General features: G+C 36.6%; 199 protein-coding genes, 3 rRNA genes, 13 pseudogenes and 2 riboswitches (2 of these 217 cut by a window edge). Of the genes and pseudogenes, 181 read left to right on the plus strand and 34 right to left on the minus strand.

Annotated features, from left to right (window positions below; all coding sequences use genetic code 11):
• The 29 genes from guaA to MHB53_RS20710 all read left to right on the plus strand — a co-directional run.
• A protein-coding gene (guaA, locus tag MHB53_RS20570; RefSeq protein ID WP_340921925.1) for a glutamine-hydrolyzing GMP synthase crosses the window boundary here: on the plus strand, positions 1 to 94 show its 3' end. 1,460 nt of this gene lie to the left of the window's left edge; 94 of the gene's 1,554 nt are visible here — the last part of the coding sequence; its start codon lies off the left edge, out of view; its stop codon occupies positions 92 to 94.
• A gap of 933 nt (positions 95 to 1,027) precedes the next feature.
• Positions 1,028 to 2,579 (plus strand): 16S ribosomal RNA (locus MHB53_RS20575).
• A 228-nt stretch (positions 2,580 to 2,807) separates the two neighbouring features.
• Positions 2,808 to 5,740, plus strand: a 23S ribosomal RNA gene (locus MHB53_RS20580).
• A 139-nt stretch (positions 5,741 to 5,879) separates the two neighbouring features.
• Positions 5,880 to 5,995: ribosomal RNA gene (gene rrf, locus MHB53_RS20585) — 5S ribosomal RNA — on the plus strand.
• The 16S, 23S and 5S rRNA genes sit together here, the layout of an rRNA operon.
• Positions 5,996 to 6,312: 317 nt before the next feature.
• On the plus strand, positions 6,313 to 6,852 hold the full coding sequence (locus MHB53_RS20590) for a DUF2179 domain-containing protein (protein WP_340921927.1): 540 nt from the start codon (positions 6,313 to 6,315) through the stop codon (positions 6,850 to 6,852).
• 2 nt (positions 6,853 to 6,854) lie between these two features.
• Positions 6,855 to 7,043 carry an NETI motif-containing protein gene (locus MHB53_RS20595; RefSeq protein WP_340921929.1) on the plus strand — a complete coding sequence of 63 codons (189 nt, stop codon included), beginning with the start codon at positions 6,855 to 6,857 and terminating at the stop codon, positions 7,041 to 7,043.
• A 74-nt stretch (positions 7,044 to 7,117) separates the two neighbouring features.
• Positions 7,118 to 7,218, plus strand: a riboswitch (purine riboswitch).
• 117 nt (positions 7,219 to 7,335) lie between these two features.
• Positions 7,336 to 7,824, plus strand: a complete 489-nt coding sequence (purE, locus tag MHB53_RS20600; protein ID WP_340921931.1) for a 5-(carboxyamino)imidazole ribonucleotide mutase — start codon at positions 7,336 to 7,338, stop codon at positions 7,822 to 7,824.
• Positions 7,808 to 8,956: a 5-(carboxyamino)imidazole ribonucleotide synthase gene (gene purK / locus MHB53_RS20605; protein ID WP_445661463.1), complete on the plus strand. Its 1,149-nt coding sequence runs from the start codon at positions 7,808 to 7,810 to the stop codon at positions 8,954 to 8,956. The genes purE and purK overlap by 17 nt, the downstream gene beginning before the upstream one ends.
• A 192-nt stretch (positions 8,957 to 9,148) precedes the next feature.
• The gene (gene purS / locus MHB53_RS20610) at positions 9,149 to 9,403 is read left to right on the plus strand and encodes a phosphoribosylformylglycinamidine synthase subunit PurS (protein WP_340921935.1); all 255 of its coding nucleotides are present in this window, start codon (positions 9,149 to 9,151) and stop codon (positions 9,401 to 9,403) included.
• Positions 9,400 to 10,086: a phosphoribosylformylglycinamidine synthase subunit PurQ gene (gene purQ / locus MHB53_RS20615; RefSeq protein WP_340921937.1), complete on the plus strand. Its 687-nt coding sequence runs from the start codon at positions 9,400 to 9,402 to the stop codon at positions 10,084 to 10,086. Before purS ends, purQ begins: the two co-directional genes overlap by 4 nt.
• Positions 10,070 to 12,289, plus strand: a complete 2,220-nt coding sequence (gene purL, locus MHB53_RS20620; protein WP_340921939.1) for a phosphoribosylformylglycinamidine synthase subunit PurL — start codon at positions 10,070 to 10,072, stop codon at positions 12,287 to 12,289. Before purQ ends, purL begins: the two co-directional genes overlap by 17 nt.
• Positions 12,274 to 13,695: an amidophosphoribosyltransferase gene (purF, locus tag MHB53_RS20625; protein WP_340921940.1), complete on the plus strand. Its 1,422-nt coding sequence runs from the start codon at positions 12,274 to 12,276 to the stop codon at positions 13,693 to 13,695. Before purL ends, purF begins: the two co-directional genes overlap by 16 nt.
• Before the next feature lie 167 nt (positions 13,696 to 13,862).
• Positions 13,863 to 14,906 (plus strand): phosphoribosylformylglycinamidine cyclo-ligase, encoded by a 1,044-nt coding sequence (gene purM, locus MHB53_RS20630; protein WP_340921942.1) that lies wholly within the window; start codon positions 13,863 to 13,865, stop codon positions 14,904 to 14,906.
• A complete protein-coding gene (gene purN, locus MHB53_RS20635) occupies positions 14,903 to 15,478 on the plus strand; it encodes a phosphoribosylglycinamide formyltransferase (protein WP_340921944.1) in 576 nt (191 codons plus the stop codon). Before purM ends, purN begins: the two co-directional genes overlap by 4 nt.
• A gap of 23 nt (positions 15,479 to 15,501) precedes the next feature.
• Positions 15,502 to 17,034 (plus strand): bifunctional phosphoribosylaminoimidazolecarboxamide formyltransferase/IMP cyclohydrolase, encoded by a 1,533-nt coding sequence (gene purH / locus MHB53_RS20640; RefSeq protein ID WP_340921946.1) that lies wholly within the window; start codon positions 15,502 to 15,504, stop codon positions 17,032 to 17,034.
• Positions 17,035 to 17,134: 100 nt separating this feature from the next.
• On the plus strand, positions 17,135 to 18,394 hold the full coding sequence (gene purD, locus MHB53_RS20645; protein WP_340921949.1) for a phosphoribosylamine--glycine ligase: 1,260 nt from the start codon (positions 17,135 to 17,137) through the stop codon (positions 18,392 to 18,394).
• A gap of 500 nt (positions 18,395 to 18,894) precedes the next feature.
• Positions 18,895 to 20,637: an adenine deaminase C-terminal domain-containing protein gene (locus MHB53_RS20650; RefSeq protein ID WP_340921951.1), complete on the plus strand. Its 1,743-nt coding sequence runs from the start codon at positions 18,895 to 18,897 to the stop codon at positions 20,635 to 20,637.
• Positions 20,638 to 20,693: 56 nt separating this feature from the next.
• Positions 20,694 to 21,704 carry a DUF3048 domain-containing protein gene (locus MHB53_RS20655; protein ID WP_340921953.1) on the plus strand — a complete coding sequence of 337 codons (1,011 nt, stop codon included), beginning with the start codon at positions 20,694 to 20,696 and terminating at the stop codon, positions 21,702 to 21,704.
• Positions 21,705 to 21,748: 44 nt separating this feature from the next.
• Positions 21,749 to 22,039 carry a YerC/YecD family TrpR-related protein gene (locus MHB53_RS20660; RefSeq protein WP_340921955.1) on the plus strand — a complete coding sequence of 97 codons (291 nt, stop codon included), beginning with the start codon at positions 21,749 to 21,751 and terminating at the stop codon, positions 22,037 to 22,039.
• Positions 22,040 to 23,093: 1,054 nt separating this feature from the next.
• Positions 23,094 to 23,801 carry a heptaprenylglyceryl phosphate synthase gene (locus MHB53_RS20665; RefSeq protein ID WP_340921957.1) on the plus strand — a complete coding sequence of 236 codons (708 nt, stop codon included), beginning with the start codon at positions 23,094 to 23,096 and terminating at the stop codon, positions 23,799 to 23,801.
• A gap of 14 nt (positions 23,802 to 23,815) precedes the next feature.
• Positions 23,816 to 26,053 (plus strand): DNA helicase PcrA, encoded by a 2,238-nt coding sequence (gene pcrA, locus MHB53_RS20670; RefSeq protein ID WP_445661537.1) that lies wholly within the window; start codon positions 23,816 to 23,818, stop codon positions 26,051 to 26,053.
• Positions 26,054 to 26,080: 27 nt separating this feature from the next.
• Positions 26,081 to 28,087 (plus strand): NAD-dependent DNA ligase LigA, encoded by a 2,007-nt coding sequence (ligA, locus tag MHB53_RS20675; RefSeq protein WP_340921961.1) that lies wholly within the window; start codon positions 26,081 to 26,083, stop codon positions 28,085 to 28,087.
• Between the two features lie 13 nt (positions 28,088 to 28,100).
• Positions 28,101 to 29,261, plus strand: coding sequence for a CamS family sex pheromone protein (locus tag MHB53_RS20680; RefSeq protein ID WP_340921962.1), 1,161 nt, complete (start codon positions 28,101 to 28,103; stop codon positions 29,259 to 29,261).
• A gap of 461 nt (positions 29,262 to 29,722) precedes the next feature.
• Positions 29,723 to 30,013: an Asp-tRNA(Asn)/Glu-tRNA(Gln) amidotransferase subunit GatC gene (gatC, locus tag MHB53_RS20685; RefSeq protein ID WP_340921964.1), complete on the plus strand. Its 291-nt coding sequence runs from the start codon at positions 29,723 to 29,725 to the stop codon at positions 30,011 to 30,013.
• Positions 30,014 to 30,025: 12 nt separating this feature from the next.
• Positions 30,026 to 31,471 carry an Asp-tRNA(Asn)/Glu-tRNA(Gln) amidotransferase subunit GatA gene (gene gatA, locus MHB53_RS20690; RefSeq protein WP_340921966.1) on the plus strand — a complete coding sequence of 482 codons (1,446 nt, stop codon included), beginning with the start codon at positions 30,026 to 30,028 and terminating at the stop codon, positions 31,469 to 31,471.
• A gap of 13 nt (positions 31,472 to 31,484) precedes the next feature.
• Positions 31,485 to 32,915: an Asp-tRNA(Asn)/Glu-tRNA(Gln) amidotransferase subunit GatB gene (gene gatB, locus MHB53_RS20695; RefSeq protein ID WP_340921968.1), complete on the plus strand. Its 1,431-nt coding sequence runs from the start codon at positions 31,485 to 31,487 to the stop codon at positions 32,913 to 32,915.
• A 190-nt stretch (positions 32,916 to 33,105) separates the two neighbouring features.
• Positions 33,106 to 33,321: a hypothetical protein gene (locus MHB53_RS20700; protein ID WP_340921970.1), complete on the plus strand. Its 216-nt coding sequence runs from the start codon at positions 33,106 to 33,108 to the stop codon at positions 33,319 to 33,321.
• Between the two features lie 48 nt (positions 33,322 to 33,369).
• On the plus strand, positions 33,370 to 33,918 hold the full coding sequence (locus tag MHB53_RS20705; protein WP_340921972.1) for a thioredoxin family protein: 549 nt from the start codon (positions 33,370 to 33,372) through the stop codon (positions 33,916 to 33,918).
• Positions 33,919 to 33,960: 42 nt separating this feature from the next.
• A complete protein-coding gene (locus MHB53_RS20710) occupies positions 33,961 to 34,761 on the plus strand; it encodes an arylamine N-acetyltransferase (protein WP_340921974.1) in 801 nt (266 codons plus the stop codon).
• A gap of 229 nt (positions 34,762 to 34,990) precedes the next feature.
• Here MHB53_RS20710 and MHB53_RS20715 read toward each other — a convergent pair whose 3' ends face one another.
• Complete coding sequence (locus tag MHB53_RS20715) at positions 34,991 to 36,334, minus strand: ABC transporter permease (protein WP_340921976.1); 1,344 nt, start codon at positions 36,332 to 36,334, stop codon at positions 34,991 to 34,993.
• Positions 36,331 to 37,020, minus strand: coding sequence for an ABC transporter ATP-binding protein (locus MHB53_RS20720; protein WP_340921978.1), 690 nt, complete (start codon positions 37,018 to 37,020; stop codon positions 36,331 to 36,333). Before MHB53_RS20720 ends, MHB53_RS20715 begins: the two co-directional genes overlap by 4 nt.
• Before the next feature lie 537 nt (positions 37,021 to 37,557).
• Between MHB53_RS20720 and MHB53_RS20725 the strand changes: the two genes are divergently transcribed.
• The 15 genes from MHB53_RS20725 (at position 37,558) to MHB53_RS20795 (ending at position 56,883) form a co-directional block, all read left to right on the plus strand.
• A complete protein-coding gene (locus MHB53_RS20725) occupies positions 37,558 to 38,433 on the plus strand; it encodes an ROK family protein (protein ID WP_340921980.1) in 876 nt (291 codons plus the stop codon).
• Positions 38,434 to 38,491: 58 nt separating this feature from the next.
• Entirely contained in the window at positions 38,492 to 38,929 is a 438-nt protein-coding gene (locus tag MHB53_RS20730) for a hypothetical protein (RefSeq protein ID WP_340921983.1), read from the plus strand.
• Between the two features lie 991 nt (positions 38,930 to 39,920).
• Positions 39,921 to 40,790 (plus strand): D-alanyl-D-alanine carboxypeptidase family protein, encoded by an 870-nt coding sequence (locus MHB53_RS20735; protein WP_340921985.1) that lies wholly within the window; start codon positions 39,921 to 39,923, stop codon positions 40,788 to 40,790.
• A gap of 389 nt (positions 40,791 to 41,179) precedes the next feature.
• The gene (locus MHB53_RS20740) at positions 41,180 to 41,719 is read left to right on the plus strand and encodes an RNA polymerase sigma factor (protein WP_340921988.1); all 540 of its coding nucleotides are present in this window, start codon (positions 41,180 to 41,182) and stop codon (positions 41,717 to 41,719) included.
• Positions 41,716 to 42,183 (plus strand): anti-sigma factor family protein, encoded by a 468-nt coding sequence (locus MHB53_RS20745; protein WP_340921990.1) that lies wholly within the window; start codon positions 41,716 to 41,718, stop codon positions 42,181 to 42,183. The genes MHB53_RS20740 and MHB53_RS20745 overlap by 4 nt, the downstream gene beginning before the upstream one ends.
• Positions 42,180 to 43,271 carry a hypothetical protein gene (locus MHB53_RS20750; protein WP_340921991.1) on the plus strand — a complete coding sequence of 364 codons (1,092 nt, stop codon included), beginning with the start codon at positions 42,180 to 42,182 and terminating at the stop codon, positions 43,269 to 43,271. The genes MHB53_RS20745 and MHB53_RS20750 overlap by 4 nt, the downstream gene beginning before the upstream one ends.
• Positions 43,268 to 44,197, plus strand: a complete 930-nt coding sequence (locus tag MHB53_RS20755) for a hypothetical protein (protein WP_340921993.1) — start codon at positions 43,268 to 43,270, stop codon at positions 44,195 to 44,197. Before MHB53_RS20750 ends, MHB53_RS20755 begins: the two co-directional genes overlap by 4 nt.
• A gap of 228 nt (positions 44,198 to 44,425) precedes the next feature.
• A complete protein-coding gene (locus MHB53_RS20760) occupies positions 44,426 to 46,216 on the plus strand; it encodes a sensor histidine kinase (protein ID WP_340921995.1) in 1,791 nt (596 codons plus the stop codon).
• The gene (locus tag MHB53_RS20765; RefSeq protein ID WP_340921997.1) at positions 46,213 to 47,295 is read left to right on the plus strand and encodes a response regulator; all 1,083 of its coding nucleotides are present in this window, start codon (positions 46,213 to 46,215) and stop codon (positions 47,293 to 47,295) included. The genes MHB53_RS20760 and MHB53_RS20765 overlap by 4 nt, the downstream gene beginning before the upstream one ends.
• A gap of 1,727 nt (positions 47,296 to 49,022) precedes the next feature.
• Positions 49,023 to 50,303, plus strand: coding sequence for an ABC transporter substrate-binding protein (locus MHB53_RS20770; protein ID WP_340921999.1), 1,281 nt, complete (start codon positions 49,023 to 49,025; stop codon positions 50,301 to 50,303).
• Positions 50,304 to 50,403: 100 nt separating this feature from the next.
• Positions 50,404 to 51,351 (plus strand): carbohydrate ABC transporter permease, encoded by a 948-nt coding sequence (locus tag MHB53_RS20775; protein WP_340922001.1) that lies wholly within the window; start codon positions 50,404 to 50,406, stop codon positions 51,349 to 51,351.
• Entirely contained in the window at positions 51,348 to 52,172 is an 825-nt protein-coding gene (locus MHB53_RS20780; RefSeq protein ID WP_340922004.1) for a carbohydrate ABC transporter permease, read from the plus strand. Before MHB53_RS20775 ends, MHB53_RS20780 begins: the two co-directional genes overlap by 4 nt.
• A 174-nt stretch (positions 52,173 to 52,346) precedes the next feature.
• A complete protein-coding gene (locus MHB53_RS20785) occupies positions 52,347 to 53,984 on the plus strand; it encodes an ankyrin repeat domain-containing protein (protein WP_340922005.1) in 1,638 nt (545 codons plus the stop codon).
• Positions 53,985 to 54,572: 588 nt separating this feature from the next.
• Positions 54,573 to 55,487: a diacylglycerol kinase gene (locus MHB53_RS20790; RefSeq protein ID WP_340922008.1), complete on the plus strand. Its 915-nt coding sequence runs from the start codon at positions 54,573 to 54,575 to the stop codon at positions 55,485 to 55,487.
• Positions 55,488 to 55,722: 235 nt separating this feature from the next.
• Positions 55,723 to 56,883 (plus strand): IS256 family transposase, encoded by a 1,161-nt coding sequence (locus tag MHB53_RS20795; protein WP_340924574.1) that lies wholly within the window; start codon positions 55,723 to 55,725, stop codon positions 56,881 to 56,883.
• An 808-nt stretch (positions 56,884 to 57,691) separates the two neighbouring features.
• Here MHB53_RS20795 and MHB53_RS20800 read toward each other — a convergent pair.
• The 3 genes from MHB53_RS20800 to MHB53_RS20810 all read right to left on the minus strand — a co-directional run bounded on the left by MHB53_RS20800 (position 57,692) and on the right by MHB53_RS20810 (position 60,264).
• Positions 57,692 to 58,909, minus strand: coding sequence for a Bcr/CflA family efflux MFS transporter (locus tag MHB53_RS20800; protein ID WP_340922010.1), 1,218 nt, complete (start codon positions 58,907 to 58,909; stop codon positions 57,692 to 57,694).
• Positions 58,910 to 59,316: 407 nt separating this feature from the next.
• The gene (locus MHB53_RS20805) at positions 59,317 to 59,814 is read right to left on the minus strand and encodes an SRPBCC family protein (RefSeq protein ID WP_340922012.1); all 498 of its coding nucleotides are present in this window, start codon (positions 59,812 to 59,814) and stop codon (positions 59,317 to 59,319) included.
• A gap of 21 nt (positions 59,815 to 59,835) precedes the next feature.
• Positions 59,836 to 60,264, minus strand: a complete 429-nt coding sequence (locus tag MHB53_RS20810) for an ArsR/SmtB family transcription factor (protein WP_340922014.1) — start codon at positions 60,262 to 60,264, stop codon at positions 59,836 to 59,838.
• A gap of 61 nt (positions 60,265 to 60,325) precedes the next feature.
• Here MHB53_RS20810 and MHB53_RS20815 point away from each other — a divergent pair, with 61 nt between their 5' ends.
• From MHB53_RS20815 to MHB53_RS20855, 9 genes are all read left to right on the plus strand, one after another.
• The gene (locus MHB53_RS20815; RefSeq protein WP_340922016.1) at positions 60,326 to 61,333 is read left to right on the plus strand and encodes a LacI family DNA-binding transcriptional regulator; all 1,008 of its coding nucleotides are present in this window, start codon (positions 60,326 to 60,328) and stop codon (positions 61,331 to 61,333) included.
• Between the two features lie 96 nt (positions 61,334 to 61,429).
• Positions 61,430 to 62,665, plus strand: coding sequence for an ABC transporter substrate-binding protein (locus tag MHB53_RS20820; protein WP_340922018.1), 1,236 nt, complete (start codon positions 61,430 to 61,432; stop codon positions 62,663 to 62,665).
• 66 nt (positions 62,666 to 62,731) lie between these two features.
• The gene (locus tag MHB53_RS20825) at positions 62,732 to 63,595 is read left to right on the plus strand and encodes a carbohydrate ABC transporter permease (RefSeq protein WP_340922020.1); all 864 of its coding nucleotides are present in this window, start codon (positions 62,732 to 62,734) and stop codon (positions 63,593 to 63,595) included.
• The gene (locus MHB53_RS20830; RefSeq protein ID WP_340922022.1) at positions 63,595 to 64,416 is read left to right on the plus strand and encodes a carbohydrate ABC transporter permease; all 822 of its coding nucleotides are present in this window, start codon (positions 63,595 to 63,597) and stop codon (positions 64,414 to 64,416) included. Before MHB53_RS20825 ends, MHB53_RS20830 begins: the two co-directional genes overlap by 1 nt.
• A gap of 44 nt (positions 64,417 to 64,460) precedes the next feature.
• Complete coding sequence (locus MHB53_RS20835; RefSeq protein ID WP_340922023.1) at positions 64,461 to 65,180, plus strand: ThuA domain-containing protein; 720 nt, start codon at positions 64,461 to 64,463, stop codon at positions 65,178 to 65,180.
• A 76-nt stretch (positions 65,181 to 65,256) separates the two neighbouring features.
• Positions 65,257 to 66,282, plus strand: a complete 1,026-nt coding sequence (locus MHB53_RS20840) for a Gfo/Idh/MocA family protein (RefSeq protein ID WP_340922025.1) — start codon at positions 65,257 to 65,259, stop codon at positions 66,280 to 66,282.
• Positions 66,283 to 66,312: 30 nt separating this feature from the next.
• Positions 66,313 to 67,281 carry a sugar phosphate isomerase/epimerase family protein gene (locus MHB53_RS20845; protein WP_340922027.1) on the plus strand — a complete coding sequence of 323 codons (969 nt, stop codon included), beginning with the start codon at positions 66,313 to 66,315 and terminating at the stop codon, positions 67,279 to 67,281.
• 453 nt (positions 67,282 to 67,734) lie between these two features.
• Complete coding sequence (locus tag MHB53_RS20850) at positions 67,735 to 68,226, plus strand: PCYCGC motif-containing (lipo)protein (RefSeq protein WP_340922030.1); 492 nt, start codon at positions 67,735 to 67,737, stop codon at positions 68,224 to 68,226.
• 281 nt (positions 68,227 to 68,507) lie between these two features.
• A complete protein-coding gene (locus MHB53_RS20855) occupies positions 68,508 to 69,464 on the plus strand; it encodes a siderophore ABC transporter substrate-binding protein (RefSeq protein ID WP_340922032.1) in 957 nt (318 codons plus the stop codon).
• Positions 69,465 to 69,541: 77 nt separating this feature from the next.
• Here the strand turns inward: MHB53_RS20855 and MHB53_RS20860 are convergent, their stop codons facing one another.
• Positions 69,542 to 71,170 carry a DUF2339 domain-containing protein gene (locus tag MHB53_RS20860; RefSeq protein WP_340922034.1) on the minus strand — a complete coding sequence of 543 codons (1,629 nt, stop codon included), beginning with the start codon at positions 71,168 to 71,170 and terminating at the stop codon, positions 69,542 to 69,544.
• A gap of 567 nt (positions 71,171 to 71,737) precedes the next feature.
• On the opposite strand from MHB53_RS20860, the gene MHB53_RS20865 reads away from it, so the two are divergent.
• The 3 genes and pseudogenes from MHB53_RS20865 to MHB53_RS20875 form a co-directional block, all read left to right on the plus strand.
• A complete protein-coding gene (locus tag MHB53_RS20865; RefSeq protein WP_340922036.1) occupies positions 71,738 to 72,466 on the plus strand; it encodes an NAD-dependent deacylase in 729 nt (242 codons plus the stop codon).
• A gap of 447 nt (positions 72,467 to 72,913) precedes the next feature.
• Positions 72,914 to 73,048 (plus strand): hypothetical protein, encoded by a 135-nt coding sequence (locus MHB53_RS20870; RefSeq protein ID WP_340922039.1) that lies wholly within the window; start codon positions 72,914 to 72,916, stop codon positions 73,046 to 73,048.
• A gap of 4 nt (positions 73,049 to 73,052) precedes the next feature.
• Positions 73,053 to 73,371 (plus strand): annotated as a pseudogene (locus tag MHB53_RS20875) (transposase); the annotation flags it as partial.
• Positions 73,372 to 73,498: 127 nt separating this feature from the next.
• Here MHB53_RS20875 and MHB53_RS20880 read toward each other — a convergent pair.
• Genes MHB53_RS20880 through proV form a run of 3 tightly spaced genes read right to left on the minus strand, consistent with a single transcriptional unit; the run spans position 73,499 to position 76,494 of the window.
• The gene (locus tag MHB53_RS20880; RefSeq protein WP_340922041.1) at positions 73,499 to 74,401 is read right to left on the minus strand and encodes a glycine betaine ABC transporter substrate-binding protein; all 903 of its coding nucleotides are present in this window, start codon (positions 74,399 to 74,401) and stop codon (positions 73,499 to 73,501) included.
• Positions 74,398 to 75,249, minus strand: a complete 852-nt coding sequence (locus MHB53_RS20885; RefSeq protein ID WP_340922043.1) for an ABC transporter permease — start codon at positions 75,247 to 75,249, stop codon at positions 74,398 to 74,400. The genes MHB53_RS20880 and MHB53_RS20885 overlap by 4 nt, the downstream gene beginning before the upstream one ends.
• Positions 75,250 to 76,494, minus strand: coding sequence for a glycine betaine/L-proline ABC transporter ATP-binding protein ProV (gene proV / locus MHB53_RS20890; protein ID WP_340922045.1), 1,245 nt, complete (start codon positions 76,492 to 76,494; stop codon positions 75,250 to 75,252).
• Positions 76,495 to 76,716: 222 nt separating this feature from the next.
• On the opposite strand from proV, the gene MHB53_RS20895 reads away from it, so the two are divergent.
• Complete coding sequence (locus tag MHB53_RS20895) at positions 76,717 to 77,289, plus strand: GbsR/MarR family transcriptional regulator (RefSeq protein WP_340922047.1); 573 nt, start codon at positions 76,717 to 76,719, stop codon at positions 77,287 to 77,289.
• 40 nt (positions 77,290 to 77,329) lie between these two features.
• Here MHB53_RS20895 and MHB53_RS20900 read toward each other — a convergent pair whose 3' ends face one another.
• The 4 genes from MHB53_RS20900 to ptsG all read right to left on the minus strand — a co-directional run bounded on the left by MHB53_RS20900 (position 77,330) and on the right by ptsG (position 81,437).
• On the minus strand, positions 77,330 to 78,064 hold the full coding sequence (locus MHB53_RS20900; protein WP_340922049.1) for a YqcI/YcgG family protein: 735 nt from the start codon (positions 78,062 to 78,064) through the stop codon (positions 77,330 to 77,332).
• A gap of 332 nt (positions 78,065 to 78,396) precedes the next feature.
• On the minus strand, positions 78,397 to 79,209 hold the full coding sequence (locus MHB53_RS20905) for a MurR/RpiR family transcriptional regulator (protein WP_340922051.1): 813 nt from the start codon (positions 79,207 to 79,209) through the stop codon (positions 78,397 to 78,399).
• A 3-nt stretch (positions 79,210 to 79,212) separates the two neighbouring features.
• Entirely contained in the window at positions 79,213 to 79,896 is a 684-nt protein-coding gene (locus MHB53_RS20910; protein WP_340924890.1) for an N-acetylmannosamine-6-phosphate 2-epimerase, read from the minus strand.
• Positions 79,897 to 79,898: 2 nt separating this feature from the next.
• A complete protein-coding gene (ptsG, locus tag MHB53_RS20915; RefSeq protein ID WP_340922053.1) occupies positions 79,899 to 81,437 on the minus strand; it encodes a glucose-specific PTS transporter subunit IIBC in 1,539 nt (512 codons plus the stop codon).
• A gap of 214 nt (positions 81,438 to 81,651) precedes the next feature.
• On the opposite strand from ptsG, the gene rlmD (MHB53_RS20920) reads away from it, so the two are divergent.
• The 8 genes from rlmD (MHB53_RS20920) (at position 81,652) to MHB53_RS20955 (ending at position 90,185) form a co-directional block, all read left to right on the plus strand.
• Positions 81,652 to 83,031 (plus strand): 23S rRNA (uracil(1939)-C(5))-methyltransferase RlmD, encoded by a 1,380-nt coding sequence (gene rlmD, locus MHB53_RS20920; RefSeq protein WP_340922055.1) that lies wholly within the window; start codon positions 81,652 to 81,654, stop codon positions 83,029 to 83,031.
• Positions 83,032 to 83,830: 799 nt separating this feature from the next.
• The gene (locus tag MHB53_RS20925) at positions 83,831 to 85,078 is read left to right on the plus strand and encodes a DNA methyltransferase (protein WP_340922058.1); all 1,248 of its coding nucleotides are present in this window, start codon (positions 83,831 to 83,833) and stop codon (positions 85,076 to 85,078) included.
• A gap of 1 nt (position 85,079) precedes the next feature.
• On the plus strand, positions 85,080 to 87,365 hold the full coding sequence (locus tag MHB53_RS20930) for an ATP-binding protein (protein WP_340922060.1): 2,286 nt from the start codon (positions 85,080 to 85,082) through the stop codon (positions 87,363 to 87,365).
• Positions 87,366 to 87,586: 221 nt separating this feature from the next.
• The gene (locus MHB53_RS20935; protein ID WP_340922062.1) at positions 87,587 to 87,739 is read left to right on the plus strand and encodes a hypothetical protein; all 153 of its coding nucleotides are present in this window, start codon (positions 87,587 to 87,589) and stop codon (positions 87,737 to 87,739) included.
• Positions 87,740 to 87,786: 47 nt separating this feature from the next.
• Positions 87,787 to 87,882 carry a DNA cytosine methyltransferase gene (locus MHB53_RS20940; protein WP_340924892.1) on the plus strand — a complete coding sequence of 32 codons (96 nt, stop codon included), beginning with the start codon at positions 87,787 to 87,789 and terminating at the stop codon, positions 87,880 to 87,882.
• Between the two features lie 28 nt (positions 87,883 to 87,910).
• Positions 87,911 to 88,411 carry a hypothetical protein gene (locus MHB53_RS20945; RefSeq protein ID WP_340922064.1) on the plus strand — a complete coding sequence of 167 codons (501 nt, stop codon included), beginning with the start codon at positions 87,911 to 87,913 and terminating at the stop codon, positions 88,409 to 88,411.
• Positions 88,393 to 88,632, plus strand: coding sequence for a DNA cytosine methyltransferase (locus tag MHB53_RS20950; protein WP_340922066.1), 240 nt, complete (start codon positions 88,393 to 88,395; stop codon positions 88,630 to 88,632). Before MHB53_RS20945 ends, MHB53_RS20950 begins: the two co-directional genes overlap by 19 nt.
• 77 nt (positions 88,633 to 88,709) lie before the next feature.
• Positions 88,710 to 90,185: a DUF5050 domain-containing protein gene (locus tag MHB53_RS20955; RefSeq protein ID WP_340922068.1), complete on the plus strand. Its 1,476-nt coding sequence runs from the start codon at positions 88,710 to 88,712 to the stop codon at positions 90,183 to 90,185.
• A 365-nt stretch (positions 90,186 to 90,550) separates the two neighbouring features.
• Here the strand turns inward: MHB53_RS20955 and MHB53_RS20960 are convergent, their stop codons facing one another.
• Positions 90,551 to 91,183 carry a hypothetical protein gene (locus tag MHB53_RS20960; RefSeq protein ID WP_340922070.1) on the minus strand — a complete coding sequence of 211 codons (633 nt, stop codon included), beginning with the start codon at positions 91,181 to 91,183 and terminating at the stop codon, positions 90,551 to 90,553.
• 303 nt (positions 91,184 to 91,486) lie between these two features.
• Between MHB53_RS20960 and rlmD (MHB53_RS20965) the strand changes: the two genes are divergently transcribed.
• The 6 genes and pseudogenes from rlmD (MHB53_RS20965) to MHB53_RS20990 all read left to right on the plus strand — a co-directional run bounded on the left by rlmD (MHB53_RS20965) (position 91,487) and on the right by MHB53_RS20990 (position 97,288).
• On the plus strand, positions 91,487 to 92,818 hold the full coding sequence (gene rlmD, locus MHB53_RS20965; protein ID WP_340922072.1) for a 23S rRNA (uracil(1939)-C(5))-methyltransferase RlmD: 1,332 nt from the start codon (positions 91,487 to 91,489) through the stop codon (positions 92,816 to 92,818).
• Positions 92,819 to 93,118: 300 nt separating this feature from the next.
• Positions 93,119 to 93,835, plus strand: a complete 717-nt coding sequence (locus tag MHB53_RS20970; RefSeq protein WP_340922074.1) for a DNA cytosine methyltransferase — start codon at positions 93,119 to 93,121, stop codon at positions 93,833 to 93,835.
• Positions 93,768 to 94,213: pseudogene (locus MHB53_RS20975) on the plus strand (C40 family peptidase); the annotation flags it as partial. The gene MHB53_RS20970 and the pseudogene MHB53_RS20975, both read left to right, overlap by 68 nt.
• A gap of 24 nt (positions 94,214 to 94,237) precedes the next feature.
• Positions 94,238 to 94,561, plus strand: a pseudogene (locus MHB53_RS20980) (conjugal transfer protein); the annotation flags it as partial.
• An 800-nt stretch (positions 94,562 to 95,361) separates the two neighbouring features.
• Positions 95,362 to 96,054 (plus strand): FadR/GntR family transcriptional regulator, encoded by a 693-nt coding sequence (locus tag MHB53_RS20985; RefSeq protein ID WP_340922076.1) that lies wholly within the window; start codon positions 95,362 to 95,364, stop codon positions 96,052 to 96,054.
• A gap of 4 nt (positions 96,055 to 96,058) precedes the next feature.
• Positions 96,059 to 97,288: a CynX/NimT family MFS transporter gene (locus MHB53_RS20990; RefSeq protein ID WP_340922078.1), complete on the plus strand. Its 1,230-nt coding sequence runs from the start codon at positions 96,059 to 96,061 to the stop codon at positions 97,286 to 97,288.
• 149 nt (positions 97,289 to 97,437) lie between these two features.
• On the opposite strand, the pseudogene MHB53_RS20995 reads toward MHB53_RS20990, so the two are convergent.
• Positions 97,438 to 98,119, minus strand: a pseudogene (locus MHB53_RS20995) (IS3 family transposase); the annotation flags it as partial.
• Positions 98,120 to 98,135: 16 nt separating this feature from the next.
• Between MHB53_RS20995 and MHB53_RS21000 the strand changes: the two are divergent.
• From MHB53_RS21000 to MHB53_RS21085, 18 genes and pseudogenes are all read left to right on the plus strand, one after another.
• The gene (locus tag MHB53_RS21000) at positions 98,136 to 98,759 is read left to right on the plus strand and encodes a hypothetical protein (protein ID WP_340922080.1); all 624 of its coding nucleotides are present in this window, start codon (positions 98,136 to 98,138) and stop codon (positions 98,757 to 98,759) included.
• A 291-nt stretch (positions 98,760 to 99,050) separates the two neighbouring features.
• Positions 99,051 to 99,290 (plus strand): annotated as a pseudogene (locus tag MHB53_RS21005) (alpha/beta hydrolase); the annotation flags it as partial.
• A 671-nt stretch (positions 99,291 to 99,961) separates the two neighbouring features.
• Positions 99,962 to 100,918: a patatin-like phospholipase family protein gene (locus MHB53_RS21010; RefSeq protein ID WP_340922083.1), complete on the plus strand. Its 957-nt coding sequence runs from the start codon at positions 99,962 to 99,964 to the stop codon at positions 100,916 to 100,918.
• A 581-nt stretch (positions 100,919 to 101,499) separates the two neighbouring features.
• The gene (locus MHB53_RS21015; protein ID WP_340922085.1) at positions 101,500 to 102,021 is read left to right on the plus strand and encodes an LptM family lipoprotein; all 522 of its coding nucleotides are present in this window, start codon (positions 101,500 to 101,502) and stop codon (positions 102,019 to 102,021) included.
• A 354-nt stretch (positions 102,022 to 102,375) separates the two neighbouring features.
• Positions 102,376 to 103,065 carry a response regulator transcription factor gene (locus MHB53_RS21020; protein ID WP_340922087.1) on the plus strand — a complete coding sequence of 230 codons (690 nt, stop codon included), beginning with the start codon at positions 102,376 to 102,378 and terminating at the stop codon, positions 103,063 to 103,065.
• Complete coding sequence (locus tag MHB53_RS21025) at positions 103,062 to 104,327, plus strand: HAMP domain-containing sensor histidine kinase (RefSeq protein WP_340922089.1); 1,266 nt, start codon at positions 103,062 to 103,064, stop codon at positions 104,325 to 104,327. Before MHB53_RS21020 ends, MHB53_RS21025 begins: the two co-directional genes overlap by 4 nt.
• A 144-nt stretch (positions 104,328 to 104,471) precedes the next feature.
• Positions 104,472 to 105,233 (plus strand): ABC transporter ATP-binding protein, encoded by a 762-nt coding sequence (locus MHB53_RS21030; protein WP_340922091.1) that lies wholly within the window; start codon positions 104,472 to 104,474, stop codon positions 105,231 to 105,233.
• Positions 105,234 to 105,243: 10 nt separating this feature from the next.
• Positions 105,244 to 107,577: an ABC transporter permease gene (locus tag MHB53_RS21035; protein WP_340924895.1), complete on the plus strand. Its 2,334-nt coding sequence runs from the start codon at positions 105,244 to 105,246 to the stop codon at positions 107,575 to 107,577.
• 288 nt (positions 107,578 to 107,865) lie between these two features.
• Positions 107,866 to 107,982: pseudogene (locus MHB53_RS21040) on the plus strand (hypothetical protein); the annotation flags it as partial.
• A 10-nt stretch (positions 107,983 to 107,992) separates the two neighbouring features.
• Complete coding sequence (locus tag MHB53_RS21045; protein ID WP_340922093.1) at positions 107,993 to 108,700, plus strand: M48 family metallopeptidase; 708 nt, start codon at positions 107,993 to 107,995, stop codon at positions 108,698 to 108,700.
• A 532-nt stretch (positions 108,701 to 109,232) separates the two neighbouring features.
• Positions 109,233 to 110,105 (plus strand): DnaD domain-containing protein, encoded by an 873-nt coding sequence (locus MHB53_RS21050; RefSeq protein WP_340922094.1) that lies wholly within the window; start codon positions 109,233 to 109,235, stop codon positions 110,103 to 110,105.
• A 1-nt stretch (position 110,106) separates the two neighbouring features.
• Positions 110,107 to 111,348: a replicative DNA helicase gene (locus tag MHB53_RS21055; protein ID WP_340922096.1), complete on the plus strand. Its 1,242-nt coding sequence runs from the start codon at positions 110,107 to 110,109 to the stop codon at positions 111,346 to 111,348.
• Complete coding sequence (locus MHB53_RS21060; RefSeq protein WP_340922098.1) at positions 111,335 to 111,775, plus strand: hypothetical protein; 441 nt, start codon at positions 111,335 to 111,337, stop codon at positions 111,773 to 111,775. Before MHB53_RS21055 ends, MHB53_RS21060 begins: the two co-directional genes overlap by 14 nt.
• A gap of 362 nt (positions 111,776 to 112,137) precedes the next feature.
• On the plus strand, positions 112,138 to 112,512 hold the full coding sequence (locus tag MHB53_RS21065) for a GntR family transcriptional regulator (protein WP_340922100.1): 375 nt from the start codon (positions 112,138 to 112,140) through the stop codon (positions 112,510 to 112,512).
• An 11-nt stretch (positions 112,513 to 112,523) separates the two neighbouring features.
• Positions 112,524 to 113,214, plus strand: a pseudogene (locus MHB53_RS21070) (ABC transporter ATP-binding protein).
• Complete coding sequence (locus MHB53_RS21075; protein ID WP_340922102.1) at positions 113,211 to 114,041, plus strand: hypothetical protein; 831 nt, start codon at positions 113,211 to 113,213, stop codon at positions 114,039 to 114,041. Before MHB53_RS21070 ends, MHB53_RS21075 begins: the two are co-directional and overlap by 4 nt.
• A 15-nt stretch (positions 114,042 to 114,056) precedes the next feature.
• Entirely contained in the window at positions 114,057 to 115,274 is a 1,218-nt protein-coding gene (locus tag MHB53_RS21080; RefSeq protein ID WP_340922104.1) for a hypothetical protein, read from the plus strand.
• A gap of 89 nt (positions 115,275 to 115,363) precedes the next feature.
• Positions 115,364 to 115,876, plus strand: a complete 513-nt coding sequence (locus tag MHB53_RS21085) for an RNA polymerase sigma factor (protein WP_340922106.1) — start codon at positions 115,364 to 115,366, stop codon at positions 115,874 to 115,876.
• A gap of 471 nt (positions 115,877 to 116,347) precedes the next feature.
• Here MHB53_RS21085 and MHB53_RS21090 read toward each other — a convergent pair whose 3' ends face one another.
• Complete coding sequence (locus MHB53_RS21090) at positions 116,348 to 116,506, minus strand: hypothetical protein (RefSeq protein ID WP_340922108.1); 159 nt, start codon at positions 116,504 to 116,506, stop codon at positions 116,348 to 116,350.
• A gap of 897 nt (positions 116,507 to 117,403) precedes the next feature.
• Between MHB53_RS21090 and MHB53_RS21095 the strand changes: the two genes are divergently transcribed.
• The 4 genes from MHB53_RS21095 (at position 117,404) to MHB53_RS21110 (ending at position 119,778) form a co-directional block, all read left to right on the plus strand.
• On the plus strand, positions 117,404 to 117,727 hold the full coding sequence (locus MHB53_RS21095; protein WP_340922110.1) for an ArsR/SmtB family transcription factor: 324 nt from the start codon (positions 117,404 to 117,406) through the stop codon (positions 117,725 to 117,727).
• A complete protein-coding gene (locus MHB53_RS21100) occupies positions 117,728 to 118,144 on the plus strand; it encodes an SRPBCC family protein (RefSeq protein ID WP_340924898.1) in 417 nt (138 codons plus the stop codon). It begins immediately after the preceding gene.
• A gap of 94 nt (positions 118,145 to 118,238) precedes the next feature.
• The gene (locus tag MHB53_RS26470) at positions 118,239 to 118,451 is read left to right on the plus strand and encodes a hypothetical protein (protein WP_445661464.1); all 213 of its coding nucleotides are present in this window, start codon (positions 118,239 to 118,241) and stop codon (positions 118,449 to 118,451) included.
• A 358-nt stretch (positions 118,452 to 118,809) separates the two neighbouring features.
• A complete protein-coding gene (locus MHB53_RS21110) occupies positions 118,810 to 119,778 on the plus strand; it encodes a tRNA dihydrouridine synthase (RefSeq protein WP_340924901.1) in 969 nt (322 codons plus the stop codon).
• A gap of 32 nt (positions 119,779 to 119,810) precedes the next feature.
• Here MHB53_RS21110 and MHB53_RS26475 read toward each other — a convergent pair whose 3' ends face one another.
• Positions 119,811 to 119,900, minus strand: coding sequence for an IS3 family transposase (locus tag MHB53_RS26475; protein WP_445661538.1), 90 nt, complete (start codon positions 119,898 to 119,900; stop codon positions 119,811 to 119,813).
• A gap of 10 nt (positions 119,901 to 119,910) precedes the next feature.
• The gene (locus tag MHB53_RS21115; RefSeq protein WP_340922113.1) at positions 119,911 to 120,015 is read right to left on the minus strand and encodes a LysR family transcriptional regulator; all 105 of its coding nucleotides are present in this window, start codon (positions 120,013 to 120,015) and stop codon (positions 119,911 to 119,913) included.
• 105 nt (positions 120,016 to 120,120) lie between these two features.
• On the opposite strand from MHB53_RS21115, the pseudogene MHB53_RS21120 reads away from it, so the two are divergent.
• From MHB53_RS21120 to MHB53_RS21140, 5 genes and pseudogenes are all read left to right on the plus strand, one after another.
• Positions 120,121 to 120,537: pseudogene (locus MHB53_RS21120) on the plus strand (zinc-binding dehydrogenase); the annotation flags it as partial.
• A gap of 68 nt (positions 120,538 to 120,605) precedes the next feature.
• Positions 120,606 to 121,328, plus strand: a complete 723-nt coding sequence (locus MHB53_RS21125) for a RibD family protein (protein ID WP_340922115.1) — start codon at positions 120,606 to 120,608, stop codon at positions 121,326 to 121,328.
• A 386-nt stretch (positions 121,329 to 121,714) separates the two neighbouring features.
• On the plus strand, positions 121,715 to 122,806 hold the full coding sequence (locus MHB53_RS21130; RefSeq protein WP_340922117.1) for a PQQ-dependent sugar dehydrogenase: 1,092 nt from the start codon (positions 121,715 to 121,717) through the stop codon (positions 122,804 to 122,806).
• A 35-nt stretch (positions 122,807 to 122,841) separates the two neighbouring features.
• Positions 122,842 to 123,423, plus strand: coding sequence for a sugar O-acetyltransferase (locus MHB53_RS21135; RefSeq protein WP_340922119.1), 582 nt, complete (start codon positions 122,842 to 122,844; stop codon positions 123,421 to 123,423).
• Between the two features lie 366 nt (positions 123,424 to 123,789).
• Entirely contained in the window at positions 123,790 to 124,641 is an 852-nt protein-coding gene (locus tag MHB53_RS21140) for an aldo/keto reductase (protein WP_340922121.1), read from the plus strand.
• 891 nt (positions 124,642 to 125,532) lie between these two features.
• On the opposite strand, the gene MHB53_RS21145 is transcribed toward MHB53_RS21140, so the two are convergent.
• Together MHB53_RS21145 and MHB53_RS21150 are read right to left on the minus strand one after the other, a co-directional pair.
• Positions 125,533 to 125,982, minus strand: a complete 450-nt coding sequence (locus tag MHB53_RS21145) for an SRPBCC family protein (RefSeq protein ID WP_340922123.1) — start codon at positions 125,980 to 125,982, stop codon at positions 125,533 to 125,535.
• A 409-nt stretch (positions 125,983 to 126,391) separates the two neighbouring features.
• A complete protein-coding gene (locus tag MHB53_RS21150; RefSeq protein WP_340922125.1) occupies positions 126,392 to 126,652 on the minus strand; it encodes a hypothetical protein in 261 nt (86 codons plus the stop codon).
• 392 nt (positions 126,653 to 127,044) lie between these two features.
• Between MHB53_RS21150 and MHB53_RS21155 the strand changes: the two genes are divergently transcribed.
• The 14 genes and pseudogenes from MHB53_RS21155 (at position 127,045) to MHB53_RS21220 (ending at position 142,192) form a co-directional block, all read left to right on the plus strand.
• Entirely contained in the window at positions 127,045 to 127,689 is a 645-nt protein-coding gene (locus tag MHB53_RS21155; RefSeq protein WP_340922127.1) for a phosphoribulokinase, read from the plus strand.
• A 150-nt stretch (positions 127,690 to 127,839) separates the two neighbouring features.
• Positions 127,840 to 128,769, plus strand: a complete 930-nt coding sequence (locus MHB53_RS21160) for a GNAT family N-acetyltransferase (protein WP_340922129.1) — start codon at positions 127,840 to 127,842, stop codon at positions 128,767 to 128,769.
• A gap of 268 nt (positions 128,770 to 129,037) precedes the next feature.
• Positions 129,038 to 129,322, plus strand: coding sequence for a GNAT family N-acetyltransferase (locus MHB53_RS21165; RefSeq protein WP_340922130.1), 285 nt, complete (start codon positions 129,038 to 129,040; stop codon positions 129,320 to 129,322).
• Between the two features lie 89 nt (positions 129,323 to 129,411).
• Positions 129,412 to 129,762, plus strand: a complete 351-nt coding sequence (locus tag MHB53_RS21170; protein WP_340922132.1) for an NUDIX domain-containing protein — start codon at positions 129,412 to 129,414, stop codon at positions 129,760 to 129,762.
• A gap of 219 nt (positions 129,763 to 129,981) precedes the next feature.
• A complete protein-coding gene (locus MHB53_RS21175; RefSeq protein ID WP_340922134.1) occupies positions 129,982 to 130,599 on the plus strand; it encodes a class I SAM-dependent methyltransferase in 618 nt (205 codons plus the stop codon).
• A 214-nt stretch (positions 130,600 to 130,813) separates the two neighbouring features.
• Positions 130,814 to 131,587 carry a Cof-type HAD-IIB family hydrolase gene (locus MHB53_RS21180; protein ID WP_340922136.1) on the plus strand — a complete coding sequence of 258 codons (774 nt, stop codon included), beginning with the start codon at positions 130,814 to 130,816 and terminating at the stop codon, positions 131,585 to 131,587.
• Between the two features lie 271 nt (positions 131,588 to 131,858).
• Positions 131,859 to 133,235 carry a UDP-N-acetylmuramoyl-tripeptide--D-alanyl-D-alanine ligase gene (locus MHB53_RS21185; protein ID WP_340922138.1) on the plus strand — a complete coding sequence of 459 codons (1,377 nt, stop codon included), beginning with the start codon at positions 131,859 to 131,861 and terminating at the stop codon, positions 133,233 to 133,235.
• An 89-nt stretch (positions 133,236 to 133,324) separates the two neighbouring features.
• Positions 133,325 to 134,451, plus strand: a pseudogene (locus tag MHB53_RS21190) (IS3 family transposase).
• Between the two features lie 495 nt (positions 134,452 to 134,946).
• Complete coding sequence (locus tag MHB53_RS21195; protein WP_340922140.1) at positions 134,947 to 136,374, plus strand: serine hydrolase domain-containing protein; 1,428 nt, start codon at positions 134,947 to 134,949, stop codon at positions 136,372 to 136,374.
• Between the two features lie 261 nt (positions 136,375 to 136,635).
• Entirely contained in the window at positions 136,636 to 136,911 is a 276-nt protein-coding gene (locus MHB53_RS21200; RefSeq protein ID WP_340922142.1) for a hypothetical protein, read from the plus strand.
• 1,197 nt (positions 136,912 to 138,108) lie between these two features.
• Entirely contained in the window at positions 138,109 to 139,617 is a 1,509-nt protein-coding gene (locus MHB53_RS21205) for a P-loop domain-containing protein (protein WP_340922144.1), read from the plus strand.
• 32 nt (positions 139,618 to 139,649) lie between these two features.
• Positions 139,650 to 139,865, plus strand: coding sequence for a chorismate mutase (locus MHB53_RS21210; protein WP_340922146.1), 216 nt, complete (start codon positions 139,650 to 139,652; stop codon positions 139,863 to 139,865).
• Positions 139,866 to 140,702: 837 nt separating this feature from the next.
• Positions 140,703 to 141,368: pseudogene (locus MHB53_RS21215) on the plus strand (phosphopantothenoylcysteine decarboxylase domain-containing protein).
• Positions 141,369 to 141,430: 62 nt separating this feature from the next.
• A complete protein-coding gene (locus MHB53_RS21220) occupies positions 141,431 to 142,192 on the plus strand; it encodes a class I SAM-dependent methyltransferase (protein WP_340922151.1) in 762 nt (253 codons plus the stop codon).
• 174 nt (positions 142,193 to 142,366) lie between these two features.
• Here the strand turns inward: MHB53_RS21220 and MHB53_RS21225 are convergent, their stop codons facing one another.
• Positions 142,367 to 142,627 carry a hypothetical protein gene (locus MHB53_RS21225; protein ID WP_340922153.1) on the minus strand — a complete coding sequence of 87 codons (261 nt, stop codon included), beginning with the start codon at positions 142,625 to 142,627 and terminating at the stop codon, positions 142,367 to 142,369.
• 560 nt (positions 142,628 to 143,187) lie between these two features.
• Between MHB53_RS21225 and MHB53_RS21230 the strand changes: the two are divergent.
• The 5 genes and pseudogenes from MHB53_RS21230 to MHB53_RS21250 all read left to right on the plus strand — a co-directional run.
• A pseudogene (locus tag MHB53_RS21230) lies at positions 143,188 to 143,280 on the plus strand (helix-turn-helix domain-containing protein); the annotation flags it as partial.
• A 360-nt stretch (positions 143,281 to 143,640) separates the two neighbouring features.
• Positions 143,641 to 144,093, plus strand: a complete 453-nt coding sequence (locus MHB53_RS21235) for a VOC family protein (RefSeq protein ID WP_053474663.1) — start codon at positions 143,641 to 143,643, stop codon at positions 144,091 to 144,093.
• Positions 144,094 to 145,372: 1,279 nt separating this feature from the next.
• Positions 145,373 to 145,690, plus strand: a complete 318-nt coding sequence (locus tag MHB53_RS21240) for a PadR family transcriptional regulator (protein ID WP_340922162.1) — start codon at positions 145,373 to 145,375, stop codon at positions 145,688 to 145,690.
• Positions 145,677 to 146,246: a DUF2812 domain-containing protein gene (locus tag MHB53_RS21245; protein WP_340922164.1), complete on the plus strand. Its 570-nt coding sequence runs from the start codon at positions 145,677 to 145,679 to the stop codon at positions 146,244 to 146,246. The genes MHB53_RS21240 and MHB53_RS21245 overlap by 14 nt, the downstream gene beginning before the upstream one ends.
• Positions 146,247 to 146,265: 19 nt before the next feature.
• Positions 146,266 to 147,534, plus strand: coding sequence for an erythromycin esterase family protein (locus MHB53_RS21250; protein WP_340922166.1), 1,269 nt, complete (start codon positions 146,266 to 146,268; stop codon positions 147,532 to 147,534).
• A gap of 572 nt (positions 147,535 to 148,106) precedes the next feature.
• On the opposite strand, the gene MHB53_RS21255 is transcribed toward MHB53_RS21250, so the two are convergent.
• Positions 148,107 to 148,709 carry a Uma2 family endonuclease gene (locus tag MHB53_RS21255; RefSeq protein WP_340922168.1) on the minus strand — a complete coding sequence of 201 codons (603 nt, stop codon included), beginning with the start codon at positions 148,707 to 148,709 and terminating at the stop codon, positions 148,107 to 148,109.
• Positions 148,710 to 149,317: 608 nt separating this feature from the next.
• Here MHB53_RS21255 and MHB53_RS21260 point away from each other — a divergent pair.
• The 10 genes from MHB53_RS21260 to MHB53_RS21305 all read left to right on the plus strand — a co-directional run bounded on the left by MHB53_RS21260 (position 149,318) and on the right by MHB53_RS21305 (position 156,503).
• Entirely contained in the window at positions 149,318 to 149,905 is a 588-nt protein-coding gene (locus MHB53_RS21260; protein WP_340922170.1) for a GNAT family N-acetyltransferase, read from the plus strand.
• Between the two features lie 466 nt (positions 149,906 to 150,371).
• Positions 150,372 to 150,896 carry an HAD-IIIA family hydrolase gene (locus tag MHB53_RS21265; protein ID WP_340922172.1) on the plus strand — a complete coding sequence of 175 codons (525 nt, stop codon included), beginning with the start codon at positions 150,372 to 150,374 and terminating at the stop codon, positions 150,894 to 150,896.
• Positions 150,897 to 151,059: 163 nt separating this feature from the next.
• A complete protein-coding gene (locus tag MHB53_RS21270; protein WP_340922174.1) occupies positions 151,060 to 151,431 on the plus strand; it encodes a 2'-5' RNA ligase family protein in 372 nt (123 codons plus the stop codon).
• A 101-nt stretch (positions 151,432 to 151,532) separates the two neighbouring features.
• Positions 151,533 to 152,495, plus strand: a complete 963-nt coding sequence (locus MHB53_RS21275; protein ID WP_340922177.1) for a WD40/YVTN/BNR-like repeat-containing protein — start codon at positions 151,533 to 151,535, stop codon at positions 152,493 to 152,495.
• A complete protein-coding gene (locus tag MHB53_RS21280; RefSeq protein ID WP_340922179.1) occupies positions 152,482 to 153,345 on the plus strand; it encodes a hypothetical protein in 864 nt (287 codons plus the stop codon). The genes MHB53_RS21275 and MHB53_RS21280 overlap by 14 nt, the downstream gene beginning before the upstream one ends.
• Positions 153,346 to 153,485: 140 nt before the next feature.
• The gene (locus tag MHB53_RS21285) at positions 153,486 to 153,914 is read left to right on the plus strand and encodes a DUF4275 family protein (protein ID WP_340924904.1); all 429 of its coding nucleotides are present in this window, start codon (positions 153,486 to 153,488) and stop codon (positions 153,912 to 153,914) included.
• Positions 153,915 to 154,066: 152 nt separating this feature from the next.
• Positions 154,067 to 154,201: a hypothetical protein gene (locus MHB53_RS21290; protein WP_340922180.1), complete on the plus strand. Its 135-nt coding sequence runs from the start codon at positions 154,067 to 154,069 to the stop codon at positions 154,199 to 154,201.
• Between the two features lie 14 nt (positions 154,202 to 154,215).
• A complete protein-coding gene (locus tag MHB53_RS21295; RefSeq protein WP_340922182.1) occupies positions 154,216 to 155,130 on the plus strand; it encodes a hypothetical protein in 915 nt (304 codons plus the stop codon).
• Positions 155,123 to 155,290 carry a hypothetical protein gene (locus MHB53_RS21300; RefSeq protein WP_340922184.1) on the plus strand — a complete coding sequence of 56 codons (168 nt, stop codon included), beginning with the start codon at positions 155,123 to 155,125 and terminating at the stop codon, positions 155,288 to 155,290. Before MHB53_RS21295 ends, MHB53_RS21300 begins: the two co-directional genes overlap by 8 nt.
• 445 nt (positions 155,291 to 155,735) lie before the next feature.
• Positions 155,736 to 156,503, plus strand: coding sequence for a MerR family transcriptional regulator (locus MHB53_RS21305; protein ID WP_340922186.1), 768 nt, complete (start codon positions 155,736 to 155,738; stop codon positions 156,501 to 156,503).
• A gap of 519 nt (positions 156,504 to 157,022) precedes the next feature.
• Here MHB53_RS21305 and MHB53_RS21310 read toward each other — a convergent pair.
• Complete coding sequence (locus tag MHB53_RS21310; protein ID WP_340922188.1) at positions 157,023 to 157,505, minus strand: DUF2798 domain-containing protein; 483 nt, start codon at positions 157,503 to 157,505, stop codon at positions 157,023 to 157,025.
• 559 nt (positions 157,506 to 158,064) lie between these two features.
• Here MHB53_RS21310 and MHB53_RS21315 point away from each other — a divergent pair.
• The 25 genes and pseudogenes from MHB53_RS21315 (at position 158,065) to qoxD (ending at position 184,754) form a co-directional block, all read left to right on the plus strand.
• On the plus strand, positions 158,065 to 158,697 hold the full coding sequence (locus tag MHB53_RS21315; protein WP_340922190.1) for a LysE family translocator: 633 nt from the start codon (positions 158,065 to 158,067) through the stop codon (positions 158,695 to 158,697).
• Between the two features lie 310 nt (positions 158,698 to 159,007).
• Positions 159,008 to 159,973 carry a phosphotransferase gene (locus MHB53_RS21320; RefSeq protein WP_340922192.1) on the plus strand — a complete coding sequence of 322 codons (966 nt, stop codon included), beginning with the start codon at positions 159,008 to 159,010 and terminating at the stop codon, positions 159,971 to 159,973.
• A 365-nt stretch (positions 159,974 to 160,338) separates the two neighbouring features.
• Positions 160,339 to 161,817, plus strand: coding sequence for a UDP-N-acetylmuramoyl-L-alanyl-D-glutamate--2,6-diaminopimelate ligase (locus tag MHB53_RS21325; RefSeq protein WP_340922195.1), 1,479 nt, complete (start codon positions 160,339 to 160,341; stop codon positions 161,815 to 161,817).
• A gap of 299 nt (positions 161,818 to 162,116) precedes the next feature.
• On the plus strand, positions 162,117 to 162,794 hold the full coding sequence (locus MHB53_RS21330; protein ID WP_340922197.1) for a DUF3885 domain-containing protein: 678 nt from the start codon (positions 162,117 to 162,119) through the stop codon (positions 162,792 to 162,794).
• Between the two features lie 36 nt (positions 162,795 to 162,830).
• Entirely contained in the window at positions 162,831 to 163,316 is a 486-nt protein-coding gene (locus MHB53_RS21335; protein ID WP_340922198.1) for a hypothetical protein, read from the plus strand.
• 17 nt (positions 163,317 to 163,333) lie between these two features.
• Entirely contained in the window at positions 163,334 to 163,435 is a 102-nt protein-coding gene (locus tag MHB53_RS26480) for a hypothetical protein (RefSeq protein ID WP_445661465.1), read from the plus strand.
• 1,538 nt (positions 163,436 to 164,973) lie between these two features.
• Positions 164,974 to 165,501 (plus strand): YehS family protein, encoded by a 528-nt coding sequence (locus tag MHB53_RS21340; protein ID WP_340922200.1) that lies wholly within the window; start codon positions 164,974 to 164,976, stop codon positions 165,499 to 165,501.
• 558 nt (positions 165,502 to 166,059) lie between these two features.
• Positions 166,060 to 166,467, plus strand: coding sequence for an SMI1/KNR4 family protein (locus MHB53_RS21345; protein WP_340922202.1), 408 nt, complete (start codon positions 166,060 to 166,062; stop codon positions 166,465 to 166,467).
• A 79-nt stretch (positions 166,468 to 166,546) separates the two neighbouring features.
• Positions 166,547 to 166,993 carry a hypothetical protein gene (locus tag MHB53_RS21350; protein ID WP_340922204.1) on the plus strand — a complete coding sequence of 149 codons (447 nt, stop codon included), beginning with the start codon at positions 166,547 to 166,549 and terminating at the stop codon, positions 166,991 to 166,993.
• Positions 166,994 to 167,045: 52 nt separating this feature from the next.
• On the plus strand, positions 167,046 to 167,402 hold the full coding sequence (locus MHB53_RS21355; RefSeq protein ID WP_340922206.1) for a hypothetical protein: 357 nt from the start codon (positions 167,046 to 167,048) through the stop codon (positions 167,400 to 167,402).
• 178 nt (positions 167,403 to 167,580) lie between these two features.
• Positions 167,581 to 167,775, plus strand: a complete 195-nt coding sequence (locus MHB53_RS26485) for a DUF6980 family protein (RefSeq protein ID WP_445661466.1) — start codon at positions 167,581 to 167,583, stop codon at positions 167,773 to 167,775.
• A 231-nt stretch (positions 167,776 to 168,006) separates the two neighbouring features.
• On the plus strand, positions 168,007 to 168,828 hold the full coding sequence (locus tag MHB53_RS21360) for a pentapeptide repeat-containing protein (RefSeq protein WP_340922208.1): 822 nt from the start codon (positions 168,007 to 168,009) through the stop codon (positions 168,826 to 168,828).
• Positions 168,829 to 169,028: 200 nt separating this feature from the next.
• Positions 169,029 to 170,389: pseudogene (locus MHB53_RS21365) on the plus strand (IS3 family transposase).
• Between the two features lie 288 nt (positions 170,390 to 170,677).
• Positions 170,678 to 170,974 (plus strand): MerR family transcriptional regulator, encoded by a 297-nt coding sequence (locus MHB53_RS21370; RefSeq protein ID WP_340922210.1) that lies wholly within the window; start codon positions 170,678 to 170,680, stop codon positions 170,972 to 170,974.
• Between the two features lie 105 nt (positions 170,975 to 171,079).
• Entirely contained in the window at positions 171,080 to 171,928 is an 849-nt protein-coding gene (locus MHB53_RS21375) for an SDR family NAD(P)-dependent oxidoreductase (RefSeq protein WP_340922212.1), read from the plus strand.
• A gap of 644 nt (positions 171,929 to 172,572) precedes the next feature.
• Entirely contained in the window at positions 172,573 to 174,954 is a 2,382-nt protein-coding gene (locus MHB53_RS21380) for a polyprenyl synthetase family protein (protein ID WP_340922214.1), read from the plus strand.
• A gap of 36 nt (positions 174,955 to 174,990) precedes the next feature.
• The gene (fosM, locus tag MHB53_RS21385; protein WP_340922215.1) at positions 174,991 to 175,413 is read left to right on the plus strand and encodes a FosM family fosfomycin resistance protein; all 423 of its coding nucleotides are present in this window, start codon (positions 174,991 to 174,993) and stop codon (positions 175,411 to 175,413) included.
• Positions 175,414 to 175,776: 363 nt separating this feature from the next.
• Positions 175,777 to 177,129, plus strand: coding sequence for an MATE family efflux transporter (locus MHB53_RS21390; protein WP_340922217.1), 1,353 nt, complete (start codon positions 175,777 to 175,779; stop codon positions 177,127 to 177,129).
• 217 nt (positions 177,130 to 177,346) lie between these two features.
• Positions 177,347 to 178,720, plus strand: a complete 1,374-nt coding sequence (locus tag MHB53_RS21395) for an MDR family MFS transporter (RefSeq protein WP_340922219.1) — start codon at positions 177,347 to 177,349, stop codon at positions 178,718 to 178,720.
• A 283-nt stretch (positions 178,721 to 179,003) separates the two neighbouring features.
• Positions 179,004 to 179,828 (plus strand): hypothetical protein, encoded by an 825-nt coding sequence (locus MHB53_RS21400; RefSeq protein WP_340922221.1) that lies wholly within the window; start codon positions 179,004 to 179,006, stop codon positions 179,826 to 179,828.
• 87 nt (positions 179,829 to 179,915) lie between these two features.
• Positions 179,916 to 180,485 carry a histidine phosphatase family protein gene (locus MHB53_RS21405; RefSeq protein ID WP_340922223.1) on the plus strand — a complete coding sequence of 190 codons (570 nt, stop codon included), beginning with the start codon at positions 179,916 to 179,918 and terminating at the stop codon, positions 180,483 to 180,485.
• Positions 180,486 to 180,905: 420 nt separating this feature from the next.
• Positions 180,906 to 181,838, plus strand: a complete 933-nt coding sequence (gene qoxA / locus MHB53_RS21410) for a cytochrome aa3 quinol oxidase subunit II (protein ID WP_340922224.1) — start codon at positions 180,906 to 180,908, stop codon at positions 181,836 to 181,838.
• Between the two features lie 89 nt (positions 181,839 to 181,927).
• Positions 181,928 to 183,877: a cytochrome aa3 quinol oxidase subunit I gene (gene qoxB, locus MHB53_RS21415; RefSeq protein WP_340922226.1), complete on the plus strand. Its 1,950-nt coding sequence runs from the start codon at positions 181,928 to 181,930 to the stop codon at positions 183,875 to 183,877.
• Positions 183,874 to 184,470 (plus strand): cytochrome aa3 quinol oxidase subunit III, encoded by a 597-nt coding sequence (qoxC, locus tag MHB53_RS21420; protein WP_340922228.1) that lies wholly within the window; start codon positions 183,874 to 183,876, stop codon positions 184,468 to 184,470. The genes qoxB and qoxC overlap by 4 nt, the downstream gene beginning before the upstream one ends.
• A gap of 2 nt (positions 184,471 to 184,472) precedes the next feature.
• Entirely contained in the window at positions 184,473 to 184,754 is a 282-nt protein-coding gene (gene qoxD / locus MHB53_RS21425; RefSeq protein ID WP_340922230.1) for a cytochrome aa3 quinol oxidase subunit IV, read from the plus strand.
• Between the two features lie 200 nt (positions 184,755 to 184,954).
• On the opposite strand, the gene MHB53_RS21430 is transcribed toward qoxD, so the two are convergent.
• Positions 184,955 to 185,173, minus strand: coding sequence for a hypothetical protein (locus MHB53_RS21430; RefSeq protein WP_340922233.1), 219 nt, complete (start codon positions 185,171 to 185,173; stop codon positions 184,955 to 184,957).
• Between the two features lie 231 nt (positions 185,174 to 185,404).
• Between MHB53_RS21430 and MHB53_RS21435 the strand changes: the two genes are divergently transcribed.
• The 12 genes from MHB53_RS21435 to tatC all read left to right on the plus strand — a co-directional run bounded on the left by MHB53_RS21435 (position 185,405) and on the right by tatC (position 195,730).
• Positions 185,405 to 185,827 (plus strand): VOC family protein, encoded by a 423-nt coding sequence (locus MHB53_RS21435; protein ID WP_340924907.1) that lies wholly within the window; start codon positions 185,405 to 185,407, stop codon positions 185,825 to 185,827.
• Between the two features lie 599 nt (positions 185,828 to 186,426).
• Positions 186,427 to 186,558, plus strand: coding sequence for a DUF6254 family protein (locus tag MHB53_RS21440; protein WP_340922236.1), 132 nt, complete (start codon positions 186,427 to 186,429; stop codon positions 186,556 to 186,558).
• Between the two features lie 491 nt (positions 186,559 to 187,049).
• Positions 187,050 to 187,847: a sensor histidine kinase gene (locus tag MHB53_RS21445; RefSeq protein WP_340922238.1), complete on the plus strand. Its 798-nt coding sequence runs from the start codon at positions 187,050 to 187,052 to the stop codon at positions 187,845 to 187,847.
• A gap of 38 nt (positions 187,848 to 187,885) precedes the next feature.
• Positions 187,886 to 189,148 carry a hypothetical protein gene (locus tag MHB53_RS21450; RefSeq protein WP_340922239.1) on the plus strand — a complete coding sequence of 421 codons (1,263 nt, stop codon included), beginning with the start codon at positions 187,886 to 187,888 and terminating at the stop codon, positions 189,146 to 189,148.
• Between the two features lie 13 nt (positions 189,149 to 189,161).
• Complete coding sequence (locus MHB53_RS21455; protein WP_340922241.1) at positions 189,162 to 189,752, plus strand: accessory gene regulator ArgB-like protein; 591 nt, start codon at positions 189,162 to 189,164, stop codon at positions 189,750 to 189,752.
• Positions 189,727 to 189,858 carry an AgrD family cyclic lactone autoinducer peptide gene (locus MHB53_RS21460; RefSeq protein ID WP_340922243.1) on the plus strand — a complete coding sequence of 44 codons (132 nt, stop codon included), beginning with the start codon at positions 189,727 to 189,729 and terminating at the stop codon, positions 189,856 to 189,858. Before MHB53_RS21455 ends, MHB53_RS21460 begins: the two co-directional genes overlap by 26 nt.
• Positions 189,859 to 190,240: 382 nt before the next feature.
• Complete coding sequence (locus MHB53_RS21465) at positions 190,241 to 190,780, plus strand: DUF1697 domain-containing protein (protein WP_340922246.1); 540 nt, start codon at positions 190,241 to 190,243, stop codon at positions 190,778 to 190,780.
• Positions 190,781 to 190,896: 116 nt separating this feature from the next.
• The gene (locus MHB53_RS21470) at positions 190,897 to 191,400 is read left to right on the plus strand and encodes a DinB family protein (RefSeq protein ID WP_340922248.1); all 504 of its coding nucleotides are present in this window, start codon (positions 190,897 to 190,899) and stop codon (positions 191,398 to 191,400) included.
• A gap of 833 nt (positions 191,401 to 192,233) precedes the next feature.
• Entirely contained in the window at positions 192,234 to 192,998 is a 765-nt protein-coding gene (locus MHB53_RS21475) for a gluconate 2-dehydrogenase subunit 3 family protein (RefSeq protein ID WP_340922250.1), read from the plus strand.
• Between the two features lie 35 nt (positions 192,999 to 193,033).
• Positions 193,034 to 194,746, plus strand: coding sequence for a GMC family oxidoreductase (locus MHB53_RS21480; protein ID WP_340922252.1), 1,713 nt, complete (start codon positions 193,034 to 193,036; stop codon positions 194,744 to 194,746).
• Between the two features lie 15 nt (positions 194,747 to 194,761).
• Positions 194,762 to 194,989, plus strand: coding sequence for a twin-arginine translocase TatA/TatE family subunit (gene tatA, locus MHB53_RS21485; protein ID WP_340922254.1), 228 nt, complete (start codon positions 194,762 to 194,764; stop codon positions 194,987 to 194,989).
• Between the two features lie 9 nt (positions 194,990 to 194,998).
• A complete protein-coding gene (tatC, locus tag MHB53_RS21490; RefSeq protein WP_340922256.1) occupies positions 194,999 to 195,730 on the plus strand; it encodes a twin-arginine translocase subunit TatC in 732 nt (243 codons plus the stop codon).
• Between the two features lie 309 nt (positions 195,731 to 196,039).
• Here tatC and MHB53_RS21495 read toward each other — a convergent pair.
• A pseudogene (locus MHB53_RS21495) lies at positions 196,040 to 196,123 on the minus strand (amino acid ABC transporter ATP-binding protein); the annotation flags it as partial.
• A gap of 409 nt (positions 196,124 to 196,532) precedes the next feature.
• Here MHB53_RS21495 and MHB53_RS21500 point away from each other — a divergent pair.
• Positions 196,533 to 196,991 carry a hypothetical protein gene (locus MHB53_RS21500; protein ID WP_340922258.1) on the plus strand — a complete coding sequence of 153 codons (459 nt, stop codon included), beginning with the start codon at positions 196,533 to 196,535 and terminating at the stop codon, positions 196,989 to 196,991.
• Between the two features lie 74 nt (positions 196,992 to 197,065).
• Here MHB53_RS21500 and MHB53_RS21505 read toward each other — a convergent pair whose 3' ends face one another.
• The gene (locus MHB53_RS21505; protein WP_340922260.1) at positions 197,066 to 198,151 is read right to left on the minus strand and encodes a GntR family transcriptional regulator; all 1,086 of its coding nucleotides are present in this window, start codon (positions 198,149 to 198,151) and stop codon (positions 197,066 to 197,068) included.
• 296 nt (positions 198,152 to 198,447) lie between these two features.
• Here MHB53_RS21505 and MHB53_RS21510 point away from each other — a divergent pair, with 296 nt between their 5' ends.
• Both MHB53_RS21510 and MHB53_RS21515 read left to right on the plus strand, forming a co-directional pair.
• Positions 198,448 to 200,982, plus strand: coding sequence for a glycoside hydrolase family 38 C-terminal domain-containing protein (locus MHB53_RS21510; protein ID WP_340922261.1), 2,535 nt, complete (start codon positions 198,448 to 198,450; stop codon positions 200,980 to 200,982).
• A 137-nt stretch (positions 200,983 to 201,119) separates the two neighbouring features.
• Positions 201,120 to 202,460, plus strand: coding sequence for an ABC transporter substrate-binding protein (locus MHB53_RS21515; RefSeq protein WP_340922263.1), 1,341 nt, complete (start codon positions 201,120 to 201,122; stop codon positions 202,458 to 202,460).
• A 394-nt stretch (positions 202,461 to 202,854) separates the two neighbouring features.
• Here MHB53_RS21515 and MHB53_RS21520 read toward each other — a convergent pair whose 3' ends face one another.
• From MHB53_RS21520 to MHB53_RS21545, 6 genes are all read right to left on the minus strand, one after another.
• Positions 202,855 to 203,607: an amino acid ABC transporter ATP-binding protein gene (locus MHB53_RS21520; RefSeq protein ID WP_340922265.1), complete on the minus strand. Its 753-nt coding sequence runs from the start codon at positions 203,605 to 203,607 to the stop codon at positions 202,855 to 202,857.
• A 15-nt stretch (positions 203,608 to 203,622) separates the two neighbouring features.
• The gene (locus tag MHB53_RS21525; RefSeq protein WP_340922267.1) at positions 203,623 to 204,330 is read right to left on the minus strand and encodes an amino acid ABC transporter permease; all 708 of its coding nucleotides are present in this window, start codon (positions 204,328 to 204,330) and stop codon (positions 203,623 to 203,625) included.
• Between the two features lie 16 nt (positions 204,331 to 204,346).
• On the minus strand, positions 204,347 to 205,051 hold the full coding sequence (locus tag MHB53_RS21530) for an amino acid ABC transporter permease (RefSeq protein WP_340922269.1): 705 nt from the start codon (positions 205,049 to 205,051) through the stop codon (positions 204,347 to 204,349).
• A gap of 476 nt (positions 205,052 to 205,527) precedes the next feature.
• Positions 205,528 to 206,391 (minus strand): transporter substrate-binding domain-containing protein, encoded by an 864-nt coding sequence (locus MHB53_RS21535; protein ID WP_340922271.1) that lies wholly within the window; start codon positions 206,389 to 206,391, stop codon positions 205,528 to 205,530.
• A gap of 47 nt (positions 206,392 to 206,438) precedes the next feature.
• On the minus strand, positions 206,439 to 207,605 hold the full coding sequence (locus MHB53_RS21540; protein ID WP_445661467.1) for an acyl-CoA dehydrogenase family protein: 1,167 nt from the start codon (positions 207,603 to 207,605) through the stop codon (positions 206,439 to 206,441).
• A gap of 498 nt (positions 207,606 to 208,103) precedes the next feature.
• A riboswitch (SAM riboswitch) is annotated at positions 208,104 to 208,208 on the minus strand.
• Between the two features lie 697 nt (positions 208,209 to 208,905).
• Entirely contained in the window at positions 208,906 to 210,066 is a 1,161-nt protein-coding gene (locus MHB53_RS21545; RefSeq protein ID WP_340924668.1) for an IS256 family transposase, read from the minus strand.
• Between the two features lie 713 nt (positions 210,067 to 210,779).
• Here MHB53_RS21545 and MHB53_RS21550 point away from each other — a divergent pair.
• The 10 genes from MHB53_RS21550 to MHB53_RS21595 all read left to right on the plus strand — a co-directional run bounded on the left by MHB53_RS21550 (position 210,780) and on the right by MHB53_RS21595 (position 221,085).
• Positions 210,780 to 211,271 (plus strand): GNAT family N-acetyltransferase, encoded by a 492-nt coding sequence (locus MHB53_RS21550; RefSeq protein ID WP_340922274.1) that lies wholly within the window; start codon positions 210,780 to 210,782, stop codon positions 211,269 to 211,271.
• An 848-nt stretch (positions 211,272 to 212,119) separates the two neighbouring features.
• Positions 212,120 to 213,202, plus strand: a complete 1,083-nt coding sequence (locus MHB53_RS21555) for a methyl-accepting chemotaxis protein (RefSeq protein ID WP_445661539.1) — start codon at positions 212,120 to 212,122, stop codon at positions 213,200 to 213,202.
• Between the two features lie 440 nt (positions 213,203 to 213,642).
• Positions 213,643 to 213,852 carry a gamma-type small acid-soluble spore protein gene (locus MHB53_RS21560; RefSeq protein ID WP_340922277.1) on the plus strand — a complete coding sequence of 70 codons (210 nt, stop codon included), beginning with the start codon at positions 213,643 to 213,645 and terminating at the stop codon, positions 213,850 to 213,852.
• 97 nt (positions 213,853 to 213,949) lie between these two features.
• Positions 213,950 to 214,132, plus strand: a complete 183-nt coding sequence (locus MHB53_RS21565) for a hypothetical protein (protein WP_340922279.1) — start codon at positions 213,950 to 213,952, stop codon at positions 214,130 to 214,132.
• 263 nt (positions 214,133 to 214,395) lie between these two features.
• On the plus strand, positions 214,396 to 215,481 hold the full coding sequence (locus tag MHB53_RS21570; RefSeq protein WP_340922280.1) for a putative 2-aminoethylphosphonate ABC transporter substrate-binding protein: 1,086 nt from the start codon (positions 214,396 to 214,398) through the stop codon (positions 215,479 to 215,481).
• A gap of 36 nt (positions 215,482 to 215,517) precedes the next feature.
• Complete coding sequence (locus MHB53_RS21575) at positions 215,518 to 216,540, plus strand: putative 2-aminoethylphosphonate ABC transporter ATP-binding protein (RefSeq protein WP_340922282.1); 1,023 nt, start codon at positions 215,518 to 215,520, stop codon at positions 216,538 to 216,540.
• On the plus strand, positions 216,540 to 218,291 hold the full coding sequence (locus MHB53_RS21580; RefSeq protein ID WP_340922284.1) for a putative 2-aminoethylphosphonate ABC transporter permease subunit: 1,752 nt from the start codon (positions 216,540 to 216,542) through the stop codon (positions 218,289 to 218,291). Before MHB53_RS21575 ends, MHB53_RS21580 begins: the two co-directional genes overlap by 1 nt.
• 15 nt (positions 218,292 to 218,306) lie before the next feature.
• Positions 218,307 to 219,125 carry a phosphonoacetaldehyde hydrolase gene (gene phnX / locus MHB53_RS21585; protein ID WP_340922286.1) on the plus strand — a complete coding sequence of 273 codons (819 nt, stop codon included), beginning with the start codon at positions 218,307 to 218,309 and terminating at the stop codon, positions 219,123 to 219,125.
• Entirely contained in the window at positions 219,122 to 220,237 is a 1,116-nt protein-coding gene (phnW, locus tag MHB53_RS21590; RefSeq protein WP_340922289.1) for a 2-aminoethylphosphonate--pyruvate transaminase, read from the plus strand. The genes phnX and phnW overlap by 4 nt, the downstream gene beginning before the upstream one ends.
• Before the next feature lie 74 nt (positions 220,238 to 220,311).
• Complete coding sequence (locus MHB53_RS21595) at positions 220,312 to 221,085, plus strand: DeoR/GlpR family DNA-binding transcription regulator (RefSeq protein ID WP_340922290.1); 774 nt, start codon at positions 220,312 to 220,314, stop codon at positions 221,083 to 221,085.
• A gap of 918 nt (positions 221,086 to 222,003) precedes the next feature.
• Here MHB53_RS21595 and MHB53_RS21600 read toward each other — a convergent pair.
• On the minus strand, positions 222,004 to 222,405 hold the full coding sequence (locus tag MHB53_RS21600; RefSeq protein WP_340922291.1) for a hypothetical protein: 402 nt from the start codon (positions 222,403 to 222,405) through the stop codon (positions 222,004 to 222,006).
• A 469-nt stretch (positions 222,406 to 222,874) separates the two neighbouring features.
• On the opposite strand from MHB53_RS21600, the gene MHB53_RS21605 reads away from it, so the two are divergent.
• From MHB53_RS21605 to MHB53_RS21615, 3 genes are all read left to right on the plus strand, one after another.
• Positions 222,875 to 224,098, plus strand: coding sequence for an amidohydrolase (locus MHB53_RS21605; protein WP_340922294.1), 1,224 nt, complete (start codon positions 222,875 to 222,877; stop codon positions 224,096 to 224,098).
• A 490-nt stretch (positions 224,099 to 224,588) separates the two neighbouring features.
• Entirely contained in the window at positions 224,589 to 225,791 is a 1,203-nt protein-coding gene (locus MHB53_RS21610) for an MFS transporter (RefSeq protein ID WP_340922296.1), read from the plus strand.
• A gap of 1,205 nt (positions 225,792 to 226,996) precedes the next feature.
• Positions 226,997 to 228,691, plus strand: a complete 1,695-nt coding sequence (locus MHB53_RS21615) for a methyl-accepting chemotaxis protein (protein ID WP_340922298.1) — start codon at positions 226,997 to 226,999, stop codon at positions 228,689 to 228,691.
• Between the two features lie 232 nt (positions 228,692 to 228,923).
• Here MHB53_RS21615 and MHB53_RS21620 read toward each other — a convergent pair whose 3' ends face one another.
• A complete protein-coding gene (locus MHB53_RS21620) occupies positions 228,924 to 230,396 on the minus strand; it encodes a catalase (protein WP_340922300.1) in 1,473 nt (490 codons plus the stop codon).
• Positions 230,397 to 230,627: 231 nt separating this feature from the next.
• Between MHB53_RS21620 and MHB53_RS21625 the strand changes: the two genes are divergently transcribed.
• On the plus strand, positions 230,628 to 230,686 hold the beginning of the coding sequence (locus tag MHB53_RS21625; RefSeq protein ID WP_340922302.1) for a methyltransferase. The gene runs 550 nt beyond the window's last position; the window shows 59 of its 609 coding nt (coding positions 1-59); the start codon lies at positions 230,628 to 230,630; its stop codon lies beyond the right edge, outside the window.

Here is a 230,686-nt window from a genome sequence, read left to right on the forward strand (position 1 = left end):
AGTATCTACACGTCTTGTTAATGAAGTCGAACATATTAACAGGGTTGTCTACGATGTTACAAGTAAGCCGCCAGCAACAATTGAATGGGAATAATTAATTACGGACTAGAAAGTGTTGAAAAGTAAACCTGCGTATACACAGGTTTTACTTTTCAGCAACATGTCTTTGCAACGCTCCGAGCGATAGCCGCTTGGAGCGTTTTATATTAGAGATGCAAAATATAGTAGTAGAGATAAATAGTGAAGAATGACTTCAAATTTGCTACTTTAGATCCTTATTTAAATTCAATTTGCAAATGTTATGGTTTTTACCTCGCTGTAACTTGCCGTTGCCACCACAAGCACTTAATGAGGGAACTCATGCGGAAAAGCTTTGATAATAGGTTCATCAGCTAGAGTCTTCGGAACGATGCTTGGAACATCTATGACAACTTCCCATACTAAATCATCTGTAGGTGCACGTACTGTTTTTTGCAAGTGTAGCTATGTATCATGCAAATAAATATGATCCGAATGTTAAAATCAGTTAGTTAATCAAGGACAGTGGAAAAGAGATACAACCTATTATAGATAGATCTGTTAGCAAAAAAGCTAATGGATCTATTTTATTTTTTAGGTAGTCATAATAGTAGATAGTGAATTTTAAATATTAATAGCGATGAGGAAGGTATGAAGTGGTTAAAGTTAGAAAGCGCTTTAATTGTTTTCCTGTAAGCCCTTGACCTCTATATTATTAAATGGTAGAATTACTTTACCGTTAATTCTTACGACTCTACTAAAAGTTTTTTTGAAAAAGAGTTGACGTTTTAATGAGAGGATGATATATTAGTAGATGTCGCAACAAACGAAATTCATAACGAAGATAAAGAAAAAAGAATTTCAAAAAACACTTGACTAACTTAGTGTAAATGAGTTATGATAGTAAAGTTGCTGTAAAAAACAACTACAGAATTTGATCTTTGAAAACTGAACGAAACAAAACGTCAAAAAGTAATACATGTAAGACCAGCAAATGAGCTACAAACACTTTAACGAGAGTTTGATCCTGGCTCAGGACGAACGCTGGCGGCGTGCCTAATACATGCAAGTCGAGCGAATGGAAGGGAGCTTGCTCCCGGAAGTTAGCGGCGGACGGGTGAGTAACACGTGGGCAACCTGCCTGTAAGACTGGGATAACTTCGGGAAACCGGAGCTAATACCGGATAATTTCTTTCTTCTCATGGAGGAAGGTTAAAAGATGGCTTCGGCTATCACTTACAGATGGGCCCGCGGCGCATTAGCTAGTTGGTGAGATAACGGCTCACCAAGGCAACGATGCGTAGCCGACCTGAGAGGGTGATCGGCCACACTGGGACTGAGACACGGCCCAGACTCCTACGGGAGGCAGCAGTAGGGAATCTTCCGCAATGGACGAAAGTCTGACGGAGCAACGCCGCGTGAGTGATGAAGGTTTTCGGATCGTAAAACTCTGTTGTCAGGGAAGAACAAGTATCGGAGTAACTGCCGGTACCTTGACGGTACCTGACCAGAAAGCCACGGCTAACTACGTGCCAGCAGCCGCGGTAATACGTAGGTGGCAAGCGTTGTCCGGAATTATTGGGCGTAAAGCGCGCGCAGGCGGTCCTTTAAGTCTGATGTGAAAGCCCACGGCTCAACCGTGGAAGGTCATTGGAAACTGGGGGACTTGAGTGCAGAAGAGAAGAGCGGAATTCCACGTGTAGCGGTGAAATGCGTAGAGATGTGGAGGAACACCAGTGGCGAAGGCGGCTCTTTGGTCTGTAACTGACGCTGAGGCGCGAAAGCGTGGGGAGCAAACAGGATTAGATACCCTGGTAGTCCACGCCGTAAACGATGAGTGCTAAGTGTTAGAGGGTTTCCGCCCTTTAGTGCTGCAGTTAACGCATTAAGCACTCCGCCTGGGGAGTACGGCCGCAAGGCTGAAACTCAAAGGAATTGACGGGGGCCCGCACAAGCGGTGGAGCATGTGGTTTAATTCGAAGCAACGCGAAGAACCTTACCAGGTCTTGACATCCTCTGACCACCCTAGAGATAGGGATTTCCCCTTCGGGGGACAGAGTGACAGGTGGTGCATGGTTGTCGTCAGCTCGTGTCGTGAGATGTTGGGTTAAGTCCCGCAACGAGCGCAACCCTTAATCTTAGTTGCCAGCATTCAGTTGGGCACTCTAAGGTGACTGCCGGTGACAAACCGGAGGAAGGTGGGGATGACGTCAAATCATCATGCCCCTTATGACCTGGGCTACACACGTGCTACAATGGATGGTACAAAGGGTTGCAAGACCGCGAGGTTTAGCTAATCCCATAAAACCATTCTCAGTTCGGATTGCAGGCTGCAACTCGCCTGCATGAAGCCGGAATCGCTAGTAATCGTGGATCAGCATGCCACGGTGAATACGTTCCCGGGCCTTGTACACACCGCCCGTCACACCACGAGAGTTTGTAACACCCGAAGTCGGTGGGGTAACCCTTACGGGAGCCAGCCGCCGAAGGTGGGACAGATGATTGGGGTGAAGTCGTAACAAGGTAGCCGTATCGGAAGGTGCGGCTGGATCACCTCCTTTCTAAGGAAACTGTTGGCCGCGGTGCCAACATAAACAGACGTTTTTGTTTCGTTCAGTTTTGAGAGGTTAAACTCTCTTATTATTCGTTCTTTGAAAACCAGATAAAATGAGAAGCAATAAACCGAGAAACATCACCTTATGGATTTATCCGTAAGTATGTATGACCTTTTTTTATGATCAGGCAATGAGAAGCTGACGCAGCAATGCATCGCTTATCATGGACCAAATGATTAAGTTAGAAAGGGCGCATGGTGGATGCCTTGGCACTAGGAGCCGATGAAGGACGGGACTAACACCGATATGCTTCGGGGAGCTGTAAGCAAGCGTTATATCCGAAGATTTCCGAATGGGGAAACCCACTGCTCGTAATGGAGTAGTATCTATTTCTGAATACATAGGAAATAGAAGGCAGACCCGGGGAACTGAAACATCTAAGTACCCGGAGGAAGAGAAAGAAACATCGATTCCCTGAGTAGCGGCGAGCGAAACGGGAAAAGCCCAAACCAAGAGGCTTGCCTCTTGGGGTTGTAGGACACTCTATACGGAGTTACAAAGGAACGGGGTAGACGAAGAGGCCTGGAAAGGCCCGCCAGAGAAGGTAACAGCCCTGTAATCGAAACTTCGTTCCCTCCAGAGTGGATCCTGAGTACGGCGGGACACGAGAAATCCCGTCGGAATCTGGGAGGACCATCTCCCAAGGCTAAATACTCCCTAGTGACCGATAGTGAACCAGTACCGTGAGGGAAAGGTGAAAAGCACCCCGGAAGGGGAGTGAAATAGATCCTGAAACCATGTGCCTACAAGTAGTCAGAGCGCGTTAATGCGTGATGGCGTGCCTTTTGTAGAATGAACCGGCGAGTTACGATTTCATGCAAGGTTAAGTTGAAGAGACGGAGCCGCAGCGAAAGCGAGTCTGAATAGGGCGAATAAGTATGAGGTCGTAGACCCGAAACCAGGTGATCTACCCATGTCCAGGGTGAAGGTAAGGTAACACTTACTGGAGGCCCGAACCCACGTACGTTGAAAAGTGCGGGGATGAGGTGTGGGTAGCGGTGAAATTCCAATCGAACCTGGAGATAGCTGGTTCTCTCCGAAATAGCTTTAGGGCTAGCCTCATGGTTAGAGTCTTGGAGGTAGAGCACTGTTTGGACTAGGGGCCCTCAACGGGTTACCGAATTCAGACAAACTCCGAATGCCAAAGACTTATCCATGGGAGTCAGACTGCGAGTGATAAGATCCGTAGTCGAGAGGGAAACAACCCAGACCGCCAGCTAAGGTCCCAAAGTATACGTTAAGTGGAAAAGGATGTGGAGTTGCTTAGACAACCAGGATGTTGGCTCAGAAGCAGCCATCATTTAAAGAGTGCGTAATAGCTCACTGGTCGAGTGACTCTGCGCCGAAAATGTACCGGGGCTAAACGTATCACCGAAGCTGCGGATTGACACCTCTGGTGTCAATGGTAGGAGAGCGTTCTAAGGGCTGTGAAGCTAGACCGGAAGGACTAGTGGAGCGCTTAGAAGTGAGAATGCCGGTATGAGTAGCGAAAGAAGGGTGAGAATCCCTTCCACCGAATGCCCAAGGTTTCCTGAGGAAGGCTCGTCCGCTCAGGGTTAGTCGGGGCCTAAGCCGAGGCCGAAAGGCGTAGGCGATGGATAACAGGTTGATATTCCTGTACCACCTTATTTCCGTTTGAGTAATGGGGGGACGCAGGAGGATAAGGTAAGCGCGCTGCTGGATATGCGCGTCCAAGCAGGTAGGCTGGAGTGGAGGTAAATCCTTCACTCTAAGGCTGAGCTGTGATGGCGAGGGAAATTTAGTACCGAAGTTCCTGATTCCACACTGCCAAGAAAAGCCTCTAGCGAGGAAATAGGTGCCCGTACCGCAAACCGACACAGGTAGGCGAGGAGAGAATCCTAAGGTGATCGAGAGAACTCTCGTTAAGGAACTCGGCAAAATCACCCCGTAACTTCGGGAGAAGGGGTGCTCATTTGGGTGAATAGCCCAGATGAGCCGCAGTGAATAGGCCCAGGCGACTGTTTAGCAAAAACACAGGTCTCTGCGAAGCCGCAAGGCGAAGTATAGGGGCTGACGCCTGCCCGGTGCTGGAAGGTTAAGAGGAGCGCTTAGACTTCGGTCGAAGGTGCGAATTGAAGCCCCAGTAAACGGCGGCCGTAACTATAACGGTCCTAAGGTAGCGAAATTCCTTGTCGGGTAAGTTCCGACCCGCACGAAAGGCGCAACGATCTGGGCACTGTCTCAACGAGAGACTCGGTGAAATTATAGTACCTGTGAAGATGCAGGTTACCCGCGACAGGACGGAAAGACCCCGTGGAGCTTTACTGCAGCCTGATATTGAATGTTGGTGCAGCTTGTACAGGATAGGTAGGAGCCGTAGAAACCGGAGCGCTAGCTTCGGTGGAGGCACTGGTGGGATACTACCCTTGCTGTACTGACATTCTAACCCGCAGCCGTGATCCGGCTGGGAGACAGTGTCTGGCAGGCAGTTTGACTGGGGCGGTCGCCTCCTAAAGAGTAACGGAGGCGCCCAAAGGTTCCCTCAGAATGGTTGGAAATCATTCGCAGAGTGTAAAGGCACAAGGGAGCTTGACTGCGAGACCTACAAGTCGAGCAGGGACGAAAGTCGGGCTTAGTGATCCGGTGGTTCCGCATGGAAGGGCCATCGCTCAACGGATAAAAGCTACCCCGGGGATAACAGGCTTATCTCCCCCAAGAGTTCACATCGACGGGGAGGTTTGGCACCTCGATGTCGGCTCATCGCATCCTGGGGCTGTAGTCGGTCCCAAGGGTTGGGCTGTTCGCCCATTAAAGCGGTACGCGAGCTGGGTTCAGAACGTCGTGAGACAGTTCGGTCCCTATCCGTCGTGGGCGCAGGAAATTTGAGAGGAGCTGTCCTTAGTACGAGAGGACCGGGATGGACGCACCGCTGGTGTACCAGTTGTTCCGCCAGGAGCATCGCTGGGTAGCTATGTGCGGCAGGGATAAGTGCTGAAAGCATCTAAGCATGAAGCCCCCCTCAAGATGAGATTTCCCATAGCGCAAGCTAGTAAGATCCCTGAAAGATGATCAGGTTGATAGGTCCGGCGTGGAAGTGTGGTGACACATGGAGCTGACGGATACTAATCGATCGAGGACTTAATCAAATATGAATTAAATCGATGTTTCACGCGTTTACCTACTCATTTATCTGGTTTTGAGAGAATGAAAATTTCTTTTCAATGATCTTCTGTTAAGATCGCCACGTCCTGTGGCAACACAGAAGTCAGCACATCCGTGTGCAAGTCTGGTGGCGATAGCGAAGAGGTCACACCCGTTCCCATCTCGAACACGGTAGTTAAGCTCTTCAGCGCCGATGGTAGTTGGGGGTTTCCCCCTGCAAGAGCAGGACGTTGCCAGGCATCCAAGCACGACACATTTCATATGTGTCGTGCTTTTTTTTGCCTATTTTTACACTTAATGCAAATACTATGTAAGGTGGTGCAATTAAGTAAGGAAATGACTTACATTATCTTACGAAGTTTATGTAAATCATTTATCATACAAAGGAAGATACTCTACTAATATAACATTTATTATCGAATTTATTTTTTTTGAAAATGGAAGGGAAAATTAATAATTAGTGCTATTCCCTTATTAAAAGGGTATGTAGATATAAATGCACTTTATTTGTTGCTAAAATGTTATGATAGAGAAAATTTAAACGGAGGGCTAGTTTATGCTTGATAACAGTTTGGTAATGGTGGCGATTATTTTAACCATTAATATAGTGTACGTGTCCTTTTTTACTATAAGGATGATTCTTACATTAAAGGGATATAGATATATTGCTGCCTTTTTGAGTATGATTGAGATTGTGATTTATGTTGTAGGTCTTGGTCTTGTTCTTGATAATTTAAATAAAATTGAAAATTTAATTGCCTATGCGGTTGGTTATGGAGTAGGAGTGATCGTTGGAACGAAAATAGAAGAAAAGTTGGCCCTTGGTTATATAACTGTAAATGTTATTACGAAAGAATATGATAAAGATCTTCCGAGGCAGCTTCGCGAAGAAGGATATGGTGTTACAAGTTGGGCTGCACAAGGTTTGGAAGGGGATCGGATGGCTCTTCAAGTTTTAACGGCGAGAAGGTTTGAATTGAAACTGTATCAAAAGATCAAAGAACTGGATCCAAAAGCATTTATTATAGCTTATGAACCAAAAGCAATTTACGGTGGATTTTGGGTAAAATCAATTAAGGGAAGGAACGTTAAATAGCTATGAAAAAAAAGTTTGAAGTATTAGAGAATGAAACAATTAATGAGTGTTTAGATCGAATGAATACCGAAGGATATACACCAATCAGGAGAATTGAGAAGCCTATATTCAAAGAAGAAGGAAAAAAAGGTGAAAGCAAATATGTACCAATTGCTCAAAAAATAATTTTTGAAGGAATGAAAAACACCTAAACACGAACATTAAAATGATAATAATATATAATGTTCGATTTTTCATTGACATCTACTTCTGATATTTGGTAAGATGGAATTGTTGAACAAGGCCTCGTATATCATGGGAATATGGCCCATACGTATCTACCCAATTACCGTAAATAATTGGACTATGAGGAAAGTGGAATTTGGGAAGCATTTGATGTGCTTTTTTCAAGTGTGATTTCTACTCCCGGATAGCCTGCTTTCTTTTATAGAAGAGCAGTCTATCCGTTTTTTTATTTTTACATATAAGGGCGGAGGGATTATTATGAAGACCGAAGTCGGAATTATTATGGGCAGTACATCTGACTGGGAAACGATGAAACACGCCTGTGATGTACTTGATGAATTACAGGTGCCTTTTGAAAAAAAAGTTGTATCAGCACACAGAACTCCGGATTTGATGTTTGAATACGCGGAAAATGCTAAAGAGCGAGGATTGAAGATAATCATCGCTGGTGCTGGTGGAGCTGCTCATCTTCCAGGAATGGTGGCAGCAAAAACTATTTTACCAGTCATTGGTGTTCCAGTTGAATCTAAATCTTTAAAAGGGATGGATTCATTGCTTTCCATTGTGCAAATGCCTGGCGGCGTACCAGTTGCAACAGTGGCGATTGGAAAAGCAGGCGCGGTGAACGCAGGATTACTTGCTGCACAGATTCTAGGTACTATGAATGAGGAAATAGCGTTGCGTCTTGAAAATAGAAGAAATGAAATGAAAGAAAAAGTCTTAGAAAGCAGTGATCAGCTTGTCTAAAAAAGTTATCGAACCTGGTCAAATAATCGGTATTATTGGCGGAGGACAGCTTGGACGTATGATGACACTTTCTGCAAAAGAAGCTGGGTTTCATGTAGTAGTGCTAGAGCCAGCTCCGGACTCGCCAGCGGGACAAATAGCAGATGAACAAATTGTGGCGGCATATGATGATCGCATTGCGTTAGCTGAATTAGCAAAAAAAAGTGATGTTATCACATATGAGTTTGAAAATATCGACTTTGGAGCGCTTGATTGGCTGACTAAAAAGGCATATATTCCCCAAGGTTCCGAGCTGATTAAAATTACACAGGATCGAATTTTGGAAAAGCAGTCATTGACTGATGCGGGGGTGGAAGTGGCTCCATATGCTGTTATACGCAGTGTAGTCGACCTAGAAGAGAAAATAAAGAGTATTGGACTCCCTTCTGTACTAAAAACCTCACGCGGTGGCTATGACGGAAAAGGCCAATTTGTATTAAAAGAATTAGCTGACATGGAAGAAGCTATCAAGCTTTTATCACATGGTCCATGCGTTCTTGAGGCCTGGATTCCATTTAATAAAGAAATATCGGTTGTCATGACGAGAAGCGTAAATGGTGAACTAAGTTGTTTTCCAATCGGAGAAAATATTCATGTGAACAATATTTTGCACGAAACAATTGTACCAGCAAGAATATCAGTGGATGTAGAAAAGAATGTTTATCTACTGGCGACGAAAATAGCCAATCATTTAAATCTTGTTGGAACATTAGCGGTGGAATTATTTTTAACGGAAGCTGGAAAGTTGTATGTGAATGAACTTGCACCACGACCACATAATTCAGGGCATTATACAATTGAAGCTTGTAGCATTTCACAGTTTGGACAGCATATTCGAGCGGTTTGTGGCTGGCCATTGCAGGATCCAACATTGTTAAAACCTGCTATCATGATCAATGTTTTAGGACAGCATGTTGATGGTGTAAGGAAAGAAGTTTTAAAGCGTCCCAATTGGTCGATTCATTTTTATGGAAAGAAAGAAGCGAAGCATAACAGAAAAATGGGACATGTGACGATTTTGACAGAAAGTGTCGACGCTACTTTACAGGAATTAGATGAAAGCGGAGTGTGGATGAAGGAAATAAACTCCTGAATCTAATAATTTTGTACCACAGCCATTAGCGGAAAGAATTGTGTATTACCACGCTTCGGTATTGCTACGAAGAACCAGACAGTTACCTGGAGATCATGAAATGATATATGGTTCGTATGCATGGAATGACTATTTTTTAACGGCCTGAACTAATTAGAGATAAAACCCCAAAATCGAGAGGAGAAATGAAATATGTATAAAGTGAAGGTTTTTGTAACATTAAAAGAGAGTGTCATTGATCCGCAAGGTTCCGCAGCAACGAAAGCATTGAAAAACACAGATTTTCCTGAGGTGCAAGATGTGCGTGTTGGTAAATATATAGAGCTTATTGTCGAACAGTCTGATAAAGGTATCGAAGAGTCAGTTCATGATATATGCCGCAATTTGCTTGTGAACACGGTAGTCGAAGATTATCGTTTCGAAATTGAGGAGGTTGGTGCAGAGTGAAATTCGCTGTCATCGTATTCCCAGGTACAAGCTGTGAGGTAGACACATATGATGCAATTAAAAATGAACTTGGTGAGAACGCGGAATTAGTAGGACATAATAGCGAGCAATTGGAATCATATGATGCGATTATCATTCCTGGTGGAACATCATATGGTGATGCTGTTCGCCCCGGCGCCATTGCCCGGATGCAGCCAATTATTCATGCAGTAAAGAAAGCCGCAGAAGCAGGTAAGCCAATATTAGGAATTGGTAATGGTTTTCAAGTTTTGCTTGAAGCAGGTATTCTTCCTGGTGCTATGCTTGAAAACAAAAGTCTGAAATTTATTTGTAAATCAGTTCAGCTTAAAGTGGAAAACAACGACACTTTGTTTACATCCACTTATGAAAATGGTGAGCTGGTTAATATCCCCATCGCTCATGGAAACGGAAATTATTATTGTGATGAGGCGATGCTAGCTAAATTACAAGAAAATAGACAAATCATTTTCACTTATACAGCAGAAAATCCTAACGGTAGCACGGAAAACATCGCAGGAATTAGCAATAAGGAAGGAAATGTACTTGGTATGATGCCGCATCCTGAGCGAGCAGTCGATCAGCTATTCGGTAGCGAAGACGGTTTAAGAATTTTTCAATCGATCGTAAGAAACTGGAGGGAATCACATGCGACAAATGCTTGAGCCAAACCCAGAGCAAGTAAAAAAAGAAAAAATGTATCGTGACATGGGTATGACGGACGAAGAATTTGCCCTTGCAGAGAAAATGCTTGGTAGAACACCTAACTATACCGAAACGGGTTTATTTTCTGTAATGTGGTCTGAGCATTGCAGTTATAAAAATTCTAAGCCAGTACTGAAGAAGTTCCCGACAGAAGGAAAACAAGTCCTCCAAGGACCTGGAGAAGGTGCGGGAATTGTTGATATTGGCGATAACCAAGCAGTTGTGTTTAAAATTGAAAGCCATAACTCACCATCAGCGGTAGAACCATATGAAGGTGCAGCAACTGGTGTCGGCGGAATTGTTAGGGACGTATTCTCCATGGGGGCAAGACCAATTGCCTCGTTGAATTCCCTTCGCTTTGGAGAACTTGATTCCCCAAGGGTCCGTTATTTGCTTGAAGAAGCTGTAGCTGGGATTTCTGATTACGGAAATGGTCTTGGTATTCCGACTGTTGGCGGAGAGATTCAGTTTGATTCCGCTTATGAACATAATCCACTTGTCAATGCGATGGTTGTTGGTTTAATTAATCATGAAGATATGCAAAAAGGGCAGGCTAAAGGTGTAGGCAATACAGTGATGTATGCTGGTGCTGCGACTGGTCGGGACGGGATTCATGGAGCAACCTTTTCTTCCGTTGAACTAGCCGAAGAGGAAGATGAAGAAAGAGCAGCTGTACAAGCTGGTGATTCCTTTACAGAAAAATTATTGATGGATGCGTGTTTGGAACTTGTAAAATCTGATGCATTGATCGGTATTCAAGATATGGGAGCGGCTGGCTTAGCAAGCTCATCCTCGGAAATGGCAAGTAAAGCAGGATTTGGGGTTGAAATGAATCTTGATTTAGTACCACAGCGTGAAGTGAATATGACAGCTTATGAAATGATGCTATCAGAATCGCAAGAGCGGATGTTGCTCGTTATTAAAAAAGGACGCGAACAAGAAATTATTGATTTATTCGCAAAATATGATCTTGAGGCGGTATCTGTTGGTCATGTAACAGATGATAAAATGCTCCGTTTACTTCATAAAGGTGAGATTGTTGCAGAAGTACCGGCTGATGCACTTGCTGAGGACGCCCCAGTTTATCATAAACCTTCGTCAGAACCAGCATATTATCGTGAATTCCAAGCGATGGAACAGGAAGTTCCAGAAGTTGCTGATTATAATGAAACATTGCTGAAGCTGTTAAAACAACCAACTATCGCTAGCAAAGAGTGGGTATACAACCAATTTGATCATCATGTTGGCTCAAATACAGTTGTTAGTCCAGGTTCAGATGCAGCGGTTGTAAGGATTCGTGGTACGAAAAAAGCTATTGCGATAACAACAGATTGTAACTCGAGATATATTTATTTAGATCCAGAAGTAGGCGGGAAGATTGCAGTTGCCGAAGCAGCAAGAAACGTTGTTTGTTCCGGTGCAAAACCTCTTGCAATTACAGATGGACTTAACTTTGGTAGCCCAGAAAAGCCGGAAATCTTTTGGCAAATTGAAAAGTCCGCAGCTGGTATTAGTGAAGCTTGTCTTGCGCTCGAAAGTCCAGTTATTGGTGGAAACGTATCACTTTTCAATGAGAAAGGCGGCAAGGCAATTTATCCGACACCAATTATCGGGATGGTTGGCTTGATTGAAGATCTTGCTTATGTAACGACACAAACATTTAAGTCGGCGGGAGATTTAGTTTATCTCATTGGCGAAGCGAATGATGAATTCGGTGGAAGTGAATTACAAAAAATGATCCACGGGAAAATTTTTGGAAAAGCACCTGCTATTGATTTAGATGTCGAGGTTAGCAGACAAAATCAAGTCCAACAAGCAATTCGTAATGGACTTATTGCTTCAGCTCATGACGTTTCTGAAGGTGGAACAGCTGTGGCACTTGCAGAATCATTGTTTGGATCAAGCGGCCTTGGTGCTGAAGTTACACTTAAAGGTAATGAAACATCATCTTTATTTGCGGAAACACAATCACGCTTTGTATTATCTGTGAAAAAGGAAAATCAAGCAGCGTTTGAACAATTAGTTGTTGATGCAACTTTGATTGGAGAAGTAAATAATACCAAACAGTTGATCATTAACGGTGCTGAAAAACAATTAATCCAATCTAACATACAAGTATTGGAAGAAGCTTGGAAAGGGGCTATTCCATGTTTGCTGAAATAAGAGGGCTAAACGAGGAATGCGGGGTATTTGGTATATGGGGTAATCCCGATGCAGCCCAAATTACGTATTACGGTCTTCATAGTTTGCAGCATCGAGGTCAAGAAGGCGCTGGGATCGTCGTCACAGATGGTGAACGTTTAAAAGGTGTCAGAGGAGAAGGGCTTGTTAACGATGTTTTTAATGAAAAAAAGATTAAGAGCTTAGTAGGAACAAGTGCGATTGGTCATGTGAGGTACGGCGGAATCGATAAAAGTGGAATTGAAAATGTACAGCCATTCTTATTACATTCGCAAAGCGGTGGTCTTACACTTGCACATAATGGTAATTTAATTAATGCCGGTGATTTAAGACATCAGCTTGAAATGCAAGGCAGTATTTTTCAAACAAGTTCTGATACAGAAGTACTCGCTCATTTAATTAAACGCAGCGGATATCTAGCCTTAAAAGATAAAGTGAAAAATGCATTATCGATGGTAAAAGGCGCATATGCAATTGTAATCATGTCTGAAAAAGAATTGATCATCGCTCAAGATCCAAACGGAATGCGGCCCCTCTCGATTGGAAAAGTAGGTGACGCCTATTGTGTAGCATCTGAAACCTGTGCATTCGATCTTATTGGAGCTGAATTTGTTCGCGATGTAGAGCCGGGTGAATTGATTGTTATCAATGATGAAGGTATGCATGCTGAGCGATTTTCACTTTCCGCTTCAAGTGCTATGTGCACGATGGAATATGTGTATTTCTCTCGTCCTGACAGTGATATTGAAGGCGTAAATGTTCATACTGCGAGAAAAAATCTCGGAAAAATGCTTGCGAGGGAAGCTAATATTGAAGCAGATGTTGTTACAGGAGTACCGGACTCTAGTATTTCGGCGGCGATTGGATTCGCAGAAACAGCAGGGATCCCATATGAACTTGGTTTGATTAAGAATCGTTATGTAGGCCGGACATTTATTAAGCCATCTCAGGAACTGCGTGAACGTGGAGTGAAGATGAAGCTTTCACCAGTAAGAAAAGTCGTAGAAGGCAAACGAGTTGTAATGGTCGATGATTCAATTGTACGTGGTACAACATGTAAACGAATTGTGAGAATGTTGAAAGAGGCTGGAGCGACAGAAGTACATGTGTGTATTAGTTCGCCGCCAATGAAAAACCCTTGTTTTTATGGAATTGATATTTCTTCACATGAAGAATTAATTGCGTCATCCAATACCATAGATGAGATTCGGGAAATTATCGGTGCAGATTCTCTGACATTTTTGAGTGTAGAGGGGACGTTGGAAGCAATCGCAAGAAAAGGTTACGGAAAAGATTGCGGACAATGTATGGCATGTTTCACAGGGGAATATCCGACAGAGATTTATCCGGATACGATGATGCCATACGAAAAGGAATTGATGAAATAAATTCGTAAGTGACGGTATTACTACGGAAGTCTAGAAAGTGATGTCCAAACAGACTAAATGTAGGAAAATGCAAATAAAGAGGCATATCGGCTAGGGTCCGCACATTTTGTGGCGACACCGATATGCCCCACATCATGTGGTCAAAAAATCACTAGGGGGCAATTAGGATGGCGAATGCCTACCAGAAAGCTGGCGTCAATATTGAAGCTGGATATGAAGCGGTTGAAAAAATAAAGAAACATACGAAAAGAACATTGCGCCCGGGAGTTATGGGGCAACTTGGAAGTTTCGGTGGCGTCTTTGATTTGTCTGAGCTGAAATTAAAAGAACCAGTACTTGTTTCAGGGACTGATGGAGTTGGTACAAAGCTAAAGCTTGCTTTCATGATGGATAAGCATGACACGATTGGCATCGATTGTGTAGCGATGTGTGTGAATGATATTGTTGTCCAAGGAGCAGAGCCACTTTATTTTCTTGACTATGTTGCGCTTGGAAAAGCAGTTCCCGATAAAATTGAGCAGATCGTAAGTGGCATCGCTGATGGTTGTGAAAAAGCTGGATGTGCACTAATTGGTGGCGAGACTGCAGAAATGCCGGGTTTGTATGCGGAGGATGAGTATGATTTAGCAGGATTCTCCGTTGGTGCTTGCGAGAAATCTGAATTGATCACTGGGGAAGCTATTCAAGAAGGTGATGTACTAATTGGACTAGCTTCAAGCGGAATCCACAGCAATGGCTATTCACTTGTTAGAAAAGTATTTCTTGAGGATCAAGGATTTAAACTAGATGCTAAATTACCTGAGCTATCAGATAGCCTAGGTAATGAATTATTGAAACCAACAAGAATATATGCAAAACAAATTATAGCTGCACTAAAAGAATTTAACATTCACAGCATGTCCCATATAACTGGTGGGGGTTTTATTGAAAATATACCAAGGATGCTACCTGATGGATTTGGTGCTGTAGTTAATAAAGGATCATGGCCTGTTTTACCGATATTCCAAGCCCTTGAAAAATATGGAGATATTAATAGCGAAGAAATGTACAATATTTTTAATATGGGTATTGGTTTCGTTGTTGCTGTTGACGCTAAAATTGCGGATGAAGTAACTAGATTCTTTATTGAACAGGGCGAAAAGGCTTATAAAATTGGTTCTGTCGTTAAAGGAGAGGGCGTTCAGTTCGTGAATGCGGAGGTCGATAAGTGAAAAAGATAGCTGTATTCGCTTCAGGTACTGGAAGTAACTTTCAAGCTATTATTGACGCCGTTACAGCAAATAAGCTACATGTAGATGTAGCTTTGCTTGTGTGTGATAGACCAAATGCTGAGGTAGTCGTTAAAGCTGAGCTGGCGGAAGTACCAGTATTTGCATTTGAACCGAAACAATTTACATCAAAAGCAGCATTTGAGCAGGAGATTATTCACCAGCTTGAGCAGAACGATGTCGAATTTATCGTACTTGCCGGATATATGAGATTAGTTGGGCCGACGCTGCTTACTGCATTTGCAAATAAAATTATTAATATCCACCCATCCCTACTACCTGCTTTTGCTGGCAAGGATGCAATTGGCCAAGCTGTGCAAGCAGGTGTAAAAATAACCGGTGTGACAATTCATTTTGTTGATGAAGGGATGGATACCGGTCCAATAATTGCACAGAAAGCGGTAGAGCTGGCAGATGAAGACGAACTTTCCGATGTAACCCGCAAGATTCATGAGATAGAACATATCTTTTATCCAGAAACATTAGAAAAATTACTCGGGAAAAAAGTTCAATGAAAAAATCCGGAGGGGTGACCAATATGAAAAGAGCACTTATCAGTGTATCGGATAAAACAGGTGTTGTTGAATTTACGAAAGAACTAATAGAACTTGGCTTTGAAATTTTGTCGACTGGTGGTACGAAGAAGGCGCTAGAAGCAGCGGGATTGGATGTTAAAGGTGTAGATGATGTTACTGGTTTTCCAGAAATTTTGGAAGGGCGCGTAAAGACACTTCATCCTGTTATCCATGGTGGCCTTTTAGCGAAACAAAATGATCCAAGCCATATGGAACAATTGGCTGAACAAGGCATCCAACCAATCCATTTAGTATGCGTAAATTTATATCCGTTTCAGCAGACCATTGCAAAACCAAATGTAACAGCAGAAGATGCAATTGAGAATATTGATATCGGTGGTCCAACGATGTTACGGGCATCAGCAAAAAATCATGAATATATTACAGTACTAGTCGATTCTGTAGATTATGATCAAGTACTTGCTGAATTACGTGATCAAGGTGATGTGTCAAAAGAAACAAAGCGAAGACTTGCAGCAAAAGTATTTCGTCATACTGCAGCATATGATGCCCATATCGCTGAATATATGACAGAGCTTGCTGGTGAAGCTGAGCCCGAACGTGTCACATTTACATATGAATTAAAACAAACATTGCGCTACGGAGAGAATCCACACCAAAAAGCAGCTTTTTATAGCTTACCACTTGGTTCTGAATTTTCGATTGCTAACGCTCGTCAATATCATGGTAAGGAGCTTTCTTACAATAATATACATGATGCAGATGCAGCTTTACAGATTGTAAAGGATTTTGCTGAGCCTGCTGCGGTAGCGGTCAAGCATATGAATCCATGTGGAGTGGGAGTTGGAACTAATTCCTCGGACGCCTTTAAAAAGGCTTATGATGCGGACCCGACATCGATTTTTGGAGGTATTATTGCGTTTAATCGCCTAGTCGATGTGGAAGCGGCAAAACAATTGAGTGAAATTTTCTTGGAAATCATCATTGCCCCAGCGTTTACAGATGAAGCGTTAGAAATTTTAACAGCTAAGAAAAATATTCGTTTACTGACGATTCCATTTGACCAGACGAAGAAAAACGAGAAAATGTTAACTTCAGTTGAGGGTGGCTTGCTCATTCAGGATCAAGATGCGCTAACTTATGAAGATGCGAATATTTCCATTCCAACAAAGCGTGAGCCAACAGAGGAAGAGTTAGCTGCGTTAAAATTAGCTTGGAAAGTTGTAAAACATGTAAAATCGAATGCAATTGTAGTTGCAAGTAATGATCGAACAATTGGTGTTGGTGCCGGACAAATGAACCGTGTTGGCGCGGCGAAAATTGCATTGGAACAAGCTGGTGAACAAGCGAAAGGTGCAGTTCTAGCTTCAGATGCATTCTTCCCTATGAGTGACACAGTAGAAGCAGCAGCGCAGGCAGGCATTACTGCCATCATCCAACCTGGTGGCTCAATCCGCGATGAAGAATCGATCAAAGTAGCAGACGAATATGGCATCGCAATGATTCTAACAGGGGTACGTCATTTTAAACACTAGTAATAGAAAAAAGGGGTCTGACCCCCATCACTTTAAAGTGCTAATACATTAATGAGGTGGGGGTCAGACCCCGCCTTAATAAATTTGGACGGTGATGTTAATGAAGGTTTTAATTGTTGGCGGTGGCGGTAGGGAGCATGCACTTTGTAAAAAGGTGCGAGCAAGCGAGGGTGTTACAGAAGTCTTTTGTGCACCAGGAAATGCAGGAATCGGTGCAGATGCAACGCTAGTTCCTATTCAGGAAACAGACTTTGTTAATTTGATTGAATTCGCAAAAAAAGAAGTGATTGATTTAACGATTGTTGGCCCAGAAGTTCCTCTTACGGCTGGTATTGTCGATGCATTCGAAGCTGCTGGTCTTAAAATATTTGGTCCCCGTAAAAACGCAGCTATTATAGAAGGTAGTAAATCTTTTGCCAAGGATTTGATGAAAAAATACTCGATTCCAACTGCCGCATACGAAACATTCCACTCTTATGAAGATGCGAAAGCATATGTAGAACAGCAAGGAGCGCCGATCGTAATCAAGGCAGATGGTCTCGCTGCGGGTAAAGGCGTTGTCGTAGCAATGACATTAGAAGAAGCAATTGCTGCATTGAAAGATATGCTACTAGATGCCAGATTTGGTGAGTCATCTGCGAGTGTTGTCGTTGAGGAATTTTTAGATGGGGAAGAGTTTTCCCTAATGGCATTCGTGAACGGAGAAAATGTGTATCCGATGGTCATTGCACAAGATCATAAGCGAGCGTACGATGGTGATCAAGGTCCAAATACTGGTGGAATGGGTGCTTATTCTCCTGTGCCGCACATTTCAGACGAAGAAGTGGAATTTGGAGTAAGGGAAATTCTTCTCCCAACTGCGAAGGCGATGATTACCGAAGGACGTACATTTACAGGTATATTATATGCAGGTTTGATTCAAACGAATGAAGGTCCGAAAGTAATCGAGTTTAATGCGCGCTTTGGAGATCCGGAAACTCAAGTAGTATTAGCACGATTGGAAACGGACTTGGTGAAATTATTAGTTGACATTCTGGATGAAAAACAACCTGTCATAGAATGGTCAAATGACGCGGTTGTTGGTGTAGTAACAGCCGCAAAGGGATATCCCGGAGAATATAAAAAAGGCGTACCATTACCAGATTTATCTGTACTAGCCCCTGAAATTTCTGTTTTTCATGCGGGAACAAGTCAAGGTGAAGAAGATAGAGCGCTAGTCTCAAATGGCGGGAGATTATTGTTGACAACAGCTAAAGGAAAAACAATTAAAGAAGCTGTCGAAAAAGTATATAGTGAAATGGAAAAAACAGATCACGAAGAATTTTTCTATCGTAAAGATATTGCATACAAAGCGCTTTAATGAAAGATAGACATTGTCATAGATATTAAATATTTATTAAACTTACATTCAGCAGAAGTCCCCCACTTCTATAAGTGGCGGGATGAATGCGATTTACCTCATTCAGTGGGAGTGCAAACTCCGGATGAATGAAGTGAAAGCCTCCGGCGGATGTCACAGATTTTCAGAGGAAGTTTATCGAGCAAGCTCGATAAAATCTGGACGCAATTCTCGCCAAGGCGTAATTGATTATAAAATGAATGCCTCTATACTATTTTAAATAAAGCCAGATAAAACGTGTCAATGGCGTTTGCCTGGCTTTTTTTCATACAATAGAAAAAGTACTTTGTCTCATTATGATACCCAAGATACAATACCTATTGACATCTGCGCATAAAACCAGCTCACTTGATAACGTTTTCACAAAATGTTAATAATTCAGTGTAAAACATTAATGTGTTAAACAGATTAATATGTTAGTATAGTTTTATAAAGGAAGATTGGTTTTTAGGAGGGGTATTATGTTAGAACAAAAATATAGATGGAAAAACAAACAAATACGTGAACAAGTAGCGGTCGTTGACGGTAAGAAAGCACCGACAATTCTTTTAATAAATGCTCGTTTTTTACATTCGATACTTCGTAGCTGGATTACAGCTAATATATGGATACACAATGATCGAATTGTTTATATTGGTGAAGAACTTCCAGAGGTAACGGTACATTGTGAAATTATTGATTGTGCAGGACTTACACTTGTTCCGGGTTACATGGAACCACATGTGCACCCATCACAATTATATAACCCACAAACATTTGCACGATATGCAGCTCAAACTGGCACAACAACTATAATAAACGACAACTTAGCAGTTCTTTTACAATTAAACAAAAAGAAAGCGTTTTCTTTAATAAGTGAATTAAATGAAGGTTCTGTCAGCATGTATTGGTGGAGTCGTTACGATTCGCAAACCGAATTAAATTGTGAGGAAGTAATATTTTCAAACGGGGATATTCTATCGTGGCTTGAACATGATTTAGTTGTCCAGGGGGGGGAGTTGACTGGATGGCCAAAGTTGCTCGATGGTGATGATTTAATGCTCCATTGGATTCAAGAAACGAAAAGACTAGGAAAAAAGGTGGAAGGACATTTTCCAGGCGCATCTGATAAAACACTTGCAAAAATGAAATTATTCGGAGTAGATGCCGATCATGAATCAATGACAGGGAATGATGTATATAAGCGTCTTATGAATGGTTATCATGTTTCCTTACGACATTCTTCGATCAGGCCAGATTTGCCAATTTTATTAAAAGAAATGAATGAGCTCGGACTTAATCAATATGATTCTATGCTTTTTACAACGGATGGTTCATCACCGGCTTTTTATAAACAAGGTATTATGGATATGATGATTCGCATTGCATTGGAAAATGATGTACCAATCATTGATGCTTATCATATGGCTTCATACAATGTAGCTCGCCACTATAATCTTTTACACCATCATGGCATGATCGCTACCGGGCGAGTTGCAAATATTAACTTTTTGAAAAGTGAACATGATCCTACGCCTTTATCTGTACTGGCTAAAGGAAAATGGGTAAAGAAAGCTGGTCAGCAAATACAGCAGGATGATGATATCGATTGGTCAAAATTCGGCTTGAAACCATTGCAGCTAGATTGGGAATTAGAAGAAAGTGATATGCAGTTTTCTATGCCATTTGGTGTGGAAATGGTAAATGATGTAATTACAAAGCCTTATTCAATTACTATAGATCTAGCGGTAGAAGATCTTTCACATGATCATAATGAAAGTTACTTCATGCTTTTGGATCGTCATGGTAAATGGCGGATTAATACAATGGTAAAAGGATTCGCAAAAAGTGCAAGTGGTTTTGCATCTTCATTCTCAAATACTGGCGATATTATTTTAATTGGTAAAAGTAAACAGGATATGTTACTAGCCTTTAAGCGTTTGAAAGAAATTGGCGGCGGGATTGTTTTGGCTGAGAAAGGAAAAATAATCCATGAAATCCCTCTCTCCCTCTCAGGCGTGATGTCTGAAAAAGAGTTGCCAGACCTGATTAAGGAAGAGGAGATACTGAAGGAACTGCTTACTGAAAGGGGATATCCCTTCTCTGACCCAATATATTCGCTATTATTTTTTTCGGCAACGCATTTGCCATATATACGTGTTACGCAACAAGGAATGTATGACGTAAAAAATAAAACAATTCTCTTTCCGACTTTAATGCGTTAAAATAGTAGAATGATATTATTTTTAGAAACGCAAAACGATGGTTTGGAGGATGTAATATGTTATATAGTAGGAGACCATTATTAATAGCGGCAATGGTTGCGCTAGTTTTAACAGCTTGTAGCAAGGAAGAAAACAAATCGGCGGACCCGGAAAAGAATCCTCAGCAAATAGAAGAAAAGCATCAGTTTCCACTCACAGGTATTGAAACGGACGTAACACCGGAAGGAAGGGCAGTAGCAGTAATGATTAATAATCACCCTGCTGCCCGCCCTCAAAATGGACTTAGTGAAGCGGATATTGTATATGAAGTGCTAGCTGAAGGGGAAATAACAAGGCTTTTGGCTATATTTCAAAGCGAGCAACCTAAAAATATTGGTCCAGTACGTAGTGCTCGAGACTATTTTATTGATCTGGCAAAAGGATATGATAGTTTATATATAGCGCATGGCTATAGTCCTGATGCAAAAAAGATATTATCTTCAGGTGATATTGATCATTTAAATGGCATCGAATATGATGGTTCATTATTTAAAAGGGCTTCTTTCCGTAAAGCACCACATAACTCCTATATAAGTTTTGACAGTATTAAAGAAGGTGCTGCAAATTTAGGATATGATATGAAGCAACCTCCGAAAGGATTAACGTTTCTAGGCAAAGAAGATAGCGCTAAAGAAGGAAACCCGACGCAGTATATGAAAATTTCTTATAGCCGCAGTACACAATTTACTGCAGAGTATATGTATAATGAAGAAATGAAAAAATATGAGCGCTATTCTGACGGTATTCAAACGGCTGAATTTGATTCGGAAGATCCTGTATTACTAAGCAATGTCTTTGTGATTGAGGCGAAACATTCTGTAATCGATGATGCTGGACGAAGAACAATTGATCTTACTTCAGGTGGTCGCGCTTTTCTATTACAAAAAGGTGTTTCTTATGAAGTAGATTGGAAAAACGAGGATGGTCAATTGATTCCGTACGTAGATAATAAGCCAGTGGGGCTTGTTCCAGGCAAAACTTGGATCAATATTGTGCCTGAAATGAAGATCGTATCATTCGAACAGTAAGATTATATTCATTCGTCATTTTTGATGAAAAGGAGAGTGATAATATGCAAATTGAAAAGTTGCGAGGAAAAGAACTAGATCAGCTGTTTACATCAATACTATCTTTAAAAGATGTAGAAGAATGCTATCGCTTTTTTGATGATTTATGTACAATTAATGAAATTCAATCCCTATCACAACGACTAGAGGTAGCGAGACTGTTACGTGATGGAAGTACGTATCATAAAATAGAAGAGGAAACCGGTGCAAGTACTGCAACAATTTCTCGAGTAAAGCGATGCCTGAACTATGGAAATGATACATATGAAATGGTATTAGAAAGAATTCAAGACTAAAAAACAAAAGTAAAACGAAACCACAGATCTTACTAGGGCACTGAAAAAATCCTTTTAATGTAAGGATCTATTATAGAATACTGTTGATTTCCGCTCCAGGCGGACGCGTTCCGGGGGGCGTGCGGTGAGCCGCCTCGTCGCTTCGCTCCTATCAACTTGGTTTTAGTAGTTTTGTTCCATTCAAGCAATCGCAGCAAGGTGCTTTATACATTCTGGGTTATCTGCATGCCAAATAAACCTAACGAATAATCACCTTTTTCGCAAGGTTATCTGTGCTATAGTTGAGTTATCTTCTTCTGAATTAGCTTTAGCTGATTCGTAATCATAGAGGATATGTTGAATAAGATGAAACGCGACTTTCAGGAACTTATTCAAACAGGCAATCACCGCAACCTTATGGGGCTTACTCTAAGGTTGCTTTTTTAATTGATTATAATAATCTACAATCCGATTCTTAGTATTTGCCCGCCATGAGATCATTGACATAACCATGAAATATAGGATTTTCCTAAACTTCCTATTTTCCTTTTTTTGATTCGGACCTGATACTGGATCTTGCCGGATTGATGCCGTTGAATATCATTCCTGCGTATGCATTGATGAGTACTAAAAAGGCAAAACAACATCATTGTTTACGCACTTGTTTAACATTGTTAAATGAAAAGCTTTGTTTAACTTCTAGCCAAATTCCCACTGCGTTGATTGAAGTGAAAGGTACGAGACTCCTGCGCGAATAACGGGTAACGGGAGACCCCGCAGGGTGCGTAGCACCACACCGAGGAGGCTCCCGATCCGCCCGCGGAAAGCGAGTACCTAGAACGGAAATCAACACTCATATTCGAATAGTCATAAAAGGACCTGGTGTGTTTTTCGCCCGTTTTTCTTAATCCTGCTATTAATTTCTTTGAAAAGCCGAATGTTTTTCAGTGGCCTCGATCTTACTAGGCGGTTTTTTTGCATTAGTAAGGAAATCTTCACTTTCTATACAGGAATTGCGTGGCAAAATGCTATAATGTAGTATGGAATAGGAAATAGATTGGAGGATTTATCATATATGTACGACGTGAGTCAATGGCGCCATGTCTTTAAATTAGACCCAAATAAAATGATCTCGGATGAAGATCTTGATCTTATATGTGAATCAGGCACAGATGCAGTGATTGTCGGTGGGACCGACGGAGTAACGCTAGAAAAAGTATTAAATTTAATGGCTAGGATTCGTCGATATACTGTCCCATGTGTATTGGAAGTGAGTGATCATGAGGTTATTACACCTGGTTTTGACCTATATTTCATTCCAACCGTTTTGAACAGCAATAGTACGGAGTGGATTACAGGACACCATCATCGGGCTATCAGAGAGTATGGAGACCTGATGGATTGGGACGAAGTGTTCATTGAAGGATATTGTATTTTGAATAAAGATTGCAAGGCCGCAAAACGTACGGATGCAAACACGGAACTCAATGATAATGATGTGACGGCGTATGCTATGATGGCAGAAAAGATGTTTCATATGCCTATTTTTTACTTAGAATATAGTGGAACATATGGGGATCCAAAGCTTGTACAGAAAGTAAAAGATCAACTTACGGATACAAAACTTTTTTACGGCGGTGGTATTATAAATGCAGCGCAAGCGCAAGAAATGGCCCAATATGCTGATGTAGTAGTAGTCGGAAATATTGTTTATGAAAACATGAAAGAAGCATTGAAAACAGTTAAAGTGCTTAAAAACGACGACATTCGAAAAGGTAAATGATATAATTGGAACAAATGTTCTGTATAGGTGGTGTAGACGTGGAAATTTTAACAGGGCGTCTTCTTGAAGGGTTAAACCCTGAACAAGGGGAGGCTGTAAAAGCGACGGATGGTCCTTTATTAATCATGGCTGGTGCAGGTAGTGGAAAGACACGTGTGCTAACACATCGAGTAGCATATTTGATGGTTGAAAAAGGTGTTAATCCATATAATATCTTGGCGATCACATTTACAAATAAAGCCGCCCGTGAGATGAAAGAGCGGATCGGACAAATTATGGGAGGAGCAGCTGATAGTGTATGGATTTCTACCTTTCACTCTATGTGTGTACGGATATTGCGTCGAGATATTGACAGACTAGGATATAGTAGGAATTTTACAATTTTAGACACAACGGATCAGCTATCTGTCATTAAAAACATTTTAAAATCAAAAAATATTGACCCCAAAAAGTTCGAACCTAGAGCTATTCTTGGAGCGATTAGCAGTGCAAAGAACGAGCTTGTAGCTACTAAAGAATACGCTCAGCAGGCATCTGGATATTATGCTCAAGTCATTAGTGATGTATATACGGAATATCAGCGTCGACTTCGTAGAAATAATGCCCTCGACTTTGACGATTTAATCATGATAACGATTCAACTTTTTGATCAAGTACCAGAAGTACTAGAGTTTTATCAACGTAAATTTCAATATATCCATGTGGATGAGTACCAGGATACGAACAGGGCTCAGTACATGCTTGTAAAGTTTTTAGCAGCACGCTTGAAAAATTTATGTGTCGTAGGGGACTCAGATCAATCGATTTATAGATGGCGTGGCGCAGATATTGCAAATATTTTATCGTTTGAAAAAGATTATCCCAATGCACAAGTTATTGTCCTTGAGCAAAATTATCGCTCAACGAAACGAATATTAGAAGCGGCAAATGAAGTTATAAAAAACAACCCAAACCGCAAGCCGAAAAATTTATGGACGGACAATATACCAGGACAAAAAATAACATATTACCGAGCAGATGGAGAACAATCAGAGTCACAATTTGTTGCAGGGAAAATTAAAGAATTATGTCAGGACCAAAATCGGAAGCTTTCGGATATCGCTGTTTTGTATCGTACGAATGCTCAATCACGTGTCGTTGAGGAAGTATTATTAAAATCTAATATTGAATACAACATTATTGGCGGTACAAAGTTCTACGACAGAAAAGAGATTAAAGATTTACTTGCATATTTGCGCTTGATTGCCAATCCAGATGATGATATCAGTCTTCAACGAGCGATCAATGTTCCAAAACGTGGGATAGGTGCAACTTCCATAGATAAGATTGCTCAGTATGCGCAAGATCATGACATCTCATTATTCGTAGCATTGAATGAAATAGATTTTATTGGCTTAACCGGGAGAACGGCTAACGCAGCGGCTAAATTTCATGCATTGATTCGAAATTATACACAAATGCAAGAATTTCTATCTGTAACCGAACTTGTAGAAGAAGTTATTGAAAAATCTGGTTATAAAGAAATGCTAATTGCAGAAAAGTCATTAGAAGCAGAAAGTAGACTAGAAAATATAAATGAATTTCTTTCAGTTACGAAAAGTTTCGAAGATAGCAATGAGGATAAAAGCTTGATTGCGTTTCTTACGGACTTGGCTCTTGTAGCAGATATAGACAAGCTTGATGAAGACGGCACACCTGGAGAAGCAATCACATTAATGACGCTTCATGCGGCAAAAGGATTGGAATTTCCAGTTGTATTTTTAATTGGTTTGGAAGAAGGTGTATTTCCACATAGCCGTTCCTTAATGGAAGAGGAAGAAATGGAAGAAGAACGACGACTTGCCTATGTAGGAATTACTAGAGCGGAAGAAGAGTTATTCATTACAAATGCTCAAATGAGAACACTTTATGGGCGGACAAATATGAACCCAGTATCGCGGTTCATTGCTGAAATACCGGAAGAACTTCTGGAAAATGTCCAAAAGGAACAGAGAAAAACTATTTCTTCTGGAGGATTTTCTACTCCTACACAGCGACGTACAAAGCCAGTTGCCCGAACGATTCCTACTACGAAAAGTACTAGTGGTGAATCTTGGAATGTGGGAGATAAAGCCGCACATAAAAAGTGGGGGACTGGAACGGTTGTCAGTGTAAAAGGTGCTGCAGATAGTATGGAATTAGATATTGCTTTTCCAAGTCCGACTGGAATTAAACGACTTTTAGCTGAATTTGCTCCTATTACAAAAGTATAAGTTTACTACTGGGAAAGGGTTGTTTGTATGACCAGTGAGAATGCTGAGTTCCAACTAAAAGAATTGCATCAATTATTAAATAAATATAACTACGAGTATCACGTATTGGATAACCCGTCTATTCCAGATGCTGAGTATGACAAATTGCTGAAGCAACTAGTGGAATTGGAGAAACAATATCCAAATTTAATTACTCCAGATTCACCAACCCAACGTGTTGGTGGCGCGGCATTATCTACTTTTGAAAAAGTAACACATGAAACACCGATGCTTAGTCTCGGAAATGCTTTTTCAGAAATAGATCTTCGTGATTTTGATCGACGTGTTAGACAAGCCATCGGTGACGACTTTACTTATATTTGTGAGTTAAAGATTGATGGATTGGCTGTGTCCCTAAGATATGAAGATGGATTATTTGTTAATGGATCGACAAGGGGAGACGGTGAAATTGGCGAGGATATTACAGCCAATTTGAAAACAATTCGTTCGATACCAATACGTTTAAGTGATTCATATACATTTGAAGTTCGCGGTGAAGCGTTTATGCCGAAAAGGTCCTTTTTAAAACTAAACCAAATACGTGAAGAGAATGAAGAAATGTTGTTTGCTAATCCTAGGAATGCCGCTGCAGGATCACTTCGTCAGTTGGATCCTAGAATTGCAGCTTCAAGAAATCTTGATATATTTCTGTATGGTATGGGTAATTATGGAACGACTGGTGTACGCACTCACAGTGCTGGGCTCGACTTATTGGCAGACCTTGGCTTAAAGGTAAATAAAGAACGTCAGAAATGTTCGACCATCGAAGAAGTCATTGAATATATCGAGAAGTGGACAATAGAACGACCGCAGCTTGATTATGAAATTGATGGGATAGTTATAAAAGTAGATTCACTTGATCAACAATCTGAGCTCGGCGCTACTGCAAGAACACCGCGTTGGGCAATTGCTTATAAGTTTCCGGCAGAAGAAGTAGTAACGAAATTGACGTCGATTGAGTTAAGTGTAGGAAGAACAGGTGTCATTACACCAACAGCGAACTTGGAACCTGTGACGGTGGCAGGGACTACGGTACAGCGAGCATCACTTCATAACGAGGACATTATCAAGGAAAAAGATGTCATGCTCGGTGATTGGGTCGTGATTAGAAAAGCTGGAGATATCATCCCTGAAATTGTAAACGTACTGACAGAAAGAAGAACGGGGGAAGAAGTTGCTTTTTCCATGCCGACAGAGTGCCCGGAATGCGAAAGTGAACTCGTCCGATTTGAAGGGGAAGTAGCTCTACGCTGTATTAATCCCAAGTGCCCTGCGCAAATTCGTGAGAGTCTTATTCACTTTGTTTCCCGCAATGCGATGAATATTGACGGAATGGGAGAAAAGGTGATCGGACAAATGTTTGCTCATCAGCTAATCAAAGATGCTGCAGATATATTCTATTTGACGAGGGATCAACTTTTAGGGTTAGAAAGAATGGGCGAAAAATCCATAAATAATTTACTTGCATCTATTGAAATATCGAAAAGTAATTCAATGGAAAAATTATTATTTGGATTAGGCATTCGCCATGTAGGTGCAAAGGCAGCGAAGACATTAGCGGAGTATTTTGAATCGATGGATCGATTGGCCGAAGCATCTGAAGAAGATCTATTGAATGTTCCCGAGATAGGGGAGAAGATGGCCGACGCAATTATTACTTACTTTGACAAGGAAGAAGTTAAACAATTGATATCTGAGTTAAAGTCTGCTGGCGTCAATATGAATTATCTAGGAATAAAACGTCATTTAATGGAAGCAACTGATTCTGTTTTTAGCGGAAAGACAATTGTATTGACAGGGAAATTAGAACAACTAACCCGTAATGAGGCCAAAGAGAATATCGAAGCACTTGGGGGCAAGGTGTCTGGAAGTGTGAGTAAGAAAACAGATCTATTGATTGCAGGCGAGGATGCAGGATCAAAGTTGACGAAAGCGCAGGAACTTGGAATCGAAGTGTGGGATGAGGAGAAGCTTCTGGAAGAACTCAAAGAATAAGGTGGTAAAAGGCATGAAAAAATGGTTCCCGCTACTACTTGCGGCAATACTTATCGCTGGTTGTGTACCTAATTTTGAAAAAAATAATGAAGTAGTCCAAGAGAAGGAAGAATTAAAAGAAACAGCGATTATTCCTAATTATCAAATATCCAAATCCTATTATCGCTCTATCATCCCTTTTGAGCCGAGCAAAACTAGAGGAATGGTCGTTTCTAATCTATACTCAAAATATGATATGAATGAATTTGAAACGGGCTTAATGAGAGTTGCGAAGGAAAATTTTTCAACCGATGATTATGTGTTCCAAGAAGGGCAATATTTAGATAAAAAAACAGTTAGTTCATTGCTCAACAGAAAGTTTACGAAGGAACAATTGAAAGAGCAAAATGTAAAAGAGGAAGATAATATTGGGTTAAATCCTCTTAATAATGAAGCGGGCTCTATTGAAGAACAAAATGAGAAAAATCCAATTTATCTTGCACATATTCTTGAGCATAATTATTTAGTTAAAAATGAAAAAAGTGTGAGTCTTGGTGGGGTTGTAATTGGTCTTGCATTAAATTCCGTACATTATTACCAAAAGGAAAAGTATGGAGCAACCTATCAACAAGATATACCACATGCTAAATTAGCAGAAGAAGGAAAGAAAATGGCAGAACAGGTGTTAAAAAGACTACGAGGAATGAAAGAACTTAGCAATGTTCCTATTACGATTGCTCTTTTCGAACAAAAAAGTAAAAGTACCGTCATTCCCGGGAACTTTTTTGCTTATGCTCATGCGAATAAAGGAAGTGCATCACTTAATGACTGGAAGCAGGTAGATGAAAAATACTTCTTATTCCCTTCACAGGGAGCGGAAGAAGCACATCGAGATGATGTGGCCCTGTTTTTGCGATTTAAAGATGATATTGAAGAATATTTTCCGAATTATAATGGTGTCATCGGTCGAGCATTTTATAAAGGTGACCAATTAATGGATTTATCTATAGAAATTCCCATCCAACTTTATGGAGAAGCAGAAATCATTGGATTTACCCAATGGGCTACCTCGCTAGTCGTGGATCATTTCCCAGATTATATTGAAGTAGAGGTGAATGTCACATCAGTAAATGGTGGCGAAGCCTTAATTGTAAAAAAGGCCGGAGAAAAAGAACCCTTCGTCCATATATATTAATAGAAAAGCGTAGGGCGCTTGGTAGGGGCGACAAGCGCAAGAAAGGAACATCCGGCTAAAGTTCGCCACGTCCTGTGGCAACGCCGATGTAACTCGCGTCCTGCGAGCCCGAGGCCGTTCCTCAGCCACCACAAGGAATTGATTGGCTTGCGACCTCGAGCCCCTAGCGCCCGGAGCTAGACAAAGAAAAGCGTAGTGGCGCATGGTAGGGGCGACAAGCGCAAGAAAGGAACATCGCGGGCTAAAGTTTCGCCACGTCCGTCCTGTAGAAACGCCGATATGACTCGCGTCCTGAGAGTCCGAGGGCCACCATAGGGAATGGGCTTGCGACCTCGAGCCCCTAGCGCCTGGAGCTAGACAAAGAAAAGCATAAGGCGCTTGTCCCTCTTGCGCAAGTTCGCCTTTTTCTGATATTATCAATAGTATTGCAAGTGGTCGATTAAATGTGGAGGTGTAGAATAATGTCAAGAATTTCAAAGGATCAAGTATTACATGTTGCGCATTTAGCGCGGCTTGAAATAAATGATGAAGAAGCGGAAAAATTTACGGTTGATCTCGATCAAATGATCTCAATGGCTGAAAATCTCGATGGCTTAGAAACAGGCAATATCAAGCCAACTTCTCATGTTTTCCAACAGGAAAATGTGATGCGTGAAGATGTGGCAGAAAAAGGATTACCGCGTGAAGAAGTATTGAAAAATGTGCCGAGCCATCAGGACGGTCAAATTAAAGTTCCAACAATATTGGAATAAGGAGGGAACCACATGTCTTTATTGGATCAGAAGATTGTCGATTTACATGAACTTTTACATAAAAAAGAAATTACTGCTTCAGACCTAGTTGATGAGTCATTTAAACGGATCAATGAGGTAGATGGCAAAGTGAAAGCATTCCTTACACTAGATGAGGAAAATGCCCGTAACAAAGCGAAAGAACTTGATGTAGCGGTTGGAGAAAATCCACTATTCGGTATTCCTGCTGGAATCAAAGATAATATCGTTACAAAAGACTTACGGACGACTTGTGCGAGTAAAATGCTCGAGAACTTTAACCCGATTTATGATGCAACGGTCATGGAGAAATTAAATGATGCCAATGCAATAACAATCGGAAAGTTAAATATGGATGAATTTGCAATGGGTTCAACATCTGAAACCTCAGCGTTTCAAATTACACGTAATCCGTGGAATCTTGATACAGTACCTGGTGGTTCTTCAGGTGGATCAGCAGCAGCAGTTGCTTCAGGCCAACTTCCATTTGCTCTAGGAACAGATACTGGCGGTTCCATTCGCCAACCAGCAGCATTTTGTGGCGTTGTCGGTCTAAAACCTACATACGGGCGTGTTTCCCGTTACGGTGTTGTCGCATTTGCTTCATCACTTGATCAAGTAGGTCCGATTACTAGAACGGTGGAAGATAATGCGTTAGTATTACAAAATATTGCGGGTCTCGATCCACGTGATTCTACAACTGTTAATAAAGAAGTTCCTGATTTCCTTTCTAGTTTAACAGGTGATATTAAAGGTTTAAAAATAGCAGTTCCAAAAGAATATCTTGGTGAAGGTGTAAGCGAAGCTTCGCGCCAGTCTGTTCTTGATGCATTAAAAGTACTAGAAGGATTGGGAGCAACATGGGATGAAGTGTCACTTCCACATTCAAAATACGGTGTTTCTACATATTACTTAGTTACTTCTTCAGAAGCATCAGCAAACCTTGCACGCTTTGACGGTCTTCGCTATGGATACAGTACACCAGATCCGAAAAATTTGATGGACCTTTATAAAAAGTCACGTTCAGAAGGCTTCGGCGATGAAGTGAAGCGTCGGATTATGCTTGGAACATATGCGCTTAGCGCCGGTTTCTATGATGCATATTATAAAAAGGCACAGCAAGCACGAACATTAATAAAACAAGATTTCGATGAAATTTTTGAAAAATATGATGTTGTAATCGGGCCAACTACTCCAAGACCAGCTTATAAAGTTGGTGAAGTTATCGATGATTTATTGACAATGTATGCTGGAGACTTACTAACAATCCCAGTAAACTTGGCAGGACTCCCTGGAATTTCCGTACCTTGCGGATTTACAGAAGGCCTTCCATTAGGACTGCAAATCATTGGTAAGCATTTTGATGAACGTACGCTTTATCGAGTGGCACATGCATATGAACAAGCAACAGATTTCCATACGAAAAAACCACAATTGTAAGGGGTGAATTGACATGAATTTTGAAACGGTAGTAGGACTAGAAGTCCACGTAGAATTAAAAACGGAATCGAAAATATTTTCACCGGCACCAAATCATTTTGGTGCTGAACCAAATACGAATACAACCGTCATTGATCTTGCATATCCTGGAGTATTGCCAGTCTTAAACAAGGCAGCAGTAGAATTCGGGATGAAAGCAGCAATGGCTTTGAATTGTGAAATTGCGGCAGAAACTAAATTTGACCGCAAAAACTATTTTTATCCTGATAATCCGAAAGCATATCAAATCTCTCAATTCGATAAACCAATTGGTGAACACGGATGGATTGAAATTGAAGTAGACGGTGTGAAAAAGAAAATTGGGATCACTCGCGTGCATCTTGAAGAAGACGCAGGTAAATTGACTCATACGAGCGAAGGGTATTCCCTTGTCGATTTAAACCGTGCAGGAACACCGTTGATTGAAATCGTATCTGAGCCTGATATTCGCACGCCAGAAGAGGCATATGCCTATTTGGAAAAATTAAAAGCTATCATTCAATATACTGGTGTTTCCGATTGTAAAATGGAAGAAGGCTCGCTTAGATGTGATGCTAACATTTCATTGCGTCCAATTGGGCAAGAGAAGTTCGGAACGAAAGCTGAATTGAAAAACTTGAACTCTTTTAACTATGTGCGTAGAGGGCTAGAGTTTGAACAAAAACGTCAGGAAAAAGTGCTACTTTCTGGTGGGATTATTCAACAGGAAACACTTCGCTTTGATGAGGCAACTGGTGAAACAGTATTAATGAGAATCAAGGAAGGTGCCGATGATTATCGTTATTTCCCTGAACCGGATCTCGTGCAGTTGAATATCGATGATGAGTGGAAAGAGCGTATTCGTGCCGAAATACCAGAATTACCGGACGCACGTCAAAAGCGTTATGTAAAAGAATTAGGATTACCAGCATACGATGCGATGGTGTTGACATTAACAAAGGAAATGTCTGATTTCTTTGAAGAAGTTCTGGCTGCTGGAGCAGGTGCTAAGCAAACTTCCAACTGGCTTATGGGAGAAGTATCAGCTTATTTGAATGCAGAACAAAAAGAACTTCATGAGGTAGCTCTAACACCTGCAGGACTTGCTGGTATGATTAAATTGATTGAAGATGGAACAATATCTTCTAAAATTGCGAAAAAGGTATTCCGTGAACTTATCGAAAACGGTGGCGATGCGGAAAAAATCGTTAAGGAAAAAGGCCTCGTGCAAATTTCTGATGAAGGCGCACTTCTGCCGATTGTTAACGAGATTTTGGATGCAAATCCACAATCCATCGAAGATTTTAAAAATGGTAAAGGTCGAGCTCTTGGATTCCTAGTTGGCCAAATAATGAAAGCAACCAAAGGTCAAGCAAACCCACCAATGGTTAATAAATTATTAGCTCAGGAAATAAATAAGCGCTAAAATAGGGATAGATGTAGGCAGTTTAGCTGCTTACATCTATTTTTTATTGAAAAAATATAGAAAGCATAAGTTTTTTATACATGGCTAATCGGGCGCTTGCGCTTTTCTTATGAACAATGGAGTTTAGATACAATAACAGATGGGTAAATACATTCTGGGCTTCTAATAGATAGGAAAAGGATGATAAGCAGTGGAACGACACATATTTCAATTAAAAACAACATGTGCTTATTGTTTGAGCAAGGCAGGAAAAGAAGTTGACAGTGTTTTGCCTGTACATGATTGGAAAACAGATAAATTGCTCGGTTACTTTTGTAAAAAACATTATATGCTAGTAAAAGCAAAAAATATTAATAGTTATCAATATGGATTAATAGAGGAAGAAAGCAACAGCTTATACGCTTGAGTGTGGTGTAGTGTATAATATAGAGAAATATAGAAAAGGGGTAAGTATATGAGCCTGAATACTTGGTTTAATAAAGCAATGTCTGCTGAAGAATATATAAATGCAATGGAAAAACATAAAGATAATCTTCAATCGATTTTATATCAGTTCGAGGTGCCAACAGGGGATGAAGCGTTCTTTGAAAAGCTTAAAGAGGAACAGCTTCGTGTTATTGTGTTAACGGAAGACTGGTGCGCTGATGCCATGTTAAACATTCCGATATTGCTAAAATTAGCGGAGAAAAGTGGGATGGAAGTTAGAATGCTACTTCGCGATCAAAACCTGGAACTGATGGATCAATATTTGACGAATGGTACTGCTAGAGCAATTCCTATATTTATCTTTATCGATCAATCCGGTAATGAAAAAACAGTTTGGGGACCTAGAGCAGAGACTGTACAACATTTTGTTGATCAACAGCGTGCAAAAATGCCCCCTAAAGATGATGAAAGCTTTCCAGAGAAACAAAAAGAAATGATAGAATCTATGATTAAGAAATATACGGAAGATAAAGCGGTAAGAGAAGAAGTGTATCAAAGCATTAAAAGGCAGCTTTAATTATACTACGATAGAATATTAATTATAACAAGGAGGTGTTGGGTGTTGGAACAAGTTGTAGAAACATATTTAAAACATTTGCGGCTGAAGATGGAACAACCGACTCTGAATTATTTACAGCGCCTCATCCAGCATCAATTATCATTGGTTCCTTATGAATCATTTAGTAAATTTCATTATTTTAGTCTAGCACCTGACTATATTCCACCATTGCCACTCTTTGTACAAAATTTGATAGACAAAGGTTGGGGTGGGACATGTTTTACATTAAATTTGAACTTTGCTCGCTTGCTGTCTGAATTGGGATTTGAGTGTTCACTTGTAAGAGTGGAGCCAGGTCATATTGCGATAATGGTCCAGATTACCGGGAAAAAGTATTATGTAGATGTAGGCTATGGGTCTCCTATTATGAAACCAGTAGAATTGGAGGCAAAACCGCGACATATTATGCATGGATTCGGTGAAGAAATCACTTTCACAAAACTAAGTGCAGATAAATATGAAATCGATCGCAAATCAAATGGTAAGTCTTTTGTGAAAAAACAAATCGATTGGAAACCACTTGTAGAATCGGATATTAAAGAAGATATTCGTTCTTCCTATTTAGATAGTGACGATAATATTACGATGAGAAGGATTACCGCAGTACGCTTTAATGGTCACCAATGTTTTTATTTGCGTAATGAATCCATGAAAGTAATGACTTTTCGCAATATCAGTGAAATTAAAATGAGTAATTTTGACAAATGGGCGAAACTAATACAAGAGGTATATCAAATCGAAATAGATTCATTATCTGAATCACTCCAGTTTCTAAGTGAAAGAGACATCAAGTTATTTTAACTTCATTCAGCAGAAGTCCCCCGCTTCTATAAGTGGCGCGATGAATGCTGGATTACCCAATTGAGTGGGAATTCAAACTTCGGCTGAATGAAGTGAAAGCCTTCGGCGGATGTCACAAATTTTCAAAGGTAGTTTATCGAGCGAGCTCAATAAAATCTGACGAATTCCGTCGAGGTGGAATAGATGAAAATGCACCCGTCTACTTAGAACTTAGACAGGTGCATTTTTCTTACACTTCTCTGCGCATCGCTTTTAACACATCAATACGTGTTGCGCGTTCTGCTGGTCTCCATCCGGAGAAGATCGTGACGATTAGACAAATAGTCACGCTGATCGCAGTTAGTGACAAAGGAATATAGGAAAGCATAATTCCTTCAGGCATTGGTTCATCAAATACATTCTCTAACACAAGAGGCAATGCGAAGTTAACGATATAGCTAATTGCATAGGCTACAATGGTTCCAATTAATGCTCCAAGAAAGCCGATATAGCTACTTTCCAGCAGGAAAATATTTTTAATTGTTTTAGGGTTTGCACCAATCGCTTTCATGATCCCGATGTCAGGTGCACGTTCTGTGACTGCCATCGTCATCGTATTATAGATCCCGATGGAAGCAATGAGTAGTGCAATCGTTCCAATGAAAATCAAACCAATTTTCATAATTGAAAAAATCATATTAATTTGTTTCATTTCACTGACGATCGAGTAAGTTAAATATTGATCATCTTTTAATTGCTCGACAATATCTGTTACAGCTTGAACATTATTAGCATATACTTTTGTATCATAGACTCTTTCAGCTCCGCTATCGGAAGGACTTTCATCTTCTAATGGCTCAGGATATCCACCGATATTACCCGTAAATTTTTCAATGTTTTTCATGACTGCTTGGGAGATAAATACAGTGCTATCTTGTAGCCATTCTCTTGTAGGGGCTGCAGTGACACCGACTACTTTCACAGGAATAACCTTGGTAGTTTCTTTTTCATTCTCTTGTTTTACGACTTTCATATTTAGCGTTTTTCCGAGTAATTCACCTTGATAAGCAAATTCATCCTTCAAAATCCCATCTTCATTGTACGGATCTATGCCTTCTGGGGTTTCTTTTGCTAAAAGTTCTTGAAAATGGTATCCTACTAGAATTTCATCGTCTTTTTCAGGAAGTCGTCCTTTATCTAGTTTTAAACCAGCCTTAATTTCAGAAGGGAAATGAGCGACAAGTGTTTGGACCGAGTTACTATAGTTATCCGTAATAAACATTGGTGTTTGTAGCACGTCTTGTCTGCGCGTAACTGCTTTTACATTTTCAAGTGATTCGAAGTATTTAATGTCTGTATCAGTAATACTGTTATATCCATCATTATCATCAGTTTTTCCATGAACGGAAATTTCCGTTACAAGTTGATCTTCCATTGTTTCTTGGATAATTGTTTTATGAAGACCAAACCCAACCGAAGCTAAAACGATTAAAAATGTACAGCCAATTGCCGTAGCTAAAACGGTCATAAATAGGCGCATTTTATTCTTTTTCATATTTTGTCTAACGAATCTGAATTGATCTTTAAACGTCATAGCAATACACCCTCCAGCACTTTTCCATCTGCAATTTCAATTGTATGATTACCGATATTAGCTACCTTTTCATCGTGAGTAATGATGAGGAAGGTAATGCCAAGATCTCGATTCAATTCCTGAATAAATGTAAGTAAATCGGTCTCTGTTTCACTGTCAAGGCTCCCTGTAGGCTCATCAGCTAAAATAAGTGGCGGATTAACAACGAGTGCACGTGCAATGCTGACCCGTTGTTGTTGTCCACCAGAAAGTTCGCTTGGGTAATGTTCCTTGTATTCTAACAATCCAACTTTGCTTAATGTTTCATCGACTAAACTTTTACGTGTTTGTTCATCGATGCCCTTAAAAACCAACGGTAATTCCACATTTTGAAAAGCGTTCATGCTCGGAATGAGTTGGAAGTTTTGAAAAATAAATCCGAGTTGTTGTAAGCGAAAATCGGCAAACTTTGACTCGTTAAAGTCACTTACCTTCGTTCCGTCGATCCATACTTCACCTTGGTTCGGCTTAATAAACCCACTAATAATATTGAGCAATGTTGATTTTCCAGAACCACTACGTCCAACGATCGTGACTATTTCACCTTTTTCTACCTTGAACGAAATATCCTCTAGAACCGGTATGATATTTTTCTGTCCCTTTTTACCAATCTCAAAAGCATGACTTACTTGTTTTACTTCTATCAATTTTTCCCCCACCTTTATTATTCTCTATGCTATTAGACGAAGCGCGAACAGGAAACACTACAGTAAATAAAAATATATTTAATAGAATGATGCTTTTGAATTACTCAAAACGGTAAACAATGAAACAATTTATAACAAAAAAATATATAAGAAAAGGTAAAACGAGAAAAAATGTACGTAATAAAATATGTATGATATATTCAGAGTGAAAGCGATGCCAATATGAGGGAATATAGATAAAGAACCAATGATATTGGATAAATATAAGTGCGTATTCAAAAAGGTGCCAAATTAGAAACAAGAAGTTCGAGGCGAGAAGGTTTTGAGGATCGGACTTGCACAGGATGTGCTGACTTCTACGTTGCCCACAGGACGTGGGCGCTTTTAGTAGAAGTACCTAATTACCCACGAAGAAATTCGCCGTTTATCATTTGGTGACTTTTTGAACATCCTCTATAAGGTGTTTTTCTGGAATTATATTCAAATGAATGAAGGCAATAATCTGATATTACGTAGGGATTGAAAAGGGAGAATAAAATGAAAATATTAGCAGTAGATATTGGTGGAACCTCTATAAAGCTTTGTATAGCTGATGAAAATGGAAATATTGATGTATTTAAGGAATATGATTCTGAAAGTAAAAAGGGTGGAAAGTATTTAGTTGAGAAATTAATTCGAATCATCGAGGAATTTGAAGACTTTGAAGCAATTGGCATCAGTACAGCGGGGCAAGTAGATAGTGAAGAAGGATCCATTATATATGCGAATGAAAACATCCCAAATTATACTGGAACAAAGTTAAAGGATATTTTGGAAGAGACATTTGCTGTACCGGTTAAGGTGGAAAATGATGTGAATGCTGCAGCTTTAGGTGAAAAACATTTTGGTGCAGCTAAAGCATATAAGGACTTTCTTTGTTTAACATATGGAACAGGTATAGGTGGAGCTATTATCATCGATTCGCAAGTGTATAAGGGGCATAAAGGTATTGCTGCAGAATTCGGCCATATCATCACACATCCATCTGGAAAAGACTGTGGCTGCGGAGGTTGCGGTTGCTATGAGGTGTATGCCTCTACGACAGCTCTAGTAAAAAAAGCATTAGAGCTGAACGAAACATATAGCAATGGGAGAAAGATATTTGCAAGTTTGGAGAAAGGAGACGCGAACTTAGAGGCTGTTCTCGATGATTGGGTCCGTGAAGTAGCGTTGGGCCTTGCTTCGCTAGTACATATTTTTAATCCGGAAGCAATCATTGTTGGCGGTGGAGTCATGGAGCAAGAGAAACTTGTGGGTCTTGTATCAGATAAATTAAATAAGTACATGATGAAAAGTTTTTCTGATGTGAAAGTATTAAAGGCATCCCTTGGTAACAAAGCAGGAGTATTAGGAGCAGTTTCTCTTCATTTATAACGGGAAAGTTTGATGACATGTTTGGAAGAATAGTAGCTTTAGATAGAGAGGGTATATAATGAAGAGCAAAATTATCAGCACTCTCATCTGTCTGCTATTTCTTCCATGTATAGCTTCTGCAAGCTGGGCTTATATATTTGTTGTATGGGATGGCTATGTATATGTCATCAGTGATGAAAGTGTGGAAGAAGTAGGGAAAAGGATTGGCAAGGTTACAAACCATTCGGATAAGGAAGGCACATATTCTGGTACTTTCTCTAATGTATATAAAAAGGGAACAATATATTATGAGATAAAAGGCGTTAGTACGGATATCGCTATCGCTGTGGAGGAAGCAGATGGGATGTATAAAAAAGCAATTAGAGGGGAGAAATATGCAGGAAATAGTAGGCAGATGCCAAGGGTAGTCATTGCAAGTTTGGTAATTCTCCCTTTCGGAGCAATTGTACTTATTCGGATGAAAAATAAACTAAATAGAAAAAACAGCAAGGACTAAATCCGCAGCTGTTTATTTTTATTTTGCCCGATGATTTATTTGCAGGAAATTGTGACGGAAGTTTCTAATGAATACGAGCAATATGATATCTACTATAATAGATGCAAAAGCACTGATTCCGTAACGTTTAAAACGAAGGAGAAGACAGATATAAGCAATCATTTTTGACGGTTGCACTCCAAGAGTAGCTACAGCTCAGAAACCTAAAAGGAAATTAGTAAGAAAAGTTGCTATAGCAACAGTTATTGAGGTGCTGTCAGTTTCGCTTTAGACTTTGCTGATGTTGGTGTAGTTATAGATAAATTCATAAACTCCAAAGATTGGTATCGAAAAAGAGGATGATTTGATATAACAAAATGAAATATTTAAGATATTTATTATATTTAATTATTGCGAGTGTAGCGTTCTATTATGTATCTCTATTAATAACTTATAAAAAAAGTTTGTTTGGAATAATAATAGGTTTTATAATAATGTTTCCAATTGTCTTTTCCATGATGTACTTTGAATTTATAAAATTAAAAAAGAAGTAAAATTGCTTAAAAAGCTCTTTGGGCAAATGCAAATGGGGTAATTCTAGCAACTATTAGCACTTGACCCTTATTTTTATTTATTGAATTCAAATATGCCACAGTGGGCTTATTCTATGCTTCATCAACGCCTTTCCAATCAACTCCCGATAGATTGCTCTTATAAATTCCTAAATTTGGTCATCTGAAAAACTTAGCTTTTCAGTACCAAGTGACATAATCACATAGATCGTTAACCATTCCATTGTTTTACTTTTATTAGTTAGTTCAGCAAAACCATGTAGGGATATGTGTTTGTCCGCTACGATTAACTAGAAACCCTTCTTTATTAAGTGTTGTTTCCCAGGAGCACAAAATCAACAGCTTAATAAAAAATATTTTTTTATTATAATAAGTGTAGTGATATGCGAGCTTTCTTCGTCTTATAAGAAGATGCTGTTTAGGGATGGGAGAGCTTAGCTATGAAAAAGAGAGTGTTAATTGTTTTTATCCTTTTGATTGGTATATTCGGAGTGTTAAATAAAGAGAAAATTAAATTGGCATTTGATTTTTCTCCAGTAAAAATAAATGGAGATGCAGCGGTGCTGATGGATGAAAAAACGGGAAAAGTCATTTACTCTAAAAACCAACATAGTAAATTATATCCAGCAAGCACCACGAAACTTTTGACTGCTTTAGTAGTCTTAGAACATACTTCTATAGATGAAAAAGTGACGATTGGCCGGGAAGTCTTCTTAAACACCGAAGAAGAGGCAAGCGCAGGCTTATTTGAAGGACAAGTTCAATCTGTGGAGGAATTATTAGCGGCGATGCTTTTACAATCAGGAAATGATGCAGCAAGATCGCTGGCCATTTTCACTGCACAAAAAAATAATGGAAAACAATTATCTCTAGAAGAAGCGCTGAAGTATTTTGCGCGCTTGATGAATGATAAAGCGCGTGATATCGGTGCGTCGGAGTCACATTTTATCAACCCGCATGGACTACATGACTCTAATCACTATTCGACAGCATGGGATTTAGCAATGATTGCCAAAGAGGCGAAGCAGAACAATGTTATCGAAAGCATCGTGAATCAACAAAGCTATTCTACACAAACACATACATATGCGAATCGAAATAAGCTTTTGAATTCAGATAGTGAATATTTTTATGAAGCTGCTACCGGATTGAAAACGGGATTTACCGATCAAGCTGGCTATTGTTTAGTTTCATCTGCAGAACAGAACGGTCAGGAGTTAATAGCTGTTGTGCTGCATTCTGGTAAGGAAACAATGTGGAGCGATTCTATCTCACTGTTAGATTACGGTTTTGGAAATGGTAATTTTTAAAAAGTTACCCGTAAAAGTGCGCGTTCAAAAAGGTACCAAATTAGAAACAAGAAGAAGTTCGAGGCGAGAAGGTTTTGAGGATCGGACTTGCACAGGATGTGCTGACTTCTTTGTTGCTCACAGGACGTGAGCGAACGTAACAGAAGATCCATCCTATGGATACGTGAGAACCGGACTTGCATACGATGTGCTGACTTCTAAGTTGCCCACAGGACGTAGGCGCTTTTAGTAGAAGTACGTACCTATGCCAACGAAGAAATTCGCTGTTTATCATTTGGTGACTTTTTGAACATCATCTATAAAATAAAAATGTTATATTAGAGTGTAGTGTTTAAATAGTCATCTAACGTCTATATAGATGTCAGGCTTGGAAAGGGGGGAGAGAAGCATTGGATGAAGCGCTCATCGAAAAAATTAAAAATGGCAATGACCACGCGTTTCGAGTACTTGTGGAAAAATATCGTAACGTCGTATTCTATTCCGTTTACGGAGTGCTCCGCAATGAAAAAGACGCGGAAGACGCAGCACAGGAAGTGTTCATGAAAATCTATTCTTCTCTCCCCCAATATGAGAAGCAAGGATTTAAAACATGGGTTACAAGAATTGCGGTCAACCATGCAATTGATATAAAACGCAAAAAGGTAAGGAGAAAAGAAGACCAGCAAGTAGAGTATGAGGAATTTCATGCAGAACCAGCAGCAAGCGTAGAAATGCAAGTGTTGAAAAAAGAACAGCAACAGGAATTAAGGGAGCGGATAGATGAGCTTCCAGAAAATTACCGTAGAGTGGTCAGCGGCTTTTACATACAAGAAAAGTCGTTTCAAGAACTTGCGGAAGAAGAAAATGTTTTACCGAAATCAATAGAAGTGAAATTATATAGAGCTAGGCAATGGATGAAGAAGCACTGGAAGGAGGATGAATTTTTATGAACCATATGACATACGAGCAATGGATTCAATACGTCCAAGACGAACTAGATGAACCAACCCGTACACAATATGAAAACCATCTGTACAGCTGTGATCACTGCTTAGAATTATATTTGACAGCAGTTGAGGCATCTGAAAGCCAAATGCCAGTGCTGACATCTACGACGAGCTTTACTGACTCAGTCATGCTTCAGCTCAATGAAACGATGAAGGAGATTCCAAAACCGATCATAAATAAGAAAATGAAAAATAGCCGGAGGCAAACGATGATTCATTATATGCTGGCCGCTGCAATGACATTGGTATTAATGTCTACGGGAATATTTTCACAACTTATGAATGTTGCTAGTGAATTTGAAAAACCTGATTCAAAACCAAATTCTTTCGTTAGTAACTTTTTAAATAACTCCGTTTCTATAACTGACCAACTAGAAGAAAATCTTAAGGAGGGCGATAAAAAATGAATAAAAACCCTATTATAGCTTTTCTGCTCGCGTTTTTTCCGGGCGGAGGGCTAATGTATCTTGGTAAAATATTACGTGGGCTTTTCTATACAGCAGTTGTGTTCGGTATACCAATTTTTGGGATAACCATTTTTAATATACTTTTTTACAGTGAAGTATTTTTATTTTTCGCCATTGGTGGCGCGCTGCTTCTGTATATCGTTAACTTTATCGATACAGCTGTAACTGCATCAAAGCTGTATAACCAAACGAAGAGTACGAATGACGAAGCTGTCATTGAAAAAAATCCGGAATCGGAACGCTTTTTCACGATCGTTCTCTCATTCATACCTGGACTGGGCCATTTCCAACTTGGTTTAGTCTACCGCGGGATGACATTGCTAGCTGTGTTTAGTGGTCTTGGCATCATGATCCTATTTGTCGCAATGATGACAAGCCGTAGTGAAATTCTTGTATTTCTTGCATCGCTACCGATCGTCTGGATATATGGATTTTTCGATGTGATGAAACAGCTAGATAAAAAGCAACAAGGTGAGCAGCTAGTAGATCGTTCTATTTTTGAAGACTTTGAAAGCAGAGATGTTGATGGGCGCAAAAGTAAAGCCATTGCAACATTGCTCTCGATCGTACCTGGTGCAGGTCATCTCTATCTCGGATTGCAAAAGCGAGGCATTCAGTTAATGGCTGCATTTCTGTTTTCGATCTATATTCTCGATGTATTGCGACTTGGAATCTTCTTATTTCTCGTACCAATCATCTGGTTTTACAGCTTTTTCGATGGACTGCAAAAAGCATCAAAGGCGGACGGTGGTACGGTTGAAGATGAGCCGATTGTATCGTATTTAATTAATCACCAAAGATGGCTAGGTATTGGGCTGATTGCGCTTGGGGTGTATTACCTGGGAACGAATATCATTTTACCAGTTGCAAGTCCATTTATTGAAAGAATACTTAATGTTGATATCCAATACTGGTTTTATCATTATTTCCAAACAACCATCTTATGCCTTCTTTTAATTGGTGGTGGAATTAAATTAATGACAGGTAGAAAATCAAAAAAGATAGATGAAGAAGGTGAAGTTGAATGAGGACATGGCGGGTAGGTTCATTTTCCATGGGAGCAGCACTTGTGCTCCTTGGTATATTTCTGCTATTAGCTCAGTTTTTTAAATGGGATCCAGCGATAGCAATGATTTCTTGGTGGCCATTACTTTTTATTATTCTCGGAGTGGAAGTTCTACTATATTTGGGATTTGCAAAAAGCGAAAAGCAACTTATAAAATATGATTTTATCAGTATTATTTTTATAAGCATTATCGGAACGTTTGGTCTTGCCATGGCGATGCTAAATGCTACAGGATTGTTAGAAGTATCCAAGCAATTTGTGAATGCAGAAGAACGTACATTGGATTTGCCGAAGTTTGAAGAAATTTTAACAGACGATATCCAAAGGGTGCATATTGAAACTGGTCCATACGTTTTAAATATTGAAGGTTCAAAGGGAAAAGAAGCGGTAATGTTTGGAACATATAGAGGTGATATAAAAAAAGACAGTACTTCGATAAAAAATATTGCTGATTATGCCTTGATTGAAAAACAAGGTGATACATTATATATTAAAATGAAAAGAGTACCCACGAGTAGATTTATGAATTATGGCGGCGAAATAGAGGCTACCATACTTATCCCTTCCAATGTGGAGCTCGAAGTAGTTGGTGAGCATAATGACTTAAATCTTAAACCGCGTGAACTGAAAGGTGATTGGTCAATTGCCGATATAGGTCATGTGAACATGGATATTCCTGAAAATGCAAATCTGAAGGTCCAAGCAATTGAATTGCAAGAAGCAGGTGAGGCAGAATGGCAAGATGTGAAGAAGAAAAAGTCAAATGCTGTGAACGATAAGGACAATGTAGAATATGAAGAAAGCGGTCCAATAACGGGAACACTCACATACGGCTCCGGAACAAACACAATTAAAGTGAAAAATAGCTACACCGTGCAAATAAATTAAAATCTCACTTTAGGTGGTAATAGTTGTCAACTCACTACAATAGGCATGCATAAATGCAATCATTAGATCATGAATCCGGTAGTATAACTACTCTTTCAGAGGTAGTGTAAAATAGAAGGATAGTCATTCATTTGACTATCCTTTTTTTATGTTGAAAATTTCCGGTAAAAGCACGATTGGTGCAATTAACAATCTATGAGGAATATTACCGAGGAAAGGGAGATGTATATGATTACGTATAGAAATAGATTCAAGCACCTCTTGGTATTGTTGAAGCATTATATAAACACTCATATTATGGAAAGTATACAGCGGAAATTAGTCATTACTTTACTCATTGTAATGATGGTTCCACTTATTATCTTTTTAATCCTATCGATTAATATTGCTAGAGGTACGGTAGGGTCCTCAGAGGTCAAATCAAACATATCATTAGTAGATCTTTCAAGCGATTATATCGAATATCAGCTACAAGAATATGACCAACTGTTATTTTCCTCATTAGTAGATGAGTTTTTGATTCCTAGTTTAATGAAAGCTGATGATATTAACAATACCAATCCGTTTAATACGCAAAATTATATTAAGGATAAACTCTTTAATATGTATAATAGCAGGGATAGCATTCGAGCAATATCATTGACCTCTTACGAGACGGATAATAATTATCGTATTATCGATAATGAATTCTTTATTGAACCGTATTCACATTTATCACAATATAATAACAGTAAAGATGTCGTGTTTGGTATTGACGATAAATCGGACAGCTTTTTCTTTGAAAGAAATATTTTTAGATTTGAAGATCGGAAACTAATTGGAAAACTAAAAATGAATATTAATTTTTCCCTGTTCGATCCAATTATAAAAAATCTTCAAAGCAATGAAGGAGAGCATGTTTTATTACTCAGTACTTTTGGTGATATCCTTTATAATCCCGATCAAGCTTATCTAGACGAGTCGGTAAGAAAATTAGCTGTAGAAAATATTAAAAAAGATTCATTAGAAAAAACTTTTGTTACCCAGGAACAGGATATTTATTTCTTTCAAAAGAGGCTTAATGAAAATATTATTATATTAAAAATAGTACCGCAGGAAATTATGAATATTGGTGCATCGTATATTCAAAAGTCAGGAATCATTATTCTAATAATTTCAATTTTTTTAACTGTAATATTATCTTTGTATGTGTCGAATAAAGTAACCAAGCCTGTAATAGAGTTATCAAAAGCAATGGAAATAGTAGGTGAAAACAATTTTGATGTTCAAATAAAAACAAATGGATCGGATGAAATTAGTATTTTAAGAAGGAAATATAAAGAAATGATCGGCAGAATTCGCAACTTAATTGAAAAGGACTACAAGCGTGAAATAGAAAAGAAGGATGCACAATTTTTAGCGTTACAGGCGCAGATTAATCCTCACTTTTTATATAATACCCTTCAAGTTATTGGGGGGATGGCAATTAAAAAGGATGTAAAAGAAATTAATGATGTTACACAAACGCTTAGCCATATGTTTCGCTATATCACAAAAAAACAACATGGACTCGTTTATTTATATGAGGAAGTAAACCATTTGAAAAATTATTTGCACATTCAACAATTACGCTTTCAAGATAGAATGTCTATTTATCTATTTGTAGATGATGAAGTGAATGACGGATTGATTCCATTGTTGACGATTCAACCACTAATTGAAAATTGCTTTATTCATGGTTTTGATTCCAAAGTGGATGACTGCATGATAAATATAGACATTCAAAAAGTATTCGATGAAATCGAAATTACGATTGAAGATAATGGTATTGGTATGTCAGAGGAAGATTTAACACGCATTCAAAGAAACCTTAGTTCTGGACAATTTGTTCAAGGTGAAAGAATTGGAATGAATAATGTGAACAATAGAATTAAGCTTTATTTTGGAGAAGAATTTGGAATTGACTTATATAGTGAGAAGAATAAATATACAAAAGTCATTATGAGACTTCCTTATCAAAGGAAAGGAGTAGGCGTATGACAAAATTATTAATTGTTGATGACGAAAATTGGGTTCGGGATACAATAAAAACTTTGGTTACACAAGCATCATCGCCTATTAAGCATATGGATGTTATGGAAGCTAAAAATGGAATAGAAGCGTTGGAATTAATGAAAATTGTACAGCCTGAAGTTGTTATTACGGATATGAAGATGCCAGGTATAGATGGAAAAGAATTACTTGAAATAATGGAAAAAAACTATCCCCATCTACCGGTAATCGTTTTAAGTGGATATCATGATTTTGTTTATACAAAGCAAGCAATCAAGTCGAAGGTGATCGAATACTTACTAAAACCTGTTGATGAAAGGGAATTATTTCAGGCGATAGAAAAGTCCATGGAAATGAAAAAAGGATTAGAACATCAACATATAAATTACGAGATGATATCGATTAATAGGCCGGAAATATCAGAGGTTATTCAGACGCATCTCAAGAATGTTTTCTTTGATTTTAAAGAATTAAATGCATCCTTATTTTTGGCACATATGCAACAATTTTCAAATGAAACAAACAAATCCTTAAAGACGGATGAATCGTTCATTATACATTTGCAACAAAAGTTTTTAATGACGATTGAAGAGGTTATGCGTGATCATCAGCTTCGCCTAGAAGATTTGAAAATAGACTTATTAAAGTTCTATATAAATCGATCTGCTAGATTTGAGCAAGTCATTGAAAAGCAAATGGAAATTGGACATGCTATTATCACTACTATCGAGAGAAATAGAAGCTTGAAGAAGAAGCTTAATTTGGAAGAAATTAAAGATTATGTAGATCAGAACTATGACATTCCGGACATATCTTTAGATGTAGTAGCAAAAACCTTCTTTATTAGTAAAGAGTATTTAACTACTGTATTTAAAAAGAAGTATGGTTACAATATTACCGAATATATCATTTCTTTAAGAATGGAAAAAGCAAAACAACTTGTAATGAATACAACGATGCAGTATAAAACGATAGCTGAAAAAGTGGGATATGAGGACCCCCCTTACTTCTACCGGGTATTTAAGAAGTACTTTCGTATATCACCGGGAGAAATGAGGAAAACCTGAATATATTGTACCCTCCTTGTAAGCTAAACTCTCTGATTTTCGAGATGTAAATCTGCCAAATTTCCAAAAACCTACTGGGAATTAGGCTTTATTGAATATTCTGTATCCTCTTTTTTAGGTATTTTCAAAAAAAGACATGCGAAAGAAGCGTCACATATTTATTTTTTAAAAAGGCTGTTTTTGCAAACATTGTTGCTTTACCAAGTAGTGTGTGGTTGATTTCCGCTACAGTTGCTCGCTTTCCGCGGGGCGGGCGGTGAGCCTCCTCGGCGTAAACGCCTGTGGGGTCTCACCTGTCCCGCTGATCCCGCAGGAGTCTCGCACTTTCGCTCTAATCAACCTTCAACATATTTTGTTTTAAAAGCAACAAACCTTTAGAATAGAGCCTTTAAAAAAGATTAAGCCATTAAAGAGAAAATATGAACGTTAAGAAACGATAGTTCATCTTTTTGATGAGCATACACAGCGTCAATATCGGGATCCCTTCGGGAGAGATTTGTATATCAATTTTCGGGCTGAAGTTTTTCTTGGTTCGGACATTTAAATCGATGAAAGGCTCGATCTGGTAGTGATACAGCAATTCATAAATGGGTTCAGCATCGTGTGCAGCATCAAAAAAATTTTGCCGATTTTGCCCAAGGTAGTACGTTGCGAAAATTCAATAGCGCTGGCAACTAGGCTGACAGAATCATGCTAGGAAGCAGGTTGAAGAAGTCTTGGATACAACGGTAAATCGTATCAACTGTGCTGGCGGATATCATGTAAAAGATGGTATCCGTTGAAGTACTTTTCCCGTGAGCTGTCCCACCCTGATTCGATATCAGGCTAAGAATACTTGCGCGAGTGGTTACATTTCGTTAGTCCATGGGCATTGCAATCACAAGTTCGCTTGCTTCTGGGTTATCTAGTCGTTTCATAGGTGTGCCGTCTCTGGCAACACCTATTGGGTCCAAATCTCCGAGGAAGCCTAATTTGGCCGAAGTTTTCAAAAAATTCACTTGGAACAATTCAAACAATTGGTCCCCTGGCAGCTCCTTTTAATTGGAGTCATACCGGAAAAAACGATCGATTAACTTTCTTACAATTCCCGGACTTGAGAGGAATAATTTTTCTTCCTTTTTAGGTTTCTTCTTTTTATTTTTTTGCGCTTTGGTTTGATATAGGGCTTTAAATTAGCGTCTTCCCTTCCCTAGAGACGGTGAAAGAAGTCGTAGAAAAAGTCCCACCGGAACATCTCTAGGTTCAAAGCCACCCGGTGTAATTCATCCACCCATTCTGTGATACTAAGGGCTGGTTTAGCTAAGAGAAGCAGAAGGTATGAACAGTTTCCCTACCATGACCAAAAGAATGTCTCAGTTGACTGGAGTGGAAGGCGGCGACTCCTGGGGGATCAGCGTGACAGGTGAGACCCCGCAAGGCGCGAAGCGACTGAGGCGGCTCACCGCACGCCCCCCGGAACGCGTCCGCCTGGAACGGAAATCAACGGTGGTAGGAAGACACGTTGTATGTAGAGTATTTATCACATTCCATACAGAATGGGTAATTCTACTTATAAAAACAAGAAAGTCTTGAACAATCCGGCTTGGTGAATGCCAAGAGTCAATTAAGCTCATAGGAGGGAGTTTTATTTTGTGGATATTAATAAAGTACAAGTGTAAGCGATAACATTTTCAATTTTCCAAAGTGACGAAAAGCAATATAATAGATATATATAAGGGGGAGTTAATATGAAAAGAATATTTATTACTATGCTTACTCTAATTTTATTTGGAGGTTTGCTAGCAGCCTGTGGTTCAAAAGGAGGTTCAGCAACAAATTCAAGTGGTGAAAAACTGGAGAAAGTTGATTTAAAAGTGTTTATCTCACAGCCCCGCTTTAAGAAACAGTATGAAACTTATCTGGATCAATTTGTTGAAAAACAAAAAGAAGAAAAGGGTAGAGATATAAATATTAAGCTTGAGATGCCAAATGTCAATCAGGCGGATCAATTATTAAAAACTCGGTTGGCTTCTGGAGATAGCCCAGACATATTCAGCCTTCATGCAGGGAACGATCTCCCAGTATATGACAAAGCTGGATATTTGGAAGATTTATCAGGCGAGCCATTTATAGAAAAATTATACGATACAATCACTCCAGGAGTAACAATTGATGATCGTGTGCTTGCTGTGCCTTTAGAAACAGTACAATGGGGTTTCTTGTACAATAAAGATTTATTTGCTGAATATGATCTCGAAGCCCCATCAACGATTAGTGAAATGGAAGAAGTAATTAAGACACTGGAAGAAAATGATGTAACACCGTTTATACGCGCATATAAAGATGCTTATATACCGCAATTATTCTTGCCGATAACCGTCGGAGCAGCGGATATAACAACAAATAAGGGGTTTATTGACAGCATGAATGAAGGTAACGGGAGTTTTGCTGATTTGAAAGATATGTTCCCTATTATAGATCTTGTTGATAGCCACGGAACTGATAGAGCGTTTGAAATTGGACAAGACCAAGGTGCATCTGACTTTGCCAATGGCAAAGCGGCTATGTGGGTACAAGGTGCATGGATGGCTGAATCTATTATGGCTGCGAATGAAAACTTTAACTTTGGAGTTGCAGCACTCCCTATTAATGATGATCCCAATTCAACATTAATAAATTTAGGTAGTTCCACATCTCTTGCTGTTTCAAAAGAAAGTAAAGTAAAAGATGTAGCGAAAGATTTTATTAATTATGTAATGGATGAAAAGGATTCAAGCGCATTTTATGAAAGCTTGGCATTTAACCCTATCTCTGATTTGCATACTTTTGAGCCATATCCTTGGTTAGAGGATTCGAGCGCTTATGTTGCAGATGGAAAAGTATATCAAGATCCTACCATTCCATCTGCAGTAAAATCTGAATCGGAAAAACTATTCCAAAGCTACTTCGCAGGCGATGCCACACAAGAAGCCGTAATCAAAGGACTCGATCGCGCATGGGAGCAATACTTAAAAATAAATAAAAAATAACCAGAATTGATTAGAAGCACGAGTTAGAGTGAGTAAAGGAAGATAGCGACGATGCTATCTTTCTATACTCTGGAATGAAGACTGGAAAGGAATGAATCCTATGTCTGTGAAAGAGCCAGTAATAGAAACACGCAACAGGACCTCTATTGATTTAGCAATTCCTAAAAAAAGTAGTTTTAAAAAGAAGTACCTAAGTTTACTATTATTCGTATCACCCGCATTTCTATTTTATCTTTTGTTTTTATTTATCCCCACTATCGGTGCAGGTGTGTATAGTTTTACGGATTGGAATGGCTTGAATCCGAATTATGCATTCGTCGGATTCAGCAATTATATAGAAGCATTTAAAGAAGATATAGCTTTTAGACATTCATTTTTATTTACTTTAAGGTATACAGTGTTTGTGTTTATTATCCAAAACGTAGTTGCACTTACGCTAGCTTTACTAATTGAATCAAAAACTAGATCAAAAGGCTTTTTTAGAACTATTTTCTTTATGCCTAATATGCTCAGTTTAATAATAAGTGCATTAATGTTTTCATTTATTTTTACAAATGTACTACCAGAGCTTTCTCAAAAGGCTTTACTTACAGTACTTGATCAACCTTGGATTGGTGATGCTAGAGTTTCATTCTATTCGATTTTGATTGTTTCACTATGGCAAGGGATTGGATACATGATGGTTATTTATATGGCTGCCTTACAGGGAGTGCCAAAGCATTTAAAAGAAGCTGCGATGATTGATGGAGCAAATGTCTTCCAAAGACTAAGACATGTAATTCTCCCAATGATTATGCACGCTATCACAATTTGTTCCTTTTTAACATTAAATGGAGCGTTTAAAGTATTCGATGTTGTTTACGCTTTAACGCAAGGTGGTCCAGGAACTTCTACACAAGTAATTGCTTTAAATATTTATGAAGAAGCGTTCTCGAATAACTTTCGCTTTGGATATGCCAATTCAAAAGCGATGATTTTGTTTATGGTCGTTCTTATCATAACTCTTATCCAAGTTAGAGTAACGAAAGGTAAGGAGGTAGAAGCATGAAACAGAACCGTGTAGCATCCATATCAGTAAATGTTATTTTAACGGTTTGTGCTGCCATTTCATTCTTTCCAATCTATATGGCGATCATTAACTCCTTTAAAACACAAAGCGAAATTTTTAGTTCGGTTTTAACGCTACCGACTTCATTAAATTTTGATAATTATATTGGTGTGTTTAGTGAGTTAAATCTGTTAGGAAGTGGTTTTAACACATTGATTGTAACGGTAATTGGACTTGGGGGCATTGTAATTTGTGGTTCTTTAGCTGGATATAAACTTGCTAGAACACGTGGTAAATTAAGTAATATAATCTTCATGCTTTTTATTGCTTCCATGTTAGTTCCATTTCATTCCATCATGATTACACTTAGTCAAATGGCAAAAGGTATTGGCATACAAGGCTCCTTACCTGGCCTAGGTTTAATATATATCGGACTTGGCGTAAATATGGCAGTCTTCCTTTATCATGGGTTTGTAAAATCAATTCCTCTGGAGCTTGAAGAAGCAGCAAAAATAGATGGTTGTAGTGACTTGCAAATTTTCACCAGAATCATCTTTCCTTTGCTAAAACCAATTACAGCAACTATTTTGATTTTAAATGTTTTATGGCTTTGGAATGATTTCTTATTGCCTTTGATTATGCTAACAGATGTTAATAATTATACATTGATGCTTTCAATCAATATGTTAATTGGGCAATATAACAGCGATTGGCCAAAAATATTGGCTGGCTTAGTATTAACAGCACTTCCTGTTATTGTTTTCTATGCCTTTTTCCAAAAACATATATTGTCCGGGATTTCGGAAGGTGCTATTAAATAAATAATAATTTGGGCTATGTTCAAAGAACGTAGCCCGCTTGTTTGTTGTGAAAAAACTGAATATTCTATTCCCTGTAGGAAGATGAGACTATGAAAGAATCGTTATATGGTGTTGTATAATACAATGTATATATGCCAAACGTTTAGAAGTAGATATATTAAAGGAGGAACGAAGATGGAACCGAAAGGAATCTTCAATGGCTTTGATCTATCAACTATTGAAAAAAATAGGAGAAATATGATTGTCCATGCTCTCCTTGGAGACAATATAGCTTTAAAAGAACTTCTTCATAATGATCCGGGACTCGCTAACGCCAATTGGGGATATTTTACACCTATCCACTTCGCTGTAAGGTCGGGGCATATCGACTCTATCAAACTATTATTGGAGCATGAAGCAGATATAACCAAGAATCCTATCGGATGGTCCGATGACCTTATTACAAAGGCTAAGGATCGGGGATACAAAGAAATAGTAGACATTTTAGAACAACATCTTGCCAAAAGTTTTCAAGTCACACCCGGTGGTAGCAAACTTGCAAATTTAATAAAAAAAGGTCAGAAAGAGATAATACTGCACGAATTGGATGAATGTCCCGAATCTGTTCATGCCGGTGACGAACATGGTAATAGTCCTTTGCACTGGGCAGTCCTCACCCGACAAATATGGCTGATAGACGACTTGCTCCAGCGCGGGGCGAACATTCAAGCGAAAAGAGCGGATGGGGCAACACCTGTACATCTCTCAATACATGGTGACTATTGGTTTCGGTCTAATCGGGATTTAAGCAAACAAGCGCTACGTAACGAATGGTTCTTGGCAGGGTACTTGATAGCTCGGGGCGCTGAATACGATATTTGGATCGCTGCAGCTGTTGGCGACTCTGATCATGTCGAATCCTTGTTGCAAAGCGATCCGACATTATCTAACATGAAAAATTCGGTGTGTAGACGCCCCTTAGGCTACGCGGCCAGAAATGGACATACTGAAACGGTCAAGCTTCTGCTTAATTGGGATGCTGATCCGAACGCTGAAGAAAGAGATGCATCGCGTGGAAGTGCACTTTGGAATGCAGCTGCTGGCAATTATGAGGAGTGCGCCAAATTGCTGCTGGAGCATGGAGCGGATCCAAATTCAATAGTGGAGGCAGGAAGCAACCCGTTATTTATAGCTATGAGTAATGGTCACACCTCGTTGGTGAATTTGCTTTATACATACGGCGCATCAATGAATCTCGATTCTGCCTGTTGTTTAGGTAGAATCGATTTGGTGGGAGAAATCATCAAAGCTAACCCTGCGTTGGTTAACGCTGGTGGTGACTATGGGCCACTATGTATGGCTGCAGGTTATGGACATATGGATATCGTCAAAATGCTTATTCGAAGCGGTGCTGATTTAAATGCGCCTTGGTACACGAATAATTACATTGGATATGCCTTGGATCAAGGACCTGAAATGGTAAAGTTTCTTCTGGAATCTGGCGCAGACTCAAATAACGCAAACTGGTTAGGTGTTACCTACCTCCATAAGGCAGCATGGCTTGGCACTATAGAGTTTGCTCAATTACTTATTGACTTTGGTGCGGACGTTAATGTCCTTGATGAGGAGTACAATTCAACACCTCTCGGGTGGGCTGCGAAATATGGGCATATCGAGATGGTCCAGTTTTTACTAAACATTGGCGCGAATCCTCACCTTCCATTAGATGAGTCATGGGCACAACCACTTTCTTGGGCTAAGCGGAAAGGATATTTAGACATTGTCGATATGCTAGAAGATATAGATTTTTCAGCTTTGAATGATTTGACATAAAGTTCCTATACAGACCTTGTCCGTGGCATCACACGATTGCTACTGGAAAAGTAATATATGGAAAAAACTGCGACTAGTTCCCCCACCCATGGTTCAGGGTTGATTCTATCTTTGGATATTTGAAGTTTAGTGGTCCTGTTACTCGTAGGACAAATACAAGAATATTAATCGAAAAAAACACATGAGTTTTCATGCTGAAGCTATGTTTTTTCTAATATGCTTATTGATTTTTTAATCTGTAGGTATCGCTTTTGCATTTAGATTGTTTTTATCGCAGATTAACGGGCAGTAAAACCCCCACTTCAAGGATTCAAGTTTAAGCAATGAAGAGTAAGTGGGGGATCAACAGCCCGTAAAGGCCCGATTGGTTCAGGCCAACAGGATGTTGGTCACTCAGGCGTTGCCGCAGGACGCGGCGACCTTAGCCTGAGTTCCTTAACAATCAGTGGGGGATGATAGAAAACCCCCACTGATTGAAGTTTCACTTTATTCGTTTTTTGTCGAATTGGATTTTGCAGTTTTAAAGATGTATAATAAGACGAATGGACAAACGTAAGATATTACTGTTTAAATGGACAGGTGATAAGCATGAAAAGAGCACGCATTATTTATAATCCGACTTCGGGTCGGGAGTTGTTCAAACGGAATCTTGCAGATGTGTTACAGAAGCTAGAATCGGCTGGCTATGAAACTTCATGCCACGCGACGACAGCTGAAGGTGATGCGATAAAAGCTGCTAAGATCGCGATAGAAAGAAAATATGATATCGTTATCGCAGCGGGCGGCGATGGTACGATTAATGAAGTCGTCAATGGACTAGCTGAACAGGAGAATCGACCCAAACTCGGAATTATTCCAACCGGAACAACGAATGATTTTGCCAGAGCATTACATATTCCACGTGGTATTGATGAAGCGGTAGATGTCATTATTAAGGGCGACACGATTCCTGTCGATATTGGCCGAATGAATGATAGCTACTTTATTAATATTGCCGGTGGTGGCAGACTAACTGAACTTACGTATGAAGTACCTAGCAGATTAAAAACAGTGCTTGGTCAATTAGCATACTATTTAAAAGGGATTGAAATGTTGCCTTCTATCCATCCAGCGGAAGTGAGCATTGAATACGATGGAAAATTGTATGAAGGCGAAATTATGTTGTTTTTGATTGGCCTGACAAACTCAATTGGCGGTTTTGAAAAATTAGCGCCTGACTCCTCTATAAACGACGGATTATTTACTTTAATGATTTTGAAAAAAACCAATATCGCTGAATTCATCCGTATCGCTTCCTTGGCTCTTCGCGGCGAACATATAAATGATCCAAATTTGATTTACGTAAAAGCAAATCATATCAAAGTGAAATCTAAAGAAAAAATGCAGCTGAACATCGATGGAGAATATGGTGGTCTTTTACCAGCGGAGTTTTCTAATCTTTACAGACATATTAATGTATTTGTACCAATCGATAAAATTAGACAAGAAGATAAAGTGGAATAAAAATGGATAAAAAATCAGCTGAAGTGACTCAGCTATTTAGGTTTTAAAGAGACCCTCTTTTCGAAAAGTTCATTTCGAGAGAGGTTTTTTGTTTGAAATTTCAAATGTAATATGAATTGAATTTATAAAACACGAATTAGGATAGAGTCCGTATAATTGTGTAAAAAGAAAAGGTCTCATCAAGACCTCATGTTACAATGTTTTCAACCACGATCACATTGAGGAGGAATTGATGATGACCCAACTTAATTTTAACCTAGATATTGAAATTTTAAAAGACTCAGTGCTAAATTCAAACCTGGAAGCGGTAGTAAAATCCACGATTGTACTTGTCCTAAATGAATATATGGAGAAGGAACGCGATGATTATCTCCAAGCAGCTGCCTACGAGCGCTCGATCGAACGCATTGATTACCGAAATGGCTACTACGAGCGAGAGCTTCTCCTTAGTATTGGAAGGGTTCAACTGCGAGTCCCGAGAACCCGTGAGGGACACTTTTCTCCCTCCGTGTTTGAAAGGTTTTCCCGTGTCGATCAGGCTTTTGTATTGTCGATGTTAGAGATGGTGGTCAATGGGATTTCCACTCGAAAAGTCACAAATGTCGTTCAACAACTGTGTGGAGAAAACGTCTCTAAATCGTTCGTATCTTCGCTTACTGGAAAGCTAGATCCAATCGTAAATGAGTGGGCAAACCGCCCCCTAAATACCATGTACTATCCGTACGTTTATGCAGATGCCATGTATATCAAGGTCCGGGAACATAATAAAGTGATTTCCAAGGCAGTTTATATCGCTACAGCGATAAATGAAAACAAGAGACGTGAAGTGATTGGACTAAAAATCGATCATGTTGAGAGTTTTGAGGCATGGCAAGGGTTCTTCCAACACCTGAAAGGACGTGCTCTTCAGTCTCCAAAACTTATTATTTCAGACGCTCATGAAGGACTGAAAAAAGCAATTCAGCGGGAATTCATAGGCACTTCTTGGCAACGTTGCACTGTCCATTTTAAACGGAATATCATTGAACGATTGCCAAAAAAAGAATCAAAACAAATAATCGCTGACATGAGGCGCATCTTTAATAGTATTTCAGTAGAAGAAGCTCGCCAATATAAAGAGCAATTTGTCGATAAATATGAAGAAGAAGCAAAGGTCCAGAAAGCAATTGAAATTTTAGAGGATGGCTTCGAAGATGCCATTCAATTTCTCAACCAGCCTTCTCGTTATCATCGTTATCTAGCGAGCACAAATTCACTTGAAAGGCTTAATCAGGAGGTTCGCAGGAGAGAAAGAGTCATACGTATCTTCCCGAATAATCAATCTGCATTTCGACTTATCGGTGCAATACTAATGGATTATGAAAACAGAGAACGAAGCGGAAAAAAGAGTTTATAAAATGACAATTTCATCAAGTGAAAAGGGGGTACCCCCTTTTCACTTGATGAAATAAAATAGCCAACTCTAACTAAATATCATAAAGAAAACATTGTAAACTAAATTACACAATTGTCTGGACTTGACTCGAATTAGCCGCTAAGTGGCCAGTAAATCCCATGAGTGGCTTATAAAAAGTCCGAGTGGCCAGTAAATGCATTGAGTGGCTTATAAAAGAGTTCGAGTGGCCAGTAAATCCGTGAGTGGCTTATAAAAGAGTTCGAGTGGCCAGTAAATCCGTGAGTGGCTTATAAAAGAGTTCGAGTGGCTAGTAAATGCCATGAGTGGCTTATAAAAAGTCCGAGTGGCCAGTAAATGCATTGAGTGGCTTATAAAAGAGTTCGAGTGGCCAGTAAATGCCGTGAGTGGCTTATAAAAGAGTTCGAGTCGCCAGTAAATTCCCTGGACAGCTAATAAAAGAGTTCGACGGCCAGTAAATGCATATAATCGAAGCTAATCTTCCAGTTATACGCAAAAACATAAGCAAAATCACTGATAAAAATGTAATTACCGCGCATCCATTCATTTGAATTAGCAAGGCAAGAGATTATTCAGCAGGATAGCTTAAATTACAAGTGAAAGTGATTCACATTAGCTATTAATGTGAATCACACTAGTAAAAACTCCTCAGATGTAGGATAGTCGCTAGTTCCATAAAAGAAGTTCGGTTAGTGTACCTTAATAGTCGACAGCCTGAGTAGCTAAGATGGTTCAGCTGTTTTTTAAGCGGATTAACGGCAAATAAACTACCTTTGAAGGAAATTCACTTTTACCCTCGCGCCTGCTCAGTTTGGATCGTTTTCTTTGTTAATTTAAAGAAGGCGATCGCACCAATAAAAGAGGTAATAAATAACGTTGCTCCCATTGGGACTGCTGTTGCCTCATTAATACCAACGAGAGGAGAGACCATGGATCCGAGTAATAGCGGGAGTGTACCTAATACGGCACTTGCACTTCCAGCTCGGTGTCCTTGGTTTTCCATCGCCAAAGTAAATGAGCTTGTTAAGATCATTCCCATAGAGGTCATGTAAATAAAAATTGGTATCACAAGAGTTGCTAATGGCCCCTGAATAATCGTCATTAGAAGAAGTATTGAAGTGGCACTTACAGCTATAATTACCGCAACCCTAAGTAAGCTTCTTTCATGAATAATACCCCCGAAGCGCCCGATGATAAAACTTCCAGTAACAATGGCCAGTCCATTAATACCAAATAGAATACTAAAAACTTGAGGAGACACATTATAGATACCCTGATACACGAACGGAGTTCCTGATACATAAGCAAAACTCCCGCCGTGAATAAATCCGACAGTCAATGCGTAACCAATAAAAGCACGATCCTTCAACAAACTTCCTATTGTACGTACAGAATGCCCGATTGAGCTTGGCACTCGATTATCTGGCGGCAATGTTTCCTTTAATCGCATAGCAACAATCAAAACAATTAACAGTCCGAGTAAACTTAAAAAGTAGAAAATTGAATTCCAGCTTGCAAATGGTAAAAGTAAGATTGCTCCACCAGCCATTGGTGCAATCATTGGAGCAAACGCGTTTATTACCATTAAAAGTGCGAAAAACTTCGTAAGCTCTCTTCCGCTAAACACATCACTTACGACAGCACGAGAAAGGACAATTCCTGCTGAAGCAGTGAAACCTTGTAAAAATCGTGCTACAACCAATACAGTAATATTCGGTGCAAGAGCACAGAGAAGGGATGATAATGCAAATAAGAAAATGGATATCAATAAGGGCTTTCTTCTACCCTGGGCATCACTGATCGGTCCAATAATTACTTGACCAATCGCAAGTCCGATCAAACACGTTGTTAAACTAAGCTGTACAAGCGTGGCACGAGCATCTAAATCATCGGCAATATCAGGAAAGCTTGGTAAATACATATCAATATTAAGTGGCCCTAATATTGCAAGCATGCCGAGAAGAAAAGCTAATCCCAAACGCTCTTTTCCTGTTGGATTTTGAAGCATAAATATATCAAACACCTTTCCTACCTAAGTCTACTACTTTTAGCATAAATATCATAAGTCTACAACAGAAAAGGCAGTCTATTCAATGGATAATATTAGATAGACGATTCTCCATGGTAGAGTAGACCTGCTATCTTCTCTTTCATTTCATTTCAGTTCAAACTTTAACAATATCTAATTGTAATACTTTTTTATTATGCCACTCTAATTACTGGCTTAAAAAAATAAAATGTAAAACCTCAAACACCCCGTCCTAAACTTTTAGGACGAGGTTAACATAATATTGTCTGATTTTTGATATAAATTCCTTCGCAGCATATAAAAATACAATAATAAGGTTATTTAAATCCTAAGATTTCCCCATGTTCGAGTTCATTGAAACATCCTATTATTTGCTCAAATGCTTTTTAACCTGTATAGCTAACTTTTCCGGTTTCAACTAATTCCTTAAGTCCCATAAACATTAAATTCCAACCATGTTCAGATCCGTCGTGATACTCCACAAGCGCTTTATCGATATCAGATGTTGTCCAATTTTCTTCATGTGGGACGATGATATTTTGTGAAAATGTCATTTCACAGCCTTGCTGAAGGTCTTTGAGCTCAACTGTAATCGTATCTTCTGATTCGCTAAACTGTGGCATTTTAAAAGTAAACACTAATTTTTTTGAAGGGTCTATTTCAAGGTACTCTCCTACTGCTCGATAATCTTTCCCATCGCGATGATCAATAATTTCCCAAGTGCCTCCCACTTGAGGATTATTTTGTGCCACTTTATTTGTTCCTTCTAATGTAAAGAACCATTTTCTCATCATCTCAGGGTTTAGCCATGCATCAAAAACTCTTTCAGGTGCTACATCAAAATTTCTTATCATTTTTAAAGTGGTTGTTGAATAGTTGTTCATCTTTATGCTCCTCTATGTGATTTAATGTTCTTTCTTTTTTGCTTTCAATAACTCATCCTCAAGAAGATCAAAGCGATTACTCCAAAATTTCTCATAAAAATGCAGCCAGTCTGTAGCTTGTGTTAATGATTGAGTGTTTAAACGACATATGTGAATCCTTCCATTTACAATTTTATCGACTAAATTTGCCCGCTCCAAAACCTTTATATGTTTTGAGATAGCAGCCAAAGACATGTCAAAAGGTTTCGCTAGTTCAGAAACTGTCCTTTCTTTCAAAGCCAACATATGAACGATATCTCTTCTTGTTGAATTAGACAAAGCATGAAATACTTCATTTAAATTGTCTTCATTTTGGTTAACCATATAGTTAAATATAGCTGGTGGCACACTTATATTCAACCATTTAGTTAAATAACCTTCTGAAAAAGTTTGTAATAAAATCCTTGTCATTCATTCTGCCTTATGATATATTTTTTACGTAAACGTTTTCGTATGAGGAAGAAGGTGGGCAATGTCCAACACAATTACAGATGTTGCAAAAAAGGCAAATGTTTCTATTGCTACAGTATCTAGAATTTTAAATAATCAAAAGGGATATTCAGAAAAGACAAAGAAAAAGGTATTACAAGTTATAGAAGAGTTGGGGTATGAGCCAAATGCGATAGCCCGAGGGTTAATTAATAAGAAAACGGAAACGATAGGGGTATTGTTCCCAAGTCTTTCGAGTTTATTAACTTCTGAATTTTTAAATGGAATCGAAAGCATTGCTCACGCTAAAGAATCAAGTATTATCGTCTGTCATACCGCTGACAATGGTGAAAGAACAATGAAGTATCTTCAATTGTTAAATGAAAAGCGCATCGATGGTCTTATCTTTACGAGTGCACTACTTAAAGAAGAGTATTATGAGTATATGAAGAAAATGAAGGTTCCAGCTGTCCTACTCTCAACTAAATCAATAGATTATCCATTACCGTATGTAAAGGTGGATGACCACGATGCTTCGTATGCAGCTACTCAATATTTGATTCAAAAGGGTCATAAGGATATTGGGATGTTAAGTGGAAATAAATCAGATCCAATTTCAGGAAGACCTAGAATAGAAGGCTATAAGCAAGCGCTTCAAGAAAACAATCTCACATTTGAGGAAAATGCAATTGTTGAATGTAAGGGGTTTAGCTATGAAGATGGAAAAGATAACTTGGAACGTCTAGTAGCCCAGGCTCCACATATTACAGCAATGTTTGCCGCTAGTGATGAAATTGCCATCGGAGCCATGTCAGCAGCTTATCGGCTTGGAATAAAGGTGCCTGATGATTTGTCTATTATTGGCTATGATAATCTAAAGATTTCGGAAATGACTGTTCCTCCATTAACAACAGTTGCACAGCCACTGTTTGAAATGGGTGCCAAAGCCGCAGATCAATTATTTAAAATGGTTGATTCCATTGGAGATGTTTATAATATTACGATGCCACATCAAATAATAGAAAGAAATAGTGTAAAGAAGTTTGATTAGTTAAATACTATATTTTTTTACTATTTAACGTAAACGTTTACGTTAATGAGTTATAAATTAACAACAATACATATTAATCTTTGGAGGGATTCACATATGCGTAAAAAATTAACGACTGTTCTAATGTCAATAGCACTAGGTGCTTCTATTTTAGCTGGATGTAGTGGAGAAAACGGAAGCAAAGATGGAAAAGTTACTTTAGAACTTTTTTCGAATAAATCAGAGAGCATTGACACTTATAAAAAGATGATTAAAGATTTTGAAAGTCAAAATCCGGATATTAAAATCAAGCTAGATGCACCACCAGAAGCAGAAACGGTTTTAAAAACTCGATTAACAAAAAATGATATGCCTGACATTATGTCCATTGGAGGCAATTCTACTTATGGAGAACTTGCACGTGCCGGTGTTCTGAATGACTTCTCCGATACAGAAGTGGTTAAAACGGTTCAAAAATCTTATGTTGATATGGTTGGTCGTCTCGTAGGTACAGAAAAAGAAGGCGTATTCGGACTTCCGTATGTTACGAATGCCAACGCTGTCATTTATAACAAAACGAAGTTTGAAGAACTGGGCCTGACTGTTCCAACAACTTGGGATGAATTTATTGCTATTTTGGAAAAAACAAAAGATGCAGGGGAAACACCTATTTATTTCACGCTGAAAGATGCATGGACAGCAATGATTTCATGGAACTCTTTAGCTGCTAATATTGCTGGAGAAGATTTCGCCGAAGAAAAAACGAATGGGAAAGCAAGCTTCGTTGAAAATTATAATGAAGTAGCGGATAAAATCTTAACACTGACTGAGTATGGGCACAAAGATAATATGGGAATTGGGTACGGAGATGGAAATAATGCTTTTGCGAATGGAAAAAGTGTGTTTTACATACAAGGAAATTGGGCCATTCCGGAAATTGTAAAGGCGAATCCCGATATGGAATTAGGAGCTTTTGCCATGCCGGTCAACAACGATACGGACAAAAATAATCTAGTTTCCGGTGTTGACGTGATTCTTACGATGAATAAAGACACGAAGCATAAAGATGAGGCAATGAAATTTATTGAATTCATGATGGATGAAGAAAGAGCGCAACAATATATTGATGAACAAAAAGCCTTCTCTGCTATCGAAGGAGTATTCCAAGAGGATCCAGTATTTGAAGGGATAAAAACAAACTTTGAATCTGGAAAAATCACTAGCTTCCCAGACCACTATTATCCAGCAGGAATGGGTGCAGAAAATATTGTCCAAGAGTTTTTAATTAAAAAGAATAAAGATGCATTCTTAAAGAAAATGGATAATGAGTGGGAAAAAGTACAGAATCGTTAATACTATATCAAAATTTTGGGCATCTTGATTTACAGATGCCCATCCCTTCTTAAAGGAGTTGAAATAATGACAAAGAAAAATAATGTTTACTTATTTATAGTTATTCCAGCATTTTTGCTATTTTTTACCTTCCATACATATCCCGCATTACAAGGGATCTTTTATAGCTTTACAGACTGGAAAGGATATGGGGATTGGAATTTCGTAGGTATTAAAAACTATTTGAATGTTTTTAAGGATGATCGAGCATTTGCTGCCTATGGATTTACCTTTAAGTTTGCCATTATATCAACCATTTTAGTGAATATATTTAGTTTGTTAGTCGCAATAGGTTTGAACTCAAAAATTAAGTTTCAAAAAACGTTAAGAGCGGTTTACTTTTTACCTTTTATATTAAGTATTTTAATAGTAGGGTTTATTTTCAATTTCATTTTCACCCATTTTCTACCTACAATAGGTGAGTCTTTTGGAATAGAATTCCTAGCAAAAAATATATTAGGAGATCCTAATTTGGCTTGGCTTGGAATTGTTGTTGTAGCTGTTTGGCAATCGATTGCATTCAATACAATTCTATACCTCGCTGGTCTTGTAACAATTACTGAAGATATATATGAAGCAGCAAGTATAGATGGTGCAGGAATGTGGACAAAGTTTTGGAAAATTACATTCCCTTTAATCGCTCCATTTTTCACAATCAATATGATTTTGGCAATGAAAAATTTCTTAATGGTATTTGACCAAATCATTGCTTTAACGGGCGGTGGGCCTGGACAGTCTACAGAATCCATCTCGTTATTGATTTATCGTGGAGGATTTGAAGGCGGCGAGTTTGCATACCAATCGGCGAATGCAGTTATTTATTTCATCGTAATTGTTGTCATCTCTATTATTCAACTTAAAATTTTAGAAAAGAGAGAGGTGCAAAGCTGATGATAAATAAAAGAACGAATTGGCCTGCTACTATTCTCTTAATTGCAGGTTCGTTACTGATTTTATTTCCGCTATATTTAACGATTACCATTGCATTTAAAACACCACAGGAATTAGCGAATAACTTATTAGCTCTTCCGAAGAGTTGGTCCTTTGAAAACTTTAGTAAAGCCATTGAAATGACGAATTTTTTCAATGCGTTTGGAAATAGCGTTTTTGTTACTGTATTTGTAGTCATTTTTACTGTGTTAACGAACTCATTGGTTGCTTACGCAATTGCTCGAAATATGCATAAAAAGTTTTATAAAATGCTATTTTACTACTTTGTAAGTGCCATGTTTATCCCATTTCCAATTATCATGCTTCCAATTGTTAAACAAACATCTGCATGGGGCATGGACAATTTGGTAGGACTAATTATTTTGTATATCGTGTATAACCTAGCTTTTAATATATTTATTTATGTAGGCTATATTCGATCTATACCTGTAGAGTTAGAAGAGGCTGCCATTATAGATGGAGCTAGTACATGGCAAGTATTCTGGAAGGTCATCTTCCCATTATTAGCGCCAATGAATGCAACAGTGGCAATTCTTACATGTTTGGGTGCCTGGAATGACTTTATGCTTCCGCTCGTCATTGTAAGTGATCGTGAAATGGCAACTTTACCACTTGTACAATATATTTTTCAGTCCCAGTTTAGTACAGATTATAATTTAGCTTTTGCATCATACTTATTGGCGCTCGCTCCTATGGTCATTGTTTATATCTTTGCACAGAAGTGGGTAATCAGTGGTGTGATGAAAGGCGGAATCAAATAAATAAATTGGTAACGAAATAGAATTTAATGTAGGGAGAGAACAATATGAAAATTACAATTTGGAACGAAAATAGACATGAAAAGTTAAATCCTGTAGTAGCAGATATTTATCCAGAAGGAATCCATGGAACGATTGCAAAATTACTTGCTGAGCATGGATACGAAACAAAGACAGCCACATTAGACGAGCCAGAACACGGACTGACAGAAGAAGTGCTTAAAAATACGGATGTTCTATTTTGGTGGGGGCATTTAGCTCATGGTGAAGTAGACGATGAGGTTGTTAATCGTGTGCATGAGCGAGTACTTCAAGGGATGGGATTAGTAGTCCTTCATTCAGGTCATTTTTCTAAAATTTTCAAGAAATTAATGGGGACATCTTGTGATTTAAAATGGCGTGAAGCAGATGAAAAAGAGCGTCTATGGGTTGTAGATCCAACGCATCCAATTGCGGAAGGAATCGGAGAATACATCGAGTTAGAAAAAGAAGAAATGTATGGAGAACATTTTGATATTCCAGCACCGGACGAATTAGTTTTCTTGAGCTGGTTTGAAGGTGGAGAAGTATTCAGATCAGGCTGCACATATAAACGAGGAAATGGGAAAATATTCTACTTTAGACCAGGCCATGAAACATACCCAACATACCATCAAAAAGATATTCAAAAAGTATTAGTAAACGCGGCTAAATGGGTGAAGCCTGCGGATAGATCGTATCCTGTCTATGGAAATGCGCAGCCATTGGAAGAAATTAAGAAAAAGTGAACTCACTTCAACAAGCTGAAACATCAGGGAATCAAGTACTCAAACCCTAAACAATAATAAAATGGGGGAATAGATGATGAAGAAAATGAAAGTGGGCGTAATTGGCTGTGGAAGCATTGCGAAATATCGACATTTACCTGAATATGCAATGGAAGAAAATGTAGAAATCATTGCGGTTTGCGATATTGTTGAAAACAGAGCGGAAGAAATGGCAAGTACCTATGATGCAATTGCTTACACTGATTACAAGGAATTACTAAAAAATGACGATATAGATGCAGTAAGTGTATGTTTACCTAATTATTTACATGCACCGATCACAATAGCAGCATTGCAAGCAGGTAAGCATGTGCTTTGCGAAAAGCCAATGGCAATATCTAAAGAAGAAGCGGAACAAATGATTGAAGCAAGACAAGCTTCAGGGAAGAAATTAATGATTGCCCATAATCAAAGATTCGTCCCATCCCATCAAAAAGCAAGAGAGATTATTGAGAGTGGTGAACTAGGAAAAATCCATAGCTTCCGTACGGCATTTGGTCACGGTGGACCAGAAGGATGGAGTGTGGATGGAAAAGAAAGCTGGTTCTTTAAGAAAGAAGAAGCCTTTATTGGTGCGATGGGTGATTTAGGTGTGCATAAAACTGATTTACTAAGATTTCTTTTAGGTGAGGAGTTCACCGAAGTTGCAGCATTTGTGGAAGGTTCAGCAAAGGAAGACTCTGACGTTGATGATAATGCAGTATGTGTATTAAAAACAGAATCTGGAATCATTGGTACATTGGCTGCCAGCTGGGCATATACAGCGAAGGAAGATAACTCAACGATCATTTATGCTGAAAAAGGTATTTTACGTTTAGAGGATGATCCCAATTATTCTTTAATTGTTCAATATAAAAATGGCTCTACAGTAAATTACGAGCTAGGAAAAATTCAATCCAACGATGATGGTGGACAATCCACTTCACATACGATTGAAAAGTTTGTTGAAAGTATCGAACTTGATCTGAATCCACCAGTTTCAGGTGAAGAAGGAATGAAATCTTTACAAGTAGTACTAGCTGCACTTGAATCGAATAAAACAAAGAAAATCGTTCAATTGTAAAATTTTAGAGAGTAAAGGATGGGAAAATAAATGAAATTAGGTGTATTTGCAGTACTGTTTTCTGATAAGTCGTTTGAGGAAATGCTTGATTATGTACAAAAGTCAGGACTGGATGCTGTTGAAATTGGAACAGGAAATTATCCAGGAAACGCCCATTGTCCACTTGATTTATTGCTTGAAGATGAAGCAGCACGTCAAGCATATTTAAATGCGGTTACGTCAAGAGGGCTATCTATTAGTGCATTCAGCTGTCATGGAAATCCAATATCTCCTGATAAAGAATTTGCAAAAGAAAGCCATGAAACTTTTGTGAAAACAGTAAAACTAGCAAGCTTATTAGAAGTGCCTGTTGTAAATTGCTTTTCTGGTACTCCCGGAGATCATGAAGGAGCAAAATATCCAAATTGGCCTGTAGCGCCTTGGCCACATGATTTTGAGGAAGTATTAAAATGGCAATGGGAAGAGAAGCTAATTCCTTATTGGAAAGAATGGGGACAGTTTGCTAAAGATCATCACGTGAAAATTGGTTTAGAATTACATGGAGGATTTTTAGTACATACACCTTACACATTATTGAAGTTAAGAGAAGCAACATGTGATGCAATTGGAGCAAATCTTGACCCAAGTCATTTATGGTGGCAAGGTATCGATCCGGTAGGAGCAATTAAAATCCTAGGCAAAGAAGATGCCATTCACCATTTCCATGCCAAAGATACGTATATTGACCAAGAAAATGTTAATATGTATGGATTAACTGATATGCAACCATATGGTAACATACGGACAAGAGCATGGAATTTCCGATCTGTTGGCTGTGGTCATAGCGTCCAGGAATGGAGCGACATGATGAGTGCACTACGTACATTCGGATACGATTATGTGGTCAGTATTGAACATGAAGATCCGATCATGTCCGTTGAAGAAGGATTCCAACGTGCGGTTAGTAATTTACAAGCCGTTTTAATTAAAGAATCACCTGCACAAATGTGGTGGGCTTAATGATATAAAAAAGAGCCAGCAGCATGAATATTCATGTAGCTGGCTCTTTTACTGCTAATGGTCTTAAGCGAATACATGCCCTCAAAGATTATACAAAGTCATTTTATCGCAGATTAACGGGCAGTAAAACCCCACTTCAAGGATTCAAGTTTAAGCAATGAAGAGTAAGTGGGGGATCAACTGCCCGTAAAGGCGATTGGTTCAGGCAAACAGGATGTTGGTCACTTAGGCGTTGCCGCAGGACGCGGCGACCTTGGCCTGAGTTCCTTAACAATCAGTGGGGGATGATAGAAAGCCCCCACTGATTGAGGTTTCACTTTATTAATATCCACCGATCTAGATAAGAAGGGCTTACCTAATAACTTGTTAAAGGTCTGTGAACAAGCTTGATATATAATAGCATCAATAATAAAATAAAAGTATCACAGAATGGAGAAAGGTTGTCTTTTGTAAATGAAAAAAAGACTCATTATTAGTCTCGTGTTACTATTAGGGATATTTTTGCAAGCGTGTTCGAGTGCAGAAAAAAGTGATCCTCCTGTAACGGAAGAGACACATACAGAAGTAGCTCATGGTGATATTCGGGAAGAAACAAGTAGTGCTACTAGTAAACCAAGTTTCTTACAAGACAAGCCGGAAGATATGCAATTAATTTATTTGGCAGTTGCTCAGCATCAAGAATTACTAGAAAATATGCCTTGCTATTGTGGATGTGGCGATTCAGTAGGACATAAAGATAATTATGATTGCTTTATTCATGAAAACAAGGAAGATGGATCCATCGTTTGGGATGACCATGGCACAAAATGTACTGTTTGCCTAGAAATAGCTGCTAAGGCGGTAGTTGATTATAATGATGGGAAGACGATGAAAGAAATTCGTAATGAAATTGATCAAGCATATGAAGAAGGCTATGCAAACCCTACAGATACAAAAGAAATCTAATGATAAAGAGCGAACAACGTCCAGTTCGTTTTTGTCGAAAACCATTCATTGACATGAATACGTGAAAATTCAATTCTCAACCAATTCATACAACAACTATTTTTATGAAAAATAGTTGTTGTAAAAATAAGGAGTATGGTATATTATGAATTGAGAACGAATATCATTGTCAATAAAGAAGTTCGAACGGGGGTATAATGAATTAAAGAGAAAGGCTATTTTTTTTAATAGCTATTGATAATGATTATCATTAATATACATAAAAATAAGAGGTGACTGAAGTGAAAAAATTATTAACAGTATTTAGTCTGATCATTGCAATGATGATTATAACTGCTTGTGGAACAAATGATGCTAACAGCGGAGATAAGAAGGAAAAGGAAGAACCGAAAGTAGAAGCGAAAGAACTAACAATTACACATGAATTGGACGAAACGAAAGTACCAGTAAATCCTAAAAAAGTAGTCGTCTTTGACTTTGGATCTCTTGATACATTGGATAAATTAGGTGTTGAAGTAGCAGCATTACCGAAAACCAATATCCCAAAATATCTAGAAAAATATGAAGATGAAAAGTATGAAAATGTTGGTAGCTTGAAAGAACCAGATTTTGAAAAGATCCATGCATTGGATCCGGATTTAATTATCATTTCGGGAAGACAATCTGATATGTATGAAGAGTTCAAAGAAATTGCCCCTACTATATATTTAGGTGTCGATACATCTAGATACATGGAATCATTTGCTGAAAATGCAAAAACGATTGGTAAGATTTTCAGTAAAGAGGCAGAAGTAGAGGAGCAATTATCGGTTATCAATGAAGATATAGAAAAATTAAATAAAGAAGCATCTACACTAGAAGGTAAATCGTTAATTGTGTTAGCAAATGAAGGAAAAGTTAGTGCATATGGTCCTAGTTCTCGCTTTGGTATTATCCACGATGTTTTCGGTTTCGAACCGGCTGACTCATCAATCGAAGTATCGACACATGGTCAAAGTGTATCATTCGAATATATTTTAGAGAAAAACCCTGGCTATTTATTCGTCATTGACCGTGGAGCCGCTGTTGATGGAGAATCGGCTGCCAAAGACATCATTGAAAATGACTTGGTTAAAGGCACTGACGCGTATAAAGATGGAAAAATCATCTATTTAGACCCTGATTTCTGGTACCTATCTGGCGGAGGTTTGGAATCCGTTTCACAAATGGTAAAAGAAGTAGAAGCTGCAATAAAATAAGTTTTGAAAAGAGGATTAACCGTATAAAGCGGCTAATCCTCTTTTGTATTTTCAGCTATGCAATTAAAGCAATAAACTTACTTTTTATAATAAGCTCTTGATACAAGTAATCCCACAGCGCCAAGTAAGATAAACAACAATGCTTTGACTGCCACCGAAATAAATAGTAGATCGAATAAAATAATTTTGCCAAGTGTAAGAAAGAGAATGCCTGTGCCTACATATTTACCTTGAATAATCGATAAGCTTTTCCCGAGCACCATGAAGACAATCGCAATGATAATCCAAAGTATACTCATGACAATTCGCTCCGTATTCTCTCCAGCACTATCAGTAATGAGTATGGATAGCGCCGCAGTAAACACTAGTAATAGAATGGAAAAATAGGGAACACCTACATTCATTATCGTTGGATGTTCCTCTTTTAAATGATTAGCCAAATAATTAATAGCATAGCCTGTAGCGGAAATAAGCACAATCCAATGTAACATTTCCCAAGAAATCCATCCAGGAATAGATATAGTAACAGTGAATATTGCGCCTAGACTATAAGTGAAAATCCCTAATAAAGTATGGAATATCCCTTTATATTTATGTGCGACAAACATATAAATAAGACTTGATATGAGTAATACTTCAATTGTCATGTCACTAAACATTGTATTAGCAAAAAATAATCCTGCCATCAAAGTATTGGCAATAAAGATCGGTGCTCTAACAATGTCCTTCTGATAAGCGTAATAGGTTATTCCATAAAGTAACGCAATCATCGAGAATACGATGGAAGACTCGGAATCTGTTAATACGAGTTTAATCCAAAGGGACGATAATAAAACACTTGAGAATAAAGTATAAGCTTGATTTTTTAATTTATCATTGGTGTTAATAAAACCAGTAAGCAAGGCTAATTGCTGAATGATAACTGGTGAAACGGCTAACCATTTATAATGATCTGGGACATTTGCGATAAGGAAAAATAATAATAATGTGATATTTAATAAGATGGCAGAAAGATAATACAAAACAATATAGCGATTTTTTAGTGCTAGCCAGATGAATAATACGTAAAGTAATGTTTCATAAATGATGAATATAGGTATATTAGGTGTCGTACTTACAATTAAAAAAGGGACAAGCACACCACCAACAGCTGATACGAGCCCAATACTTTGTGATTTAAATGTATAAGTGAAAAATAGACCTAATGCAATCCAGATAACATTTAGTATAAAGGAAACTTCAGGACCAGTCATTTCATAGAGTTGATGCATCGTGAATGTTGTTAACATCAAAATGGGGATCGCACCACCAACTAATACCTGCCCTAAAACTGTTCGGTTTTTATTCAACTGCATGATGCCGAACACAATAAAGGCGGCTGCAGTAATAAAACCAAGCAAGACCTTTACACTCTCCGTCAAATATCCGTAGTCTGAAGCTGCTTTAAAGCCCCAAAGAATACCAATAATAAATACGAATATAAACAGGCGTGGTAATATCTTTTGAAAGATGAGGACGTCCCACTCGATTGGCTTACTTTCTATTTGATGTAAAGCTGGTGTGGTTTGTTTAACTACAGGTATAGTGGCTGCTGACCTAACAGCTAATGTTTTGTCGGAATTACTTATATCTAATTTCTTTTCAAGATAACTAACTCGATTTTCTAAATAATGAATTCGTTCTTCAAGAGTTGGTTTATTCTCCATGTCATTCCCACCCTTCACTGCAATAATAGACATATTTTTCTATAGATGCCTGTTCAAAAAAGAGAATAAAAAAGGCCAAAGCCGACTAAGACCACTACGTCCTGTGATAACTCAGCACTAGGACTCCTATCAGTCCGTCGAAGTTCTAGGAAGCTCCCCCTTCAAACACCGCAGCACTTGCATACGATGCTGTTGCTCATTGGACGTACTTGCACAGGAAGTGCTGACTCTGTGTTGCTCATTTGGACGTACTTGCACAGGATGTGCTGGCCTCTGTGTTGCTCACAGGACGTGAGCGTTCTTAACAGAGGTCCCTTTTCTTAACAGAGGTCCCTTTTCTTAGCAGAGGATCCTTTTCCTATATTTGAGAAACGGAGAAGCGAGCAGACAACGATTTGACAGCCATTTTTACCGGACCATTTAAACATCCCCTATAAAGTATATTAGTTAAATGTCTCTAATATCCTTTATATTTCCATAAGGAATTTAAACCAATATGATGCTACTATGGTAACATGGTGTCTATATTGGGTTCTGCCGAATTACCTTACGAAGGAGTGTTGGGCATTGTTGTTACAATGGTTAAAGCAATCAAAGTATACGGTTATTTTATCTGGAGCAGGTATGTCTACGGAAAGTGGTCTCCCTGATTTCAGATCAGCAAATACAGGAATGTGGAATAAGGAAGATCCAAGTAAAATTGCCAGCACGGAGGCATTAAATAAGAACGTCGAGTTGTTTTTTGACTTTTATCGACATCGAGTGCTTGGCCTGAATGAATGTAAGCCACATAAAGGTCATGATATTTTGGCGAAATGGGAGAAAAACAGGGTGATTCAAAGCATTATTACTCAGAATATTGATGGATTTCATCATGAAGCGGGAAGTGAAAGGGTATCTGAACTCCATGGCACGATGAAGAAGGTACATTGTCAAACCTGTGGGAAGGTATACGGGAATGACACGTATGCAGAAGGGAAATTTCAATGTGAATGTGGTGGGACACTTCGTCCATCCGTTGTTTTATTCGGTGAAATGCTTCCTGAGAATGCGCTCTTAAAAGCTACAGAGGAAAGTGAAAAAGCGGAGTTGTTTATCGTTTTAGGTTCTTCCTTAACTGTAACACCAGCAAATCAATTTCCATTGATTGCAAAACAAAAAGGAGCCAAGCTTGTGATCATAAATATGGAGCCAACAGAATTTGATATATATGCGGATCTTGTTATCAATGATCGGAAAATTGGGGATGTCTTAAAGGAAATGGATGATGAATTAGAAGTTCGAAAAGATATTTAATATGATGAAAGTCAAATTCCTCAGCTAATCTCAAACCAGCGGAGGGTTTTAATATATAATATTCAGTTGGTTGGCGGGATTAGTCCGATGATTTTATTGCTAATCTTGTGGGTTATCGAAAAAGTTCGAAGCTCACATAAATACGGAATTAACTTTCTTCACAATGTATTACTAGAAATAAAAAACCTCCACTATAAAAAGGAGGCCACGGAAAAAGTCCTTTTAAATAGGATTACGCCAAAAACTGTTGATTTCCGTTCCGAGCGGACGCTTTCCGGGGGGCGTGCGGTGAGCTTCCTCGTCGCATGCGCTCCAATCAACGTAATATCTTCCATACAGAGATAGAATTAAACGTAAAAAAATAAGCGATTCATTACAAATTGAAATCGAGGAATGGGTCGCTATTTTATTATATAATCGTGTTATCAAATGTAGGTGGTGTCCCCGATGATTGCTAATCAAGAAACGCTAAAACTTAGCCCATTGATGGCAATTTACGATATCGTTGTGGCTATATGGCAATCCACAAAGGACACGATGGAAAACGGGATCAACGAGAGAAAGGAAAGAATCCTAGAATAAAATGTTTTTTGATATTGAAAAATGTAAGGTTTATCTGTTTCAAGAAGGTTGTTATAAGGAAGGTGCAAAAAGTAAAACCTATTCTATGACGATTAAATCGACGGGACATAAGGGATCAAGAAGCGTTTCAAAATAGTGAAGTGTTTATAGAAAAGGCAAAATCTCGCTATAAAATTGAAGCAAAGAATAGTGAGTTGAAACATAGGCACGGGTATAATGTAACCACTTCAGCGGGTCTATTTGGTATGCGGATACAAGGAGCGATGGTTATATTTACGGTCAATCTCAAAAGAATTAGGACGCTAATGAGAGAATTAGAGTAAAGAATGTGAAGAGAAAAGACGCTATTCTGTTCAATTTCGAACAAAATAGCGTCTTTTTCAATTCAGGTTTACTTACAGGAAAACGCAAGTTTTTTCAGTGGCCTATAAAAAGCGGAGGGCAACCAAATTATTCTTTCAAATCTTCAATCGAATCAATATCCATATACTTAGGAACTACAAGGCCAATTTTTACGCCTTCCATATTAACACCGATTTCTTCGAATTTACCTTCGAATTTGTCTGCATATGTTTTATGTGTAATAGGCATCCATGCAGCAAGTGTAGCATCTGCACTTCCATCAGCAACTGCTGTCCACATAGGTCCAGCTTCCACTTGTGTAAGTGTTACTTTAAAGCCCATATCTTCAAGAACGATTTTCATTACATTATGACTGGCAATTTCACTATCCCATGCAACATATGCAAGTTTAATTTTATCGCCATCTACTTTTTCAACGTCATTTGTCCATTCAGCTACTTTATCAGCATTATCATCGATCCATGCTTGAGCAGCAACTTCTGGTTTTTCGCCTTCTTGAATAGCAACCATTACTTTACCCATGTCTTCTTCTGTCCATTTAAACTGTTTTAAAATTTGATATGCTTCTGGTAAATCTTTTTCCAATCCTGTGCGACCAATTGTACGGATTTCTTCTTCACCACCGTAAACACCTTTTGGATCCTCTAAGTATTTTAAATCATACTTAGAAAATTTCCAGTGTGGCGTCCAACCAGTGATGATAATCGGCTTTTCTTTGTCATAGGCTTTTTTCAAAGAAGCAGTCATAGCGGCACTTGAACCAGAAACAAGATCCCAATCTGATAATTCATATTCCTCGATTGCTTTTTCCGTTTGTTGCATAATTCCAGCACCTGGATCAATTCCAGTAATTTTATAGTTGACAGATTTACCAACGGATTCTGTTTTATCCGTATCGTTTTCTGTTTTTGCGTCGTTGCCACAAGCGGCAAGACCAACTGCAAGTAAGACAGCTACACTTAATCCTGTAATTTTTTTTGCGAAATTCATGATAAAGTTCCCCTTTGTTTTTGTTTTCCAGCATGTTGTGTAATTCTGTCTAAAATGATTGCTACAATCACTATCGACAATCCAGCTTCTACACCGACACCGGTTTTTAATTGTGTTACAGCACGATATACTTCTTCACCAAGTCCTGGTGCACCGACCATAGATGCAATCACAACCATTGATAAAGCGAGCATGATACTTTGGTTAATACCAGCCATGATGGTCGGCATTGCCAGTGGTATTTGTACCTTAATTAACTTTTGTCCAGTTGTTGATCCAAAAGCTTCTGTTGCTTCAATTAAATCTTCAGGCACTTGACGAATGCCTAATATCGTTAAACGGATTGTTGGTGGCATAGAAAAAATAACCGATGCAACAACTCCTGGAACAACACCAATATTGAAAAAGAATATCGCCGGCAATAAGTAAACGAATGCTGGCATTGTTTGCATTAAATCAAGAATGGGTGCAACAATTTTTCGCACAGTTTCTTTCTGGGACGACCAAATGCCAATTGGTATGCCGATTACAATGGAGATGACCACAGAGGTTATTACGAGGGCCAACATTTGTAGCATCGGATCCCAATAACCTAGATAATCAATAAGCAATAAGCCGATTAATGAAAAAGTGGCTATTTTTCGCGTAGAAATTACCCATGCGAGTAATGCAAATAAAATAGCGAGAATAATAGAAGGAATAAACCCTAGTCCAGTTACAATCCCATTAACTAAACCTTCCAATACAGTTGTTATGCCATCAAAAACAGTTCCAAATGTAACAACAAGCCAATCAACAGCATCGTCTATCCAAGTAGCAAGTGGTATTCGCGGAAGTAAGTTTTGCAATTAATTCACCTCCTGCAAGTTAGTTTTCGACTCATCTTGCCCATTGATAAAATCATTGTCGCCAGATAATGCACCAATCAATGCACCACGGATAATAATCCCTTGGAGTCTTTTTTCTTCATTTACTACAGCAACTGGTATTGGGGCAGTTGAAACAAGATTGAAAAGGTCTGTCAGCAAGGTTTCAGAAGGTACAGTAGAGATATCTTGTATGAGGACATCTTGAAGAGAATGACCTAATTCTACAGCGTTGTTTGCATCCTGGGCTGTCACAGCTCCTATTAGCCTGTTTTGCTTGTCAACTACATAAATGGAAGAAATTCCATGATGCTTCATTAATCTAAGTGCTACTCTTGGGCCTCTATCAAGTTGTACTGTTTCGGCTTGCTTCATAATATGTCCAGCTGTTAACACTTTTGATAAATCTACATCTTCAACAAATTTCTCTACATAATCATTTGAAGGATTCATTAAAATTTCTTCAGGTGTTCCGATTTGAACAATTTGCCCATCTCTCATTAGCGCAATTCGGTCACCGATTCGTAAGGCTTCATCTAAATCATGGGTAATAAAAATGATTGTTTTACCCATTTCATCATGTAATTGCAATAATTCATTTTGCATATCCTTACGAATAAGTGGATCTAAAGCACTGAATGCTTCGTCCATTAACAAAATGTCTGGATCATTAGCAAGTGCCCGAGCAAGACCAACACGTTGTTGCATTCCACCACTTAATTGATCTGGATATTGATTTTCATATCCTGCCAATCCAACTAGTTTCAAAGCTTCTTTTGCTTTCACTTGGCGTTCGTCTTTGTTGATCCCTTGGATTTCTAATCCGTATTCGGTATTTTCTAAGATATTTCTATGAGGGAATAGGGCAAACTTTTGAAAAACCATCCCAATTTTTTTTCTTCTTACTTCGCGGAGTTGCTCTTTATTCATTTGCACAATATCCGCACCATCCAATAAAATATGACCAGCTGTTGGATCAATGAGTCGATTTAATAATCTCACCAATGTAGACTTTCCACTTCCGGATAGACCCATGATGACAAAAATTTCACCTTCGTACACATCAAAGCTTGCATTTTTTACACCAACTGTTGCACCAGCCGCTTTTAATATTTCATTTTTGGACTTACCTTCTTTTAAAAGCTGATTCGCTTTCTTTATGTTTTTACCAAATATCTTTGTTGCATTTTTGACCTCTATTTTTTTATGGCCTGATCTCTCATCCATGTTTTCACTCCCTAATCTTATGAACCTATATAAGTGTATTAGAAAAAGTGCATGTAACACAAATGTCATATAACGGCATATTCTATCTGTATAGTACGTACAGTATAAACTGTACAAACTTAACTAGGGGTATCCTCAATAATCCTGCCAAATGCTCCACTTTACTCATGTGAATGATTCTTTACAATATGGTGAGCGTTATTATATTCTAGAAGAAACATCGTGTTTAAGCATTTTGAAGGATGTGAAAAAGAAGTGGAAGGTAAAGAGCGACTTGAAAAAGCTCGTGAGCGTGTTATTGAAACAATTGGACAAAATATACATTTATATGGTGCTACGTCTTCAGCTGGAAGGCTATACGGAATGATGTTTTTTCATCAAGACCCATTAACACTTGATGATATGAAGGAAGAACTCGGTATGAGTAAAACGAGTATGAGTACATCTGTAAGAACTTTATCTGATTTAAAGATGGTAGAACGGGTGTGGAAAAAAGGGGTAAGAAAAGATTTATATCAAATAGAAGAAGATTGGTATCAAAGCTTTATAGATTTATTTTCGACAAAATGGAAAAGTGCCAACTCGATGCATTTATCTGCTATAAAAAAGTCATTAGCGGAGTTAGAACAATTAACTACCGATAATAATATTAGTCCAGAGATTCAAGCAATGGCTACAGAAGATATAGCAAAGTTGAAATATATGTCTGAATACTATGAATGGCTTAACCGGTTAGTTGCCGTATTTGAGGATCATGAAATTTTTAAGCTAGTTCCCAAAAAAGCGGATCTATAATACAAAAAAAGCTTGATTCCATTAATGGAATCAAGCTTTTTTACATAGATTTATGCTGGAAAGGACACTTGCCTTCAATTGGCTTTATATCATCTCCGATAAAGTATTGCTTCCATTCTCTATGATCTGGATCACCATAATGGCTAATATTCGGATGTTTTGGCAAGCGATCCCACTTTTCTACTCGTGATCGAACCATTTCGCGCGACATGATTCCACCCTTTGATGTTCCTTCAAGACCATCAAATATACGTCGAGGTTGGAATCCTAGAATTAGACTATTACCCAAATCTCTCGTTTTTCGCTGCTTGTATGCTGGAGTATTACCAAAAACGAAAAAAGGCTCCTCAGCAAAAGAAAAATTCCATAAATGATGATCAGGGTCTTCCGGATAATCTTCAGGCCAAGGTTTTTTATCTACATCATGTAAATACTGTAGGACTTTCCAAAAATATGATCGATAATATTCAAGCGATTTTTCTTCCATTTCTGGTTCAACAAACAAGAAAAACCCATGGCGAATCAAAGTCTCAGATTCATCAAACAGGTCAATAAAGTCTTCTACGGTTTGTGGAAGGCTTGACCAATCATCGTGAGAAATATAGGAGTAACGCAGTTCTCCTCTTTTCTCAGCACTCATTCCAAATGTGCAAGGAAATGTCTTATCAGTGACTATGCTATTAAATGTCCGATACTCCCTAATAACCCAGTCGGGTACTAAATTAGCATTTGTCATATCCTTTTTAGTAAATAACCAGCTGTTTTCCCTTGTCATTACAAATTCACCTCAAAAGATTTATTACCCTCATATTAGGTTTCTAAAACGGAAATCAGCCTAAAACACTAACTGAGACCGTCCTCTGTTTATTGCAAGGTAGAGAAAATAATGACAATATTGTGGCCTTTGAAACAAAGTTGATAACTGAATGTTAGGGGAGACAGGTGCTCGTAATCCGTGCTTATTAAAAACTATGCGAGATATTTGAAATAATGATGAAAATATTTTTGTTCTATCACTATCTATCCTCATTAACTGAATTCGAAGAAAATTTACGATGACAAGAGGTCTATCGATAGAAATACCAATAAAAAATAGCCGCAAAATGATTAGCGGCTATTTTCTATATAAGCTTCAGAAGAAATGGCTGTAACTGTTTTTTGATATGTTTCTTGACTTTTTTTGTCCTTTAATAAAAATATGCTAATAAGGTCAATTAAATAAAGAACACTTAAATCTAAACCTGTGGAAACATACCCAGTCCGTAAAGGATGAATCGTCCATAAGACAGTCTCGGATAGCTTTGTAAGCAGCGTATCACCATAGGCGGTGAACGAGACGACTTTTGCGCCGTTATTTTTGGCTTCCTTTACAGAATGTAATAAATCTCTTGTCTGCCCCGAACGAGAAAATGCTAGCAGTAAATCGCCCTTTTGGAATAATGTACTCCTAATGATCATTAAGTGTGGATCTGTCACAGCCTCAGATGCAAAGCCCATTCTACTTAATCGATAATTTAATTCCTGGGCAGCGAGTCCTGAACTGCCCAGACCATAAATATACAATTTCTTTGCTCTTTGGATATGGTGCATGACTTCATTTAAAGCTTCTTTTCCACTAAGTCCTTGAATATCATCGAGTATATCCTCATACTGGCGCTTTAATTTTGAGTCAACGTCTTCATCAACTTCTTGATAGGCTTCTCTAGCTAGTTTGATTTTCAATTCGACAAAATTCCTACATGAGACCTTTTTGCAAAATCTTGTGATCGTAGCTACTGAAATATCAGTTTTGGCAGCAATATCTTTAATATTACTCTCGGCAGCTTCGAGCGGTGAAGAAAGTAAATAATCCGCTAAACCTCTTTCTTTTTCTGAGAAGGAGGAATATCTGGATTGTATTTCCTTCAATAGTGTAACCATCCATTACACTCCTTTGATCTCCTCTACAAACCGGCTAGTAATTTGCTGAGGTCTTGAAATAGCTCCTCCTACGACAACGGAATAAGCGCCAAGGGAAATTACTATCTTTGCCATTTCAGGTGTAATAATATTACCTTCAGCTATAACTGGAATGTGAATGTTATTTAAAATGATCTTAATGAATTCGAAATCATTCTCATATAGTTTACATCCGCTTGTTTCGTTTGTATACCCGTAAAGAGTGGTAGAAACACAGTCAAATCCTAAACGTTCTGCTTCAAGTGCATCTTCCAACGTTGAAATATCCGCCATTAACTGGATATGTGGATGATTCGTTTTAACATAATCAACAATATCTTTTAACTGTTCGCCATTTGGACGTTTGCGCAAAGTGGCATCCATGGCAATCATTTCGCATCCTGATTCAATTAATTCTTCTACTTCTTTTTTTGTTGCTGTAATGAAAACATCACTATCAGGATAATCACGTTTCACAATTCCGACTACAGGTAAAGAAACTTCTTTTTTTATTGCTTGGACATCTTGCTTTGAATTTGCACGAATACCAACCGCACCGCCAAGCTTAGCAGCAAGTGCCATTTTTGCCATTATAAATGAACTGTGAAGAGGCTCATTCTCTAGCGCTTGACAAGAAGCAACAAGTCCATGATTAATTTTATCTAACATCATTATTCACCCACTATTTCTGTGATTTCGTTTTTAATAATTGTTACATGTGGTCCATAAATGACTTGGACACCTTTACCTTTCATTACGACACCTTTTGCTCCTGTTTCTTTCAATAATGCTTCATCTACTTTATCAGCATCATTGACACTAACACGCAAACGAGTAGCACAGCAATCAACATTTGTTAAGTTGTCAGCGCCACCTAATGCAGTAATAATTGTTTGTGCTCTTTCGCTTGAATTTTCCGCTGTTGTTGCTTTTGTTAATTCTTCATCTTCCCGGCCAGGTGTTTTGAAATTGAATTTTTTAATTAAGAATGTAAATAGGAAGTAGTAGACAAAGAACCATGGAATACCAATAATTGGAACCATTATCCAGTTTGTTTTCGCATTTCCTTGTAAAATTCCAAATAGGACAAAGTCGATAAATCCTCCCGAAAACGTTTGACCAATTGTAATTTGGAAGATATGAGCCATCATAAAGGCTAGTCCATCTAAGAATGCATGTACAACATAAAGTACGGGAGCGATAAACAAGAATGAGAATTCAATTGGTTCTGTAATTCCTGTTAAAAATGATGTTAATGCAGCTGATCCCATCAAACCTGCAACTATCTTTTTGTTTTTCGGTTTTGCTGTACGATAAATGGCATATGTCGCGCCAATAAGACCAAACATCATTGTAATAAAACGTCCAGACATAAAACGTGAAGTGCCACTATAAAACTTTTCAATCGTAGGATCAGCAAGTTGTGCAAAGAAAATCCGCTGTGTTCCTTCAATTAGCTGTCCATCAACAATGAGTGAACCACCTAAGCTAGTAGTCCAAAAAGGCATATAAAATATATGATGAAGACCGAATGGACCTAGTAAACGTAACACGAATCCATAAATAAAGGTCCCAATATACCCAGTAGTTTCTACTAATCCGCCCATTTTAAAAATCCCGGCTTGAATAAATGGCCAAACTAGGAACATAAGCACTCCTAGAAAAATAGCTGCGAATGAAGAAATAATCGGAACAAAACGTGATCCACTAAAGAAACCTAAAAAGGCAGGAAGTTCTTTTTTATTATACCGATTATGGAGTAATGCAACTAAAATCCCAACCATTACACCGCCGAAGACGCCTGTTTCTAAAGTGTGAATACCCAGTACTAAACCTTGCCCAGCAGATGCAGGATCTTCTGTATTAAGAATTCCCATGATAGATAATAATGCAGAGATCGTCGAATTCATAACTAGGAAACCAAGCATACCTGCAAGCCCAGCAGTTCCCTTATCACTTTTTGCTAAACCAACTGATACACCTATTGCAAATAGTAATGCAAGGTTAGCGAAAATGACATTCCCAGCACTGGACATAATGGTAAAGATGGATTGAAGCCATGCCACGTCCAAGAATGGATATGCCTTAACTGTATTAGGGTTAGATAAAGCGCCGCCAATTCCCAAAAGTAAACCTGCTGCTGGCAAAACAGCAATGGGTAACATAAATGATTTACCAAACTGTTGCGCTTTCTCGAAGAAACTATTCATCATGTGTACCTCCTTGATGTAAATTATTTTCATTTATTATTATAGAAAAGTAATTCAATAAATGCAATAGGGAATGTAAAGCACTTACAATTATTATTAGGAGTATGTTAAATAGTATGCCTTTAACATACTCCAAGTTTCTTCTCAATTTCGATAACTTTCATCTATATGTTACAATTAGAACAGTAAAATCAGTATGTAAAGGACGGAAATAATGAGTAAAATTCAAGCACCGATTAATAAAAATGATTATATAGATGTAATTTTTGAAGACTTAACACATGACGGTAATGGCGTAGCAAAAGTGGATGGCTATCCTTTGTTTGTTGCCAATGGGTTACCAGGAGAAAAGGCAAAAGTGAAAGTTACGAAGTTGAATAAAGGATACGGGTTTGGCCGTTTGATGGAGATATATGAAGAAAGTGAATATCGTGTGGAACCGCCTTGTCCTATATATTCACAATGCGGTGGCTGTCAGCTTCAGCATTTGAGCTATGAGGGACAATTACTCGCTAAAGAAAAGCAGGTACGGGATGTAATGCAACGGATTGGAAAATTGGATAATGTAAAAATTCATCCGACGCTAGGTATGGAAGATCCATGGCGTTACCGAAATAAAGCACAAGTTCCCATTGGAGAACGAGAAGGCGGTTTAATTGGCGGCTTTTATCAACAACGTTCACATGACATTATCGATATGGAGGAGTGTCTGATCCAATTCGAACAAAATGATGTCGTATTACAAAAAGTAAAAGAAATTTGCGGGAAATATGGTGTCAGAGCATACAATGAACAGGCCAATAAAGGAACGCTTCGCCATGTGATGGTTCGGTACGGAAAAGTAACAGGTGAAATCATGGTTGTTTTGATTACACGTACACCAGATTTGCAGAATCAGAAAAAGATCATTGAAGAAATTACGGCAGCGATTCCTGGTATTAAATCAATCGTGCAAAACGTAAATAAAAAACGTACGAATGTTATTTTTGGCGAGCAAACGAAAGTACTTTGGGGAGAAGAGGTTATCTATGACTATATCGGTGACATTAAATTTGCCATATCAGCTCGATCCTTTTTTCAAGTAAATCCCGAGCAAACGAAGGTTCTCTATGACAAAGCCCTGGAATATGCCGGCTTAAGCGGAAATGAAAATGTCATTGATGCATACTGTGGAATTGGAACCATTTCACTTTTCCTAGCAAAAAAAGCTAAGAACGTATATGGAGTCGAAATCGTTCCCGAAGCAATAGAAGATGCAAGAAAAAATGCAGAACTAAACGGCATCACAAACGCCGAATTTGCAGTCGGCGAAGCGGAAGTTGTCATTCCCAATTGGTATAAACAAGGCAACAAAGCAGACGTACTCGTCGTTGATCCTCCACGCAAAGGCTGCGACCAAGCATTGCTAGATACAATTATCAACATGAAACCAGAAAAAGTTGTTTATGTATCATGCAACCCAGCGACCCTAGCACGTGATTTAAGAATATTGGAGGATGGAGGGTATCAAACGGTGGAAGTGCAACCGGTGGATATGTTTCCGATGACGACTCACGTGGAGTGTGTATCGTTGCTACAAAGAAAAACTATATAGAAATCCTTAGTTTTAAACACTTTCACAAGCATTTCGTGTTTGTAGGAGAAGGTGAAAAAACTAGAAATAAGGTACTGAAAAACCACATTACCGTTTCAGTGGTAATTGATCTGGGGTGTGGGAACACAAGGGAATATTAAAGTTTAACTTAAATATATATTTATTTCAATAAAAGGCATGTTTATAGTTCATGAGATGCCGTTGTAGTCCGACTATACATTTATATCTAGTACAGCACTTGTTAGTTATGTTCGTAAAGTAGAGAGAATATAACCCTTATTTTCAACTTATTACGAGGTGAAAATAAGGGTTAATTATATTGGAGAAATGATTAGTAGATAATAATAAATATAAAATAATAGAAACAAGCAATGTTAAATCCATATATAAGAGTCGGAAAGTTCAAGTAAGAGTGATTTTATCTTTTTATAGAAGGAGAATTCCTATTGCACCTATGAATGGTGGTAATATTTAAGTGTGCATAAACGAAAATGGATTTATAGATATCAGTGTTACCTTGCCTAAAGTAGGGAGGAGAAAGTACGGAAACCAATCTAAGATTAATACTTGATTTGTATTTTGGAACGGGACACTTTTCCGAATCATTATTAGTAGTCTAAAAATTTCATAGTATAAAGTTATCACATGCAGGAAATAGGATTAAAATATGTGTTTAAATCGAAGAATTTATATAAGGAAAAATAACACTATCTATCACAAAATATATGTAGTTAGTTGATATTATCACTTATAAATGAGAATATAGTACTATGGAAATAACTTGAATCGGGGGTGCGAAATGGAATTATTACAAAGAAAATTAAATTATAGAGAAGGCAGTTTAGATTTTAAAGAATTTAAACAAAATGGCATTCACGGTATAGCTAAATATCCAGCTATGATGGTTGCACCTATGCAAGAGAAAGTATTAAATGATATCTTAAAAGTAGAAAAAACAATAAAGAATATATTTGATCCATTTCACGGCTCAGGAACAACCTTAGTAGTGGGTAAAGAGTTGGGGTTAGAAACAATAGGAGTTGATATAAATCCATTAGCTAATCTATTTACTGATGTGAAGCTCACTGGCGTAGATCATTTAGTTATTAAAACTAAAAATTCTATTCTAGAACAACGTTTAAATGAAAATTACACGTTACATGATTTCAGTAATATTAATAAGTGGTTTAGAGAAGACATTATTGAAGACCTAAGTAAAATTAAAACAGCTATATCTAAAGAAGAAGATTATATAACAAGAAGATATTATTGGCTCTGTTTTTCTAATATTATCTATAAATATAAAAATTCTCGAAAATCAACTTTTAAGCTACATGTGAAGAAAGAAGAAGACATAAAAGTAATTATTAACAATGTAGTGGAAGACTTTATCTTAGAAATTAATGAGAGATTTGAGGATCTTCCAAACTATAAATCTAATATTACTCACAGGTTAATTACAAAAGATGTGAGAGAGGCTTGCTCCGAAATAAAAAAAAAAAGCATAGATATAATTTGTACATCTCCACCTTATGGGGATAATGCTACTACGGTAACATATGGTCAGTTTTCAATACTGGCTTTGTTGTGGATAGATGAAAAAGATTTAGATATTCCACATCCAGACGTATTAACAACATTTTCAAAAATTGATTATTTGAGTTTAGGTGGAAAAAGGAATGCTTCATTAGAATGGGATGTTTTATCATTAAATCAGGTTTTGAATCGTGTGTCTGAGAGTAAACAAAAGAAAATCAATTCTTTTTTTCAAGATTACTTCGAAGCTCTTATTGCAATTGTTGATACATTAAAAAAGAAAGGAATTCTAATGTTGACCTTAGGAAATCGAACGGTTGATGGTGAAATAATTTCATTAGATAAAATTACTGAGGAGTTCTTGGAACAGTATGACTTTAGTTTAATAACAGATGTGAAACGAAACATTCATAATAAGCGTATGCCTTCGAGAGTTTCTAAGTTGAAGGGACGAGGATCTGTAAAGTCTATGTCTCAAGAGACAATTTTAGTTTTTAGAAAGGAGCAATAGTATGGTAAATTTGAATTCTGAATTTGCGGAAGTAGAAGATATTATAAAGTTGGCGGCAAGTGTAAAAAGTCCTTTAGTTTCAATAGCAGAATTAGTAAAAAATGGTGCTGATGCAGGAGCAAAAGAAGTAATAGTGGATATAAGCAAGGAAAAAAAGATAATATGTGTTAATGATGATGGTAAAGGATTTAGTGATAATGATATTCAATATTTACACAGAATTTACTACTCAAATAAAAAAAAGGATGGGAATTTAACTAATAATCACAATGAGTTTTTTGCGGGAAGTAAGGGATTAGGCTTATTTTCAGCATTCTTTTTAGGGGACGAAATTGAAATAATTACTGAGAACCCAAATTTTAGTTATTCTGTAAAGTGGTGTAGAGATGCAATGCCTACAATTGAAGAGATTCCTACTACTGGAGAAACAGGGACGCAAATAATTATTCGCCAATTAAATGAAAAGAGATTGAATCATTTATTAAAGGAAAAAGAGTTGAAAAAATTTCGATTCGTTTCTTTTGGACTATATAATTCCAAGGCGACTTTACCTGAAATTAAATTATTGATAGATGGACAAAAAATCGAAAACCTTATTGAAATTAAGAATGTGGTTAATCATAAAATCAAAGTTAATTTTAGTTATAATAAGAAGACTCGGAAATTAGATTTTCAATATATTGCATTTAAAGAAGAAGTAGATCCCACAAGAGAAAAGAAAAGAAAAAAGATTAATGGAGAAAATTTAGTATTAGATCTTACTAAATCAAATGAAGCTATTTATGATTATATTCAAGAACATTATAGATTTGATTATTCTAATAGAGATGCGAAAAAATTAAATTACCAGATAGATGAAGATATTGATGAAATTATTGATTCATGGCCTTCCTTTGAAAGTGAATACTGGATAGAAGAAGGACCTAAGGCTGAAAAAGTAAAAGAGTTCGGTTATGGTGTTAAGTTATACGTGAATAACTATGCGCTGTATGACTATTTAAATCCAGAATTCGATTGGTTAGGATTAAGTAATATAAGTGATAATTATGTTTCAAATGCTTTTAAGTTAAGGAACGTTCTAGGCTATGTGAATTTTGTTGACTTTGATGAAAATACAGAGGAAATAGAGATTTCTGATGAGCGCGGTGGATTTTTAGAGTCAACCGCACTTGAGAATGTAATGCTTGGAATAAGAAATTTTATTACTCACTTAGCCATTAATATTAACGTTGTAATGCGTTCAAGTGATTTTGCAATACAAGAGAATCTATCTGGTGATCCAAGGGAAGGTCCGGAAGAAGGTATATCTGGTGATCCAAGGGAAGGTCCGGAAGAAGGTATATCTGGTGATTCAAGGGAAGGTCCGGAAGAAGGTATATCTGGTGATCCAAGGGAAGGTCCGGAAGAAGGTGTATCTGGTGATTCAAAGGAAGATCCGGAAGAAGGTATATCTGGTGATTCAAAGGAAGGTCCAGAAGAAGATATATCAGGTGATTCAGAGGAAGGTACATCTGGTGATTCCGGGGAAAGTTCAGAAGAAAGAATCTTAAAACAGAAGCAAAAAACTTTAAAACATGGACAAACATGGAATATTTATGACCCTAAAGTAGTTCATGATGGTGTTAGTCCCGAGAATACATTGTACACAGTAAGTGAATTTTGTAAAATAAATAACGGAATTTTTGAAGCTAATGAACCTGGTAAATTTGTTATTACTTACATTAGAGCTTCAGATCGTTCGAAAAAAGAAAATCTGAGTATTATAGTCACAAAAAGAAAAAAAGTTCAGAAGAAAAAAGGAGAAATATTCAATGATACGGATCTTGTAGTAGGTGAACTTTATTTGGATGAATTACATAATGTCGTAACAGAGGTAAAAGATATTGGTTACGATTCTTACCTTTTATTATCATCAATGTCTTTAAGGGTAGTGCTAGAAGATTTAGTAAAGAAAGAATGCCAGTACTCGGGTATAAATTTGAATAAGAGCTTAGCTACAAATTTTGAAAATGTAGTGGATAGCTTTTTACAAAGAATCGAACTTTCAAGTAATCCAGCAAAAAGCACGGAGATTAAAGATCTCCATAAAGAATTTAGAGGTAGAGATTCATTGAGAAATTTATTAACACATTTGAAAAACAATGCAAAAGTGGATGCAAATTCATTGAATTATGTGACACATAATCCAGCACCGATTTTAAATTCTGAAGATATTTATAACTTTGCCAATAATGTATTAGTTCCTCTTGGGCATTTAATCTCATCAGCAAAAGAAAAAGGAATTTAAGACCTTACAATAGATGAGGACATGTGCTAAAAGTTTTCTTTCTCAAAATAAAATGTTTTAATTACAAGACATTTAATTACAAGACATTTAATTAAAAGGTTTAAAGTACTGTTTCAACTTTCATAGACCAGGATATGGAAATATAAGAGAATAATATTTTTGACGTTCAATTAAAATGAGCGTCTTTTTTTATGCCTGAAAATGGAGAATAGAGGTGAAATATGACGGAACTAACTTTAGGAAGTATATTCGATGGAATTGGTGTATTTCCATTGGCGGCGTCTCGTTACGAGATTGCGCCAATTTTGGCAAGTGAAGTTGAAAAGGCTCCATTTCTATTACTAAACGACACTTTCCCGAAATACGTCATTTAGGAGATATTACAAAAGTTAATGGCGGAGAAATACCACCTGTTCATATCATTACATTTGGTTCGCCTTGTCAGAACTTATCCAATATTGGAAAAAGAGAAGGTCTTACAGGAAGTCAATCCAGTTTATTTTATCATGCAATCTGAATTATTGAGGAAATTAGGGGTGCAACGAATGAAACATATCCAGTTATCGCTGTTTGGGAAAACGTCATGGGAGCTTTTTCATCAAATAACCGGCTGGATTTTAAGGCCGTGCTCGTTCACAAATACGGAAATTCCAATGCCTGATTCTGGAGTCTGGGCAAATGCTGGAATGGTCCGAGGGAATAATGTTGATGTCTGTTGGACGTCCAATATTGGGGAAAGCCCACACTTGCTCAAAGAAGAAGAAGTATCTTTCTCGTGGCAGATTTTAGAGAGAAACGTGCCACAGAAAAATTATTTAAAGCCCGCGATTTGCAATCGGTTTTTACGTCTTGCGGAAAGGGCAGGCTGTCCCCCACCATTACCAGTGGAATATCTACTCAAAAAGCAGGGGGGAAAATACCCATCGTCCGACCCTTTCAAGAAAGACGCATGCGAAGTACGGCTAAAGAAAGAAACGAAAAAGGATTCCACGGAAGTTTTGGAAGAACAAAAGATCCTTTTCCAACTTTGCTCGCAGGATCAGTAAATTATTTTTCATTTTGGTACGAAGGAGAAGAAAAAGATGGATTTATTCGTCAACTTACCCCATTGGAATGTGAACGTTTGATGGGGTTACCAGAAAATTGGACAGGTTTAGGGCATAAAGGAGAAGTAATTAGCGATTATGCAAGATATAAAGCACTTGGAAATGCGATTGCCGTACCATGTGCAGAATATATCATGGCTGGTATTGCAGAAGTTTTATAGATAAACAAACTAACGTGTGACAAATTCTATCTGTTATGCTTTTTTAATTGTCTAAATCAAGGGGGAGTGTGATTTCTTTGGAAGAAAATGAAGCAAAAGTGATGGAATGGATTGACGATCATTTTGTTATGAATGAAATTGAGATTGAAGACTTCCCGTTTTTTCCTTTTTGGAAAAATGGAAGCTATCCGCTACAAAGTTTGTCATACTTTGGAACATCCGCAAAGAATATGACGCTATTTTCTACTTTTTTGTGGGTGACTGCAATTAAAATATTTGGCAATCTATGTTTTGCGATGCTCATCATGTTTGTTTCTGTTTGCACGAAGAAATATGCGCTGACTCTCTTCACTTGTACAGCCATAATCTTGTTACCCTATTATGGATTCAGCCTAGCATCCTCCAAATACATTTTGCCGGGACCACTCGGGTTTATGGTTTCCACTGGTTTCTTCAAGGGGAGCGAATACGAGTACAACATTTTTACAGATCAAATGGACTTAGTATTCCAAGGAGTCTCTACTATGGCATTACTTATCTTGTTTGCTGTCACCTTGTGCATGAGTATCGTTGCATTTATTGTGATGATGATCTGGCATACAAATGTATGGAGCACAAGGAAGCAAAATCGTTTGCTGAGGACATTTAGTCTTATGCTTTTCCTAGTGATTTCCGTATCTAGCCTTGCCGGCTGCACCTCTAATGAAAATACAGGAGATTATGATATTTACTATAATTCCACCAGACAGTCCTTTGAAAATGAGCACTATCGGTTTTATGTTGATGAAACAGACCTGAGCGATATTAAGCTCGTATTTGAGGATAAAGAAACTGGCGAAATTAGAAACTTTGTCAGAAACCCAATGCAATCATTAACAGCAGTTGAGACAAATATTTATGGCAATGGTTCGCTTGTCTACTATATGAAACTTGACCATGAGAAGTCAAAGTTTAATACATCCCCAGACAAATTTTCTGTTATAGAAGTAGATACGACGACATTTGATGAGAGGATTATTTTTGAAGGGAACGCAAATACAGCAAGAGACAGTTTTTTAGGGCTGAATAAAGCGCTTGATGCTGATACACTTTCTTTCTTTGGAATAGAGTTTTTCTTTTTGGATGAACATCGCATCTACTTTGTTTATGATGACGAGATAATGCAAGTAAATAAATTGACAGGTAAAATGAGTATTATCATTAGTCTTCCACCATTTAAAATCGTCGCCTTTGACGGCCAGAGTATTTATTATGTAAATGAAAAATACCAAGTTGCGAAGTATGATACGACGACAGAGTCGGAAACGGTTCTTCCCGATATCATCACAACGTATTTTGTTTTGACTGATACAGAACTGCTCTTTTTGAATCGTCAAGATCAATATAAAATATATGCCATGAATTTGGATGATTTCACAACCCGAAAAATCACGGACAAATCCGTACTGAGCTTTACTAGTGACGATCAAACTATTTTTTATGAGGGTAGGGATGACCTTAAGAAGTATCGGATAGATCGGGATGGAGAAAATGATACGCTAATCTCAGAGTAGCCTGTCGTATTACAGGTTTCAAAGGGGGGATAAACATGAATAAAAAAGAGAAGATTAAATATTGCAAGCATACGATTCACGTTGAGTGTGTATCGTTGCTACAAAGAGAAACTATATAGAAATCCTTAGTTTTAAACACTTTCACAAGCATTTCGTGTTTGTAGGAGAAGGTGAAAAAATTAGAAAAGTTCCTGAAAGATTACATGACTGTTTCTGTGGTAATTGATATGGGGTGTGAGAACACAGGGGAATAAGATTAGAAATTAGAACGACGATTGCGAATTGAGAATAATTGCGATCGTCGTTTTTATTTTTCTAAAGTTATTTATTGATATAGATTATCTGTTTAGCAAGCACTATTTTACCTAGAGTTGTATAGGACTATTTGTTTTATCAATATCTTCAATACAAATTGGTAAATCTGAAGTATGATTCATGGAAAATTCGTTCATAATCTTAAAGCAATACTGAAATCGAAATTCTTGCTCGTAGGTACGTCCTGCTAAATCATTATATCTTATCTTAAAGAATACATTATATGCTTTACTATGTTTATTACACCGAACTGAGAAATTAATAGTATCGTCAATAAAGGCATACTGTTTATCAAGATAATCATATAAAAAATGAATGTTTTGTTGAAGACCATCTGTTTTAAAGTAACAATTTGTTGACTCACTTTTTGTCATTTGTACAAGTTGAACATTTGTCGCACTTTCCTTACCCAAGTTTATCAAAGAAATTGGTAGTATAAGGCATGCTTCATTATTAATATTTTTAACATATATTTCCTTATTAAAAGATAGATGAAAATAAGGAATCAAAGATATTCTACTTTTGTTTTTAGAATAAAAGTTCTGCTCATCTTGCTCTTTTTGCCTTATATTTTCCTTATAAAACTCCCATTCTTTAGTTGTCCTATGATTCTTATAACTTAAATAGATTCCACCACTTGATACAATGAGTGCAAACAATGCAATTAAATTTGAAATATCCATAGGCGCTCTCCTAACAATTTATATTAATCTCTGTTTAATAGAATATCAAAGTTTGATATTCATTAATATGATCCCATCAGTTCGGTTTGAATAAAAAGATTCCGTCTTCCCAACTCCATCATTTTATGTTCTTTAATTCCATAAATTATTTCATTTTAATCACAGTTTCATTAGAATGTAGATGGTAAAAAATCACATCATTTTATTAAACTTTTTTATTGGAAAATAGGAACAATAAAAGTGCATTAACAGATGGTGGCAAAAGAATTAACATGATATTATGTAGGGGAAAGCAGGTGCAATATGAATAAAGGAAAGTTAAAAGTTAAATGTACAGGTCTGCATGAAAGTGGAAAGGGAATTGTAAATATAAAGGGGAAAGAATACCTTGTATCCAATCTACTTGAAGGAGAAACTGCAATCGTTGAGATAATAAAGACGAAACATAAAACTTCTGTTAATGTGGTCAAAATTGAAAAAGAATCAAAGCATCGGGTAAAACCAGAATGCTCATATTATAGCAAATGTGGTGGATGTCAGCTTCAACATATGTCCCACGAAGCACAGGACAATTTTAAACAAAGATTAGTTGAGGATCTTTTAAAATCATATTGCAAAGTAAATGATATTTTACCTATGAAAGAACCTTACTACTATAGAAATAAGGTGCACTCAACATTTGCCTATGATAAAAAGAGACAAATTATATCCGGGATCTACCAGGAAGAGAGTCATCATGTAATTGATATAGACGAATGTATGATACATGACCGTAAGGCAGATGAAATTATAGACACCATCAAAAAATTTATGAAGTCTTTTAAAATGCAACCATTTGATGAAGACACAGGTAGAGGGTTTCTAAGGCATATACTGATAAAAAGAGGATTTGCAACGAATCAAGTAATGGTTGTCTTAGTGACATCAACAAAAGTCTTCCCAGGTAAAAATAATTTTATCAAAGCATTGGTAAAAGCTCATCCAGAAATATCTAATATTATAATGAATATTAATAAGCGGAGAACGTCAGTAGTACTGGGAAATGAGGAAATTGTTTTATATGGGAAGGGATATATTGAAGATATATTATGTGGTGTAAAATTCCAAATTTCAGCCAAGTCTTTTTATCAAGTCAATCCAATTCAAACTGAAATTTTATATAACAAGGGAATTGAGATGGCAAAACTAAAAGGCAATGAAACAGTCATAGATGCATATTGTGGAATAGGTACGATATCATTAATAGTCAGCGACAAAGTGAAGAAGGTTATAGGTGTTGAACTAAATAAAGATGCAGTAAAAGATGCAATAAAAAATGCTAAAAACAATAATATTAAAAATGCCTATTTCTACAACGATGATGCCGGGGACTTTATGGTGAAACTAGCAAATGAAAATAAAAAAATGGACCTAGTAATCATGGACCCACCAAGGTCAGGAAGTGACGAAAAGTTTTTATCTTCTCTGGTCAAACTATCGCCACAGAAAGTGATTTATGTCTCCTGCAACCCAGTCACTTTGAAAAGAGATTTAAAATATTTAACTGAAAATGGATATAAAGTAAAAGAAATTCAACCAGTAGACATGTTTCCGCAAACGGCGCACGTCGAGGCTATAGCGTTGCTACAACGTTGACTATATAGAAATCCTTAGATACAAGCAATTTCACAAGCATTTCGTGTTTGTGGGAGAAGGTGAAAAAACTAGAAATAAAGTACTGAAAAACCACATTACCGTTTCGGTGGTAATTGATCTGGGGTGTGGGAACACAATAGAATTAAAATATTGTAAGGCGTTCAAATAAAATGAACGTCTTTTTTTTACGCCTAAAATGAAGGGTAGAAGGTGGAATATGACAAAACTAACTTTAGGAAGTTTATTTGATGGTATTAGTGTATTTCCATTAGCTGTTTCTCGTTATGGGATTCAACCAATATGGCAAGTGAAATTGAAAAAGCTCCCATATCTATTACGAAACGACATTTTCCTAACATACATCATTTAGGAGATATTACAAAAGTAAATGGTGGAGAAATACCACCTGTTCATATCATTACATTTGGTTCACCTTGTCAGAACTTATCCAATATCGGTATACGAGAAGGCCTTACTGGAAGTCAATCTAGTTTATTTTATCATGCAATAAGAATTATTGAAGAAATGAGGTGTGCAACGAATGGAACATATCCAGTTATCGCTGTTTGGGAAAACGTCATGGGAGCTTTTTCATCAAATAACAGGCTGGATTTTAAGGCCTTGCTTGAATCGTTCGCAAATACCGAAATTCCAATGCCTGATTCTGAAGTCTGGGCAAACGCCGGAATGGTCCGAGGGAATGATGTTGATGTCGCTTGGCGATTGTTGGATGCCCAATATTGGGGAAGTCCCACACTTGCTCAAAGAAGAAGACGTATCTTCCTCGTGGCAGATTTTGGAGGAACACGTGCCACAGAAATATTATTTAAAGCCCGTGATTTGCAATCGTTTTTTACGTCTTGCGGAGAGGGCAGGTTGCCCCTCGCCATTACCGTAGAATATCTACTCAAAAAGCAGGGGGGAGAATACCCATCGTCCGTCCCTTTCAAGAAAGACGTATGCGAATACAGCCAAAGTCGATTTAGTGAGTCAATATTTCACTTCGCCCCAATTTAATGGTGAAAAGGTTCAGATTGTTATGATGAAGCCTTAAAGTATGAGGGATTCCCCTATGTCTTTGGAGGGGATAATCCAAGAACTTCTTTTGATTGCAGTGGATTAACACAATGGAGTTATCGAAAAGCAGGTATTAGCCTGCCCCGATCAGCACAGCAACAGTATGACGTGACTGAGCAGATATCTTTATCTGAAGCAAAACCTGGCGATTTAGTGTTTTTTCATTCCACATATAACTCAGGAACCTATGTCACACATGTTGGTATCTATGTTGGAAACAAACACATGTATAATGCCGGCGATCCAACCGGTTATGCAGATTTAACAACTGCTTACTGGCAAAAGCACTTAATTGGAGCAGGACGTATTAAATGGAACATATCGAATAAATCGGATTATGAGCCACAACAACCTGAAAGTAATGGTACAGTTGGTTCAGACATTGTGCAAGAAGTAACAGAATTTTTGGAGACATTTTTTTCGTTTTATCCGACTGCTAAGGATAAAGAACTTTCTTATTATATGAAAGATAATATCTTACCACCGATTGGTAAGGATTATTTATTTACAGAGCTAGTTCATCCAGTTTTTCAGATAGTAGATAATCAAATAAAAGTATGGGTCACTGTTAAATATATTGATGAAGCAACAAAAGCCCCACAGTTTTCGCAATATATACTCACGTTAGAAAAAGATACAAATTGGATGATTGTAGCAAATAAATGATGTATCTATATTAAAGTTAGAAAAAAACCACTTATTCAACACCAATAGGTATTTCAGTCCTAAGGTCATGTTAAAACACTACTCATATATGGTTTATGGAGAAAAAACCGCACAAACTCATTGATTGATTTAATTGCAATTCCAAAACAATCCTTACAACATTTTCAGTTATCGGTGGAGCGTATTTTACAGGAAAGGCAATTTATGAATCTGCTGCAAATATGGAAGACGTATTGTTGGCTCTATGGCTAATTTTCTACTATTCTTATTGGTTTTTAGAGAGCTTAGCCTTTATTAATTATATTGGTGTTGTAGTAAGAAGTTAGTATGGATATCAATATTCAGAACAATTTCGTGTAAAATTCCAATATGAAAAAGATGAGTGGTGTGGACCAAAACATAAAGAGCAATTGACAAAGAGACTAGGACAAAACTAGCTTCATTGATAAAAATAGGAATTCAGTATAAGGAATTCAGTATATACTGAATTCCACTTTCTAATTAGCTGAGTTTTGTCTTAGCCTTATTGATGATTATAAATAATTTATGCTTCTTTCATAATGAATCATAACAAGAGAAAGTAATAGTGGTATCGTGATTACTCAAAGCAAACATGGAATTGAAAATAATTATTTATTACCTATCTTTTTAATGGAATATATTGTTTTTATAAAAGGCAATGTATTTTGTATTATCTTAATTTTATAGTGATGAGGTAAATCACGTTGACAATTCTATTTATAAAAGATAATATATCCTATATACCAATCATCCTACAAATTAAGAGGGGGGATTTAATCATGATTAAGAAAGCAAACCGAATAAATCTAGTAGAACAGGTTGCTACCCAAATTGAACAATTAATTAAATCTGAGCATTGGAAAGTAGGAGACAGACTGCCGCCCGAAATGGAACTTATGGAACAGTTTGGTGTAAGCCGTAATACACTTCGAGAAGCCATCCGTGCTTTAGTTCATGCTGGTTTACTAGAAACTAAACAAGGAAGCGGAACAGTTGTACATTCTACGAACTCTCTGGAAGCGGCTTTGAAGCGCTATGTAAAAAAATCTGAGTTGCTTGAGATTCTAGATGTTCGCTTAGCTTTAGAAAAACAAGCTGCCCAATTGGCTGCTGAAAATAGAACAGAAGCAGATTTAGTAAGACTTGAAAAGTATATTCGAGACTCTCGACGGGCAGTCAAAAATAACGATTATGAATCGTTTATTAAGTTGGATATATGTTTTCACCAAACTGTTGTGTCATCTTCTAATAACCAACTTTTAATCGATTTATACGAGCCACTATTAGAAATGATATATCGTTTTGTTCAAGATTTAATGAAAATGAATGCCTCGTTTAAATACGAGGAAGAACTGCACATTGAATTATTTACAGCGATACGTAATCAGGATAAAGTTGCTGCTGCCGCATACGTAGAAAATTATATGGAAATATTAAGACAAGAGGTCGTTGAAATGATAGAGGAGGAATAACAACATGAATGATGGAACACTTTCATCAACTATAAATAATAATAAAAAATACAGTCTATTATTGCTGGTTGGCATAGTTTTAGTAGGGTCTAACTTAAGAGTACCGTTGACTTCTGCTGGTGCTTTAATTCCCTTAATACGTGATGATTTAGGTATTAGTAATGCTTTGATAGGGACGATTACAACATTGCCATTACTTGCATTTGCTTTACTCTCACCATTTGCTCCTAAAATAGCCAATCGGATTGGTATGGAATTGACGATTGCTTTATCTTTGATATTACTTATTATTGGGATTGCGATTCGCTCACTTTCAGGCAGTCTTTTTTTATTTGCTGGTACGATTTTAATTGGTTTGGCAATTGCTTTCGGTAATGTCCTGATTCCTGGAATTGTAAAAATGAACTTTCCCTTAAAAATTGGTTTGATGACTGGTATATATGCGATATTCATGAATTTATTTGGTGCTCTCGGATCTGGGATTAGTGTTCCTATTTCATCTATTGGTAATTTTGGATGGCAAGGTGCATTAGGTATATGGGGAATACTAACCTTTGTTTCTTTAATAATATGGCTCCCACAACTCCGTAAGAATAATAAAAATGAAAAGACAAATGTGAAAATAGAGAAGAAAAATAGTTTATGGCGTTCTCCGCTCGCATGGAAGATTACAATATTTATGGGAGGACAATCCTTAATGTTTTATACATTAATCACATGGTTGCCAGATATTTTAAATTCGAATGGTTATAATTCAAATACTGCTGGATGGATGGTATCTCTAATGCAGTTTGCACTCATTCCAGCTACTTTTATTGTACCGGTTATTGCAGAAAAAATGAAAAACCAAGTCGTTTTAAGTATCGTAACAGCTTCTCTATTCTTTATTGGATTTGCAGGATTATTACAAGGAAGCCCTGCATTGGTTCCATTTTGGGCAATCCTTTTGGGTATTGCTGGCGGAAGTGCGTTCAGTCTTTCTATGATGTTTTTTACACTGAGATCAAAAGATGGAAAGGAGGCAGCAGAGTTATCTGGGATGGCTCAATCTTTCGGTTATTTATTAGCAGCAGTCGGTCCAGTTCTAGTGGGGGCTCTACATGACATGACTGATAGTTGGATGGCTCCGCTTCTTTTACTTATTCTTATATCTATTGTTCTGTTTATTGTTGGGATTGGTTCAGGCAAAGAAGGTTATGTTACAGAGTCACATGCTGCTAAAGTAACAAGTTAATCCATAACTTGTTAAGTAACTATAAATATTACAAGTAGTGAAATAATAGATTTTTATTTGCGTACTTGGAATATAAAACAAACATATTGGATTTGAGTCAATAACCCGGACACAAAAAAATTAAGTCTTAAGCTGGTTTTTCTAATTTTATCCTCAATGGCCTGAGGTGTTTGATAGCCAATGCTACTATGAATTCTGTTTCGGTTATACCATCCTTCTATAAACTGAAACATGGCCAGCTTTGCAGCTAGATAGTCTGTGTATTGCGTGTGATAAACTTCTTCTTTCTTTAGTATGGCATGAAATGATTCTATACAGGCATTGTCATAAGGACAGCCTTTCTGGCTGAAGACTGCTTGATTCCATGTTTTTGGACATGCTGAGTAAACTCACTGCTGGTATATTATGAGCCAAGATCGGTATGAAGAATTAAGCCCTTTCGGGGCTTTTGAGAAAACCAGGCGTTTTGAAGTGCTTCGATCACCAATTCCGATGTCATAGAACGAGAAAAAGAATAGCCAACGATTTTTTTTGAGTGCAGATCCAATACAGAGGCCAAATAGCACAGCCATCTCTTACTGTAGGAATATACGTAATATCAGCCATCCACTTCTCATTGATGGAGCAGGTAGAGAAATCGCGTTTTAAAAGATTTTCCAACTGTACAACCTTTTCCTTTGAGGGGCAGGGACGGTATTTTTTCTTAGTAATTGAACGGATACCAGCCTTTTTCATTAAGCGCTGGACACGCTTTAGGCTTAGACAAAACCCGTTGTTTAATAAAGTTTTATGAATTTTTGGAGCTCCATATCGCGCCTTACTTTCCAAGTGAGAAGGCATAGAGCTAATGCAGACCGAACCTGTTCCGGGAACGTATGCCATGGGTTGGCAGTCAGATAATGTAGGTGGTTTTCCTGTTATCGGTCATCCAGGCGGCTCGATAGGATTCCAGTCCCAAACCTGGATAGTTCCAGAACAAAAGCTGGGAGTGATCGTGTTCGCCAACGTACTTGACGCTATCGATACCGATTTACCTAAAACAGATGTTATTACCACCACTCACATCGCTTCGGGGATTATAAACATATTGAATGATCAGCCGATTGGAGAAGTGGGATTAAGCATTCCTCAGAAATACTTGCTTGTAAACGTATTAATGCTAATATTTAGCGCATGGTTGTTATACACGATTGCTCGAACTGCAAAGCGTTGTCTATGGAAGTTGGCTTCTGACAATCTTTGCTATTCTAAGGTTTCTTTCAGGGTTATATCGAAAATCGTTTTGTGTTTTGCAAGTCTTATGATAATCCTAGTATTGAGTATGACTCAAGTTGTGCCAATATGGCATATTGCAACCATTTATCAGCCGGATGTCATTCTTTGGGTGAAAATCATGGCTGTACTACTCTCTCTAAAAGGATGGATAGAGATCATTGGATTGGTACGGTCGATTAGAAAAAATGTTCCATAAATACTTAAAAACTGCGCGCTCTGCCATACCAGTGAAGCATGAATGTGGATTTAAAAAGTCGCGATATTTGTATAAAAGATACGATGTTTAAAGGGTCTGTTTTGATCATTTTTTTCAAAAGCATCTTCCGCAATCAGGCGGTCTGGCTGTATTTTTTGGTTTGGAGCCATTTATCCAAACAAGTTCAAAAGCTATGGAATTACTCCAAATGAAATATTTATTGTTTTTCGAAAACAACTGAGTTGATTTTAGGGATCATGCTTTTATGGGGGAGATTTATCCCTTCAAGACCAACTTACTATACCAAGGCTTACATTTGTAGGTGAAAGAGACACCATTGTTTATGGTGAAAGCTTTGGAGGTGTAACTGTTGATATTGCTGGATTGGTAAAAGAAAATGAAGAAGAGTTAAAGCAATTAGGATGGGATATTGAAGTGTTACAGGGTAAATGTATGGATCATACAAAAGCAATGCAACCCACTAACGTTTTACCGCTTATTAAGTTGTGGTTGTCCAAACACCTATTATAAAACTGATATACAAGCCGGGTTCGAATTCGAATTCGGGTTCTTTATATTGTATTGCTAGTATGGCATGTTAGAAGGTGAAAGAGGGCTATATATAATTCCTTTTAAATCATCAACGGAACGACAAACAGATGTTGGGTCGGCGGACCATAATGTACTCAATCATTATTAAATCGGTTTTTTTAATCAAAAATCAATCAAAATTCGAGGCTGGACCCAATAGTGGACCAGTTCTTTTTCTTTGCCCAATAATCATTCAATCCCTTGTTCAATAAGGTGTAACTAACCAATAATTCTCTCCGTCCACAGAATAAACCTTTCCGATTTCTCCTTCGAGTGCGAAAAAAGGTTTCGTAAAAAAGCGTGAAAAAGACAGGTCTATCCCTTATGGGCTAAGCCTTTCTTCTTTTTGTAGTCTCGGAAAGCCGTACTGCCACTCAAACGTAGCCTCCTCTATCCTAGTCGTAGTTCTTTTATAATACTTGATGGAGTTTTTTCTTGGATGTTTAGCTACTTAATCTGCTCCTGAAGGATTTTGGGTAAAAGAGGTATTCATATTCATGCAAGACACGAAATAAACATATACTGAATGATAATGTGCAGAAGAAACAACATGCCACATGACCTAGTAAATTTAACTGCATTGTGATCAGATTAGAAAGGGGAAATCAACTTTGACTAAATATCGGATCATGTCCTTTGATGGAGGCGGTACCTTAGGTGCTTTAAGTTTACAACTTTTGAACAGACTGGCTAGGCGAAACCCAAAATTAATTAGTCGAACCAATGTTTTTTCGGGAAATTCAATCGGTTCATTTACTGCCCTTGCGTTAGCAAGCGGAAGATCGCCGAAGGAGACACTCCAGTTTTTTAAGGATAAAATCCTACCGGCATTCAGTATCTCTCGACCAGGTGGACCTGTTTTTAACCAGCAATTACCATATTCTGGTTTCATTGAAGCAGTACGAACATTTTTTCCACCAGATCTTCTCCTCAAAGACTTAAAAAGACGAATTGTTGTCCCTGCATTTCATTTATTCTCACCGGAGCTAAATCGTTGGACTCCTGTGTTATTTCACAACTTTCGTGGCTCTCCCTATTTAAATGAGAAAGCGAGTGATGTAATACTACGGAGCAGTGGTGCTCCCGCGACGCAAAGAGCCTATCAAAACTACGTGGATGGGTATACAGTAACAACTAACCCCAGTACAGCAAGTATCGCGTTTGCAGTGGGGAAAGCCAAACAGCCGTTGGATCAAATTGCGGTATTATCCATTGGAACAGGTGAAGAGCCGACTCAATTAAGAAGAGATACGGAGGGGTGGGGGATGGTGAGTGCAGATAACAAACGCCCCGAAAATATGAAGAACCTTCCCCCAAACTGGGGAGTTCTTTTGGACCGATCGCCCAATGAACCTTTACTGCCATTTCTTCAGATTGTCGCTAGTGGATCCGGTTACTATGAATCCATGGTCAGTTCTCAGCTTCTAGGAAATCGTTTTTTTCGATTAAACCCACGGATCCCTAATTTCTCCAAAACGGACCCTACTGTGGTTCCCGCTGTCATTTCAATCGCTAACAAAACAAATTTACAAAATGCTATTCAATTTATAGAGAAAAACTGGAATTAATATAACTATCCCCATAAATCTGATTATTTTTTTAAAAGCATTTGGATTTTTTATAAAAACAGCTAAACTGACTGTTTTTATTTATTCACTCAGTGCTTCTTCATACAGATAGGTAAGGGTTTGAAGTTATCGCTCCCTTTTCCCCCTGTTCACACCGTACGTGAGACTTTCACCTCATACGGCGTTCCAACTAATCCAATTCATTCAATTCTATGTATTTGATGAAGAGAAGTATATTTCCAAATCAGATTGTATGATCATTACAGGTGTTACAATTGGTGGCGTGCTAGGGCTTTATTTCACTAATCCTATGCTTTCCGTATTACTATCAAATGCAGGTGTTAAATGTTTGGATAGGTTTTAGCAAAGATCGCCTATTGATTGTCGCGCAAAATGTCTCGCTCTTGTCGCACGCGATTTTAGTGACTTTTGTAAATATTCACTCCGCAATCTAGTAATTCAGTGATAATTACCGTAGTATAGTAAGGGGCTATTTTTTCACAAGGTTATTCAATGCGAAATATTTAGTATTGGCAGTGGTTGAAGTTACATAATGAATCAAGGGAGAGAGTCAATTAACAATGAAAAAGATATTAATATTTGTATTAGCTATTTCTATGGTTGCTATCCTTGCAGCATGTGGTGGGGAAGACAACTTAACAGTTTTTAAAAGTGAAGACAACAATTATCAGGTAAGTGCCTCTACTAGTTGGAAAGATGCAAACGGCACGCTAAATCCAGAGGCTGACCTTCAAATTTATAATCCTAGAAAAGAGAAATATTTCATGGCACTACTCGAATCAAAAGAGGATTTCACGGATTTTTCACTACAAGCGTATTATGATATTGTTACCGAACCATTCATTTCTTCATTAGATACTCCTAATCAAGGAGATGTAAAGGAAGTTACGATTAATGGTAATAAGGCGCTACAATACACGCTTGAAGGTGTTGTAGACAATTTAAATATTGTTTATTTAGTCACCGTTATCGAAACACCTACACATTATGGTCAATTGATGGCTTGGACGCTTAAAAGCAAATGGGATGAATATAAAGACGAATATACGAATTTGACCGACAGTTTTAAAGAAGTAAATTAATCATTGACCTTTTGACCTGTATAATTATGAAATACCTCATTAGCTTGTTGCCTATTTAAAAATCATAGCCTTTATTTGGGCGCTATCGGGGTGGGGTTCGGAAGAGTTTATTTTGGTTGTACATGATTGTCCAATTAAAATAAACATTTCAGATTACTGTGGTTCTGGATCAATAATCTCTCGGGTTTCTTCTAATAGGAACCCGAGATTATTAGCGTTCAGATCAATGCCTTTTCTCCATTACATTTGTTGAAAATACATAATTTCCAAAATTTGCACGTGCTTATCAATTCTAATGTATACTATAAATATCCAGTTAACAAACTAGGATAATCTTTTTCTAGGAGTTTTACGATGAAATTAGATTGTTTGATTGTTGATGATGAGGTTGCTTTAGCTGAAACAACTTGTGAATATTTTAATATGTTTGAAGTCAAAACGGCATTTGTGACAAATGCGGAGGAGTGCGAACGTTTTTTGGAGGAACATGAACCATCATTGATTCTTCTTGATATAAATCTTGGGGATTCTTCTGGGTTTGATTTATGTAAAAAATTGCGTAAAACAATGCAGATTCCGATTCTATTTATCAGTGCACGTTCCAGCGATGACGACGTTCTAATTGCGCTTAACATAGGTGGCGATGATTACATACAAAAGCCATATACACTAAGTATTCTACTAGCAAAAGTAAAAGCAGTACTCAAAAGATATGGCAGTGGTTCTAGTAACCTACAAGAAGTTTTAAAATTCGGACAGGTCCAGATTGATGCAAAGCTTCATCGTGTACGAGTAAATGGTGTTGTCATTCACTTAAAAACGATGGAATATAAACTTCTGACTTATATGGCGAAAAATAAAAATCGAATCATCACAAAAGATGAATTGTTTCAAAATGTATGGGGCGATTCTTTTGTTGGGGATGGGACCCTAAATGTACATATTCGGCATTTACGTGAGAAAATTGAAAGTAATCCAAGGGAACCGCAATTTATAAAAACAGTATGGGGAACAGGATATGTGCTAGAGGATGTTAACGAATGAAAATAAAATGGTTAATTGTGTTGATTCTGGTTGTTTTTAGCGTTGGAATTGTCCTTTCCATAATGGTTATTAAGAGTAAGAACATTTCGGAAATAGATCTTGTGGCCATAAATGATGTGGTTAAAACTGTAGAAAGAAATTGGGGACAAGTTAGTGAAGAAACTTTTCATAACGGCGATCTAAAGCAATCATTTTCTATTATAGATCACTTGGGAGTCGTGATTTATCAAACACCAGGCAATCATTTTACTAATTTGAATGATGCTATAAAAAATAGAGATACACTTATAGATCTGAAGCAAAATAAAGAGATTGTAGGGAAAATAATTATCCGCAATAACGATCAAGACATCATGCATCAAATGAAAAGTGAACTGGTTACATCCATAAGTTTGATATTTGGTCTATTAATGATTGTTAGCATTCTATATATCCTCTATATTTACAGAACGTTATTGAAACCATTTAAGCAGCTTCAAAATTTCGCAGCGAATGTGGCTAGAGGTAATTTTGATATTCCTTTAAATATGGGCAAGAACAATTACTTTGGTGCATTCACAGAAAGTTTTGATTTATTGCGTGAAGAACTAGAGTGTGCACGTCAAAGAGAGTATGAATCCAACCGTAGTAAGAAGGAGCTAGTAGCCACATTAAGTCATGATATTAAGACACCTGTCGCTTCAATCAAAGCGGTTAGTGAATTAATGCTTATACAGGCAAAATCTGAAAAGACAATCAAGCAAGTAAATACGATTAATTCGAAAGCGGAGCAAATTGACTTACTCGTTACGGATATGTTTCACGCTACTTTAGAAGAACTTCAACAGTTAAAATTAACGATAACCGAAGTATCGAGCGAAGTACTTGTTGATATGATTGAGAATGTCAATTATGATAACAAAATCGTCTATGCTTCCATTCCACCTTGTATTATTATGACGGATCCCCTACGTATGCAGCAGGTAATAGATAATATTATAAGTAATTCATATAAATATGCAGGAACTAATGTTACTATCAAGTCCGGGATCAATCAGGGATATCTTGAACTCCACATTATTGACTACGGATTAGGAATTAGTGAAGAAGAATTACCTCTATTATTCAATAAATATTATCGAGGAGGAAATGTCGAAGGCAAGAATGGTTCAGGCCTTGGTCTATATATTTCGAAATACTTCATGGAAAATATGGAAGGGCAAATCAACTGTTACAACCGAAAAGATGGTTTTACAGTAGTTCTAAAAATCAAACTTTCTTAAATATTTAAGAAGTAATTAAGAATTACACAAAGATTTAATAAGAATTGATTTTGTATGATAAGACTGTAATCTTCATTACGGTCTTTTTTTTATAGGTCGAATATAGGAGAGGTTAGTTCAATAAAAGGAGAGTGCTAATCAATTATGACAAAAATAATTATTAGAACGGAAAAGCTGTGTAAAACCTTTTCAAGCGGTGGAATCCAACAACATGTTTTAAAAAATCTAGATATCAGTTTAGTAGAAGGGGATTTTACCATCATAATGGGTAGTTCGGGATCTGGGAAATCCACGCTACTTTACGCAATTAGTGGTATGGATAAACCGACATTAGGTGAAATAGATTTTGCTGGGAAAAAATTAGCTAAATTAAACAACGATCAACTGGCAATTTTTAGAAGGAATAATTGTGGCTTTGTATTCCAACAAATTTATTTACTAGACAATATGAGCGCACTAGATAATGTGCTTGCAAGTGGTCTATTAGTAAATAAAAATAAGCGCAAACTCGGCAAAAAGGCGAAAGAACTATTAATTCAAGTAGGGATCAATGAAAACGCATGGTCTAAATTTCCAACCCAGCTTTCTGGTGGTGAGGCCCAGCGAGTTGGGATTATTAGAGCCATCATTAATAGTCCGAAAGTATTGTTTGCAGATGAACCAACTGGTGCATTAAACTCAGCTACTGGTAATAGTGTTTTAGATGTATTCACAAATGTAAACAGTAATGGACAAAGTATTGTTTTGGTCACTCATGATATTAAAACAGCATTGCGAGGAAACCGAGTTCTATATTTGCGAGATGGTGTAATTTGCGGTGACTTACAGCTAGGAACTTACAATGAAAATGAGAATATCGAACGCCATGAAAAGCTAAGGGATTTCCTTGCAGAAATGGGGTGGTAAGGTGAAGATTATGAACCTAGCTATGGCGAATATTAGAAAAAGTAAATCTGCTACTGTTTCTTTATTTATATTCATTGTGGTAGCCGCACTACTTCTTAATATTGGCCTAATGGTCATTACTCAACTAAGTACATTTTTTGATCAGAAAGCTGAACAATTAAACGATCCTCATGTAACGATTGTAATGGATCAAGCAAGTTATCATCCGACTTATGAAGATTTTTTGGCAAACTATTCTGGGGTAAAAGAGACAGAAACAGAAGAGGTTATCAATATAAGCATTAATTTTAATTTTGGTAATGGCGAATTAACGAACAGTGTTGTTATTTTTAATGCGGATGCTAATCGTAATATTGGGCCGTTAAAATTGATTGAAAAGCTAAATACATCGAGTACCAATGATATTTTTGTGCCTTATAGTTTTAAAACAAATGGGGGGTATGAATTAGGTGATGACTTTACGATTCACTATCAAAAAAAGGACTATGAATATCGAATTGCTGGATTCTTAGAAACAACAATGATGGGTACTAATAACATCGGAGTTATGAAATTTATGTTACCAGAGACTTCCTATCAAACATTAGCAGCTGAACTAGACAATCAATCAAAAGGGTTGATCATATCCGCAGTGATGGAAGACAAAACACAATCTTCGAAGTTAGAAAATGATTTTATTCAGAATGTAAAGGAATCTCAAGGTGAGGAAACGACTTTAAACATTTGGGGTTTGAATTTTGAACTGGTGAAAAACGTGAACACATTGACAATTAACATCATAGCTACAATATTAGTAGCTTTTGCAGCAATTATTGTGCTTGTTTCTCTAATTGTCATTAAGTTCCGTGTTTCAAATAATATTGAAGATGGAATGGCGAATATAGGAGTGCTGAAATCAATTGGCTATACAAGTAGGCAAATTCTTTCATCCATTATTCTGCAGTATATCTTGATTGCTTTATGTGGAAGCATAGTAGGAATTGCATTGTCATATGCTCTAATGCCTTTGATTGGAGGTATCATTTCAACCTTATCCGGCTTAATATGGCTTCAAAGCTTTGATATGATCGTTAACTTAATCAGTATTTTCTTTGTGACGATTTGTGTGGTACTCGTAACATTATTATCGGCCCTCCGTGTACGAAAAATCCTACCTGTTGTGGCACTTCGTGGAGGGATTCAAACACATAGTTTTAGAAAAAATCGTATTCCTTTGGAGAAAGCGAAAGGTGATCTTCATTTTTTACTTGCTATTAAATCAATGCTGGCAAATGCGAAACAAAATATAATGATTGTTTTAATTATTATGGCGTTAACTTTTGCCACAGTCTTTTCGGTAGTGCTATATTACAATATTGCTTCCGATAAAACCGCATTTGTTAACTTATTCGGATCAGAACCGGCAAATGTGTATATAGCTGTTAAGTCAGATGCAGATATAAGAGACCTTCTGAGTAATATTGAACAAATGGACCATGTGAGGAAAGTGAATATATTTGACTTAATTAATACAAATATTGATAGTCAAATCGTATATACGAACGTTACTGATCATTATAACCAGTTAGAGAATAATATCGTTTATGAAGGGCGTCAGCCAAAGTATGAAAATGAAATATCCATCTCATGGGTAGTATCAAGTCAAATTAATAAAGGAATTGGTGATACGGTTGAAGTAGAATATGGGACTGAAACAATAAGTTATTTAGTAACTGGCCTCAGTCAATCTATTGGTAATTTAGGACAGATAGCCTCATTAACAATGGAAGGCATGCAGCAATTACAATCAGATTATAAAGGAGCTACCCTTTATGTATATCTTGACGGAATATCGAACAAAGACTTTATCAAGAATGTTCAGGAACAGCACGGGAATTATATAGTTGAAACATTAGATATTGATGAAAACATAGAAAGTCAAACTAGTATGTATACAGCTGCAGTATTTGCTGTTATGGTAATGGTTTTGACCATTACTATTCTGGTTGTTGTAATGATTCTATATTTAGTCATTAAAACGATGATTATTAAGCGTAAGAAAGAGTTTGGTGTAATGAAAGCAATAGGATATTCAACGATTCAACTAATGAATCAAATATCCATCAGTTTTCTACCTGTGATTATTACAGGTGTTACAATTGGTGGTGTGCTAGGGCTTTATTTTACTAATCCAATGCTTTCCGTATTACTATCAAGTGCAGGTGTTAAACGTTTGGATTTTATCATTCATTTCCCAACTATTCTAATGATTTGTGGAGGTATCCTTATATTATCCTACATTGTCTCAATGCTCGTATCTCGAAGAATTAAAAAAATTTCTGCTTATGGATTAATTACTGAATAAAATGAATCGATGAACTTGGAACTTAATAGAATGGAACCCTTGAAAATATCGTATGGACGGCATTTTCAAGGGTTTTATTGTTAGCGGGAGTCAGGAAATAGTCGGGATTTTAGGGATACTCAAAATTAGGATAAAGCTATAAATATACGAACTCTTCGGGAGTTGCTGTTTACTTTTTTGAAATTCGACTTAAAACGAAGTAGAATTAGATGAATCAAATGGTCGGTGCATTTATTACGACAGAGGACAGGCACTGATTTTTTGTAGAGGGTCTATTGTGATAATAACGATATATTCCTTCGACTAAGATATGCACTGGAAATAAAAAACAAGGAAATGTCAGAGATAAATACCCAGGAGATTCTTAAAAGGTTTGGGCGTCAAATAATGCATAAAGATTTTTAAAGGTGATGACATGATACATACCTACTTAGGTGAGACAATTCATTTTGAGATTTATTACAAAAAACGTACATCTATAGGTGTTACAATAGATGGATATGGAACTGTTGCAGTTCAGGTACCAAAAGGGACACCTCATAATATTGTGATTCAGTTATTAGAAGAAAAATGGGATCTTATCCAGCGTACATTAAAAGAAATAAAGGATAGGCTGCTAGGACCACAGAAAAAGGTCTATGAGTACGGTGAGAGTTTTCTTCTTTTAGGAAAAAATTATCCGATACAGATTTTCCAAGATATCAATATAACGAAAGAACATGTAGTGTTTGAAGAAGGTAAGCTTCACATTTATGTAAAGCAGTCTGATCCTGCAAAAATAAAACAAACTTTGAAACGATTTTATTACCAGAGGTGCAAGGCTTTAGTGGAGAAGAGCGTGTCCTCCTATCAAAGTAATTTCAAAATAAAACCACGTTCTATTCGTATCTCCGACAGCAAAACGACATGGGGAACCTGTGATTCAAACCTACATTTAACCTTCAATTGGAGACTAGCAATGGCACCACGAGAGGTAATTGATTATGTAGTCGTTCACGAAATGTGCCATATGGTTCATCTGAACCATGACCGCTCCTTTTGGCGACTTGTTGGAAAAATAATGCCAGACTATAAAGAAAAGGAAAATTGGTTAGCATTATCAAGTTGGAAAATGACTATATAGCAGAACCATCCCTGTGTCTTGTCAGGGGCAAAATTGTTCCTGAAGTCGACCATCGTTGCCATGAAACCGAAAAAGGTCGTCTATGTGTAATTAAATCTAGGAACCCTAGCGAGAGATTTCACATACTGGGAGACTATTCAAAACAGATCGAAGAACTATCCAAGATTAATCTAGCGTCTTTTCTCATGTTTTTTTCTTTCTGTTAATACGATGTTTTACGAAAGAGGTCATGCTGACAGAAGCATGGCCTCTTTGTGCTAGGTTCCGGCACTCTGAATATTGTCATCGCTCCTCTAGGCACCTTCTTTTTCACTTTGTCTAGCTCCAGGCGCCACCGACTCGAGGTCGAATGTCAAATAAGCTAAGCCAAAGAAAGGCAAAGAGCGTCTTTTTGGCTCAGCACATTTGCTTGTCGCTGATAGGCGGGCGCCTTGCGCTTTTCTTAAAAACAGGGTGTCCTTTTTTTGACCTTATCAATATATAGAAGATGAGTCGATTTTTTGGAAAAAGTCTTGGGAAAAGGAGAGGGACGATGGCAAAGTATCGCGTGGTTTACACTCAATTTTGGGAAGATCCGAAGATGGTTGAGGAAATGACACCAGAGGATAAGTATGTTTTTCTTTATTTATTAACAAATAAAAATACGAGGCAAATTGGAATCTACACGATTACGAAGAAGCAAATGGCTTTTGATACAGGGTATTCGCTGGAAACGATACAAAGTATTTTTGAGCGCTTGATCAATAAGCATAAACTTGTGACATATAATCCTGAAACGAGGGAGATCGCAATTAAAAATTGGGGAAAGTTCAATTTTATCCGCGGGGGAAAACCGGTGGAAGATTGCGTACGGAGTGAGTTAGAAAATGTAAAAGACCTAAGTCTTATTCGCTATGTAGGAGAACAAATTCGAAACGGCAAAATGAGAAAAATGTATGAGTCGTATGCGGGTTCTTCTTTTAGCGTGTCGGACGGTTTAGGCGATACGTTCACGATACGTGGACAAAAAGAAAAAGAAAAAGAAAAAGAAAAAGAAAAAGAAAAAGAAAAAGAAAAACAACTACTGAATAATCGGTGTGGTCATGATAAGGTCATTGATTTTTATCAACAAAATTTTGGAGTGCTCTCTCCATTTATCACAGAGGAAATTGGAGATACAGTAGACGAATTCGGGGAATCTCTTGTGATGGAGGCGATGAAAATATCTTTATCATTCGGCAAACGAAATTGGAGATATACATATGGGATTTTAAAAAGATGGCGCGGGGAACAAGTGAAATCATTGGAGGATGTATGGGCGTTGGAGAAGGAGTTTGAGCATCGGAAAAAGGTTCAGGTCGTGACGGAAACGAGCACCAATGTACCGAGCATTTATCAACATAATCCATCAGAAGGGGAGGCTTGACATGGCCGTCGAAAAGGCGTTACTTGGCTGTATGTTAAGAGAGAATTTTTACATCTCTGATAGCGTGGTGCGGCCTGAGCATTTTGAAGACCTGCGTCACCAAGCACTCTATCGAAAAATGCGACTTTTGCATGAAAAAGGTAGGAGTGTTGACATCGTTACGCTCACAACAATGGTGGATATGGAGCCATTCGGAGGAATCTCTTATCTTTATGATTTACAATCATATGCCAATCCGAAGAAATTTGATGATTATGAGCAACTTCTTCTGGACCAATGGAAAGAACGGGAAAAGCGAAATATTTTAACGCGAGCAAGAGAGGAAAATTGGGGAATCCAGCAAGTGATTCAAGCTTTACAGCACATTGATGCAGCGAGAATGGATGATCATTTGTCGATTACAACGGCATTAGCTGAAATTTACGAAGCACCATGGCAAGAAGGGAAGGAAACGAAAGGGATTCCTACGGGGATTCAAGGCTTAGATCAAATGACGAACGGGTTTCAAGCAGGGGAGTTGACGGTCCTTGCTGCAAGGCCATCGATGGGAAAAACAGACGTAATGCTCCATTTTGCGAAAGAGGCGGGCTGGGACCGTTATCTTCCGATTGTTTTTTCTCTGGAGATGCCCCATCGAAGTTTGGTTCAAAGATTAATTGCATCTACAGGCGGTATCAATCGCATCAAATTACGCAACCCGTTTCGAAATCTTAGTTTAGAGCAGAAGGAGGAATGGCCAAAGATGATCGGGCGTGTATCCGAGACATGTATGCAAATTTTTGACGGTGCTGGGCAAACGATTGCTGAGATGCGGGCGAAAGTGAGAAAGTTGACTCATCAATTTCCTGATCAAAAACCGGTCATTATGATTGACTATTTAACGTTAATCCGAGCGGAAAAAGATTATGGTGGAAATATGCATTTACAAGTGACTGAAATTTCTAAGAGTCTGAAAATGCTCGCCAAGGAAATGAACTGCCCCGTACTTTTACTTGCACAATTAAATCGAGCGGTGGAGCAAAGGCAAAATAAACGTCCCCTCATGTCGGACATCCGTGAATCAGGGAGTGTCGAGCAAGATGCCGATGTCATTATTTTTCTTTATCGTGATACATACTATGATAAAACCTCTGACCAGAAACAGCTTGAGTTGATTATTTCCAAAAATCGCAATGGACCAGTTGGAACTGTTTTCGTCGACTATAATCAATATACAGGGAGAGTTACAGATGCCATCGATTAAAACTCTTTTTGAAGATGCGATTCGCTATGAGGAAACATTCCTTGCTCATACCATCTTTTGCTTATCTCAAGAGGGAAAAATTTCCTGGGATGATAATGATTCCGTTTTATCTAAAGTACAACCAGATCCAGCTAGACTAACAGAAATGATTGAAAAAAATTTCCTCGGTATTTGCGAGATTAATATGTACACAGTGAGAGTGACGAATCGAAAATGGGCTTTTATTTTCGCCAAAAGTTCTGAGGAAGCGAAAAACCATTTGTGGAAGACAATACGACGAAAACCGTTGAGTTGCCGTGAACTTTCTCCAGATCAAGAGGTATGGATCGGCAATCGCTTCCTCCATTTCCGTGAATGGAAAAAGGAACAAAGCGGATTTCCTTGTTTGGTTGGGTATTATTTATCATTATGGTCTTATGCTGTATAGAGTACATTTGCGTCTTCCAGATGGGAGGCAATCCCTATAGGGGGTTCATCCTCTCTATCATGAAAAATCGAATTATATTCGCTACCATTGAAATGGCAGCGGACATAATAGACATCTATTCTTCTCATATTCATCTATTTGTTTTTGTTATTGACATTGGATGTGTATTAATCATATAATACAAACATAAGGTGTATTATATGATTAATACAGTTTTTGGTTTCGCAAGTTTATTTTATCCCTATTTTTTTAGGTGATGTGTATTAACTACCTAATACAGACAATTGTTTTATGAAAGAAATTTTTTTACTTATACTGTATTAACCCCTTAATACAATAAGTGTTTTTTAGGAGGTGGAACGATGGATGTGAAGTTTAATAATAGGGATCCTGTATATATACAAGTGATTCGGCATTTTAAAGAACAAATTGCCACGGGTGTTTTTGCACCTGGTCAAGAGATTCCATCTAGAAGGGAATTAGCCAGTCAGCTAAAGATTAATCCCAATACTGCGCAGCGGGCGTATAAAGAAATGGAGGAACAAGGGTTGATTTTTACGGAAAGAAATGTATCTAGTCACATTACTAAGGATGAGCAAGTATTAAAAATGGTACGAGAGGAATTGATTTTAGAGGCAGTTGATGCTTTCGTTCATTCCGTAAGGACAATCAATGTATCCTTAAACGAGGCGTTGAATTTAGTGAAGAAAGAGTATGAAAAGGAAAGTAATGTATAGGGGGGATTTATATGATTGAAGTAAAAGGGGTAACAAAAAAGTTTGGTAAGAAGAAAGTTTTAAATGGAGTTTCATTTACCGCAGAAAAGGGCAGAATTACTTGTTTAATTGGCATTAATGGTGTTGGGAAAACAACGATAATGAAAGCGATTATGGCATTAACCCCCATTAATAGTGGAGAAATCCTTATTGACGGTAAAAAGATCCATAAAGGGAGTTATGAAAAAATTACGTTTATACCGGATGCAATAACGATGTTGCCGCAAATGAAAATACGCGATGCTTTTACTTTTATGGCAGACTTTTACGACTGTTGGAATCAAAAACGTGCCAATGAACTGCTTCAGTTTTTTAGACTAAAAGAATCGGAAAAGATTTCTGAATTATCGAAAGGTAATACCGCAAAAGTGAACCTTTTTACTTGGGCTCGCAATGGATGTTGATTATGTCTTAATGGATGAGCCTTTTTCTGGTATCGATATATTTAGTCGTGAGCAAATTGCAGATGTTTTTACGAGTCATTTAATTGAAGACCGTGGTGTCATCATCACGACACATGAAATTAATGACATCGAACATCTGATTGATAAAGTAGTTTTACTAGATAATGGCGTAGTTTTAAAGGAATTCGACGCAGAAGAAGTTAGGGAGAACGAAGGGAAATCTGTAATTGATGTCATGAGAGAGGTGTATAAAGCATGAAACGTTATTTGAAGTTAGTCAATTTCGAGTTTAATCGTTTCTTTAAACTATATCTCGTTTTAATTGGAATGACGATCCTTATACAAATGATTGGCGTTATTTTTGAATCACAACAATATTTAAATCGAGCAAATAAACTAATATACGAGGAATTAATTCCAAAGGGCGATTTTATAGAACAATATGGGACAATGTCTTTTTTTAATATTTCGCAAACAGCTTGGTTTATGGGCCCGATTGTAGTTTGTGGTGTTATATTACTTATTTATATCTTTTTTATTTGGTATCGTGATTGGCTTGGGAAAAATACATTTAGTTATCGTTTGTTCATGTTACCAACAGCACGCCTTCATATTTATTTAGCAAAGGCTACAATGATTTTCCTATGTATTTTAGGTATGGTTGCTATCCAACTATTACTAATACCAGTTGAAAGTCAAGTATTACAGTGGATGGTTCCAAGTGAGTTCCGAACCGATCTCTCTGTAAAGGAAATTACTAGCATCCAATATTTGGCGATGCTGTTTCCGGAAAACTTTATTGAATTTATGCTTTATTATAGTGCTGGCATCGCGGCTGTATCTATTATTTTCACGGCGATCATGTTTGAACGTGCTTTTCGTTTGAAAGGGGTGTTCTATGGCATTCTCTATATTGCTGTTTCTCTATTTATCCTTTTGGTTCCAATGTTAGTCGATGATTTAATACTAAATTATTATTTTTATCCACTCGAGTTATTTTTTATAGAATTAGGGACAGCTTTCATTGTACTCGCTGGTGCGATTTGGACGGGCAATTTCCTTATAAAAAATAAAGTAAGGGTTTGATGGGAGGTCAAAAGAATGAAACGATATTGGAAAATCATTACCCTTTGTATCATTACGGTTATTGGGATTGGCATTTTTTATATACAATCTAGTTTGGCTGGAAATGACGATATACAAATTGAATTTGAAAGGGTAAGTGGTAATGAAGATGAAGTGGAAAATTTATCTTTATACGCTAGTTATGAATTTGATTATATGTATCAAACTTTACAAATCTCAAGTAAAGGAACTTTCAATCTAGAAAATCAATCCCCGCTTCAACAATTGATAAGGGAGAAAACTGTACCCGTTTTTAAAGAATTAATAGAAAAACACAGAAGTTTTATGCGCAGTAAAGAATTACTGCCTAGTTACTTTTATGAAGATGAAAGTCTATTAGTATATGCCAATATTAGTAGGGATGTTTTTTATGAATCACGTAGAAATTCCTCTTTTGATATTGAGGTTTTAAATAAAAAATCAGGAGAAACTACTTCAATCCAGTTAGATAAACCAAAAGACAAAAACAACAGTTGGACAGATGTAGTGGAGGTCCAAGTTATTGATGGTAAATTAAAGGTCTTTACACGAGAACAAGTTGCAGATGAAGTTGGGTTATATGTATACACATTTGACATAGAGGGACAAAAGTTAATCGATAATGAATTGATTGTATCTAAGCCAACTGTAGAGAATGGCTGGTCAGATGTAAGGATTATTAATCACTTTTATTCGATTCAACCAGAAAAATATCTTTTGATTAAATTAGATGCTTATGAAGATAGAGATATGCAAGGTGAGGGAGAAGTCGCAGAACATTCCGATGCTGGTCCAGATGTAGTGACAAATGAGGTCTCCATCTACAATTTGGAAGATAACCAATTAGAAATATTCATTACACCAGATGATTTGTCAGGTGATATAGATTCGTCTGCAATCTATGATTCTACGATTTTTATTCCATCTCAGTCAGCGAGTGGTTTAGAAGTGAACCAGTATGATATTGAAAAGAGGAAGTGGGGAAAAAAACTAACATTTGATTTATTACCTGCAAAGAGTGGTGAGGATACACCTTTTGTTCAATTAATGAATGGTAAAGTATATATCATTCGTTCAATAAAGAATGGGCACTCACTTTTTATAGGTGATTTAAAAACAGGTGAATCCTTATATGAAGGAAAACTAAAAGTGAAAAATCCAGGGCCAGAACAAAAGGATTATCGCTTATATATTAACGAAATAGAGGATGTTTAATAAAGAGCGCAAAGATTAAAATCAAAAGGACTCTTACAAGCATATATTAATAGCTAGTATTGGTATATGAATATAATAAGGTGGAGAAAATGAGGGAAAATGAAATTGAACGAATTATAACCAATTATGAAATGGAGTTGCGTTATTTAGCATTTAGATATGTACGAGATTGGATAGTAGTAGATGATATTATGCAAGAAGTATATTTGAAGGTTTTTTTGAAATTGAATTCTTTCAAGGAAAAATCAAATATAAAGACTTGGCTATATAAAATTACTTGTAATCAATGTATTGACTATTTGCGCAGTAAAGTTTTTAGATCTACTATTTTAATGGATAACCTAGAAGAATGTCTATTTTCCAACAGGAAATCAGTTGAAAGTGAATTGCTTGATAAATTGGAAAGAGAAAGACTTTACCAACATATTAATTCTCTGCCGAACGATTACAAACAAACATTATCCCTATATTACTTTAGTAACTATTCTTATAAAGAAATTAGCTATATGTTGTGTAAAGATATTTCTTTTGTTAAAAATAAACTTCTTAGGGGAAAACGTTTGTTAAAGAAAGTATATCAGAAAGATGAGTTATTAGCGTAAAGATGAACGGAATATGATAGGTGATGATTAGGCACCCATTTTGGGTGTCTTTCTTATTAGGGAAAAGGATACAAACAACTTAAAGGGGAAAATGAAGAACAAATAAATTGAGAAATGAAATGTCTTCAAAATATGTCTATCTATTCATTAGTTGAGTTTCAACAGCTAATTGATTTAACGATGGATAAATTAGACTTTTGACGTCACCAATTAGTATATTATATGGTGAATTAGATGAACCGTTGTATAAAGAGAGTGCAATCTTTTAAAGCGTTGCGACGAATCAAAAAACAATAAAGGGGTATCCGAACTCTAAACATTTAATGACATTAGGCAAGGACATTAACGACGTGAACAAAGATATTCTTACATTCTTAAATTAAATTTGCAGCTTCTTCATCAAATTGAAATGAGAGATGTACAGTGTGTAATTTTGAAATATAAAAATAAAAAACCACTAGGAGTGGTTTTTTAATCTCGCATTGCTCCTGCCTCTCGGGAAGTCATTGCACCTTGTCCTTCACTTATATCCTTCTGAATTTCTTGTTTTACCTTTTCAGCATCAGTTCCGGCAAATCCTGGTTTCATACTAGAACTTAAGTTTTTTTGAGCTTGTTTATCTTGTTGCATACAAGTCCTCCTTAATTTTTCATAATAGACTCTCGGCATTCACCGAGTCAGATGGTACAAGGTTTTCTTGTGCCATTTTTTTATGTCTCCTCCTACTTTTAATAGGGGAATAGTTCACTTTTTATTAGTAGAATTGCCTATTCTGTATTGAACGAGATAAACAATCTACATACAACGCGTCCGCCTACCACCGTACGGACACCATATCATCGTAGAACGATGGTTTCCAGCCTCTAAATGATAATCGACCTTCTCCGCTTCTTTGGCATGTTTTTATTTGAAAAAAGTTTGAAAACGAATACCAAATATTCAATAAAGCTTAATTCCCAGTAGGTTTTTGGAAATTGGGCAGATTTACTCCTCAAAATTCCGAGAGTCTATTCATGTTCAACAATCTTATTGTTTACAAAAAAACGTTCGGTATACCCTGAGTACAGTACTAATGCTGTAAACGAGCACTTTATACCAGGCGCCCTTTTTCACTTTAATCCAGAAAGCCTGAAATAATGTGCTATTTTTTTTATCTTATTTCGGAATGTGCAAAATCTTGTTCAAATTTCTCCAGCTAAAAATAGAGATAAGAAAACCCCTAAAACGGGGCATCAACGGGCATATGTATTTTTATTCGAATCTTGTACACTGTATTCGCAATTGAAAATTGAGCCATGTAAAGTACGGATATTTTCACAAACTTTAGTTGAAGCGCTTTAATAGTGCTAGGCTTGACCGATGTAAATGGCTAGTGTTAAAACTGAGGGGAAGCGAAGGCGACTATATAATTAATGATAGGTGAAATAAGGCTTATGCCATTATATTAACAATAATATTGACGGGACACCAATGGGTGTCTTATAATAAGGCTACCAATTGGTGTCGTATTTACAAGGAGGGGGGATTTTGAAAGAGAAGAAACAAGAGCGTGATGTTTATGTAGCCATCGCTGACCCCACAAGGCGTAAATTGCTACGTTTGTTGGCAGAGTCGGAAGAGTTACCTCTTTTCAAATTAACCGCTCAATTTCAAATGGGACGTACCGCTGTTTCTAAACATTTGGCTATTCTTAAAGAAGCTGGATTAGTTGTTGACCGAAAAGTTGGTAAAGAAACAAGGTATCGAATAAATCCAATCCCATTAAGGGAAGTTAAAGATTGGGTATCCTTTTACGAGAAATTTTGGAACGATAAAGTAGTACTTTTAAAAAAAATATTATCGGAGGAATAGATTATGGCAGACGTAACATTAGATTTTCAGTTTTCAAGTTCAATCAATAAGGTATGGAACGCATTAACAGATTCGGACACCCTTGCAAAATGGATATGGAAAAATGACTTTAAACCAGTTGTCGGACAAAAGTTTCAATTCCGATCTGAGCCAAATGAATGGTGGGATGGAATTGTTAATGGTGAAGTCCTTGAAGTAGAGGAGCCTAATAAATTATCTTATATTTGGGCAAGTGCTGGAGAAACTACTACTATTACATGGACTTTGAAAGAAGATTCTGATGGAGCTACCCATCTGCATTTTGAACAAACAGGTTTTAGTGAAGCAACAAAAGCAACCAAGGGAGCCATTGAAGGAGCTAAATACAGTTGGACGGTGATGGGTGGTCAACTCGAAAAAGTGCTAGGGGAAATGTAAGAACAAACCTGAACATTTGTAATAACAACGGCTTGATTTACTGAGCCGTTGTTTTCTTCGTACATAAAGCTAATTTTAAAAAGGAGACTGGGAAATGAGTTTTTTTCAAGATACATTATCTATATTTAAAAAAAGGGATTTATTATTTTTAGAGAGCTACAAGGAATCAGAAGATGTTTATACCTTTCTATTTGAAAAAGAGAAAGATCTAACCTACTCAGTTTTTATACCAATAAATAATCCAATACCACCCTATATTAATCCATCTATTCCCTTTTGCCTTTTCTCTAATTTCTCTTCTTTATAATTTCGGAGAACTTTATTCCAATTCCGAAAAAACGGTGAAAAAACGTGTGAAAAACAAGCTGGAAACGAGAATTTTCGAATCAAAGTTTGTCCAAAATGGGAGTTCGGTCGGAAAACTTTATTTTAACCTGGCTGGAAATCGGGTTTGAGTGGAAGGGGAAGTCAAAGTAAATTTTTAATAAACAGGAAGTGTCTAACAAAAATAATCAATTCCTAATTAAAGTAAACTTTTCCGATCAGTTTGATAAAAAGTGCTTAAGCATGGTATAAGTATAAAAGAAGCAGGGATATCTTTGCTTTTTATTTTAGGGACAAGGGTTTGACCTGGTGTCCCATAATGAGAGGGTTCGAATTTGAATATGAAAGATAATTTTTGGCGTGATTTACCACGACCGTTTTTTGTACTGGCACCAATGGAAGATGTGACGGATGTTGTTTTTCGTCATGTAGTGAGTGAAGCAGGTAGACCTGATGTATTTTTTACAGAGTTTACAAACACGGAGAGTTATTGTCACCCAGAGGGGATCAATAGTGTGCGTGGGCGTTTGACTTTTACAGAAGATGAACAACCAATGGTAGCTCATATATGGGGGGATAAGCCCGAATACTTTCGACAAATGAGTATTGGTATGGCAAAACTCGGGTTTAGGGGAGTGGATATCAATATGGGCTGTCCTGTACCTAATGTGGCATCAAAAGGGAAGGGATGCGGTCTTATCCGTCGTCCAGAAGTTGCGGCAGATCTCATACAAGCTGCAAAAGCAGGGGGTTTGCCTGTAAGTGTGAAGACAAGGCTTGGTTACACGGATGTAGACGAATGGCATGACTGGATAACACATATATTGAAACAAGATATAGCTAATCTTTCTATTCATCTGCGTACAAAAAGGGAAATGAGCAAAGTAGATGCTCATTGGGAATTGATTCCGGCAATTAAGGAACTTCGTGATCATTTGGCACCAGATACACTTTTGACAATCAATGGGGACATTCCTGACCGCCAAACTGGCTTGGAGCTTGCTCATCAATACGGTGTTGATGGAATTATGATTGGGCGTGGCATTTTTCAAAATCCATTTGCCTTTGAAAAGGAGCCGAAAGAACATAGCAGTAAGGAATTTTTAGATCTCTTAAGGTTGCAGTTGGATCTCTTTGATAAATATTCAAAATTAGAGCCACGTCCATTCAGACCTCTTCGCCGCTTTTTTAAGATATATGTCCGCGGATTTCGAGGAGCGGGTGAATTAAGAAATGAATTGATGAGCACAGAGTCAACAGATGAAGTGCGTGCATTGCTCGATAACTTTAAAAGTGAAGTGGTACGTTAAACTGATGTGATCTCCAAAAGTTAAAGTGTATTTTAAGCAGTTGATTGGCTGGTGTGAATACGGTATTGAACCGGACTCATTCCCGCCAATTTTTGTTTTATACGTTTGTTATTTATAGTTATCTATATTAGGTTATGAATTGCAAAATTGATAGTACCCAAATGGATGCCATGCAGCCCCTGTAATGCTTCCATCTCTTGCAACCGTAAGAAAATATCGCAAAACTCTAAATTCCATTTAACACACCCCTATATAATGTTTAGTATATATGTTTTTAAAATGCCTATCGGGCATATCTTTAAATAAGATATAGGTATTTGCTATATTAATGAAAAGCACGCTAAAATAAATAACAAAGGATTACAATTCGGTGCAGAACACTACTATGCGACAAATGATTCAGAAACATTTAATAAACTTGCTGGCAACTTTGACTTAATTATAAACACAGTAAGTGCAAAAATTGACATCAATGCTTATTTCTCACTGCTAACACTGAATGGTACTCTAGTAAACGTTGGTGCACCTGCAGAACCATTGTCGGTAAAAGTATTCTCACTTAGCAGTCAGCGACGTTCATTCGCAGCTTCGATGATTGGTGGTATCCATGAGACCCAGGAAATGTTGGATTTCTGCGCTAAACATAACATTATCCCTAATATTGAAGTTATTTCAGCCGATCAGATCGACGAAGCCTACGAAAGAGTTTTAGCTTCAGATATAAAATATCGATTTGTGATCGACATAAGCACAATGTGAATTGCGTAAGCGATATAATCTAAATGTTTTGCGATTGCTGCACTTAAAAAAAATAAGGAGGATCAGGGATGAACAAACCTTATGTTATTATACACACACATACGTCCATCGATGGCAATCTGGATATTATGAATTTGCGAGAATTTGAAGAAGCGAGTCGACAATATCAAGAACTTTCACTGGACCCTGAAAAACAACAGTTTGAAATACAAGGCTATCTGAACGGTAAAACGACAACAGAAGACAATATTACGCATTACAAGGAACCGGAGTTAGATGAAAGCGCAGACTCCGTTCCTGAAGGGGATTATGTCGCAGACCCCGATGCTCCCATGTATTATTTATCCATAGATGCACGAGGAGAATTAGCCTTTGAAGAGAATACCTTTGGCTATGGCGGTGTCCCTTCTCACATTGTAGAAGTCTTAACGGAGCAAGCGTCAACCGCCTATAAAGATTTCCTTAGAAAGAAAAAGATATCATATATTATTGCTGGCAAAGATCAAATTGATTATGAAGTGATGTTGGACAAGTTCTACAACCTCTTCCATATCAAGCGAATGATGGTTGGAGGAGGCGGAACGATCAACTGGTCTTTCATTCAAAATGGACTGGCTGATGAAGTCAGCGTTATCTTGGCCCCTATCGCAAATGGTGATCCGGACGGCCACCGATTCTTCGTCGCAAAAGAACCATATTCCAGCATGAAAGAAACAGCTTTTCAACTTGAATCCGTTGAAAAATTGGAACACAGTACATTATGGATTCGCTATTCTGTAAAAAAGAAGTAAAACACAATGGAGAAAATATTTTTCCACAAGATACTTTAGGAGAAACTTTTCAATCTTACTATTTGATTGGTGAAGTGATTCTACATAAAGTCGGGCAGTTTCCGATGTGAAGTATCGATTCGTGATTGACATAAGTACAATTTTGATTTATGTCAGTTTTTATGATAATTTTATGGTGTCTTAAAAGCCCAGCTTTGGGGCACCTTTTATATTTTAATTATTTGAAAAATATAGTTTATTAATACTGTTACCTAGAGTTAACTCAAATTGTAAGTTGAAATAAATAGTGGAAAAGTAAATGTAATAAATCTATGAAAACGATAATTAACAAAAAGTATAATATGATATTTGTGACCTACCATATTTAGTAGGAAAGGTGATTAGCTTTGAAAAAGATCTTTAGTGTATATTTGGTGCTTATTCTCTTATTAGTTGGATGTTCTTCAAATAAACAACAAGATGCAGTACATAACAATAACGAGCAAAACACTCCACCAAGTCAGCAGGAAAATGATGAATTAGAAGTGATTGCGGAAAATCTTGATGTTCCTTGGTCAATTGAAAAAATGAATAATACTTTCTATCTGACAGAAAGATCTGGATCCATCGTAAAGATAGAAAATGGAGAAATGGATAGGCAAAGTGTAGAACTCGAGAAAGAAATTGCAACAGCTTCAGAAGCTGGGCTATTGGGATTTGTGCTTGCTCCCAACTTCGAGGAATTGAATTTAGCTTATGCCTACTATACGTATGAAGACAGTTCAGGACAATTTAATCGCATTATAACACTTCATTTGGAAGATAATGTTTGGAGGGAAGAGAGTTTGCTTCTCGATAAAATTCCAAGTGGTTCCTACCATCATGGAGGAAGACTTAAAATTGGACCGGATGGGAAACTTTATGCAACAGCTGGGGATGCTTCTGAAGGTGAAATAGCACAAGATCTCGATTCATTAGGTGGTAAAATTCTAAGAATGAATCTTGACGGATCTATACCAAGTGATAACCCGTTTTCAGACTCATACGTCTATAGTTATGGTCATCGAAATCCTCAAGGAATTACCTGGTCACCTGATAGAACGTTATATGCTAGTGAGCACGGAAACGATGCAAATGATGAAATAAATAGAATAGAAGCCGGTCAAAATTACGGCTGGCCAATTATCGAAGGCTATGAGGAACAAGATGGGATGGTACCACCGATATTCACTTCAGGAGATGAATCAACTTGGGCACCGTCTGGAATCGATTATAATAATGGTAAATTGTACGTTGCAGCATTAAGAGGGACTGCTGTTTTAGAATTTGACCTTGAAACAAATGAATACCGTGAAGTTATAACGGGTCTTGGCAGAATTCGAGATGTACTAATTGAAGGTAATTACCTTTATTTTATTAGCAATAATTCAGATGGCCGAGGAAACCCTCAAAAAAATGACGATAAGTTATACAGAATTTCACTTTCCCAATCCAATTAAATTAATAAACAATAAAAGAAAGGTGATTTTTAAAAATGGACATGAATGATTTTATAGATTTTTGTAAGAAAGGTAATCCGATTTCAGGTGAGGATAAAGAATTACATGGGTTATTAACCCAATGTAGTTATGAAGCCCAAAAGATAACAATGGCATTGAATACATCCTATCATTCCAGAGAAGAAATAGTAGATATTTTTAGTGAATTAACAGGCAATAAAGTTGATGTTTCTTTTATGTGTTTTCCGCCATTTTATACAGACTTTGGAAAAAATATTACGATAGGAAAGAATGTGTTTTTCAACACAGGCTGTTCCTTCCAAGATAGAGGTGGAATTAGTATAGGAGATGGATCAATGATGGGTATGAATGTTACGATTGCTACACTTAATCACGGGTTATCTTTAGAAACAAGAAACACAACATATCCCTCTCCAGTTATAATTGGGGAAAATGTATGGATTGGGTCAAACGCAACAATACTGCCTGGGGTGAGAATTGGGGACAACTCTGTTGTTGCAGCAGGAGCAGTTGTCACGAAGAATGTCCCAGAAAATACTGTTGTTGCAGGAGTGCCAGCTAAAGTTGTGAAAAAAATTGATAATAATTTAAAGTGATTTTGGTTTCGTTGGATAAAAAATAAACAATTAAGGAGGTCGAACTATCCTATAAGATACATTTTAGCAAGGCGTGGATTTGGGTTGGGGAGGAAGAAAAAACAGATATATCAGTATGATGCTCAATTAGGTCAGCAAGTTCTTCTTGCTGTGTTATTTTTCAAAACATAATATAAACTCTCTTGCTAGTAAAATCTACTACATATTCACACGGTTCATACATGGTATTGAGAGGATTAGGCAATGATTTAAGACGAATTTGATAACTATCTCATTTTTATTTGTTGCATAATAAGTATATGCCGTTCTTCCACTCTTTACTATCAGAAAGGAGTGAAGATAAATATGCAAACAGGGGGATTTCATATGCAGAAAGTAATTTTGAACAATGGTGTTGAAATGCCTGTACTAGGCTTCGGTGTTTTTCAGATTCAAGATGAAAATGAATGTGAACAAGTCGTTTATGAAGCTATTATGGCAGGCTATCGTCTTATTGATACAGCTGCCTCTTATCTAAATGAAGAAGCGGTCGGCAGAGCAATCAAGCGGAGTGGTGTAGCAAGAGAGGAATTGTTTATCACTACAAAACTCTGGGTTCAGGATGCTGGTTATGAGAGCACAAAGAAAGCATTTGTAAGATCACTGGAAAGACTGCAATTGGATTATTTGGATTTGTATTTAATTCATCAGCCATTCGGTGATGTCTATGGTTCTTGGCGTGCAATGGAGGAATTGTATCGTGAGGGTAAGATCAGGGCAATTGGAGTAAGTAACTTTCAGAACGATCGTCTGATTGATTTGATTATTCATAATGAAGTTGTTCCTGCGGTAAACCAGGTCGAAACACATCCTTTCAATCAACAAATTGAAAGTGCAAAATTCATGAAAGGGAACAATGTGCAAATAGAGTCCTGGGGACCATTTGCTGAAGGAAAAAATAGTATGTTCCAGAACGAAATTTTAGTATCAATAGCCGAAAAGTATAATAAATCCGTTGCCCAGGTAATTCTACGATGGTTGACACAAAAAGGAGTCGTTGCGATTCCGAAGTCTGTTCGTAAGGAAAGAATCATTGAAAACTTCAATATCTTTGACTTTGAATTAAGCCAAGAAGATACGGAGAAAATTGCTACATTAGACACGAAAGAAAGTCTGTTCTTTTCTCATAGAGATCCTGAAATGGTAAAATGGATCGGTACCCGTAAACTTGAGATTTAACTTTTTGATTCCCAATAAAGTATGTAAGAACTACTTCATCAAGAAAAAGCCAATTTCCTTACAGGAACATCGGCTTTTACTCTGAATAGAAACAACAATATGATATCGTTTTACAAATCTCAAATTGTGAATAATTGTACTTAAATTCGCTTAGATAGATTCGATTCCTCGTAAATGCTCGCTTATTCGCAGGATTTGAAACCACTTCTAAGAAGATAACGGATAAATGGAATGAGTATTGATAATTGAGGCTTATATGACGGCATACTTATCTCCCGTTAAAAAGTCCTTCCTCGCTGATATTAAGTTCTCCCATGAGCAACGAAAAAAGGGTGGAAGAACTAGGGAATTCAATACGAATCCGGGGGGCAAACATCATCCAATCGGTTTTAAAATCATTTTTTTAATACTAATTCAGGCTGGATCCAATATGGGTTCGGCTTTTTTGTTCCATGTTCGGGTGTTGTTCAATCCCTTGTTGGGAATGGATTCATACAGTGTCCAATTGCTATTCAGTTGTTATTACACTCTTTAAATCCTCAGGATTTTCCTTGTCTTTTTTCGCCTTTTTCTTCTGATTCTTTTCTCTATTCAGGTACCAATTTAGTTACAATAGCCGAATATTCTATACGATCCAGAGGCCTAATCTCTGGGGAAAATCGGGCGTTTTTGGGAAGAACTATAAAACAGAAAAATAGGCGGGGAAGTGGCTTGGGGTTAGTCATAGTATGGGTTGGAGGTGGCCTGAAGAAGAATGTTTAACGGAAAAAAGGAGCTTTTAAAGGGGGAGCGTCAGGAAAATGCGGATTTACAACGTTAAGCAAATTACAGAATAAAAAATCGATTCCCTTACAACGTTAGGAATCGATTTTTTTAATTGAGCTTATTCAGCTAACACACCCGTTTTTCAGCGCACTGTTTCAATGCCTTCATTTGTTTCTCTAAACCTTTTTTCATAAATACACGAAAAAGGATACTTAATATCTTTCCTGAAACAGTCTTAGCTGTTACTTCTTCTGTAATATAAAGAATACTGGAATTAGGACTAATTTCTTGAAGGTTATATGAAACATTGATTAAGAAAGAAGGATGATTCATTTGAATACTTATTCTATTATTTTTATTGTATTCAGTAACTTGCCCTTCATACTCTTGAATACGGTTTCCTTCTCTTAACCTTTGTTTAAACTTAACACCAACCGGATTACTAATATCAAACTTCGTTAAATACTCAGTTCCTTCTAATCCTGTCATCCATTCTTTTTGTTTATCATTATCATCTAAGTAAGAGAATACTACCTCAATAGGGGCTTGTATCTCTGTTTGATTTGTTATTAACAATGTTTTGTACCTCCAGTTGTCAGTAGTGGTCATTATAATTTTTTAACTTTTATTGGAACAAATATTTCTGTCTGGTTACCTTTCCTATAAACATTATTCTTTTTTGCCCATTGAATTAATTTGTTAAATAATCTGGGACTAAACTGCACCGTTAGTTTAAGTGTATCACTTCACAATTCCAATAGAGTAGACTCTTAAAGTCTCATATGACTTGTCTCAAAACTCTTACCGTTGTAAATCCGCATTTTCCTGACTGCACCCCAGTAAGATAACATAAAAAAAGATTTTCAATTGAAGATCCTTTTTCATTTCCGAAAACTGGCGTTATGTTAACTAATACAAGCTAATAATTGGAATTTTTATAATGTGGTTAAAGTCAAAAAATATCATTATTATTCCAAAGTAAAGACTATTTTTGGACTTCAAATAACACTTTTCTCAGTTTGTTTAATAAAACTAAAACAAAATAGAAGACAAAAAAGTTAAGTAATAAACCTAATAATTCAAAACTGAACTGTCCACCTCCATAATATCCTAACCACTGGGCTGGAAAACCAAAATGGCGATAAGGTTCTTCAATTCGAATCCAAATTCCAGGAATGAAAGAAAAGATAATCGTTGCAATGAGACTAAGAAAGTATAATGATCTTTTGCTAGTTAATAATTTCATATTATCCCCTTTCGTAAGCTAGTGTTTCAGCAGTTTGACTAACCCAAAGATGCTTACATCATTTTTATAAGATTGATTAAATTCCTTCAATACTTCTTGTGATTTTGGATTTTTGAGAAAATACTGGAATCTTTTCAGGAAATCTATCGTCATTAGTTATAGGGCCACAATCCCAATAGTTTCTTAAATCCGGTTTTGACTCTTTATTATATCAAATAAGAGGAAACTTTCTTGGGTGTTTTCAAACCTGATATTTAACGATCTACAGGAATGCTACCGGGGCAGGATTGTAGAATAGGCGAAGTGCAGTATATTATAGATAGTATTATTTTGTTAATGACCATACAAAGTAATTAATGAACATCGATTAATAGACCAAATGGGGGGTAATTATGGACAAGGTTTTACTTGAGATAGCCAATTTAATAAGCAGTAAGGATAAAAAAATAACCGTTGGGATTTCGGGTCATGGTGCTTCTGGAAAGACAACGTTCGCAAATAATCTTTTAAAACTTTTGGGAAATAATGATGTGAATTATATTAATACTGACCCATATATTATTGGCTCTAATATTAGGAAGTACACTGATTTAGATTATGAATATAACAATAAAATACATCATTATAAAATGACAGCTTGCCATCCTGCTGCTCATAATTTATCAGCTTTAGAGAGAGATATAAACATGACGAGAGATGGTTTAGATTTTTATACAATAGATACGCATTATAAAAAGAGCATTTTAATTTCATCACGAAACAAAGTGAATATTGTAGAAGGAATGAGTGTTGCCTTTATAAATCCAACTTTGTTTGATTTAACAGTTTACTTATATACTGATGGAGAAACCGAGTTAATGAGAAGGTCTATTCGTGATGTTTCTGAAAGAGGAACAGATATTAATTATTTAAGAAAATCTCATGAAGAGCGTAGAATTCAATATGATTTATTTATGCATCCTTATCACCGAAATTTTGATATTATTTTGAAAAATTCCAATGAAGAGTATTTTCTAGAAAAAGGTAATCTTAATTAAAATATGAAATATGGTACTTAAAGTACGTGTGCTTTACTTCAATAAGGAGTAAAGCATTTTTCTTATTCAAGTAACCGGCAGTTTAGTTGAGAAGGAACTCTTCATATCTGGTAATATAAGGTTTTCAACAATGCAAAGGAGCATACTTAAATGTCGATAATAACAATTGTAAAAGCAGCGATTTCCGATGCTGAAAAATTAACAGAAATAATAAAAAGGACCTTTGATAAAGAAGCGAAAAAGTGGCTTCAAAATCAAGATAATATAATAGATTATAATATTCAGCCTCCAGGATATTCTTCGATTGAAATGACTAAATATATGATTGAAGAATTAAAATGTTTTAAAGTAATACAGAATGAAGAAATTGTTGGTGGAATTATAGTAACGATAACTGGTAAGTCTTTTGGAAGAATAGACCGAATTTTCGTTGATCCTATACACCAGGGTAAAGGAATTGGTTCATGTGTAATACATTTGATAGAGGAAGAGTTCCCAAATGTAAGGACTTGGGACCTTGAGACATCCAGCAGACAAATTAACAATCATTATTTCTATGAAAAGATGGGTTATAGAACTACCTATGAAACTGAGGATGATTATTGTTATATAAAAAGAATAGAGACTTCATCAGGAAAAGAAAACGTAGTAGAAAATAAAAATATTTCAAATGTGCAATATGAGAATTGTGATATGGCAAAGTCGGAGTTCTATCAAGTAAATTTGGAAGGAAGTTCATTCAGTAACAATAATTTGAAGAGTAGTCATATCAACAATTGTAATTTTAGCCACTCGAAGTTCCACAATATAAATCTTAGAAATTCGCTTTATGCCGATTTAAATCTTTCTTATAGCAAGGTGATGCTGGTCACTTTAGGAGGGGTTCGTTTCATAGATACGAATCTTGGAGATGACAAGAAACCAATATCATTTGAAAGATGTGACCTTGAAGGGAGTAAAATTAGTAACAGTAATCTTAGAAATGCAGAGATACAAAATTGTGACTTGACTGGTATGAAAATAGATAATATTCCAATAGAAGATCTTCTTGAAGTGTATTATCAAGTGAATAAGAAATAAGAAGTCATTATTTTCTTATTGTACTAACAGGCTGTACTTGAAGAAGGGTTTTTCTTTAAATATACCAAATATATTATTTAAATTTAATTTTATAGGGAGATATCAAATAGAAATTAGAAAAGCTACTTCAAATGATATAAATGAATTAGCATCATTAATGGAACAACTTGCTTATCAAACCTCTATAGAGCAAATGAAGATTAGGTTTAATAATATTGAAGCTACTCCCAACCACTATACTTTAGTTGCTTGCTAAGAAGGAAAAGTTGTGGGGATGATTGGTTTTCATACTGGAGTCCTTTATAACAAAGATGGTATTTATGCTCGTGTAATTGCTTTTGTAGTGGATTCTAACTATCGAAATAAGGGAATTGGAAGGCTTTTATTAACTGAAGCTGAAAAATGTGCAAAAAAACTAGGAGCTGAGGGAATTGGGTTAAATAGTGGAAATCGTTCGGAGCGGGACAATGCACACCAATTTTATAAGCATATGGGGTATATAGCAAAAAGCACAGGATTTGCAAAGAGCCTTTTTAACGCACCTATTTATTGAAGTTATTGTACCAACATGCATTTAGCCGAGGAACGATTTCAGAAAAAAATGAATTATTTGTTATGTGATTATACATAACTTAAGGAGGAATGATTACCATTACTCAAAGGTATAGATCTTCTTCACTTTGTATCATTTGGAAAGCTGATTCAATATTGTTGGAACAATTTCCCGAAGAGGACGGAGTTATTACCTTCCGCCCAGTTGGAGGAACCATTGAATATGGTGAGGACAGCAAATCTGCTGTGATTCGTGTAGTAAAGAAGGAAATAAATCAAGATATTATTGACTCGAAACAATTAGGTATCATCGAAAACATATTCCCTAGTTATGGGGAAGTGGGCCACGAGTTTGATTTTATTTATGAAGCCAAGTTCCTCTATAACAATGTCTATGAACAAGATGTTATTCAGGGTGTTGAAGGAGAAAAAAATACCTAGCAGTTTGGCAGAGATTATCCGATTTTAAGGACAATCCTAAAATTAGGCTTGTCCCAGACGGATTATATGAGATGGATGTTAACAAACGAAGGAACATCAGAATGCATAGACAATATAAAACATATAAATACCAAAGATATATTACAGTTTTAGACGGTAAGAAATGCGGTCTTTCTTCAAAGGGACAGGCTAGTTCAATAAAGTTTCGGAGGGGACAAAATGAAGGATTCATTTGAACAAAATATTATAGAAGCCTACAACAATAAAGCAATTGAAAGAAATTCATCTAATTTGCAAGACTGGAAGGCTAAAGAACGAGAATTTTTTGGGGATAATATAAAAAAAGAAAAATTCAGTAGTTTATTGGAAATTGGAGCAGGAACAGGGAAGGACAGTCTGTATTTTAAAGAACAAGGTTTAAATACTTTTAGTACCGATATTTCACCTGAAATGGTCAAGTTGTGTAAGGAAAAGGGGGTAAATGCTAAAGTGATGAACTTTAGCAATCTTGATTTCCCCGATAATCACTTTGATTCTATTTGGGCACTTAATTGTCTACTTCATGTTTCTAAAGAAGACATAAAAAGTGTTCTAAATGAAATCAAAAGGGTTTTAAAACCATCTGGTTTATTTTATATGGGTGTTTATGGCGGAGAAAATTACGAGGGGATTTGGGAGGAAGATTCTTATATACCAAAGAGATTTTTTTCCTTTTATGAAGATGAATCCATAAAACAATTACTGTCGGAATTTTTTTCAATTAGGTATTTTAATGTAGTATCAAAAGATATAGTTGGTGGAAACTTCCACTTTCAATCCATAATTTTGAGAAAATAACTTTATCATTACTACTACAATTAGATATCTTGTGAAAATATGCACTTAAAGTAACGGGTGCGATATTTCAATAAACAAAAAAACGCTTTTTCTTATTCAACTATCGTGCATTTAGTTTAAGGAGGAATTTGAAGCTTTTACGTAGAATTGATAATAGCAAAAAAATACAAAGGAATTTTTCACGTACATATTGATGATTTTAAAGGGGATTTTTATGGATTACAAAATTGTATTTTTCGATATAGATGGAACCATTACACATCATAAGGATGGTAGTATTTCAAGTAAAACTAAAGGAGCTATAAAGTCATTAAAAAGCAAGGGAATAAAGGTTGTAGCTGCAACAGGAAGACCGTTATCTATGTGCAAAGAAATTGAGGAAATGGGAATAGATACTTTTATCACAGCTAACGGAGCCTATGTAAAACATAAGCAGTTGGTAATTCATAAAATAGCTATGAATAAAAACATAGTCCAAGAAGTGGTTGAATATGCACAAGCAGAGAATCACGCACTTTCATACTATACCGAAGATTTTAGTATGAATGGTGTAAAACAAAATGAAGTATTACTAGCATTGAAGGAAACTTTGTCATTGAATGACTATCCTGCCATAAATCCACAGATTTATAATCAAGAAGTATATTTAATGTGCCTGTTTACGACTGATGAGGTTGTGGAGAAATACACTCATAAATTTCCGCATCTAACATTTAAAAGATGGCATCCTTACGTGTTAAATGTATTACAAGAAGAAGTTTCTAAATCTTTAGCTATAATAAAGGTTCTACAGTATTTTGACATTGGAAAATCGGAAGCTATTGCGTTTGGCGATGGTGAGAACGACATAGATATGCTTGAATTAGTCGGACTTGGAATAGCAATGGGGAATGGAAATGAAAAATTAAAAAAGGTTGCAGACTTCGTTACAAAAAAATCTGGTGAAGATGGCATTGAGTTTGCATTAAAAAAGTACGGAATTCTTTAAACAAGAAAGTATATAGTAGAAGGAAGAAAAGAACATAAGAGGTAAGAGGAAAGTGGCATGGGTGAATCCAATGGTAACCTGGAAATTGTGTTGATTTAAACATTTCCAATATACGGTAAAATGATTATAGGTGATAGAGATTGTGAAATTGTGTGCTTAAACTATAGGGTGCGTTTAGTTGAAGAAGATTCTGATGATTTTTTACAGGAAAATTGCAATAAACCAAAGAATTAAATAATAAATAATTATTTTCCATTATGGAGGAATTTATTTGATAATTAGAAATCTTAAAGATATGCAAGAGATGATGTCTGGGGACGGTTTAGCAAATGAGTACGAGAAACTTCTTGTACAAGGTGTATCGATTGATTCTAGAACAATAAAAAAGGGGAATTTATTTATTCCAATTGTGAGGATTAAGGATGGGCATAAGTATGTTAAAGAAGCAATGGCAAAGGGGGCTATTGCTTCTTTATGGGATAAAAGTCATTCCGATCCCCCGAAAAATACTCCGTTAATTTTTGTTGAGAATACTTTAACAGCTTTACAGACCTTAGCAAACTCTTATCGTAAACAACTTCCTACAAAAGTTATAGGAGTTACAGGAAGCAATGGCAAAACAACTGTTAAGGATATGGTAAATTCCATTGTAAGTACAAAGTTTAAAGTGCATAAAACAAAAGGAAATCTCAACAGTCAAATTGGATTACCACTAACAATTCTAGAGGTATCAGAAAGTGATGAAGTAATGGTCCTTGAAATGGGGATGAGTGAAAGAGGTCAAATAGAACGATTATCCAATATTGCTCAGCCAGACATAGTTATTATAACAATGATTGGATTATCACATATAGGTAATTTAGGTTCCAGAAAAGAAATTGCAAATGCAAAATTAGAGATTTTAACAGGGTTAAAGGACAATGGATTAGTTGTATATAATGGTGACGAGCCTTTATTGCAAAAACTTAAAAAATTAAAGAATAAGAGACTTTTTCGTTATCATACGTTCGGAAAAGCAAAAGAGAATGATTTACACCCTAGCTCAGTTTCTGTTGATTCTGAGGAAGTTCGTTTTTGTACCAATAGCGAAAACTCTCCAACCTACACAATTTCTTTGATGGGAAAACATAATGTTTATAATGCCTTAGCCTCTATTGCGGTTGGGAAAGAATTTGGAATGAAGGAAGAGGATATAGTTCAAGGTTTGAAAGATTTAAACATCACTGATATGAGAATGCAAAAATTAACTTCAGCTAAAGGTTTTACAATAATAAATGATGCCTGGAATGCTAGTCCGAGTTCTGTTCAAGCTGCAATCGACACCCTCCAGAAACTATCAGGTTACAATAAGAAATTCTTGGTTTTGGCAGATATGCTTGAATTAGGGGATAAAGAAGAAGAATATCATAAAAATATAGGACGTTTAATTGATCCAAGTAAAATTGATTTTCTTTTCACATATGGTCCCCTTTCAAAGTTTATATCAAATGAAGCAAGAAAAAACTTAGGTAAGGAAAGAGTAAATATATTTACAGATAAAAACGACATTGCAAAAAAAATAATCACCATAGCAAATCCTTGTGATATTGTTTTAATCAAAGGTTCCCGTGGGATGGCATTAGAGGATGTTGTAAAAAGATTATTATAACTTTTTCCTTAACTGGATAGGCTACACTTAGTTGGACAATAAAAATAAGGGCGAGTAGAATAATACACAACTAGTGAGGAGAATCTACCATGCCTAAAAAAAGACGTACCTTTTCAACCGAGTTTAACAAACAAGTGGTGGCTTTATATGAAAGTGGAAAAAGCCGCCAAGCAATTGTAGATGAATATGAATTAACTGCTTCTGCATTAGACAGAGGGATTGCTCAATTCCAACAGTCTGGATCTTTTCAAGAGAAAGATAATCGAAGCCCTGAAGAACAGGAATTGATTGATTTAAGAAAAAGAAATAAGCAGTTAGAAATGGAAGTCGATATTTTAAAGCAAGCCGCGCTGATCATGGGACGAAAATAGAAGTGATAGATAGAAATCGTCACAAATATTCGGTATCAGCAATGTGTAAAGTCCTACAAATAGCTCGTAGTACATTCTACTATGACACAGAAATAGCAGCTAAAAAAGAACAAGAAACGGCCGGAGAAGAGCAAGATTTAAAAGGGAAGATCCTAGATGTTTTTAACAAAAATCGCCAAGTATATGGCACTCGAAAAATAAAAAAGGTTATACTGTCTCCAGACGTCGCATAGGACGATTAATGGAGGAGCTTGGAATTCGATCCAAATACGAACAAGCATCGTATAAACCGATGACTTCTCGACCAAATGAAGAGCCCGTTCGAAATGTGCTAAACCGGGAATTTCAGGTGGATAAAGAGATGTCTGTTTTAGTTAGTGACTTAACGTATGTGAAAGTCGGCAAGGCTTGGAATTACGTCTGTTTTTTAATAGATTTATATAATCATGAAATCGTTGGTTATAGCGCTGGAGAGCACAAAGACGCAGCTTTAGTTCAGCGTGCCTTCACGTCTGTCAAGCAGCCACTAGGAAAAATCAAACTGTTTCATACAGATCGAGGATCTGAATTTAAGAACGTTGGAATAGATGAGTTATTAAGTAAATATCAGATTAAAAGATCACTAAGTCATAAAGGAAATCCCTATGATAATGCGGTGGCAGAAGCTACATTTAAGATTTTAAAAACAGAATTAATGAACGGAAGGCACTTTCACTCCCTTGAACAACTGGTTCTTGAACTTTTCGATTATGTTCATTGGTACAACAATATCCGGATGCCATAGTTCAATCGACTATTTAAGTCCAGTAGAATACAGAAACTTGTCCCTTAAAAAAACTGTTTGATTTAGTGTTGACATACCATTGTATATGAATTAGTAGAAATAGTTAACAAAATCAGAGAAAACATGTCTTATAAAAAAGAGGGGATCAACATTGAAACGATTTACTTCTTGTATTCTTTTATTTTTGCTTGTTTTAGTAGGTTGCTCAAATACAACAGAAACAGTAAAAGAAGACAATTGGGAAGAGAGTGCGACATGTATAATGATAATAAAGTTATTGAACTTTGATTATTAAAAGCTAAGAGCCTTACTACATTCTAGCAAGGCTCTTTAAAGTTGTTTCAAATTACATCCATCTGTTTATATAATACTTAAAAAATGAATAATAAAGTTGTTTACTTCTTATTGAACTAACGCATCTGTTCGTTTAAGTGTAACTCTTCACAATTACTTGATATTATATAGGTGAATAGAAAGATAAATTAAAATTTAGTATAGTAGTTGTAAAAGTAGGTATTTATATTATTCTCTTATAATTTTTCAAAAAGGAGAATTTATGAAAAAGATTATTGTTTTTGTATTAACGATATTTATATTATTCTCAGGATTCGCAACACAAAGTTATGCGTTGTCAGATTCGAAATCTGCGGCAATACAAGCGTTGCTAGATGATGCCTGTCGTATATCAGGTGTGCCGGGAATGTCAATCTCAATACTTGCTGATGATGAAGTGTTCTACTTTTCTTCAGGGTATGCAGACCGTGAAAAGGGGTTGTCTGCAAGTGAAAATACACTCTATGAGTTAGCCTCGGTCAGTAAAGCTTTTACCGGTATGGGTATTATGCTGTTGGAAGAGCAAGGGCTGCTCTCAATGACTGACCCTGTCCAAAAATATTTACCTTGGTTTACGTTAAAGTATCAAGGGAAACCTGTTGATATGCAAAGCCTTACACTAAATAATTTTCTTCACCATACCAGTGGTCTAACAAATATTAGGCATACTCAAAATATTCCACAAGGCAATACACCGGATATGTTGCAAAAGACTGTGGAAATGCTCGTAGATGCTGAATTGGCGTTCCCTCCCGGTGAACAGTATAACTATGGAACCGTTAATTATGACGTATTGGGTTTGGTTATTGAGATTGTGTCGCGACAAAGCTATGAAGACTTTATGAGGAAACAGGTATTTCAGCCGTTAGGTCTTCACCAGACGTATGTTTATAAAGAAGATGCTCAAGCCACTGGACAGTTGGCACAGGGCTACCGTTCTTCCTTTTTTATGACAACTCCATTTAAAGCTCCGGATTATGCTGGGAATAAACCCGCAGGCTACATCATTTCTAATACAAAAGATATGGCGCGTTGGATGGGCATACAGATGGGTATCGTGCAGGACATACCCAAAATATTTCACACGGTTATCGAAAAATCACATAGGGGTGATATGTCTGTTTCGGCTGTCAACGATATGTATTATGCGGCAGGCTGGTCGGTAAACGCCGACCAAACGATTATAGAACACACTGGAGGCAATCCAAATTTCAGAACCGAAGTAGCCATACTGCTAAGTGAACGAACAGCCGTCAGCTTGCTGAGCAACGGCGCAAATACCAATATAAACCTGGTACTAAAAGTTAAAGATATATTAGACGGCAATCTAACTCAGTCATATGAAATAAGCGGCACACAGCTTTTGGATATCATTTTGTCGTCTATCACTATTATTCTTTGCCTATTGGCCGTTCTGCTATTTCTCTTAGGATTACGCAGAAGGAAAACGAATGAGCGGCAGCCAATGACAAAAAAGAGAATAATCGTAACAGTTATTTTCCTGATCGCTACGATTGCCCTAGGTATACTGTGCTGTGCTTTCGATTGGTCAACGATACTTATTTGGCAAACATATAGTGTTCTTACAGCTTTGATTTCGTCAGCATTATTAACAGCAAGCATTACATGGTTTGTATACACTCACCGATAAAATACCTCGCTCCCAAGATAAACATAATGTTAAGTAATTAAATTTCAATTTATCGGTATGCTTAATTTGAAAAACATAAGACACTTCGGTGTCTTTTTTAATATCATCGACAATTTTCCCAGTCAAACCTAATTACTATTGCTTCAACTAACCTGCTCCGTACGTGGAATAAGGATTTTTAAACAATTATATTATTTTTTAAATGACTTTATTGTAAATTAAACAACTTTATTATTTCTGCACACGACATTGATTAGAGAAATGGTTGTTACTGACCAAGGGGATAAAGAAGATATTGTTTTTCGTATAGGTAATAATGGAAAACTTATAGTTCAGGAAGTCCCTTATATTGCGGGTCAATCCAATAAATATTTTTGGATGTTTTGGGGAGAAAAAGAAACTTTGACCAAGTCAGTAAAAATTGTAGGAGTGAGTAAAGAAACAGGAGAATCCTTAACTATTTTTGAAATCCCTCAAGGTCAATCATCATTAGCTCCTCTTTATGGAGCTGACCATACAATGCCATCTTCGATATAAAATTACCAAGTGTAGGTTTATGGCGATTAGAAGTTTACTTTGGTGAAAAACTTTTTGGAAGTGTTGTTGTAAATGTAGAAAAAAAGTAAAGAATTTTATTCAACAAATGGGAACTTTAGTTAAAGAAGCAGCATAAAAGGATCTTCCAATTGGAGATCCTTTTTCAATGCCGATAACATGAAATTATGTTAACTAGGTTTGTATAAAATATTCATTTGATCCTTAGAGGTTTTCTTTAATTAGGGGTATCGTCAGGAAAATGCGGATTTACAACGCTAAGCCCATTTTCCTGACGATACCCCTCTTTGAAATAGCTTTAACTTGAATTCGGTAAGTAACCGCTTAGAAAGTTGAAGAAACTGCGTTAAATCAAGGTTTGTCGGTCACAAAAAATTATTAATTTTTTTGCAAAAAAACCAGGACACGATGCACCTTTTGTCAAATGGTAAAATTTGTGTTAGGATTGATTTGCTGTAAAAATAAATCGTAACGAGGTGAGGACAATGAAAACAAAAAAATATACGTCTTATCCTCATCATATTGCTTTTTAGTTATTTTTTTACTAATACACTAGGCTCTGAGGGTAGGATTTACTCTCAGGGCTTTTATATTTAGGCAAAAGGAACGTTTAAGCTTTCTTGCCGATCTATGACAGCCACTTACAGAGTGGCTGTCATTTTTTTAGGACAAAAAGTTGGTCAAGTCAACAATATTAGTTTTATTTTGAAATTGGTAAGAATTTAATCTTTTTCTTACAAATTGATCTGAACTCTATTAGGGGGTTATGTATTCAACTTAAATTACTTAGGATGGAATTCATTTTTCACGGAAAATTTCAAACAGTGCCAGTTTAAGTTTGAGCAGGCTTATACCTGGAGATTTGGGGTCGATCCGTTTTGTCGTTACCTTGTTCCAAAGGATAAGGGGCCCCCTTCTTGAGATATCGTTTCAACTTCGGAATCGTTTTCCGTTATTCACCGATTTCCAAATATGAAAGGATGATACTTTATTAAAAGACTCGCTCAATATTTTCGCTCATTACAATCCGGACAGTCATCTTACAGTAAGATTTATGAAGACCCAATCTATTGGAATAATGATGTTGCCTATTACATTGAAAAGACAAATAAACTCACACCGGATAAACCATGTATCACCATAAAAATACCTTTTGACCGTCTCGGCTTAGATGAAAATATGGATCAAGTTGTTCTCTCAGATGTTGCATTAAGACAATGGGTTGATCATACTGAGACATTAAATGAATTGATTTATAACCGGTCACGTACTGATAAAGAAAATGGTGCTTTTTATTGTTTTCGTCCAACCAATGTGTTGTTGCAACGTAATGCATCCTATGTCGAAGTCATCTCGGAAAAATGGTATTTATGCTTAATGATTACAGTTCAACTTCCATTCAAGGATAATAATAAAGCTATGCGCATGCTCTGCAAAATGCTTCCAAAAGAAGTGGAGGAGTTTACTGCCAAGTTTGATCTCATGAAATTAAATGCTGCCTATGAATTGGTAAAAAAACAAAATATGATTCGCAAATGGCTAAAATCCAATGGTTATTGTGCGTTTATTGGGAATGGCAGCATTTTGCCAAGAAATAAAGACAACAGTGGGCCACTAGAAGGTGCCTTGCCTTTTACATCCCCGGAAGATGTTGAAGTTGAAATTTGTGGTTTGCGGGGAATGGGAATAAAACATGGTGTGACGGTCATCACCGGCGGTGGTTATTCGGGCAAAAGCACATTGCTGGATGCACTAAATTCGGGGATTTACAATCACATCATAGGCGACGGACTAGAATTTGTGATTACAGATCAAAGTGCAATGGAAATATCTGCAGAGGAAGGCCGTACCATAAAAAATATCAATATTACGCCTTTTATAAAATGGATACCCAATAGTTCGGCTGAACAGTTTTCGACTGACTACGCCTCAGGTTCCACATCTCAAGCTGCAAATATTATGGAGGCAATCAACTTCGGGTGTAAGCTTCTTCTTATTGATGAAGACAGAAGTGCGACCAACTTTATGATTCAAGACATCAAAATGCGGTCATTAATCAAGCATGAACCCATTACACCTTTTACGGAACGCGTCAGGGAGCTTTATGAGACTGTTGGCGTATCTTCCGTTCTTGTTATTGGAGGTAGCAGTGAATTTTTATCCGTAGCCGATCAAATCATCCTAATGGACAATTTTGTGCCAAAAAACGTAACCCAGGAAGCAAAAAATTTATGTGAACCACGCGAACGTATCCCCCTTACAAAATGGGAGATAGAAAGAAAAATAACCACCGATCGCTTTTCGAGCTATCCACAGGGCAGTGGTACAGAAAAGCTGATGGTTTCAACCATGGGATACATGATGATAGGTGATGAACAAATTGATATCAGAGGGCTTTACAATATCACATCACACGCCCAGCTTGCAGCTATAGCCTTTTTAATTCGAAAAATAGCTATAAGTAATCAGGGTCGCCCCATCTTTCTTCATGAAAAGATCAAAAAAGCTCTCGAAGATATGGAGAGAGAAGGAGTGGATATTGTATTTTCTTCCTTTTTTCCTGGTTTCGAAAGATGGCTTGAATTACCTAGAATTAATGAAGTATTATCTGTCATAAACCGAATGAAACATTTGAATTCTATTCAGATTGAGCCCTCTGAACACCTCTATTTACGACATAAATATTGATTATCTTGATAATCAAATAGTTAAGTTAATTAGTGAAAGGTAGATACGTTGAACAAGCTGCAAAATTCAAAAAGGATACTGAAGATGTTAAAGTACCAAAAAGAGTTGAAGCTGTAATTAAAAAAGTTAGAACAATTGCTGATGAAAATAATGTAAATCCTGATATTATTGAAAAAGTATATAGAACAATGATTTCTTGCTTTATAAATCACGAATTAATCCATCATTCAAAAATAGATAATATATAAGGGTAAATTACAAGATGCAATACAATAATTTGTCGGAAAATTATTATATCCTATATATTCAGCAATCGGGCTCTTTAATGGAGCAATGAAAAAAGCCTAATTTCTTCACATTAAATTAAAAAATTAGGCTTTTTAATATTGAAATTTCCTTAACGTTGTAAATCCGCAATTTCCCGACGCTACCCCAATTAATGGGGCAGGTTAGTGAAATACTGAAATTCAAAAAAGGTTTTACCAAAGTTAATCCAGAATTAGGAAAGAAAGATATAAAATTGAGAGAAATGAATTATGAATTAGAATATATTATATAATACTAAAATTTAGGAGTGATTTCATGAAAATTCTTTATTACATAGTAGTACATGTTATAAATTTTTTCTTCCTAGTTGTAGTAGGATTTGTTTCACTTGCTTTTTTTTCCAATCCATCAGCAGGTTCATTGTCACCTTTAAGCCCTGCAATCCTAGCTCCTGTAATTTTCTTACTATTACTTTTGGTTGCTAACTATATTTATCAACTAAGGAAAAAGAATTGGCAGGCACTACTTAACGGAAATGTCATTTACATAGTAGTTTTATACGTCGTAATAACCGTGGTAATGCCATTTCTAAATGCACTTGTCTTATATTAGATAATGCCACAGCCACAGACTCTTTTATCATACCCCTGAAATTCCGCAGCAAACAAGCATCCTCGATTTGAAGATCCCTTTTTAATGCCGATAAGAAACTTTATGTAAACTAGTCTTGTATAGAGTATACTTTGGAATCTTGTTCAACGTCTGGTTTATAGTGGTAAAATGTTATTAGATATTTTGTTGTACAAGGTGGGAATACAATGTTAAATAAAAATGTGCTAATCACTAGTGGAGGCTGTCTAGAAAAATGGGATAATGTTAGAGGACATACTAACATGGCAAAAGGTACAATAGGAAAAATGATTGCTGAAGAGGCGTTATCAAAAGGAGCAAATGTTACATACCTACATGGATATTTTGCAGTTAAGCCGAAGATTAAAGATACACAAAACTTAAAGTTAGAAAGTTTTGAAGGAATTATTGATCTCCAAGAAAAAATGAAGAATATTATTTTAAATAAAAAAATAGATGTGGTTATTATGGCTGCTGCCGGATCTGATTGGATAGTAGATAAAATGATAGGAGAAGATGGAGAAGTTATATCTCAGCAAGGGAAAATATCGAGCGATAACCCACCAATCATTCATTTTAAAAAAGCCCCGAAAATTTTAAAATAAATTAAAGAATGGAATCAAAATGTAATATTAGTGGGCTTTAAACTCGAAAGTAATGCAGATAAAATAATGCTTTTAGACAGAGCAAAACTAAGAATGAATACCTCTAATGCTGATTTTATGATAACTAATTCATCAGATTCTTTATATTCGACTATGGCAACGCATTATATAATCAATAAAAATAATGAAATTTATGAATGTCCTAGTAAAGAAGAAACAGCAAAAACAATTGTACAATTTATTGAATAATTGTTTTTACAAAAAAAATCATAATTTCTTACAGACTCAACAAAATAGGAGGTATAAATTATATGAAAGTCACTGATTATTCAAAGATTGCCAACAAATATGAGAAAAACCAGTATAGATTAGACGAAGTTCAATTTGATAACAATTTAAAGGAATATATTAATAATAATCCTAAATCAATGTATCAGGTTTTAGACTTGGCTTGTGGAACAGGTATTTATCTTGATAACCAAATAAAATATTTTGATAACTTCGATATTGATTGGAATGGGCTTGATGCCTCGAAAGACATGCTAATAAAGGCAAAGGAAAAGTTGAAAAATGTCTCTCTAGTTCACGGTCTAGCTGAAGATATGCTCTATGAAGATGAGAAATTTGATTATATTTCAAATAACTATGCTTTTCATCACTTTATAAATAAAGAACCAGCTCTTGATGAAGTTTATCGTGTTTTGAAGAAAAATGGCGTGTATAAACTACATAATATCGCTATACATGATATGAAGAAATGGTGGATTTATAATTACTTTCCATCCGCTTATTATGAAGATCTAAAAAGATTTTGGGAAAAGGAAGTTATTTTTCATGAACTTTCAATAAGAGGGTTTAAAGTGAATATGCAGATTGGATATCGTTCAGAGAAAGTTAAAGTATCAGATTATCTAGGATACGCAGAGAATCGAGACATATCCATATTAACTTTGATTGATGATCAGGATTATCAAGAAGGGTTAGAGAAAATGAGATATGATGTTAAAAATAACCCTGACAAAACTATAGTGAATGATTTTGCAGAAATGTTTTGTATTTCCATGAAAATATAAAGGTTCATCAACTATAAGGCGCTTTAATTAAACAAGCAGCTAAAAGGATCTTCCAACCGAAGATCCTTTTTCATTTCCGAAAACTGGCGTTATGTTAACTAATACAAGCTAATAGTTGGAATTTTTATAATGTGGTTAAAGTCAAAAACTATCATTATTATTCCAAAGTAAAGACTATTTTTGGACTTCAAATAACACTTTTCTCAGTTTGTTTAATAAAACTAAAACAAAATAGAAGACAAAAAAGTTAAGTAATAAACCTAATAATTCAAAACTGAACTGTCCACCTCCATAATATCCTAACCACTGGGCTGGAAAACCAAAATGGCGATAAGGTTCTTCAATTCGGATCCCAATTCCAGGAATGAAAGAAAGGATAATCGTTGCAATGAGACTAAGAAAGTATAATGATCTTTTGCTAGTTAATAATTTCATATTATCCCCTTTCGTAAGCTAGTGTTTCAGCAGTTTGACTAACCCAAAGATGCTTACATCATTTTTATAAGATTGATTAAATTCCTTCAATACTTCTTGTGATTTTGGATATTCGAGAAAATACTGGAATCTTTTCAGGAAATCTATCGTCATTAGTTATAGGGCCACAATCCCAATAGTTTCTTAAATACGGTTTTGACTCTTTATTATATCAAATAAGAGGAAACTTTCTCGGAAAAATATGGGGGGATTACTACATTATAGAATGGAAGTAGAGTTATAAAAGTCAAAAAATTATCTTCATTGTTAACTAATCTAGCAACAAGTTATTATTATTTGCACAGCCCCCCATTAACCTCAAGTAGTAAAAAAACAAAGGAGTGAGTCTTTTGAAGATAAAAATAGTTAAATCATTCTTTACATTGGCCACAATTTGTTTCTTGTTACTTGGTTCGATGACATCAGAAGGAGTTGCATCCGCAGCAGACTCTAAGATTACAAGTGAAAAATATAATATTAGTATAAATATCAACCTCCCTACAACTTGGGAAGTAGAAGATAAAGAAGGAAATATGACCGTAAATCAAATTTGTGAAATTACAAATGTATCTAGAGCTTCATTATATAGAAAGCTATCGGAAGAGAACCAATAGTACTTCCATATTCCATTAAAGGGCCATTTAATCGAGTACAGGGCAGGAATATTTTGTGGGGAAGTCGAAGTTGTTTTATCGAATAGCAACTACGGTATCGAATTTTTGAAACTATTTGAACATGATGGCATTCACAAAATAAGGTTCGTGAATATTCCATAGTAAAGGGTTTACGAAGTGTTGTTCGTTAACAAGATGTTATATGACATACCCGTAAACCCAATTTCACATTTTCCTATACTGTGACTTTTCTGTTATCATGAACTGTGACAAGGTGTTTTTTTGGAATTTGCAACTTTTTAATAGAATAATTATGAAGATAATCAAATAATAAATTTTTACATATAAGGAGATAAAACTATGGAAAAAAACAAATTACTAAGAATGGACAATGTCGGCATCGTTGTAGAATCCCTTGATGACGCAATCTCTTTCTTCGAGGAGATTGGCTTGAACCTCGAAGGGCGAGCCACTGTCGAAGGTGAATGGGCTGGTCGCGTAACCGGATTGGGTTCTCAGTGCGTAGAGATTGCTATGATGGTTACCCCAGATGGCCACAGCCGACTTGAACTTTCGCGATTTCTCACCCCACCTACTATATCAGATCACCGGACTGCTCCTGTAAACGCCCTCGGTTATCTACGCGTCATGTTCACCGTTGAAGACATTGACGAAATGGTATCCAGACTCACTAAATATGGTGCTCAGCTCGTTGGCGAAGTGGTTCAGTACGAGGACTCGTATCGGCTCTGCTACATTCGTGGAACCGAAGGACTTCTAATCGGTTTGGCGGAACAACTCGGTAACAAATAAGTAAGTGACGTTTTTTAAAAATCCTTTACTGAAATATACATTACTGAAGTAAAAATTGAAACAGAAAAGAAGTGTGAAAGTAACTCGAAGAAGTCGGGTACGTCATATAACGCAGCATTCACGCTGCGGGACTCTCCGAGCCCCTTGGTCGCCAGGAGAAGAAGCAGGAAAGCAGAGATTCAGGCGACAACCCTGCGAGCCTTAGAACTTCGTTCTAAAGCTCGCAGGGTTCGTGAATGCGAAAACGTTATATGCCAATCCGACTCGATTTGAAGAAAATTCTTATTCAATACAAGGGCGCTTTTCTGGGTGCGACACGTTCTTGGCTCAAATGAGATGTGGTTAACACAATCTCGATAAAGGTCGGGCAATTTATGATTTAAATTGAAGGATATTATCGAGAAGTCGAATGAAGAGGTAACGCTCTGAAAGGCTTCCACTGCGTCGAGTAGCACGCTGTTTAGTAAGGAAAAGCGTGTTATAAGCTCGGCTAATAGGCGTGAGAATTTACCGTAACAGTCCGGCTGACGCAACCCTACCGATGGGGTGGAGTAAATCATGGTGCTTGGGTTGAACAGGTATGGTGAGAATGCAATGTAAAATACAATAATACTGTATTGCTGACAAATCTTCGAATGTACGGGTCTAGAATGGCGTTATATAGAAATGTATTTACTACTAGATGTAGGGTTAGATGTGGATGAGTAAGAATCCGGAATATAAAAGTCCATCTTGTGTTACAGGCACATGCAATGTTAACAGGCTCATAGGAAGCACCTAAGTTTGTTCCAAAATAGATATAATTCGACGTTGTAAGCTGATAACGTGGAGGGATAGCCACTAGACTAATAGAAGATTCATTCATCATGCAAGGCAGTTCTTCAACGATTAATAAGGTTCTTGTAAGACTAATAGATGTTCACCCTCCACTGGACGGTACCAACTTATTGAAACGAAAGAATTGAGGCACACAAAGTACCGATGATTAATTGAAATTGGATTAGTTGGAGCGCCGTATGCGGTGAAAGTCGCACGTACGGTGCGAAGTGGGGGAAAAGCTGGAGATAACGTCAAAAGCTTAGCTATCACTATAATAAAACTACGCAAAAAAGTCGATTTTCCTATGTTGAGGAAATCGACTTTTTTTAGATTGAGGTTTGCATTATTATAAAATTTTTCACAGTATATTCTTCCGATTAATTTTTGTTGACTATTCAGTTGAACTGTAATATATTGTTATTAAGTCGAACTATATAGTTGAACTGAATGGAGCGAGGATATGAAACATCAATTATTACCATTGTCTGAAACGATGCATTATATTTTATTAGCTCTGCGTGAGCCACTTCATGGCTATGCTGTGATGCAAAAAATCGAGAAAATGAGCAATGGAACTGTTATTTTAGCAGCTGGTACATTATACGGCGCGATTGAAAACTTGAATAAGCATGGTTGGATTGAACCTGTTGCAGAGTCAGGTCGGAGAAAAGTTTATATGATAACTGCGGATGGAAGCGCCATTTTGGAAATGGAACAAAACAGGTTATTGCATATTTTATCCCTGTACAAAGGAAGTGAATCGAATGAAGAAATTTAAGATGTTTTTTGACATTGAAAAAGAGGAGCAATGGCTGAACGAGCAATTACAAAAAGGCTATCGTTGTACAAATATTAGTGGATTAGGAATATACACTTTCGAAAAAACCGACGAGAGATATGTGATGCGACTGGATTGTCAAGATTATTTATCAAAGAAAAAGTTCAAAGATTACAAAGGTATATATGAAGACTTCGGTTGGATTTATATAAATGGCTCCTGGCTTGGCGGAATTCGATATTGGCAAAAAGAAAATGATGATCAAAATGAAATCTTCTCGGATCGCCAGTCAAAGAGTAATTATTATAAAAGATTAATGGGTTATTCATTTATGTTGGGTATGCTGTGTTTGGCTTATTCTTATATGCTCTACAAGGATTCGGGATTATATTTAACTGAAGGTCTTTGGAGTATGAAAGGTGAATTATTTTGGAAAGCATTTTTATTTGAGACTCCATTTGTTCTTTTGAGGTCGCTTCCCGCACTTATAGTTATTATTTTTGGTAGCAGTTTCTATAAAGCTTATAGAAAGTATTCAATGTTAAAAGAAAAATAATAAACGAGGGGATTTAAAGATGCACTTTTCTAAAAAGAAACCTTTCTTATTGGCTGTTATTTGTCTCATAATTGTTTTATCAGGGTGCAGTAATAATAATAAAGTGTTTGATGAAGCTGAAAAATATATTTCCTCTGTTAAAAAAATTAATATTCCGGATGATGTAAGAATAATTGGCTTGGGAGAGGCAACACATGGGAATTTAGAACTTCAGAAGTTGAAAAAAGATGTATTTGCAGCATTAATTAAAAATGAACATGTCCGTGTGTTTGTAATAGAAGGGGATTTTGGAGGCGGACAGGAAATTAATCAGTTCATTATAGATGGAAAAGGTACTGCAGAAGAAGCTGTGAACGCACTTGATTACAGCATTTATAAAACGGAGCAAATGATCGATCTTGTTCAATGGATGCATGATTATAACGTTACTGCCAGTAACGATGAGAAAATATATTTTTACGGAAATGATATGCAGCGATATGATTACAGTAAAAAAGGTCTGCTTGACTATTATGAAGTTGCTAACAAGGATGCGAAACAAAAATATGCAGTTCAACTGGAACATGCTTCAAATAATACAATGAGATCGTTATCAACGAAGCAACTGAATAAAATTTATGAAGTGCTCGATAATATCATTTTTGATCTGCAATCGAACGAAGTAGCATATACGGAACATTCATCATCGGATACGTTTGCCTTTGCTTTAGAATACGCACAACTTATGAAACAACGAACAGAGCTATTTTTAAATGAGGGGGACTACCAACAACTTCGCGATCAGTATTTAGCTGACAATTTGCACTGGATTGTTGAATTTGAGGCTGCTCGTGGTCATGATAAGGTATTCTTCTCCGGACATAATGGGCATATCGAAAAAACGTCTGCTTCATTAGCTGGTTATAAATCGATGGGAAGTTATTTAGATGAGTTATATGGGTCCAAGTATTTTGCAATTGGTACCGACTTAATGAATAGTAAATTTCAAGCCTTAAACCGCAGAACTGATAAAAGAAAGAGTTATAAGATAAAGAATCATAATGGTTTAGTTGGTGCATTTAGGGAAGTAGAGCCAAATATCTTCTACGTTGATTTTGAAAAAGCCAGTGAGTCAAAGGAATTGTTGGACATTTTAAGAAGTGAACAAAAAATGGTAAACGTAGGTGACGACTTTCGTTCTTGGCAAAAGCTTTTAAAAATTTTTTACACAATTGAAATGATACCCAATAAGGCCTATGACGGCATAATTATTTTAAAAGAAGCAACACCAACAGATGTAATTGATTAAAACAAAATATTTTATTGCCTTTTTTCAAAACAGGTTCTTATTTTAAGTAAAATATGCATTAGCTAAAACTGTATATTTTTGAAGGTGAAAATAAAGTTATTCCATTATCGGCCGCGATTGTTGAAAAAACAAATGATAATTTGTTGCGGTAAACACTTTGGTATTGTAGTAGTAAATGAGGTCATATATTGTACAAAAAGGATAGATGTATGCAGGTACACTCCCCTGTTCATCTACCCTTCCATTTACCCTACATGATGTGTGACATTATAATAAATTGTTTAGTTATAGGGTTTTATTATTATTTACTTGACTTTTAATTAATAAAAATGATTATCTAAAGGGGTTTTTAAGTCTCCCAAAAGTACATCTGAAATTTGGAAATGGATTAAGAAGGTCGGGCCTCAGGTATGGGTGTTGAGTATGATCGTTTAAATTCATCCAAACCGGATCTTTTATGACGGGGCGGGAAAAATAAGAGTTTTTTAACGGTACAGTTGTGTCTAAATAAAAATCTACATTTCAATTCAGATCAATCTCACATGAAAAAAGCCGTAGAAGTGAGGGAAGGCTCAACTATGGTTCTCTTTTAACTGTGGAATTTGATCCATTACTTCTTTCATCGTGAAAGAAATACAGGAGATATTGGGAGAGGTAATTTGTTCATCCCCTTGGAAGATATTAATGATTTCATAACGATCATTAGTTAAAATATATTGCTCTAAAAACCCAGAGTTTGGATCTACAATCCAATATTCAGGAATATTGAATTCAGCATATGTTTTTAACTTTTCAATTTTATCACGCTTTAAAGAAGAAGGGGAGAGGATTTCAACGACTAGATCTGGTGCCCCCTCTATTCCCCGATTGGATAAAATATTTATGCAGCTTTTGTTAACAAGTGCTAGGTCGGGTTGGCGCACTTCTGTAGAAGAGAAAATAACATCAATTGGAGAGAAAAAGATAAAGTAGTTTGATTTACAATTTAAAGAGATCTGCTCATTTATTTCAAAAATGAGCAGTTGATGGATGGTCGATGGGGAAGGGCTCATCAATTCTAATTGTCCTTGTACTAATTCGTAACGTCTCTGATCGTCTATTTCAGCGTAATCATCATAAGTAAGATTGTTTTCTTTTATCATATTTCGTTTTTCGTCTTTGTTTTTATGATTCATTTGTACATCCTCCTTACAAGCAATGAAATAAAGCAAATTTTGGGTTTGCTACTCAATCGTTTTCTAAGGGTTGCGGTACCTGATTGTATTTTAATTAATTTTTCAAGCTAGATTCATTCCAATACTGTCAATAAACGAAAAAAAAAATCCCCCTTTGAGCTTAACGTACCATAGAGCGGAAAGGACTAATGCCTGAAGGGATTCCATTGGAAAATATTTCTTATTTAACAATACTCTTTCCTATTATAATTATAGCACAAAGGAATTTTTCGAACATAGAACTTATTTTGATGATGATATCTATTTTCATTTTTTTCTGGATTGGAAAAAGTGGTCAAACGATTGGATTGTGTTGTTTCCCCATAGGATGGTAACTTACTACGGATAAGGTTCTATTTAATAATTCTCTCACGCAACTCCTCCCAAGCCCTACAATTTTGTGAACCATTGCCAAATTTACATACGATTAGAAATATTTACAGATCTGTTCAGCCAGTTTTATGAGTGAAAATTAACCTTTTGTAGATACTATCATGTAAATAAACACATTTATATGGCATATTCATGATTATGTAAGAATGAGTCATTCAATGATAAGGAGTAGTTTAATGAGTTGGTATAATAAATTAAATGAATACTTTCCAGCCGAGGAAATGAAATCAAAAAAGCATATGGATAAACTATTAAGTGAAAAAGGGGATATTTATCATAAAGATGAAGGTTTATACCATGTGATGATGTATGCAGAGTTCGATAAATTTGTTTTTATTGATTATATATGGGTATCGTCGAAGGCAAGAGGCGAAGGAATTGGACATAAATTAATGGAAAAAATGAAAGTGAAAAACAAGCCCATATTGTTAGAAGTGGAACCGATTGATTACGATGATTCTGATACGGAAAAAAGATTACGCTTTTATAATCGAGAAGGTTTTATTCATGCCCAGTCAATTGGTTATAATCCCCGTTCATTAGCTACGGATAAGCCATTGACATTAGAAATTTTATATTGGTCACCGAATGAAAGCGATACAGAAGCAAATATTTATAAACAAGTGCAAACAATCTATGAAACGATACATTCATATAAGGCAGAAGAAATATATGGTAAGCCCGAGCAAAAGGTAGATGAGGTGGTAACATTTGATGAACAGCGAAGGGATGATTTCACAGGAGAAATGGAGGCTCGTGATTAATATTTTCATAAGATTATCTCACTGATACTTTAGCTTTCCCTCGGCTTAAGATGTGGGTACTTACTGCTAAATAGTCGCAGTAGGATTCTAGGGCAGGAACAGCGAGAGAAAGAATATGTATCGGGGATATACAGGAGTGATAATCAAAAGAAATTCGAGATCGGGTCCAGGTGTGGATTCGGTCTCATTCCCATTCGGAATCACTTAATGCTTCGTCCCTAATGGTTCGGATGTTTTAGTATTGCTTCTTTATGTGAGGAAACATACGAGATAGAAGAGGTACGATGGCACGTGAAGCAAGGGTTTGAGGGGGATTCACAAAACAATGAAGTAGTGAATTGGTGTACATTTAATCCATCTTCACCAAAAGTTTGGTTAGAGTAAGGTATTAAGAGATTGAAATTAAATGTCGGAATGTTATGGTTATTATGGATAGATTAATAAGTTTAGGAGTGAGGGAGAATAAATGGCAGAAATACAAGCAGTGTTTATCGATCGTGATGGAACAATTGGGGGTACAGGTCACTTTATTCATCCCAAAGACTTTAACCTATATTCCTTTAGTAAAGAGGCCTTTAAGATGTTAAAAGAAAATAATATTCGGATGTTTGCCTGTACCAATCAACATAGAATAAGTAGAGGCCAAGCCACGGTTGAGGACTTTTATAGTGAGTTTATGTCCTATGGATTTGATGACGCCTTCATTTGTCCGCATAATCATGAGGAAAAGTGTAAATGTCATAAGCCGAAACCAGGAATGTTAATTGAAGCATCTAAAAAGTATCATTTGGATTTAAAGAAAACTGCCTTTATTGGTGATGTTGGTGGAACGGATATGTTGGCAGCACATTCAGTTGGAGCTAAGAAAATTTTAGTATTGACTGGATGGGGAGAGGACTCACTTAAAAAATATCGCTATACATGGGATGAAGTAGAACCGGATTATATTGCCAAGAATTTATTAGATGCTGTTAAGTGGCTTATAAAATGAAAAGTTGTACCCATTTTAGGAGAAAGGGTGAGTAATAAGTTGCAATATTATATAGGAATTGTCCCTCCAGAGAGCATTATTGAACAGATAAACCAATTAAGACGAGATTGGGACTACAAAGCTACTGAACCACATATTACTATAAAGGCTTCTGGACATCTTAATGATAATAAAGGTTATCAGTTATAAAGCATTTGATATTTTAGTGGACGGAGTTGATCGTATCGGAGATTCGGTACTTTTTTATAAGGTTTCATCAGAGAGGATCCTGGATTTGCATAAGAGATTAGTTGAGGCAGTTTCTCCCACTGATGCAGAAATAAAAAGCGGTTTTGAATTAGATCATTATATTCCCCATTTAACGATTATGAAGCATAAAAAAGGCTACAAGGATCTTCCACTTAATCAAATAGCATTAGAATCTAGTAAAATATTAAACGATCAATATTTGTTCAAGGCCCATTCAGTAAGATTTTATGGTCGTCATAATGAAGGTAAAAATTATGAAAGAATCATTGATATGCCCCTTAGTTAGAAGCACTCTTCAAGTAATGAAGATGAACGATAAATAGTTAACCAAGTGCTTACTCTTTTCCATCTAAAGCAGAATTTTGAAAAAGAATTACCAAAAAAGGAGTGCGCCTGTTGAAAAGTTTTATACTAAGTGTATCTAGTGTGATAATAATCGCTTTAATTATTGCTACAGTAATTTATGAACGAAATTCCAATGAAGTCACACATCCACAACTGGGACAGTTAAATAATGTGAGGGATAACCAAGAATCACAAAACGAACCAGAACAACCTCAGTCCGAGCAGTTACAACCGATTAATATAAATGATACGATTACTTACACTTTACAAAATAACGAACTAAACATAACGTACAATAAGGGAAAAGATTGGATTAGGGTTCCAGTTGAACAGGATCAATTATTTGCGGGGGAATATAACGGGAATAAACAAGAACTGATTGAAAATAGCTATATTTTAACGGAAGATCGAGTTGCATTTTTATATTTGGATGGATTTAACTCGGATGAAAAAAGGATCTTATTAACCTATTCACTTGATCAAGGGAAAACGTGGGAGGAGTCAGTGGTTACAGAACCATTTCCATCCATGCGTTTTAGAAAAGTAGATTTTCTAAATGATCATTTTGGATATGCCATTATTTCTGGTGATCGAACCATGTCACAGGAGTCTTCACATGTCTTTTTAACACTGGATGGTGGAGAGAGTTGGAACGAGACAAATAATTCAGGGGTAACGAGATTACTTTCGAATGGTGGATTTTTAGATGAATCAACTGGGTTTTTGTCCTTTGGAACCATTAATCCTGAGGAGCCGGATCTATATGTTACCCAAGATGCTGGGAGTACTTGGAGTGAAGCAACTATTAATATTCCAGAAAAATATGATAAAATCTTTGTTTCTGCTGAAACTCCAGAAAAAGAGGAAGACCATTTGGCAGTTTTAGTTAATCAAGGCCCTAACGGTGATTATGAAGGTGGAAAGGTGAAAGGTAAATTTATTTCAAAAGACAGCGGTAAAACATGGGGGTTTTTAAAGGAGGTACAGCCAAATGAAACAGAGTAGGGATAAACTAACTAAAATAATTGGCTGGATTCTATTCTTTTTAGCAATCGGATCTTTTTGTTTACAAATGGGATATTTATTCGTTCATGCAAGATTTCAAGTAGAGTACATTGACAATCGGTTATTTTACATAATAAATATTTTCTGTGTTATTTGTTTATCACTAGCAGTTTTGTTTCTGCTTAGACTGACTAAACATTTCAAATTGATTGGTGCAGGTATTGTGGGTGTATTCATTATTGTTCATATTGTAATACTTGTTGCCAGTAACCAGGAAATCAAAAACATAACAAATATATCGCCTGATTTGAAGCATGTCTTATCTATAAAAGAAAATATAGCGACTGGAGATACTGTTTACTATAGATCATATTATGGTATTCTGGCTCGACCAAAAGAAAAATTACCAGATAAAACAATTGGCGAATTTAAAGTAAAATGGTTAGCTAATGATGTCACAGCTGTTACATATAAAGCAGTAGATAATACCATTCAGCAATATATCGGTACTTACGGCGATCGTGGTAGCGGCGGCTCCTATTATTATGTGGGAGCGGAAATTCGCGGAATATGGCAAAGTAATAACATTGAGGTGTTAAGTGACAAAGAGGGAATTACTGTGACTGAAAATGCTATAAGCGAGTTATTTGAATGGGACAATATTTATCAGTTTGGTACCCTTGCTGTTGTTTTAAAGAAAAATAACGAAGCCGTTTGGACAATATCGTTAAACGAAAATTTTGAGGTTGATTCTGCTGCTTCTGAGGCAACTGTAGGAAATATTAGTTTGTATAAGGCTACGATGGAAAAAAATCAGCCAATAACACTTCACTATAAAGATTCTAATTAGATTATATCAATTAATGCTTAAGAGAAATCAAGTAATGGGGTTTAGTTTTAAAGAGTTCCATATATAGTAGAAAGAGAAAAATTTATGGAATTTTAAATTAGATAACTTCTTAAAAAGTAGGTGTTTTTTTGGAAAATAGTATGGACATGGTGTCATTTCTTAGAAGTAAGAAAGTAAAGGTAATTGAAATACCCAAATGGGGAAAGTATTTGCGTAAGAAATGGGAGGACAATTTCGCCAACAATCTTAGTGATAAAGAAAAGAAATCTATTTACCTTTATGACGATGACGGAGCATGTGGTTACTTATGGCATATATTTAGCTATGAAAGAAGAGATTGTCTACAAGAGGAACAAGCGGATATTGCATTAAACAGAAAACCAAAGAAATCCTGTTATGTTTTTTATCAACATTCCGATGAAGCGTTCATTCTTGAAAATGCTACAGCACTTACAGCTGACGACCTAATAAGTGAAGAAGATATATACGTTGTAGATAAAGAATTTAATTGGACTTATGTAAGAACGCATGAAACGGGATGGTATGGGCCTTATTTTTGCCGGCAATAGAGTGCATTCTGAATAGATTTACATATTAAGCTTTATAGATTGCAGTATCACTAGCAAACTTTAATAAGAAACATCCTTTTAAATATCCCCTAACTTAGGAATTAGACCCATGGTTATATACAATCGATAATGTGTATAAAGAGTAGGCCGAAATGACTTTTCGTATTTCTTCCCCCTTTGATTTTGCAATGATTGGAAAAGAAATATCGGGTTATACAAATCAAGAAGAAAGGACTGTTAAGGATGTGGGATATAACTTTTATATTTCCCACTCATTTACAAAATAGACTTTGACTTCAAGATGAAGGAAAAAAGTTGTGTAACGATCTTAGAATATTTAATCGTTGTTGTAATAAAACTGTTTGAGAGAGTGATTCCTATAGAACTATTAGAATTGTATTACAAAAGATATACAGGAACCTTACAGGCTTCGGATTATGTAGAGTGGGCAAAGCATAATTTGTATATGGATGTAGTTGAAATGAAAAAATTAGCCAGTATGGGTATGAAAGGGAAATTAAATATATTTGAAATTGAAAAGATGTTTGTTGATGCGATGAGAGCAGCACAAAGAGAAGCCCCTTCTAAAGAACAATGCGTGAACTATCATATAAAATTTCTTCACTCAAAACTGTTAACTCCGGTTGAAAATACTATGATGATTGTGAAAGAGATTTATGATTGTACAATCGCATATGACTTATTTGAGGAACAAATGAATTGGCAAGAAGTTAGTGATGCCGTTGATGATTTTCAGTACGGAGATAATCATTATAGTTATACAATGGACGAGATTAATGAAATGATTGTTACGCATGCACGTAGGCTATGGCATATGAAAATAAGCAAAATTACCTTTAAGGAATTTATTGGACAAAAAGTTATAACTATCGAATCAGAGCCTAACTTTATTATTGAATTTGAAAAAGGGGCTATTATTATTGAATGTCCTTGGCGAATTCGAGATGCTGATGAAATATTATTGGGTATAACAGATATCCAATCAAACCAAAGGGAATGGAAATCAGTCAAAGAGTTATTGATAGGTAAAACAATTGAAGATGTCCAGTTATTAGAACAGTGTCCACTACTTATCGTACAATTTGGTAATATGTTTTTAGACGTATTTCATGCCAGTTCCTTTTTCGATGGTTGGATTTTAACAGACCAAAAAGATTTCTATATGTTTTCAATGCATGGGGGAAGCATTGCATGAAAATGGATTTAAAATGTTGGAGATTTTTTACCAATTCCAAGTACCTGATAAAGTAAAGATAACGAAAGAAGAAACATATGGAAAAATCAAAGATTGGTTTAACGTTTTTCCAAAAGAAGTCCCCCTCTTCAAGCATGTAACGGTCGGAGCCCAATGGTAAGGGGGAGATGAATCTTGGTTAGGATTCTAGCCTAGAAAGCTTGCGTAATAAAAACGTACGTTCTGTAAGGGTTATAAAATCCTCTGATTAACTTTAGTATAGGTGGTCGTTTAAGAATCTACTACACATCATCTTTGGCTGGATAACGATCGACTTTCTTTGACTCTAAAGAGAGAACCAGTTTCTGTGTTGGAAAATCAAACTAAAAACACATATCTAGATTAGATAATTCTTTTTTGATGTGTGTGCGGAATTTGGCGTTGCTAATATAGGGCTATAGACAACTTTTATCAGGCGATGAAAGTTGTTTTTTGGTTATGCACTTACACAGTTTGGAGTAGAAAACATCTATCAGAAAATTACTGGGGCTAAAAAAATAAGCCTTGCACCTCTAGTTACGTAAGGTTTTATAATAAACTTATACTTTTTTTGAGGAGGAATGTTGATGAAAGGGAATAACATGTATTCCATTGGAGAATTTTCTGAAAAGGCAGGAGTATCTATTCGCACTTTGCATTACTATGATGAAATCGGTCTTTTACGGCCAGAAAAGCACCCGACGTCAGGTTACCGCATTTATAATCATCAAGATATCGTAACCTTACAGAAAATCATAAGTCTAAAGTTTCTCGGGTATAGCCTAGATAAAATCACTAACCTATTACATGAATCGAGTTTTACTGTTGATTTGAATGAAACTTTAAATCTCCATTTGCAAGCATTGGAAAAGGATAAAGAACGAATCGAACAATCAATGACTGCTATTAGTAGAATTATTAAGTTACTGGAGGAAGAAGGAGAAGTGGATAGCAATATATTGTTCAGCCTTACCCATAATATGCATACGGAAAATATGCAAAAGGAATGGATGGAACGGCACATGCTAATGGATGTGGTGGAAGGATTATCAAAGAAATCGGAAGAAGAAAAAAGCATTTTAGATCAAACCTTTGTTCAATTGACTAAAGAAGTAAAACAATTATATGGTAAACCTGTAGAGGATCCAAAAATACAAGAAATGATTAAAAAATATCTAGAAGCGTCTTTTGCGTTTCTGGGTGAGGATTTGGTAGAAAAGCTAGCTGATGCTGATGTGGAAGAAATGGATATTCAAGAACTTGAAGATATGGCACCTTCTCCCTTCACAGAAGATGAACAGAAATGGCTTAATCAAGCGATGGAATATTATATGAAACAAACAGAATTGGAATAAAAGGACATTGCAAGTTTGGCTAGAAGGAGAAACATTAAAAAGACAAGCAACTGAGGATTGCATAAACAGGATCACCAAATGTCGATGATATATTTAGGTTTTTTTATGTGATGTTGTGTCAGTGCGTTCTAAGCCTTGCTGAATGTACTTATTTAACAAGGGGATCTTCCATGGATAACAACAAGCGGTGGTGCTAATATTGCGTATGTAAACGCAGTTTAGCAGTACATGGACTGTGGACGTAGGTACCGACCTTGATGGAAGTAGACAGTTCATTGAGGCAGTTCCCTCTGAAGATAAAACCCTCCATTTGGTTGAGGGAGGGCTTTCATATCTTTTTGGAGGACAAGGGCCTAGACGAGCCCCTACAAGTCGCTTACATGGTTGGAGCGGGAGTTTCCCAGCAAACAATTTAGAATAATTTCTTGTAGATAATAAATAAGTTCATTTATTTCCTAAATTTTTAGGTTGATGCGTTAGAACAGAACAAGCAAGCTACGAAAAAGTAGCTTGCTATTTTTAAACGTTCAATCCTGGCTTTTGTGTTGATGGTTTAACGTATCTAGTTAATAGCCTCCGTGAGATTGGTCCAACAATTAGTAACTGAGATGGAAACGCCACGATAAAGTTCAGACCAACTGTTTTAAGGTAAGCTGTGAAAATAGAGCCTTCAATTCCTACCATTAACTCCGTTAAAACAAGTCCATATACTGACATAATAAGAACCATCATAGGGACCATACAAAAAGCAATCGCCACAATAAAGTTGATTTCTTTTGATTTATCATAGGGCAGTGATAAGGCAAGTTTCCGCGCTTTCGGCTCAACGAATGACTCAACGATAAAAGCGACGATAAATGTGATGACAAATTGAATCACTGCACTTCCTACTGTAAATGCTGAAAATCCGTGTAAAGCTGTGTTATAAACTGTCATAATAAGAACCATTCCAAAACACATGAATAGTCCGAAAATAATGCCTTCTTTTTTATTACTTGGCAAATCAAAACATCCTTTCGTATAGCGAATAAATGTAATTATATATGCCTGAAATTTTTTGCATAAGTGAAATATTTGTGAACCTTTTTAGACGAAGTTAAATTATACGTTGTTTTGATACGAAAATAGAATGTTTTAATTTGAGGGAAATGTTTCCCTTTTTAATTTTATCGAATCAATAAGAACTTCTTAGGTAGTGAATACCAGAAGAGAAAGATTATTAAAACGGACCCTATGCCTCAATAGGATTTTACTTTATTGAGATTGCTAGGATCTCTACCTAAATTCAAGTCATTAAACACTTGTGAAAATTATTATCGTTTTTTAAACGTGAAAAAATCCAATTCTTTATTCACAAAGAAATGGGATAAATATACTTATCTATTGCATCAATCCCTATCACTTTGATATGTCTTGTTCCCGCTGTGGCTTTGTATAAATGCATAAAAGTATTGAATTTCAACGTTTATTATTGCATAATTACATCAAGTATATGTATTTTTATGCTAAATTATATATATACAGACATATGAAACTATTAATTTTGAAAGAAGTGAATTTGTTGAGTTTATTTTTCGCCTATCTGCTAGTAGGTCTTGCGATCGCATTACCTGTAGGGGCAGTAACAGTTGAAATGACGAAGCAAGGTTTGAAAAAGGGCTTTATGCATGGTTGGGCTGTAGGATTAGGTGGGATGACGGTTGATTTCCTATTAATTATTGCATTATATATGGGACTGGCTTCTGTACTTGCACTACCTTATATTCAAATACCAATGTGGCTCATTGGTGCGGGTTTCTTAATATTTCTAGGTTATGATTCTATAAAAAATTCGGATCAAGATATTACTCTAGACGGTGAAAAGCCAAACAAATCATTTTTAAGCTCCTATCGTAATGGTTTACTGGTAGCTATTTCGCCAGGAAATCTCGTGTTTTGGATTTCTGTTTTTGGCGCTGTCCTTTCTGATTCGTATGATATGACACAACCAACAAAATTTTTAATCGTCGGGGCTGGTATTTTAGCCGGAATTCTCGTCCATGATCTAGGTCTACTTACAATTGTTGCGGTGACAAGGAAAGTAATGAGTCAAACAATGATCAAATGGACATCTATAATCGCTGGTGTTATTTTAATCGGTTTCGCCGGATACTTCTTATATGAGTTTGTCATGGCGATCAAAGGAATAACGTAATTTCCATACTTAATGGACACTTATGGGGAGGAAGCACACCTTGATTTAAGGTGTGCTTTTTCCTGTTATATTTATTTGATTTCTTAGTTTTTTTCTTGATGAAATTCATTTTTCTTTGTTATTAGTAATTTAAATATTTGTATAAACAGGTACTAAAGTATTCCAGTTCTCTTCCTTCTAGCGTTTGGTTACAAATAAATGTGATTTTCCTAATGCCTGTCTTCATTGCTAGCAATGAACAAAAAAGGTATTCACTAATAAAGTGGCGAAAAGATATAGGAATTGGGAATGTTTTTAAGGGGGAGAGCAAGTGAATAGTGAAATACCAAGTGTTCAAAAAGTTAAAGATGAACTGAATAAATATTACTGCTTAAATATACAAAAAGTAGCATACTTAGGAAAAAGTGATAATGTTACATATTGTATCCATACGAAGGATGAAAATAAGTTTTTACTTAAACTTCACATGGGAAGTAATTCAAAAAACATGATTGTATCTGAGCTTCTATGGCTTGAATCATTAGAAACAAACACAATCCTAAAGGTTCAAAGACCGATAAGAAATAAAAACAATGAATTAACGACTAATATTATTAATGAAAATACAGGTAATAGTTCTTACTGGACATTACAAGATTGGCTAGAAGGAGAAACATTAAAAAGACAACCAACTGACATGGAGTTAGAAAAGTTGGCTCATTTAATGGTTACTCTGCATGAACATACAGTTCGTTGGAATGTGCCAGGAACATTTGAAAGACCTTACTACAACGATGAAAATTTACTATATTCCTTGAATCAATTAAAACAATTATTGTATATAAATGTTATGTCTACAGATGATTATGAAATTATGAAGAAAACTACTGATAAAATATTAACAATAATAAAATCACAGCATTTAGGCTGTGATACTTGGGGCGTCATTCATTCTGACCTTCATGAGAGTAACTATATCTTTTGCCAAGGACAAGCATTCGCTATTGACTTTTCCTCCTGTGGTTTCGGGTTTTATTTATTTGATATTGCTGAGACTTGTTTACACCTTATTCCAGAGAATCGAAAGAAACTTATAACTTTCTATCAAAAAGAAAGAAATCTACAAAAAAATTATCCTGAAGTATTAGAGGCATTTTTCTTATGGGCTATAATACGCAATTTTGCATTTCTATCTATTAATAATGATGAACACAAGGAGCTAGCAAATGCGATTCCATTCATAGTTGAAAAGTTTTGTATCAAATACCTAAAAGGAGAAAGTTTCATGTTTAGCTAACTGACCCTTTGGAGCCGATATATAATATAGAAGGGCTTGAAACTCTTTTTTACGTTTCCCAAGCTGATTTAATTGCGATTTGCTGTTTTGTGCATCGAAAATGGAAAAGAGAACGGAGTACTATTGAATAATGGATTTTAGAGGTAGCCAAGTGAAAAGACAAGCTGAATAATCAGCTAACTTTTGAGTTATTTGCGTTTTCGTATTTTATTGGATATTTTGTTAAAGTAACTATGAGATTGTAAGTTAGAAGAGTAGCCATACTATTTAACTAGGTAATACGGACTGGTTGGGTGAACAAGAATATGGATTAAAACGTTAATATAGATAAAGAATGCAAATAAACTATGCAGAGGTGAACTATTTTGAAGCTAAAAGAGATTGCAGAACTTTTTACGGTTAAGAGTACGGTAGGTAATTTTGACGTCGAAATTACAGGTTTACAAATGGATTCAAGAAAAATAGAAAAGGGAAATTTATTCATTTGTGTACCTGGAATTAAAGGATTTCTTAAGGACAGACATCTTTTCGCAGATGATGCGGTTAAAAATGGTGCAGCAGCGCTTATTGTCGAACGAGATGTAAATATTGATGTTCCAAAGATATTTGTTAAAGATGCAAGACATGCAATGTCAGTTATCTCATCACACTTTTTTAATTATCCATCACATGGGATGAAACTTATAGGGATTACAGGAACGAACGGTAAAACCACGACTTCTTACATAATTGATAAAATTTTTTCAGACTATGGATTTAAAACAGGATTGATGGGAAATAACGGGATAAAAATTAACAGTAGAATATACCCCACCGATATTAATACTCAGGAGTCTCCAATATTGCAAAGAAATCTCCGAAAAATGAGGGATTGCAACACAGATTATTGTGTTATGGAAGTTACATCTCAAGGATTAGACATGAAACGAGTATTAGGCTGTAACTTTAGAACTGCTGTATTTACAAACCTTACTCAAGACCATTTAGATTATCATGGTAGTTTCGATGAATATAGAAATACAAAAAGTCTTTTGTTCTCGAGGCTTGGTAATACATTCTACCCTAATGAAAGGAAATATGCTGTCCTAAATGCAGATGACCCAGCTTTTGATTTTTTTCGCAAAGTAACTTCAGCAGAGATAATTACATATGGGATAAACAATGAATCTGATGTTTCTGCAAAAAACATCAGCATGACATCAAAAGGAATAAGTTTTTTGCTTACTTCATTTAAAGGTGAAATAGAAATAGACCTTCAATTGGTTGGACAATTTAATATTTATAATGCATTAGCAGGTATAACATCATCTTTAATTGAAGGAATACCACTTGAAAGTATTAAAAATAGTTTATCTCAACTAATAAGTATCGCTGGTAGGATGGAAATAGTTGATGAAGGTCAAGATTTTCTTGTTTTAGTAGATTATGCTCATACACCAGATGCTTTAGAAAATGTACTAAAGTCAATTAAAGATTTTTCAAATGGTAAGATAATTACTATATTTGGTTGTGGTGGAGATAGAGATACAGCCAAACGGCCAATAATGGGTGATATTGCAAGCAGGTATAGTGATATTGTTTTTGTTACTTCTGATAATCCACGTTCTGAAGATCCAATTAAGATTATGAATGACATCGAAAAGGGAATAAGGAAGTCTACTTCTTTCCAATATGAATTATTAGTTAATCGAGAAGAAGCTATTTATAAAGCTATTAAAGTGGCTTCTAAAAATGATGTTGTTATTATAGCTGGTAAAGGACATGAAACATATCAAATACTTAAAGATAAAACAATTCCATTTGACGATAAAGACATAGCTAAAAAGGCTATTTCAAGAAAGTAGAAATCTCTTCTTCTATCATAAAAATTCACATCCAAAATATCGACACAGCTCATTCGTTTTTATTAAGCGAAAGGCGCCAGATTCTAAGAACTATTGAAGTTGACTGGGTTCAGTTTAGGCCGCTTCTGGTTTCATAATTGAAACAGTGTAACTAGATTTTTTCATGCATCAGGTTTGGATCCCACATCCAGTTTCGCAATTAGAATTTGAGGTCAGAATCTCTTGGGTATTAAACGAAAAGCCAGATGACTAATACTAATTTAACTAAAGGGATCGCAATGGATTGGAGACAATAAATAATGAAATTAAGAGAATATATCAATGCTACTTTCCCTGGCCTTGTTTTGAAGCCAAATCTTTATCATCAATGGAATATTGGTATTCATTTCGAACTAGCTAATGGACTTTATCCATTTAAGTGTGGTTCAGATGAACTTAATGATGAGTATTTCAATCTAGTATATGATCAAGCGCTATCTCTTTTTAATGATATTATTTCTGAGGAAGATAAAATTATTTTGGTAACGAATATGTATCAGCATAAAAGTTATGTAAGAAGAAGTAAAAAGAAAATGAAGGTTTATAGTCATTACTTAAAAAGTAAAAATATAAGATTTCATTTAAAGCAAGAAACTCTTCCCTATATGTTTGATGATGAAGAAGAAGCGGAGGAGAATAGTACATCCCAGTTTTCATTATATTGCAGTAAACAAGATATTCACTACCCTTTGCTAATAAAAGCCATTTGTAATCAAGACTTCCCATCATTAAAACCGAGGTTACATAATCCTTTTCGTTTATACGATCCAGATTTATTTATTATTAATGTTAATCAAAATGTAATTTTTTACATTTATGATGATAGAGGCTGTGAGGTGGTTGCAAATGATATTGAGACGATACGCCCATTATATGAGAAATATGCAGGATGGGTTGATGAATATTGCCGTGATGAGATTGAAAAGCGGTTTAAATAAAAGTTGGAGTGTTTTATATAAAGGAGAGATAGATCATTGTATTCTTGGAGAGTAACCAAATATGATCCATTATATAGAGATACTGATGGCAGTTATTTTAACCAAGAGGAATGGACTTGTTTTTCAGAAGTAGGGACTAACGTTAGTATAGATGAAGATCTAATGACAGAGGACAAATACCTTAATGCCATTAGTGCTTTTATGGTCGAAATGGGCTTGAATGTGCTTTATATAAATGCCTTAGAGCAGTGGTCAGACGAGGTTAAAAGTCAACATGCGAATAAACTTTGGATTGGCAAAGCCATAACTGCCCAGGAAGTACTTGAGTTAGCCAAGATGACGTTACAGAATGCTATTTGGTGCAAATTGGGTGTTGAAAAGGAATTCTTTGTTCATTTTGGAAACGATTATTATATGTACATTGGTGCGAGTAAAGACTGTGTGAAAGCCATTGATGCTGTTTCACAATCTGGTTTATTTGTTGAGGATTTTGTTTCACCTTATTTAGCGGAATTCTGGTAAATGATAAGTGGTTTTTCTTGGAGCCCTCCCTTGCCCTGCTTGAGTTTGGAATTGCTTTAAGAAGATGGGATAGAAAAAGAGATTTTTTTAAAAAACAAAAAGAAATGGGAGTAGTTTAATTGAAACGATTTTTCATTAAGTTTTTGGTATATTTCCTATTTTTTTTCACAATAAATTTATTTGGGAGTGCTATTTTAAAACCTAATTTGAATGTATTAACATCTTTTTCCGTCGCTTTTGGCGGCTCTTTTGGGATGTCATTTTTCGAATATTATATAGGTAAGAAATCAAAATAGTTGAAGAAGGATATATCATAGTGGCGAAAGATCTATAAATGCAACAAGAAAAGAGCTTGTATCAATTGATAATGTTTCTGTAGAAAGGATTGAAAGGGATGACAAGTCATTATTTCATTGCAACATGAAGGACAATTCCTGAATATCATACAGATGAAAATGAATATCCATTTGAAAGTGGTGAATCGTATAAAAAGGATTTACCACTTTCTTTTCCATATGTTTATGAAGCTGGAGGAGTAAATATCGTTATTATAGCCTAGCGGTGGTTATCACTGAATAATATAACATATTCCGGTTATTATAATACTGGTTATTGTTGATATATTAAACATTGGTAAAGCCAAAGGAGATTATCTCCTAGCATTTTTATAATATATCACCAATATCTAATCAGTGTGTAACAACAATGTTTAAGATGTGTAATTACTATACGTAAGTGGAGGGAATAACATGGTTAAAGACTCAGAAGCGCACAAAGAAAACAGAAATGGTGAAGCTAAAAGACCAAAAGAACAACAAAAAGGTAAAGGTAAATCAAATGCTCGAGGCGGAAGAAATTAAACCGTCTTGTTAGGCCTCTAGATTCTAGCGCATATGAACTATTTAATATTATAAAATGTGTGCAAAACATGAAGTAGGGCCCAGCAGTATCATTTTTTTTGAAAGAAATGAGACAGGATGATTAAATTCCTGTCTTGTTTTTGTTTTTAGTGCCTGTGTCACCACTCGAAAATAATCGAATGAACTCTTGATTATTCGACAAAACCCGAAGAGTGACAGGCACCATTTCACTTCCTTCTATACTTAATAAGGGTATTAGCGATTGTCAACGCTTCTTTTGGCAATTTACCCCGTTTATAATACATATGACTTTTTTTAGGGTCGATATTGCTGCCATGTTCCTGTACGTGAGTCAATCGAACGCAAATGTAATGACAAAAGACAAAAAATACAAAGGAACGCAGCTATTTTGGCTACCTTCCTTTGTTCTTGCATTGGGTAATGGATTCATATCTTTTCTAAAATAGGAAGATAAACTACAAATGGGTACTGTTATTGCGGGTTATGCAGCTGAAAATGGTGTAATATTAGAGGATGATGAGTGGCGTAAAGAATTTTGATAAATAAATGAATGAGATTACTAACGAACAGGCCCTTTACTTCAATTAGGTAAAGCTTTTGGGACGGAAAAGTGGAGGAGTTTACTTTGTAAAAGGTGTGTAATAACTCTCGGACTCCCTTCGTCTTTTATTTCAATCTATTCGAGTTTATGAAAGAATTCTTTGTCATATGGTTTAAAGGTATATAATAATGTAGAAGCTACTGTACAAATAGGCAATGTTATTGGAGGTTTATATATGGAAAATACTGATATATTAATTAGATTAAGATATGCTCTAGATATAAAAAATACGGATATGGTAGAAATATTTAAACTTGGTGGTATTGAAGTAACAAAAGAAGAAGTGCTAAAGATGCTTACAAAATCAAATGACAATTACGATAATGAAGCTGACAATGATGGGGATATAGCTGAAAGTGAAGAGATAATAAAATGCAATAATATTACGTTAGAGTCATTTTTAAATGGCTTTATTACTTTTAAAAGAGGAAAGCAAGATCCAAAACCGGGACAACTTGAAAGACCAGAACTGTCAACAAAGAATAATGAAAGTGTGAATAACATCCTTTTAAAGAAATTGAAAATAGCCCTGACTTTAACAAGCGAGGATATGCTTGATATATTAGAAAATGCAGGGGTCATTATCACCAAAGGGGAATTAGGCGCTTTATTAAGAAAAGAAGGGCATAAGAACTATAAAAAGTGCGGAGATAAATACGCTCGGAATTTCTTAAAAGGATTAACTATAAGATATAGAGGATAAAATAAACAAAATTGTGGGTTCATAAGTAAATTCATTATTTTAGGTTTTACTGCTAAGGTACCAGGTTCTTGTTGAATTCAGAACCTGGTACCCAGGATTTCCGCCGTTACTTAAAAGAAATCGATCAATCGGTCAATATATTCATTTCATTTTTCAAACTGATTAGATAGGTATTGCTTATGGAACGATTTTCGTAGGATTTAGATATTACTTTCAAAAATAAAATCATATTAATCCGAAGGAAGCCAATAAGGACTAAGAAATGGAATAATGAATGCAATTCGCAACATTATCGAGGAAGACTAAGACGACGAGTACTCAGTTCAGAATATTAAGGATGGGAAAGTACGAGTGACTTCCTCTGTATGAAAAATAACCATAAGTACGAGAATAACTTCCTCGGCTATGGTTATTTTTTTTGCTTTAATACGAAATCAGGAGCGAGTTTTTTTAAATTAATATGAAACATATCAGTCGATAAGAACGTACAGTATGAAGGATTTCTTTATCTAACTATAACGCAGGATATAGATTAGCAGGAAAGGAGATTTACCATCTATGTGGAAGGGTTATATCCAATCGGTCACATCTGGTTATCATTTTAAAGCGCCTGCAAAATCCGATATTAGCCAAATAAAAGAGAAGCTATATGTAGAATTACCAGCCGATTTGTTAGGTTTATTAAATGAAACGAATGGGGTGTTTGACGAGTATAATAGTCCACTAATTTGGTCAACCAATCAAATCGTCAAGGACAACTTGTTTTTCAGAAATTTCGCCAAGTATAAAGATATATACATGCCGTTTGATCATTTACTCTTTTTTTCTGATGCGGGAAATGGTGATTTATTCGGGTTTCCAATATTAAATGGGAGTATTCAGAGAGAGGATATTTTTGTCTGGGATCATGAATCGGATAGTCGAAAGTGGGTTGCTTCCTCTTTAAAGGATTTTATTAAAGGGTAGGCGAATGGTAGAATTTCTGTTTAATTGTTTGGTTTTGAATTGGGATAGAATTATTTGATGAAGTTTTTGAGGTGATGAAATGGAATATTGGGATTTAGTTGAAAATCCTACAGGTGAAACGTATCGTCAGTTAATAAAAATTTTATGTAATTATTCGGACATGTTTTATTTTGTGACAAGAAAAGAGTTGAGATACGATCAAGAGATTTTGGCGAAATTTGAACCTTACACTATTGAAACCTATCAAACAAAAAAGTGGGCAAATACAGAAACAGAAGGACCAGCTGCAACGGTGTATGTAATAGAGGCAAATCTAAATACTTGTAGGCTGCTACAACAATCAGCAAAAACGCTATACGATTGGGTAGCTCCAAAATTGCCCGAAGACTTAACGTTTATGAAAAATAATTTTGCTTGGTTTTCTTGTACGACCCATGAAGAATTTGGCGGTTTTTCTATTCGATCCGAATATTATAGAAGCTTACTTGAACAAGTCCCAAGTTTGAAAATAGCAAAAGTAGAATAAGTAGGCAAGGTGAATTAGCCTAGCCGAAGAGATAGATATAAGGGGGATAAGCATGAACTGTTTTTGTGAAAGTGGGGGAACAACTGAATTAAAAATAGAAGGAGATGTTGGAGCAGATCCATTTTGGTGCAATAAATGCGATTGCAATCTCGACATAGATAATGTTCCGATATCAGGTGAATTAGCTGAGGAATTGTTGTCTTGGGCAATGAATTATGGAGAATGGATAGATTGGGAAAAAGATCGATTGATACCTAAAGGACTTGACCTTGAACAGGAATTTAACAAATCGGGAGTCATATTAACTGAAAAAGTTAAACGAGAAATTGGCGGTAATTATAAAATAAAATTTATGCCATCTACCAGTGCTAGTGTTTATGCACAAATGAAAAATGGTGCTAACTACTGAACTACCAATTGGGTGAAGTACATGAATAAGCAAATGTATTTAAATACGGAGAGTTTTACAGGAAAACATCTGTATGTAGGGGGTTGGGAAGATGTGTTCAAGCTATTAATTGAGCGGATTAAGTTCAATAACGGATACTGAGTATTCATAAGAATGAGCTATAGTGGAGAGATAATTTATGAAAATACATTGTTGTGAAAATATGTCTTATCATGCAAATTTTAAGTGCGAGATACATGAAAGCCCATTTGAATGCCCGGATAAAATAATCATATTTGATGAAAAAGATAATGACTATGGTTTGGTAATTCATGACGGTGGTTCTTCCAGTATTGGGATGATTTTTTGCCCATGGTGTGGTAAAACATTATGACAGGAAAGTAATCAATTGAAATTATTATTGCATTAATTGGGCAAACCAGTTTAGGAATGTGTGTAAAATAAGAATAAATTAGAATCAGTGTGTAAGTGTCATGGCGAGATTCGCAAAAAAGCTCTGTTCGTTTTGTGTGCTAAAGATTTTAAATCGTGGAACAAGGTAGATATCAGCCCGTGGATGTCTATGTTTTTAGGAAACTGAAATATAGTCGAGGAAGTGTCTTTTATGGATATATATTTAAAGCCTGATTGCAAAAATTGTTTTGCCCTGTGTTGTGTTGCTTTACCTTATGCCAAATCAGCAGATTTTGCTTTCAATAAAGACGGTGGGGAGCCTTGTCGTAATTTATGCATTGATAACCGCTGCAGCATACATGACAAATTAAGCGATAAGGGCTTTCGCGGATGTGTCTCCTATGAATGTTTTGGAGCTGGGCAACATGTTTCGCAGAGTATATATAAAGGTAATGATTGGCGAAATAACATGGAAAAGTCAAGTGAGATGTTTGCGGTATTCCCCATTGTTCAACAGTTACATGAAATGCTCTGGTATCTCACCCAAGCCTTAGGGCTAACAGAAACGAAGCCATTTCAAAAAGAATTAAAAAACGCTTATGACGAAACAGTACAAATGACAAACAGAACATCAGAGGAAATTTTAAGCTTAGACATACCTTCTCATCGAGAAACTGTTAACGATTTATTAGTCACGACAAGCGATTTAGTTCGTAAAGACTTTGTTCAAATGAATACAAAAAGAAAGATTAAAAAAGGACTAGACTATTTAGGAGCAAACTTAAAAGGTGCTGATCTAAAAGGAGCAAATTTTAGAGGAGCACTTTTAATTGCAGCTAACTTAAGTAATACAGATTTAAGAAAAGTGGATTTTATCGGTGCAGACTTAAGGGATACAGATTTAAGTAATGCGGATCTAACTGATTGTATATTCTTAACACAATTCCAAGCTAATTCAGCTAAAGGGAATCAATATACTAAATTACCTTATTATTTAAATACTCCTGATCATTGGCTAAGTGTTACCAAATAATAATAGAAAACATGAACCAAAGCGAAATGAATGCTATGTACTACAAATAAACACTTTTATGAAGGCCAAATAATAGATTCATATTTTTATGGCAGTAAATGCGTTAATAAGTGAATGATGCAAAAGAAAAACAGCCACTTTCTATTGAACTGCACCCCAATTGTTAGACACACTCTAACAATTGGAGGTGTAGTTTTTTTATGACAAAATTTAATTTAGAACAAAAATTAGAGGCTGTAATTAAGTATCAAAATGATTTTGAAAGTGTAAGGGATTTCGCTAGATCTTTAGGAGCGAATCATGAAATCGTTCGTATGTGGATAAAACAATTTGATTATCACGGTGTAAAAGCATTTGAAAAAACTATACATCTTACACTTTGCAGTTTAAACTAGACGTACTTAATTATCTGAACGAACATGGGACGTCTCCAAATGATGCTGCAGTCATTTTTAACAATTCTTCGCCTGCGCTCATTAGAAAATGGCGAATGCAACTGTGCACAGTCGGAATCGGCGCCCTAAATCAAAAGAAAAAGGGGCGTCCATCCATGAAAAAAGACCATCAGAAACAAAGCAAGAAAGCCGCACTAGCTGAAGGATCGGTAGAATCTCTACAGGCAGAATTAGAGCATTTACGTATGGAAAATGCGTATTTAAAAAAGTTGAATGCCTTAGTTCAAAACAAGGAAAAATCACCAAACAAGACAAAGCACAAGTAGTCTTTGAATTAGGGCATGAGTTTACGGTGAAATCATTAGTTAAACTGGCTGGGATTCCACGCAGTACGTACTACGATTTAGTGGAAAGAATGAATCGTCCTGATCCAGATACCGATTTAAAAGTGACAATTAAAGCGATCTATGACGAACATGAAGGACGCTATGGCTATCATCGTATTCGTGATGAGTTAGCGAACCGTGGACAGCAAGTGAACCATAAAAAAGTACAGCGGATTATGAAGGAATTGGGCTTGAAATGCCAGGTGCGCATTAAAAAATATCGCTCATACTAAGGAGCGGTTGGCAAGATTGCTCCCAATATTTTGAACCGCCAATTTACAGCCGAAAAGCCAAATGAGAAATGGGTGACGGATATAACGGAGTTTAAATTATTTGGGGAAAAGCTCTATCTTTCGCCTGTTTTAGACTTATTTAACGGCGAAATTATTACCTATACAATCGGTTCCAGACCAACTTATTCCCTTGTTTCAGAGATGTTAGACATGGCTTTTAACCGCTTGTCTGAAGAAGACGAACTCCTGATACATTCGGATCAAGGCTGGCATTACCAAAATGAAGCAATATCGTTATGCCTTAAAAGAACGCGGGATTACACAAAGCATGTCACGAAAAGGAAACTGTTATGATAATTCTGTGATGGAGAATTTTTTTGGAATCATGAAATCGGAGTTCCTCTATTTCAAGGAATTTAAAAGCGTAGAGCATTTTAAAGTAGAGTTAGAAAAATATATAAATTACTATAACAACAAACGAATCAAGGCAAAATTAAAAGGTATGAGCCCGGTGCAATACCGGACTCATACCTTACAAGCCGCCTAATGAAATAACGTGTCTAACTTTTAGGGGTCACTTCATTTGAGGCTGGCTGTTTTCCTATTAAGCACCAGAACTAAATGGTATTACATCCGCATCAAGACCCATAAAATTAAAGGACAGTTTCAGCGGCAAATTCTTTGTTAGAATGCACTTTTTATCCTTACTTATATAATTGATAAATGAATTAATATTATTCGTGTAATGAAATAGTTAGAGATTTCACCCTTGACTTGGAGTCAGCTCGAGGTTATAGAATGAAGTTCAGCCGACCTGAGAGGAAGAGATGCTAAGGTGAGTGATACGTTCACAATAAAAGAAATGTCGCAGATAAGCGGTTTGAGTGAGGATACTATTCGCTACTATGAGAAAATTCGACTTCTCCCACAAGCCAAACGAAAAGATAATGGGCATCGGTACTATGGCTTAACTGATAAAGACATCATGCTTTTAATTACATGTTTGAAAAAGACAGGAATGACACTAGACGAGATAAAGCCATTTTTGTCTCTTCCATATGATGTAAACGTTCAATTGGATGATAATTTAAAAGGTCTTCTGCAAAGTCACAAGAAAAAAGTCGAAGTTTAAATCAAAGAAATGCAAAAAGTTTTGGAACTCATTAATTATAAATTAGAAAATAATGAAAACTTCGGGAAAGTACCTTACACCAAATAAAACATGGAGGCATGCTAAATGCATTCTAAAAAGCAAAATACGATAGCTCTTGTTACAGGCGCAAAGTCTGGAGTTGGTTTCGAATTAACAAAACGATTGCTTTCTGAAGGAATGCAAGTAATCGCTTTAATTCGATCTGAATTTCAGAGTGGCGATAGTCTTATTCAAGAATCTCTAGAGACTAATAACCTTCGAGTCTATAAAGCGGATTTAAGCGACTTCAAAAGTTTGAAAGCAGCGCTGAAGGATATCAAATCGAGCGAAGAACGAATAGATTTGATTTTTAATAATGCAGGTGTTATGCCTGAGAAGATAACATACTCCAGCCAGGGACGGGAAATGCAATTTGAGATACATGCTGTAGTTCCTTATATCATCTTTATGGAATTAAGAGAACTACTGTTAAACGGAGGGATGAAAACAATTGTCAATACTTCTTCCAATACTTTGCTGATGGTGAAACAATTTGAACTAGAGACGCTGGAGAAACCGACCAAATTCAAAAAATTACTTGGCGGGTATGCAACTTCTAAACTAGCTCTTTCTCTATGGACGCAAGCAGCATCACAGACAGATTTTGCAGAAGGTATCGAAATAAGGAGTGTTTGCCCAGGACCAAATAAAACTCCAATGAGCGGAAGTTCAGGCATGCCTATATTTATGATTCCCATTCAGAATTTATTCTTTTCCCCTCCAAGCACGGGGGCAGCACGTCTATATGAGGCAGCATTCGGAGAATTTAAAGGTAAAACGGGCGTCTTCCTCAACAAGGGAAAAATTACTCCTATAAAATTTATACAAAAAAGTCAGAGTGTTTTAGAAAAAGTAGATTCTATTTATAAGCTGGATTATATTAGAAGTAGATGATTCAGTAAGTGACAACATTAACTTATTAATCGTTGCATAAGGTCAATCCTAAAAACGTAACTCTAGATAATCAGGGACCCTGGACATTTAAAAAGTGTGCAAATAGCGATTCTTAATAACAATGAAGAGAAGATTAAGCGTGATGCGAATTCTATGTTCTCCCATGATTGCTTAATGAATAAGACGTCAGACGTACATTTCGCAAATTGGAATTACTCGTATCTTCGTACGGATTCACTTCATTCGACCAGTTATGATCGGTCTTGCCAATAATTTTTATTAAACCTTTTAATTGAACAATAAAAAGTGAAGCCCCTTCTTTCGTTGGCACACAACGTTCGAATGGGTTTTCTTTATCTATTTATGTAGATTAAGTTTTTTAGAACAAGGGGAAATATGGTAATAGGTTTATTTTTAAAAAGGAAATACAAACAGCAGAAGGAATAAATATTATTGATCCTATTACGATTGTACATAATCTAATGGATGAAATGATGTTCCTGAATGAGTTTTATAGAAAATATATGAGAATCATAAAATGAATAATTCGCGAAGAATTCATATATGTTATTGTTAAGAAGTAATGGTGGGACAAGGAACTTGACCACATATATTAGAAAACATGAAGTAGAGGTATATATAATATGGATGAAGAGCTAATAAAAAATGCCGATGCATGCTATCGGCTTGCTGAGCAGAAGGCTGCTCAGTATTTTCAATCCCTTTATGTGCAAGTTATAGACAAGACCTATGTTCCTACTTTAACAAAAGATATAAAATTATGGAAATACAACCATATTCATCATTCATTATTATCTCTTTTTTCGCGTGGAAAAAGAACCCCTGATTCGCAAGAGTATTACAATTATATTCGATGGTTGGATTACGCAGGCAAACTAGATAATTACCTAGATCGAAGCGTCTCCTATATTTACATGCGTGATTTAGGTAAAGCCCTGAACTCAACTGACACACAGATCAGGGTTGGACGAATGGTTGACAGTTTAAAAAAACATCTGATTCATTCCACGGCAGCAGACCGAGGTGACAGAACTGAAACGATCAGTATGGCTGGGTTATACCGGATAGCCCAGAAGGAAGGTATTGAATCCACCATGATCTGGGTGATAAACAAACTAAAGACTGTATCCTCCAATATTCCAAAAGGGATGGATGCTGAGCAAGCCCAACGAAAACTAATCAAAGTCATTGCCGGGGTAATCATGCACGAGGTTGAAGAGATGAACGATGAGATATCTGCTGAAGAACGTGCTCAAAAACTTGATGAAGCTATTAGGCTTGGGTATTCCTATGGTTTGACATATCCCTTTATTGACGATCTTCTAGATGCCAAAATCTTATCCGCTAAAGAGGAAAAGCAATATTCCGATTTAATACGTACCACGCTTATCACAGGAACTGTACCGGAATTGGGTGAGTGGACTGGAAATAACATGGATCTGATCCAATATATTCATTCAGAACTTCGAGATGCCTTTGAGTATATTAATGCACATCAGCGACAAGAGACGAGGAAAAAGTTTGCTGAGCAATGTTATGTATTTTTTAATTCACAGGAAGTAGACCGTAAGAAGGATCTATCCAATGCGAATTACACCAATGAAGAGCTTTATATACCCGTCATTTTAAAATCCTCTTCTTCACGATTGATTGTCCGTTCAGTAATAAGTGCTTCAGGGGATGAAGGATTTGACAACAGAACATTCTTCTACGGTATTTATAACCAGTTGGCTGATGATTTTGCAGATATGTTTGATGACATGAAGAATGGTGCGGTAACGCCCTATACCTACTATATGAAATATCATGATAAACGCCCGGATCTTATAAATCCTTTTGAATTATATTGGACGGTCATTTCCAATTTGATCCATAACGTATATCATTCAGATGCCAAATCCTGCGAGTTGATTCTGGATCGAGCAATAAACGGATTGAAACGGTTTAAAGAACGAATGGGAACTAAAAAATATAACGAAGTTATGGAGCTATTTGCTTCTGGAAATCCAAAATTCAATAAAGTCATCCAAAATGTAGTTCGGAAAGCGGATGATGTCGATTTTTTTGATAAACTGCTCCGAGACCATATGATTACCATTCTAAAAAATGAACGGAAGGAGCAGGAAGACTTTTTAAATACGGTCGAAACCGTACGTAATAAGATCAACAACATCTTAATAATCCCTAAAATCGAGAATGATTCTTTGATGGAAGAGCCATTGATTGATGCGGCAAATTACAGTTTGGAAGGTGACGGAAAGCGAATCCGGCCAATAGTTACTTGGGTTATGGGCGTTAACGAATATGGAATAAAAAGTTCAGCAATCGTACCACTTTTGAAATCATTAGAATATATGCATACGGCATCCCTAATCTTTGATGATCTACCATCCCAGGATAATGCGTCCATTCGTAGGGGGCGTCCAACTCTACATCAGGTGTATAACACTGCTATAGCAGAATTAACCGGCCTCTTTCTGACTCAGAAGGCAATCTGGGAACAAGCATCTCTTGACCAGTTTGATTCGAAAACTGTGCTTAACTTGGTTCAATACTCAGCCAAGGTGACAGGGGATATGTGTATGGGACAGGCGATGGATTTGGATTCCAAAGGGCAACAATTGACACTGGAACAATTGAATATGATGAGCTTTTATAAAACTGGGTTAGCATTCGAGGCATCCCTCATAATGCCTGCAATTCTCGCCCATGCGAAGGATTTAGAAATGGAAGCTTTAAAAAAGTTCGCCTATCATGCCGGCATTGCTTTTCAGATTAAAGATGACTTGCTTGATGTTGAAGGAGATTTGATCTTACTCGGAAAATCGATTGGAAAAGATGCTGAAAACAACAATTCGACATTTGTGTCAATCCTTGGAGTTGTTGGCGCCAGAAAAGAGATGTGGGAACATTACTGCCTTGCGATAGAAGCGTTGCAAGAGGTGCCACGCAATACCACTTTTCTGAAGCAATTATTAAAGTATATTGTGAACCGGGACCATTAAGAATTTGTTATACCTGTATATAATTGAGGTGATACGGTGTCTGTAAAAGGTTTAAATCATTTTTTATTTTCTGTGTCTAATTTAGAGAACTCTATTGAGTTTTATAAAAATGTGTTTGATGCAAAGTTGTTAGTTAAAGGTAGAACTACTGCTTATTTTGATTTAGATGGTATGTGGCTTGCTCTTAATGAAGAAAAAGATATTCCTCGTAATGAAATAAGCCAATCATACACACATATAGCTTTTTCAATTGAAGAGACAGAATTTGATTATATGTATGAGAAATTAAAGCAATTGAACGTAAACATCCTATTGGGACGTCAAAGAGACAAAAGAGATAAAAAGTCAATTTACTTTATTGACCCAGATGGTCATAAGTTTGAATTTCATACGGGTACTTTAGAAGATAGACTGGAATATTATAAACAAGAAAAAGCACATATGGAGTTTGATGATTAACGGATTTCTCTTTAACAGATGTTATTGCAAAATGGACACGAAAATGATCAATTTTTTATATGTGAATAAACCGATTGAATAATATAAGAGTATGTTTTGATCAGTCTTTATTCAAAATATACTCTTTCTATTTTTCCTTACATAAGATTATTAGTATTAATGCAACCAACCTTTAATTCAAAACATTTACCAACAATAAACTTGGTTAAAAAATAGATACATTCCTTTTAAACAGACTAGGTAGGAGAGTAGTATAAGAATATTTTTAATAGTTCGGCTAGTTTTGGGATAATTCTGATGTTAAAACTCAAATTTTCGTGTAAAATTACAAAGATATCCCATCTTAGAGAGGAGCATGGCCTGGTGATAAAAGACATGACAGAGGGCCGCCCGCTTAAACTAATATTTGCGTTTACAATGCCAATGTTGATCGGCGGAGTGTTTCAACAGTTTTATAATGTGGCGGACACCTTGATTGTAGGAAACTTTGTAGGATCTCGTGCTCTTGCTGCTGTAGGTGCTACAGGTTCCACTTTATTTTTTATACTTTCTCTTACTTTGGGGCTTACAAATGCTTTTTCTATTGTGATGTCCCAGTACTTTGGTGCTAAAAATGAAGAAATGGTCCGAAAAACAATGGTCAGTTCTATTTACATCACAATGCTATGCATAATTGTATTGTGTTTTGTGGGGATATTTGGAGCTAGATCGCTTATGGAATTATTGAAAACGCCACCTGACATTATCAACGATGCCACTCTATACATTCAAATTTGTGTTGGTGGTAGTGTGGGATTACTTATTTATAACGGTGCTGCTGCAGTTCTTCGGGCAGTTGGTGATAGTAGAACGCCTTTATACTTTTTAATTCTTTCTTCTATTCTAAACGTATTATTAGATTTACTATTTGTAATCGTTTTCGATATGGCAGTAATGGGTGTAGCAATAGCAACAGTGATAGCCCAGGTTATTTCTGCTGTACTTTGTGTAATTTATATATACAAAAAGTTTCATATTTTTCGCGTATCACGTTCAGAATGGGGCTTGCATTGGGGAAATATCGGATTGATTTCTAAAATTGGCGTGCCCATGGGGTTACAAAGTTTGTTAATATCTATTGGTGAAATGGCCGTCACAGGAGTTGTGAACGCTTATGGAACGAATGCAGTTGCAGCTTATACAACTAGTTTGAGAGTGCAACAGTTTGCTACTCTTGCCTATCTTAATATTGCCCAAGCATTTGCCACCTTTGCCGCACAAAATCTAGGTGCTAAGAAGCCGGCACGGATACAAGATGCTTTTAAAAAGGTTGCACTTATTACGGTTGGTCTAAGTATTTTTTCTTCGATATTGATCTTCCTGTTTGGAGATGTAATTATAAGATGGTTTATTTCTGATCAAGATTCCCATCTTGAAACAATAGTAGAAATGTCCGGAGAATTCTTGCTTATCAGTGCCTGCTTCTTCCCTTTTTTAGGACTTATATGGCTTTACAACAATACATTGCGTGGGATGGGCGTTGTCACTATTCCATTAATATCAAGTGTTGTTGAGTTAATATCTAAGGTAGGGCTCTCCTTATTACTTGGGATGATGTTTGGCTATATTGGTGTATGGTATGCAGGGCCAATCGGATGGGCGCTTGGATTAATCCCGTCTTTTTTTGAATATCATAGTGGCAGATGGAAACGCTTGGCTGATCGGATTGTAGGGTAGATAAGACTATAAATCTTCTATTAGCACAAACTTAAAACAACTTAAACTTTCTAATATTCATCTTCACGATAATCAAGGTTAATAGATAGATACACAATCAATATTTTATTTACTAAAATGGAAAGGAATATTATAGATGTTGATTGGAAGAATGACATGCATGTTGCCAATACTTAATATGAACATCATTCATAATCGATTCGAAGGGGAGTAAAAATTGAAAAGAGAGACAAATAGAAAGTTCGTTGTCATCGCATTATTAATTTCAACGTTTCTAACTGCAATAGAAGGAACGATCGTAAGTACAGCCATGCCAAAAATCGTTGGAGATTTGGGTGGCAGTCACTTATATACTTGGGTAATTTCTGTATACTTATTAGCCGTCGTAATTAGTACCCCTGTTTTTGGGAAAATGGCAGATTTATATGGAAGAAAGCTGATGTTTACGATAGGTACGATCGTATTTTTAGTAGGATCCGTACTTTCGGGGCTTTCACAAACGATGGAACAGCTCGTTTTATTCCGCCTAATTCAAGGAATCGGCGGAGGAGCATTAGCAACAATACCATTTACAATTATTGGAGATGTTTTTGAATTTAAAATGCGTGCAAAAATGCAAGGATGGATTAGCAGTGTATGGGGAATTGCGGGGATCATTGGTCCGCTTGCTGGTGGATTTATAGTTGACACGATTTCTTGGCATTGGATCTTTTTTATGAATATTCCTTTCGGGATTATTTCATTAATTTTTTTATGGACATCTTTGCATGAGCAAATAGAAAAGAAAAAGCAAATTATTGATTATGGTGGTATTTTGACGTTTGCAATTTGTATGACCGCCTTTTTATATGCATTAACATTATTAAAAGAATATAAACAGGTTACAGGTAATATTTCTATATTATTTATTGTAGCACTCGTGGGACTTTGTTTATTTATTTGGATTGAGGCTAAGGGGAAAGAGCCAATGTTGCCACTTTCTCTATTTAAAAATAGCTTTATTACAATATCAAATATTGCTGGGTTTTTATTAGGCTTCATCCTTGTAACCGTTACGTTTTATATTCCATTATGGGTTCAGGGCGTAACGAATTTGAATGCGACCTTTTCCGGGATAGCCATGTTGCCAATGTCACTTACATGGCCACTTGGAGCAGTTTTTTCGGGGAGATGGATGAGCAGGAAACCAATTGCTCATATTACATTGATAGGTATTGCAGTCATTATCATTGGATGCATCGGCTTAGTATTTTTTCGGACTGATACAACGGTGGCATGGATGATGGTCGTCACGGCTATTTTGGGGCTGGGTTTTGGGCTAGCCTTTACAGCATTCACAGTTGCAGTTCAATCATCAGTAGATTGGAATATGCGTGGAGCGGCAATGGGATCGAATAATTTATTAAGGAATTTAGGACAAGCAATTGGAATTGCCATTTCAGGCTTATGGTTAAGTGATGAGTTAAAAGGGCATGCATTAGAGTCAAGTTTGCACACAGTCTTTATTATGTTAGTAGTGCTGGCAGTATGTGCATTTGCTGTAACGGGAATATTACTAAATAAAAAAGAAATGGCTCTATCCACTGATTAAAATAAAAGAATTCAGCTATAAGAGGATCTACTCATAAAAATAATTTGCTTTATAATAATAATCTACATATCTTTTGAGGTCTAAGGGCTTGAGGAACAACTGGGTGATCTTTAGCAGCAAATTGAAATACTTTTAACGTATAGATGAACTCAATAGACAGAGTAATACATCTTATTAAGCAATCGAGGTGCTAATCTACTATTCTAGAAGCTGGGGCACCTTTATTACAAGCAGAAGTTTTTTGCTAATCAAATTAAATTAATTAACAGCAGGTGAGTATCCAATGAAGAAGCTGTTATTCGTAACAGACTTGTACTATGAAGCAAAAGGACGTGCATATTATGAGGAAGATTTATTCCTTACTTCAAAGCTTAGAGAAAATTTTCAGTTGCTAATTTGTCATCCAGAAGACGTTGAAACATTTGAAAAAGATTTTGACTTAATTGTATTTCGAAATGCTGGACCAGTAGCGAATTATAAGGATAAATATCTTACATTCCGAAATCGAGTAGTTTCAAATTGTTTGAAAACATATAATTCATTTGATGGAAAGGCCGATATGAATGGAAAAGAATACTTAATCGAGCTAACAGATGCCAAATTTCCTGTTATTCCAACGATTGATACACTCCATTCTTTAGATAAACTCCCTAATGTAGAAAACTATATTTTAAAACCAAAAGATGGGGCTGATTCCATCGGGATGGAAATTGTCTTCAAAAATGAATTGTCCATAAAAGTGAACCCAAATAAAAAAGATACTTTAGTACAGCCTTTTATTAACTTTGATTATGAGGTGTCTTTCTATTTCATCGACCATGAATTTCAATATGCTCTTTATGCACCAGATATAGAAAATAGATGGGATCTAAAAGAGTATGTTCCTACGAAGGAAGATTTATTATTTGCGCAACGTTTCATTGAATGGAACAATCTTGATTGGGGAATTCAACGAGTGGATGCATGTCGAACTAATAAAGGCAATCTTTTATTAGTTGAACTTGAAGATTTAAATCCATATCTTTCTCTATTGGAATTATCATCTGAAACGCGTGATACATTCATAGAAACATTGAAAAAATCATTACATAAGGCTCTTCAATCCTAAGAGGTAAATGAAAATATTGTACCCAATAAAAGAAAATTACGGATAGTAGTTTGGGTGAAATTAAAAAATAGAAGTAGGCGTTTATCCATGGAGATTTCATTGATTAGACATGGTAAATCTAAGTTTACCGATAGGCAGCTTATAACATGTAATGAGTTTAATGATTGGGTAAAAAGGTACGATGATAAAGGGGTGTTAGAAGAAAGTTCCTATCCTATGGATACACTTAATAAGATACAATCAGCCAGTATTGTGATGACTAGCGATTTGAAAAGGTCAGTTGAGTCAGCGATGCTATTGCATCAACATGCTAAAGTGACTTCGATGCCAGTCTTTCGCGAAACAGAGCTGCCTGTTTCTTCTTTAAAATGTAATGCGATAAAATTACATCCAAATATATGGGCAGTTGTTTTAAGGTGTTTGTGGTTTAGTGGATATTCAATAGGGTGTGAATCTTACAGCGATGCAAAGCAAAGGGCACAAAAGGCAGCGCAAGTATTAATTGAACACTCTCAAGAATATAAATCAAGTGCCTTAGTTGGACATGGTTTTTTTAATATGTTAATAGCGAAAGAACTACAAAAAAGAGGATGGAAAGGTAAAAGAAGAACGAGTAGTAAACACTGGAACTGTACCACTTATTATTTTCATAATTAATGAACTTTTAGTTACCTTTATCGGTTGTTAGAAAATCAAAAAACTAATAATAAAAACAGATAGTATAGAGCCAATCCAATTTGGAATGGCTCTATATTTTTTATGGATAAAAACCTTAATAAATGCGTTTTGGATGAGTATATCAATCCAGACTTTTTATAGTATCTTAAACATTTATCATAATCCAGCTTTTAAAAAAATGCTAATTATTATTCTTCTATAATATTAATATTGCTTTGGCTTTATTAACATTGTGTGACTTACCACTGTATTATTTCATGAACACTTTGTGACATTAATCACAAAGAATTGTTTTTAGCATTCTATGAGAATAAAATAATCTATGTAGTTTTTCATTATCACTATATACGTCTTACATCATGTAAGTTAGCTTTTAAAATAAAAGAAAGGGGTACTTTAATGAAAATGAAATGGGCTCTTTTAAGTTTGGTTATCACTAGTATCGTGGCGTTAACGGGTTGTGAATCATTAATGGTTTTGGATCCTAAAGGGCCACAAGCTGAAACGCAAGCGAATGTCATTTGGATTTCGATTGCGACCATGGCGGTCGTTGTGATTGTCGTTTTCGCTCTATTAATATTTATTGTAACAAAATACCGTGCATCGAAACAAAGTGATGATTATGAACCACCACACATTGAAGGGAATCCGATTGTTGAATCAATTATTGTCGGGATTCCAGTTTTAATCATCATCTTTCTTTCAATCGTAACTGTTAAATCCACATATGAAGTGGAGGCAACACCGAAAGGCTATGAAAATCAAGAACCATTGATTGTTTATGCCTCATCTTCTAATTGGAAATGGCATTTTAGTTATCCTGAAGAGGATATAGAAACAGTTAACTACTTATATATCCCCACAGATCGGGCATTGGAATTTAAACTGTATTCATACGGACCGATCACGAGTTTTTGGATTCCACAACTTGGGGGACAAAAATACGCGATGTCGGACATGGTGACCACATTACACTTAGCAGCCAGCGTCCCTGGTGAATACATGGGACGAAATGCAAACTTTAGTGGGAAAGGATTCGCCGAAAATACGTTCCAAGTGAAGGCAATGCCAGAATCAGAGTTTGATCAATGGGTGGAAGACGTGAAAACAACAGCTGATCCGCTAACAGAAGAAAAATTCAATGAGTTACTAGAACCGGGTCATCTTGGACAGTTGACGTTCAGTGGAACACATTTAGAATTCTTGCCTGCTCCAGAAGGGGAACATGGTGGCCATAATCATGGATCAAATGATTCTCAAGAAGAATCAGGAGATGAGCATGACGGACATAAACACGATACAGGCGATTCTCATGAAGAATCGAACGAGTAAGATTCAAACAAAATCATAACTAGGTTCTAAGTTTGTTAACTACTAGTTTTAGATGACAGGAAATATTCCTTGAAAGGAGTCTAAGAAGTATGAATTACTTTGATCGATTTGCCATTCCACACCCAAGTCCTGCAATTTATGCAGCGATGGTTGCTATAGGCCTTACGGTTATTGCAGTTATTGCAGGCTTAACATATTTTAAAAAATGGGGTTATTTATGGCGTGAATGGTTAACAACCGTAGACCATAAACGGATCGGGATTATGTATTTGATTTCTGCTTTGCTCATGTTATTTCGTGGCGGAGTGGATGCACTAATGATGCGGGCGCAAACTGCCGTACCCGAAAACACGCTATTAGATGCCCAGCATTACAATGAAGTTTTTACTACCCATGGAGTGGTTATGATCATTTTTATGGCAATGCCGTTTATTTTTGCCTTAATGAACTTCGTTGTTCCATTACAAATTGGTGCTCGTGACGTAGCATTTCCGCGCTTAAATGCACTAAGTTTTTGGACATTCTTTATGGGTGCGATGTTATTCAATATTTCTTTTGTTGTTGGTGGTTCTCCTGATGCAGGTTGGACTTCCTACTTCCCGCTCGCTGGCAATGATTTCAGTCAATCTGTCGGGACAAATTATTATATGCTAGCAATTCAGATTGCTGGAATTGGTACATTAATATCCGGTATTAACTTTATTACGACTATCTTAAAAATGAGAGCACCTGGTATGACATTAATGAAGATGCCAATGTTCACATGGACTGCATTTATCACGAATGCAATTGTCGTTTTTGCATTTCCAGTACTGACTGTTACACTTCTTTTGGGAACAATGGATAGGCTATTCGGCGCAAACATCTTTACAACAACAAATGGCGGCATGGATATGCTCTGGGCGAATCTATTCTGGGTTTGGGGACATCCAGAAGTGTATATCTTAGTTTTGCCGGCATTTGGAATATATAGTGAGATTATCTCTACTTTTTCACAACGTAATCTATACGGGTATAAATCAATGGTTGGTTCCATTGTAATTATCTCGTTTTTGTCCTTCTTAGTTTGGACACACCATTTCTTTACAATGGGGCAAGGACCACTGACAAATAGTATTTTCTCGATTACGACAATGGCGATTGCAGTTCCTACGGGTATTAAGATTTTTAACTGGTTGTTTACGATGTGGAAAGGGAAAATTAAATTTACGGTTCCCATGCTTTATGCGGTAGGATTCATTCCGATTTTTACTATAGGTGGGGTTACTGGGGTTATGCTTGGCATGGCAAGTGCTGACTATCAATACCATAATACAATGTTTTTAGTCGCACACTTTCACTATACAATTATTCCTGGTGTAGTATTCGCAATGCTTGCTGGACTTACTTACTGGTGGCCAAAAATGTTTGGCTTTATGCTAAATGAAAAAATCGGAAAATGGGCATTCTGGTTTATTGCTATCAGTTTTAACGTAACGTTCTTTCCAATGTTCTTTACTGGTTTAGATGGGCAAGCACGTAGAATGTACACATATTCTGAATCAGCTGGGTTTGGACCACTTAATTTACTTTCGTTTGTGGGAGCACTAGGACTTGCAGTTGGCTTTGCTTTAATTGTATATAACGTCTATTACAGTACTCGCTATGCTTCAAGAAATATCAGTTCAGATCCCTGGGATGCACGTTCTCTTGAGTGGGCTACACACAGCCCGGTACCATCATACAACTTTGCGATCACACCGCAGGTTAATTCTATTGAAACATTCTGGGATTATAAGAAAAAGGATCATCCATTATTCAAAGGTAAAATAGAAAAAATTCATATGCCAAATAATAGCGGTGTTCCATTTATCATTGGTTGTATTTTCTTTGTATGGGGATTTTCATTGGTATTTAGTATGTGGATTCCAGCAGTCATTACAACAATTGCTATATTTGCTTGTCTGGCTCACCGTTCATTTGAAAAAGATGACGGCCATTATATTTCCGTTAAGGAAGTTGAAGATACAGAAAAAAAACTGCGAGGTGTTAGCAAATGAAAATAGATCACTCGCTTCCACTTGAATATAGCACGGAACAAAATAAACTAAATATTTTAGGGTTCTGGATTTTTATCGGAGCCGAAGTTATGCTGTTTGCCACACTTTTCGCAACCTATTTCACATTAGCGAATCGCACTGGAAACGGGCCTTCTGGAGCAGAGATTTTTGAAATTACTCCAGTGCTCATTGAAACGCTTGTGTTGTTAACAAGTAGCTTTATGATCGGTCTTGGTGTTCATGCTATGCGCATCGGTAAAAAGAATGCAATGATCACATTCTTTGCGATCACACTACTTCTTGGCCTCGTATTTTTAGGCGTAGAGATTTATGAGTTTACTCATTATGTTCACATTGGGGCAGGACTTCAAACGAGTGCATTCACGGCCATCCTATTAACCACTTTAGGCACACATGGGGCACACGTGACACTAGGTTTGTTCTGGGGATTATTTATCATTCTTCAAGTGAAAAAACGAGGACTAACGCCTGAAACAGCCAATAAATCATTCATTTTTTCACTTTACTGGCATTTCTTAGATATAGTTTGGATCTTTATTTTCAGCTTTGTCTATTTGAAAGGAATGATGTAGATATGAGCGAATTATTCCCGCGCAAGCAAGTAATGGGTTTTTTATTTTCGCTGATACTTACTGCAATTGCTCTTACTGTTTATTTCTTTGACATGTCATTTGCAGTAGGTATGACCATTCTTTTAGTTACAGCATTTGTGCAAGCAGCAGTGCAGCTCGTTGTATTTATGCACGCTGGTGAAACTGGAGATAAAAAATCAATATATATAAATATCTATTACGCATTTGCTATAGCTTTAGTTACTATCTTTGGTACATTACTCATTATGATTTGGGATATGTAGCATAAATGAATCACGAGGAGCGTCTAAAATGGCGCTCCTTTCATATATATATTGCGGATGAACAGGTAGTTGATTCATTAAGCAATGTTCTAGTAAAATTGATTGCTTTCTTTTCATATGATGTTAACATCGACATTTATATCCTCATGTCTATTGTTTAGTAAAACTCACATTGATATAAGTTTCATTGGACCGGACCTTTATTCTTTAGCTGTTTTATTCTGCATCTCTTCTGTAGCCACGAAAAATACACCCATTAGAAAGATAAAAATAGCCCCCATAACTGTACCAATACCAATGCCTGTTACTGCACTGTAATCGCTTAGAAAAAAGCCGTATAAGAAAATGATAATTCCGATAGTAAGTATTGTGAAACCAACAAACTTCGCCGCATTAAGTATTTTCAAATTAGCTACCATTTCCCGCCCCCCTTTGTACTTATTATTCATCTTGTTCACAAAGTTGTCAAATGTTTTTTGAACATTGTTTTAAGCACTTACATTACAATATGAAATTAATTGCTATTTCGTTTAAATTGTGATTAATTTCATCAATCATATATGATGGTTCTACTATTCCACTTTCTTTTTTCCATTGGTATAAGGGTTTCGTTTCATTAAAAATATTTTATAAAGGAGCATTATTTTATGATGAAACCACGAATTACAGTGATTACATTAGGTGTAGATGATTTAGAAAAATCGATGCTATTTTATCGCGATGGACTTGGACTACCGACTCAGGGCATAGTGGGCCAAGAGTTTGAGCATGGTGCCGTTGCTTTCTTTGACTTACAGGGAGGCTTGAAACTCGCCATATGGAATCGCAAGGATATTGCACATGATGCAAAGATCAGTCAAACTGTATCAAGTCCTACTGAATTTACTATTGGTCACAATGTAGGAAGTAAAGAAGAAGTTGACAATGTAATGGGACAAGCAAGGATAGCTGGTGCTCTTATAACTGTTCCACCTCATGATACTTTTTGGGGTGGATATTCTGGTTACTTCCAAGATCCAGACGGCCATTTGTGGGAAGTTGTCTGGAATCCACAATGGGATATAAATGAATAGAGGGCATTTGAACTGCAATCTTGCTTTACAAACATGTATAAGGATCTAAAAGATAGAAAGTAAGTAATAAATAATTACTTATAAGTGGATATTTTTAACTTAAACACAGCCTTTCTCGATATGACTTCTATTGAATCATGGGAGATGACAGGCTCTCACTAAATCCATATAGATTTAGTGAGAAGCAAAACCCTGATGATTGTATAGTTGAAAATATTTAAGTAATGATCAAAGAGTCTTTCTATTATAAGAAGGACTCTTTCATTTATAAAAAGCTAGGTAATATTTCCCGGGAAACAAAAAATGACATCTATACATATTAATCTACAAGTTTTTATTTAAAGTAGTGAAAAAGAACAGTATGGATGGTGGTTCCCTCTGAAGTATCGAGCCAAGTTAATCCAAAATAAGAACTGGGAAAAGGAAAATATGATTTTTACTTTTCTAGGTGAATTTTCGTATATCAAAAATAATTAGATTATTTAGAATGTGATTTATGTGGAAAAAAAGAGATGAAATTCCAAGAAAGATTATTAGCATGAAAATTATCTCTAAGGTTAATCTATTATGGATTAACTTTAAAAAGGGGGGCTTATCGAATGACTCAATCTAAACGCCAGAAAGAGCGACAATGGAAAGAACGGAAACAATCGCAAAACCCACATGGCAAAGTTAAGTCTTTTGAGCAATTAGTTGACGGTGCAGGAAAAGGTGAATCTGAAAACAAGTAAATCTATCAAGTAAAGGCCAAGGCAAAATAGACTTGTCTTGGTCCTTTATATTAAAATTTGAGTGAAAGTTAAGCAAAAGTAGACAAGACTCATAACACGCTTAACGTAGATGTTAGCGCTATTATTAGCGAATTTGAAGGTTGTTTGTTTATAGAGTATTTATTTAAATAAGGTAAACCTTTGTTTGTAACTGATCGCACAGTTATTACGGCATATATTACCTATTTTTATTAATTATTTTTCGACAAACTAATCAATTTAACCTTTCTTTATAGTATAATTTTGAATATATACAGAATTTCGCCATATTAGGCTTGAAATACGGATTATCTGTGAATACTATGATTTTTTTGATGGCTCTACATATATGAGAGAATGATAACTTTACATTCTTGTGAAAAAAGTATTGGAGCTTGCTTCAAGGATTTATACTAAAATTGAATTGACACATATTCAACATAATTTAATCACATAGGAGCGTAATAATATTAATGAACTGGTTATTGATCAAAAAAATACTTCGGAAAAAGAAAATTCACTCGTTAAATAAGCGAGTGACAGAAAGCATAGATTCATTGCCAGACAAGCCAAACGAACAGAAATCTCCAGAAAACTACGACGAAGTCATTGGGCGAATGGCTGCTTTTTTTGCCCATGAAATCCGTAATCCACTAACATCCATAATCGGTTTTGCTCAGTTTCTCGAACAAGATCAAGTAGTCCAATCCAATCATAATATTAGTCAGTACCTATCCATTATTAAAGAGGAAGCTTTACGAATGGAGTCGTTAATTAAGGAGCTTCTGAGTTTATCAACGACCGATTTTCATCAAGATAATCTTTCTATCATTGATATGAAATACAGCATCGAAAAAGTAATTACTATTTTTTCTATGCAACCAAATCATGCGAATGTCCAATTCTCAACGAGTTTTTCAGATGAAACCTATATCAATGGAAACGTAGGTCGGTTTGAGCAATTGCTCATTAATTTAATTAATAATGCAATTGAAGCGTCGAACGATGATTGTATCATTGATATTCACATTGAAAAAGAAAACGAATATGCATCTGTCTTGATTAGTGACAATGGTATAGGTATTCCAGTGGAACAACTTGAACAGATTTTCTTTCCTCTGTATACAACGAAAGATGAGGGTACTGGAGTGGGGCTGCCTATTTGTAAAGCAATTGTGGAAACGTTAAATGGGACGATTTCTATTCAGAATAATCTACCTAAAGGCACTCAAGTAAAGTTAAGGATACCTTTAATGAAGGATCCAGCGTGAAAGTGAGAGACCACTAAATAATATAGGAGTTATTGCATATGAATGGCATTATTACCTTTTTTATGTCCATATTTGAATGGACATCCCTGTTAATCTTTCCAATTGTTTTATTAGGCTATCCATTTCGTAGATATTTTAAATCGATTATGATTATTTCAGTGATTATAGGTCTGTTTTCCTATGTGCTACACATGACATCACTTCACATATTAGTTATTATAGCTTTTCAAATGGTCACTTTACTGCTGCTAATTAAGTGGTTATTTCGGGCGAAAAAACTTGAAGCTTTGGTCATCACTAGTATGGGATATGGTTTTTATATATTTATACAAATGCTTCTCCTTGAAATTATTGCGCGATTATTTGAATTTGAACATTTCCAACTATTTTTTACATTTAATGCAAAAACAATGATACAAATAGTTGGATTTACCTTTATTTTTACAATTAGCTTAGCTATCTATTATTCAAAATATCAATTGGATGAGTTACGTCATTATATTATTGCCCCATCTGTTAATAAGAAATATCAGACAATCATCATCCTGATCTCTTTCTTAACCTTTATCTTTTCTTGGTTAATCATATTTTCGATGGTGGTAGTAGATTCAACCTCTAAAAATATGCTCATACTTTCTATCATGGTATTCAGTTTTATTATCTTATCATTTTATTTAATATTACATACGCAGTTTCAAAGGAAACGAATCGTTGAGGCAAGAAAGTTTTTTCTCGACCAAGATCAACAAGCATCGTTACTTATGGAAAAACTGAAGAAGGATGAAAGCACGCATTTTCAAGTTATTGTAAAGCTTGCGGAACGTCAAGCACCACAACTTATTAAAGAATATATTAAAGCGAATCAATTAGACGAAGGCCCGGCACAAATAAATGTACAGGCCGATCTTACACCCTCAATAGACGAGTTACTCTATGCTTTCCTGATTAATAAAAGAAAACTTGCTAGTTTATTCGGTATTTCAATTCAAGTATCTAAACAAATTGAATACGATGCACCTACTGCACTCCAGCAAATACGTTGTCTAAGCATTATTATCGATGACTTAATTTATATGCTTTACGAATCATCTGTAACCGTGGATAAAACTATTTACTTTCATATAGAAGCAATGAACAATGAAGGTATATCCTATACAATTTCTTGCTCTCTTTACATCAAGGAACAGACTCACACAAATTTACAGCTGTTTGATGCGCTTGTACAATTCAAACAGCTAGGAGCGGTCATTCAATCAGAGTGGCAACCAGTACACTTAACGATTCGCACGCCTATAAAATAAAGGAAGTGGCGCTATGTTTGAAAAATGGGCGATCACTCTTGCTAATCAAATCAAAAAAATGAACCCAGAGGAAACAGCACCACACGATGTGCTAGTTTTCGGTTTTACTATCTTATTCAATTTAGTATCTACCATCATACTATTAATCGTTACAGGATGGCTGTTAGGTATATTTCTAATCACCTTGCAAGTAGGCTTGTCTTTCATGATTCTACGAATGTTATCTGGTGGTGCTCACTTAGACCATTCCTTAGCTTGCTCGATTACAAGCTTAATAGTAATAGTTGCTTGTGCTTGGCTACCAGCTTCTCCTTCTATGGTTTACAGCTATATTGTTATTAGTATCGTACTTGTCCTTCGATATGCTCCATATTATGAAAAACATCAAATGAAGCATTCACTATTATGGGAGCGGAAAAAGAAACGTGCCGCTATTATATGGCTTGCTCTCTCTCTTGTTATTTATGAATATTTTGGACAACCTGGATTCGTTTTTGGGGCGTTTCTCCAAGCTGGTTTACTTACGCCAATAGGTATCACATTTATCCATAAGTTAAACGCGATAGTAATGAAAGGAGGTGAAGGCGTTGAGAAGATTAGCTAAGATTGTTTCAGAAGTAACACATGTTCTTGCTTCATCATTTGTTACAGCCTCAAGTCCTGTGATTCATGCACCAAAAATCCCGGAAAGCTTGAAGAAAACGAAATAATATCTGGGTAATCTCAGCCGCAATTTGTATAAACTGTACTTTTTGAAATCGATAGACATAACAAAACAGTAGCGTCTCCTTAATCATATAAAGGGGTGTTACTGTTTTTTTTTATGAGGATGTTTTATTACCACAAGATGTAATGGTTGGATAGAAGGGAGAATACTGAATTGAAAATCTTAATAATTGTTTATTATTTCATTATCGCTTATTTTAGCTTTCAACAATACGTGAAGCTGTTTTTACTAATGTAGTGGTTAATAAAAGATAAAAACAGGATTAAAGTTTATTAATAGAGAATAGATATAAGGGGTGTGATTAAAATATAAAAATTAACAAATTAAGTTTAAATAATCCTAATATGTATTAGAAAGGATAAAACATGACAATTTATATTGCACTGTTACGGGGGATTAACGTAGGTGGACACAATGTGATCAAAATGAAAGATTTAAGAAACTCATTTGAAACAATGGGCTTTGGTAATGTTAAAACATATATTCAAAGTGGAAATGTTTTGTTTGAATCTAGTGAGGAAGCAGATATATTATGTAAGCGAATGGAGCAAGAGATACAAGATACTTTTGGTTTTTCAGGGACTGTTATCTTGAGAACTGCTATGGAACTGGAAAAGATTATCAAGAACTGCCCATTTCAGGCAGATACTTTGTCAGAAGGAGAAGGCTTGTATATATCATTTTTATCTGAAGCTCCTTCTAGGGAAGCTATCAATCAAGTACTCATCAATAATAGTGAAACCGAAGAGTGCAAAATTATAGGTACAGAAGTATATCTATTTTTACGTCAAAGTATTCGCAATTCCAAGCTGACAACACATCTTAAGAAGTTAAAGGTGCTAGGGACATTACGTAACTGGAAAACAATAAATAAGTTAGTGATGATGGCAAGAGCGATGGGATAAAAACAAAATGGTATCTAATGAATTTTTACTGATTAAACAAAATAAATATAGTTAATGTAAGAAACTTATCATTTAGGTTTAATTAATCAGTAATAAATAAAGGGAGTGAAGGTAGAATGATACATCCTACAATTAAAATGTACGACTATCACGTATGGGCAAATGGGGTTATTATTGATCGTTTAAAAGAGCTGCCAGAAGACATTTATCATAGAGATATTCAAAGTGGCTTTTCTTCGGTATCAAAGGTCTTATCCCATATTTATCTAGTAGATTCCGGGTGGTTTGATATTGTTGTAGGAAAAAGCATGAATAAAGCATTTGAATCTGCAGAACAAAAAAGAGAAGAGATGGAAGCAAAAAGTGTTAAAGAAATGGAGGTTTCATTTTCTGAATTATCCGGTAGATACAAAGAGTTACTTACTTCGGGGATGGATACGGAAAAGATGATTATAGTGAATAATCCATACGCTGGACTGCTTGAAACTTCTTTTTCTGAATCGATATTACATATTGTTACTCACGGATCTTATCATCGTGGAAATATAGCCACTATGTTGCGACAAATGGGGCAGACTTCTGTTATGCAAGATTATGGACTTTATCTTTATAAAGCCTAATGGTTTTAAACACCACCCCTTATAACTCAGCTAGTAACTTAATAAAAGAATCGTTTTTAAATAAAATCTGAAGAACATAAACAACTGGTGGTTTATTTAAAATCAGATGTATATTGTTAATGGTATATGGCATTAGGCTTTCATCTAGACTGATATCCGTTAACGGTGGTAAAGGAAGAAAAACATTTTAAGGTCATGGAAATAGCTTCTTGAAACACCTAGGTTAAAGGGCCTGGAATTCAAGTTATCATACAAAAGTAAAAAGGCTTGTCTGTGCGCATGAAAACACCAAATGTCTCTGACCACCCATTCCAAAATCGTTACATGATATGAATTTTGAGAAAGAGCCTGTTAATCCGGTAAAGCTAGAGAACAAGTAGGGGAGCGTAGCCAAACAAAAAAGATTATCTTCATAATTGGATCGTTTGCTTGGTTTGCGGGAATCTCTATAGTGATTGTGATCTAATTATGATAATCTAAAAAACAACGTCAAATGAAAACCTTACCCCTTTATTCATGGATATCGAATGATAATTTCTAATATAAATAAAAAAAGGCGAATCATCTACCCACCTCATAGGTTGGAGACGATTCGCTTTTTTGAATAAAATTTGTTAAAAAATTTACTGTTTAGTTTAAATTCGTGAAATTTTTCTCCAACCTTAGTCAATCATTCTCGTTTTATATGTAGGTTTGTATGCTTAACAACTCCCATTTAAGAATCAAACTTTATAAATGACACTGTTAATTGGAAATTGACATTAAGAATGTGTATTTTTTTCCTTTCGCTGTAAATAATAACTTTTAACTCTTATTGTGAAAGGGGCAGTGTAATGAGTGAGAAAAAACAAAAGAAAGAAATGACGCGAAGAGAGTTTTTAAGGAAAGGTAGCTATGTAGCTGGTGGTGCCATTGGCGGTGGTGTTTTAGGAGGCTTGATTACTCAGCAAGTAATAAAACCAACAAAAAATATTGGTGTTGATCCCAATAAATCTAGTGATGAAAGATATACTCAAGCATTGATGTATTTTTCAAATCCTGAGGAATTTAAAGTTCTTTCTCAGGCAACTGAAAGGATTTTCCCCACTGACGATCTTGGACCGGGTGCAATAGATTTAGATGTTCCTTATTATATTGATCATCAATTGGCTGGGGCTTGGGGAAATAATGCGCGAGATTATATGCTGGGACCGTTTTATCCTGGACTTGAAACACAAGGCTTTCAGTCTCACCTAAGAAGGAATGAAATTTTCAGTCAAGGGCTTGCGAAAATCCAAGCATATAGTAAGGAAAAATATAAGAAGAAATTCACCGAACTCAGTGATCAAGAACAGGACGAAGTATTAATTGCATTTGAAAAAGGTGATGTCCCTATGGAGGGGATTACCTCAAACAATTTCTTTACTTTATTTCGTATGGCCGTATTAGAAGGTGTATATGCTGATCCACTTTATGGAGGAAACCGAGATATGGCTGGATGGAAAATGAAAAGCTTCCCAGGCAATCAGATGAGTTACCTAGATAAAATTGAAGCAAAAGATTTCTTGGAAATTGAACCTGTTAGTTTAAATGCTCATATGTCCTCGCATAAAAAATAATATATTTTTTAATACAGACAGAAAGGAAGAATAAATTGGCGAAAACCTTACCTAAAGTCAATGTTGTAACTGTCGGAGTTGGTTGGACTGGGGGAATTATTGCAGCTGAATGTGCCAAAAAAGGTTTGAAAGTTGTTGGTCTAGAAAGAGGCGGCAATCGAAACACGGAAGATTTTTCAATGATTCATGATGAATTGCGATATGCTATTCGTTATGATTTGATGCAAGATGTGTCCAAAGAGACAATTACCTTCCGAAATAAACGAGATCAACGAGGCCTACCAATGCGACAATTGGGGTCGTTTCTTCTTGGTAATGGGGTTGGTGGTGCTGGGGTCCACTGGAATGGACATACATTCCGTTTCCTTCCATATGATTTTGAAATTAAAACAAAAACAATTGAAAAGTACGGAGCATCAAAAATTAAAGATGGTTATTTACTTCAAGATTGGGGTATTACATACGACGAGCTAGAGCCCTATTTTGACCAGTTTGAAAAAACATGTGGTATTTCAGGTGAAACAAATCCGCTTGGAGGTAAACGGAGTAATGATTATCCCACACCTCCAATGAAAAATACTGTGATGACAAATAAGTTCAGAGACACAGCAAAAAAGCTGAATTTACATCCTTTTTCTATGCCTTCAGCTAATTTATCTGAAACGTATACAAATCCTGATGGAGAAACAATATATGCTTGTCAATATTGTGCATTTTGTGAGCGATTTGGATGTGAGTATGGAGCAAAGTCTTCGCCTAATGTTACCGTCATTCCAACCGCAACCAAAACAGGGAACTTCGAGCTGAGAACGCATTCTAATGTAATCGAAATTCTGCATAGTGGCGGAAAAGCAACAGGTGTAAAATATATTGATACGATGAAAGGTGAGGAAGTCATTCAGCCTGCAGATGTGGTTGTATTAACAAGCTATGTGTTAAATAACGCTAAACTTTTGCTTGTATCAAAACTTGGAAAACCATACGATCCAAAAACGGGCACAGGCGTTATCGGAAAAAACTATTGCTATCAGCTTAATCCAGGTAGTACCGGATTTTTTGAAAAAGAAAGATTTAATTCTTATATGGGTGCGGGTTCGCTTGGTCAAGTTGTTGATGATTTTAACGGGGATAACTTTGACCATAGTGATCTCGATTTTATTCATGGAGGTTCTCTCGTCGTTAGTCAATCTGGTTTTCGCCCGATTGCAAGCAATCCAGTCCCACCTGGAACGCCATTATGGGGAAAAGAGTTTAAAGCGAAATCAATTAAATATTATACAAGAACGATTGATGCATGGTTTGAAGGTGCTTCTATGCCACATCGAGATAATTTTCTTGATTTAGATCCTACTTTCAAAGATGCATATGGTGTTCCATTGTTAAGAATGACATATAATTTCACTGAACAAGACCGCAAATTAAACGATTATTTAAATAAACAAAGTGACAAAGTAATGAAAGAAATGGGCGCAGATACACTCATGAATTATGGCGAATTACAAGATTATAATATTGTTCCATACCAGACAACCCATAATGTGGGTGGCGTAGTTATGGGAGATGATCCAGCGATATCAGCTGTGAATAACTATTCACAAATGTGGGATGCTGATAATGTATTCGTTGTTGGTGCTTCTGCATTCCCACATAATAGTGGCTATAATCCTACAGGGACACTTGGTGCGCTTGCATATAGAGCAGCGGAAGGGATTGTGCAATACAGTAAAAATGGGGGCCAACTAGCATAGAAAAGGAGGTAGTTGATGTTGTTTCAATCTATTGGAATTCCAGGTTTAATTATTATATTAGTCATAACACTTATCGTATTTGGTCCAAAAAAACTTCCCGAAATTGGTGCTGCATTTGGGAAAACTTTATCAGAGTTTAAAAAGTCAGCTAATGAGATTATGAGTTCTGATGAAGTTAATAAACAAGTAAAGATAGAAACAGAAGAAGCAATTCAGGCAACATCTGATCCAATCAAAAAGTGAGGGTTCATTATGGATGAAGAAAAAGTATTAACAGAGCATTTGGGAGAATTACGAGTGGTAATCATTTATTCATGTTTATTCCTCATCATTTGCTTTGCCATTTTTTTAATCTTTATTCAGCAAATGATTCCGATTATCACAATGGATCAAAAGTTAACAATGCTTGGTCCATTAGACGTAATTCGTTTTTATACAGGAATTGCAGGCAGCCTAAGCATAGGTGTGTCTGCTCCCTTTATTGGCTTTTTACTTTGGCGTTTTATCCGACCTGCACTTACTGAGAATGAAAGTAAAAAGACAATAAGGTATATTCCTGCAATGCTCATTAGCTTTATTATTGGCATTTCATTTGGCTACTACATTGTGTTTCCCTTCGCCTACCAATTTTTAATGCTACTTGGTACTGCGAATTTTGATATGATGATTACGACTCAAAGCTATTTTTCGTTTTTGTTAATGACAACGATACCAATGGGTTTTCTATTTGAAGTTCCATTTGTCTTAATGTTTTTAACTTCCATTGATATTGTAACGCCAAGTAAATTAACGAGTATCCGAAAATATGCTTACATTGTTATGGCAATAGTTTCTGCTGTTATTACACCACCCGATTTTATCTCAAATATAATTGTGTTAATTCCGTTGGTCATCCTTTATGAAATCGGTATAGGACTTTCTAAATATGTTTTTGAAAATAAGCAGCGTAAGGAAATGCACGCACAACGCCTTCCACAGCTTTGAAACGGGATAAATGATTATGTTATTTCATATCCTCGATCTGAGCAAAAAGACATTCCTAGTAATACTAGGGATGTCTTTTGCATTAATAAAAGAAGATCAATCAAGAAAGGAATGCTGTTTCCACCTCGTATAACGCAATTTCCCCAAAGGTCATCCATTTATTCCTCACACTTTAATGGCGATATTATGATACAATCCCTTCCTCTAAGTTTCTCCATAAGTGATGAGCTTCCCTGGCTATATGCTCTAATAAATCAGGTGGTGATGTTGTAGCGATTGCACATTTTTTGATTAGGTCATCTAGTTCTATGCTATACCAACCCTTTGCTGTTGACCCCCAGATAATTGAGACGGATAAAAATCATATTTATCCGATAGACCAACTTTATCAAGTGCCTTTTTTCCAACTTCATTCGCTTCAGCTTTGCTAAAGTAAATCTTTACTCGACTAGATTCATAATAAATGGGCGATAAAATCCATTTAGTCAGATTGATTAGTGTCTGATCAATAATAGAGATCAGCTACTTTGAAATGTTTGCTAATTTCCTTAATAAAACACTTCAGAATTGAAGAGTATTTATCTTACAGGAAGTGCATGTGCTGTGGCAATATTATTCAAAGTGAAGGCAATAACTATGGCTCTCGTTTTTTCATTTATAACTTATTTTAACTTTGTGTTGAAGCCAACGAAGGCAAGATTAATGCTTTTCCTGATGATAGGCCTTTTTTCGCACTATACTATTTTATAATAAAAATGTATTTGACTTATTTGGAGTCCCTTATCCAGACTCGACTACACCGATGAAATGGCAACAGGTGATTGATCTAGCAGCAAAGATGACAAAAGAAAGAAATGGTGTACAGTATGTTGGATTGACTCACGGTCCCTTTGCCGGCTTTGTCCCAGATGAATGTCCGTTAAGTGAAAATGTTGCGAACATGACGGATCCGGAAACAGGAGAAGTGATAATTCAAGAAAATCCTTTACTTAGGAAATACTTCGACCTGATAGCATTCCAGGGATCCACGACCCAGATCGGGAAGGCGATTGGTTTGGTGAAGGAAAAGCTGCGATGTTTCTTGCTGCAGGGGGCTTATCTGGATGGTATTGAAGACAGCAGTAGTCTTGAATCTATTGATATGGTTCCAGTTCCTATATGGAAAGGTAACCAAGATCAAGGGCCATATCATGGGTTATGGTCGATGATCATTGCGAATTATAGTGAACATAAAGAATGGCATGCCCCCTACTTGTCTTAAGACAACTTACGTATTTGCTTGCTTTTGTGGAAAAGAGACATGCCAAGCAAGAGGATACATGAAAATATATAGAATCATTCTATTTTACTTGGGGAAGCCGTTGATTCTCGAATAATGAGGCTTGTAGGCAATAAAACTTTTTTAGGTTCGATCTGAGTATTTTTGTGGATATCTAGCAATAATTTAGCTGCTTCATAGCCAAGTATATCAAAGTGCTGTTTGACTGTACTTAGGGATATCTTAGCATATTTGGAGCTTTCCAGGTCGTCAAAACCGATAATTGAAATATCTTGTGGGATACTTATACCCATTTTGGTCAGTTGGTCGATGACTTCAAGGGCTCTACGATCATTTACGCAGAATAATGCTGTTAGGCAACCTTTTTTAATCTCTGTCACGAGTTCTTTGTAATTTAGATTCCGCTCCTCAAAGAAGATAGTGGAGTCAGTCGACAGGTTGGCATTCATCATTGCATGCTGGTACCCAAGATACCGCTCCTTTTCTGAATTTAAAAAAAAGTCATAAGCGCTAAATCCAATTTTTGTGTGACCTAAATCAATTAGATATTTCACTGCCTCATAAGCTCCATCATGATTATTACAAGTGATACATGGTAAGGGAATACCCATTGGAAACCTATCCAATAACACAACAGGAAGTCTTTTTAACTGAATATCTTTTAGATATTCTTTAGCTGCTTCCGGATCTGAGGAATATATTAATAGTCCGCCACAATCTGTTTGAATTAATTTTTTTACCAACTCTATTTCCTGGTCGATATTGTTTTCAATAAACTCAATGATTAACTTATAATCATGCTCTGAAAGATATGACTGAACTCCTTTAATAATTTGGATATAAGAATTGTCATACATTTCATTTCCTGATAATACGAAAGTGATTAGTTTTGATCTTGTTTGATTTGTTGGCTTTTGATCGGAAATAAAGCTACCTTTCCCTTTGATTCGATAGATCACTCCTTCGTCTACTAACTCGGCTAAGGCTCTTCTAACTGTAATTGAGCTGACTCCGAGTTTATCAATAAACTCGCTCTCACTTGGTATACGATCATGGGCGGGTATATCTTTATTTTGAATAAAATTGAGTATATAATCTCTTGCTATTTGATACTTTGGAACGGAGGGATTTGACTCTCTCATATTATAACTTCCTTTCATAATTGGTATATCTTTAATTATGCAGTAGCCTTTTAAAGAAGATATTTTAACTACTGGGCTATTAGTAAGCACTTTATATAACACATAGGGTGAATAATATTAATGTTGAAAAGTAAAAAAGCACTTGACTTCTTTATTTTTTCATAATAAGGTGTACGTATACTTTGTGTACGAACATAGTATACCAGATATATTAGAAACTTTCTATGTTGATGTTAATAATCTTTTTTTAAATGTAAGCGCTAACGAAAAACAAGAATATTAAAGGGGGGTTGAAAGTGACAGAACTGAAGAAGGCTTATTTTGTTGATGGCTACCATGGTGGAATAAAAGGTCATATGCCACTTGGATCTTGGACAGATGTTATTAAAACTATGAAGAATTACCCGAAATGGAAAATTAGTCTAGACATAGAACCTATATCCTGGGATGAACTGAGAAAAACAGATCCTGACTCTTATCTGATTATGAAAAATCATTTAAAAGATAATGGTATCCATTCAAGAGTAGAAATGCTTGCAGGCAGTTATGCCCAACCCTTCGGATGGGTCATCGGAGGAGAAAGTAATATTCGGCATTTACTGATGGGAAGAGAAGTAATTCAAGACCATTTTCCGGAAGTAGTTGTGGATACGTATGCTACTCAAGAACCGTGCTGGAGCAGCTGTTTTCCACAAATTCTTCATTCGTTAGGGTATACACGTGCAGTACTAAAGAACCCCGGGACTGGCTGGGCAGGATATGCTTCGGGAATTGAACACGAAACTGTAATGTGGGTAGGTCCCGATGGGTCTTCTATTCCCTGTGTCCCCCGATATGATTGCGAAGAGCTTCTCAATTGTTGGGAAACAGAGGCTGGCTATATGGATAAGGAATTCGTCGAGAAATGTGTAATCAATAGTATTACTCATCCAGTTGGAAGCTTTTTGCAAGACTTAGGTTGGCCTGCGCACCCAAAGCTTGGCAATATGGATATTCAGTATGTGACGTGGCGGGAATATTTTGAAAGTATCGCCGAAAAAACCACCTATGAATGGTATTTTACTCAAGAAGATATACGCTGTACACTTCCATGGGGAGAAGGAACATTGCAACAAATGGCAAGACAAGTACGATCAGCGGAAAATAAAATATTGATCACTGAAAAGATAGCGGCGTTAGCTAGTGCGTCGCGTGGGTTTGCTTATCCACGTGAACAATTTAGAAAGGCCTGGGATCAACTATTATTATCTCAACATCATGATGCATGGATTTGCGCGACCACCGGGGAGGGGAGGGATAAATGGGCATGGCAAGCGGGGACGCAATCATGGAATGCAGAAGCCATATGTAATGAAATACTTGATCAAGCGACAGATAGTTTCCGGAGTGTTTCGGATGACGAAACAACGGAAAAAGGTATTCTTGTTTTTAATACTTTAGCTTCAAACAGAATAGATATTGTAGAGATTGAACTCCCTACTCCGGAAGGAACAACTGCTATACGTGTCACAGATTTGTATGGGCATGAAGTAAAAAGTCAGATTATTCCGACGAGAACATATGACAATGGTAAAAGTGTTAACGCGTGTAAATTACTATTTAAAGCGAATATACCTTCATTCAGTTATAGTACGTATTCTGTTCAGCCAATACACAAAAAGCAGGAAGTTACTTCGTCCCCAATAATACAGATGGAAGAAAATACTTTGCGAATGATAACAGATATCTATGAGATCACTTTAGATACATCTCGTGGCGGTGTGATAACAAGACTCTTTGAAAAAACGATGAATAAGGACTTTGTTAGAGGGTTAGATGCATCAATTAATGAATATACGGGGTATTTTATCCAGCAACAACGTTGGATCAGTAGTACTGACTCAGTGGTATCCGTTGATATCAAGGAAAATGGTCCATTACGTGCACATGTTCAATTAAAGGGAAAGATGGATGATACGGATTTTACAACTGAGATAACTGTCACAAAAGGAGAGAAAAGAATTGACTTTCATGTCCGGTTCCATTATAAGGATGAAACTTGGATAGGTGACCCATGGGATATCGAACCGGAAAATAGAAGAACAGAGCGGAGAAAATCCCATCATAACGATAAATATAAATTAAAGGCTTTATTTCCAGTATCTCTTGAAAATCGCAAACTGTATAAAAATGCAGCATTCGATGTAGTTGAAAGTAGACATGTAAGTACGTCCTTTACACGGTGGGACGAAATAAAGCACAGTGTTCTTTTAAACTGGGTCGATGTGTATGATGAACAGCAAAATTGCGGGTTAGCCCTTTTCACTGATCATACAACTGGCTATTCACATAGTAAAGACGAACCATTAGCTCTAACTTTGGGATGGGGGTGGGAAGGTGGATTTTGGTGGGGAAAGCGTCCGCTAGTCGGACAGAAGGAATTAAATTATTCGATTCTCCCACATGCTAATTGTTGGAATAATGCGGAAGTACAGCTGGAATATGTACGGTGGGCAGAACCTTTACTACCGATTTATACGATGCTCAAGCCAGGACTAGTTAATTATTCATTTCTTTCTATAAGTGACTCCTCTATTGAAATTCCAACCATTTTACAGGAGGGGGAAGATCTACTCGTTCGTTTATTTAATTCTGGATCTGATGCAAGGCATACGATTCTCTCAATTAACGCGAAGGTGACGAAGGCTGAGATCGTGGAACTGGATGGCAAATATAAAGAAAGATTATTGCTACAGAAGGCAAACGAAGGGGGTTATCAAGTTGAGGTATCGCTAAACGGGTTCGGCATTAAAACTGTTCGATTTTGTAATGTTTACCCTAAAATAGTGTAGGAAACGATTAGAAATGGAATGAGTACAAAGTCAATTAGAGATTAACTAATTGCATAAAATAGTTTTGATTGGGCAAGATACTTTACCCTGTTTACCCCGGTGAACACCGGGAATTTTCTATACCTAGGGGGAAAATAATGAGGATAGTTAAATGTCAATTCCTTGTCTTATTAGTCATGTTATTAGCGATTGGATTAATAGGTTGTCAGTCTCAAGGTGTGGAAAAAGATACGACGAAAAGGACTATCCAAGAAGGCGAGAAGGAGATCACACTTACTGTAATGCTGAGTTGGGTAATTGGTGAAGATCGATGGGAGGAATTTTACAAAAAGCCAGTGGAGGAGAAGTTTCCTCACATTACATTAAAAAGAATTGAAGGGGATGCGGGAGATAGAGAAACGCTAGAAGAAACCTTCGCTGCGGGAATTAAACCTGACATTATCATGGTCAGTCATCCTTCCCAGATTCAATTACTTCAAGAATATGAATTAGCTTATGATATGAGGGAGCTTATTGAACATTATGATTTTGATCTCACTCGTTATGATAATGATTATTTAGCGGAATGGCTTTCGTGGACAGGTGGCGAGATCTGGTCTTTACCTTTTGTTGCTCAGAAATATGCGCTACATTATAACAAAGATATTTTCGATCTAATTGGAGAACCTTATCCATCAGACAATATGACCTGGGAGGAAGTTCTAGATCTTGCTTCCCGCCTTACTTTCTCAAGAGATGGTATTAACTATCAAGGTATATACATGCAACATGACGCGAGTCAAACTTTGTCTCAGGTCATAGGTGATACCCTATATGTTGATCCAGAGACAGACAATGTACTTTGGACGGAACGTGAGGAGGTTAAAGACTATTTAGCGTTAGTTGATCGAATGAAGTCTATTCCTGGAATCGAACTTGATGTCAAAACAGAGGGCATAGCTTTTATAGAGGCTTTTCAAACAGAAAGAACTTTGGCTATGATTCCTCATCAGTTCCTAGAATCATTACCTGAGGATATGAATTGGGATATTGCCACTTACCCTGTTTGGTCTAAGGCACTAGGCATACAGCCGAATCAAAGTGGTTGGGCACTTGGTGTAACCGCTGTTAGCGAACATAAGGAAGCCGCTTTTGAATTACTAAATTTTTGGTACACTGATGAACAGATTCTAAGCAAGGGGAATTCTGCTGTGACAACGCCGTTCAATCATCTATTTGAAAATGAGGCTGTTGAAAAAGCACTGAGAGAAGATCCTTACCGTCCCTATCTTGCCGATTTAAACGTTAATTCTTTATTTCAGAATAGCCCTGGTGGTGGTACATCAGAACAAAGATCGTATTTCGATACGGGTGCACAGAATGTAATAGGTGGAATAGGATTCAAATATGATGAGTCTGAACAAGATTGGAACACATTCCTTCGTGATTTAAAACAAGAAGAAGAGCGAAGAATTGGAGAAGAAAAGGCAACGAGATAACCTACAAAATCTGAGCCTTATAGTAGTTCCTGCCCTCGAACGTATGAAGTATTAACGAAGGGGCAGGCTCTATTTTTATGAGACAGGAAAGAAGATATTATTGCAGTTAGCAGATATAATGTCAAAATGAATGCCTTTAAAACAAAAACATGGTGTGAATTGGATTATGTGATTGCCTTGACTGAATCGGAAGTTGGTAAAATTGCTCATATTGTGTATTTCATAAATGTGGTTGGATATTATTTGAAATGAATCTGATGGTTAGTCTTCTTTTTGCATTCCTTTAAATCGAAGTTTTTAATATAAGGATAAGAAAGGGGATTTAAGGCTATTTGAAAGAAAGTCAGGCAAACAAGCATGTTCACCCAACATATTTGTATTTAATCTATTTCACTTAAATAGTATAATCATAATCTCCTATTATTCTTCTTAAGAACTGTTGTGTTCTTTTTTCTTTCGGCTTTACAAATATCTCTTGAGGTGTTCCTTCTTCAACAATAATACCGTCATCCATAAAAATGACTTTATTCGCAACATCTTGGGCGAAAGACATTTCATGGGTCACAATTAACATTGTTGTACCTTCTTGTGCCAATGTTTTCATAACGGACAACACCTCACCGACAAGCTCGGGATCAAGTGCAGAGGTAGGTTCATCAAATAGAATGACATCAGGCTTGACCGCAATTGCTCTGGCTATACCAACCCTTTGCTGTTGACCCCCAGATAATTGAGACGGATAAAAATCATATTTATCCGATAGACCAACTTTATCAAGTGCTTTTTTTCCAATTTCATTCGCTTCAGTTTTCGGAACCTTTCGCCCAATAATTAAGCCTTCTGTCACGTTCTCTAATGCCGTTTTATTGTTGAAAAGATTATAGTTCTGAAAAACAAATGCTGTTTTTTTCCGAACTTGTAAAATGTCTTTTTTGCTTGCATCCTTAAAATGCGTGTTTATTCCATGAAAGATGAGCTCTCCTTCATCAGGTCTTTCTAAAAAGTTTAAACAGCGAAGAAGGGTTGTTTTACCGGATCCACTCGGACCTAAGATTACAGTTACGTCCCCTTTGTTGATATGAATATCAACACCCCTTAATACCTTGTTCTTCCCAAAACTCTTTTGTACGTTTTTTACTGTTAACATATATACCACCTCACCTTATCCAACCGCTGTTTTATAAGACTTTAAGTTTTTTTCTAATACGTTGAAAAGTATTTCAACAATGGAACATACTACAAGATAGATAATCCAAACATCTAAATATGCCTCTATATAATTGTAACCAAAGCCAGCTTCAACTTTTGCAATAGCGGTTATATCTTTTACAGTCATAAGAAAAGCCAGTGAAGTTGCTTTTATTAAATTCATTGTTGCCGTACATAAATTAGGCAGCGCTGAAATTAAGGCCTGCGGAATAATAATTCTTCGGTAACTTTGGAAACTTGTTAAACCTATTGCTTGTGCAGCTTCAAGTTGACCTTTATTGACTGTAAATAATGCGGATCGGAAAACCTCGGATAAAATAGCAATTGTATTTAATGAAAATACAATGTAAGCATAAAGTATCGGGTTGATATCAAATACATTAATGGAACTGTTCATGCTTTTTAAAAAAACGTCTAGTAAGCTAGGAACCATACTATAAATAATTAGTATTTGAATAACAATTGGTGTTCCTCTTATAAAAGAAACATAGACTGCACCAAGCTTTGCTAGAAAGGGAATTTTGTTTATTCTTACAACGGCAAGCAAAAATCCCAATGGTATGGATATAAGCAAAGTAATAGCTGCTATTTTTAATGTAGTTGGTAAAGCTGTTAATGCTAAGAAAAAGGTATCTACAAAAAAATCAAAATTAAAAGACACTGACGCTTCACCTCACTTAAACGGTTTTGGCAAGTATTTTTTCCTTATATATTCCTTCGAATTTTGACATTCCTTTTTCAATTATGATAGAAATCGCCCAGTATATAAGTGCAAGACCAATATATATTTCTCTGGCATGCGATCCATAGTTAAGAGATACAATTAAATTGGCTTTTCCCATCATATCTATAAAACCAATGGTAAATGCCAAGGCTCCTTCTTGAAATAAAACGATTACTGCATTCCCTAAATTAGGAAGGGCAATAATAAAACACTGTGGTAGTAAGATCCTTATAAATGTCTGTACATTATTCAGACCAATGCTTACACCTGCTTCATATTGACCTTTGTCTACTGCTTCGTAGGCGGAACGCATTACTTCCGCCATATTTGCTGAAAACAAAAGAACGAGTGTGATAATGACAAAAATACCTTTGTATATATGATTGATATCTATACCAAACAATCCTTGAAATATTGCTGGCAGTCCGTAATAAACTAAAAATAGTAAAATTACTGAAGGGGTACATCTTAATACATTTGTATATCCATTACCCATTACTCTCCATATTTTATTCTTACTTAACTTTGCCATAGCCACCAAGAAACCAAATAGGACACCGAAAATTACTGAAAATATAACGATTAAGAATGTGATTGCTAAATAAGGAAGAATCTCGGGATAATATCGAAAAATAACTGTAAAATCAAATGCATGCATGTTAGCACCTCCTTGCTTTTATATAGACTTTCGGCATTCACCAAGCCGGATGGTACAAGACTTTCTTGTGCCACTTTTTCATGTCTCCCCCTACTTTTAATAGGGGAATAGTTCACTCTTTATTAGTAGAATTACCCATTCTGTATGGAATGAGATAAATACTCTATAAATCAACCACGCACTACCTTGGTAAAGCAACAATGTTTGCAAAAACAACCTTTTTAAAAAATAAATATATGATGCTTCTTTGGCATGTCTCTTTTTGAAAAAATTTGAAAACGAATACCAAATATTCAATAAAGCTTAATTCCCAGTAGGTTTTTGGAAATTCAGCAGATTTACGCCTCGAAATTCGGAGAGCCTATTTTAGACCATTACGATATTTGTAAAGTTAGGCAATGCATAGAATTTTTGTGTTTTTTGAATCCCCTTATGCTTAGCAAGAGGATTCTTCTATTTGCAGAACTCAAGTTACATTAATTACTTTCTTCAAGGAGTTTAAATGTATCTTCATCCAGAAATTCAACTAGTAAATCATTTGGTATTTTTTCCTTTTTCAATTCTTTCATTACAACATCATAGGCATCAGCGAGTTCTTGCTCCTTTTTATTAAATAGAGGATATGTCTTTGTTGCCGTAAAGCCATTGTATGTTAGGTCATCTTTTAAATGGTGATAAGCTCCGTCTTTAGCTACTACCGTCTTATTGAATGAAGTTTTAATAGTAAGCATGGCATCATATCTTCCTTCTGAAATCCAAATCGGCCAGTCGGAAACAGTAAAAGTTTCAGAGTTTTCAACAGTAATCTGATTGTCCGGATTTTTTTCGTTATAAGCCAGAACTAAACTATATTGTGCATCTTGAGGGGCGATTGGGATCAATTTTTTCTTTAGTTCAGCAATATCGGATAAATCTTGAACAAGATCTTTATCCTCTGTTCTCATTATTAACCCTGAACTACTTGCACCTAGGTTTTCTTCAGGATAAACATATTTTTTTGCTCTTGCTTCTGTGTAAAAGGTATTTTTTACACCTACATTATATTTACCAGTTTCGACACCAATTAATAAATCATCATCTGTTGTAGGTATAAATTCAAATTCATAGTCGGGAAGACGTTCATCTACCAGTTTCATTATTTCAACATCATAGCCTGTAGCATTTCCTTTTTCATCTTGGTAGGTAATAGGTACACCAGTTAGTGCATAGGCAATTTTAATTTTTCTTACATCATCAGTACTTGCTTTATTCGTATTTGCATCTTCTGTCCCCTTAGAGCAACCTGTAGTAAAAATCAATACTAGCACTGTAATTCCAATCCAATTTCTCAAATATTTCACTTTATATCCCTCCATATTTTTATAGTCGCTATCAACATATCGATTCTTTAATTATCATCTATTGCTTTTTCTTGTTTTATTGCTGATAATGCTAAATTTTTAATCGTCATATCATCCATGGGTGGATTATGCAAACCAGCCCTTACATCACGATAATACCGTTGTAAAGGATTGCTACGTTGTAGACTTTTTGCTCCTACAATCCTCATTGCTTTATCGATAATTGATATTGCTGCATTTGTAACTGTATGTTTAACGACACCTAGTTCATTGGTGAGATAGTTACTTCGCGATTCATCATCATAGGCTGCTGCAACGCTATAAATTAGATGTCTTGCTTTTATTAACTCTAAATCCATTTCACCTAGATGCTGTTGGACATTAGGTAATTGGCTAATTGGTCCGTTAAGACTATTTGGTGAATGATGGTTGGCAAAATGTATTGCATAGTCGCGTGCAGACTGGGCGATACCTAGATAACAAGCAGGAATGTGAAGATTCCAGCCACTTAATTGTCCGCCAGGTGTGTCAGGAAGTTCAACAAGTTTCGAATCATCGACCTTTACATTTTGGAGTACGAGATCATGGCTACCTGATCCTCTCATAGAAATGACGTCCCACGTTTCATCAATTGTTAGTCCCTCTAAATCTTTATGTAGAAGGAAAAAACCAACTTTCTGTTTCTCTTCGATCCATGCAGATGTAAGAAAATAAGTTAATGCAGGAGATGCAGTTGTAAAGTTTTTACGCCCCGATATAATCCAAGAATCGCCTTTTTTGACTGCATTTGTTCCCGGGCGGCCACCCCTACTCGGGCTTCCTGTTTGTGCTTCACTAACAGATCGATTCACTAATGCGCCATTAAGAATTTCTTCAGCAAAAAAAGTTAGTTTTTCATCATCCCAAAGCTTTTTTTCAAAAATATCTCCAATAACCCCAAGATTCCAACCAATAGAAAGTGCTGTAGTAGCATCAAAACTAGCCAGCGTTTCTTGAAGGAGGACCATACCATAGATGGATATACCTTCTCCGCCGTAAGATTTTGGAAGGGTAATACTTGAATATCCCATATCAACTAAATCTTGAATACTTTCTTTTGGAAACATTGCTAGTTCATCAATTTGAGTTGATTGATCATTAAACTTCGTTCTTTTCTCATGCAATCTTTGTAACCATAATCTTTGATGTTCTGTTTTTACAAATAAGTTCATCACATTTTTTCCTCCTAGGTCATTAAGTTTACTTTAATTAAATAAAGCCTATAGGTTTTGTCGGGATTAATATTATAAAAAACTGAATTCCGTTGAAGATTATATATATATTATGATGGGCAACATATTTTGTGTTTTAACATTAATGTTAAAACATAAAATATCTTTCTTTATATAAAAATCAATTATGCCTCGGCGGAATTGCGTCCAGATTTTATCGAGCTCGCTCAATAAACTTCCTCTAAAAATCTGTGACATCCGCTGGAGGTTTTAACTTCATTCAGCCGGAGTTTGCACTCCCAATGAATGAGGTAAATCGCAGCCACTTATAGAAGTGGGGGACTTCTGCTGAATGAAGTTAAATGTACGCAAATGATGATCCGAAGTGAACAACTCGGCAACATAACAAATTTACTTTTCATCCATATTGGAAGACTTTAAAACTAGGAAAAAATCCCCCTTTTCCAAAATAAAAAGAGGGATTGACTTGTATGCCAAACGCTCTTATCTTTCAAGATTAAACTCTTGCTGGATTTAGCACCTTTCTGTCATGCAGAGGTTGCTGAAGCATCATTGGGTCAGTCCCTAAGCTTCTCTTGATAAGAAGGATGAAGTTGTTGAAATTTACTTTATGCTATCTCCGTTATTTTGTCAATACATAAATCGCACTATTATTATATGAATAATGGGTTTTGGGTGGATTCATGGATTTTTGTGGATAAAAAAATGTTCAGGTCGTTCAATTCAGAGATTCAGATTTTCTATTTATAAAAATGGAAAGTGGAATTAATGTAAAAGGATATTTTAACTTTTTGGCGAAATTAACATTAGAAGCCATATATGAGCGACTATATACTGACCATTTAGCACTTTAATGACCAACTTGCGACTCAGCAAATTTATGAGCCACTGGCGGCTAAATACTGGCGACTCAGCAAATTTATGAGCCACTCACGATATTTACTGGCGACTCAGCAATTTTATGAGCGACTCACGATATTTACTGGCGACTCAGCAAATTTATGAGCGGCTCACGATATTTACTGGCGACTCAGCAAATTTATGAGCCACTGGCGATATTTACTGGCGACTCAGCAAATTTATGAGCGACTCGCGATATTTACTGGCGACTCAGCAATTTTATGAGCGACTCACGATATTTACTGGCGACTCAGCAGTCAAGTCCAGACAATTGTGTAATTTAGTTTACAATGTTTTCTTTATGATATTTAGTTATAGTTGGCTATTTTATTTCATCAAGTGAAAAGGGGGTACCCCCTTTTCACTTGATGAAATTGTCATTTTATAAACTCTTTTTTCCGCTTCGTTCTCTGTTTTCATAATCCATTAGTATTGCACCGATAAGTCGAAATGCAGATTGATTATTCGGGAAGATACGTATGACTCTTTCTCTCCTGCGAACCTCCTGATTAAGCCTTTCAAGTGAATTTGTGCTCGCTAGATAACGATGATAACGAGAAGGCTGGTTGAGAAATTGAATGGCATCTTCGAAGCCATCCTCTAAAATTTCAATTGCTTTCTGGACCTTTGCTTCTTCTTCATATTTATCGACAAATTGCTCTTTATATTGGCGAGCTTCTTCTACTGAAATACTATTAAAGATGCGCCTCATGTCAGCGATTATTTGTTTTGATTCTTTTTTTGGCAATCGTTCAATGATATTCCGTTTAAAATGGACAGTGCAACGTTGCCAAGAAGTGCCTATGAATTCCCGCTGAATTGCTTTTTTCAGTCCTTCATGAGCGTCTGAAATAATAAGTTTTGGAGACTGAAGAGCACGTCCTTTCAGGTGTTGGAAGAACCCTTGCCATGCCTCAAAACTCTCAACATGATCGATTTTTAGTCCAATCACTTCACGTCTCTTGTTTTCATTTATCGCTGTAGCGATATAAACTGCCTTGGAAATCACTTTATTATGTTCCCGGACCTTGATATACATGGCATCTGCATAAACGTACGGATAGTACATGGTATTTAGAGGGCGGTTTGCCCACTCATTTACGATTGGATCTAGCTTTCCAGTAAGGGAAGATACGAACGATTTAGAGACGTTTTCTCCACACAGTTGTTGAACGACATTTGTGACTTTTCGAGTGGAAATCCCATTGACCACCATCTCTAACATCGACAATACAAAGGCCTGATCTACACGGGAAAACTTTTCAAACACGGAGGGAGAAAAGTGTCCCTCACGGGTTCTCGGGACTCGCAGTTGAACCCTTCCAATACTAAGGAGAAGCTCTCGCTCGTAGTAGCCATTTCGGTAATCAATGCGTTCGATCGAGCGCTCGTAGGCAGCTGCTTGGAGATAATCATCGCGTTCCTTCTCCATATATTCATTTAGGACAAGTACAATCGTGGATTTTACTACCGCTTCCAGGTTTGAATTTAGCACTGAGTCTTTTAAAATTTCAATATCTAGGTTAAAATTAAGTTGGGTCATCATCAATTCCTCCTCAATGTGATCGTGGTTGAAAACATTGTAACATGAGGTCTTGATGAGACCTTTTCTTTTTACACAATTATATGGACTCTATCGACTCAGCAAATTTATGAGCCACTCACGATATTTACTGGCGACTCAGGCACTTTTATGAGCGGCTCACGATAATTACTGGCCACTCATCAAATTTATGAGCGGCTCACGATATTTACTGGCGACTCAGCAAATATATGAGCGACTCACGATATTTACTGGCGACTCAGCAATTTTATGAGCGACTCACGATATTTACTGGCGACTCAGCAAATTTATGAGCCACTCACGATATTTACTGGCGACTCAGCAAATTTATGAGCGACTCACGATATTTACTGGCGACTCAGCACTTTTATGAGCGACTCACGATATTTACTGGCGACTCAGCAAATATATGAGCGGCTCACGATATTTACTGGCGACTCATCAAATATATGAGCGACTCACGATATTTACTGGCGACTCAGCAAATTTATGAGCCACTCGCGGCTAAATACTGGCGACTCATCAAATATATGAGCGGCTCACGATAATTACTGGCCACTCATCAAATTTATGAGCCACTCGCAGCTAATTTACTGGCCACTCATCAAATTTATAGGCCACTCGCGGCTAATTACGGCCACTCGCGATATTTAATGACCAATCAGCATTTATTTTATAAAGAGGTGACTATATTGGTTTATATAAGAAGTCTAGCAGAAAACGAAATGGAATTTTTACAGGATATGATGTATGAGTCTATTCATATTCCGGAGGATAAACCTCCTAGAGATGTACTATTAAATCTTCCACATCTAAAAAAATATAAGGACGATTGGGGGAGGAGAGGAGATAGGGCTTTAGTCGCTGTAAATAATGATAATCAAGCTATAGCTGCAGTTTGGTATCGATTGTTCGATGAACAAAATAAAGGTTACGGATATATCAATAATTGTACGCCAGAGATAGGAATTGCGGTTTCAAAAGAGGCCAGGGGAATGGGGATAGGATCTATTCTTTTGCATTCAATCATTAAACAAGCGATGGTAGATGGATATAAATCCATCTCGTTAAGTGTAGATCCAAAAAACGAGAATGCAGTGCATATTTATAAAAAACAAGGATTTAAGGAATATGGCTTATGTGGAACATCTATAACGATGGTATATACGCTTCCGGAACAGTAAATTTGTGTATATGAGGCTTTAGTTGCCTAAGTTGAGTATTCAAATTGGGCAATTAAATCAAAAAATATATCGTACAAATCCCCAGCTTTATTTAAAAGAGCTGGGGATTTTGCTGCGAAAAATAATGAGTAATTAATATAATCTATATATAATATTTACAATATCCATACAAAACGTTAATAATTATGAGATTAAATGAGTGTAGGAAGTTTGTCATGATCATTTTGGTATAGGTGTATAAAAGGAAAGTAACCACAGGAGAGAGTGAAAAAATGAAAAGACAAAGGAGAGTCTATAGCCTTCAAGTTATATTAGTAGTACCAATTATATTAATCGTATCGCTATCTTCCACAATAATTGCGTATATAAACTATGAAAAAAATAAGCAATTAACGATTCATTCTATTGAACAGCAATTACAGTCATCTGCAGAAGTGATGACGGAGAAAATAACAATGCTCAAGTCGACTGCTACAAAACAAGAGTTTGATCGGAAATTCACCTTTGCATTGACACAAAATGAAAATATGTATAAAACAGCCAATTTAAAGCCAATACAGTTTCAAGTGACAAAGGATAGTAATCTAAAAGCATATACTGGATTTGATCACTTGCTTCCAGACATGACGGATTCAGAAATAAAAAAAATATACGATCAGAAAAATGGAGTAATACATATTGAAGGAATGACACTCGCTTTTTCCCAGCAAATTGAAATGGATGATTCATTATACATTATTGCCTTTTACGATCATGAATATTTACAACCAGTTAAGGATTATCGTAATTTAACGATAGGTATGACGTTAATTGCTATTATCTTTTCTAGTGTAATTGCATATGGAGCCATGAATAAAGTGATAAAACCAATTCATTTATTAAAAGTGTCGATGGAAAAGGTAGCGGAGGGAGATCTTCAAACGAATATTCACTTACGCTCTTCATCGAAAGAAATTATGACGCTTTCAACTGGTTTTAATCGTATGGTATCCAGTCTTAATACATTAATAGGACATTTGGAAACAAGTACAAGACATATTACTTCTTCTTCAGAAAAATTAAACATCGCTTCCGCTAATTCTAAGCAGGCATCTGACCAAATTGGGAGGACAGTTGGTGAAGTTGCGTCAGGGATGGATCAACAAGTCCAATCTGTCGTTAGAGGGAGACATATTATTACCGATATATCCGCTAACATTGAGCAAGTAGCAAAATCGATTAAAAGTGTGGAGGGTTCTGCATTAGAAGCAAATCAAAAAGCAAACATCGGCAATCAATTAGTTGAAAAAGCGGTTGAACAAATGAGTTTTGGACAAAAAACAGTGGATGAAACAGCTGAAAAGGTGTATTCATTAGGCGAAAAGTCTGCACACATTCATAAAATCGTCAGTATTATTAGTGAAGTAGCGACTCAAACAAACTTACTTTCTTTAAATGCTTCAATTGAAGCAGCACATGCGGGGGAGCAAGGGAAAGGTTTCGCAGTAGTGGCTAATGAAGTGAGAAAGTTAGCAGAACAAACGGGTGTGTCTGCTAAACAAATTTCCATTATTATGGAAGAAATACTTACGGAAACAAAGCAAGTTCTCCAATCTATGTCAAAAGGGGCCGAAGTGATAAAAAGTGGCATTACGATGGTTCATGAAACGGAACAAGCCTTTGTTGAAATTGCTACTGCAGTTGAAAAAGTTTCTGAGGAGGCAAGGGCTGTTTCGACTGTTGCCTATGATGTAAATGAAAAAACACATATTATGGTCGACAGTACGGAGACAATTTCAACAGTTTCTCAACAAATTTATAGAAATATGGACGAAGTCGCTGTTTCGGCAGACGAACAATGCATATCGATTGATGAGGTAATAGGTGAAGCTAGTTCTTTAAATGAATTAGCAATAAAGCTAGAAAAAGTTTTAGGAAGATTTAAGGTGTAAATACTATAAGAGGATGATCAAAAAGTCACCAAATGATAAATGGCGAATTTCTTCGTTGGCATAGTTACGTACTTCTACTAAGGAAAAGGAACTTCTGATAAGATCGCTCACGTCCTGTGAGCAACACAGAGGTCAGCACGTCGTGTGCAAGTCCGTCCTGTGGGCAACACAGAGGTCAGCACATCGTGTGCAAGTACGTCCTGTGAGCAACACAGAGGTCAGTACATCGTGTGCAAGTACGTCCTGTGAGCAAAACAGAAGTCAGCACATCCTGTGCAAGTCCGATCCTCAAAATCGAAATGCTTGTTTCTAATTTGGCACCTTTTTGAACACGCACTATAAGCAGTATCAGTCCCTAGGTAATTAACAGAAAATCCTCGATTAATATTCCCTATAATGGAGAATATAAGGGGAAATAAGAATAGAGGTGTGTTTTAGTGATGGAGAATCAAAATAACGATGATACATTTACGATTGCGGGAACAAACATTGATGCCGTGAAAAGGCAAAATGAACGCTCCGGCCTGTCATATAACGAAGTAAAGGAATTACTTGCTAAAACAACAGGGGGACATGGGACAGGAATGTATAGTAACACCAATATAGAGAAAGTTAAAAGAAAAAATGAGAAATCGATGAATAATCAATGATGAATTTAAACTGGGATTAAATCGCCGTACTTGAAGTAACATAGATGTATATTTCCTTTTCCAATTCCTATACTATCGAAAGAAGGAGGGATACTTTATGCCGAAACGAACGAAGAAAAATGATGCAGAACAAAAGAACAAAAAAGGATTTGATTCCAGCAAAACCGATTCAGAGTTCTCCAAAGAATTCGGTAGTGCAAATGCGAATCGAGCACATAAGGAAAAGGCTAAAAAAGTAAAGTCATCCAAAAATCAAGGTAAATGGAACGGGATGCAATAACGATAAAATAGCCTCCATGTATGAGAATAAAGGATGAAGGATGTTTATACCTATAATTATATAAGACTGCCATACCATCTAATAATTGGTATGGCTTTTTGTATGTTATTTAGTGGATTTCCTGAATATCGTATCTAAATAAAACGATATAAAATAAAGCTTTATACAAGCCAAATGAATTCTTTACAACATATTAATATATTCTTAACACTGTGGTTTTATATTGTATTTATAAGAAAAATAATAGAAGGAGCGATAAAACAATGAAAAACCACATGTTGAAAATAGTAGTTCTCGTATTAACCTTTACTATGCTTGTTGCTTGCGGTTCAAATGTAAGTAACGGAAGTGGAAAAGGAGAGACGGACGGAATGGACAAAACACTAGAAGGTGAGCTAACAGTATATACAGCAATTGAGGAAGAACTTATCCCTGAGTATTTAGAAACATTTAATGACATGTATCCAAATATCAAGTTAAACATCGTTCGGGATTCGACAGGAGTTATTACTGCAAAACTTTTGGCAGAAGGGAAGAACACGCAAGCTGATGTAGTTTGGGGCATATCAGCTTCAAGTCTTTTAGCATTAGATGGTAAAGAGATGCTTAAGGGATATACACCGAAAGGTTCGGATAAAATCCTACCACAATATAAAGACTCGGAACAACCTGAGAAATGGATTGGAAATACTGCTTATATGACAGGTGTTGTTGTTAATAAAATTGAACTTGAAAAACTTAATTTGCCAATACCTAAAACATACGAAGATTTACTAAAACCTGAATACAAGGGATTAATCGTCATGCCGCACCCTGCTTCTTCTGGTACGGGATATTTAACGGTGAACGGTTGGATTCAAATCAAGGGAGAAGAAAAAGCTTGGAATTACATGAGGGATCTTCATGCGAATATAGGCACATATACTCATTCGGGTTCAAAGCCCGCAAAGTTGTCGGGATCAGGGGAATACCCAATCGGTATAGCTTTAGTGTATAGCGGTGTTACTCAAATGCAATCAGGTGCGCCAGTTGAAGTCATCCTCCCGGAGGAAGGGCTAGGTTGGGACGTTGAAGCAAATGGACTAATCAATAAAGAGGATGCTAAAAATGAACAATTAGCACATGCATTTCTTGATTGGGCGATTACTGATGAAGTGATGAAAAAATATTATCAAGCAAATGGTTTATCAACAATGGAAAATGAGTTCGAAAAGCCTGAAGGTTTCCCGGAAAGTGTACAAGACAAAATGTATAAAGATAATAACCTAAAATGGGCAGCTGAAAACCGAGATCAGATTCTTGAAAAATGGGATACAGAATTTGCAGGAAAAGCCGAGCCGAAAGAATAGTTAATGTAAGTATGAGATAGAAAGGATGTTTAGCCTATGCAAAACCCTTATTTGAGAATAGAAGGTTTATGTAAAAATTTTGATACATTTACAGCATTAAAGGATATTTCAATAGACATTCAAAAGAATGAATTTGTTTGTTTATTAGGACCAAGTGGTTGTGGGAAAACAACTTTACTGCGCTTAATCGCAGGTTTAGAAGAGCCAACTAGTGGACGCGTTTTTGTAGGAGGAAGAGATGTTACCCACTTACCACCAGCTAAAAGGAACTTTGGTATTGTCTTTCAATCATATGCTTTGTTTCCTAACTTAACAGCATTACAAAATATAGAGTTTGGGTTAAAAACGCGCAAATTTCCTAAAAAGGAGATACGTGACATCGCTCTTCATGCATTGGAACTTGTAGACTTATTAGATGTAAAACACAAGCATCCGGCGCAAATGTCAGGAGGGCAACAACAACGTGTTTCTCTAGCTAGAGCCATTGCACTGTCACCTGATTTTCTATTGTTGGATGAGCCACTTTCTGCACTTGATGCAAAGGTAAGAGAAAAGCTACGACATGAAATACGCTCAATTCAAGAAAAGTTAGGCATTACTACAATAATGGTAACCCATGACCAGGAAGAAGCACTCACAATGGCAGATAAAATTGTGGTGATGAACAATGCAAAGATTATGCAAATCGGTTCTCCTTATGATGTTTATAATCATCCAAACACACCCTTTGTTGCAGACTTTATCGGGGCTATGAATTTTATTAATATGAATGGTGTTCAAGGGGTGAATCAAGATGTAGTTGGAATTCGACCAGAGCATATAACTGTGACAGAAGCGCACGGGGTAACTTCTATCGTAGAGACAATAGAGTTTAAAGGACCAGTTTATCGTTTGAAAGTGTGCGTTACTGATATTAAATCCACGTTTTTAGGTCAGCAATTTACAATAGATATATCTGCTAATTTAGTTCAGAGATTGAATGTAAAGAAAGGGAATAGCTTGCGAATTACTCTGCCGGAAAGTCATTTATTAGCCTATAAAGAACAGGTGGTTATCTAATGCAGCTTGCCAATAAACATCATCTAATAGGTGCTAAACAAAGCATTCGGCAAACTGCTGGAAAAAATGAATGGCTTCAACGAATACTGATTGTACTTGTCGTTTTGACATTACTCGTTGTATTAGTATTTCCACTGCTTGCTTTGTTTGTACAAGCATTTATTAGTACAGATGGTCACTTTGTGGGATTACAAAACTTTATCAAGTATTTTGGCACGCCTGCTCTTGTTCAGTCACTGAAAAATACCGTGTTTGTCTCATCGATTACAACAGCAATTTCTGTCATACTTGCGTTTGTTTATGCGTACTCTATCGTTCGTACTAATATGAAAGGAAAGGTGTTTTTTCGATACGCTGCTCTTTTACCCTTATTTGCTCCAACGATGATGCACGGAATTGCGCTTATGTATTTGTTTGGAAATCAAGGACTCATTACAAAAAGTCTTTTTCAATTATTACCTAATTTGAAATTTGAACTATACGGACCCATAGGAATTATACTAGCCGAAATTGTTTATACATTTCCACAAGCTTTTCTCATTTTTATAATTGCCTTACAAGCAACCGATAACCGCCTATATGAGGCAGCAGATTCAATGGGGGCAAGTGCCTTCAAAAAATTCGTGACCATTACGTTACCATCAGTAAAGTATGGATTAATTAGTGCGATCTTTGTGGTATTTACGTTAAGCTTTACAGATTATGGGGCTCCAAAAATTGTTGGTGGCCAGTATAATGTATTGGCAACAGATGTTTATAAGCAAGTAATTGGCCAGCAAAACATGGCGATGGGGGCTACAGTGGGGATGATTTTGATGTTACCAGCGCTTTTTGCCTTTGGTGTTGATCAACTAGCCCAACGAAAGCAATCAGGGTTTCTATCATCAAGATCAGTACCTTATAAAACCAAGCGGAATAAAAAACGTGATGTTTTATCTTTGATGTATTGCTCGATCATTACATCATTAATTTTCTTACTTTTGTTCGCAGTAATAGTAGCAGCATGCGTTAAGAATTGGCCATACAATTTGAGCTTCACATTAGAGCATTTTCAGTTTACTAGTTATTCAGGTGATGGATTTACTGCTTTTAAGAATAGTTTAATTATAGCTGGGTTAACAGCAATATTCGGGACAGTTTTTACATTTTCCTATGCTTATATCCTTGAAAAGTTCCGGCAATATACAGGCCTCCGTAAGCTAAGCTATTTCTTATCCATTCTGCCATTAGCAGTTCCGGGATTAGTTATTGGATTAAGCTATATTTTCTTTTTTAGTCAATCTGAACTCTCTCTTTTTGGATTTGAGTTGACCAATCCATTTCAGTTTATTTACGGAACGATCGTGATCGTTGTCATTGCAAATATTGTTCATTTTTATTCGGTCACATTTATTACTGCTACAACAGCATTAAAAAAATTAGATAAAGAGTATGAGCTAGTATCGGAATCTATGGGGGTACCATTTTACAAAACATTTATAAAAATAACAGTACCCATGTGTTTGCCTGCCATTCTGGAAATGTGTATCTATTTTTTCGTTAATGCCATGGTTACAGTCTCTGCTGTTATTTTCTTATACTCAGCAGACTTTAAACTAGCCGCCATTTCGATCGTGAATATGGATGATGCTGGAAACTTAGCTGCTGCAGCTGCAATGAGTGTATTCATTGTGATTACAAATATTAGTGTTCGAGCTCTATATGAGCTAATTACTAAGTATATTCGAAAGCGTTCAGTAATCTTAAAATAATGGAGGAATAATGATATGAATAAAATTGAGGGTGTTATGTTAGATTGGGCAGGAACTACAATAGATTATGGATGTTTTGCACCATTAAAAGTGTTTATAGAAATTTTTGAACAAAGAGGTGTCACAATCACTTCAGAAGAAGCCCGTATACCAATGGGATTGCCTAAGATGGATCATGTACGAGCAATCCTAGAAATGTCTAGAGTAAGGGATGAATGGCAAATTATTCATGAAAGTCTACCTACTGAGAAAGACATAGTGGAAATGTATCAAAACTTTGAAAGAATTTTATTTGATGTGTTGCCTCAATATACAACACCAATACCTCATGTGATTGAGACGATTGCTACTTTGCGCGGTCGCGGATTAAAAATTGGTTCAACCACTGGTTATACAAAAGAAATGATGAAAGTAGTTGCTCCATTAGCGAAAGAAAAAGGATATTATCCTGATACTTTGTTTACACCTGATGATGTAAAAGCAGGGCGTCCTTATCCATGGATGAGCTACTTGAATGCGATGGAGCTGGGAATTTATCCAATGAATAAATTTATAAAAGTCGGTGATACCATTTCTGATATTCATGAAGGGTTGAATGCAGGTATGTGGACGGTAGGTGTTATCCTCGGCAGCAATGAGCTTGGGTTAACAGAGGAAGAAGTGATGTTGCTAGATAAACTGGAATTAAATAATCGTATGGAAACTGTTCGCCAACGTATGAAGGAGGCGGGAGCACATTTTGTAATTGATCAATTTAATGAATTAGTATCTGTCATAGATAGAATTGAAAAAGATGTCAACACACCACCTATGAAATGTGAGGTAAACAAATGAAAAATCCATATCTACTTTTGACTCCTGGTCCATTATCAACTTCCGAATCTGTTCGATCAGCCATGTTAAGAGATTGGTGTACATGGGATACAGAGTATAATAGTATTGTTCAAGAAATTAGGAAAAGGCTTGTGGGATTAGCAGGTGTAAGGAGCGATGCGTATACGAGTGTACTTATGCAAGGTAGTGGGACATTTACTGTAGAATCTGTCATTGGCACTGTCATCCCTAAAGAAACTGGCAAATTACTCGTAGTAATAAACGGAGCCTATGGAAAAAGAATGGCAGAAATAGCAAAAATGTTAGACATTCCAACAATTGTTTGTGCTTTTGAAGAACATGAAACGATTAACATGGAACAAGTGATGATTTTATTAGAAGAACACCAAGATATCACTCATGTGGCAATGGTTCATTGTGAAACGACAACGGGGATATTGAATCCAATAAAGGAATTTTGTGATGTGGCGAAAAGATATAATAAAGTAACGATTATTGATGCCATGAGTAGCTTTGGCGGCATGCCTATTATGATAGAAGATTTACAAATTGATTTTCTTATTAGCAGTGCAAACAAATGCATTCAGGGAGTACCAGGATTCGGTTTTGTTATTGCTAATCGGAAAAAGTTAGAAGAGTGTCAAGGGAATGCGAGATCACTTTCATTAGATTTGTATAGTCAATATAAAACGATGGAAGAGCATGGTGGGAAGTGGAGATTTACTTCACCTACCCACGTTGTACGAGCTTTTTATCAAGCGTTAATTGAACTAGAAGAAGAGGGGGGCATCATGGCCCGCCATCAACGCTATGTTGAAAATCAGTGGATCCTTGTAGAAGGGATGGTCAAATTAGGATTCAAGCCATTTTTACACAAGGGGATTCAATCACCTATCATTACGTCCTTTTATTATCCTAAAGTTTCTGATTTTCAATTTGAGCAATTTTATGGAAGCATTAAGGAAAAAGGCTTTGTGATCTACCCGGGAAAAATATCACAAGTAGACACGTTTCGGATAGGAAATATCGGGGAAGTGTATCCTAAAGATATTCACAGATTACTTGAAGCAATAGAGACTACGATTGCACTTGAAACGAAGGGAGTAAGATAAAAGACTTTTGTTTCGAGTCAACAAATGGATAAGGATTATGTATGAGGATATAGTTGTAAAGGAGAGCATTAAGAATGTCTTTACTATCAGAGGAAAGAAAACGTGTGATTATTGAACTGATTGATCAACATGGAAGGGTAAAAGTAAATAATTTAGCTCGTGATTTTGAGGTTTCTACTGAAACGGTGCGTCGATACTTAGAAGCACTAGAAAATGAAAAAAAGTTAAAAAAAGTATATGGTGGAGCAGTAAAAATAGAACAAGAAGAAGAGCCAGCTTTATTTGAACGTGAAGTGTTGCGAATGGAGGAAAAGCAGCGAATTGCTGAAAAAGCTGTTTCCTTTATCGAAAATGGGGATATGATTTTTATTGACGAAGGTAGTACGACTTTGCAAATGGTTCCGTATCTTTGCGCACTGTCTGATATTACTGTGATCACCAATTCATTTCCTGTTGCATCTTATCTAATAACGTTTTCCAATCAACGGAAGTTTAATGGAGAAACAATTTTTATAGGTGGGACGGTCAAAAACAATCATTTTCGAACATCCGGATCTCTTGCAGAAAGAATGGCCCAAGAATTTTTTGCAGATAAAGCATTTATTGCAATAGATGGCTTAGATCCATCTCGCGGTATCACTAGTTATGACATAGAGAAGTCCATGATGACAAAGATTTATATGGAACAAGCCAGTGAAATATACGCGTTAGCAGATCATTCGAAAATAGGAAAGAAAGCAAATTATAAAATGGCAGAATTAAAAGCGGTGGACAAAGTCTTATCGGATAGTGATATTCCTGATGATTGGACAATTTCTAATGATATATGTGAATGGATTAAATGCTAATTTGAATTTCAGAAGATGATAAAAAAACAAATGACGAAGTTGCGAAAAGGTTAAATCTAACAGTCAAACGAGCTGTCCGATAAGTAGGAAAATCGTTAAATTGGCTTTCTGCTGATTTTCATCTTGCTCTGATTTGAGAAAAATATCAGTTGATTGGAGTGGGGTGCGTTCAATTGACGTTTGGGAGCGCCTTTTTCGCGGGGAGGGTAAATCGGTAGCCGTTCGATTGACCTTAGTCGTGCTTTTTTTGCAGGGAGGGGCACTCGGAAGGCGTTCGAATGACCTTGGGAGTGCCTTTTTTGCAGTGAGGGTCACTCGGAAGGCGTTCGAATGACCTTGGGAGTGCCTTTTTTGCAGTGAGGGTCACTCGGAAGGCGTTCGATTGACCATAGTCCTGCCTTTTTTGCAGTGAGGGTCACTCGGAAGGCGTTCGATTGACCATAGTCCTACCTTTTTTGCAGTGAGGGTCACTCGGAAGGCGTTCGATTGACCATAGTCCTACTTTTTTTGCAGGGAGGGGCAATCGGTAGACGTTCGATTGACCTTGGGAGTGCCTTTTTTGCAGTGAGGGGCACTCGGAAGGCATTCGATTGACCTTACTCCTGCTTTTTTCGTAGTGAGGGGCAATCGGAAGGCGTTCGAATGACCTTGGGAGTGCCTTTTTCGCAGTGAGGGGCACTCGGAGATTTACCTTAGTCCGGCTTTTTTCACAGTGAGTCTATTGACCATAGTCCTGCTTTTTTCGCAGTGAGGGGCACTCGGAAGGCGTTCGATTGACCTTACTCCTGCTTTTTTCGTAGTGAGGGGATATCGAAGTGCGTTCAACGATCAGGTCGTGCCTTTTTCGCGATGAGGATAAAATGGAGAGGGTCTCCTAAAAAGCCAATTATATGACTTTGGATCCCCCCTTTTTGACTGTTATCTGGGAGTCGTGGGCTTTACGGTAATTGCAGGGGAAGATGTTGTTATGATACAGCCTTCAAGGTCCTGAGCGTGTATAAATCCTAGATTAAGAGCAGACTTAATTTTTAAGGCGTCAGGCTTTTTTACGATCTGAATAAGATCATTCATTTTTAAAGCTTCTAACCTTTTAATGGTTTCTTCATCATCAAATTTCTCCGTATTTCTTATTTGTCTTTGTAGTTTATATCCATTTAAAGTGATTTCCCCTTTAGCAAGGGTTCCAATTTGATTATCAAAAAAGTCATGAAAGATCTTCTTTAGTTGATTCATTTCTGTTTCGATTTCTTTCTTCTTCTTATTAAGTTCATAATAATTTATTAGCAATTCTTCTGTCATCAGTGCATTAGTATTTTTCAATAATCTCCCTCCAATAACAATCGATGGTCTATTTTATTGATGGATGATAGAAAATATTACTGATAAGTTTAGTGAAAATGGAGAATCATAGAAGAAATCTATTGAATATCTTTATGATTGAACATATTATGGAAAAATGAGTGGTTGTATATAATAAATAAGTAAGTACCATTTAAATATTCGCCCACCAGATAAGATAAGTTATCTATATATTATAATTGTTAAATTCATTTCCAATGATACATTAGAAATGATTATTAGATTGATTTTATTTACCAAATCATCCTTCTTTAAATAGGAAGATAAAATCAAGCTTCCGGTTTAAATGGACATCATCCATCTGAAAAATTTTAAGTTTATCGATGGTCATAAGGATCACGCGAGTACTACTTCGTATTTAAACTAATTCCTTTGCTTGTGGACAGTACATTACTTTATAAAAATAACTTTGGGAAAGTAGGATCCGGATATGTTGGGAACATCGTATTGGTTAAAGAATGTAAGATTAGAAAAAGATTATGTGGTAGAAGAAGGACAAGTCGTTGGTACTAAAACGGAGATTTGTCATATTAGAATTGAAGACGGTACCATTGCTGAGATTACTGGGACTGAAGTGGAATTGCAAAGTAATCTTCCAAAATACAACTGTAAAGAGCTTTTGATGTTACCTTCATTCGAAGAAGCACATATTCATTTGGATAAAACTTACTTCGATGGACCTTGGAAAGCTGTAAAGCCTATATCTACTATCTTCGAACGAATAGAGGAAGAGAAAATATTACTCCCTAAATTACTACCTATGGCTAGACAACAAGCCGAAAGCATTTTAACATGTATACAACGATTCGGTTCTACACATGTCCGTAGCCATTGTAATATCGAGCATGTCAGTGGTCTGCGCCGTTTAGAGGCAACCAAGCAAGCATTGGACACTTTCTCCAGTAAAATATCATCTGAAATAGTAGCTTTTCCACAGCATGGACTGCTTCGATCCGACTCAGTCCAACTCGTAAAACAATCTTTAGAAGAAGGTGCAACACATGTGGGTGGTGTTGATCCATATACAGTTGATGGAGATATGGAAAAGTCACTTCAGACGATGGTCGAATTGGCTGTTTTAAATAATGCAGGCATTGATATTCACTTGCATGATGGAGGGGAAGCAGGAAAACGAACACTAACACGGCTTGCAGAATTGACCGAAGAATCTGGATTGCAAGGTAAAGTAACAGTTAGCCATGCTTTCTGGTTTGCAGGTGCCGAGCCGAATGATGCGGAAATAATAGCTGAGCGAATGGCGTCACTTGGCATGTCCATCGCGTCTACGGTACCAATTGGAAGAACGACGATGCCGCTCATGATGTTACATAACAAAGGTGTAAAAGTAAAATTGGCAACAGATAGCCTTACGGATCACTGGTCTCCTTTTGGAACTGGAGATCAGTTAGAGAAAGTTGGACGGTTCTCGGAATTATATGGATGTACTGATGAATTGTCGCTGTCTCAGTCCCTTGGATTTATTACTTCCGGAATAACACCCCTTAATGAAAAAGGTGAGCAAATATGGCCAAAGCAGGGAGATACGGCGAACTTTATATTGGTTGAAGCCAGTTGTTCGGCGGAAGCGGTAGCCCGTAGGTCGGAGCGGCAAGCAGTTTGGTATGAAGGACGACTTGTAAGTGGTTCACTGTAGTTATATGCGAAGGTAGTTTACTTTTGTATAGTTCAGATATTATTAAAAACCGAGGCAATCTTAGATAAAAATTGTATTCATGTAATTTTTGATTGAAACCTGCTATTTAACGTGCTAGTATAAATATCGATATAACATTACCTTTAAATACGGTCCAGAGAGGCCGAAAAGGGCGACTAAATAGTCTTTGTACAATTTTTTATTTCGATGTACATTCATGCCCTTTTGTCCTCTGCGACGGAAGGGCATTTGTTTTTTACTTTTATTTTAAGATTTGAAAGTATCAGAGATACAATTTTTGAAAAAAATTTTTTCTCTGCATTTCTTAAATTGTAGGAATCTGTATACGTAATACTCTTTTAAACAAAGTCCTGTGAGGCTTGAAAAGAGGATGGGTGACATTTTTGTAAATGATTAATTACATTATCCATTCCTTCGATGCATCAAGAGCTTTATTTACTGTAAGAATAAAACTGGAGGGTGGAACAAGATGAATTATCGTAATAAAACAGTTGTAGCGTCAACAGCGGGATTAACGTTAGAAGGCATGGATATCATGTTTATATCTTTTGCCATGTCAATGATTATTGCGGAGTTTAACATTGATTTAGCAACAGGCGGGCTAATTTCTTCTATTACTAATATCGGAATGCTTATTGGGGGAGTAGTCTTCGGTATTTTGGCAGATAAATTTGGTAGAGTAAGAATTTTCACCTATACAATTATTTTGTTTGCAATAGGAACAGCATTAACAGGACTTGCAACTAGTATTGAGCAAGTCTATTTGTTCAGATTTATCGCAGGAATTGGTGCAGGAGGAGAGTATGGCATAGGTATGGCTCTTGTTGCGGAGGCATGGCCAAAGCATAAACAAGGTAGAGCTTCTTCATATGTAAGTATTGGTGCCCAAATTGGCGTTATACTAGCAGCGCTACTTAGTGCAATAATCCTCCCTACTTTGGGATGGAGAGCCCTGTTTTTCGTTGGAGTGCTTCCAGTTATTTTTGCTTTTATTGTTCGAAGGAATCTAGATGAATCTCCGGAATGGTTGGCTGCCCAAAAGCAGGAAAAGGTTGTCAATAAACAAAAGGAAGGTAAGTTGGCTCAATTGTTTAACAGCCCTAGAATAGCAATAACGACGGTCTCTTTAGCAATTATGGCAACTGTTCAGATTGCAGGATATAATGGATTAATGATCTGGTTGCCTTCTATGCTTCAGGAATCACAAGGATTATCTGTTTCAAGTTCTGCACTTTGGACAATCAGTACTGCTGTAGGAATGATTATCGGTATGCTGACCTTTGGCCAATTCATGGATAGATTTGGAGCGAAGCGCTCCTTTGGGATTTTTCTGCTTGCCTCCGCATGTGCAGTATTTTTATACTCGTATGCAACGGGTAGTGTCGGTGTATTAATTGGTGGCGCAATCGTCGGATTCTTTTCAAATGGAATGTTTGCGGGGTATGGAGCGTTGATAGGCAGTTATTATCCAGTTCAAATTCGAAGTACTGCCACGAATACGATATTTAACTTTGGTAGAGCGATAGGCGGCCTGTCGCCAATCCTTGTTGGTTATATACTGCAAAGCTATGATATGACAGTAGCGATGCTCTATTTAGCAGTCCTATATTGTATATTGTTTATTGTGATGCTTAGCCTGAAGAATAATTCGTCTAGAACCATTACAGGTTAAAAAAGTTTATGAATGGTGGATGCTATCAATATGAGATCATTTCCCTATTCAAAAAGATGCTCGATTTTCTACGTTTCAAGATTTGTAACGGATGCGTATTATTTATTACCAGGGATAAAACTATCTCCTTTTTTATCCCATATACCTTAACAATCTTCACAAGGAAAAAGCATGGTCCGATTTAAATTGGACCATGCTTTTTCCTTTATCCTTAAAGAGGTTGCTCAAATATCCGGGAAAATGATTGGGGAAACATATTGCTTATTACAGTTCATTTTTCCTTTCTTTTGAACCCGCTCTGAAAGGGGTGCACACGGAAAATTTTTTATTCATTTCGTATTTCATAAACTGTCTTTCCTGACGAACATTTAATTACCCGTCAGTGCAGTTTAACCGATCTGACTGTATTGGTGATAGGCAAAGGCATCGTAAGCGCTAGTCTTCGATTCACACCTTTTTACATGTCAGCTATCAAGTTGCACTTTCACAAAAAATTACCGCTTACTGCTCGGCATAACACTGTGTGAATAGAACCTAATTTTCTCGGTTCTCGACGAGTGTACCAATTGCAAGTAAAGTAAATCTTCCGTCAAGGCTGTGCATTTCATCCGTGGAAGTCACTTGAAAAAGGGTTCTTTCCAGCGGTTGTTTCGCCTTGTACTCTACATATACCCGCTTAATATCGTGATAAACCAATATACCCAAAAAATAATACACTTTTTGGTATATTGTTCAAGGGTTACAGTCTCTTTTACGATGGCGCCTGTTAATCAAACCCTTATCCTTCGCAACATGTCTAAGAAAATTAGGATAAGTAAATGTAAAGGATCTGTAATAAATTAACAATTAATAATTTCGTTAAATGGGTAAATATAGTCTCGAAAAAGCCGATATAAGATAGGTCTAATGGAATGATAATTTAGATTTTGTAACTCAATATGCAAAGACAAGACATAGTTTAGAAATTGATCTTAGGTTGGATTAATTACAAAATTAGTCTGAGATACAAGGATAGATAAACGATGAAAGAAGTGGAGATGACTAGAAGATGTGCATGTGAAGTTTGATTGATAAAGATCAGTGTGACTAAACTATCTTTCATTGATTCTATATGAAGTATTAAAGCGATCTACTCTTTTAATAAATGGACTTATGCAATAAACGAATGAGAAAGAAATATTTTAAATAATGGAGTGTTGGTAGTAGTGAAAAAACTATTTAATTTTAAAAGTATTAAAATGAAAATTTTATTCGGATTTTCTTTTGTTGTATTCTTGGCTTTAATTTTGGGAGCTTATACGATTCTTTTCGTTGGAAATATCAACGGAAACACAAGTGAAATTGTCGAGGAACAAGTTCCATTATTAATTAAAAACGAACAAATTGCTTTAAACATGTCTAAAAGAACATCGTTAGTTCGAGGGTATATTATATATAATGACCCTGCTATGAAAACTGAATTCAATGAGATTTCAAAAAGGGGAATTGAATTAGAGAATGAATTAATGGACTTGAATAATGATGAAGAAATGAAAAAGCTTATTGCTAATAGAGAACAATTTGATCAAATCATCAATGAGATTTTCGTAGAATATGATGGAGGTAATATAGAAGCAGCAATGGAACTCTTAAATACAAAAGCTAAACCATTAGGGGCAGAGATCATGAACGCTTTTGAAAAAAGAGCGCTCATCGGAGAAGGGGGCATTGTTGAAAGAGGTGATGAGATTCTTAGATATGGGAAGGTAGGTTTGAATGTCGCTGTAGTATTGTCACTTCTTGTTATTGCACTCGGTATTCTAGTAGCACTGATCACTTCCCGTTTAATTACAACTCCGATTGTCTCTGTTATGAATCGTATGAAAATAATTGCAAGTGGTGATCTAAGTGAGGAACCGCTTGTAACAAAAGCTAAAGACGAAATAGGGCAACTTGTTAAAGCAACAAATATCATGAATGACAATACTAGAAACTTACTAAACGAGATAAATAGCGTCTCAGAAACTGTCTCAGGTCAAAGTGAAGAATTGACGCAAGCTGCTAGTGAGGTAAAATCAGGGACGGAGCAAGTTGCGATTACGATGGAAGAATTAGCAACTGCGTCTGAAACGCAAGCCAATAGTGCAACAGATCTCTCTCTAGCTAATGGAACATTCATTAATAAGGTCAAGGAAGCGAATGAAAATGGGGAACGTATTCAAGCAAACTCATTTGAAGTGTTAGAAATGACTAGTGAAGGGTCTCGTTTAATGAATTCCTCTACCGATCAAATGGCTAAGATTGATCAAATTGTCCATGATGCAGTTGAAAAGATGGAAAATCTAGATAATCAGTCACAAGAAATTTCAAATTTAGTATCTGTCATTATGAATATTGCAGCTCAAACAAATCTTCTTGCATTGAATGCAGCGATTGAGGCTGCAAGGGCAGGGGAGCATGGCAAAGGATTTGCTGTGGTGGCCGATGAAGTAAGGAAGCTTGCTGAACAAGTAGCCATTTCCGTGAATGATATAACTGGCATCGTATCAAATATCCAGAGTGAATCAAGCATAGTCGCGGAATCATTAAAAAGTGGATATAAAGAAGTGAAAGAAGGAACCATTCAAATAGAAACAACTGGTGAGACTTTTAATAAAATCAGTAGCTCTGTAACAGCAATGGTAGAAAATATTAAAATAGTGTCTGGAAATTTATCTGATATTGTGGCTAATAGTCAGTTAATGAATGAATCTATTGAGCAAATTGCGGCGATCTCTGAAGAAGCAGCTGCGGGAATAGAACAAACGGCAGCTTCTGCACAACAAACTAGTGGGTCAATGGAGGAAGTAGCAGGAAGCTCTAATCATCTCGCAGAATTAGCGGAAGAAATGAATAACTTAATTCATAAATTTAAACTTTAAAATGAATGTGTAAAATAAGTATTAGCTTTTTACGATAGCATTGATATTCGCTAGTTACACAATATATAAATTAAAAGAAAGATAGATAAAGCGGGCTATTCGCTTTATCTATCTTCTTTTGCTATATATCCAGCCCTTTCATAATGCATACTGTTTCTACAAAAAAGTTTATTTTTTACAACTTTCGGAGTTTACTTGTATTATTATCGGCGCTGTGGGCATTTATATTAAACTATCCTATCTCTACTTCACTCCAAGAAATTCCCAGTGCTTCCGCCACTCCTTGTCCATATGCTGGATCTGCTTTGAAACAGTTTTTAATATGGCGTAGTTGGATATGTTTATCAGCAGCACCAATATTTGTAGCTGTATTTTCAAACAATGCTTGTTGTTGTTCTTTGCTCATTAAGTTGAAGAGTTTACCTGGTTGCTCGTAGTAGTTATCATCATCTTCTCTAAAATTCCAACGATCAGCAGCACCAAAGATATCAAGCGCTGGTTCTTTATATTCTGGCTGTTCTTGCCATTCTCCATAGCTGTTTGGCTCATAATGAAGTGTACTTCCCGCGTTTCCATCGACCCTCATTGATCCGTCACGATGGAAACTATGGAATGGACATTTGGGTTGATTAACCGGGATTTGATGATGATTTACACCTAACCGGTAACGTTGTGCATCACCATAAGAGAACAACCTCCCTTGTAACATTTTATCCGGAGAAAAGCTAATACCTGGTACAACATTTGCAGGTGTAAAGGCAGCTTGTTCGACTTCGGCAAAATAGTTATCAGGATTACGGTTAAGTGCAAACTCCCCCACCTCAATAAGAGGGAAGTCTTTCTTATACCAGACTTTAGTAAGATCAAAAGGGTTGTAAGGCATATTATTCGCTTCTTCTTCCGTCATTACTTGAATGTACATCTTCCATCTTGGGAAATTGCCTTCTTCAATTGACTCATATAGATCTCTTTGATGGCTCTCACGATCTTTACCAACTAGTACTTCCACTTCTTGATCAGTTAAGTTTTCGATTCCTTGCTGGCTACGGAAGTGGAATTTAACCCATACGCGTTCATTTTGGGCATTGATCATACTGAATGTATGGCTCCCAAAGCCATGCATGGTTCTGTAAGTCTTGGGAATACCGCGATCGCTCATAACAATTGTCACTTGGTGAAGGGCCTCAGGTAATGAAGACCAGAAGTCCCAGTTATTATTTGCGCTTCGCATATTCGTGCGTGGATCACGTTTTACAGCATGGTTCAAGTCTGGGAATTTTAAGGGGTCTCTAAAGAAGAACACAGGTGTATTATTACCGACGATATCCCAGTTTCCCTGTTCAGTATAAAATCTCATTGCAAATCCACGAATATCACGTTCTGCATCTGCGGCACCGCGTTCGCCGGCAACCGTAGAAAAGCGAACAAACATATCCGTTTGCTTACCGATCTCTGAGAAAATTTTTGCATGTGTATACTTTGTAATGTCATGTGTTACAGTAAATGTGCCATATGCACCAGATCCTTTCGCATGCATACGGCGCTCAGGAATCACTTCCCGATCGAAATGAGCTAGTTTTTCTAAAAACCAAACGTCTTGTAAAAGCATAGGGCCTCTTGGACCAGCAGTTAATGAATCTTGATTATCAACGACTGGAGCCCCCGCTGCAGTGGTCAATTTTTTCGGACTTTGATTCTCACTCATTAGAACACACTCCCGACATTAGTATTTATAGCTTACATATTAATCATAGCAAAAAGATTGTAAATTTTCTAATAAAATAGTTTTATAATATTTAAGAATATAGGAACTTAATCAGGTTTCTATTAATGAGATAGAATAAAGGTATATACTTGCATTAATCAATTTATATAAATATACATTTATTTTATTTACGATAATAGAAAAAGATGTGCAGACACAAGGAGTGAACCAATGAAAGAACGATTTTATGATGATTTGCTGAACGTCAAAACGATTGGGGAGCAAAAGGG

The sequence above is a fragment of the Bacillus sp. FSL K6-3431 genome (assembly GCF_038002605.1).
Lineage (GTDB): Bacteria > Bacillota > Bacilli > Bacillales > Bacillaceae_C > Lederbergia.

Excerpts from the sequence above, each read along its gene's own strand:
- MHB53_RS20590 (WP_340921927.1), top strand. The coding sequence starts at position 6,313 with ATGCTTGATAACAGTTTGGTAATGGTGGCGATTATTTTAACCATTAAT.
- MHB53_RS20595 (WP_340921929.1), top strand. The coding sequence starts at position 6,855 with ATGAAAAAAAAGTTTGAAGTATTAGAGAATGAAACAATTAATGAGTGT.
- purE (WP_340921931.1), top strand. The coding sequence starts at position 7,336 with ATGAAGACCGAAGTCGGAATTATTATGGGCAGTACATCTGACTGGGAA.
- purS (WP_340921935.1), top strand. The coding sequence starts at position 9,149 with ATGTATAAAGTGAAGGTTTTTGTAACATTAAAAGAGAGTGTCATTGAT.
- purL (WP_340921939.1), top strand. The coding sequence starts at position 10,070 with ATGCGACAAATGCTTGAGCCAAACCCAGAGCAAGTAAAAAAAGAAAAA.
- purF (WP_340921940.1), top strand. The coding sequence starts at position 12,274 with ATGTTTGCTGAAATAAGAGGGCTAAACGAGGAATGCGGGGTATTTGGT.
- purM (WP_340921942.1), top strand. The coding sequence starts at position 13,863 with ATGGCGAATGCCTACCAGAAAGCTGGCGTCAATATTGAAGCTGGATAT.
- purH (WP_340921946.1), top strand. The coding sequence starts at position 15,502 with ATGAAAAGAGCACTTATCAGTGTATCGGATAAAACAGGTGTTGTTGAA.
- purD (WP_340921949.1), top strand. The coding sequence starts at position 17,135 with ATGAAGGTTTTAATTGTTGGCGGTGGCGGTAGGGAGCATGCACTTTGT.
- MHB53_RS20650 (WP_340921951.1), top strand. The coding sequence starts at position 18,895 with ATGTTAGAACAAAAATATAGATGGAAAAACAAACAAATACGTGAACAA.
- MHB53_RS20655 (WP_340921953.1), top strand. The coding sequence starts at position 20,694 with ATGTTATATAGTAGGAGACCATTATTAATAGCGGCAATGGTTGCGCTA.
- MHB53_RS20660 (WP_340921955.1), top strand. The coding sequence starts at position 21,749 with ATGCAAATTGAAAAGTTGCGAGGAAAAGAACTAGATCAGCTGTTTACA.
- MHB53_RS20665 (WP_340921957.1), top strand. The coding sequence starts at position 23,094 with ATGTACGACGTGAGTCAATGGCGCCATGTCTTTAAATTAGACCCAAAT.
- pcrA (WP_445661537.1), top strand. The coding sequence starts at position 23,816 with ATGTTCTGTATAGGTGGTGTAGACGTGGAAATTTTAACAGGGCGTCTT.
- ligA (WP_340921961.1), top strand. The coding sequence starts at position 26,081 with ATGACCAGTGAGAATGCTGAGTTCCAACTAAAAGAATTGCATCAATTA.
- MHB53_RS20680 (WP_340921962.1), top strand. The coding sequence starts at position 28,101 with ATGAAAAAATGGTTCCCGCTACTACTTGCGGCAATACTTATCGCTGGT.
- gatC (WP_340921964.1), top strand. The coding sequence starts at position 29,723 with ATGTCAAGAATTTCAAAGGATCAAGTATTACATGTTGCGCATTTAGCG.
- gatA (WP_340921966.1), top strand. The coding sequence starts at position 30,026 with ATGTCTTTATTGGATCAGAAGATTGTCGATTTACATGAACTTTTACAT.
- gatB (WP_340921968.1), top strand. The coding sequence starts at position 31,485 with ATGAATTTTGAAACGGTAGTAGGACTAGAAGTCCACGTAGAATTAAAA.
- MHB53_RS20705 (WP_340921972.1), top strand. The coding sequence starts at position 33,370 with ATGAGCCTGAATACTTGGTTTAATAAAGCAATGTCTGCTGAAGAATAT.
- MHB53_RS20715 (WP_340921976.1), bottom strand. The coding sequence starts at position 36,334 with ATGACGTTTAAAGATCAATTCAGATTCGTTAGACAAAATATGAAAAAG.
- MHB53_RS20725 (WP_340921980.1), top strand. The coding sequence starts at position 37,558 with ATGAAAATATTAGCAGTAGATATTGGTGGAACCTCTATAAAGCTTTGT.
- MHB53_RS20730 (WP_340921983.1), top strand. The coding sequence starts at position 38,492 with ATGAAGAGCAAAATTATCAGCACTCTCATCTGTCTGCTATTTCTTCCA.
- MHB53_RS20735 (WP_340921985.1), top strand. The coding sequence starts at position 39,921 with ATGAAAAAGAGAGTGTTAATTGTTTTTATCCTTTTGATTGGTATATTC.
- MHB53_RS20745 (WP_340921990.1), top strand. The coding sequence starts at position 41,716 with ATGAACCATATGACATACGAGCAATGGATTCAATACGTCCAAGACGAA.
- MHB53_RS20750 (WP_340921991.1), top strand. The coding sequence starts at position 42,180 with ATGAATAAAAACCCTATTATAGCTTTTCTGCTCGCGTTTTTTCCGGGC.
- MHB53_RS20755 (WP_340921993.1), top strand. The coding sequence starts at position 43,268 with ATGAGGACATGGCGGGTAGGTTCATTTTCCATGGGAGCAGCACTTGTG.
- MHB53_RS20760 (WP_340921995.1), top strand. The coding sequence starts at position 44,426 with ATGATTACGTATAGAAATAGATTCAAGCACCTCTTGGTATTGTTGAAG.
- MHB53_RS20765 (WP_340921997.1), top strand. The coding sequence starts at position 46,213 with ATGACAAAATTATTAATTGTTGATGACGAAAATTGGGTTCGGGATACA.
- MHB53_RS20770 (WP_340921999.1), top strand. The coding sequence starts at position 49,023 with ATGAAAAGAATATTTATTACTATGCTTACTCTAATTTTATTTGGAGGT.
- MHB53_RS20775 (WP_340922001.1), top strand. The coding sequence starts at position 50,404 with ATGTCTGTGAAAGAGCCAGTAATAGAAACACGCAACAGGACCTCTATT.
- MHB53_RS20780 (WP_340922004.1), top strand. The coding sequence starts at position 51,348 with ATGAAACAGAACCGTGTAGCATCCATATCAGTAAATGTTATTTTAACG.
- MHB53_RS20785 (WP_340922005.1), top strand. The coding sequence starts at position 52,347 with ATGGAACCGAAAGGAATCTTCAATGGCTTTGATCTATCAACTATTGAA.
- MHB53_RS20790 (WP_340922008.1), top strand. The coding sequence starts at position 54,573 with ATGAAAAGAGCACGCATTATTTATAATCCGACTTCGGGTCGGGAGTTG.
- MHB53_RS20795 (WP_340924574.1), top strand. The coding sequence starts at position 55,723 with ATGACCCAACTTAATTTTAACCTAGATATTGAAATTTTAAAAGACTCA.
- MHB53_RS20800 (WP_340922010.1), bottom strand. The coding sequence starts at position 58,909 with ATGCTTCAAAATCCAACAGGAAAAGAGCGTTTGGGATTAGCTTTTCTT.
- MHB53_RS20805 (WP_340922012.1), bottom strand. The coding sequence starts at position 59,814 with ATGAACAACTATTCAACAACCACTTTAAAAATGATAAGAAATTTTGAT.
- MHB53_RS20810 (WP_340922014.1), bottom strand. The coding sequence starts at position 60,264 with ATGACAAGGATTTTATTACAAACTTTTTCAGAAGGTTATTTAACTAAA.
- MHB53_RS20815 (WP_340922016.1), top strand. The coding sequence starts at position 60,326 with ATGTCCAACACAATTACAGATGTTGCAAAAAAGGCAAATGTTTCTATT.
- MHB53_RS20820 (WP_340922018.1), top strand. The coding sequence starts at position 61,430 with ATGCGTAAAAAATTAACGACTGTTCTAATGTCAATAGCACTAGGTGCT.
- MHB53_RS20825 (WP_340922020.1), top strand. The coding sequence starts at position 62,732 with ATGACAAAGAAAAATAATGTTTACTTATTTATAGTTATTCCAGCATTT.
- MHB53_RS20830 (WP_340922022.1), top strand. The coding sequence starts at position 63,595 with ATGATAAATAAAAGAACGAATTGGCCTGCTACTATTCTCTTAATTGCA.
- MHB53_RS20835 (WP_340922023.1), top strand. The coding sequence starts at position 64,461 with ATGAAAATTACAATTTGGAACGAAAATAGACATGAAAAGTTAAATCCT.
- MHB53_RS20840 (WP_340922025.1), top strand. The coding sequence starts at position 65,257 with ATGAAGAAAATGAAAGTGGGCGTAATTGGCTGTGGAAGCATTGCGAAA.
- MHB53_RS20845 (WP_340922027.1), top strand. The coding sequence starts at position 66,313 with ATGAAATTAGGTGTATTTGCAGTACTGTTTTCTGATAAGTCGTTTGAG.
- MHB53_RS20850 (WP_340922030.1), top strand. The coding sequence starts at position 67,735 with ATGAAAAAAAGACTCATTATTAGTCTCGTGTTACTATTAGGGATATTT.
- MHB53_RS20860 (WP_340922034.1), bottom strand. The coding sequence starts at position 71,170 with ATGGAGAATAAACCAACTCTTGAAGAACGAATTCATTATTTAGAAAAT.
- MHB53_RS20870 (WP_340922039.1), top strand. The coding sequence starts at position 72,914 with ATGATTGCTAATCAAGAAACGCTAAAACTTAGCCCATTGATGGCAATT.
- MHB53_RS20880 (WP_340922041.1), bottom strand. The coding sequence starts at position 74,401 with ATGAATTTCGCAAAAAAAATTACAGGATTAAGTGTAGCTGTCTTACTT.
- proV (WP_340922045.1), bottom strand. The coding sequence starts at position 76,494 with ATGGATGAGAGATCAGGCCATAAAAAAATAGAGGTCAAAAATGCAACA.
- MHB53_RS20900 (WP_340922049.1), bottom strand. The coding sequence starts at position 78,064 with ATGACAAGGGAAAACAGCTGGTTATTTACTAAAAAGGATATGACAAAT.
- MHB53_RS20905 (WP_340922051.1), bottom strand. The coding sequence starts at position 79,209 with ATGGTTACACTATTGAAGGAAATACAATCCAGATATTCCTCCTTCTCA.
- MHB53_RS20910 (WP_340924890.1), bottom strand. The coding sequence starts at position 79,896 with ATGTTAGATAAAATTAATCATGGACTTGTTGCTTCTTGTCAAGCGCTA.
- ptsG (WP_340922053.1), bottom strand. The coding sequence starts at position 81,437 with ATGAATAGTTTCTTCGAGAAAGCGCAACAGTTTGGTAAATCATTTATG.
- rlmD (WP_340922055.1), top strand. The coding sequence starts at position 81,652 with ATGAGTAAAATTCAAGCACCGATTAATAAAAATGATTATATAGATGTA.
- MHB53_RS20925 (WP_340922058.1), top strand. The coding sequence starts at position 83,831 with ATGGAATTATTACAAAGAAAATTAAATTATAGAGAAGGCAGTTTAGAT.
- MHB53_RS20930 (WP_340922060.1), top strand. The coding sequence starts at position 85,080 with ATGGTAAATTTGAATTCTGAATTTGCGGAAGTAGAAGATATTATAAAG.
- MHB53_RS20935 (WP_340922062.1), top strand. The coding sequence starts at position 87,587 with ATGACGGAACTAACTTTAGGAAGTATATTCGATGGAATTGGTGTATTT.
- MHB53_RS20945 (WP_340922064.1), top strand. The coding sequence starts at position 87,911 with ATGAAACATATCCAGTTATCGCTGTTTGGGAAAACGTCATGGGAGCTT.
- MHB53_RS20960 (WP_340922070.1), bottom strand. The coding sequence starts at position 91,183 with ATGGATATTTCAAATTTAATTGCATTGTTTGCACTCATTGTATCAAGT.
- rlmD (WP_340922072.1), top strand. The coding sequence starts at position 91,487 with ATGAATAAAGGAAAGTTAAAAGTTAAATGTACAGGTCTGCATGAAAGT.
- MHB53_RS20970 (WP_340922074.1), top strand. The coding sequence starts at position 93,119 with ATGGCAAGTGAAATTGAAAAAGCTCCCATATCTATTACGAAACGACAT.
- MHB53_RS20985 (WP_340922076.1), top strand. The coding sequence starts at position 95,362 with ATGATTAAGAAAGCAAACCGAATAAATCTAGTAGAACAGGTTGCTACC.
- MHB53_RS20990 (WP_340922078.1), top strand. The coding sequence starts at position 96,059 with ATGAATGATGGAACACTTTCATCAACTATAAATAATAATAAAAAATAC.
- MHB53_RS21000 (WP_340922080.1), top strand. The coding sequence starts at position 98,136 with ATGCAGACCGAACCTGTTCCGGGAACGTATGCCATGGGTTGGCAGTCA.
- MHB53_RS21015 (WP_340922085.1), top strand. The coding sequence starts at position 101,500 with ATGAAAAAGATATTAATATTTGTATTAGCTATTTCTATGGTTGCTATC.
- MHB53_RS21020 (WP_340922087.1), top strand. The coding sequence starts at position 102,376 with ATGAAATTAGATTGTTTGATTGTTGATGATGAGGTTGCTTTAGCTGAA.
- MHB53_RS21025 (WP_340922089.1), top strand. The coding sequence starts at position 103,062 with ATGAAAATAAAATGGTTAATTGTGTTGATTCTGGTTGTTTTTAGCGTT.
- MHB53_RS21030 (WP_340922091.1), top strand. The coding sequence starts at position 104,472 with ATGACAAAAATAATTATTAGAACGGAAAAGCTGTGTAAAACCTTTTCA.
- MHB53_RS21035 (WP_340924895.1), top strand. The coding sequence starts at position 105,244 with ATGAACCTAGCTATGGCGAATATTAGAAAAAGTAAATCTGCTACTGTT.
- MHB53_RS21045 (WP_340922093.1), top strand. The coding sequence starts at position 107,993 with ATGATACATACCTACTTAGGTGAGACAATTCATTTTGAGATTTATTAC.
- MHB53_RS21050 (WP_340922094.1), top strand. The coding sequence starts at position 109,233 with ATGGCAAAGTATCGCGTGGTTTACACTCAATTTTGGGAAGATCCGAAG.
- MHB53_RS21055 (WP_340922096.1), top strand. The coding sequence starts at position 110,107 with ATGGCCGTCGAAAAGGCGTTACTTGGCTGTATGTTAAGAGAGAATTTT.
- MHB53_RS21060 (WP_340922098.1), top strand. The coding sequence starts at position 111,335 with ATGCCATCGATTAAAACTCTTTTTGAAGATGCGATTCGCTATGAGGAA.
- MHB53_RS21065 (WP_340922100.1), top strand. The coding sequence starts at position 112,138 with ATGGATGTGAAGTTTAATAATAGGGATCCTGTATATATACAAGTGATT.
- MHB53_RS21075 (WP_340922102.1), top strand. The coding sequence starts at position 113,211 with ATGAAACGTTATTTGAAGTTAGTCAATTTCGAGTTTAATCGTTTCTTT.
- MHB53_RS21080 (WP_340922104.1), top strand. The coding sequence starts at position 114,057 with ATGAAACGATATTGGAAAATCATTACCCTTTGTATCATTACGGTTATT.
- MHB53_RS21085 (WP_340922106.1), top strand. The coding sequence starts at position 115,364 with ATGAGGGAAAATGAAATTGAACGAATTATAACCAATTATGAAATGGAG.
- MHB53_RS21090 (WP_340922108.1), bottom strand. The coding sequence starts at position 116,506 with ATGCAACAAGATAAACAAGCTCAAAAAAACTTAAGTTCTAGTATGAAA.
- MHB53_RS26470 (WP_445661464.1), top strand. The coding sequence starts at position 118,239 with ATGAGTTTTTTTCAAGATACATTATCTATATTTAAAAAAAGGGATTTA.
- MHB53_RS21110 (WP_340924901.1), top strand. The coding sequence starts at position 118,810 with ATGAAAGATAATTTTTGGCGTGATTTACCACGACCGTTTTTTGTACTG.
- MHB53_RS21115 (WP_340922113.1), bottom strand. The coding sequence starts at position 120,015 with ATGGAATTTAGAGTTTTGCGATATTTTCTTACGGTTGCAAGAGATGGA.
- MHB53_RS21125 (WP_340922115.1), top strand. The coding sequence starts at position 120,606 with ATGAACAAACCTTATGTTATTATACACACACATACGTCCATCGATGGC.
- MHB53_RS21135 (WP_340922119.1), top strand. The coding sequence starts at position 122,842 with ATGGACATGAATGATTTTATAGATTTTTGTAAGAAAGGTAATCCGATT.
- MHB53_RS21140 (WP_340922121.1), top strand. The coding sequence starts at position 123,790 with ATGCAGAAAGTAATTTTGAACAATGGTGTTGAAATGCCTGTACTAGGC.
- MHB53_RS21150 (WP_340922125.1), bottom strand. The coding sequence starts at position 126,652 with ATGAAATTATTAACTAGCAAAAGATCATTATACTTTCTTAGTCTCATT.
- MHB53_RS21155 (WP_340922127.1), top strand. The coding sequence starts at position 127,045 with ATGGACAAGGTTTTACTTGAGATAGCCAATTTAATAAGCAGTAAGGAT.
- MHB53_RS21160 (WP_340922129.1), top strand. The coding sequence starts at position 127,840 with ATGTCGATAATAACAATTGTAAAAGCAGCGATTTCCGATGCTGAAAAA.
- MHB53_RS21170 (WP_340922132.1), top strand. The coding sequence starts at position 129,412 with ATGATTACCATTACTCAAAGGTATAGATCTTCTTCACTTTGTATCATT.
- MHB53_RS21175 (WP_340922134.1), top strand. The coding sequence starts at position 129,982 with ATGAAGGATTCATTTGAACAAAATATTATAGAAGCCTACAACAATAAA.
- MHB53_RS21180 (WP_340922136.1), top strand. The coding sequence starts at position 130,814 with ATGGATTACAAAATTGTATTTTTCGATATAGATGGAACCATTACACAT.
- MHB53_RS21195 (WP_340922140.1), top strand. The coding sequence starts at position 134,947 with ATGAAAAAGATTATTGTTTTTGTATTAACGATATTTATATTATTCTCA.
- MHB53_RS21200 (WP_340922142.1), top strand. The coding sequence starts at position 136,636 with ATGGTTGTTACTGACCAAGGGGATAAAGAAGATATTGTTTTTCGTATA.
- MHB53_RS21205 (WP_340922144.1), top strand. The coding sequence starts at position 138,109 with ATGGATCAAGTTGTTCTCTCAGATGTTGCATTAAGACAATGGGTTGAT.
- MHB53_RS21220 (WP_340922151.1), top strand. The coding sequence starts at position 141,431 with ATGAAAGTCACTGATTATTCAAAGATTGCCAACAAATATGAGAAAAAC.
- MHB53_RS21225 (WP_340922153.1), bottom strand. The coding sequence starts at position 142,627 with ATGAAATTATTAACTAGCAAAAGATCATTATACTTTCTTAGTCTCATT.
- MHB53_RS21235 (WP_053474663.1), top strand. The coding sequence starts at position 143,641 with ATGGAAAAAAACAAATTACTAAGAATGGACAATGTCGGCATCGTTGTA.
- MHB53_RS21240 (WP_340922162.1), top strand. The coding sequence starts at position 145,373 with ATGAAACATCAATTATTACCATTGTCTGAAACGATGCATTATATTTTA.
- MHB53_RS21245 (WP_340922164.1), top strand. The coding sequence starts at position 145,677 with ATGAAGAAATTTAAGATGTTTTTTGACATTGAAAAAGAGGAGCAATGG.
- MHB53_RS21250 (WP_340922166.1), top strand. The coding sequence starts at position 146,266 with ATGCACTTTTCTAAAAAGAAACCTTTCTTATTGGCTGTTATTTGTCTC.
- MHB53_RS21255 (WP_340922168.1), bottom strand. The coding sequence starts at position 148,709 with ATGAATCATAAAAACAAAGACGAAAAACGAAATATGATAAAAGAAAAC.
- MHB53_RS21260 (WP_340922170.1), top strand. The coding sequence starts at position 149,318 with ATGAGTTGGTATAATAAATTAAATGAATACTTTCCAGCCGAGGAAATG.
- MHB53_RS21265 (WP_340922172.1), top strand. The coding sequence starts at position 150,372 with ATGGCAGAAATACAAGCAGTGTTTATCGATCGTGATGGAACAATTGGG.
- MHB53_RS21270 (WP_340922174.1), top strand. The coding sequence starts at position 151,060 with ATGATAATAAAGGTTATCAGTTATAAAGCATTTGATATTTTAGTGGAC.
- MHB53_RS21280 (WP_340922179.1), top strand. The coding sequence starts at position 152,482 with ATGAAACAGAGTAGGGATAAACTAACTAAAATAATTGGCTGGATTCTA.
- MHB53_RS21285 (WP_340924904.1), top strand. The coding sequence starts at position 153,486 with ATGGACATGGTGTCATTTCTTAGAAGTAAGAAAGTAAAGGTAATTGAA.
- MHB53_RS21290 (WP_340922180.1), top strand. The coding sequence starts at position 154,067 with ATGACTTTTCGTATTTCTTCCCCCTTTGATTTTGCAATGATTGGAAAA.
- MHB53_RS21295 (WP_340922182.1), top strand. The coding sequence starts at position 154,216 with ATGAAGGAAAAAAGTTGTGTAACGATCTTAGAATATTTAATCGTTGTT.
- MHB53_RS21305 (WP_340922186.1), top strand. The coding sequence starts at position 155,736 with ATGAAAGGGAATAACATGTATTCCATTGGAGAATTTTCTGAAAAGGCA.
- MHB53_RS21330 (WP_340922197.1), top strand. The coding sequence starts at position 162,117 with ATGAAATTAAGAGAATATATCAATGCTACTTTCCCTGGCCTTGTTTTG.
- MHB53_RS21340 (WP_340922200.1), top strand. The coding sequence starts at position 164,974 with ATGGAAAATACTGATATATTAATTAGATTAAGATATGCTCTAGATATA.
- MHB53_RS21345 (WP_340922202.1), top strand. The coding sequence starts at position 166,060 with ATGTGGAAGGGTTATATCCAATCGGTCACATCTGGTTATCATTTTAAA.
- MHB53_RS21350 (WP_340922204.1), top strand. The coding sequence starts at position 166,547 with ATGGAATATTGGGATTTAGTTGAAAATCCTACAGGTGAAACGTATCGT.
- MHB53_RS21355 (WP_340922206.1), top strand. The coding sequence starts at position 167,046 with ATGAACTGTTTTTGTGAAAGTGGGGGAACAACTGAATTAAAAATAGAA.
- MHB53_RS26485 (WP_445661466.1), top strand. The coding sequence starts at position 167,581 with ATGAAAATACATTGTTGTGAAAATATGTCTTATCATGCAAATTTTAAG.
- MHB53_RS21360 (WP_340922208.1), top strand. The coding sequence starts at position 168,007 with ATGGATATATATTTAAAGCCTGATTGCAAAAATTGTTTTGCCCTGTGT.
- MHB53_RS21375 (WP_340922212.1), top strand. The coding sequence starts at position 171,080 with ATGCATTCTAAAAAGCAAAATACGATAGCTCTTGTTACAGGCGCAAAG.
- MHB53_RS21380 (WP_340922214.1), top strand. The coding sequence starts at position 172,573 with ATGGATGAAGAGCTAATAAAAAATGCCGATGCATGCTATCGGCTTGCT.
- MHB53_RS21400 (WP_340922221.1), top strand. The coding sequence starts at position 179,004 with ATGAAGAAGCTGTTATTCGTAACAGACTTGTACTATGAAGCAAAAGGA.
- MHB53_RS21405 (WP_340922223.1), top strand. The coding sequence starts at position 179,916 with ATGGAGATTTCATTGATTAGACATGGTAAATCTAAGTTTACCGATAGG.
- qoxA (WP_340922224.1), top strand. The coding sequence starts at position 180,906 with ATGAAAATGAAATGGGCTCTTTTAAGTTTGGTTATCACTAGTATCGTG.
- qoxB (WP_340922226.1), top strand. The coding sequence starts at position 181,928 with ATGAATTACTTTGATCGATTTGCCATTCCACACCCAAGTCCTGCAATT.
- qoxC (WP_340922228.1), top strand. The coding sequence starts at position 183,874 with ATGAAAATAGATCACTCGCTTCCACTTGAATATAGCACGGAACAAAAT.
- qoxD (WP_340922230.1), top strand. The coding sequence starts at position 184,473 with ATGAGCGAATTATTCCCGCGCAAGCAAGTAATGGGTTTTTTATTTTCG.
- MHB53_RS21430 (WP_340922233.1), bottom strand. The coding sequence starts at position 185,173 with ATGGTAGCTAATTTGAAAATACTTAATGCGGCGAAGTTTGTTGGTTTC.
- MHB53_RS21435 (WP_340924907.1), top strand. The coding sequence starts at position 185,405 with ATGAAACCACGAATTACAGTGATTACATTAGGTGTAGATGATTTAGAA.
- MHB53_RS21440 (WP_340922236.1), top strand. The coding sequence starts at position 186,427 with ATGACTCAATCTAAACGCCAGAAAGAGCGACAATGGAAAGAACGGAAA.
- MHB53_RS21445 (WP_340922238.1), top strand. The coding sequence starts at position 187,050 with ATGAACTGGTTATTGATCAAAAAAATACTTCGGAAAAAGAAAATTCAC.
- MHB53_RS21450 (WP_340922239.1), top strand. The coding sequence starts at position 187,886 with ATGAATGGCATTATTACCTTTTTTATGTCCATATTTGAATGGACATCC.
- MHB53_RS21455 (WP_340922241.1), top strand. The coding sequence starts at position 189,162 with ATGTTTGAAAAATGGGCGATCACTCTTGCTAATCAAATCAAAAAAATG.
- MHB53_RS21465 (WP_340922246.1), top strand. The coding sequence starts at position 190,241 with ATGACAATTTATATTGCACTGTTACGGGGGATTAACGTAGGTGGACAC.
- MHB53_RS21470 (WP_340922248.1), top strand. The coding sequence starts at position 190,897 with ATGATACATCCTACAATTAAAATGTACGACTATCACGTATGGGCAAAT.
- MHB53_RS21475 (WP_340922250.1), top strand. The coding sequence starts at position 192,234 with ATGAGTGAGAAAAAACAAAAGAAAGAAATGACGCGAAGAGAGTTTTTA.
- tatA (WP_340922254.1), top strand. The coding sequence starts at position 194,762 with ATGTTGTTTCAATCTATTGGAATTCCAGGTTTAATTATTATATTAGTC.
- tatC (WP_340922256.1), top strand. The coding sequence starts at position 194,999 with ATGGATGAAGAAAAAGTATTAACAGAGCATTTGGGAGAATTACGAGTG.
- MHB53_RS21500 (WP_340922258.1), top strand. The coding sequence starts at position 196,533 with ATGAAATGGCAACAGGTGATTGATCTAGCAGCAAAGATGACAAAAGAA.
- MHB53_RS21505 (WP_340922260.1), bottom strand. The coding sequence starts at position 198,151 with ATGAGAGAGTCAAATCCCTCCGTTCCAAAGTATCAAATAGCAAGAGAT.
- MHB53_RS21515 (WP_340922263.1), top strand. The coding sequence starts at position 201,120 with ATGAGGATAGTTAAATGTCAATTCCTTGTCTTATTAGTCATGTTATTA.
- MHB53_RS21520 (WP_340922265.1), bottom strand. The coding sequence starts at position 203,607 with ATGTTAACAGTAAAAAACGTACAAAAGAGTTTTGGGAAGAACAAGGTA.
- MHB53_RS21530 (WP_340922269.1), bottom strand. The coding sequence starts at position 205,051 with ATGCATGCATTTGATTTTACAGTTATTTTTCGATATTATCCCGAGATT.
- MHB53_RS21545 (WP_340924668.1), bottom strand. The coding sequence starts at position 210,066 with ATGACCCAACTTAATTTTAACCTAGATATTGAAATTTTAAAAGACTCA.
- MHB53_RS21555 (WP_445661539.1), top strand. The coding sequence starts at position 212,120 with ATGAATAAAGTGATAAAACCAATTCATTTATTAAAAGTGTCGATGGAA.
- MHB53_RS21560 (WP_340922277.1), top strand. The coding sequence starts at position 213,643 with ATGGAGAATCAAAATAACGATGATACATTTACGATTGCGGGAACAAAC.
- MHB53_RS21565 (WP_340922279.1), top strand. The coding sequence starts at position 213,950 with ATGCCGAAACGAACGAAGAAAAATGATGCAGAACAAAAGAACAAAAAA.
- MHB53_RS21570 (WP_340922280.1), top strand. The coding sequence starts at position 214,396 with ATGAAAAACCACATGTTGAAAATAGTAGTTCTCGTATTAACCTTTACT.
- MHB53_RS21575 (WP_340922282.1), top strand. The coding sequence starts at position 215,518 with ATGCAAAACCCTTATTTGAGAATAGAAGGTTTATGTAAAAATTTTGAT.
- MHB53_RS21580 (WP_340922284.1), top strand. The coding sequence starts at position 216,540 with ATGCAGCTTGCCAATAAACATCATCTAATAGGTGCTAAACAAAGCATT.
- phnX (WP_340922286.1), top strand. The coding sequence starts at position 218,307 with ATGAATAAAATTGAGGGTGTTATGTTAGATTGGGCAGGAACTACAATA.
- phnW (WP_340922289.1), top strand. The coding sequence starts at position 219,122 with ATGAAAAATCCATATCTACTTTTGACTCCTGGTCCATTATCAACTTCC.
- MHB53_RS21595 (WP_340922290.1), top strand. The coding sequence starts at position 220,312 with ATGTCTTTACTATCAGAGGAAAGAAAACGTGTGATTATTGAACTGATT.
- MHB53_RS21605 (WP_340922294.1), top strand. The coding sequence starts at position 222,875 with ATGTTGGGAACATCGTATTGGTTAAAGAATGTAAGATTAGAAAAAGAT.
- MHB53_RS21610 (WP_340922296.1), top strand. The coding sequence starts at position 224,589 with ATGAATTATCGTAATAAAACAGTTGTAGCGTCAACAGCGGGATTAACG.
- MHB53_RS21620 (WP_340922300.1), bottom strand. The coding sequence starts at position 230,396 with ATGAGTGAGAATCAAAGTCCGAAAAAATTGACCACTGCAGCGGGGGCT.